The organism is Leucobacter sp. NPDC015123 (genome assembly GCF_043080205.1).
Lineage (GTDB): Bacteria > Actinomycetota > Actinomycetes > Actinomycetales > Microbacteriaceae > Leucobacter > Leucobacter aridicollis_A.
Genome location: NZ_JBIBVH010000001.1, coordinates 292,219 through 516,866, shown reverse-complemented (window position 1 = coordinate 516,866; position 224,648 = coordinate 292,219). Strand labels below are relative to the sequence as shown.

Sequence of the window (224,648 nt, the reverse complement as noted above, 5' to 3'; positions counted from 1 at the left end):
AACGCTGTCGTCGAGGTCGGGTTCGTCGCCTTCTCCCGGGCGATGCAGCGTACGCCCTACTCCACCGAGGCTCACTTTCTGTTCATGCAGTATGTCTTCGACGAACTGGGCTATCGCCGTTACGAGTGGAAGTGCGATGCGCTCAATGAGCCGTCGAAGCGTGCGGCGGAGCGCCTCGGGTTCAGCTTTGAGGGCACCTTCCGGCAAGCGACTGTCTACAAGGGCCGCTCACGCGACACAAGTTGGTTCTCGATCATAGACACTGAATGGCCCGACCTCCGAGCCGAGTTCACTCGTTGGCTGGCCCCCGAAAACTTTGACGAGGCGGGTGTGCAGCGGACGCCGCTGCGGACCCGATCCTGATTGGCGGCTGGCCCTGGCCCATGGGCCCCTGGCCCTGGCCCCCGGCCCCTGGCCCTGGCCCCCGGCCCCTGGCCCTGGCCCCCGGCCCCTGGCCCTGGCCCCTGGGCCCCGGTCGGCCCGTCTTCGCGCTCCTGGCATCGGCACCCCTGCCGGTGAGCGCACACAGCGGAAGTGGGCAGCGCACAACCATGTGATCTGCTGAAGATATGCTCGGCGCCGCGGTGTGCTGCATAGGGAATGCCGATCCCATGGTTAATGGCTGTGGCTGTGGCTGCGTGGCCCTCCAGCCACAACTACGCAGGCTGCCTGGCCCCGAGCGCCCGACGCACCCCAGCGGCTGCAGCCCGGCCGGCGCGATTCGCCCCGATGGTGCTCGCAGACGGCCCATAGCCAACGAGCTGCACGCGTTCATCCGCGACGGCCCCGGTGCCGCGCCCCTCGCGATCAAGCTGGATGCCACCCGCCGGGCTGCGCAGTTGCAGCGGCGCGAGGTGCGCGATTGCGGGCCGAAACCCCGTCGCCCAGATGATCGCGTCAACTGCCTCGAAGGAGCCGTCGTGCCAGCGCGCACCGGTCTGTTCAATGCGTTCAAACATCGGGCGCCGTGACGCGTAGGCCCCGAGCCGCTCCGCCTCCCGTTCCTGCTCGCGGAGGGCGAGGCCTGTGACGCTCACCACGCTCTCGGGCGGAAGCCCCTGGGCGACGCGCTGCTCGACGAGTGCGACGGCGGCGATGCCGGCCTCCGGCGTGAAATCGTCGGTGCGCCACACGGGTTCGCGCCGCGTCACCCACACGGTGTCGGTGATCGGGGCGATCGCGCCGAGGAACTGCACCGCAGATGCGCCTCCGCCGACGACGAGGGTGCGTTTGCCGCGAAAGTGCTCGGGCCCGGGGTAGGCGACGGTGTGAAACTGTTCGCCGCGAAACGTCTCAGCGCCAGGGTAGTGGGGGATGAATGGCTGCGTCCACGTGCCAGTCGCGTTCACAATTGTGCGGGCCCGCCACGAGCGCTCGCCCGCGTGCACGGTGAGGATCCCGTCGTCGCCTGACTCGACCCGCTCCACCTTGACTGGGCGAACCACAGGCAACTCGTGCTCGGCCTCGTAGCCCGCGAAGTACCCAGGGATTGCGCTGTTTGCACGCTCTCGGGTGAGTGGTGGGGGAACGGATCCCGGCAGCTCGGCGACACCGTGCACGTCGCGCATAGTGAGTGCGTCCCACCTGTGCTGCCACGCGCCGCCAGGGTGCGCGTTCGCGTCGAGCACGACGTGCTCGATCCCGAGCCGAGACAGGTGATACGACGCCGAGAGGCCAGCCTGGCCAGCCCCGATCACGATGCTGTCAAGGACTCCGTCTGCCTGTGTCACCGCGCTAGGCCTTGCGTTGGCGCACTGGGTGCTCGCTCAAGATCGAGATGCGGTTGAACAGGTTGATCGTTGCAGCAACCCATTCGGCCGCAACGAACGTCTCGTCTCCGAGCACGGTTCGCGCCCCGAATAGATCGGCCTGCGCCTCCTCTGTGAGCGGCAGTTGAGTCGCCGCTTCTGCAACCGCGAGGACCGCGCGCTCGCGCTCGCTGTAGATGTCGGCCTCGCGCCAGGCTGGCAACAGATCGAGGTGCTGCTGGGAAACACCGGCCTCGCGCGCTTCTTCAGTGTGCAAGTTCAAGCAAAACGCGCACCCGTTGAGCTGCGAGGCTCGCACCTTGATGAGTTCGCCCTCGATGAGCGAGAGGCCGCCGTCGGCGGCCGCCTGCGCAATGGCCTGCGAGTATGCGCCGGCTGCCTTCCACGCCTGGGGCGCGACCTTGTCGAGATACGGGCGCATGTTGCTCCTCTTTCGCCTACGTGTGCAGCGTTGTGAACTCACAGCGCTACCTCCACTCAACCAGAGCGCAAAGCTTGCGTCACGTATTCCCGTGCATTCAGTCGGGCAGGCCCTGCGCGCCCCCGAAAGAAGGCGGTAGCTCCGACGCGCCAAGCAGCGCGACGAGCAGCCGATCCACGGCCAGGCGGTCGAGGCCTGCCCGGCTAAGCGCGCGCAGAAGAACGGCGCCGATGAGCGCGTCTGCGATCTCGTCAACGGGGGCATCCTCACCGAGCAGGGGAGTGGTGCCGCGGCCAGCGCGCAGCCGTGCCGAGAGCGCACCCGAGCCCGAGATTGAGTCGCGCAACCTGCGTCCGACCTCAGCGTTCTCGGTCGCGGCGGCGATGAGCGAGCGAACGAGACCTTCGCCGTGCTCACCCTCGATGAGTTCGCCGATCGCGGTGAGCCAGGTGGCGAGGTCGGCCCGCACGTCGCCAGTGTCGGGAACCGAGAGCCTGCCGGGAAACACGAGGCCTTCGAGGAGGCACTCAGCGAGGATCGCGCTCTTTGACTTCCACCACCTGTAGATCGTCTGCTTGCCGACTCCAGCGCGTGCTGCGATGCCCTCGATCGTGAGGTTGTCGTATCCGCGCTCGACGAGGAGTTCGACTGCGGCGGCGAGAATCGCCTGCCTGGCGACCTCGCTCCTGATGGGGCCGCTGCGCGACGACTGACCCCCGCGGGCGGGCGGATTTTCGGGCCCCGAGTCGGCCGCGGTGGAACGCGGGGGACGGGACGGCTGTGCCGCAACCATGAATCCTCCAGGCTAGACGAGACGGTTCGTGTAATCTTACGGTGTTGGTCGATGCCGACGGCGGCCAGGATACCGCGGTCGCCTCGCACCAGGGTTGAGGAGACCACTATGGCCGAGCTGCTACACCGCCTCGGAACGTTCGCCGCGCGGCGCGCCTGGGTAATGATCGTCGCCTGGGTCGCGATCCTCGGAATTGCAGGCGGAGGCTTCGCGATTGGCTTCAAAGGGCTGAGCTCAAGCTTCGACGTGCCAGGAACCGCGTCGGGGGAGGTGCTTGAGGAACTCCAGGACTCGCTTCCAGACTTCGCAGGCGCCTCGGGGACCGTTGTCTTTCACAGCGACGACGGCTCGGAGCTCACCGACGACCAGCGGGCCGAAATCGTCAGGGTCGCCGAAGAAGCGAAGGGCCTCCCAGATGTCGCCGACGTCATCGACCCGTTCGACGCGGAGCGCCAGCTCGCCGATCAACGCGCCGAGCTTGCGGACGGCAAGGAACAGATTGCCGCAGGCCGCGAGCAGGCCGAACAAGGGCAGCGACAGCTTGACGCCGGGCTCGCGCAGCTCAACGCAGGCCAGGCTCAGCTCGACGCCGGAAAAGCTCAACTCGAGGCGGCTGGCCTCCCCGCAGAAATGCTCGCCGCGCAGCTCGCTCCGCTCGAAGCGCAGCAGGCGCAGCTCGACGCTGGCCGCGCTGAGCTTCAGGCTGAGCAGCAGAAGCTCACCGAGGGGCTCGCGACGCTCGACGAGAACGAAGCACGACTCGAGACAGGTGCAGAACTCGCCTCGTACGCCGAGGGCATCCGTCTCGTCTCGGAGGACGGCGCCACTGCGCTCGTGAACGTCTCATTCACTGAGCCCCGCCTCGACCTCCCGCAGGAGTCGAAAGACGCGATTATCGAGCACTTCGAATCGAACCCGATCGAGGGGGTTGGCGTCTCGTTCTCAACCGATATCTCGCAGGGCGTCCCCGAGATCCTCGGCGTCGGCGAGGCCATCGGCGTCGCAATTGCCGCGATCGTGCTGGTCGTCGTGCTCGGCTCCCTGCTCGCCGCGTCCTTCCCGATCGTGACCGCCCTCGTCGGAGTCGGCATCGGCGCGATGGCGACGCTCGCGTTCTCTGGCGTCACGCAGATGGCGTCAGTCACCCCGATCCTTGGCGTCATGCTCGGGCTTGCCGTCGGTATCGACTACTCCCTCTTCATCCTCTACAGGCACCGGAAGCAGCTGCTCCAGGGTGCCGACGTGGTCGAATCGATCGGCCTCGCAAACGGCACCGCAGGCAACGCGGTTGTCTTTGCCGGTGCGACGGTGATCGTTGCGCTGCTCGCGCTCAACGTGAGCGGCATCCCATTCCTCGGCCTCATGGGCACAGCCGGTGCCGTGAGCGTGGCCGTCGCGGTGCTCATCGCTGTCTCGCTGACACCCGCGCTCCTCGGCCTCGCAGGGCGCAAGCTCCTCGGGCGCCGTGCGCGCGCGACAGCCGAGGCGGCAGCCGCCGCGGCCGCACACCCGGCGCCAGAAGTACTCGACGGCACCGTGACAACGCAACCGTCCCGCGGGCTGAAGCCGATGTCGAACCTGCGGGCCGTGCTGACTGCGGTTGTTGCCGTTGCCGTGCTGCTCGTCCTCGCGATTCCGTCGCTCTCGATGCGCCTTGGGCTGCCCGACGGCGGATCCGAATCAGCAGGCTCAAGCGCCCACACCGCCTACACCCTCACGAATGAGGCCTTTGGCGAAGGCGCGAACGGTACGCTGCTCGTGACAGCCGATCTCCCCGACGGCCTTGACGATGACGCCGTGCTCGGCGCTCAGGCCGCCGTCGCCCGCGAGCTCGCAGCGAATGCAGATGTCGTCGCGGTCGCACCCGTCGCTGTCTCAGATGACAACAGCCTCGCCGCATTCCAGGTGATCCCCGCTGAAGGCCCGAACAGTGAGTCTACCGACGCCCTCGTGCGTGAGCTCCGCGAGCTGCCGCCAGTGAACTTCACGCTCGACTCGGGCGAGAGCGGTGAGGCTGCGCTCGGCGTCGCCGGTCAGGCCGCGATCAACATCGACATCTCCGAGGGCCTGAACGACGTGCTGCCGCTCTATCTCGCGGTCGTGGTCGGTCTCTCATTCATCATCATGGTGATGGTGTTCCGCTCGCTCCTCGTGCCGCTCATCGCGACCGGCGGCTTCGTGCTCTCGCTGTTCGCAACCTACGGTGCGGTCACCGCAGTGTTCCAGTGGGGCTGGTTCGGCGACCTGCTCGGGGTACACAACCCTGGCCCGATTCTGAGCTTCCTGCCGGTCATCCTCGTCGGGATCCTGTTCGGCCTCGCGATGGACTACCAGCTGTTCCTTGCGACGGGAATGCGCGAGGCGTTCGTGCACGGAGCGCCCGCTCGGCTCGCCGTCGCGCAGGGGTTCCGTGCAGGGCGGACGGTCGTGACGGCGGCGGCCATCATCATGGTGGCCGTGTTCGGCGGATTCATCGCCTCAGACTCGGTGATGATCAAGTCCATGGGTCTCGGCCTCGCGCTCGGCGTGCTGTTTGACGCCTTCATCGTGCGGATGCTCCTCGTGCCCGCGCTCATGCACCTCGTTGGTGGCGGGGCGTGGTGGCTGCCGAAGTGGCTCGACAAGATCATCCCGAACGTCGATGTTGAGGGTGCTGCGCTCGAGCGGCGCCACGCTCTGCAGCACTAGCACCGGGGCCTGGCGGCTCGGGCTCGGCCGGCTCGGCCGCCCCGCCCCATCCCCGGTCCCGTCCCCAGCCCCGCCCCACTCCCAGCCCCCACTCACCTCCGAGCTGGCAGTTGTTGCCGCTTCCCGACTCGGCAAGCGACAACAACTGCCAACTCAGGGGCGTGAGGCCGGGGCTGGCCCCGGTCGGGGGAGTCTGCAGGGTAGGGCTGGGGAGGGGCTGGCCTTGGGCCGGGGTTGAGGCTGGGGCCCGGGCCGGGGTTGAGGTCGGGTAAGAGCTGGGTAGGGGCTGGCCTAGGACTAGGGCTGGGCCGTGCCCAGGGGCAAGAGCAGGGGAAGGGGCCAGGAACCGAGCCGACACACCAAGAACCGGTGCCGCGCCGAAGCCCTGGGCAACCGCACCTAAAGGCGACCGCACCTAGCCGCGGCGGCTGACCCTGGCAGCCCAGCGGCCGTCCCTGTGCTCGATGTCGATCGGGTAGTCGAAGCTCTCCGATACGAGCTCTGACGTCAGCGTCTCGTTGACGCCGCCGGCTGCGAGCAGTGTGCCGTCTTTGAGGAGCATCGCATGCGTCGTTGAAGCTGGCAGCTCTTCGAAGTGGTGTGTGACGAGGACGGTGGCGAGCTCTGGGTGCGACGTGTGGAGATCGTCGACGGTTTCGAGAAGCTGTTCGCGGGCCGCAACGTCGAGCCCCGTCGACGGCTCATCGAGCAGTAGCAATGGCGGCTCGGTGAGCAACGCGCGTGCGATCAGTGCCCGACCGCGCTCGCCCTGTGACATTGTCGGCCAGCGCACTTCAGTTCGATTGCCGAGCCCAAGGAGGTCGGCGAGGTAATCCGCTCGCTCGACGAGCTCGGGGGCTGGCTGCCACCCCATCATGAGCTCGGTCGTGCCAGTCGCGCCGGTGAGCACGACCTCGCGCACGGTGAGGGGCGAGCGCAGCTTGTGGCGGGGGTTGACGTGCCCGATGTGCTCGCGCAGCCTGCGGATCTCGACGCGCCCAAGCTGTTTCCCGAGCACGTGGACGGTGCCGCTGGTTGGGTGATGCTCGGCGCCACAGAAGCTCAGGATCGTGCTCTTGCCAGCCCCGTTGGGCCCGATGAGCGCCCAGTGCTCGCCAGCCCGGATGCCGAACGAAACGTCGTGCAGGATCGTGCGCCCCTCGCGCACGAACCTCACGTCGGTCAGGCGCAGCACCTCGCCCGCGCTCACAGGCCCGCCGCCGGGCTCGATGTTGGCTGGGCTGGGGTGGTTCGGGATCCCGAATCCGATCCCGGTGAGGTGAGCGCGTCGCCGAGGGAGCGCAGGTGGGCCCGCGCAACCGATGCCGCGCGGGCCGCGTCACGGGCCGCGATCGCGTCGGCGAGGTCGACGTGGTGGTCGTGATCTTGTGAGCCGCTGAAATCGTTGCTGCCGAATGAGCCGCGCAGGCGCAGCATCTCGATCATTGCGGGGCGGATGCGGGGCGTGAATCCGTCGAACAGTTCGAGCAGGATCGGGTTGCCCGCTGCCTGCACCACGGCCCGGTGAAACGCGGTGTCGGCGTCGACGTGCGCCGCGATGTCGTCGCGCTGTTCCGCGCGCGCGTCGAGGGTGCGCCGGATCGCGCGCAGGTCGGCTGGCGTGCGGCGGTGTGCGGCGAGCTCGGCGCTTTCGGCTTCGATCGCGGTGCGCGCTTCGATGACGGCAAGGATGTCTGAGCGCCTGAGCACGAGGTCCCAGTCATCGCGGACGTCGAGCGCGGTGACGAAGACGCCAGCCCCTTGCCTGGACGTGAGGACTCCGAGGCCAGCGAGCTGGCGGATTGCCTCGCGGGCTGTCGAGCGGCCGACGCCGAGCTGCGGGGCGAGCGTGGTCTCGCCTGGCAGCTTCGCGCCGAGTTCCCACTCGCCCGCGCGGATGCGGTTGAGGAGTACGTCGGCCGCTTGGTCGGCGAGCGAGGATCGTTGTACCTGGGCCATGACTCTCGAATCTGTCTGGTGCGCACTCTACTCAAAGTGCGCTACTTGTCTGAGGAGTTGTGTTACAGTCTACGCATGTTTCCTCGAGCATTTCTTCTCCTTCTTCGCCACGGCGGGGCGTAGCCAGACCGGCTCCCCGCCGTGGGGAGTCGGGTGTGCCGGTCGTATCAGTACCAGCACGACAGGAAATCGAAATGACATCACTCACCGCGCAGTCCGCAACGACGATCGCGCCGCAAACAGCAGCCTGGAATCGCCAGCAGCCCTCGGGCATGCCTTCTCACCGCTACCGCGACGTGTTCTCGCGCGTCGACGTGCCGCTCGAATCACGCGAGTGGCCGACGAAGCGCCTGACTGAGGCCCCACTGTGGGTGCCGGTGGACCTGCGCGACGGGAACCAGGCGCTCGCCGAACCGATGGACCCCGAGCGCAAACGCCTCTTCTTCGAGCGAATGGTCGCCATGGGGTACAAGGAAATCGAGGTCGGTTACCCCTCGGCCTCACAGACCGACTTCGACTTCGTCAGGCTCATCGCTGAGACCGACATCGCGCCAGACGACGTCACCATCGTCGTCTTCACCGCAGCGAGGCGTGATCTCATCGAGCGCACAGTCGAATCGATCGCGGGCATCTCGAACCCCGTCGTGATTCACATGTACACAGCAACCGCGCCCATGTGGCGCGACGCCGTGCTCGGTCACAGTCGCGAGGCCCTGAAGGAGCTGATACTCGCGGGCGGCCGCGACATGTTCGAACTGGCCGGAGATATGCCCGGCGTCCGCTTCCAATTCAGCCCCGAAGTGTTTAATCTCACCGAGCCCGACTACGTACTCGAGGTTTGCGACGCGATCACCGAGCTATGGGATGCCCGGCCCGAGCGGCCCGTGATCCTCAACCTGCCGGCGACAGTCGAAATCGCGACCCCGAATGTCTACGCCGATCAGATCGAGTACATGCACACCCACCTCGCCAGGCGCGACGGCGTGATCCTCTCGGTGCACCCGCACAACGACCGCGGAACGGGCATTGCGTGCGCGGAACTCGCCGTGCTCGCGGGTGCGCAGCGCGTGGAGGGCTGCATCTTCGGGAACGGCGAGCGAACGGGCAACGTCGACATCGCAACGCTCGCCCTGAACCTGCACGCGCAGGGCATCGATCCGAAGATCGACTTCTCAGACATCGACGCGATCCGGCGAACCGTCGAACACTGCAACCGGATTGAAGTGCACCCGCGGCATCCCTACGTCGGTGACCTCGTGCACACTGCGTTCAGCGGTACCCACCAAGACGCGATCAAAAAGGGGTTCGCTGAGCATCGCGCGCGGGCGGCTGCGCTCGGGGAGCCTGAGGCTGAGCTCGAATGGCGAGTACCGTACCTGCCGATCGACCCAGCCGATATCGGGCGAAACTACGACGCCGTGATCCGGGTGAACTCTCAATCGGGCAAGGGCGGGATCGCCTACCTCCTCGAGAGCAGCTACGGGATCACGTTGCCGCGGCGCCTGCAGATCGACCTCGCCAAGCGAGTACAACACCACAGCGACGAGAGCGGGGAAGAAGTGACCGCAGCCGAGATCCTGGCGATCTTCACCGAGGCGTACTGCGCGCCGGCGCAGGCGTCCGTGGGCGCCGGCGACGCGGTGAGGCCCGTGCCGAGGCTTGCGGCGTTTGAGACCACGGGCGACGCGGGGGAGGAGCGCACGGCGGTCGTGCTGCGTTCCGCCGCGGGCGCAGAGGCGGTGACTGAACACTTCGGGGTTGGGCCAGTCGAGGCGCTCACCGCCGCGCTTGCAGATATCGGCATCGACCTCGACGTGCTCGAACTGCATCAAAACAGCATCGGTGCTGGCAACTCGAGCGAGGCGATCACCCTCATCGAATTCAGGCACACCGGTGGGACAGCGTGGGCCGCAGGCCGAGATCGTTCGACGCTCAGGGCGACGCTCGCTGCGGTGATGGCGGCAGCTTCCCGCGCCTGAGGAAAGGCCCTGTCCGCGCAGGCGTGCGTCGTCGGCGCGGACAGGGGAATGCGGGTTGCGGCAGTCGCAACCCGCCCCGCGTAACATGGCGTGTAACACCCGACGACGAAGTGGAGACGCCATGAGCGAGACCAGCAGGATTGTGCTTGGGATGATGCGGATCGAGAACTTGAGCGCAGGCGAGATCCGGGAACTCTACACAGGCGCGCGCGAGGCGGGGGTGACGCTCTTCGATCACGCTGACATCTACGGCGGCGGCGAGCACGGCTGCGAACGCCGCTTCTCTGAGGCGCTGCAGTTGAGCTCTGCAGAGCGGGAGCAGATCGAGCTTCAAACGAAGTGTGGCATCAGGCCGGGTGGGCGCGGCTTCGACTTCTCGGCCGACTACATTGTGCGCAGGGCCGAGGAATCGCTTGCAGCGCTTGGCACCGACTACCTCGACGTGCTCATGCTGCACCGGCCTGACACGCTCGTCGAGCCAGAGGAGGTCGCGTCGGCGTTCTCGCAGCTTGAGGCCGCGGGCAAGGTGCGCTCGTTTGGGGTGTCGAATCACACGTCGCAGCAGATTGAACTGCTGAAAACCGCGGTGACCCAGCCGATCGCTGTGAACCAGGTGCAGTTCGGGCTCGGTCATGCCGCGCTCGTTGCGCAGGGCATCGCAGCCAATATGGAGGGGCTGAAGCAGTCGGCAGTGCGCGATGGTGGCCTGCTTGAATACGCGCGCATTCACGGCATCACCCTTGAAGCGTGGTCGCCGTTCCAGCGTGGGTTCTTCTCGGGGTCGATTTTTGAGCAGGGTGGGCTCCGGGAACTCCAGGCGGTGCTCGCCCGCATCGCCTCAGAACGCCAGACGACGCCAACTGCGATCGCAACGGCGTGGATCACCCGTCACCCGGCCCGCATGCGCGTCGTGCTCGGAACGACGAAAGCAAGCCGCGTCGCGGAGGCTGTCGCAGGCGCGGGCATCGTGCTCAGCCGGGCCGAGTGGTACGAGCTGTTTGTGGCGGCGGGTTACGAGGTGCCCTAACGGAGACGCTCGACGAAGCCGGGTAAACTGCTTGCCTTACGGCAGCGCACGACGCCGCATCCGCACGAACTGAGGGAGCCCCACATGACCGCCGAACGCGAAGTACTCACCTGGGACGGATTCGGGGCTGCGACCCGTGAACTTTCGCGCCAGGTTGTCGCCGACGATTTCGTCCCCGAGGTCGTTGTCGCGATCGCCAGGGGCGGGCTGCTTCCGGCTGGCGCGATCGCGTACGGCCTCGGGGCGAAAAACTGCGGCGCGCTGAACGTCGAGTTCTACACAGGAATTGGCACAGTGCTCGACAACCCTGAGGTGCTGCCACCTGAACTCGATATGGGCTATCTCAAGGGCCGCCGCGTGCTTCTCGTAGACGACGTTGCTGACTCGGGGCGCACGCTGAAGCTCGCGGTCGAGCTGCTCGTTGCCGAGGGCGCCGACGTGCGTTCGGTCACGATCTACACAAAGCCGTCAACGGTCATCGCACCCGACTATGCGTGGAAGGCAACCGACAAGTGGATCGACTTCCCGTGGTCGGCTGATGGCTCGGTCATCGAGGAAGACGCGAACGCCGCCGAGCGGAGCGCATAGCCCGCAGCGCGTTACAGCAGCTCGTCGGCGCGCAGCGCGAACCAGAGCTCCGCGCGGTCTGCGGCGCTTGAAAGCGATCTCCCCGTGAGCCGTTCGATGCGTGTGACCCTGTCGCGAAGCGTGTTGCGGTGAATGCCGAGGGCTGCGGCTGCGGGTCCCCGCTGGCCGTCTGACTCGAAGAGCGCGTCGAGCGTCTCGCAGAGGAGCTCGCGGTCCGCCTCGGGAGATGCGTCGCCACCGGCTCCCGCTGCCGAGAGTGGCCCTAGCACCTCACGGCTGAGTCCCGCCGCGGCGGGTTTCCCTGCGGCCCCCAGGCTGAGTACTGCCTCGAGGAATGGGGCGTCACGGTCGACCCGGATGACCTGCGCGCGCCGGGGTTCTGCGTAGAGCGCTGCGCGGCCGGGCAGGTCGCTGATGCGCGACGCCGCGGAGCGCGCGCTCACGGGGACGCTGCCGCTGTCGACTTCCCTTCCGACGACGAGGTCGAGCCCGTGCTGCACCGTGCGTGTGATCGCTGGATCGGGGTGCGCGCCGTCGACGATCTGCCACGCTTGCGCGAGCCCGCCAGGCAGCTCTTCGGTTGAGGTGATGAGCCTGTCGAGGCCCAGGCGGGGTTCGGTGCGCCAGGCTGAGATGTCTTCTGGGGAGCCCTGCACCGCGACGGCACGCAGCGTCGTGGGCATCACGAGCCCGGGGGAGAGCACTTCGGCGGTTTCGGCGGGGAACTCACCACTCAGGATCTTGCCCGTGAGTAGCTCCCAACGCTCACGTTCGGCGCGGTCTGTCGCTCGATCGCTGCGCACGCTGAACCCGAGTGCCATCGCGCCCGCGGCGATCACTGAGCTGCCCTCGGGCGTGAGGGGCCCGGATCCTGCGATGGCGAGCCTGAGGTTTCCCTCGGTGTCGAGTGCGACGAGTTCGGCGCCGTCTGGATGGAATCCTTGCGTGCTTGCGAGCACCCGGTCGGCACCGGCGATGAGCGCAAGCTGTCGGCCGGTTGCCTGCGAGATGCTTGCGAGCACCTCCGCCGGATCTTGCGCTCCCCGCGCGCTGTCGAGGAGGCGCAGCTGCACCTGCAGCGCCGAGCGGGCGGCACGCAGCTCGTCGGAGCGCATGAGGCCGGCGACAGCCTTGGTCACGGCAATGAACGGCACTGGCAGCGGGATCTCGAACAGGGCGACACGGTAGGTGCTCGCCGCGCGGAGCAGGGGCGTGGGCACTGTCTCGTGGTTAACGCCAACACCGAAGCCGATGGCGGCGATGCGGGCCCGGCTGAGGCCCGCGACGAAGTCGAGCCAGCCTGGGTCGTCAGCACTGAGGGAGAGGCCAGTCGTCATGATGATCTCGCCACCCTCGAGGTAGTCGCTGAGCGTCAGCAACTCGGTGATTGAGGCCCAACTGAGCTCTGGGTCTCCCTGTCCCGCCTGCAGCAGTGTGAGGCCGAGATCGGGCAATTCGAGCAGTTGGGAGAGCGTCGCCATGGTGTCATTCTCGCACAGTATTGAATGCAAAGAGTGTGCAGGTTTTGCCCCATGGGTTCTGGTGATTCACCTACAGTTGAAGTATGACAACCTCAGGTCCGCTCGCCGGCATTCGAGTCGCAGACTTCTCTCGAGTGCTCGCGGGCCCGCACGCAACGATGCTGTTGGCTGATTTTGGTGCAGACGTCATCAAGATCGAGAGCCCCGAGGGCGATGGCACCAGGCAGTGGTCCCCGCCAACAAACGCGATCGGGCAAAGCACCTACTTCGCGGGGGTCAACCGTGGCAAGCGCTCGGTCGTCTGCGACCTTCGCAGTGAGGAAGGCATCGCGCTCGCGACCGAGCTCGCGACGACGGCCGACGTCGTTATCGAGAACTTCAAGCCAGGCACGATGGACAAGTTTGGGCTGAGCTACGAGGCGCTCGCCGCAGCCAATCCTGGCGTCGTGTACTGCTCGATCTCGGGCTTCGGTGACGCTGAGGGTCGCGATCTGCCCGGCTACGACCTGCTCGTGCAGGCCGTCGGTGGGCTCATGAGCATCACCGGTCAGGCCGACGATGCCGGCGGTGAGCCGACCAAGGTTGGCGTCGCGCTCGTCGACATCCTCACTGGTCTTAACGCGGTTATCGGTATTCAGGCCGCGCTTCGCGCCCGCGACTCGGAGGGCGGCACTGGCCGCGGCCAGCACGTCAAGGTGACGCTCCTTGGATCGCTGCTGTCGGCCCTCGCGAATCAGGCCTCATCGACACTTGAGACCGGGACGTCGCCTCAGCGGATGGGCAACGCCCACCCCTCGATCGCGCCCTACGAGACGTTTCACGCCGCCGATCAATCCGTCGCGCTCGCCGTGGGCACTGACGGTCAGTTTGCAAGGCTCTGCGAGGTGCTCGGCGTTCCGGGGCTCGCGACCGACGAGCGGTTTGCAAACAATCCCGCCAGGGTTGCGAACCGTGTCGCGCTGCGCGCAGCCCTTGAGGATCGGCTTCGCTCGCGCAACGCAGATGAGTGGATTACTGCGTTCACCGCGGCGAACATTCCTGCGGGCAGGGTGAATACGATTGCGCAGGCGATCGAGCTCGCAGAGTCTCTCGGCCTGAACACCGTTGCCGAGACAACTGGCGTCGCGCCCGATGGCACGGAGCATACTCTTCGCTCCATCGCTGCACCCATCCACTTCTCAGAGACGCCTGCTCGCTATACCTCGCCACCTCCCGGGGTCGGCGAACACCAGGGCGCGACCTGGCTCTCACGCTAATTTCTGCTGCACCCCCACGAACAAAGGAAACTCATGACAACCACGATTGACCAGCTGTTCAACGTCGCCGACTTCGTTACCGAAGAAGAGCGCGAGTGGCAGCTCAAGGCCCGCGAATTCGCACAGACCAAGATCAATCCGATCATCGACCAGGCGTTCGAGGATCGCAGGCTCCCCGTCGAGCTGCTGCCCGAGGTCGGCGAGTTCGGCGCGTTTGGCATGTACATGAACGGCTACGGCCTCCGCGGGGCGTCGTCCGTTGCATACGGTCTCGTAGCGATGGAGTTTGAGGCCGCTGACTCAGGTTTTCGCACCGCACTTTCGGTGCAGGGATCGCTCGCGATGGGCGCCATCTACAAGTTCGGCTCGGAAGAGCAGAAGCAGCGCTGGCTCCCGGCGATGGGCCGCGGCGAGGCTGTCGGCTTCTTCGGTCTGACCGAGCCGCAGGGCGGCTCCGACCCCAACACGATGCTCACCCAGGCACGCCGCGACGGCGACCAGTGGGTGCTCAACGGCAAAAAGCGTTGGATCGGCCTCGCAACGATCGCACAGGTCGGCGTGATCTGGGCGAAGGACGAGGAGGGCGTCGTGCGCGGCTTCGTCGTGCCGACCGAGACCGAGGGCTTCAAGGCGACCGCGATCGAGAACAAGCTGTCGATGCGCGCGTCGCTGCAGACTGAGATCGAGCTCACCGATGTGCGACTGCCTGCAGACGCGATCCTCCCTGGAGCCAAGGGGCTGTCGGCGCCATTCAAGTGCCTGAACGAGGCTCGCTACGGTATTGCCTGGGGTGTCATGGGCGCTGCCCGCTCGTGTCTCGAGGCGGCAGTTGAGCGTTCGCAGACGCGCGAGGTGTTCGGTGCCCCGATCGGCTCGAAGCAGATCATCCAGGCGCAGCTCGCCGACATGTTCGTTGAGTACGAAAAGGGCATGCTGCTCGCGCTGCACCTCGGTCGCCTGAAGGATGCAGGGACGCTCACCTACGGGCAGATCTCCGTTGGCAAGCTGAACAACGTTCGCGAGGCCATCAAGATTGCGGGCCAGTGCCGCTCGATCCTCGGAGGCGATGGCATCACCTCGGACTTCCCGGTGATGCGCCACATGGCAAACCTCGAGTCGGTGCGCACCTACGAGGGCACCGATGAGGTACACCAGCTTGTCATCGGGCGTGAGCTGACAGGTATCGCTGCGTTCTAGTCTGACGCTGCAGGCGCCCGTCGCCCCTCGGGGGCGACGGGCGCTGTGCGTTTTCGTGTCGAGGTACCCGGCATTGGCGCTGTGGCGGGGGATAGTCGAACGTTGCCAATTGGATCGACGGTTCCAATGCCCGAAGCTTGCCTGGGCTGCATGCGAAGTGCAGATCACATTGCGTGGGGCCGGTGGGGTGGCGGGGGAGTGCGGTTTGGGGCCGGTGGGGTGGTAGGCCCCTACTTCACGAGACCGGAGTCGATGAAGCGATCGTCGCCGGCGCGCGGCTCGACCCGGCCGTCAGTATTGTTGCTCAGCAGCCAGAGCTTGCCGTCGGGAGAGACGGTGACGTCGCGGATGCGGCCGTACTCCTCCACGAAGTGATCGGAGCTCGTCGTCAGGTCTGAGAGCGGCACCGTTCGCACGCGCTGGCCACGGAGATTCGCGATGTAGATTGTGTCGTTCGTGATGGCGATGCCGCTCGGGCTCGCCTCGGCGGGTGTCCACTGTTGCACGGGGTCGACATAGCGGTCGTTACCAGCGATGCCTTCGACCTCGGGCCAACCATAGTTCGAGCCGGCGGTGATGACGTTGAGCTCGTCCCAGGTGTCTTGCCCGAACTCGCTTGAATACATTGTGCCGTCAGCCGCCCACGCGATCCCCTGCGGGTTGCGGTGCCCGTAAGTGTAGACGGGTGAGCCCTCGAATGGATTGTCGTCGGGTACCCCGCCGTCTGGCGTGAGTCGAAGGATCTTGCCAGCGAGGCTGTCGAGGTCCTGCGACAGCCACGGTTGCGAGGCATCGCCGACGGTGACGTAGAGCATTCCGTCTGGGCCAAACGCGATCCTGCCACCGTTGTGCGACGTGGCGCTCGGGAGGCCCTCGACGATGGGCGTCGCCTCGCCGATCGTGAGCGAGCCTGGAGTGCCTGTGAGCGGGAATCGCTGCACTCGGTTGCCAGAGCTCGCCGTCGAGTACGCGTACAGAAACTCAGGCTGGGTGCCCTCAGATGCTGGCGACACCGCGATGCCAAGGAGGCCGCCCTCGCCGCCATGCACGACGCCGGGGATTGTGGCGATTTCGCGGCTGGCCCCGTCCTCGGTGAGCTCGATGAGCTTGCCAGAGTCGCGCTCACTCACGAGCGCAGAGTTCTCGACGTAGGCGATCGACCACGGTGCGGCGAGGCCGGTCGTCGACTGCCTCGGGCCGAGTGGCTCGCTCGGCTCCTCAGTTGGGGGCGCAGTCGTCGGCGCGGGGCTCGGTGACTCCGGAGTCTCCGTTGGCTGCTCGGCGGCGCACCCGGCGAGACTGAGGAGCGCCGCGACGGCACCGGCGGTCAGTGCGACGGCTGCGGAGTTGAGCGAACGGGTCGAACGGTTCATAGAGACCTCCCACAACTCACGGTAGTTGATCTTGGTGAATCGAGCCACACACATTGTTCTAGCTCAAGTAGAGTTATTGACGAAGGGAGCGCGCATGCTGATTCGTATTGACGAGGCGAACGAACGCGCGATCTACGAGCAGATCGCCGATTCTATTCGCGCCGATATCGCAGCCGGGAAGGTTGGAGTCGGCACCGCGCTGCCCGCAGCGAAGCGGCTGGCCGACGCCTTGAATATCAACGTGCACACCGTGCTGCGGGCCTACCAGCAGCTGCGTGACGAACGGCTCGTTGACCTGCGGCGCGGTCGAGGCGCCGTCGTCACGTCACTCGCTAGCACGCTCGTCGAGCTCTCTGGCGAGGTCCGCGAGCTCGTCGAGCGGGCCAGTCAGCTTGGGGTAAGCCAGGTCACCCTTGCCGCGCTCGTCGTGCACGCCGACCCCGATGGTGCGCCGCCGGCTGGCCGCGCACCGATTCCGCTGACGTTTTCACAGGAGCAGACCGCCGCATGACAGACACCGATCCCGTCCAGCCAGCGCCCGAGGCGCAGCCCGACCTGCAGCGCGCACGTGTAGCCGCGCGCATCGTGGGGCTCGTTGTCCCAGTAGGTCTCGTCATCGTCGGCACAATTGTGACGCTCGCGTGGCTCCCGCGGCTGCCTAACCCGATGGCGGTGCACTGGAACGGCGCTGGTGTCGCGGACGGCTTTGGCAGTCCCGCGGTCGGCCTGATCGTTTTCCCGCTCGCGGGCCTCCTCATCGCCGCAACGTATTTCTCGACGCGGCTGCAGTACCTCCAGGGTCGGGCTCGCCCCGGGGGTGAACTCTGGGGGCCGGTCAACCGTCTCATTCCGGCGATCGGGCTCGGAGCCGCGGCTGCCATCTCCTCGCTCAACATCATCACCACGGCGATCCAGCTCGACCTCCCCGACGCCAGGCAGCTCGAGCCAAACCTCGCCGTGCCCCTCATGCCGGCGATCGTTGGCATCGTCGCGGCCGGGCTCGGTTACCTTGTGCAGCCGCGGGTACGGATCGCCGCGGCTACTGAGGCAGAGGCTGGGAATCCGCTCGAACTCGCCCCCGCCGAGCGCGTCGCCTGGATCGGGTCGACCGGGGTGACTCGAACCTACCTCTGGGTCATGGGGTCGGCGCTCATTGTGCTCGTCGCAAGCCTGATCCTCGTAGCGGGGATTCGCCCAGCGGAACCAGTTGCGATCACAATCGTGAGCGTCTCGCTGCTGGTGGTGCTCGCGCTGACGGTGCTGTGCATGCGGTTCAACGTGCAGATCGACGACCGCGGTTTCGAGGCCCGGTCGTTTCTCGGCTGGCCGGCGCTGCGCGTGCCAGCGGCCGATATTGCCGACGTGGAGGTTGGCGAGATTCACCCGTTTGCTGAGTTCGGGGGTTGGGGCTGGCGACTCTCGGTCGACGGGAAAGTCGGCATCGTGATGCGCACTGGCGAGGGAATCAGACTCTCCAGGCGAAAGGGTCGCCCAGTTGTCGTGACGATCGACGACGCCGAGTCCGCGGCAGCCGCGCTCGCCACGGCCGCACGCGAGGCTCGTGCATGGCCGGGCGAACCTGACGAGAAAGACGGGAAAGGCACGAAATGACCCCCCAACTCGAGCTCGACCGCGCGAAGCGCGCCGCCCTGTGGGCCGGGACGTTCGTGCCGGCGCTTGTGCTCGGCACGGCCCTCGCGATCCAGCTGGCCTGGCTCCCGCGGATGCCTGATCCCGTCGCAACGCACTGGGGGCCCTCCGGCCTCCCGGATGGTTTCGGGGCGCCGTGGACGAACGTGGTGATGTTTGCCTGCATCTGCATCGGGGTCATGCTCCTGCCTCCCCTCCAGCGGTTTCAGCTGCGGCTGAGGGACGCCGACGGTGCGACGCGCACCTGGGCCGCGGCGAATCGCTGGATGCCCGCCTTCACCCTCGGCATGGTGGTGTCGTTGCAGATCAACGCCCTCGGTGTCGCGTGGGTGCAACTTGACGCGGCCGACGCGCGCGAGACCGGATCGACACTTGGGTGGTTGATCGGTGGCTGGGTCGCGGGCGCTGCTGCCGCCGCCGCGGCGTACTTCCTCCAACCGAGTCTGCGCGTCGAGCCCGAAGACGGAGAGCCGACCGCAGACGCCCTCTCGCTTGGGGCCGCAGAGCGTGCGGTCTGGGTGGGCGCGATCAGCCCGTCGCGCGGGGTGTCGTGGGGAGTCGGGGTCGTCAACGTGCTGCTCGCGGTGCTGGCGGTCTGGATGTTCACGATCGAGCCACTTGCCGGGTGGATCGGCCTCGGCACGCTGGCTGTCGTCGCTGCATCGACGGTGATGTGTATGTGGTTCAATGTGCGGATCGGGCCGGAGGGGTTCGAGGCGCGTTCAATGGTTGGCTGGCCGGTCTTCAAGATCGCGGCGGGTGACGTCACCGACGTTGTTACGGCGCAGATCGAGCCGCTTGGCGAGTTTGGTGGTTGGGGGCTTCGCTTCGCCGGTGGGCGAACGGGACTGGTGCCGCGCGGCGGGGAAGGGCTCGTGATCGGTCGCAGCAACGGCAAGGTGCTCGTCGCGACACTTGCGGGTGCGGAGGACGCAGCATCAGTGCTTGCCGCCGCAGCGGCGGCCGCGCGGGACACCCCGGCAGGTGGAGCAACCGACGGAACAGGATCTATCGAAGGAGATACGCAATGACTCAGCAGCCGAGCGAAGGCTCACAACCGACACAAGTTCAACCCTCTCCCGCCGAGCCGCTCGCGCGCGTTCCGTGGGTCGCCGTGGCGGTTTTTGTGGTGCTCGCATGGGGGCTCGCGTGGCTTGTCATGCTCCCGATGTGGCGCCTCGACCCCGTCGCAGCCGTGAGCCTGCCGCTCGGCACGCAGATGATGCTGCAGCTGCTCCCGTCGGTGATGATGTTCACCCCTGCGGTCGCGATGTTGGTTGTCGTCTTCGTGCTGAAGACCCCGAGGCGGGGAAAAGCGAGATTCCTCGGTCTGTGGCCGCTGCGCCCTGCGAAGCGTGTGGTCTGGTTCATCGTGCTCGGCAACTTCGGGCCGATCGTGATTGTTGCCTTGGCGCTCGGTGTTGCGACGATGCTTGGCTGGTTTACCCCTGACTTCGCTGAGCTCTCGGGGTTCGCGGCGACGCTCGCGAGCGCGGGCACACCGCCAGAGCTCGCGCGCACCGTGATGCTGACGCAGCTCGCGATGATTCCATTTGCCGGCCTCATCAATCTGCTGCCCGCGTTCGGCGAGGAGATCGGCTGGCGCGGTTGGCTGCTTCCGGCACTGCGGCCCCTGGGGACCTGGCCTGCGCTGCTCGTCAGCGGCGTGATCTGGGGAATCTGGCACGCTCCGGTCACTTTGCTCGGCCACAATTTTGGCCTGCTCGATTGGCGCGGCGTCGCGCTCATGACAATCGGCTGCGTGTTCTGGGGAATCCTGTTCGGCTGGCTTCGCCTGCGCAGCGCTTCGGTCTGGCCAGCGGTGATCGCGCACGGCGCGCTGAACGGGGTCGGCGCCGTGTGTCTGGTGTTTACGGCTGCCGGGGCGCCGCTGCCGATGCCGCTCGTGAACCCGCTTGGTGTTTCTGGGTGGATCGTCGCAGCTGTCGTGATTATTGTGCTCATCGCGACGGGCCAGTTCGGCAAGCAGCCGAGCCTGGCGCCGCCGCGGCGCTAGGGCCTCGCCCCGAGCAGACTACCCTGCCGCTTCGGCCTGGAACCAGGCTGGCAGCAGCAGCGGCAGGTTCTCGAAGAAGCGTTCGCGTGACATGTCCCCCTCGAGGATCCAGACGCGGATCGCGCCGGTGGCGCCGTTGGCGAGGAAGGCGGCTGCGACGTCGAGGTCGACGTCTGGAACGGCGGGCTTCCGCTTGCGCCGCTTGGTGAGGTAGGTCTCTGCGACCTCGGTGAGGAAGCGGGAGAGCATAATCGGGACGGTGCCGTCGACCTGGTCGCTGAACGCGATTGTGTAGAGTTCGCGCCGCTCTTCGAGGTGGTCGAGCGCCGAGTAGATGCAGTGGGTGAAAGCGTCGATCTCGGGGGCAGGCGCGGTGCCGGTGCAGACGTCCTTGAGCTCGGTGTACAGCGCATCCGCGAGCGCCTCCGCTGGCGTCGTGTAGTGCTTGTAGAACGTCACTCGGTTGATGCCCGCGCTTTCGGCGAGCTCGGAGACGGTGATTTCTCCAACAGGCTTCTGGGTGGCGAGCTCAGTGATCGCCTTGTGCAGTGCGGCCCGGGTCCGCAGGATACGCGCGTCAGTCATGGCCCCAGCCTAGCGCTGTTCCATGGAGGAAAGGCAGCATAGGAAACTGTTTCTGTTGTCAGAACTGTAGAGAATGTACCAATTAGACGGGCCACGTCTGTCGATATGTCACGTTTCCAATGTTGCTGCCTCGAATTTCACTCCGAATTCACCGCGTCCCAACACGTCAGCGTGTCGAAAGATCCCGTTCACCTCGGGAGCGTACCTTGTGCAGTACCGGGCACCGTGCCCGGTTGAGGAGGCCGTAGCCCCCCTCGAAAGCTACGGCCGACTCGTTTCGCCGGGGCCGCCCCGGCAGAACGAAGGAGCCGCCGTGGCAACTATCCGAGAAACAATCAAGCAGCCGGCGATCGGCGAGGCAGAGCGCCTCGCGCAGGCGGAGCGAACCTACGTGCTCGACACGTCGGTGCTCCTCAGCGATCCAGCAGCGATCTTCAGGTTCGCCGAGCACAGCATCGTCTTGCCTGTCGTTGTGGTGACAGAGCTTGAGAAGAAACGGCACGATCCTGAACTCGGGTACTTTGCGCGGCGAGCGCTCAGGCTCCTCGACGGGCTTCGTGAGCGGCATGAGCGGCTCGACTTCCCAGTTCCTGTAGGCGACGCCGGCGGGACGCTGCGAGTTGAGCTCAATCACTCGAGCGCAGAGGTGCTCCCGAGCGGCATGCGACTCGGAGACAACGACACGCGCATCCTCGCGGTCGCCCAGAGCCTCGCGAGCGAGGGCCTCGACGTGACTGTCATCTCGAAGGATCTCCCGATGCGTGTGAAAGCATCGGCGCTTGGGCTCGGGGCGGAGGAGTATCGCAACGACCAGACTGGCGACGACAGCTACCTCGGGACGAGCACGATTGAGCTCACGGATGCCGACGTTGACGCTCTCTGGGAGGAAGAACGGCTCGACAGCGTCGACGCGGCCAGGGGCCTCGTGGTTGGGACAGGGCTCATCATCAGCTCGCCGACAGGCTCGGCGCTTGGCAGGGTCGACGGTGACGCGTCGATCAGGCTGGTGCGAGGGGACCGTGAGGTCTTCGGCGTGCACGGCAGGAGCGCGGAGCAGCGCCTCGCAATCGACCTGCTGCTCGACCCCGAGGTCGGGATCGTGTCGCTCGGCGGCAAGGCCGGCACCGGGAAGTCGGCGCTCGCGCTCGCGGCGGGGCTCGAAGCGGTACTCGAGCGGCAGCAGCACCGGAAGGTTATGGTGTTCCGGCCCATGTACGCCGTCGGGGGCCAGGAGCTCGGCTATCTTCCCGGAGACCAGCAAGACAAGATGAATCCGTGGGGGCAGGCGGTGTTCGACACCCTCGGCTCGATCGTCTCGCAGAACGTGCTCGATGAGGTGGTTGCGCGCGATCTCGTCGAGGTGCTCCCGCTCACGCACATCCGCGGCCGGTCGCTGCACGACGCGTTCGTGATCGTTGACGAGGCGCAGTCGCTCGAGCGCAACGTGCTGCTCACGATGCTCAGCCGCATCGGGCAGCGCTCGCGGGTCGTGCTCACGCACGACGTCGGGCAGCGCGACAACCTGCGCGTGGGGCGGCACGACGGGATCGCGGCTGTCATCGAGAAGCTCAAGGGGCACTCGCTCTTCGGCCACGTCACGCTCACGCGCAGCGAACGTAGCGACATCGCAGCCCTCGTCACGGAGCTGCTCGACTCGTAGCGAGTCAGGATCGGGGGCGGGCCGGCGCTAGCGTGAAGCTGCGCCGGCCCGCTCTGCGTGGTCCCAGCGCTCGGTGGCAGCGAGGTTCGCTGCTGCGCTCGAGCCAGCCGCCTCCGGGTCTTGTCGTCTGATAGCCGCCAGTACCTCCTCGTGGCCGCGTGGGTCCTCGCGACTGAAGCCGTCGCGGGTGATCGCGGATTCCACTGATTCCCTGAGTCGGGGGAGCAGCGCCGCGTAGATCTCGAACAGGATCGGGTTGTGTGCTGCCCGTGCGACCTCTTCGTGGAACGCGGCGTCGGCCTGCGCCCAGACGGCGGCGTTCTCGCGTGTCGGCGGCTCGTTCGTGACGAGGGCGCGGTAGTCGAGTGCCTCGGCGATCCTCTCGATGTCTCCCTCGTTCGCGCGTTCCGCGGCAAGCCTGGCGAGCTGCGGCTCGATGGCGGCGCGCGCCTCGAGCACGTCTCCGATCGAGCCGCCCGAGCGGGCGAGTGCTCCGGGGACCTCGCTTCGGGCGGTGACGAACGTGCCGTCGCCGCGGCGGACGTCGAGCATGCCGCTGTACTGCAGCGCCCGGATTGCCTCGCGAAGGGTGCCGCGCGCGACGCCCAGGTCTGCGATGAGTTCGGGCTCGGGCGGGATTCGCTCGCCGACGCGCCAGCGCCCCTCGACGATCTCGGTGCGAAGTCGCTCGACGACCTTGTCGCTCAATGAAGACTGACGTATCGGATCCAGGCTCATGTGTGCAATGATAGTACGTCTCAAAGGTTAGACGTTTGATGTTTGGATGAATATGACTCACACTCCTGCCCCTGCCCGCAGGCGGACCGCGCTCATGCTGATCGCGCTCGTGCTCGTCGCGCTGAATTTGCGCCTGGCGATCACTAGCGCTGCCGCGCTGCTCACGCTGCTCACCGAAAGCGGCGCCTTGAACTCTGCGACGGTTGTGCTCATCCCAGCGATTCCGACGGCAGTGTTCGCGGTCGCCGGCGTGAGCACCGCGAGACTCGCCGCGCGCTGGGGCGTCGAGCGCACAGTCGCTGTCGGGCTTGCGGTACTGACCGCAGGGCTCCTCATCCGCGCTATCCCGAGCCCCTGGATCGTTGTGCTCGGCACCGTCGTTGCGACGGGCGGACTCGCTGTCGTGAACATCCTGTTGCCCGCCGTCGTCCGCGCGCACTTTGGCCGCAGCATCGGCTCGGTGACGACGGTCTACTCGACTGCGATGTCGCTCGGCGCGGCGACCGCGGCGGCAACAGCCGTGCCGGTCGCCGTGGCCGTCGGCAGTCCGACAGTCGGGCTCGCGGCGTGGGCGGTGCCGGCGCTCATCGCCCTCGCTGTGTGGGCCGTCGTGATGCCAATCGCGCGGCCCGCCCGCGCCGAGGCCCCCGCGGCTGCCGAGATCGGCGCACGTCGGGTGCGCGCCGCGTACCCTGCCGGAACCTGGCTCCTCGCGAGCTTCTTCGCGCTCCAGTCGCTCCTGAGCTACGTGGTTATGGGATGGCTTCCGACGATCGCCACAGATGCGGGCCTGTCGCCCGAGCGCGCTGGGCTCCTGCTCGGCATCACGATGGCGGTGGGCGTGCCTGCGACGGTGCTCATCATGCCGCTCGCCCGCGGGGCAGGCCGGATGCGTGTCGGATTCGCGGTCGTCGGATCCGCGACAGCGGCGGGCGTGCTCGGGCTACTGTTCGCGCCGCTCGCACTGCCGGAGGTATGGGCCGGGCTCCTCGGGCTCGGAATGTGCGCGTTTCCGCTCGCGCTCGCGCTCATCGCGACGATCGGCAAGGACGCGGCAGAGTCGGCGCGGGTCTCAACCGCGGTGCAGTCCATCGGGTACACAGTCGCGACGCTCGGCCCCCTCGGGGCGGGGGCCCTGCACCAGGCGACGCAGTCGTGGACGCCAGTGCTCGTGCTGCTTATTGTCGGCGCCGCCGCCCAGATCACCGTCGGCGTCGTGCTCACCGGGGTCGTGTGGCGTCGGCGTCCCGGCGGTGAACGGTAGGTGCGCTCTCACCGGCGTTCGCGTTTGCGCGGCAGCCCTGGAAACGCGTGAGGCGGGGCGGCGGGAGTGAACCCGACGCCCCGCCTCACGCGGCTCCCGCGCTAGCCGAGCGTGTGATCAGCCGTCGCGGCCGCGGCGGTGCGGCGGCGCCACAGCAGCAGTCCGCCGCCTGCGGTGAGCAGCGCGAGCGTTGCGATGCCGAGCGGAACGAACGACGCGCCGCCAGTGGTGGCGATCGATCCCGATCCCTTCCCGCCGCCATGCTCGCCCGCGCCCGGTGTGGTGCCGCCGGGCGTGGTATCGGTCTCGCCCGGGTTTTCGCCGCCCGGGTTTTCCCCGCCGGGGTTTTCGCCACCGGTTTCGGCGGCGGTGACAGTGAGCGGAGTCGACACTGTCTTGCCATTTGGCAGCACGGCGACGAGCTCGTGCTCGGTGTCCGTCGGGGTGTTCGCCGGGATCGTCACCGCTGTCGAGAACGCGCGATCCTCACCGACCTCGACCGAGGCGAGCGCGACCGGCTCCGAGTGCAGCTCGAGCGCGATCTTCGAACCGGGGGCGAAGCCCGATCCTGAGACCTGCAGTTCGTCGCCCTGCGCGACCGACGTCGCACCAAGCTGCAACGCCGGGCCGGCGGGAGTCTCGACGCCAGGCTCGGTGACCCACTTCTCGCCGGTGTCGTACTTCGTGACCGTGAACTCGTCGAAGACCTCGCCAACGGCGGGGACCTCGGCCGCGGCGTACACCGGGCGCTCGGCTGCGGTATCGGTGAGCTTGAAACTCTTTGACCCGTTCACCTTCTCGGCGACGTACGAGCGGTAGGTGAGCTGATTCGCAGTGACGTCGATGACCTGGTAGGTCGTCACGCGCTCGCCGCGGATGACCTGGGTCGCGCCGTTGTTCGTCCAGACGTTCTTCTCTTCAGTCTCGAGGTCGTAGTGCTTCGCACCCGAGTTTGAGACCGCGTACACCGGGCCGACGGTCATGCCGCGGGTGTCTGTGGTGTCGTCGTTCTTGTAACCGCGCCCGTACGTGTGATCGTGCCCCATGAGTACGAGATCGATGTTGTTCTCCTCGAACACCGGAACCCAGTACTCGCGGAGGACGGCCTCGTCGCGGCCCGAGGAGGTGGAGTACACGGGCTGGTGGAACGTGACGACGTTCCACTTCGATGGGCTCTCCTTGAGCACGAAGTCGAGCCATGCGGCCTGGTACTCCGTCCACAGTGCCTGCACCTTCGTGCTCGGGCACTCTGCGCCCGTGCAGCCGGGGAGGTTCGCGGGCTTCAGGAACGTGGTGTCGCGAGTGGCGTTCAGCGTAATGAACCTGACACCCTGGTAGTCGGTGTAGTACACGGTCTCAGCCGCGAAGTCCGCCCAGTGCTCGAAGTATGCGGCGTACTGGCGTGCGACGTCAGAGTCTCCCTGCGCGCGGCCAGCGAGCTCACCGATCGTCTCGGTCGACGGCTGGTTGAGCGGGTACTCGAAGTGAGCCTTCCACGAGGCGAGCGTCTTGTCGCCCGAGTACTCGTGATTGCCCGGCGCGGCCATGACGTTGGTGTTCGTCGCCGAGCGCTCCATTCCCTTGAACCAGTTCAGCCACTCGGTGTCGTTGCTGCCGGTGTTAATGAGGTCGCCGGCGTGCACCGAACCGATCGAGCGCGGGGCCTTGGCCTCGGCCTGCTCGACGACGGCTGGCCAGGTGGTGTCGAGGCCGATCTGTGCGTCGCCGTAGTAGACGAATTGGAAGTCGGTCGCGCCCGGGGTCTCGGTGGTGAACGTGTACCACTCGCTCATGCTTCCCTCGGTGCCCACGCGGTAGCGGTACGCGGTCGCGGGGGTGAGGTCTTCCACTGTCGCCGAGAAGTGTTCTTTCGCGTTGCCGTTGACGGCGCCAACCGCGGCGGCTTTGGCGACGCGGGTGTCGCCCCCGGTGGCGAGCCCGATCTCGACCTGGCCGGTCGTATGCGTTTCGTCGCCAGCGAGCCACGAGAACGACTGCGATGTCGCCGGAGTCTCTGTCGGAGTGAGGATCACTCGCGTCGGAGCGGCGATGACGGGCTCGGTGCCGCCGCCCTCATCGGTTTTTGGCGTGAGCTGGAGCTTGGTCATGTCGAAGTAGGCATCGGAGGAGGTCTCGCGATCCTGGTAGACGGCCACGGCGATGGTGTTAGCGCCGTCGTGGAGCAGCGCGGGATCGATAGTGAAGTTCGAGACGACGGGGTCGCCCTTGCTTTCACCCGCGTACTGCAGGTTCGATGGCAGTGTGTCATCGACGCGGCTGTCGAGGAATCCCGCGACCTTCTGGCCGTTCACGAACACGCGGGCTGCATCGTCGTGAATGATCGACGCCGAGACCGCGTCGACCTCGCTCGCGACGCCTGCGGCGAGCTCCACGGTCGTGCGGAAGAAGTAGGTCGGGACCGTGTTCTTCGAATCGCCGTCGATGTAGTGGGCGAGCTTGGTTGCTGGCATGTACGGCCCGACTGAGGCGAGCTCGTTCTTCTTGACCCCGAAGCCGCTCGCGGCAGTTGCCCAACCCGAGTCGTCGAATTCTGGAGCCGTCCAGGCGTTGCGATCTTGTGCGCCCGCGGCCGGATCAACGTTGGTGTCGAGATACTTCCAGGGAGTTCCCGTTGTGACGAGCGACCCCTCGGGTACGGCGGGCACCGCGGCAGTCGCCAACGCTTCCGGTGTTGCCGAGGCGGGACTCGCGAGCGGGATTGCCAGGCCCGAGCCCACGAGTGCGGCAAGGGCGAGTGCGGTCACCCCTCGTCGTAGGCGGGGTGGGCGAACTGGGTTCGTCATTTCGTTCCTTCGGACTCGGTTGCGGCATGTGGAGGGCGCCGCAGGGGCGCCCTCCACTACACAACCGAACCCGAGTAGCCCCGCGGTCGACCGTTGGTTGCCGAATCGCGACCGTAGCGTGCACGGCAGATGAACGTGCGGGGCGGGACTTGCCGCGGCGGCGCTAGGGGCGGGGCTGGCGGCGCGCCGCGCCCGACTCCTCGCCTTCGTCATCTTCGTCAGGATCATCAGGATCGGGCACGATGTCGGGCAGAACGATCGCGCCTGTCTGCAGCGCCTCATCGATTGCGGCCTCAACCTGGCGTTGGCGGCGCAGCTGAATGCGGCTGAGGGCCCGCTGTTCGGGAAGGCTCCAGCCGAAGCGAATCGCGAGGAGGCGCAGCATCGTCGTAACGAGGACGCACACGACGCCTGCGACGAGCACTGGCGCGCCGAACTGCAGCATGATGAGCAGGACGACGATGCCGCCCATCGATGCGACGGCGTAGAACGAGCCGACGTGCATGAGCGCGATCGGTATGTTCAGGATCATGTCTCGGAGTACGCCGCCACCGACGGCTGAGATCGTGCCGATGAACAGGGCTGGGAGCACCGGGAGCCCGAGCGCGAGCGCCTTTGTCGCGCCGATCGCGCCGAACATGCCGATGCTCACGGCGTCGAGCAGTGTGATCACTGGGTCAACCCTGTGGAACAGGCGCGGCACGAGCATGCCGACGAAGGCTGACAGGATCGCGGTCAGCAGGTACCAGTTGATTGAGAACGCCGCCGTGGTCGTGTTGAGCAGGATGTCGCGAAGAAAGCCCCCGCCGATCCCTGAGGCGATGCCGACGAGCGCGACCCCGAGCAGGTCAAGCCGTTTGAACCCCGCGGCGAAAAGGGCGCCCTGCAGGCTGCCGACGCCGACTGCCGTGAGCTCGGCCCAGAGGGGAAGTGTGAATGTTTCGTCAAGCACCCGACTATTCTCCCGTATCGCCGGTGCGCAATTCTGCCGCGTATCCGGTGAGCGAGCGTTGGTACTTTGGCAGTGTCGGGATGAGCGCCTCGAGGAGCACCGCGACTGCCTCCGATGAGCGGCCGGCAGCGTGCAGTGCGAGCGCGCGGAAGGCGTCGGGGGAGGCGCCGAGATCATCGTGTCGCGTCGTCGTCTCGAGTACCCGTACGGCTTCGTCGGCGCGACCGAGATTGCGCAGTGTCGAGGCGTACTGCACGTCGAGCTCGGCCCGGGCGACGCCGCTGAGGCCGAGCTCGATCGCGCGCTCATAGAGCTCAGCGGCGCGCGTTTCAAGCCCTGCTGAGTCGTGGGCCCCGCCAAGCTCAAACGGACCGCGCGGGTCGGTGTCTGGGAGCTCGGCGACGAGCGCCGAGATTCGTTCGACAACCTCGCGCTCACCCGCGTTGGCGTCTGCCCAGACAGCGTCGACGCGAGCCTGCCACGAGTCGGCGTTCCCCGTCGATTCAGTGTTTTCCGTCGAGTCAGTGCTGGCGGGCGTCTGGGGCGAAGCTTCGGCGGTCATGAGGCAAGCGTAGCGCGGGCGTTGTCACTCCCGGCGCCCTAGGTCGCGCGGACGACGAGGGGGGCCTCAAGTACCTCGGTGAGCTGCCTGTCTGGGCGCCCGCTTGACTGCAGGAGCGTTCGCATCATCTCGGCAGCGTGCAGTCCGAACTGCACGGGGTTCATGTCGACTGACGTGATTGGCGGCGTGTGGTACTCCATGATCGTGCTGTCGACCCCTGAGACGAGCTTCACGCTGTCGCCGATCGTGTGTCCGAGGCTGCGGAGCACGCCGGCGATCCGTGCAGCGACGCTGTCGCCGCAGATGAACAACCCGTCGCATCCGGCGCCAGCGCCGTCGATGATTTCTGCGAGCTGGGCGCGCAGCCTGTCGTTGCCTTGGGTGAGGTCGACGTGCAGCACGAGCGACTGTACGCCGTTCTCGGCGCACCATTTCTCGTACTGGCTCAGCACTGACGCCGTCCACTGCGACTCGGTCTCCACGACGAGGACGCCGGGTCTCGTGCTGCCGCGCTCGCGCATCAGATCGAGCGACTGCGCCGTGCTCGTTGAGGTGTCTGACTCGACGATGCCCCACGGCGCTGGTGTGCCGGGTGGGGGTGGGTCGATGCTCACCGTGGCGGCGCTGCTGCCAAGGATGGCCGCGACGCCAAGGTCGTCAGCGTGAGGCTCGACGAGGATGTAGCCGTCAACGGCAGGCAGTTCGCGGAGGTCGCCAGACTCGCTGATTGAGGGGAGCATGACCGGTGAGTAGCCGGAGTCGGCGAGGCCTGCGACGACGCCGCGTGTGATCTCGCCGTAGTAGAGCGAGTAGTCGTGCAGGCTCGCTGGTGTGTAGATGCCGATCGAGCCTGTGCGCGCCAGCCGCAGCGCTTTGCCGCTGGGGTTTGGGCGATATCCGAGCCGATCCGCCGCCTCCTGCACCGCATTGCGGGTGGCTTCGGAGACCCCTGGCTTGCCGTTGAGCGCCATCGATACTGCCGCAGCAGACAGCCCTGTCTCTTCGGCTATGTCGCGCAGTCGTACCGCCATGGTCCTCCGTCTGGATCGTTCAGTCGTCCCGAGTATAGCGATCTGTCTGCGGCCCGCAGGCGTCGGCCAAACCCGATTCGTCGCGTTCGGTTTGACAACCGGGCGCGAGATCGTTTACTCTCACAAACACTCAACTTAAACGATTAAGTAATCGGTGGGCCAGCGGCTCTCCGATGCGACAAAGGAGTCTGATGCGGAGCCAACCTCTCGATCTTGCCATTCTTGGTGGGGCCGTCTTCGATGGCGAGAAGTATATCCCGGCGCCCTGCCACGTGGGAATCCGCGGCGGGGTCATCGTCGAGCTCGGCGACGCAGTGTCGGCGGCTATCGGCCCGGAGACCAAGATTGTCGAGGCCGAAGGCAGGCTCGTGCATCCCGGCATGAACGACTCGCATGTCCACCCGATCGAGGCAGGCATGGAGATGCTCGGCTGCAACCTCGCCGATGGTTGGAACCGCGACGACTATCTCGCGACCGTTCGCGAGTACGTGAGCGCGAACCCAGAGGTCGAATGGATCGTGGGCGCGGGCTGGCAGCAGGCCGCCTTCCCCGGCGGTGCACCACTCAAAGAAGACCTCGACGCGATCTGCGACGAACGCCCCATCATCCTGTCGAACCGAGACCACCACAGCGCATGGGTGAACAGTGAGGCGCTGCGCCGCTGCAGGATCGACGCTTCGACGCCTGATCCTGCCGACGGCCGAATCGAGCGCGACGCCGACGGCAACCCGACCGGAACGCTGCACGAGGGTGCGCGCATGCTCGCACTCTCGCACGCGCCGCAGCCGACTGTCGAAACGATGTACGAGGGGTTCCTCGTCGGCCAGCGCAAACTTTTGGGCTACGGCATCACGAGCTGGCAGGACGCGCTCATCGGACAGTACGGCAACCACAGCCCCGAGTTCTACACCGTCTACCGCACGGCCGAAGACCGCGGCGAGCTGATCGCCCGGGTCAATGGCGCACTCTGGTGGGAGCGTACCCAGGGCACCGAGCAGATCGCAGCCTTCGTTGAGCGTCGGGAGGCCGTCTCGGGTCGCAGGTTCCGCGCCGACACCGTGAAGATCATGCAGGACGGCGTCGCCGAGAACCAGACCGCAGCGATGCTCGAGCCGTACCTCGTTCCGGGCGGCTGCGCTCACCGCGCACCCGAGAACGCGGGTATTTCCTTCGTCGATCCGGATCGCCTACGCGACTATGTCGTCGAGCTCGACAAGCAGGGCTTCCAGGTGCACTTCCATGCGCTCGGCGACCGCGGGGTTCGAGAGTCGCTCGACGCGATCGAGGCAGCCCGCATCGCGAACGGGGACGCCTCAACACGCATGCACACAATCGCGCACATCCAGATCATCTCGCCTGACGACGTGCCTCGTTTCGCGGCGCTCAATGCCGACGCGAACATGCAGCCGCTTTGGGCGAGTTACGACCCGCAGATGGTCGACCTCACGGTGCCGTTCCTCGGCGACGAGCGCGTGGGGCACCAGTACCCGTTCGCCTCGCTGCACCGCGCGGGCAGCCACCTGAGCGGTGGCTCGGACTGGCCAGTGACCTCGGCTGACCCGTGGCTCGGTATCCACGTCGCAGTGAATCGCCAGGTTCCGGCCGACCACCCCGACTACAACCCGCGGGTTTTCCTCGAGAACGAGCGGCTGCCGCTCGACGTTGCGCTCCGCGCGTACACGCTCGGTGGCATCGAGACCAACGGTCGCGCACACGAGGTCGGCAGCCTGGCGCCTGGAATGGCAGCCGACGTTGTCGTCGCGAACCGCGACCCGTTCCAGGGCAAACCGGCTGACATCCACGAGACCACTGCCCAGCTCGTCTTCGTTGACGGCGTGCTCATACACACAAACGAGCAGTAACCAGACCCACGCTTCATCACACTCACACACCACCTTTGGAAGGAACCGAAATGAAGAAACAGCTTGTCGGAATCGCGGCGGTCGCCGCGATCCTCATCACCGCTGGCTGCTCGGCTCCCGGCGACGACGCCGGGACTGGCGGCAAGGAAGAACCGAAGAACGCGAACACTGCGGTCGACCTGTCGGCCCTCGGCGTTGACGAGGCAGCGCAGGCACTCGTTCCCGAGGAGATCGCCGAGCGCGGCACCGTCGTTGTTGGTGTCGACGCGACCTACCCGCCGAACGAGTTCAAGGACGAAGCAGGCAACGCGATCGGCTGGGAGGTCGACATGGTCGCCGCGGCGATCACGCGACTCGGGCTCGAGCCCGACCTGAAGATCGCGAAGTTCGAGAACATCATTCCGAACATTGAGCTCGGCAAGTTCGACCTCGGCATCGCGGGGTACTACGACACCCTCAAGCGGCAGCAGGACTTCGACGTCGTCGACTTCATCTGGGCGGGTAACCAGTTCGCCTCGCTCGAGAAGAACGCGATCGATGACGAGCTCGACATCTGCGGCGAGAAGATCGCCGTGCCCAATGGCGGCTCGGCACCCCTCTACTACCTCCCCGAGGTGCAGAAGAAGTGCGACGCCGCGGGCAAGGGCAAGATCGACACGCTCGGCTACGACACCACTGACGAAATGGTCGCGGCCGTGAACCTCGGCCGCGCATTCGCGCTCGTCGCCGACTCGCCCGTCGTGAGCTACGCCGTAAAGAACTCCGAGGGCAAGCTCGTCGGATCGCCCATCTACGAGAACATGCCTGCAGGCGCTCCGTTCTCGAAGAAGACCGACGGCAAGCTCGCTGAGGCGTTCGCCGCAGCCCTGCAGTCGATGCACGACGACGGCACCTACGACGAGATCCTGAACTTCTGGGGTGTCGAGGCGGGCCGCTACGACAAGATCACCATCAACGCTGGCGACAAGGACTAACACGTGACCCAGCCGATCACCCAGGTGGTCAATGTGGCACCGCCGAAGCCAATTCGCGCGGTGCCACTGCGGCACCCCTGGCGTAACTTCTTTGCCGTCGCCCTGATCATCGCGATCATCGCGTTCGTGCTCGACGCCGCGCAGCGCGAGGCGTACGACTGGCCAGCGTTCGCGACCTACATCTTCGACCCGCGCGTCATGATGGGTGCTGCGAACACGCTCGCCCTCACGGTGCTCGCGATGATTCTCGCGATCGTCGTCGGCATTGTGATTGCCATCATGCGCGAGACCTCGAACCCGGTGCTGCGCGGAATCTCATTCGGGTTCCTGTGGCTGTTCCGTGGCACCCCGGTGTACGTGCAGCTTGTCTTCTGGGGGCTGTTCACCGCGATCTATCAACAGGTTGACGTTGGCATCCCGTTTACTGAGCCGTGGCTGACGCTCGAGCTCGCAGACCTCATTCCGGTCTTCTGGATCGCGGTGATCGGCCTCGGGCTCAACGAAGCGGCCTACATGGCAGAGATCGTTCGGGCCGGCCTGCTCTCAGTCGACAAGGGGCAGAGCGAAGCCGCCGACGCGCTGGGCATGGGCTGGTGGCTGCGGATGCGCAAGGTGATCATTCCGCAGGCCATGCGCGTGATCATCCCGCCGACGGGCAACGAGCTCATCTCGATGCTCAAGACGACCTCGCTTGTGACCGCGGTCCCATACAACTACGACCTCTACACGAGAGCGCGCGACATCTCGTCGGCGACGCTGAACCCGATCCCGCTGCTGCTTGTGGCGTCAGTCTGGTATCTCCTGTTCACGTCGATCATGATGTTCGGTCAGAGCAGGCTCGAGAAGCACTTCTCGAAGGGGCAGAACGCGCGGATCGCGCAAAAGCGAAAGAAAGCGAAGCGCGCTGACGGCGCGAGTTCGGCGTCAGACGCAAGCGAAGGAGCCCGCTCATGAGCGATGTCAAGATGATGGCACTCGACGTGCACAAATCGTTCGGAGAGAACCACGTGCTCAAGGGCATCGACATGACCGTGAAGCGCGGTGAAGTGAGCTGTCTGCTGGGCCCATCGGGGTCAGGCAAATCGACGTTCCTGCGTTGCATCAACCACCTTGAGACGATTGACTCAGGCCGCATTGAGGTCGATGGCGAGCTGATTGGATACCGCGAGCAGGGCGACAAGCTCTACGAACTGCATCCGCGCGCCGCCGCGAAGCAGCGTGAGAACATCGGCATGGTGTTCCAGCGCTTCAACCTGTTCCCCCACATGACGTCGCTTGAGAACATCATCTGCTCTCCCGTGTTCGTGAAGCGCGAGGGCAAGGCCGCCGCGAAGCAGACGGCGCTTGAGCTGCTCGAGCGGGTCGGCCTCGGCGACAAGGCTGAGGCGTACCCGGCCGAGTTGTCTGGCGGTCAGCAGCAGCGCATCGCGATCGCGCGGGCGCTCGCGATGAAGCCCGACCTCATGCTGTTTGACGAGCCGACGAGTGCGCTCGACCCCGAGCTCGTGGGCGAGGTACTCGAGGTGATGAAATCGCTCGCCGAGTCTGGCATGACAATGATCGTTGTTACTCACGAGATGGGCTTCGCCCGCGAGGTTGCAGACACAGTGACGTTCATGGACGGCGGCGTCGTCGTCGAGCAGGGAAGCCCCGACGAGGTGCTCGGCAACCCGCAGCACGGTCGCACGAAGGCGTTCCTCTCCAAGGTGCTGTAGCGCGGCAACGCACCTTCCAAACGAGAAGCGGGGGGGGGGGGGGGGGGGGTGGGGGGGCGGGGCGGGGGGGGGGGGGCGGGGTGAGTCTCCGCCCCCCCGGCGGGGGGCCCCCCCCCCCCCCCCCACCCCCCCCCCCCCCCCCCCGGCCCCCCCCCCCCCCCCCCCCCCGCTTCTCGTATGCGGAGGCGAGTTACTTCGCGACGCCCGGGTGGGTCATCGAGAGCAGGTCGAGTGCCTTGTCGAGGTCAGCCTCGGTGACCTCGCCGCGCTCGACGTAGCCGAGGTCGATGACCGCCTCGCGCACCGTGATGCCGGCGGCGACCGAGTGCTTGGCGATCTTCGCTGCTGCCTCGTAGCCAATGAGGCGGTTCAGCGGGGTGACCGTTGAGGGGCTCATGCCCGCGAGCGTCTCCATGCGCTCGATGTTCGCCTCGAGGCCCGCGACGGTCTTGTCAGCGAAGACGCGCGAGACGTTTGCGAGCAGGCGGATCGACTCGAGCAGCGCGGTGCCCATGACGGGGATCATCACGTTGAGCTCGAAGTTGCCGCGTGCACCGCCCCAGGCGATCGTCGCGTCGTTGCCGATCACGCGAGCGCAGACCATGAGGGTCGCCTCGGGGATAACGGGGTTGACCTTGCCAGGCATGATCGATGAGCCAGGCTGCAGGTCGGGGATGTGGAGCTCGCCGAAGCCTGTGTTCGGGCCCGAGCCCATCCAGCGCACGTCTTCCGCGATCTTCGTGAGCGACACGGCGATCGTGCGCAGCGCGCCCGACGCCTCGACGAGACCGTCGCGGTTCGCCTGTGCCTCGAAGTGGTTGCGTGCCTCGGTGATCGGCAGGCCGCTCGACGCAGCGATCTCGGCGATGACCTTCTCGGGGAAGCCGAGCGGCGTGTTGATGCCGGTGCCGACGGCGGTGCCGCCCTGCGGGACCTCAGCGACGCGGGGGAGCGCTGCGTCGATGCGCTCGATGCCGTAGCGGATCTGCGCGGCGTAGCCGCCGAACTCCTGGCCGAGGGTGACGGGGGTCGCGTCCATGAGGTGGGTGCGGCCAGGCTTCACGGCCGACTTCCACAGCTCAGCCTTCTCCTCGAGCGCCTCGGCGAGGTGCGCGAGCGAGGGCTTCAGCTGCTCGATGAGCGCCCCGGTGACAGCGACGTGCACCGAGGTCGGGAAGACGTCGTTCGACGACTGCGAGGCGTTCACGTGATCGTTCGGGTGAACGGGAGCGCCGAGGTGCTTGGTCGCAAGGCTCGCGAGGACCTCGTTCATGTTCATGTTCGACGACGTGCCAGAGCCGGTCTGGTAGGTGTCGACGGGGAACTGATCGTGGTGCGCGCCGCCGATAACCTCGTCGGCCGCAGCGACGATCGCCTTCGCGATGTCTGCGTCGAGGATGCCGAGGTCGGCGTTCGCCATGGCAGCCGCGCGCTTGATACGTGCGAGCGCGACGATCTGAGCGGGCTCGAGACCCTTGCCCGAGATCGGGAAGTTCTCGACAGCGCGCTGCGTCTGCGCTGCGTAGATCGCGGACTTCGGTACGCGGACCTCGCCCATGGTGTCATGCTCGATGCGGTACTCGATCTCTTCAGTCACAGTTGTCCTTTGCTAATGGGGTGTTGATGAGGATGTGTTAATTCAGGGGAGCGAGCTCAAGCTCGACAGGGCCGACGGCCGAGTACGGCACTGCGCGGCCCTCGGTGAGCCGGTACTGCAGCCCGACGATCGCGAGGGTGCCGGCGTCGACAGCGTCGCTGATCGCGCGCGAGGTGCGAAGCAGCTCGTGGACTGTCGCGCCGAGGTGCAGCCTGCCGACGGCATTCGCGTCGATATCTGCCGCGTTGACGTACGGGGTGTCGGTGTGACCCTGCAGCCAGAGCTGCTGCACGGACGGCTGGATCGGTGCAAGCGTGTGCTTGACTGAGCGGGTCGTCTCAGACGGCTCTCGCCCGGTCTGATCGATCGCGGCGGCGACGGCGCCGCACGAGTCATGCGCCAGCACAACGATGAGCGAGGCACCGAGCTCGGTGACCGCGTACTCCATTGAAGCCGTGATCGACTCGGCGACGACGTGGCCCATATTGCGGGCGATGAACAGGTCGCCGAGGCCGCAGTCGAAGATGATCTCAGCCGCGAGGCGGGAGTCTGAGCAGCCAAAGAGCGCGACGTCGGGGCTCTGCGAATTGACGAGCTCGCTGCGCCGTTCAACGTTCTGGTTTGGGTGGGCCGACGCACCCGAAACGAATCGCTCGTTGCCAGCAATCAGCGCGTCCCATGCCTCCTGCGGGCTCACCCGTGGGGTGCTGCTCATTCGGTCACCTCTTCCGTTGTGGTTGTAGCCTCGTTCAGCCCGGCGAGCGAGTCGGTCACCTGCGTCGCGAGTACCCTGATTGTCGCCTCATCGTCAGTGCCGAAGACGAGAACTGTGTTCGTGCCGATGGCGCCCTCGAGGCCGAAGCGCATGTTGACCTCGTCGGCCTTTCGGTCCTGGTGGTCGTAGACCTGCCACTCGACGCCGCCGAGCTGCTCGCTGCCCGTGGGCTGCTGCTCTTCAAGCCTGGTCGCGATCCAGGTCGCAGGCACTGGCGCGCCGTCAGCGGTATACGCCTGCACAACTGTCGCGTACGCGTCGTTCTCGGTCGTGTAATGCACCTGCCAGAAGGTGACGTCGCCGTCGATCGCGAGCGCCGCGCGCTTCGCCTTCCAGCTGTCAGGAACGTCGGGCACGGCGAGCGGGTAGCTTGCGCCAGAGCTTTCCGCGGCGGCGACGACGTCGACCGAGCGGTCTGGGAAATCGCCGGTCTCGCGCGGCACCATGAGGTAGATCATGAAGACGACGCCGACAGTCACGAGCAGCGAGAACACAAGGTTGTTCACTGTCTTTCGCTGCTTGTAGAGCCGGCTTCCCTCCGCCTTGCGGGCAGCGGTTTCAGCGGCAGTTTCAGGCCTGCCGAGCTCAGCAACAATGTTGGGGCGCTTGTTCTTCGCCATCGTTAGAGTTCTTCGCCGTTCCCGGGCTGCGTCGCGGCGGCTGTGTCGCCGGAGGAGGCGCCGCCCTGGCGCGCGTCCTCGAGTCGTTTGCGGGCGCCGATCAGCCACTCCTCACAGCGTGTGGCGAGGGCTTCGCCTCGCTCCCACAGCTGAATTGACTCTTCGAGTGTGGCGCCGCCCTGTTCGAGGCGGCTCACCACCTGAATGAGCTCGTCGCGGGCCGCTTCATAGCTCAGCGCAGCGACGTCTGCTTCGATCGGGGCAGTCATAGGTTTCAGTCTAGCCGCTGCGCCTTGGAGACTCGCGATACGTCCGCTGACGTGCCCCGCCGCGCCACTCACGTTAGGCTTTTTCAGTGCTTCGCCTGACATTTTTCATCGGTCTCGGAATCCTCTGTGGTGGCATTGTGTCCGCCCTCGTCGGCCCGCCGGGTGCCGCCTCTTGGGCGTTCCCCGTCGGCTTCATCGCGTCAGTGGTTTCGGGCGTTCTCGTGCTCGTCGGCAAGTCGCTGCGGGGCCTCGCCCTGCCTACGAACGAACAGGTGCAGGCCGCGATTTCAGAGGGCAGGGTCGGGCTTGCTCGCGTCGATGCGCTCACGCAGACCGGAACTCAGATCAACGAGCAGCCGGTGTGCGACATTGATCTGACGGTGCGCCCGGTCTCGGGCGGCGTGTACCGAACGCGTGTGCGGCGGATCGTGCAGCTCACGCAGATTCCCCGCTTCCAGCCCGGGACGAGGCACGTCGTGGCGATCCTCGCCGAGGGCGGGCCAGCCGTGGCGCTGACTGACGAGGACGCGACGGCGGAAATCTGGGCCGACACCGAGTTCCCGCCGGCCGCCGTCGCGGGGGAGCTCCGGATCCCGGCTCCTGGCGCCGCGGGGGTGCCCGGCTCGCGCAGGCCGCTCATCGGCACGGGAAAGAAGTGGCGTCCGATCCGGATCACGGTGTTCGTGCTTGCTGGTCTGCTCGCGGGCGCCGCCGTTGTGTTCCCGTACCGCGCTGGCCTCGCTGAGACCGTCGCTGCGATCCCGGAGGGGAGGTTCCACGCGGACCTCCGCGAGCCGGCAGCCCTCGACCGGGCCCTCTCGGCGCTCGCCGCCGAGATCGGTCACGACCGCGTGACGAGCGTGACTGTCTCTGAAGATCTTGTGAGTGTGAACGCGCCGCTTACTCCAGAAAGTCTCAACGTCGACCGCTGGTACTACCGGAAGGGCTCGGTCACCCACGACGGCCCCGGCGCGCCGCAGCCCGAGACGCTCGGTGAGCAGTTCGCGCTCACCGAGCTCGACGCGGGTGCGATCCTCCGCGAGGTGGAGCGCGCCGCCGGGCAAGTCGGGGTGGACGACCTCGACGGCGTGATGTACAACGCGAGCAGGGGCCTCGCGCAGACCGAGGAGGATCCGTGGAATACGGAGCGCTCCGGCCCAGTCAGCGTCTCGTTCATGATCGACGACGGCTACCGGAGCGCGTCGTACAGGGTGGCAGCTGACGGCAGCGGCCTCGAACGCACCGACTAGCTACCCTCGAACGTCGTCCACACGCGCTCGCACGGACAGGCCCTAGGCCGCCGGGCCTGAAGACGTAGCGCCGAGCTTGCCGCCCACAACGCTCACCCGGAGCGCCGTGCCGTCGGGAGCGTCAGCGGGGTCGCGCAGCACGTCACCCGTCGGCAGCTGCACGATCGCATAGCCGCGCTCGAGCGTCGCCTGCGGTGACAGAGCCGTGAGCCTGGCACGGGTCTCGGCGAGGGTGCTCGCGCGATCCACGATTGCCCGGTCAGCGAGTTCTGAGCCGCGGGCAACCCAGCGCACGAGCTCCTCGGCGCGGTCATCGATAATCCTGTCGGGGCTTGCGAGCACGGGGCGCTGCCTGAGCTGCGCGATCCTGTCGGTCTCGTGCGCGAACAGCTGACTGAGCCTGCCTGACATTCGGCTGCGCGCCTGGTCGATGCCGGCGAGCTCCTCACCGACGTCGGGAACGACACGCTTCGCAGCGTCCGTCGGCGTCGACGCACGGAGATCCGCGACCTCGTCGAGCAGCGGGCGGTCAGCCTCGTGCCCGATGGCGCTCACGACGGGGGTGCTCGCCTCGGCAGCCGCCCGCACGACGGCCTCGTCCGAGAACGGCAACAGGTTCTGAAAGTCGCCGCCGCCACGCGCGACGATGATGACGTCGACCTCGGGATCGGCGTCCAGCGCCCTGATGCCCGCGGTGACCTCTGCCGCGGCCCGGTCGCCCTGCACCGCCGCGTAGTGGATCTTGAACTGCACACCCGGCCAGCGAAGGGTCGCGTTGCGCACGACGTCTTTCTCTGCGTCGGAGTCGCGGCCCGTCACGAGCCCGATCCTGCCCGGTAGGAACGGCAGGCGTTGCTTGCGGCTGTCATCGAACAGCCCCTCCGACTGCAACTGCCTCCGCAGCCGCTCGAGTCGCTCGAGCAGCTCGCCGAGACCGACGTGCGACAGGTCAAACACCTGCATGGTGAGCGAGCCGCCCTTGACCCAAAAGTTCGGCTTCACGAGCGCGATCACACGGTCGCCCTGCTTGAACTCGGCGGTGAGGCGCTGCGCGACAGAACGCCAGACGGTGAAGCTCACCGTGGCATCCTGAGCGAGATCGCGGAGCTTGCCGTAGACGTGCCCGCCGCGGACCTGCCACTGCGTGACCTCGCCCTCGACCCAGACCTGACCGAGCCTGTCGATCCAGCCGGCGACCTTCTCGCTCATGAGGGCGACGGGCCACGGGGCTTCGCGGGTTGCGGGTGCGTCTGCTGCCATGACGTCGAGCCTACTCGGGGGCCGCCACATGCGGGGCTCGTGCCGCCCTCGGACCTGCACCCAGATCATGCGCTCAGCGTTCCAGCGTAGACTTGTGCGCATGACAGAGCAGGGTTCGGTAGTGAATCAGCGCACCATTGGTGCCCCGGTTGTGAGCCTGGCGATGCCGCGCATGCGTCGCCTCGGCGGCCGGCTGAAAAACGAGCCAGTTGATGGTGACAAGCGGGTGCTGCTCGCCGCCCCGCGCGGCTACTGCGCGGGCGTCGACCGCGCCGTCGTCGCAGTCGAGAAGGCGCTCGACCGCTACGGCGCCCCCGTGTACGTTCGCAAGCAGATCGTGCACAACGTGCACGTCGTGCAGACGCTCGAAAAGATGGGCGCGATCTTCGTCGAGGAGGTTGACGAGGTACCCGAGGGCGCGAACGTCGTGTTCTCGGCTCACGGCGTCTCACCAGCAGTCGTGCAGGAGGCCGCAGACAGGCACCTCCATGCCATCGACGCAACATGCCCGCTCGTGACCAAGGTGCACCGCGAGGCGGTGCGGTTCGCGAAGCAGGACATGGAGATCTTGCTCATCGGTCACACCGGCCACGAAGAAGTTGAGGGCACCGCCGGCGAGGCCCCCGATCACATCACGATTGTGAACTCGCCAGACGACGTCGACGATCTCGTCGTGAAAGACCCGGATCGCCTCGTGTGGCTCTCGCAGACGACGCTCTCGGTCGACGAGACGATGGAAACTGTGCGCAGGTTGCGCGAGCGGTTCCCGAACCTGCAAGATCCGCCGTCAGACGACATTTGCTACGCCACGCAGAACCGCCAGGTCGCGATCAAGAAGATCGCGCCCGAGGCCGACCTCGTGCTCGTCGTTGGTTCGACAAACTCGTCGAACTCGGTGCGCCTCGTAGAGGTCGCGCTCGAGTATGGCGCGAAGGCCGCCTACCTTGTCGACTTCGCCGAAGAGGTCAAGCAGGAGTGGCTCGACGGCGTGAAAACGATCGGCATTTCGAGCGGCGCTTCGGTTCCCGAGGTGCTCGTGCAGGAGCTACTCGACGATCTCGGCGAGGCCGGCTACTCCGACGTTAGTGCGGTCGTGACCGCCGAGGAAGATCTCGTGTTCTCGCTCCCCAAGGAGCTCCGCCAGGACGCCTCGGGCAAGCGGGACGAGCGCGCCCTCGGCGGGCGGGTGCGGTAGACGCACCCTATCCACTCACTCGCGACTTCGCGAAGTGCCTCGCTGAGACTGTTCGCGCTCTTCGTACCGATGCTCACATTGTGCTTGAACGCCTCGGCAAAGAAGCCGCGAAAATCCTTCTCGGCGCCGCGCGCATACTTAGCGCGTGAGCTTTCTCTCGCCGCGACTGCCTGCGCGAGTGATTTCGCTGCAGAGCGCAGCTCTTGAGCTGCCGGGTACGAGTATCCCGTCGGTTCGTTGCCGTGGATCTCGGCCATACTGGGGTGCTTTCGTTGTTGCTGGGAGGGCGCAATAGGGCAGTGTGGGGACACTGGTGGCGCCCGGCGGGTCCGCCGGGCGCCACGGTGCGGTGACTACGCGCCGCCACCCGCGGTGAAGATGTCCTGCGAGATCTTGTCGAGCTGGGTGCGGAGCTCTTCGAGCTGCTGCTTCGCCTTGTCGAGAGCGGTCTTCGTCTCAGGCCAGGTTGAGCCCCTGAAGGTTGCCGCGAGCGGGCCGTCCCACGTGTTCGGGTCAGACAGGATGCGGCCCTGCGCATCGAGCTGGGTGATCTGATCGGTGAAGCCGCCGCCGACAATCGACTGAATCTGACGGATCGCCGTCTTGGCTTCTTCGGTTGAGAGTACGCGTGACATGTGCAACGCCCCTTCTGGGTCAAAGATGAGAGAGCCTGGGATTCCGGGCCCCTGGGGACACGCTACGCGAAATTTGCCGCAAATTAAAACAAACGCTCAATCTTGTGAATGGTGAATTTAAGTACAAAGCCTCGGTTGGAAGCGCTCATTGTGCCCGGCTCGTTGTACGCTGAGTCCCGCAGCGCGCCCGCGCTCGGCGTGGCTGCGCCTGTGTTTGGTGAGGGATCCTGTTTGGAGATGAAGAAGAGATGGCAACGTTGAAGCCCGGAGCGGCGCTTGGGGCGTCCTACCGACTTGTCGAGCTTCTCGGCTCTGGAGCAGCCGGCGACGTGTGGCGCGCCGAGAGAGTCAGCGACGGTGAACACGTTGCGGCGAAGATCCTCAAGCCCGAGCATGCGAGCGACCCCGCGCTCGTCGAGCGATTTATCCGCGAGCGGTCAGTGCTCATCGGGCTGCGGCACCCCAACATTGTTGCGGTTCGCGACCTTGTCGTCGAGGGCGAGATCATCGCGATTGTGATGGACCTGATTCCCGGTGGATCGCTCCGAGAGCTGCTCGACGAGCAGCACACTCTCAAGCCAGCTGACGCGCTGACGCTCGTCGGGCAGGTGTTTCGCGCACTGAGTGAGGCGCACAGTCGCGCCGTGACGCATCGCGACATCAAGCCAGACAATGTTCTGCTCGCAGCGCCCTGGAACGGGGCCGCGGAGGACACGGTACGCGTAGCCGACTTCGGAATCGCTGCTGTCGTGAGCGAACGAAACCGCCAGACCACTGGGATTCTCGGCACCCCGCAGTACATGGCGCCTGAACTCATCAGTCACGGGCGTACCACACCAGCGGCTGACGTGTACTCCGCCGGGGTGATGCTCTACGAGCTGTTGGCGGGACGCACTCCGTTTGCGGGTCCCGGGACTGACTTCACAATCGCGTATCGTCACGTGACGTCGCACCCACCGCGGCTCGACCTGCCGGCCCCGATCGCTGATTGGGTAGCTCGCCTGCTCTCCAAGGACCCGGGGGAGCGGCCGGCGGCGGCGGACGCCGCGGCCGAGGCTGTGCGCCTTGCCAAGCGATTCGACTCGACTGGAGCGCTCGAGAGGAAAGCGGCGCCCGCAGAGTTTGAGGAGGTCGACCGACCTGCGACGATGCTGCGCAGCGATCTGCTCCAAACGCATGAGGACGACGGTCCGGATCTATACGCGCAGGCACTGAGCGTGGATGCTCCGGAGCTCGGAGACGCTGGGCAGCAGACGACCGTGCGTCCGATGCCGCAGCTCCAAGCCTCGGTGCGAGGCCTGGAGCAGGATCCAGATGATGCTGGGCGGTCTCGTCCGTCGTGGCTGACCCGCAAGAATGTACTTCTCGGGGCTCTGGGCCTCGTCTCCCTTGGGGTGCTAGTGGGTGGCATGATGTGGGTGTTTGGCGGGGACACAAGCGACGCGGTGACTGCTTCCGACGAGCCGCTCGAGGCATCGCAGCAAGACCAGCAGCTTCCAACGGGGCTCTCTGTCGCGCGCGTGGCGACCTACGACCCAGTCGAGAGCCGGGTGGCGCTCGAGGTGACCTACTCGGCGCAAAAGGCGCCGCTATCCGGATCGTTCCTCGAAGTCGTTCCGTCGATTGCCGATGGTGGGGCGTGCCCTCCTGTCGTGTGGGAGGATGTGGAGGCTGCGAAGCATCAAGCGGTGACCGGACTTGATGCCAAGTGTGGGTGGCGTCTCGACGGCGTTGAGGTGCCTGCTGGCGGGCGGTTGACAGTCCGCGGGTCACTCCCGCTCGAGGTCGCGGACGAGTCGGAGCTTCGCGACTGGCTCGAACTCGTGTCAACCGAGACGCTGGCTTCGCTGCTCGACCCCGAGGCGAGCTCCACGTCCTATCCGGTGCAGCGGTTAGTCGATGTCAACGTTGTCGTGCCTTCCCGAGCGGTGGGGCAGTCGACGCTTCCGGTGACACTCCTTCCGGTCTGGCCTGATGGCCCGGACGAGGTACATCCGCTTTATCAAAGCCCGGCGACGGGAGAACCATCGCGAATGCTCAAGGAAACGGCCGGGGGAGAAGCGGGTGTGCGGTTCTCTGACAGCTGCTCCGGAGCCGTTGCGGTGTCCAGTGACGGCTTGACGGTAACCACGCTCGCGCCGACCTCTGAGTGCAGGATTCCTGCGGTGGTTGGGAATTTCACGAACTTGGAGAGCGCCCCGCTCAGCATCACGACCCGAGAATAACTCGCGCCCTGTGCATAATTCGTATGTTTGTTTGGTTTTGTGCATAGAATATGCCGAGTAACAATTCGCGTAGTCGGACCAGCGGGCGGGGGAGCTCGGTTCGGCGCTGCCTCGTTGTTCATTACACCGAAAGAGGAGCTCGTAGATGAACCCGTCCCCGCCGAAAGCCCGCCGCCATGCCCGGGCGGCATCCGTAGCCATCGTTGCTGCGCTGCTGGTTACCTCTGGGTGCTCGGCGCTCGGCTCAGGGGAGGAACCCACGACGCGGGTGCTGCAGTCGGTCTCAGTGCAGGTTGGCGGAAACGGCTCGGTTACGGCGGTGGACGGGTCAGCGGTGTTCCTTGACGAGTCAACCGGCCGCTCCCGCAGTGAGACCGTTGCCTATGAAACTGGTGAGGTTGTCGCTGATCTCCCTGTCCGTGTCTCGACGAGCTATCAGACCGATGAGCGCTCCGGTCAGGATCTCGCTGACCTAGTTGGCTACGACGGCCGCGTCGAAATCAGGATCGAGCTTGAGAACCTGACGGTTGCACCGAAGACGGTGGAGTACGACGTGGCGGGTGAGGCGCGTTCGACGCCCGCACTCGTTGGCACCCCATTGAGTGTTGCCGCATCGACGACGCTCGCTGACGTTCCGCCCGAGAACCTGGCGTTCGGCACCGGTGAGGGCACGACGAGTGGCGTTGTCGCCGTCACGAACACCGGCGAAACTGTGGTGCAGTGGGCGACGGTCCTTGCACCGCCGCAGACGCGCGCGACGACTGCATTCACGCTGGTTGCGGATGTCACCGACTTCGCCATCCCTGAGATTGACATCGCTGTGCAGGCAGGGCTACACAGCGACCTCTCGTTCGAAGGGGTTGTATCGTCGGCGTTTGATGGGAGCGCGACGTCAGAGCTCGGCATGCAGCAGCGGGCCATCGGCCTAGTCACTGAGGTCAACAGCGTGTTGAGCCGTGCTGGCGGCACCATTACTGAAGTGCGTAGGGACCTCGGCGACACCTCCAAGACTCTCGGAGTGCGGGCGGCCCAGCGACTCGCGGACAGCACAGAGGCCCTCGGCAGCGAGATGCAGACGCTCGGCAAACAGCTCGGCAGCCTGCAGACTGACCTTGCGAGCACTGTGACAAGCACCCATTCAGGGATGAACTCACAGCTCTCGAGCATTGTCGCTTCTATGACGGGCCTACTCGGGGACACCCGAGGGACTCCTCCGCGCCTGGTGACCGGTAGCGGCTGCGTAGCCAAGGTCGAGCCCGGGGAAGGAAGCGGAACGCTCTATTCAACGTTTCTGCAACTCGCAGGTCAGCTGGACGGCTACGCGGAAGCGACTGCCGAGTGCAAGGAAGAGATTCTCACTGAGATCGGCGCCACGCTTGGCCCGGAGGCGCCAGATAGCGATGTCTGCGCTGTGGAAGGTGAGCCGTCAATGACATGCTCCCTCTTCACCGCGAAAGAACACGTGCTCACATCGCTCGTCGATCTCGTCGATCGGGGAGACAAGCTTGTGAAGCAACTCGATAGCGCCGATCTTGACAATGCGTTGGAGCAGCAGCAGCTTTTGGCCTCCGACCTCGTCAAGCTCGGAACCACGCTTGCAGACCTCGAAGATGAAACCAACAGTGTTTCGGAGTGGGGCAAGCTGTCGGCGATGGTCGCGCAGGCACAGGCGTCAGCGCAGTCGCTCGAACAGGTGCACGACATCGCTCAGGCTGCGCTGAAGGACTTTGAAAGTACCGACCCGGACGCGCTTGCAGCCCTCCCCGAGCAACTCGCTGACAAGGTGTGTGAATTGGGCCAGGGAGCAGTGACGATCGACCAGCAGAAGCTGGACGAGTTGCGTGGCGAATTCGTCGACACGAAGTGCGACGGCGTCACGCCACAAGAGTATGAGCCGGCAAACGGCACGCTAGCGGAGAGGCTGGGAGCGCAACGCACGTCCTGGAAAAGCGTAGAGGCGCTCACCGACCCTGCCGCCCAGTCGTCTGCGCTCGCGCAGCTGCAGTCAACGCTTATCGAAATGCAGTCGCGCCTGAACGCTCACCATGGTGAGATCGGCGGCGGGGAGTCTGCGGCACAGCAGCTCGTCGCCCAGCTTCGGGCTCTCGAAGCACTCGCGGTCACGCACAACGATGCGCTGGGCGTGAGCCTGAGCGCCCTCGACGTGCGGGAAGATGGCCTTGCCTCCGAGATCACGAGCGCGTTCGGTAGCGCCGCCGCCGATGCCGCCCTGGCCGTCTCGAGCGACGTTGACGACCAGGTGCGCATGATCACCGACAGGGTCGGACGTGGAAACAATGCGATCCGGGCCTCGTACGAGGCGACAGTCGCGGGGTTGCGCGCCACTTCAGAGACGATGCTGAGTGACGCGAAGACCCAGATCGACGACCAGAAGTCGGCGCTCAACGAGGGGTACGGTGCCTCGGTTGCGTCGCTCGACGAACGCACCGGGCTCGCACTTGAACGGATCGACCGCTCGACGACTGCCTCGACACGAGACGTCGAGGCAGCCTCAAAGATGCTGGCTGACAGCTTGAACAGGGTCATCCTCGATTTGGGCGACCCGGCGGTGCGCGGCTCCGGAATCCTCGGAGCAATGTCTGCGTCAGCTGCCAAGTCGAGCACCGCTGACTTCCAGCTCGCCCTCGCCTCGCAGCAGGCGTCGGGGTTCGCAAACGTTCGCGCCGAAGACATCGCGTCGATCATGCTGCGGCAGGCTCAATTCGAGGCGGCACTCGAATCGGCGTCCTCGCTCCCCGCCTTCCACCTCGAAATTCCTGGCGGCGCCGTTGCGCAGACAATCTATGGATTCCACATTGGCGGAGGAGACAAGTGAGCGGGGTGTCTGAACCGGAAGCCCAGACAGCGATGAAGCACGAAAGCGCCGAGCGCAGGCGATTCTCCTGGCGATCGCGCCGCGGGCTAGTGATCGTCGTGGCCGTGGCCGTGGCTGTCGTGCTCGCTGCCGCAGCGGTGGTTGCCTTCGGTGTCATTCGTGGGAGCCAGCGGCCCGCGAGCGACCCGGTAGCGGTGACGGTTCCGGTACCGATCGGCGGCGTCGAAGTACCCGCCGACACCAAGATTGGTGTCATTGTGACGACAGGAACGGGCAACGCAGAGGGCGCAGACTGGTCGAGCGCGGCTGAGGGCGCGGTCGTTGCTCGCGAGCGCCTCGCGCTCGGCGGAAGCGAGATTCAGCTCGTCGTCGAGAACGACAAGGGCACGACCGCCGGCGCGCACGAAGCGGCGACTGCGCTCGTCGAACAAGGTGTGGCGGGCATCGTCTACGCGAGCAGCGGCGAACAGCTTGACGCCGGAATCGCTGTTGCAACCGAGCACAAAGTCGGCGTTGTGCTGCCGTTTGCGGAGGCACCTGCATCGTCGGTGAACGTCTGGTCGCTCGCTCCGACTGAGTCCGATGTGCAGGTACAGTTCTCACAGGCGCTCGAGGCTTACGAACGACCGCTGCACCTGGACGCCGGCCCTGGTTTGCCCGATGGCGTGCGGGTTCCCGATGTCCTCCAACACCGGACCGGATCGGATATCAAGTCGCTGGCAATGCAGGTCGCGGAGATGACTGGGAGTGACCCACTCGCGCATGGGGGATACGCCGGCGGTAGCGACGATGACGAGCAAGACGAGGCCGACGCCGAGACTGTGCCGGAGCAGCGGGTTGACGCAATCGTGCTGAGCGGCCCGGCTGCGCTGCAAGCCAACATTACCCGCGAACTGCAGGCGCGGAACGTGACTGCGCCTATCTTCCTGACCCCAGGGGCGACGAGCCAGCGGTTCGAAGACACGTTGATCGAGAATGGGGCTGCGGTTTCGTCAGCGCTACGCACCTTCGGCTACGACTGGGACGACGCTGTTGCGCTTGGAAACGATGGACGAGGGCGCACGGGTTCAGCCTTCCTCGCCGCGATACGCGTGTTCAGTGCTGACAGCGAGATCCTCAACCTCACCGAGGACTCACCCTTCGCCGAGGTGAGCGGTGCCGCAGATGGGCGAGCCCACGACGCACTGCTTGCGCTTGCGCGAGCGGTCTCCGACGCAGGCAGCACGGACCCCACCAAGGTCGCGACTGCACTTGCAGGGCTCACCCTAGTCGCGGGCGACGCAATTACCGGCCCTGAGATGGACTTCGCGACTTCACAGGCGGTGGCGGCTCCGACCGTGACGCTGTACGCGACCGGGCAGCAGCTCGGCCTCCGGCCAGAGTCGGGCGCAGACGCTGACGCCCTGGTCTGGTTTGCCGAGCCGGCAGCCAGGTAGAAAACAGGGGTGACGCGGAAAGGTCGTGCCACCCCGCCCGATTTCCCCCGAAGAAAGGGAGCACTCAGCGGTGCGTATTCTGGTTGATCTTGACGAAAGACGCGAGGTAGTCGACCTCGTGGCGTGGCAGTCGCAGGCGACGCTCGCGGAGTTTCTCGAGAGCTCGGGCTTCCGTGCGGGCGAGTCAGACACGGTCATGCTCGATGGGCTGGCGGTCGAACCAGACACACCTATGGAAGAGCTAACGTTCCTCGAAGGCTCGGTGCTGACACGGGACTCAGGTGCGCCAGTTGGCGTGATCTCGGGCTGGAATGTTGCCGTTGGCGCCGGCCTCGAGACACGCCCCGCGGTGCCCGTCCCAGAGCGGCGCAGGCTCGTTGTCGGGCGCTCGCCGGGGGCCGATGTTGTGCTCCCAACGGAGTCCGCTTCCTGGAACCACTGCACCGTCGAGCTCGAAGGCGACGGGGTCAGGCTTCGCGATTCGGGCTCCACAAACGGAACGTTCGTGGACGGAACGAAAGTTGACGAAGCCGGGGTACTCATCACCTCGGTCCGCACTGTCGTCGTCGGCGGCGCCGCGCTCAACATCCGCCCGTCCCTCGCCGAGCCAATCGCCCCGGCCCCGGGATCGCTCACCAACCTCACGCCGGCCTCGACCGCACCGTTCAACAGGCCGCCGCGGCCTGGGCGGCCACCATCACCCGAGCCGATCGAGCCGCCAGCCCCCAAAGAGGTGCCAGCGGCGAGCAAGTTCAACGTCATCACCGTTGTGGCCCCGCTCATCATGGCGGTCGTCCTCGTCATCGTGCTCGGAGACATGAGATTCGCGATGTTCGCGATGCTCAGCCCGGTCATGGCTGTGGGCATGTACTTCGAGCAGAAGCGCCGGCGCAAGAAGAACCTGGAGGAGGAAGAGGATCGGTTCACCGAGGCGCTCACCGACTTCGCGGCGCAGGCCACACAGGCGGCGGCGGAGGAGAGCGCGAGGCGCCAAGACACGATCCCCGACCCTGCGGCAGTCATCCGTCGACCAGCGCTCCCTTCGACGCTCATGTGGCAGCGGCGCCCTGGTGCCCACGACTTCCTGAGCCTGCACATCGGAGTCGGTGATGTGCCATGGAAGCCCGAGCTCGACACCCGTGCCTCGTCGCGACTCGATGAGCGCGTGAAGGTCACGCTCGAAGCCACGCGAATGTCGGCGGCTCCCGTGCTTGCCGACCTGAACGACTCGGGTGTCATCGGCATCGTGGGGGACAGAGAGGGCGCGCTCGCGCTTGCGCGGAGCCTGCTCACTCAGGCGGCGACACACTGCGGGCCGGCCGACCTCACGATTGGTGTGTTCTGCGACGGAGGACGGGAACTCGAATGGGACTGGGCCTCGTGGCTCCCGCACACCAGGCAGGCCGGCGGAGCAGCCGGCGCACGCTGGATGTCGAACCAACGTGACACGAGCACGTCGATGCTGCGCGCGTTGCATGACAACATCGAGGGGCTGCCGACAGCAACAATGCTCACGGTGATCGACTCCGAGGTGCTGACAGAAGGGCGCGAGTCACCTGCACGCGACATGCTTGGCTACGGGCGAAGGACGCCCGGAGGCGTCGAACGGGTGGGGGAGCGCACCCGACAGGTCAGCGGCATTGTGATCGCGGCGACGGCCGATAAACTCCCCGCCGCCTGCACCGTCGTTGTGGACGTCGCAGCAGACGCGGCAGCGACCGTGTACCACCCGGAGGAGCTCACCCAGGTCGACGACGTCATTCTTGCGGGGCTCAGCGAGGCGCAGGCCGCTGAGACAGCACGCAACCTCGCGCGGTTTGAAGACCCCGAGCTCATTGTGCCCGGGGCGTCGTTGCCCCCGCTCGTTCGGCTTCCAGACCTCCTCGACGTCGAGACGATGAACGCCGATGCCGTGCGCGAACTGTGGGCGACCTCGCCAGGTCTCTCGACCCCAATTGGGCTCGGCGAAAACGGGCCGCTGAGTCTCGATATCGTGAAAGACGGCCCGCACGGCCTCGTCGGGGGTACCACGGGATCGGGCAAGTCCGAGTTTCTGCGCTCCTTCGTCGCCGGGCTCGCCGCCCGAAACGATCCGACCGAGCTGAACTTTATCCTCATCGACTTCAAGGGAGGTGCCGCGTTCAAGGCGTGTGAGCGGCTGCCGCACACGATCGGCACGATCAGCAACCTCGACGAGCAACTCGCTGACCGGGCGCTGCGGGCGCTCGAGGCCGAGATGGAGCGTCGCCAACGTCTCTTCGCTGAGGCGGGCGAAGACGTTGACAACCTCCCCGCGTACCTCGCAACGAACCCAGCGGAGCCGCTGCCCCGACTCCTGCTCGTCATCGACGAGTTCGCGATGCTCGCGAAAGACTTCCCCGACGTGCTGGCCTCCCTCGTGAGTGTTGGCGCCGTCGGGCGTACGCTCGGAGTACACATGATCCTCGCGACGCAGCGACCAGCGGGGGTCGTGAACGACGACATTCTTGCGAACACGAACCTGCGCGTTGCGCTACGGGTACAGAGCCGCGAAGACTCTACGAACGTGATCGGTGTGCCATCGGCGGCGAGCATTGGTCGCGCGCAGATGGGCCGCGCCTACGTGAAACTCGGGCAGGACGACATCTCGCCAGTTCAGACAGCCCTCGTCACAGGCCGCGCCCAGGAGGCGATCCCGGAGCGGGTACAACTGCGAGACGTCGGCCTCTTCGGGGCTATCACGCCGCGGACGACGCCACCCCCGTCGAAGCCGAGCGATGCGAACGATCTCGACAACCTCATCGACGCCGTCGTCGCAGCCAACGAGCAGGCTGGGTTCGCGCCACCGCGCCAGGTCTGGCCTGAGGCACTCGGCGAGCGCGTCTCGCTTGCTGGGTACGCGATCGCTGCGTCCGGGGCCCCGACCGACCCGATGGCGCGCCCCGTCCCAGACGTGGGCGGCGTCGCGTCCGACACCGTCGTTGTCGCTCTCGCCGACGAGCCCGACAAGCAACGTCAGAGCGCACAGGGCTGGAACATGGCCGAGGGCAATCTCCTGCTCATGGGGATTCCGGGAAGCGGCACCACCACGACGCTTGCAAGCATCGCGCTCTCGCTCGCGGGCTCCCTTGACCCCGCAGACCTCGATATTGTGACGCTGGACATGGGATCGCGTGGCCTCTCCGCCATTGGCGAGCTCCCGCACTCGGTGGCGTACGTTGGCGCTGGTACGGGGGCGAGGGAGCGCCAAGTGCGTTTCCTCAGGTTCTTGAAAACTGAATTCGACCGACGCCGAGAGTCGCAGGTTGTCGAGCGAAGGGCTGTCGTACTCATCGACGGTCTCGCGGCACTCCGCGACGAGTTTCAAGACTACGAAGGCCAGGAGCTGCTCGAAGATTTCTACAGGGTCTATGCCGACGGTCCGGCAGTTGGCATGCACTTCGCTGTCTCGACGACGCGCTCGAAAAACGTGCCCTCGGCTATTGACGAGGTCACGACACAGCGCTGGATCTATCGCCTCGCCGACGCCTACGACTACTCTGCATTGGGAGTGAAGGGTAAGACTGTCCCAGCCCCTGTCCCCGGCAGGTGTGTTGACGCGGAGACTCTGCTACAAATGCACATCGCGACGCCCGATCACGGGCTCGAGCAGGCCGTCGTTGAGGCGGCGAACCAGTGGCACGGGGCACACCAGAAGACTGACGTCATTGGGGAACTCCCGAGTCATGTCTCGGCGCAGACGATTGCTCGTCAGATGCGGTTTGGCGGGGAACCGATCCTGATTCCCGTCGGAATTCGCGAGGATACCCTCGAGCCCGCCGTGCTCGAACTGTACGGGGGCGAACACGCAGTCATTAGTGGGCCGGCGCGATCTGGGAAGTCGACGCTGCTCCTCGCAATCGCCGAGACGGCACTCGCGCTGCCGGAGGAAGAGCGGCCGGCCGTGTGGGGCATTTTCGACAGGAGGTCGCCGCTTGGGGCTCTCGGTCTCGCGCGCTCGGCAGAGAACCCGGAGGAGATCCCAGCACTGCTTGCCGCACTGAAACTCGAGCGCGGCTCCGTCGTGCTCCTCATCGACGACGCCGAACGGATAGCGGACGAAGACAACGGCCTTGCGACGCTCATCGCCGCGCCGCCTTCGGGACTCACGATCGTGGCTGCGGGGCGAGCCACCGACTTGCGCGGCATGTATGGGCACTGGACGAAGCCGCTCCACAAGTCACGCTGTGGCGTCGCCCTCCAGCCTGATACCGACTACGACGGTGACCTCTTTGGGGTGAAGTTCCCGCGCACGGCGCCAGTGGCCATGATCCCTGGCCGCGGGTACGCCGCTTCCGGCGGCGAGTTCGCCCTTATCCACGCTGCCTCGCCAGGCAACGCGGGCAATCCGAGCTAGGCGTGGGCTAGTCGTCGGTGTCCGAGATAGCGGCGACTGAGTAGCGAAGGGCTGTGACGACGCGATCCTTGTGCTGCGGAGCGAGGTGCTCTCGGAGCGCGCCAGCGAGTACCGCCTCCATCCGCTCGAGCAGCGATTCGTGCGCGCCGATCGTCTCGGCGAAGGTGTAGGTGCCGACGAATCCCGAAACGATTGCCCACGCGATCTCGTCTGCGTTTGCGTCCTCGCTGAGCTCCCCGGCGGTGCGGGCATCAGCGAGGACCTCGGTCACCGACCTCAGCCACTGCTCGGCGAAGCTTGTGTTCGGGGTGGGAAGGGTGCCTGGCTCAAACGTCATCCTGAAGCCGGCGCGAACGATTCGATCCTTGTGCAGGCGCTGCATCTGGCGCAGCGTCATCGAGATGAGGAGCCCGAGCGGCGAGTCCTCGGGGGCGCGCTCTGGGACGGCTGACCAGCGCGCCTGGAACTCCGCGAGCACCTCCTGCGCGATCGCTTCTTTCGAGTCGAAGTAGTGATACATGCCGCCGGGGGTGACCTTTGCGGCGCGCGAGATCGCAGAGATCACGGCGCTCCGGTACCCGACCTCGTTGAAGACCGTCGCGGCGCCTTCGAGCACGGCGGCCTTGGTTGCGCGGGCCTTGTCCTGGTGCCACTGAGTGGATCGCCCGCTTGTGTGGCTCTTCTCCGCCAAAGTGTTTCCCCTCGATGAATACTGACATGCCCTTGTAGATTTCACCGGCTCAGGGATCCCCCCACTGAGCTCTGGTTCAATTCCTACAGTTTTGCAGGCCGGTGCCCGAAGCATGCATAAGCTTTATACGTAAAACTGCTTGTAAGTATCCTAGCTCGTAAGACCGTGTCAGGGCTGAGGCCGACCGCAGGAGCTACGCCTGGCCCCGGTTGCGCGCGTTAGGGCTCGCTGACCCGTGCGAGCAGCTCGATCAGGATCGCTTCTGCCACGGGAGCGGGGAGCTTCTCAGCGAGCGCCATGAGCGGGGCGAGTTTGCCGGGGAGTGATGATCCCTTCCCGCCAGGTTTGGTGCCGGCGCCGGCAATCTTCAGGATCCGCCACGCCATGTCGGGAGACGGGACGCGGTAGTCGCCGCCTTCGCGTTTCGGCGCGTAGCCGAGGGCCTGCATGCCGAGCAGTTCGAGACGCGGGTTCGCTTGGCGTCGCCCGCGTACCGCGTCAGCGGAGGCGCGCAGCGCCGGGACGAGTTCGGGGAGTGTGCGCTCGGTGACCGGTGTAATCGTGAGGTGCGCGGTGTGCGGCAGCCGGACGCCGTTTCGTTGGGTGAAGCCCGGCTGATGCTGAATGCGAAAGCCGCGAGTGGCAAGCTCGTCGGCGAGGTGGTGCGGGTCGACTTGTTCGTCGGCAGGGACAGTGGTGTCAGCGACGAGTGCGATCGAGGGGCCTGACGGCGCACCCCACACGTTCAGCCCACGAATGATCGACGCCTCGCGCACGATGGTCTCGGCCGAGCGCACGCACGATGCGGTGAGCGCCGCGTAGCCGTCTGAGCCAAGCCGCTTCGTGATCGCCCAGGCCGCCGCGAGCGGCGAGGCAGGTTTTGATCCCAGTAGCGTCGGGTTCACGACTGGGTAGCCGGGCCAGCTCGTCGTCGCGAAGAACTGCGCGCGGTGCCTGCTGCGCCCACGGTGCAGGAGCACGGAAACGCCCTTTGGGGCGTACCCAAACTTGTGCAGGTCGGCCGAGATGCTCGTGACGCCAGGCACGCGAAAGTCCCAATCTGGCAGGCCAGGCCACCAGGGCAGGGCGAGCCCACCAAAGCACGCATCGACGTGACATGACAGACCAAACTCTTTCGCGATGCTTGCCACTTCTGCGACAGGATCGAGCGCGCCGTTCGGGTAGGCAGGCGCCGACACGACGACGAGCGCGACGTCGGCACCGAGCTTCTTCTCGAAACCCTCGACCCGAACCGTGCCGTCTGGCTCGCACGGAACCGGATCCCAGTCGAGGTCGAACATGCGCGCGGCCTTTTGGAACGCGGCGTGCACTGTCGACGCCGTGACGAGCCTGGGCATCTTCCCGGCTCGTGCGAGCTTCTCAGCGAGTTCGGGGTGCTCGGCCCGCCAGAGATCGCGTGCAGTTTTCACCGCGAGCAGGCAGCTCTCGGTGCCGCCGCTCGTGACGCTTCCCACGATGCCTCCGGCGCCGAAGCGGGAAGTGCCTCCTCCGAGTGCGCGGCGCATGAACGTAATGAGTTCGCGCTCCATAACAGCGATTGAGGGAAACGTCGTCGGATCGAGTGCGTTCAGCGGGCGGGTGAGCTCGGCGGCGTCGCGCGCGAGCTCGTCGAGTTCGCCGAGCCCTGAATCGTAAACGTATGAGAGCACGCGGCCACCCTGCGTCGGCGCGTCTCCAGCGCGAAGCTCGGTGAGCTCGGCGAGGATATCGGCCGCGGATGGGCCTGCGAATGGGCTCGAGGTCACTGCGTGGTCACCCCAGCGTGCTCGACGTCGCGTTCGCTGAGCTTGTACCCCCGCAGCGTCGCGAGGCTCGCGAGCATGAGGAGCGCGGGGAAGAGGCTGAAGGCGAGCGCGATGCCCGAGATCGCCGTGGCGGGCTGTGTGACTGTCACCGATGCGACAGACTCGACGTAGCCAGTCGCCGCGAGTACGAGGGCCAGCGTCGTCGAACCGAGCGCCATGCCCGCCGTTTCGCCTGCGGTCCAGACACCGCCGAAGACCCCGGCGCGACCCTCGGGATCGCCAGACGTTGCCGCGTCATGACTCATCACGTCGGGGAGCATCGCCATTGGCATTGTTTGCATACCTGCGTACGCGGCGCCTGCGATGCCGACTGGGGCGAGAATCCACATACCTGGCCAGAGCAGCATGCCAATGAGCGCGATCGTCGCGACGAGGAACAGCAGGCTCGCGATCCGGAAGGTTCGTACCTTGCCGATGCGGTCTGCAATCCACCGCCAGACTGGCGCGAAGAGGAGCGCCGGGGCGATGAGGGATGCGAAGAGGATCGTCACCGCCCCCTGATCATGAAGCACCCACGTTGCGACGTACTGGGCGCCGGCAAGCATGAGGCCAGTGGCGAGACCTTGGAGCATGAACGTTGCGAGGAGCGCGCGGAAGGGGGCACTGTCGCGGAGGGCGCGAAGGCCCTCGCGGTAGTGGGTCGCAGAGAATGCCTTGTGGCCGGCTGTCGCGGAGACAATCGGGCTGCCCTGGGGCGCGACTGTCGAAGCAACCCAGAGGCTCAGTCCGAGAAGCACCGCGGCCGCGACGGCCATGAGGAGGTAGCCGAGGAGCTGGTTGTCTGGGAACAGATCGCGAATTTCGGGGCCGCCCGCGCCGAACAACAGGATCGCGATCGTCAGTACGACAACCCGCCAGGTGAGCAGTCGAGTGCGCTCTTTGTAGCCGCCCGTGAGCTCTGCCGGGAGCGCAATGTATGGGATCTGGAACATGCTGAAGAACGTCGCGGCCGCGACGAATGCGATCAGCACCCACGTCGCTGATACTGCTGGGCCGAGCCCTGGTGGCACTGCGAACATGAGCACGAACGTCACTGGTAGGCCGACGGCGCCAATGAGCATGGGGCCGCGGCGGGAGCCAGTGCGTGCGAGCGTGCGGTCGCTGAGCCCGCCGATGATCGGGTCGATGACGACATCCCAGATCTTCGCGAGCGTGACAATGAGGCCGGCTGCGAGCGCGGTGACGCCGAGCGAGTCAGTGAGATAGTAGACGAGCACTAGGCCGGGGAGGGTGGCGAAGCCGCCCGTCGCGAGCGAGCCCGCAGCGTAGCGGGTGACTGTGCGCGCTGGCAGCTTGGCAGCAGCGGGTGTGGTTCCGGTCGCGGGCATCCCGGGCATCGGAACAGACTCAGAACTCGACGGTGAACTCATGTGAATAGCGTAGCCGAACGCCGGGTGCTGGCAGGCCGCGCCGCGGGCAGAAACGCCGCGCGCCGCCCGCCAAAACGGCGAGCGGCGCGCGGCACACACGGAGCGTTAGCTGGCTGGGAAGCCCTGCAAATACTCAAGCAGCTGCGCAGACGCCTGCGGGTCTCGCATAACCTCCATGAGCTCAGGAGTCTGCATCATCGCTGTCCCCACGACTGCGACAACGACAATGAACGCGAGAACTCCAGCTGCGAGTGGCGCCCAGAACGTGAGCTTCCCGGCCCGGAGTCTGCGAATAGAGAACACGAGCACGAGGCCGTACAGCACGAGCAGCCCGAGACCGATGGCCTTCCCTGTGACGTCGAGCCATGCTGGCGGGGTCAAGCTTGTGATGCCAGGGGCGTCCTCCATGAGGGAAAACATCGTCTTCATGCCCATCATCGCGAAGGCAGACTGCAGCGCGCCGAAACCGCCGAAGACGAGCAGCAGGATCGTCACGATCCTGTCGCCCATGTTCGCTGGCTTCTGGTAGCCGGGCGCGCCCTGCGGCGCAGCCTGGAATCGAGGTGCCTGCGGCGTCTGCTGCGGCGCCTGCTGTGGGGCCTGGCCCTGTGCTGAGGCACGGTAGGGGGCGCCGGAGCCTCCCTGAGTCGCGGACTTCCTCGATGGTCGCGCGATGCCTGCGCCAAGGTTATGGGGTACACCCTGCACAGTCGCAGGCGTCGGCGACGCGGCCCCTGGGCCTGCCTGCACCGGAGACGACGGCTTCGAAGCATCGGGGGAGCTGTCGGCGTCCTCCGGCTTCCACTCCCAACCCTCGGGGGCGTACTCGCCGAACTCGGGCTGTGGCCGGGTGTCGCGAGCCTGCTGGGTCACAGGCGCTGCGGGCTCGGAGGGTGCGGCCTGCTCCGCGGCAGGCGTCGTACCTGCTGCCGCTGGCTCCGCCACCGATCCCTCGCCAGCGTCAGTGGCCAGAGGGCGCTGTCCCGCTGGATCCGATGCGCCGGGTTCGCCGGGAGTCCCCGTCACTATGCGCTCACCGACTTCCCTGCGGAACCGAGCTGCTCAGCGGCAAGCGCGATGCGCGCGGCCATCCCGTTCTCGCCGACCTTGCCCCAGGCACGCGGGTCGTACGTCTTCTTGTTGCCGACCTCGCCGTCGATCTTCAGTAGACCGTCGTAGTTCTTGAGCATGTAGTCCACGATCGGGCGGGTGAATGCGTACTGGGTGTCGGTGTCGATATTCATCTTGATGACGCCATTGCGCACTGCCTCGGCGATCTCCTCAGCCGACGAGCCCGATCCGCCATGGAAGACGAGGTCGAGCGGGTTCTTGCCGGTGCCGTACTTCGCCTGCAGTCCGTCCTGGATCTCGGCGAGCAGTTCGGGCCGCAGCGTCACTCCACCAGGCTTGTACACACCGTGCACGTTGCCGAAAGTGAGTGCCGTGAGGTAGCGGCCACGCTCGCCGAGGCCGAGCGCCTCGACAGTTGCAATGCCGTCTTCGAGGGTGCTGTACAGGCTGTCGTTGATCTCATGGCTGATGCCGTCTTCCTCGCCACCAACGATGCCGATCTCGACCTCAAGGATCACATTGATTGCGGCGAGTCGGGGAAGCAGCTCTTTCGCGATGTCGAGGTTCTCAGCGAGCGGCACCGCCGAGCCGTCCCACATGTGCGATTGGAAGTAGGGCAGACCGCCCTCCTTCACACGCTCCTCGCTCGCGGCAACGAGCGGTAGCACGAAACTCTCGAGGTGCTGCTTGGGGCAGTGGTCGGTGTGGAGCGCGACCGTGACGTCGTATGCCTTCGCAACTTCTTCCGCGTACTTCGCGAACGCGATCGCGCCACCGGCGCGGTTCTGCACCGTGTGACCAGCGAGGTAGTCGGCGCCGCCGAAGCTCACCTGCAGGATGCCGTCGGAACCTGCCTCCGCAAAGCCCTGAATAGCGGAATTGATGGTCTGGGAGCTCGACACGTTGACCGCGGGGAAGGCGAATCCGCCTGCCTTCGCGGCGTCAAGCATCGCGGCGTACTGTTCCGGAGTTGCGACGGGCATAGGTGCTCCTTGGGCTTCTGGAGGTTGCGCGCTTTCAGCGCGGCAACACACGATGAGTCTTGGCGGCGCGGAAGCCGTGTCACGAAGAACGCCACCGGGCCGCACTGCATGCTCCAGTCTACGCGGTAGTCTTATGTGTATGACTGATCCTCTTTCGCTTGACGAATGGCAGCCCGACCGGAACCTCGCGATGGAGCTTGTCCGCGCGACAGAAGCCGCAGCGATGCGCTCGACCCCGTGGATCGGTCGCGGTGACAAGAACGCGGCCGACGGCGCGGCGGTCGACGCGATGCGCCGCTTCCTCGCGACAGTCAACATGAACGGCACCGTCGTCATCGGCGAGGGCGAGAAAGACGACGCCCCGTGGCTGTACAACGGCGAGCGCGTCGGTAACGGGCACGGCGCGGAGTGCGACGTCGCGGTCGACCCGATCGACGGCACCCGCCTCACCGCTGAGGGGCGCCCAGGCGCGCTCTCGGTGATCGCAGTCGCCGACCGTGGCAGCATGTACGACCCGTCTGCAGTCTTCTACATGGACAAGCTTGTCGCAGGGCCCGAGGGCGTCGGCGTTGTCGACATTCGCAAGCCCATCGGTGAGAACATCCGAGCACTCGCAAAGGTGAAGGGCGTCGACGTCTCTGATATCCGCGTCGCGGTTCTCGACCGCCCGCGTCACGATCAGCTCATCACCGACATTCGCGAGGCAGGCGCCGGCACCCGACTCATCATGGACGGCGATGTCGCGGGAGGCGTGAACGCCGCCCGCTGGGATTCGAGCATCGATCTCTGCGTCGGCATCGGCGGCACACCTGAGGGCATCATCACGGCGTGTGCAGTGAAGGCGCTCGGCGGTGTGATCCAGGGTCGCCTCTGGCCGAAGGATGACGACGAGCGCCAGAAGGCAATCGACGCTGGCCACGACCTCGACCGTGTCCTCGAGGCGAACGACCTCGTCGCGAGCGACAACTGCTACTTCGTCGCCACTGGCATCACCGACGCCGAGTTCGTCGAGGGCGTGCAGCGTCGTGGTCCGTTCGTGCGCGCGGAGAGCATTGTGATGCGGTCGCACTCGGGCACGATCCGCCACATCATCAGCGACATGGATCCGAACCGCTGGGAGTAGTCCCGGTCAGACGGCCCGGTGCGCGGTTGGTGGCAACGTAGTTCACACAGCGAGGAGTTCGACATGAGTTTCATTACACGGACGGCACGCCTCGTGGCGTGGACGGGTCTCACCGCGGCCGGGGCGATTCACGCAGTGTGGGCGTCTGGCTCGTCGTGGCCAGAGCGCAACCACAAACGCCTCAGTGAGGCTGTTGTTGGCAATGGCAAGCAGCTGCCAGACGCGCAGGCGACGATGGTTGTCTCCGGCCTCGCGTTCGCGGGTGGTGCAGTTGCCGCAGGCGGGCTGGGCGAGGGCAAGTTCATTGTCGGAGTGCGGCGGATCGCCGGACTCGCACTCATTGCGCGCGCCGCGTTCGGCGGGGCCGCTGCGCTGAAGGCGCTCGGGCTCGACGAACCAGGCAAACGATTCGAAGAGCTCGACCGGCGCTACTACCGGCCGGCCTTCGGTATCCTCGGTGCCGCGATGCTGCTTGGCGCGAAGGACTCGAAGAAGCGCGCAGCGAAGCTGGCGCTCAAGCGCGAGGGACGCTAGCTCACGAACGTTCGTCCCTAAACCGCGACGGCGACTAGCGGCCACCGCCCCAGAGCGTTGGCTGCTCAGCCTCTGCGGAGTCGGAGTTGGTGTTGTTTCTCGGCGCGCTGGGCTCCGTGGACGCTGCAGCTTCCGGCTCGAACGTCGAGGCGAGTTCGGGTGCAGTCAGAGGGCGCACCGCGTCTTCAAGTTGCACGGGCTCATCGATCGCCGCACCGTTGAGCGCGCTGATCTTGCGGGCGGTGGGGAGTACCTGTCGTTCGAGGGAGCCGACGTAGGCGTTGTACCCCTGTACTCCGCGCGAGAGGGTGCGGCCGAGCTTGTCGAGGTGGGTCGCGCTCACTCCGAGCCGCTTGTGAAGCTCGCGGCCGAGCTCGAACAGTGTGCGGGCCTCACTTGTAAGCGACTCTTGCCGCCAACTGAATGCGACGGACTTGAGAATCGCCCAGAGGCTGACCGGCGACGCGAGGGCGACGCGGCGCTCAAACGCGAACTCGAGCAGCACCGGGTCAGTGTCGAGCGCGGCAGACAACAGTGACTCGCTCGGAACGAACGCGATCACGAACTCGGGGGAGTCGCCGAGTGCTGACGCGTAGTCACGCCCGCTGAGCTCGATGACATGGTCGCGCAGGGCGCGCGCGTGGCGTGTGAGCAGCGCCTGCTGCCGGGCCGCCCGCTCTGTCGGGTCGCCGCCCGATTCGGCCCCGAGATGCTGAGCTTCGAGGTACGCGTCGAACGGAACCTTCGCGTCGATCGCGATTGACTTGCCGCCGGGGAGCTTCACGACCATGTCGGGGCGCAGCGCCCCGCGTTCAGTCTTGATGTGCTGCTGTACCTCGAAGTCGACGTGCTCCAGCATGCCCGACGCCTCGATAATGCGGCGCAGCTGCGTCTCGCCCCAGAGGCCTCGGGTGTTGTTCGAACGGAGGGCAGACGCAAGGCCCTCCGCGGTGCCGCGGAGCTTTTCCTCGGCGCGGGCCGCTTGCCGGAGCTGTTCGGCGAGTTCACCGTGCTGCACCGCGCGCTGCTGTTCGATACCGACGACTGTGCGCTCGAGCTTGCCGAGCGAATCACGCAGCGGCATGAGCTGTTGCAGCACACGCTGTTCCTCACGGTCGAGTTCGATGCGCCGCTCGGTGTTCGCGTGCGCGTCGCGCAGTCTGTCGTTGAGGCCCTGCACGCGCGTCTCGGCGATAGCGAGTTGCTCGCGCAGGCTCCGAGCACGATACGTCGCGACAAAGTAGCCCGCCGCGCCGCCGACGACGAGCACCGCAAGGATCACCGCAGAGAAGATCAGGGGCGAGAATGTCATGCCTCTATCGTGGCATTCGCCACCGACATCGGGGCTCCACGAGGCCGCTGGACGGGGCGAATCTGGTCTACAGCTTGAGCGGGATCGCCTTCAGCTGGTGCAGCTTCACGCCGGCGATCTTCGCAAGAGAGGGCACGTCTTGGGCTTGGTGGCGCTTCGCCGAATCGATGATGATCGAGGCACACGCCTCGGCGTCGGCGAGGGCCTCGTGATGCGCGAACTCGCCGTAACCCGCGGCGGCCGCTGCGAGCGGGAGGCGATGCGAGGGGATGTCGTAGGTCTTGCGCGAGACCTGCACGCTGCACAGGTATTTCAGGCGCGGGGTGGGCAGTACCGCGTCCGCGCACGCCGCGCGGATCACGCCCATATCGAACGACGCGTTGTGGGCGACCGCCACGTCGGTGCCGATGAACGACAGGAGATCGTCGAACTGCTCGCCCCAGGTCGGCGCGTCGACGACCATATCGGGCGTGATGTTGTGGATCTTCACGTTGAACGACTGAAAGTGCGGGTGGCTGGCCGGCGGCTTGATGAGCCAGTACGCGCGGTCAACGACGACACCGTCGCGCACTCGCGCGAGCCCCACCGAGCAAGCGGACGCTGGGTTCCCATTTGCGGTCTCGAAATCGATCGCGGTGAAGTCAACTGGCACCCAAAGATCCTCCCACACGGGTCTGACAGTCGACGCGAGTGAGGGTTCCGCTCCCGATCCTGATCGTGTGACAATGAACTCCCACCGGAGTCAGACAGGCCCCGAATATTGTGCAAATGGAGTTCGCCATGATTCCTGAGATTAACTATTGGGCAGTGCTCGTCGCGACAGCCTCAACGATGGTCGTCGGGTCAATCTGGTACACGCCGAAAGTGTTTGGCACGCTCTGGATGCGGCTCGCAAACGTGACGCCAAGCGGCAACGCGAAAGACGCTGTTGGGCCGATGATCGCCACGGTGATAGTGAGCTTCATCACCGCCTGGGTATTCGCGGGGGCGATCTGGATCGCGCACTCCTTCTACGGCGGTTCCTTCCTATCGGCGGCGCTCATCACCGGCCTGCTGCTCTGGGCCGGGTTCACTGCGGCGAGGTTCGTGACCCACGACGCGTTCGAAGGGCGACCCGTGAAGCTCACGCTGCTGAACATCGTGCACGAGCTCGTGACAGTTCTCGTGATGGCAGTGATCCTCGGGGCGTGGCCGCCCGCGGTGTGACGGAGAGTACGAGCGCGCGCGGGCGACTTGCCGGGTAGACTTGACCCCCGTGGCTCTAACTATCGGAATCGTCGGTCTCCCGAACGTCGGCAAGTCGACCCTGTTCAACGCTCTCACGCACAATGATGCTCTCGCAGCGAACTACCCGTTCGCGACGATCGAGCCAAACGTTGGCGTCGTCAACCTGCCAGACCCCAGGCTCAACAAGCTCGCTGAGATCTTTGGCAGTGAGCGGATCCTGCCCGCCCCCGTCAGCTTCGTCGACATCGCGGGCATCGTTCGCGGCGCGAGCGAGGGAGAAGGGCTCGGCAACCAGTTCCTCGCAAACATCCGCGAGTCAGACGCGATCGCGCAGGTCGTGCGCGGGTTCTCCGACCCCGACGTGATTCACGTCGACGGCGACGTGAACCCGGCGAGCGACATGGAGACGATCAACACCGAGCTGATCCTCGCCGACATGCAGACCCTCGACAAGGCGCTCCCGCGCTACGAGAAGGAGCTTAAAGGCAAGAAGATCGACGCGTCAGTCGTTGACGCAGCTAAGGCCGCGCTGGCTGCGCTGAACGACGGCACACCGCTTTCGCTCGCGGGCGTGGACCTTGAGCCGATCCGCGAACTCGGGCTGCTCACGGCGAAGCCGTTCCTCTACGTCTTCAACGTCGACGAAGGCGTGCTGCAAGACAAAGCGAAGCTCGCAGAGCTCGCCGACCTCGTCGCCCCGGCGAAGGCGATCTTCCTTGATGCGAAGCTCGAGAGCGAACTCATCGAACTCGACGACGACGATGCGGCCGAGCTGCTCGCGTCGATCGGCCAGGAGGAGAGCGGTCTTGACCAGCTCGCCCGGATCGGCTTCGAGACCCTCGGCCTGCAGACCTACCTCACGGCAGGGCCGAAGGAGGCTCGCGCCTGGACGATCCCGAAGGGCGCGACCGCCCCGCAGGCCGCAGGCGTCATCCACGGCGACTTCGAGAAGGGCTTCATCAAGGGCGAGATCATCTCGTTCGAGGACCTCGTCGAGACAGGCTCCGTTGCCGAAGCCCGCGCGAAGGGCAAGGCCCGCATGGAGGGCAAGGAATACGTTATGCAGGACGGCGACGTCTGCGAGTGGCGGTTTAACGTCTAGTCTTTCCTGGGAGCTGCCCACAGAGCTCGTGAGCGCCGTGCGGTATCGCGAGTTCTCAACAGAATCGTCGGTCCGGGCTGATCCGTCACTCGTGCAGGCTCGGTTGCTCTGCTGCCCACCCGGCACGCTGTCGCTGACCTTCGTATACTTCTGCATGGTTGCCGCCCGCGTTGTGAAGCTGGGAGGCCAATAACGGCGGAAGGGGTGTGAAAGGCATGCAGCAGGATCCTGCAGCGTTGAACGCGACCGGGTTCGGCGCCGAGATGACGGCTTCCCCCGGCCCCAGTGACATCTGGCTTGACGCTCGCGTCGCCTACGCCGGCCGCGCGGCCGAGTACGTTGCAGCGCTTGGGGATATCGAGGGGATGTCGCCTACTGATCGAGCGAAGATCGGAGCGTGGGCGCTGTCCCTGTCAGGTCCTGTGCTCGATGCAGGCTGCGGGCCTGGGCATTGGACCGCGCACCTGCACGACCTTGGGGTAGAGATCGCTGGCATCGACATGGTGACAGAGTTCGTCGCCAGTGCGAGGGCACGATTTCCAGGCGTCACGTTCCAGGAAGGAACCCTAGGCGCACTGCCGTACCCTGCGGGGGCGCTGACTGGGATCCTCGCGTGGTACTCGCTCATTCATGCTCCGCCAGAGCAAATGCCCGCACTGCTCGCCGAGTTCGCGCGGTGCCTCACGCCCGGCGGTTCGCTACTCGTCGGATTCTTTGACGGCCCACGCATCGAGGCATTCGACCATGCGGTCACGACGGCGTACTTTTGGCCGCCAGCCGAACTCTGCCGCGCTCTCGATAGTGCCGGGTTCACCGTCGTTGACGTCGAAACGCGCACCGACCCGGGTCATCGCCCGCACGCGGCGATCGTGGCGACGCTACGCTAGCTGCATCGGAGAGGAGCCTCATGGGGAAACGGAAGACGCCAGAGGAACGCGCCGCAGAGGAGCGCCGCTACGCGCTCGCGCTCGGTGCGCATACTGACGCCGAGTTCGAGCCGTTCTTCACGGATGCGAACCAGGCGATTCGAAATGCAGCCGCCCTCAATCCCGACGCCAGCGCCAAGGTGCTCGCCCAGTTCGCGAAGGATCGGTTTTGGAGCGTGCGCGTCGCCGTCGCCGAGCACCCGAACACAGACCGGGAAACGCTACTCTCCCTGCTCGAAGCGAATCGCGCGAAACGAGGCGTCGTGCATCACGCCGCGCGGGAACGCCTGGAAGGCGAGGGCGTGATCTTCGGCGAGGATGGAATGCCTGAGGGGCCGCTCTAGCGGGGAGTGCCCGGAAAGCCGGCACTGCCGGCTCAGCCTCAGCCGGCAGCAGTGTCGCGCTGCGCAGTCTGGCGACGCGCCTCCGCGCTGTCGGGTCCGTAGAGCTCAGGGTGTTGCGCCTTGTAAGCGATGAGGTCGCGCACGTTCTTCTGTACGACGATGACCGCGAACACTGCCATTGCAAAGGTCATGCCGTACAGGCCGTTCTCGCTGGGGAGGAGCGGGCTGTTCCAGAGCCCCCAGGCAAGCATCGCAAGACTGATGCCCAGTCCAAGCCATGAGACCGCGAGGTAGATCGACGTGACTGGAACGCCCTCGTGGCGATCACGAACCGACTTCTGGAGTCCGACAGCGCTCACGAGCCCGAAGAAGAACGAGCCGAGAAAGAACCCCTTCTCGAACGGGTCCATGTCCGCGCGCCAGAGGCTGATGAAGTAGACGATTACCGCCAGCGCGAGGGCCGCCCATGCTGCCCCGACGAATGCCCCTGTCGGCTTGCCGAACTGCTCTCGGCGAGTCATCGTGAGGTTTTGCTCCATGGAATTGCTCCTTTGCGTTGGATGTGGTCAGCATACCCACGGGTGTGCAGGGCGGCGGGAATATGTTGTGCATGCAGTAATCATTTGGCTGCCCGTCGTCGCAGAGTGCAGTAGCGCGGTGCGGCCTCTCCAAGCACGTGATATGGCTGGCGTATGGTGGAGTTGGCCCCACGGCGAACAGAGAACGGAGCGCGAATGTCTGACCCAGGCGTCATTGCTGAACCCGAGACACCACCATGCCCGGAGTGTGACAGCGAGTTCTCATATGAACTTGGCGCGCTCCTTGCCTGCCCGATGTGCGGTCACGAATGGGCGCCAGGCGAGGCCGCAGCAACCGGTGACGGTGGCGACCCCGCTGAGATCCGCGACGCCGTCGGCAACGTGCTCGCCGACGGCGACACAGTGACCCTTGTGAAGACCGTAAAAGTCTCTGGCGGCGGCGGGGGATCGATCAAAGTCGGTACCAAGGTGGCCGGAATCAGGCTTTCCCCTGGGGGTGCCGGCGGTCACGACATCGATGCAAAAGTGCCTGGCTTTGGCAAGATGCAGCTGAAATCGAGCGTCGTCAAGAAAGCGTAGCGCTCTGAGTGCTTGAGAGCTGCGCGAGCTTGGCACGCATTCGCACGAGGGACCGTTCACGTTCCTTGAGCAGCGCCGCTGGCCACGCAGAATGTCGCAGCGTGAGTGGGTTTGAGAACCAGAGCGCAGCCAAGAACAGCACGGCGTAGCTCGCTGGAACGAAGATCGGCCTGATCTCGGCGAGCACAAACCAAAGATTGTAGGCGAGCAGCAGGGCCACCCCCACCGCGAGGATGATGCCACCGACAAGTTCAAGTTTGCTGCGCATCTCGTGTCCGCCGAGCCTCGACAGCCTGGCTTCGATCAGCTCGCGTTGAATGAGCGCGACAACGAGAAAAACGAGAGCGCCGATCGCGGTAACGTAGCAGGCTTCAAGGACCGCGGTTGATACCGGTTCGTCGTGCAGGAGCCAGAAGGCGAGGAAGACTACGACAGCGACACAGCCCTGCACAAGAAGCGGCCGACGCCACGGTGAGCGCGTCGCGTGCGAGGTGACACGCGTGTCTCCGTAGAACAGGGCAACGTTGGAAAGGTGAGCGTATTCAGTTTCGGCGCGGGCGATTGTCTGCTGCAGGAGCTCAACTCGACGAGCGACGGGCCTGAAATCGAGCCGCCCGAGCACGAGCGCCAAGATGACCGAGACCGGGGTGAGAAACAGCAACCCCCAGAGCTGTTGGCCGCCATCGCTTGTGGCTGTCGGGCCGTGGGTTGAGAGCACAACGACTGCGAGCACGGTCCAGGCAAGCATGAACCCGCCGATGAGCGCGGCCACATAGGGGAGCGGCCGCAGCACTGACTGACTATCGAGGTCAGCGTTCGGGGTGACCAGGAAGCCGAGGCCGACGAGCAACGCGAGCAACGACGGGGCGACCCAACCGACGTAGCTGCCCGATATTGCGACAACTTCCACGACCTCCTGCCAGGCTGCGCCGTAGTGCGGTGCGAGGGAGTCTTCGGCTGCGAGCATCGCCGCTCGCGCGAAGAACGCGAGAAAGAACACGAGCGGCCACAGGAGCGAACCCGCACCGAAGAGCACCGCGGAGGCGCCCCAGCTGTCTGACATGGCCTGGGTGCTGCCTGGCGACGGTGCCGCGGGCGTCTCTGTATGCTCGGTGTTCGTCATAGCGCTCTGCAGCGATAGTACCGAGAGACCCGACGAGACGTGTCGAGCGGCGCGTTACGCGTCGAGGTTGCTTTCTTTGCACAGACAGAACAGGTGCCCGGCTGGATCGGCAAACACGATGAACGAACCGCTCTGGCTCGGTTGGACCTCGTGCCGTCGAGCTCCGAAGGCGACCGCGGCGGACGCGGCCGACTCGAGGTCGGGTACGTAGAAGTCGAGGTGGGCCTGCTGTGGCACCGAGCCCTCTGGCCACTCAGGTGCACGGTAGTTCTCAACCTGCTGGAATGCGAGAAAATGCGAGCCTGGCGTACCCAGGGGTGGCTGCACCTCCACCCAGTGGTCGTCGTCGGGGTCGAACGATACCTCCCAGCCGAGGAGTGCAGCGTAGAACTCGGCGAGGGCGACGGCGTCAGGGCAGTCGAGTGCAAAGGTAGTGCGGGTCACTGTGATCGGAGATGTCATGCGAAAAGTGTAGGTACCCTCTACGCGGCTGTCCACGACGCAATCCCTGCAGCGTGTCAGCAGATAAATGCTGCGGTGCGGCCTGATCCGAGGGATACTGAGTTCTGACCCTGTCACTGTCGAAGGAAGCGCCCATGGCTCATATGCTCGCGACATACATTGCTCTGCCAGGCACGACCGGCGAGGCGATGGAACACTGGCACGACGTTTTCGGGGGCGACCTCGAGATTATTCGCTACGGCGAGGCAAACCTGAAGGACCTGCCGTTCGACCCACCGCCGAACGCTGTGGCTCACGCGTCGCTCACCCTGCCCGCAGGGATTATCACTGGCGGCGACGTGATGGATCAGGGGACCGAGTACCCGGTTCGTGGAACCGCATACTCGCTGCTCTATACGACGGACACTCCCGAGGAAGCGCAGCTGTATATCGACAGGCTCACCGCTGCGGGAGGTTCGCTCGGTATGCCGTTTGAGCAGGCGCCCTGGGGTGACTGGTACGGTCAGGTATTCGATAGGTACGGCGTGATGTGGGCCTTCTCGTGCGCGGTGATCTAGTGCGCGCGATCGCCAGCATGCGCGGGAGATAAGGATCGGCAATGGCGTTCGCAGACTCGTATCTCGGGCGACTGCGACAGCACGTTGGCAATGCCGAACTGCTCGCCCCGGGCGCGCAGGTGCTGCTGCTCGCAGATGATGACCACGCGGTCTTTCAACGCCGCGCTGACTCTGGCGGGTGGGAGATTCCTGCCGGGAGCGCGGAGCCAGGCCAGAGCTTTGTCGACACCGCAGTAGCTGAGGTCGAAGAGGAACTCGGGGTAACGCTCGCACCCGACGTGCTCACAGCGTTCGCGTCGTTCTCCGATCCGCTTGGGCACCGGCTCGTGTACCCCAACGGCGACATCGTGCACGCTTTTGCGCTGTGCTTCTTCACGAGTGAATGGGCGGGGGAGATTCACCCAGATCCTGCCGAAGTAACTGAGTGGGGAGTATTTCCGCTCGCCGACCCGCCCCCGGGGCTACAGCGCGCAACCGGGATCGTGCTCGAGCTCTTTGCGGAGTTTCGACATACCGGGCAGTTCCAAGCCCGGTAGGTGCCAATGTCGCACCCCAGTGCTACTTTCAACATCTCACCACACGTAGGAGGATCTGCCGTGAGCGAACCAGTCAAGGGCCCGAAGTCCTACTTCCCGTCTATCGAGGCGAAATACGGTAAGTCAATCGACGAATGGCTTGAGTTGCTCCGCCCACATTCAGGCGAGAAGCACATGGAGCAGGTCGCCTTTCTCAAAGAACAGGGAATGGGGCACGGGCACGCGAACGCGCTCGTCCACGTGTTTCGTGCAGAACACGGCGGAGCCTGATGGCGGCGAAAGCCCCGGCAATGTCACCGTCTGCGATGCCCGTCGCCGACGTGCTTGACCGGGTGACCGGCCCCCGCCGCGCTGAGGCCGACGAACTGCTTGCCCTGCATCGCGAGGTGAGCGGCGTAGAGCCCGTTGTGTGGGCCGGTCGCATTATCGGGTTCGGCGAGTACGAGTACACGTACGAAAGCGGTCACAGCGGTCGGGCGCCCGAACTCGCCTTTGCAACCGGTGCGCAGCGGCACACGATCTACCTCACGCCAGACTTTGCCGACCGCTGGCCTGATCTCGTCGACGCACTGGGCCCGCATAAGGCGAGTAAGGTGTGCCTGTACCTCACGCGCTTGACGAAAATCGACATGTCAGTGCTCAGGGAGTTTCTTGAGCGCGCGCTGAGCGAAACTCGCTCAGGCGACCCGATGCACAGCTGATTCAGAGAGGTCAGAGTTAGCCTCACATCATGAGCAACACCGCACCTATCCCGCGAGCTCCCATCTCCGCCGTCGGCGATGAGATCACCATCTCCCCAAGCGAGCTCCGCTCCCTCGGAGGGGAGCTCCAACGGTTCATGCTTGAGTACAGGTTCGCGATGCAGGAGGTCGAGACGAAGCTCGCGATCCTCCGCGAGGAGTTCGTGCACATGCACGAGTACAACCCGATCGAGCACGTATCGAGCAGAGTGAAGAGCGCCGAGAGTCTGCTCTCGAAGGTCGAGCGCCGCGGAGTGAGCCCCGAGATCGAGTCGATTCGGCGCGAGATCCAAGACATCGCTGGCGTGCGCGTTACGTGCGCTTTCATCCGCGACGTGTACCGCCTGTTTGGCCTGCTCACACAGCAGGACGACCTCACCGTGCTCGAGGTCGAAGACTATATCGAGAACCCGAAGCCGAACGGCTACAAGAGCCTGCACGCGATCCTGTCGGTGCCCGTATATCTTTCGAGTGGCCGAGTTGATGTGCCAGTCGAGGTGCAGTTTCGTACGATCGCCATGGACTTCTGGGCAAGCCTCGAGCACAAGATCTACTACAAATACCAGCGGCAGGTGCCAGAAGAGATGATGGCCGAGCTGAAGCAAGCCGCTGATTCAGCTGCTGAGCTCGACACGCGGATGCAGAGCCTCCACGTGCAGATGCACGGCGACCCGGCTCCGACGTCTCCAATTAACCTGCGAGAGATCCGCGAGGTCCGTGAGCGCATCCGTCGCGTCTAACCAACGCGGCCGCGCTGCCTGTCTCGCGCGATCGCACGGTCTCACCCCGTAGGCTCGGTCTGTGGAAGAAACTCAACGCGGTGAACACCTGCCTGGCGGCTCTGGCGGGGTCTGGCGTATCCAAGGGCCTGACGGGGTGACACGCGTGCACCGACCTACAGGCGCCTGGACGCCCGCGGTGCACGAGTTGCTTGCGCATCTCGCAGCCAAGGGCCTCGACGGCATCCCCGAGGTGTACGGCACCGATGACGCTGGTCGCGAAGTGCTGAGCTACCTGCCGGGAGACACGCTTGATCCAGAGCGCGAGCAGCCGAGCGCGCGCGCGCTCGCCGCCGCGGTCGGATGGCTTCGTCGGTTCCATGACGCCGTCGCTGACTTCGAGCCAACGAGTGATGTGTGGCGCCCGGGGGAGCTGCGACTAGCCCGGGATCGTGGAGAGATCATTTGCCACAACGACCCGGGCCTGTACAACTGGGTCGTTGTCGACGGCGAGTTCGCCGGAATGATCGACTGGGACAGGGCCGGCCCGGGCTTGCCGCTCGACGACCTCGCATTTCTGGTGTGGTCTGGCGTTCCGCTGCTCCGCGAGATCCCGCCTGCGGAGGCAGCTGACCGCATCAAGATCGCCGCGGAGACGTATGGCGGTGTCGATGGCAGGGAACTCCTTGACGCTGTGACCCGCCGGATGGGGCTCATCGCAACTCGATGGAAGGCGGGGCTCGACAGGGGCGACCCGGGAACGATTGCGTTGCGAGACGCAGGAATCATGGCCCGACACGAGGCTCGGGTCGCAGCGTTCGAGCATCGCCGGGAAGAGCTCGACGCGCTCCTCTGAGGCGCCGATCTGGTGATTCAGGCTTCGTCGTTTAGGCTTGTGCTGTGAGTAGAGACCCTTTGGAAGAACTCTTTGGCCCGCTTGACTCGGACAATACCGACACCGGCGCCCTAGAGACTTCGACGAAGCCCGCGGAGGCCGTCGACACCTCGGCCGCGACACGAGCTTTCGATCCGGCGCCTGCAGTGCGCCCGCGGGCCGCGCAGGAACAGCCGGCCCCGAGGCCGGCTGTTCCTGCCGACGCTCCGACCGCCCCGTTCGCGCCTACGCCCGCGGCTGCACCGCGGACTGCGGCTGCGGCCTCCGGCGCGCCGGCCCCCGGCCCAGTCAGGGCCCGCGCGACGCGCGATGTCCGCCAGGAGCTGCCGACGCGCCCCGTCCCTGCCGAGTCGAAGCGTTCCAACGCCGCATTGCCATGGATCATTGTTGCTGCGGTTGCAGTGCTCGCCCTCGTTGGCGCACTCCTTGTCGTGAACGCGATTCGGGGCACAGACGAGCAGACTCCAGCGCCAACAACAGAGGCGCCGGCACCCACGCCGACCGAGCCGGAACCCACCGAGAGCGAGACTCCGCCGACCACTCCCGAGGAGCCCGAAGTTGAAGAGGCGCCGAAGGTTGACGTTGGGCCCAACCCGATCTCTATGGACATCTCGTTTGCAGGGATCTCGGTTGAGTCCTCGCAGAAACTCACGAATCCGCTCTGGTTCTATCAGGCCGGGCCACCCGAGCGAGTGATGTTCGAATCGGGTCTCATGAACACCTTCCCAGACTCGTGCTCAGAGATGCGGAGCCCAACGGGTCAGAGCCCGTGGGGCATCGAGAAGGGCGAAGGCAACACCTGGACCGTTGTGCGCCCCGAGGGCACTTGCGAAGCTGACCCCAAGCTCTACAACGAGGTATGGGGCCTCATGCAGGCTGTGGCCGACAGCGCGAAGCCGCTGTAGGCCTGCCCTGGCTGAGGCCGGCGTGCGACTACCCGAAGAGCGCCGGCCACAGGGCGAGCGCGAGGGGATAGCCGACGAAGCTGACGATATCGAGCAAGAGGTGAGCGACGATCAGCGGGAGCGACCGGCCCCAGCGCTGATAGACCCAGCCGAAGACGATGCCCATCACCACGTTGCCGATAAACCCGCCGAAGCCTTGGTAGAGGTGGTAGCTGCCGCGTAGCAGCGCGCTGGCGATGATCGTTGCCCAGACCCCAACCCCAAGCCGCTTGAGCCGATCGAAGAAGTAGGCAACGACGATCAGTTCCTCGCTGAGTGCGGCCCGTGCGGCGTTGAGGATGAGCACTGGCACGGTCCACCAAAACGCGTCGAGCGTCGTCGGTACGACTGTAGTGTTGATGCCGGCCCATTTCGCGAAGAGATAGAACGCGAGACCAGGGATACCAATGGCGGCGGCGAGGAGAAATCCGTTGCCAGACTCGCGAAGCCATGGCCAGCCGCCTCGGCCGCTCGCGAGCTGGGTGAAACTCATCCCACCCGGGGCGCCGGTGAGCGTCAACGGTCTTGCACCGAGGCCGAGATCGCCCAGGTGCGGCTTGTTGTCCCGCCACAGGAAGAACACGACGAGTGCAACCGGGGCCAGCCCTCCAACAATGCCGAGTAGTTGGTAGGCAAGGTCGAAGTACTGCTGACCCGACATCGGCCTATTAATGGTCGCGGTCTGGTTTGCTAGCGCAGTGTCTTGCGCGAGCCGCTCCAAGATCGTAATTATCGCCCGCGCGCCCGCGTAGCCGAAAGACAGGGCGAGCACGATCGCGAGCTCCCAGCGGAGCCTCGGGCGGAGTTCTGGGGGAGCAAGTTCGCGGCGATGTTCGGTCACAGGATCAGCGTAGCTGGGCCGACGAGTTCGTGACATGAACTACGGTGAGACTTTTGTCTCAGCGCGCGACACGCGGGAAGCTCTCTATTGGATATGGAGGGCAGAAGCTCACGTATGTCGAAGAAATTGCATGATTCGTACAAGTTTCCAGCACATGTGGGTGAATGATTTGGTGGCGCCTCAAGTCACGGTTACGAGTCAGTCACGAGGGGTCACAAGATTCGCATAGCGAGAGTGCTGTGGCTTAAACTGCGAAGCGGAAATACCTACATACTCTGGACCCATTTTCCGGCGTGCACCGCACGTCACTTCGGTACGGGTCGGGAGTCAATACAAGGAGGAAACCAGTGAAGCGTTCACGCATTGGGGTGGGCATTGTTGCCCTCGCCGCAGCGGGCTCCCTGGCACTTGCCGGTTGCTCGACCGGCGGAGGCGACAAGGGCGGCGAAAACGGTGGCGGCGGGGGAATCATCACCGCCAACGGTTCGGAGCCCCAGAACCCGCTTATCCCGACAAACACGAACGAGGTAGGTGGCGGCAAGATTCTTGACGCGATCTTCGCTGGTCTCGTGAGCTACGGTGCCGACGGCGCGCCGCACAACGAGGTCGCAGAGTCGATCGAGCCGAACGAGGACGCATCTGAGTTCACGATCAAGCTCCGCGAGGACGCAACGTTCACTGACGGCACCCCCGTCAAGGCTGAGAACTTTGTGAAGGCCTGGAACCAGGGCGCAAGCAACGAGCTGCAGCACCTCTCGAACTACTTCTTCGAGGACATCGAGGGCTTCGAGATCAATGACGGCGCCGATGGCAAGCCGGGTACTGACGACGACGTCTACGGTGCTGTCGGAGACATGTCGGGACTCGTTGTCGATGGCGATTACCAGTTCACCGTGAAGCTCAAGCAGCCCGCGTCGGACTTCCCGCTGCGCCTTGGCTACTCGGCCTTCTACCCGCTGCCCGACGTTGCATTCGAGGACCTCGAGGCATTCGGCCAGAACCCGATCGGCAACGGCCTGTACAAGGTCGACGGCGAGGGCGCTTGGGAGCACGACGTGCAGATCAAGCTCACCAAGAACGAGGACTACACCGGCCCTCGCGAGGTTAAGAACGATGGCCTGACCATCGTCTTCTACGCTTCGCAGGACGCGGCGTACGCTGACCTCCAGGGCGGCAACCTCGACGTGCTCGACGCGATCCCCGATGCGGCCCTCGCGAACTTCGCGTCGGATCTCGGCGACCGTGCCGTGAACCAGCCCGCAGCGATCTTCCAGTCCTTCACCATCCCGGAGCGCCTCGAGCACTTCGGCGGTGAAGAGGGCAAGCTCCGCCGCGCAGCTATCTCGATGGCAATCGACCGTGACGAGATCACCAAGGTGATCTTCGACGGCACTCGCACCCCGGCGAGCGACTTCACTTCACCCGTCATCGACGGCTGGAGCGACAAGCTCAAGGGCGCAGAGGTCCTCAAGTACAACCCCGAGGAAGCAAAGAAGCTCTGGGCTGAGGCAGACAAGCTCTCGCCGTGGACCGGCTCCTTCGAGATCGCGTACAACGCCGACGGTGGCCACCAGGCCTGGGTCGACGCTGTCACCAACTCGGTCAAGAACACCCTCGGCATCGACGCGGCTGGCAAGCCGTACCCGACCTTCGCTGAGGCTCGCACCGAGATCACCAACCGCACCATCACGACTGCCTTCCGTACCGGCTGGCAGGCTGACTACCCGGGTCTGTTCAACTTCCTCGGACCGTTGTACGCAACGAACGCTGGCTCGAACGACGGTGACTACTCGAGCGCTGAGTTCGACGGCCTCCTCAAGCAGGGCGCGCAGGAGACCGACCCGGCAGCAGCGAACAAGCTGTTCCAGGAGGCGCAGGAAGTTCTGCTCGCAGACCTGCCCGCAACTCCGCTGTGGTACTCCAACGTAACTGGTGGCTTCGGCGAGTCGGTGGACAACGTCCAGTTCGGCTGGAACTCCGTGCCTGTCTACCAGGACATCACCAAGAAGTAATGCACTTCTTTTAGGGCCCCGGGCGAAAGCCCGGGGCCCTAACCCCGTTTTCGTGGCCTACACGGTATTTGCAAAGCGGGAACACAGAGTCGTGCGAACCGGAGACACCGGAGTCTCGACTTCGCATCGCGCAATCACAGCGAGAGAAACAACTAGTTATGCATACGCAGTCTGAACGGGGGACGACAGCACCATGCTGAGATACATCGTCTTCCGCATCCTTCAGGTCGTCCCAGTGCTTTTGGGCACGACCTTCCTGATCTACTTCATGGTGTTTGCCATGCCCGGCGATCCCATCATCGCCATGTTCGGTGACAAGACCCCGAACCCAATCGTGCTCGAGAAGCTGCGAGCGCAGTACAACCTCGACAAGCCCTTCATCGTGCAGTACCTGCTCTATCTCAAGGGAATTCTTGTCGGTGACTTCGGCGTGAGCTTCTCTGGCCAGCCTGTCAGCACGATCCTCGCCCGCACCTTCCCGGTGACCGCAACGCTCGCGATTATGGCAATCGCCATCGAGTTCGTGCTTGCCGTCGTCATCGGCCTCTTCTCGGGCCTGCGCAAGGGCAAGCTGTTTGACAACGTCAACCTGCTTATTGGCCTGCTCCTCATGAGCGTGCCGATCTTTGTCATCGCCTTTATTGCGCAGTACTTCTTCGCGATCGAGCTCGGCTGGTTCCGCGCCACGGCTGGTCCCGGTGCGCCAATCAAGGATCTCCTGCTTCCCGCGATCGTGCTCGGAATTTCGCTCTACGCGACCTCGATGCGTCTGACGCGATCCTCGGTGATCGACACGCTGAACCAGGACTTCGTGCGTACCGCGTACTCGAAGGGCCTGTCGCGCGGCCGTGTCGTTCCAGTGCACGTGCTCCGCAACTCGCTCATTCCCACTGTCACGAACAGCGCCGCAAACTTTGGCGTGCTGCTCGTCGGTGCGACAGTCACCGAGGGCATCTTCAACGTGCCAGGCGTCGGTAACACCCTGTACCAGGCGATCCTCCGCGGTGAGAACGCTACCGTCGTGTCCTTCGTCACGATCATGGTGCTGTTCTACCTTGCCGTGAACCTCATCGTAGACCTGCTCTACGCCGCGCTCGACCCGAGGATCCGTTATGCCTGAGTCACTACAAAATTCCTCACAGAAGCGTCCCGCCATCGAGCACTTCGTCGCACCGTTTGACGAGAACTCAGTGGCCGCAGTTGACGCCGTTAAGGTCAGTGAGACGAAGTCGAACCTCTGGAGCGATGCCTGGAAAGACATGCGGCGTCGGCCCATGTTCTGGATCTCGGCTGCGATCATCCTGCTCGTGCTCGTTGTGTCGCTGTTCCCAACCTGGTTCACTCAGGTTGACCCCCGCGCGTGCCAGCTGGGGCTGTCGAACGCCGGCCCGGCTGCGGGGCACCCCCTTGGCTTCAACAAGCAGGGCTGCGACATCTACTCCCGCGTGATTCACGGTACGTCGACCTCAGTGTCGGTAGGTCTCGTGGTCATTGTCATGACCTTTGTTATCGGAATTGTGATGGGCGCGCTCGCTGGCTACTTCGGTGGCTGGGTCGACACGATCCTTTCGCGTCTCGGTGACATCTTCTTCTCGATTCCATACATCCTCGCTGCCGTCGTCGTGATGAGCGTGATGAGCGAGCACCGAAACATCCTCGTGATCTCGCTTGCAATCGGCGGCTTCTCGTGGCCGGTGACCGCGCGTATTCTGCGAGCCGAGATCTTCCGAGTAAAGAACAGCGACTACGTGATGGCGTCGCGCGCGCTCGGTCTCTCCGGCCAGGGAACGCTGTGGAAGCACGTGCTGCCGAACTCGATCGCACCCGTGATCGTTGTCACGACCCTCTCGCTGTCAGCCGCGATCGTCGCTGAGGCAGTGCTTTCCTTCCTTGGCGTTGGCCTTCCAGCGAAGGACTTCATGAGCTGGGGTAACGACATTAGTGCCGCACAGAGCGACCTGCGAACGAAGCCCGAGAACCTTATCTACCCGTCAATCGCGCTCAGCGTCACCGTCCTCGCATTCATCATGCTTGGCGAGGTCGTTCGTGACGCGCTCGATCCGAAGGCGAGGGCCCGCCGATGAGCGACATGCAACCGCTGCTCAGCGTGCGCGACCTGAAGGTCGCCTTCAAGACAGACAAGACCGCGAAAGAGGTGCTGCACGGCATCAACCTCGACGTCTACCCAGGTGAGACTGTAGCGATCGTTGGTGAGTCGGGCTCCGGCAAATCGACGACGATGCATGCGGTCATCAACCTGCTTCCGGGTACCGGTGAGATCACCGGTGGTTCGGTGCAGTGGAACGGTCGTGAGCTCGTCGGTATCGGCCGTCGCGAGATGGAGTCGATCCGTGGTCGCGAGATCGGCCTGGTTCCGCAGGATCCGATGTCGAACCTGAACCCGGTGTGGTCGGTCGGCTTCCAGGTTGAGGAAGCGATCCGGGCGAATGGCCTCGCAAAGAGCAAGAAAGACGTGCGTGCCCGCGCGGTCGAAGTGCTCGAGCAGGCCGGACTGCAGGACGCTGAGAAGCGCATGAAGCAGTACCCGCACCAGTTCTCGGGCGGTATGAAGCAGCGCGCTCTCATTGGCATTGGGCTCTCGGCGAAGCCAGAGCTGCTCATCGCTGACGAGCCAACAAGTGCCCTCGACGTGACCGTGCAGCGAGTGGTGCTCGACCACCTCGCCAAGCTCACCAGTGAGCTCGGAACCGCCGTGGTCTTCATCACGCATGATCTCGGTCTCGCTGCTGAGCGCGCGGAGAAGCTCATCGTGATGTATCAGGGAAACATCGTGGAATCTGGACCGAGTCGTCAGATTCTGCAGGATCCGCAGCACCCCTACACCAAGCGACTGGTCGCTGCGGCGCCGAGCCTGGCATCGCGCCGGATCGGGGCGGACGCTGCCATCCCGGCTGCCCCGACGAGCACGTTTGACGTCGCGGCGCTCGCTGAGGCGGAGCCCCGGGGCGGCAAGGTTGGCGAGCCCCTGATTGAGGTGGAGAACCTGCGCAAGGTGTACAAGCTGCGCAAGGGCAACTTCAGCAGCGAGGACTTCGTCGCGGTCGAGGGTGCGAACTTCACGATTAACCGTGGCGAGACCCTCGCCCTCGTAGGCGAGTCCGGTTCGGGCAAGTCGACGATCGCTAAGATGGTGCTCCAGCTTGAGGAGCCCACCGGCGGTTCGGTGAAGATTGCAGGCAAGGACACGGCAAAGCTCAGTGGTCGCGAGCTCTTCGAGCTGCGCCGAACGCTGCAGCCTGTGTTCCAGGATCCGTACGGTTCGCTCGACCCTCTCCACAACATCGGTAACACGATCATGGAGCCGCTGAACATCCACAAGGTCGGCGACATGGCCAGCCGCAAGCAGCGGGTCAACGAGCTGCTCGACCAGGTATCGCTGCCGCGGGAGCTCGCGACACGGTACCCGAACGAGCTCTCGGGCGGTCAGCGTCAGCGCGTTGCTGTTGCCCGTGGACTCGCGCTCAAGCCTGACATTCTCGTCCTTGACGAGGCTGTGTCGGCGCTTGACGTGCTGGTGCAGGCCCAGATCCTTGATCTGCTCGCTGAGCTGCAGCGAGATCTCGGGCTCACCTACCTGTTCATCACGCACGACCTCGCGGTCGTGCGCCTGATTGCTGACCGCGTGTGCGTGATGCAGCAGGGCAAGATTGTAGAACAGGCGACGACCGAGGAAGTGTTCGAGAACCCGCAGCAGGAGTACACGAGGAATCTTCTCGCGGCGATTCCCGGTGCGTCGATCGAACTCGGCATCGGAAGCGCTGGAGACCATGTTCCGCACGCTCCCGTGTCGGGCCCCGGCAGCGCACCCTTCGCGGGTGGCGGTCAGGCGGGTGCGCAGGCGTAGCCAAGATCTAGGGGAGAGGGCCACCGAGCGTCACTCCTAGGTCACAATTCGTGGGCCATTGCTACAAGCGGTTAACGCTTGGGGCAATGGCCCACTAGTGTGTGAAGTGATCTGAAACGCAATTAGTACGGGCAACGCTGCGCGTATGAGTTTCCAATGGAGGAAGAATTGAAGAAGACGCTATTTACTTCTGTCGCACTCGCTGGCGCGGCGGCGCTGCTCTTGAGCTCGTGCGCATCGGGCGGCAACAACGGGGGCGGAGACGGTGGCAGCTCGGGCGGCGGCGCGGTCACCATCGGCACGACCGAAACGGTGACGTCGCTCGACCCCGCAGGCGCATACGACAACGGCTCGTTCGGTGTCATGACGAACGTGTACCCATTCCTGCTGAATAACCCCGTGGGCGAGTCGACCGTTGCGCCTGACATCGCAGAGTCAGCGGAGTTCACCGCCCCGACTGAATACACGGTGAAGTTGAAGCCCGGGCTGACGTTTGCCAACGGGAATGAGCTCACGAGCTCGGACGTGAAGTTCACGTTCGACCGTCAGGTCGCAATCGCGGATCCGAATGGGCCTTCGAGTTTGCTTGCAAACCTCGACAGCATCGAGACACCGGACGACACCACAGTCGTATTCAAGCTCAAGTCCGAGAATGACCAGACCTTCCCGCAGGTGCTTTCGAGCCCAGTCGGGCCGATCGTCGATGAGGATGTCTTCCCAGCAGACGCAATCCTAGACGACCAGGAACTCGTGAAGGCCAACCCCTTCGCTGGTCCGTACGCGGTGACAAACTATGACAAGGGCAACCTCATCGCCTATCAGGCGTTCGATGGCTACGAGGGCCTCTGGGGTGCTCCGAAGACTGACTCGATCAACGTGAAGTACTTCGCGAACGAATCGAATCTCAGCCAGGCGATCGAGACGAAGGCAGTCGACGTCGCATTCCGCAATATCTCGGCGACCGACGTCGAGAAGTTCGAGAGCACCGATGGCCTGAATGTCGTCAAGGGCCCGGGCGGCGAGATCCGGTACATTGTGTTCAACTTCAACACGCAACCGTTCGGCACGGGAGTGGACGGGGCCGACCCGGCGAAGGCGCTCGCAGTGCGCCAGGCCGTCGCAGACTCGCTCGATCGCGAGAAGATCTCGACCGAGGTGTTCAAGGGAACCTACACTCCGCTGTACTCGTACATCCCTGAGGGACTCCTCGGTGCGAATGAGTCGCTGAAGGGCCTCTACGGTGATGGTGAAGGAGGGCCTGATGCCGAGCGCGCAGCCAAGCGCCTCTCCGATGCAGGCGTTGAGACACCTGTGAATCTCAAGCTGCAGTATGCGGGGGAGCGTTACGGCGCCGCCTCAGCAGAGGAGTACGCGCAGATCAAGTCTCAGCTCGAGGCTGGCGGTCTGTTCACCGTCGACCTGCAGTCGACTGAATGGGGCCAGTACACCGAGGACCGCGTGAAGGACCTCTACCCGGCGCACCAGCTCGGCTGGTTCCCCGACTACTCTGATCCCGACAACTACCTGACGCCGTTCTTCTCGCCGGACAACTTCCTCGTGAACCACTACGAGAACGCTGACGTTGTGAAGCTCATCGACGAGCAGCGCGTGACAGGCGACGAGGCCGAGCGCGGCAAGCTGCTCGAGCAGGCGCAGGACAAGCTCGCGGAGGATCTCTCCACGCTGCCGATGCAGCAGGGCGCGCAGGTTGCGGTTGCGGTTGACGGCGTCGACGGGGTGACGCTTGACGCGTCGTTCAAGTTCCGCTTCGGGTCGCTCACGAAGTAACTTGGTTCGGCGGGCGGGGGCGCGACGCGCTTCCGCCCGCCTACCGTGTCTCTGAATTCCTGCAATGGTAATTACAGAAGCCGCTCCCGCGGTGACCGCACGCGCGAAGATGAAGGGTGGTGGCCTCGGAAGATTTATCCTGTGGCGTGCACTCCTCATCATCCCCACCGTCTTCATTCTGGTGACGATGGTGTTCCTCCTCATGCGAACGCTCGGCAACCCGATTTCAGCCTCCGTTGGCGACAGGCTGCCCCCGGCTGAGCTCGCCAAACGCGTTGCCGAGGCGGGCTACGACCGCCCGCTGATCGTGCAGTATCTCGAGTACCTCGGCCAGATATTTACTGGCAACTTCGGTGTCACGTTTAGTGACCGGCGGCCGGTGACCGAGGTGCTCGTCACCTTCGGGGCGGCCACCCTGGAACTCGCCGTCTACACCCTGATCGTCGCGCTCGTCGTTGGCATCCCACTCGGCATCCTCGCCGCCTACTACCGGGACCGTGGCCCCGATGCGGCGCTGCGCGTCTTCGCTATCTTCACGTACGCGACTCCGGTGTTCTTCTCTGGCCTTATCATGAAGCTCATTTTTGGGGTGTGGCTCGGCTGGTTCCCAGTGTCCGGCCGTGCGTCGATTGCCACCGAGTTGCAGCTGCAAACGCTGGCAAACCCGAGTGGCATCTATCTCATCGACGCGATACGGACCGGTTCGTTGGCAAACGTTGGAGATGTGCTCTCCCACGCAGTACTTCCCGCGCTGACGCTTGGCATGATGACGGCCGGGATCTTCCTCAGGCTCGTCCGCACGAACATGATCGGTACGATCGGGCGCGAATACATCGACTCAGGCCGATCACGCGGAGTTGGCGAGTATCGCCTGGCCACGAAGCATGCCTTCCGCCCGGCGCTGATCCCGATCATCACCGTGATCGGTCTCCAGATCGCGATGTTGCTCGGTGGCGCCGTGCTCACTGAAACCACGTTTGAGTGGAAGGGGCTCGGCTTCCAGCTCGCCCACTACCTCAGTGCACGCGACTTTGTCGCTGTGCAGGGCATTGTCGCGCTCCTCGCCGTCATCGTTGCGCTGTCGAACTTCATCGTCGACGTCGTCGCCGCCCTCATCGATCCGAGAGTGAGGTACTGATATGTCGACCGAAATCATTCCCGTCGTGCCTCCGCGCGAGCGCGGCTGGCATAACCTCCCGCTCGTGAAACAGCTCCACCAAAGCGTTGGCCTCCAGCGGGGCATGTTGATCACGGGGCTTGTGCTTGTCGCCATTTTCGCGCTCGTCGCGCTGTGTGCTCCGATCCTTGCGCCGTACTCGTATTCCGCGTTGAGTGGACCAGACGGTGATTTTGGGTCGCTTACCGCGCCGTCTGCCGCCCACCCACTGGGCACGACGATCGCCGGCTATGACGTGCTCTCGCGCGTCATCTGGGGTGCGCGCACGGCGTTCCTCGTGATCGTGATCGCAGTCGTGAGCTCAATCTTTGCCGGCACGATGCTCGGGTTGCTGTCGGGCTACGTCGGCGGCGCGCTCGACAGGGTGCTTGTGATGATCGCTGACGCGATCTACGCCTTCCCGTCGCTGCTCCTTGCCATTGTGCTCTCGATTGTCATTTCCGGTGGACAATCGAGCCTGTGGGGCGGCATTTGGGCCGCGTCGCTGTCGATCACTGTGGTGTTTATTCCGCAGTACTTCAGGGTCGTGCGGTCTGAGGTCGTGCGAGTGAAGTCTGAGGCGTTCGTCGAGTCGGCGAGAGTCGTCGGCGCGAGCCGCGGGCGAATCATGTTCAGGCACGTGCTGCGTAACTCGACCCGCTCCCTGCCGCTCGTCTTCACGTTGAACGCGTCGGAGGCAATTCTCACCCTCGCGGGGCTGGGATTTCTCGGGTTTGGCATCGAGCCAAACTCGGCAGCAGAGTGGGGCTACGACCTCAACAAGGCGATCGCAGATGTGACGAACGGGGTGTGGTGGACGAGTGTATGGCCCGGGCTCGCGATTGTGCTCGTTGTGATGGGGCTCACCCTCACCGGTGAGAGTCTGAACGACCTCGCGGACCCGCGGTTGCGGGTCCGGCGAAAGGCCAGGGCGGGCAGTGGCCGCGTGGCGAATACGGCGATGACTCCGACTGTGCCGGGCGAAGCGCCACAGGGTGGCGGCGATGCCGCTACAGAGACAGGGGGAGTGCGATGAGTAAGGTTCTCGATATTCGCGACCTCGAGGTCACATTTGCGACCGATCACGGCGACGTGAAAGCCGTCGACGGTGTCTCGCTCGCAGTGCAGCCTGGGCGCGTGCTCGCGGTCGTCGGCGAATCAGGATCGGGCAAGACCGTTTCGGCCCGCACCGTGCTCGGGCTGCTGCCAGAGACAGCAGTTTCTCGCGGCTCGGTGCTGCTCGCGGCGCGCGACGGCAGCGGAACGAGTGACGTGCTGCAGCTGTCTGCCGAGGCGCTGCGTGCGGTGCGGGGCAGAGACGTCGCGATGGTGTTCCAGGAGCCCTCGACGGCGTTGAACCCGGTGTACACGATCGGCTGGCAGATCGCGGAGGGGCTGCGAGCGCACGAGAAGCTCTCGAAGAAGCAGCTGCGGGCGCGAGCGATAGAGATGCTCGCACTCGTCGGGCTCCCTGATCCTGAGGAGCGGGTCGACTACTTCCCGCACCAGCTCTCGGGCGGGCAGAAGCAGCGTGTGATGATCGCGATGGCGCTCGCGCTGAAGCCCGGCCTCATCGTCGCCGACGAACCGACGACGGCGCTCGACGTGACCGTGCAGGCCGAGATCCTCGACCTGCTGCGGAAGCTCAGGGACGATCTCGGCACCGCGATCCTGCTCATCACCCACAACATGGGAGTCGTCGCCGACCTCGCCGACGACGTCGCCGTGATGTACCAGGGCAAGGTCGTCGAGCAGGCGCCAGTCGCAGAGGTCTTCGCGAACCCGCGCGAGGACTACACGAAGCAGCTGCTCGGCGCCGTGCTCAAGCTCGGCGACGGCAGGATCCGCGCTGCGGAGCGGCCCACCGATGCCGCAGCGAATGCCGCGTCAGCGGGGGAGGGGGCTCCGGCGCTCGTCTCGGCGCGCGGCCTGGAGATCCAGTACCCGGGAAGGCTCGGGCGGCCAGGTTTCAAGGCCGTGCGCGGCGTCGACTTCGAGATCCGGGCTGGCGAGGTCTACGGCCTCGTCGGCGAATCAGGATCAGGCAAGTCGACGATCGGCCGCGCGATTGCAGGCCTGACCGACGCGACAGGCGGTTCGCTCACCGTGCTCGGCCATGAGATGGTCGGGCTCAAAGAGCGCGCGTTCAGGCCGCTCAGAAAGAGCATCGGGTTCGTGTTCCAGGACCCGGCGTCGAGCTTCAACCCGCTACTGACAATCGCCGAGAACGTCGCCGAACCGCTCATCGTTCACAGGGTCGCGCGATCCGTCGCCGAGGCAAGGCCGCGTGTCGACGCGTTGCTCGAGTCCGTGCAGCTCCCGCGGGCCTACGGCGACAGGTATCCGCACGAGCTCTCAGGCGGGCAGCGTCAACGCGCGTCGCTTGCGCGCGGGCTCGCGCTCGATCCGAAGCTGCTCATCGCCGATGAGCCGACGAGCGCGCTCGACGTCTCGGTACAGGCGCGAGTGCTCGAGCTATTCACCGAGTTGCAGGCTGAGCTTGGGTTCGCCGCGCTGTTCATCACGCACGACCTCGCGGTCGTCGACGCGCTCGCCGATCGCGTGGGCGTGCTGTACCGCGGAGAGCTCGTCGAGAGTGGCCCGACCTCCGACGTGCTTCGCGCCCCGCGGGAGACCTACACGCAGCGTCTGCTCGCCTCGCTTCCGGTGCCCGACCCCGCCAAGCAGGCCGAGCGGCGAGAGCTTGCACGGGCGCTTCGAGTGGCCGAGGGGCTCGAGTAGCCGAGTCCAGCCGCGCAGCCACATCAGTAGGTCGCCGCCCACCGCATTCCCGCGGTGGGCGGCGACCTACTACGCTAGAGGGGCGCCCGCGCCGTGCGGCTCGGGCAGGGTTTCCGGGGCAGACATCGCTCCGAGGTCCGTCTCGGCCTGCTCCGCAACTCGCGCATTTCCCGCGCGGGTCGCGGGATGAGTCGTGAACGGGTATGATAGAACGTTCGCTATTTTATGATCGTGAGGATCCACCCCTATGGCTCTTGCCACACGCGAAGACCTTCGTAACGTCGCCATCGTCGCACACGTCGACCACGGCAAGACCACGCTCGTTGACGCCATGCTGCGTCAGACGAACTCATTCGACGCACACGCAGACGTCGATGACCGCGTTATGGACTCCAACGACCTCGAGCGCGAGAAGGGCATCACCATTCTCGCGAAGAACACCGCCATCAGCTACGAGGGCGAGCACGCGAAGAACGGCCCGATCACCATCAACGTGGTCGACACCCCCGGCCACGCCGACTTCGGTGGCGAGGTCGAGCGTGCACTCTCGATGGTTGACGGCGTCGTGCTGCTCGTCGACTCGTCCGAGGGCCCGCTGCCCCAGACCCGCTTCGTGCTGCGCAAGGCGCTTGAGGCGAAGCACCCCGTGATCCTCGCGGTCAACAAGACCGACCGCCCCGACGCCCGTATTCCCGAGGTTGTCGGCGAGGCGCAGGACCTGCTGCTCGGCCTGGCTTCCGACATCGCTGAAGAGCACCCAGACCTCGACGTTGACGCGATCCTCGACGTTCCCGTCGTCTACCTGTCGGGCCGTGCCGGTGCCTCGAGCCTGAACGAGCCCGCCAACGGCACGCTGCCCGACGGCGACACCCTTGAGGCGCTCTTCGGCGTGATCCTTGAGCAGGTGCCCGCACCGACCTACGATGACGAGCACCCGCTGCAGGCGCACGTCACGAACCTTGACTCCTCGCCGTTCCTCGGCCGTATCGCACTGCTGCGCGTGCACAACGGCTGGATCCACAAGGGGGAGACCGTCGCCTGGGTCAAGAGCGACGGCACCCAGCAGAACGTGCGTATCACCGAGCTCATGCTCACCAAGGCGCTCACCCGCTACCCGGCAGAGAAGGCCGGCCCCGGTGACATCGTTGCGATCGCCGGTATCGAGAACATCACTATCGGCGAGACCATCGCCGACGCTGAAGACACTCGTCCGCTGCCGCTCATCGAGGTCGACGAGCCCGCAATCTCGATGACAATCGGTGCGAACACCTCGCCGCTCGTCGGTAAGGTGAAGGGCCACAAGCTCACCGCCCGCATGATCAAGGATCGCCTTGACCGCGAGCTCATCGGTAACGTGTCGCTGAAGGTGCTCGACACCGACCGCCCCGACGCGTGGGAGGTTCAGGGCCGAGGCGAGCTCGCGCTGTCGATCCTCGTCGAGAACATGCGCCGCGAGGGCTTCGAGCTCACCGTCGGCAAGCCGCAGGTTGTCACGAAGCAGGTCGACGGCAAGACCCACGAGCCCTACGAGCACCTCACGATCGATACGCCCGAAGAGCACCTCGGCGCGATCACTCAGCTGCTCGCAGCGCGTAAGGGCCGCATGGAGAACATGGTGAACAATGGCACCGGCTGGGTTCGCATGGAGTTCATCGTGCCCGCCCGTGGTCTCATCGGGTTCCGCTCGGAGTTCATGACAACCACACGCGGCACCGGCATCGCGAACGCGATCTCGCACGGCTACGACGAGTGGGCAGGCCAGATCGTCACCCGCAACAACGGCTCGATCGTCGCCGACCGCTCGGGCGTCGTGACCCCGTTCTCGATGATCAACCTCCAGGAGCGCATGAGCTTCTTCGTGCAGCCCACGCAGGAGGTCTACGAGGGCATGGTTATCGGTGAGAACTCGCGCTCCGAAGACATGGACGTGAACATCACCAAGGAGAAGAAGCTCACCAACATGCGTGCAGCTTCGTCAGACTCGTTCGAGTCGATGACTCCTCCCCGCGTGTTGACCCTCGAGGAGAGCCTCGAGTTCGCCCGCGAAGACGAGTGCGTCGAGGTGACCCCCGACGTGATCCGCATTCGCAAGGTCGAGCTCGACGCGTCGCTGCGCGCCCGCTCGGCATCGCGCCTGAAGAACCAGAAGTAAGCGCCGCTTTCGCGTTTCGCGCCCACACCCTGAGCTGTTGCCAGGGTGTGGGCGTTTCTGTTTTCGCTCACGCGTCGGCCCCGTATGATCGGGTCATGGCACTCCTCTACATCGACACCACGCTCGTCCCTTCGAAGCTCGAACTCATCGCCGAGTGGCTGCCGAAGCAGCCCTGGTTTACTGGCGACATCTCAAAGCTCACGCGCGTCTCGGGCTACCGCCTCGACGACCCTGAAGGCGAGGTTGGCATCGACGGGATCCTTGTCTCCGCTGGCGAGGACAAGGTCTACCACGTGCCGCTCACCTACCGCAGCGCGCCGCTCGATGGCGGAGAGGCGCACCTTGTTGGTACGACCGAGCACGGCGTGCTCGGCACGCGCTGGGTGACTGCCGCGACGGGCGACCCCGTCTACCGCGCCGTGCTCGCCCAGGTGATCTCGCAGGGTGGCTCGAACAGTGAAGAGCTCGTGCACCAGCCCGACGGCAGCACGGTCGCGCGGGCGATTCAAATGCCGATCCATGGGTCGGGGGAGCCCGGCGCGCAGGTGCCAGAGCTCTGGGCTGCTGAGGTGTCTCTCGCTGACGGCGTGAGCGTCGCCTCGACGGGTTTCTCCACGCTCAGGGTGATCCACGTGCCGCAGACCGACTCACCCGCTGCGCGTGGGGCTGTGGGCACGCTTACGGCGACCTGGCCGGGGCAGGACGCCCCCGTGGTGATCGCGACGCTGGACTAGCGAGCGGCGTCGCCAGGGCCGGGGCCCGGTCCGGAGCGGCTTGTGCGCGGGCTCGAGCTCGGCCGCCGCGCGACTTGCTGACAGCCCCGCCCGCGACATGCTGACCGCCCTGCCCGTTTTCGTTTTTCGAGTGCGACCCGATAGAGTATTCCTTGCGCGAAAGCGTAAATCGGGATGTGGCGCAGTTTGGTAGCGCACGTCGTTCGGGACGACGGGGTCGCAGGTTCAAATCCTGTCATCCCGACAGATGGCCCCGGAACTGCCGTAGAGACTTGCGGAAGTTCCGGGGCTTTTTTGTTTCGCCTACCGCCAGCTCAGTTCGCAGGGCACATTTGGGGCACATGGGAAACTACGCTGCTTTAGACGTCTCGTCCTCGCGGTGCTTCTGGGCGAGCCCATGCGCCTGGTAAACCTCGTGCAGCTGTGTCGAGGTGAACTGGGCGCACCGGTCGGCATGAAACACCACATCGTCGGGATCTGTCCTGGAAGCGTTCGTGTCATTCGTCGCGCTCGTATCAATGTGCGCGGGATTTGTCGCACGCAGGCCAGCAAGGCCGGCTTCGTTTCTAACGCCAGGCGAGGTAGACAGAGTGAGCAACGCCCATGAGTCTCGGCATGTTGAGTTTCGGCTGGGGCCGGGCCATCGAGCCTTGCGCGTTCTTGATTCACCCACCGGCCGAGGAGTTGTTCCCCGGGCCGGAGTTCTTTGGCGAAGTGCACGACCTCGCGGCCGGTATCGACCCCGAGGTGGGCGGCCTCTCGCCGCTACTCCGGGGTGAATTTCCTACGTGTAGTCAGGAGACATCCGTTCCAGCAGAACACGGGGGTCTGCTTCGCGTAGTGTCCACAACCCGAGGGTGACCCCACTGAGCGATCACGGGGCAACAGGGGGATGTGAGCACGCGGACGCAAGGAGAGCTTCGGGTTTGGCTAAGCGAATTCGGCACGCGTCAGCGGCGAGACCAAACAGAGGACTTCGAGACCGCAAGCATGCCAGCGCTCAATGCCAAGACCGCGGGCGGTTGGCAGATGCTGCATGTCCAAACCATCACCTGACCGGCCCCGTATTCTCGCGCTGCGGAGCGCCGGCCTCACTCACTCCCAAATCGGCGAAGAAGCCGGTCTATCTCGTACACGCATCGCACAAATCCTGAACCAAGCGCTCGCGCCAGAACAGCTCGACGAGCTCCGTGCGCGCGTCTACGCGAGAGCAGAGGGGCTCCGAAACAAGTCATAGATGTCAGTGGGCACACAGACGCTGTTCGAGCAAACTTTCGGACAGGGGAAGCCGTGACGCGCACCGACACAACCAACGGCATCGAGTGCATGCCATGCGTGTAAATCGACACCAATCTATGGGCGTCATACGCCAGCCCAAAGACCCTCCCGTCGCAATGAGCGTTGCTCTCGCAAACCGCGACAACGTATCCATGTTCTTTGTGCAGTAATGGCATCCCCAGCCATCCAAGCGACGCGTTATCTCGCAGCACGGCGCCCTCGAGGCCGCGAGCGCATCCGTACTGTGGGGGCTTGAGAAAGCCAACTCCCACGGCGCGCGGGCGCCTGTCCAGCCAACGGCGCTAAATCCGTCCAGAAGCGACGAACATAGCCCCCCAGTGGGCCCGCGCCTCCTCCGTGGCGAGAACAGGGTTACTGGGGGCCATTCGTGATTGCATGCGGAGCCAGAGCGTCAACACCGTACGAGTCGGCCAGATATGTGCAAGAGGATATTCGTGTTGCTGGATCACATAGGGCGGTTCGCGCAGTGTGGTTGGCGCGACTGGTGGTCTTGTCCAGAAGCGCTGCTGGCTGCTCTACAGGTTGTAAGGCGCGGTCGTCTTGTCGCCCTTGTCGGGATGGCGGATCAGCCCTGGGTCTGATTGCTCTTTGCGGGGGTTTGCGTCCCCATCGAATTCCTCGTCAGCGCCGTCCATTACGGGTTCGTCAACAGTGTCCTCGGTGGGCTTCTTCTTCTCGTTCATGTTGCATTCCCTTTCCTGAGTGGGACACCACCATACGCCTCAAACATGGGGGCAGCTACTTTTTGGGCCTGTAGCTGCTTGCGGATATGGCGGCAGGGGGCATTGATGTCGTTGAACACGGCTCGAGTGGTCCGGAATGTGAACTCTGTGGCGTTGGTCTTTTGAGCAATTTTTGAGCATTCTTTATTAGCACTCTCAGGGTCAGAGTGCTAATCTAAATCACACCTGAGCGGAACCGACTCAGGTTTCTATCGAAAGGAGACTGATCTCAATGGCACTGACATTTGACCCTTTCACTGAGCTCGAACGAGTCGCCACCGGCATGCTGCAGGCGCGCACCGCGCCACGCGCCATGCCCGTTGACCTCTACCGAGACCAGGACCGATACTTCCTGACAGCTGATATGCCAGGAATCGACCCAGGCAGCCTCGATATTGACGTCGACGGCCAGCTACTCACGATCCGCGCTTACCGTTCAGGCGCGAACTCCGACGGCGTGAAGTGGCTGACACAGGAGCGCCCCGAGGGCGCCTACTTGCGACAGTTCAGCATCGGCGAAGGCATCGATACCGAGAACATCAGCGCCACCTACAAGGACGGTGTCCTCAGCGTCATCCTTCCGCTGAACGCAAAGGCAAAGCCGCGGAAGATCGAGGTGGCAATGCCGTCGACTGAAGCAGCTGAGGGGAAGTCGATCACCGCCTAACAAGCTGGTCCTGCACGTACAACCTGAGCCTGATATGAACGAGCTGCGGCCCCGTTCCCGAGAGATACCTATCTCTCTGGAACGGGGCTGCGCCTCGTCTCCGCCGACGAGAGGGTCATTCGGGCTCTGCGTGCGCTCTTCAAGGCTGCCGCCCTGTTGACGTCTCTTGAGCGCTTCGGGGCAGGTGATGTGCGCGAGCGGGTCCCGGCACGTATGAGGCATGGTCAACGCGCGAAGGGTGTCCTCGTCGCCATCGGCCGCTCGAAGCGCCAGCACCATGTCACTTGCCAGGCGTCGAGGAAGTGAGCGGTGAAATGCCATTCGAACCCCTCTCGAGCCCTTCTCGAAGTACTCACGGGGCACCCGCCGGTTGCAGCAGCGCTAGTGAGTCCTTTGGGCCCACCCCCACTCGCTCGGTTGAAAAGGTCGACGAGTCGGTCGCAAAGTTATCGTTCCATCCAGTGAACTCTCGGTAGCTTGACCTGCGCCGATGCTGTTGCTGGGAACGCCAAGTGGCACGTTCGCCGGCGCAACGGTGAGGTTCCTCGTTCGCTACGAGACCGCGGATGAACTCCGCGAGAGCAACATGTGTCCGCAGGTGGAGTCGGCTGCTCTTGAAGAATGCATCTCTGGCGGTTGGCTTGGATCGATCGTGTTCGACGCGTCGCCCCAGAAGCTCTGGTCATTACAGTTCTGGGCGCTTCTCATTAGTGGTTCCATAGTCGTCCTGCTCATTTGGGGCTTGATCACCGGATGAGAGAAGTCCTACCCCCGGCAGACAACAGATGAACGCGTGCCTACCGTGCCCTTCTTGTACCGCCAACTAGGCGGTAACCTGCTTTGAGTCTGTCGCTGCATCACAGCGACGATTATCGGCGGTCTTTCGCCACCGGCCTGAGCGAGGGGCCCACGTCAATGAGCTATGAAGCATCCAACAATGAGGCGCAGGCGCACGTCACCCCGCCCGGCACGGTTCCTCCTCCTTTTGGGGCAGGCTTCGGACGACTTCCAAAACACATTAGAACTCACACCATTGACTACCTCGACAAGGAAATCGCGCAAGCGCGACGTGAACGCAAGAACCTATCTGCCGACAGCTTTACCTTCGCGAACCGGCGCGGCAGCTCGACGACGCGATCTCTCGCACTGAGTCACTCTGGGAAGCGCTCCTCGGACGTCACTAGCCGCGTGTAGTTACTCGGCTGGGCTCCTCGTTATCGCGGCGCTGTGCCCTGTCTTCGGCAAGCGCCTCAACTGCCTCGGTAAGTGACTCTAAGACGCGCTGAACGCGGTCATGGAGTGCATGACAGTTCCCCGATGTAAATGCCCTCCCATTCGTGAATTCTGATAGCTCATCCCGAGCTTCATTGATGCAGCGATTCAGGATCCCATTCGTCTTCCCCATGCCGGCCACTCTACCTACCGACTTCTTCGAAGAGCATGGTGGCCGTATTCTCGCCTCGAAGACGTGGGTTTGGGAGAGGGGCCCGGTGCCCAGTTGATGAAGGCGTCCTGGCAATGTTGGAGGTTCCAGGGTCGCGGATGGGGCATGGAGCGGAGTCCAACATGAGAACAAGAGATGCCGCTACTCGGCTGGGAGGGAGGTGCAGCGATCAGAATGGTGCGAACTTTCTGCGCCTAACCCGGTATGAGTCAAGGCGCGACCGTGGGCGTGGCCGGAAAAACTCGGTTCCGGGTCGACGGTGCGCGCCTGGGTGCGCCAGGCCGATATCAACCAAGGCGTGAAAAGTGGAGTCTTTCCCGACGAGCAGGCGCGGATTCGAGAACCTGAACAAGAGAATGGTGAGCTCAGGCCTCGCGAACCGCGCATTCAGCGCAGGTGCGCCGAATCAGTTGTGGGTGAACGATCTGACTTTCGCGCTCCCTTGGCAGCCAATTTCTCTCCACTCGTAGTGGAAAACGCCTCTCCGGTATCGAGGCGACGCCCTCGACCGGAACTGTTGGCGGCAGGCATGACAATGCCCTCGCTGAGGCGGTGAACCACCACAACGGGGCCGATCTTGTGCGCGGGCCGGCGATGAACGGGCCGCGGAAAACGGTCAACGATCTCGAGCTCGCGACGTTTGGAAGGGAGTACTCGCACAACACGAGACGACTCCGTGGCGACCTCGGTGATGTGCCTCCAGCGAGGTTTGAAGAGTCGTTCTATGCTGGGGTTACCAGCGCCCAAGATCTGTTTGGAAACAAATGAGCTGAGTCTCTTCTCAACCCCGGGCGTGAACGAGCGTCAGTGCCAGGCGCGCTCGTTGCGCGCCTCATGCTCGGGTTCTGGCGGGACCTATTCGATTCGGCTGGTTATGAAGGCAAACAACCCAGGAGCGCCTCAGCCGATTGTGGGCAGCACTGCTGCACCGTGCTGCAGCGCGCCTTTCCCTGCGGGCGAATCACTGCGCGACATCGAATCGCGAACCACGAACCCCTGCTCCGCAGGGTCCGATTGCCCGGGCAAGACGGGGAAGGCCTCACGGTCGAGCAGCGCATCCAGCCTGTATCTGATTAGCGAGAGTGGCGATTTCAATCTTGCTGACTGGGGCAGATGCAACTCCACGGAGCCAGTTCTGTTCGCACCTGGCCCACTTAGTAGCGTGTGAGTTTCCAGGGTAATCGATCACGGCGACGGGGTCACAGGTTTACCGCTATCGTTCCGGGCCTGATGGAGCCCGCGCAGAGCGTTGGTATTCTCAGTGCATGACTGAACCCCAGCAGGCGCCCCAGCTGCCGTCGCCGAAAATCCTGCTTCCCGTTGGGATCATGTTCGTTATCGGTGCCGTCTTTGCGTTCGTGCTCTTTGATCTGCATGTGGTCTCGGGTGCGTTCGCCGGGTTGATTGGGCTTGCAGGGCTCGCCATGACTGTTCAGAGCATCATGCGGCTCGCCAAGGGTGAGCGCTAGTTGCCCCAGGCCCCCGCCGGTAGCCACCGCGGGCGAATCGTGGACCAAACTTGAACATTAGGGCGCGCGAATTCCAAATTCGCGCAGTGCTGGCATAACATGGAGACCATGCTTAGCGACAGTTTCAGCCGACTTCCTTCACATGTTCAGCAGGGGGTGCTCGAATACCTCGATGAGGAGATCCGTATTGGATTCCAAAAGAGCGAGGACGCAGCAGCTGACGAGAAGACCACGCCGGAGGGTGCGCGTCAGCTCGCAGACGGGATCGTCAGGTCCCTTGCGCTTCGCAACTCGTTCACTGGTGAGTCGGTTTCAAGCCCCCGCGATCTTGGGATTGGACAGCGTCAGAAGTAATTCACTGCGGCCCCGCTGGCATCATCGCCGGTGGGGCTTTTGCGTGCCCGTGAAGGCGCGAGCACGTCGACACTATCTCCGCCCATTCGCTGGGCCAGCGGTCGCCTGGGACACCCGCACGACTTGATTTGTATCCCAGAGGACCGAGCTGTTCGCGGCCTCGAGTGTGTCGTGCTGTGACACCACCCGCCGTTTTGACGGTTCTGGGTGCCACGTCATGACGAAGAAGAGCGGCACGTTCTCGCGGTTCGCGAGGCCCTGGATCATCGCAACCGGTCGGTCTTTCGGGTAACGCATGACGGCCCAAAGGTTAGTGTCGACTTGCACGTATGACATGCGCTCGCGCTCCGTGTCTTTTTCGTGTTCGTTCCGGTACACGCCCCTACCCCCATTCGAAAGTGTGTTCGATGAGTGTAAGTCAAGGCTCTGACATTTACGTCGAGTATGCTCGGTGGCGATATGAAGATCCGGGCGAACACGACCATCGGCGGCGCATCGCGCTTCGACGCGACGGCTGCCGAGGAGACGCTCCGTGAACTTGAGGAGCAGTACGCGCGCGGCGAGATTGAGCGCCATGCCTATTTCGAGAAGAAGAGCTCGCTCGTGCGTCTCTTTCTGAAGTCCACGACGTCACCTCGCCGCAAGCCGCGCGGCGACTTTGACTAGTCGACAGCCTGCGTGTTCGGCGCGCTGTCGGTCTCGGACAGGGCCTCTGCCTGCATCGTGCGTGGAGCCCAGGCGGGCGATGGTGCGACTTCGGGGTGGTTGGCGTCGAACGCCGGTGACTCGGACCTGATGCGCGGGATTGAGGTGAAGTTGTGCCGCGGCGGCGGGCACGACGTGGCCCACTCGAGCGATCGGCCGAACCCCCAGGGGTCGTATTGGGTGACGCGTTCGCCTCGCCGCGCAGTGAGGTAGACGTTGACGAAGAACGGGATCATCGAGGCGCCGAGAACCATCGATCCGATTGTCGAAACCTGGTTTCCCCAGGTAACCCCGTCCTCGGGCAGGTAGCTGTAGTATCGGCGAGGCATCGCCATGACGCCGAGCCAGTGCTGCACAAGGAACGTCATGTGGAACCCAATGAACAGCACCCAGAAATGGATCTTGCCGAGCCGTTCGTTGAGCATCTTGCCTGTCCATTTGGGCCACCAGAAGTAGAACCCTGCGAACATCGCGAAGACGACAGTGCCGAACACGACGTAGTGGAAGTGCGCCACGACGAAGTAGGTGTCCGAGAGGTGGAAGTCGAGTGCGGGCGACGCGAGGATGACGCCTGTGAGGCCGCCGAACACGAAGGTCACGAGGAAGCCGAGTGACCAGAGCATCGGGGTCTCGAAGGTGATCGAGCCGCGCCACATGGTGCCGATCCAGTTGAAGATCTTGACCCCTGTCGGAACCGCGATCAGCATGCTCATGAGCGAGAAGAACGGTAGCAATACCGAGCCACTCACGTACATGTGGTGCGCCCACACGGTGAGGGACAGCGCGGCGATGGCGATTGTCGCGTAGATCAGCGTCTTGTACCCGAAGATCGGCTTGCGGCTGAAGACCGGGAAGATCTCGGAGACGATGCCGAAGAACGGCAGCGCGATGATGTACACCTCGGGGTGTCCGAAAAACCAGAAAAGATGCTGCCACAGGATTGCGCCACCCTCGCCCGAGAAGATTTGGCCGCCGAAGATCCGGTCCATCGCAAGCGCGAAGAGCGCAGCAGCGAGCACCGGAAACGCGACGAGCACGAGCAACGAGGTTACGAGCACGTTCCAGGAGAACACCGACATGCGCCACATGGTCATGCCGGGTGCGCGCATCGTGATGATCGTCGTGATGAAGTTGACCGACCCGAGGATCGTGCCGAAGCCAGAGATGCCGAGGCCGAGTACCCACAGGTTGCCGCCGACGCCTGGCGAGAACGTCTCGGATGACAGGGGTGCGTACGCAAACCACCCGAATGAGGCGGCGCCCTGTGGGGTGAGGAAGCCGCCGACGGCGATGAGCGAGCCGAACGTGTAGAGCCAGAACGAGAACGCGTTGAGCCTAGGGAACGCGACGTCAGGTGCGCCGATCTGCAGCGGCATCATGACGTTTGCGAACCCGGTGAACAGTGGGGTCGCGAACATCAGCAGCATGATTGTGCCGTGCATGGTGAAGAGCTGGTTGTACTGCTCCTTGGTTGCGACCACTTCGAGGCCCGGCGCGAAGAGTTGCGCGCGAATGATGAGGGCGAGGACGCCGCCGACGAGGAACCACGCGACCGAACTGATGAGATACATGTAGCCGATCACCTTGTGGTCGGTCGACGTCACCCACGAGGCGATCGAGCTGCGTGTGGACATTGTGAAGTGCTCCTCTCGAGTGTGCGATGCTGCAAGTTGTCGTGTCAGTCGCGGGACGCCCGCGTGTCTTGCGCGAGGGCGCGCCGCACTTCACCCGAGGCGAACTCGACAGCCTCGTCGATGTCGTAACGTTCGAGGAGTGCGGTGGTGAGGGCGGCGGCGAAAGTGTCGCCGAGTCCTTTCGCGGTAACCTCTCGTTCCTCCTGGCGGTGCACGCTGCTCCACGTCGGAGTCACGAGTACATCGCAGATATCTGCGGGGCCGCCGAGGCGGGGCTGTTGACTTGGTAGCCTGACGCCGGTGACGACGACCCACTCGGTCTGTGGCCCCATGATCGAGCGGGCGGCTTCTTCGACAGCGCCCCGCGAGCTCAGCTCGGCGAGCGGGGAGGCGCTCAGGTGAGCGAGCTCGAACCTGTTGGGAACAATTCCGGTGGCAAGCGGGAGGAGCTCGGAGCGGATCTCGTCGACAAGGCCGGGGTCGGTGTAGAAGCCGAGCTCGGCATCGCCGAGCGTGGGGTCGACGAGCAGCGCGGGCCGGGTGCTCTCGGCCTGGCTTGCGAACCATTCTGCGACCGCAGTCGGCTGGCCGAGCGTGGCGAAGTATCCTGTCGAGAGCCACTGCAGGTCCGTGAGCGCGTCCGCGGACGCCAGGTCGCGGAGGGTGTCGGCGAGCCACGCTGCGGGCACCTGGACGTCGTGCACCGCGGCGTAGTGCGGCATCACGCTGAGCAGGATCGTCGGAAGTGTGATCGCGTGCGCCCCGCGGCTCCCAAATACTCGCGCGGCGGCGTTCAGGCCGACCGATCCGTGCGCGAGTTGGGACCCGATTGCGAGGATGTGCGCGGGGCGGCGTGTGAGCTCGAGCTGCCGGGCGTCGGCGAGTTGCACCGCCCGGCGTCGCTCGCCGATCCGCTCAAATTCCCGCGGTGAGCGACGATTTTTCACACTCACAACATTTGTCATAGGACAAACGCTATCATGGTGATGACAATGATTCGACATGCGCCCTCGGCGCGGAAGGCACACCCCATGACCCAGTCACCCACGCTCATCCCTGCGGCACTTCCGCTCATCGGCAGTGAGGAGCGACTCGCTGTTGACGCGGTGTTGCGCTCGGGAAACCTCGCGCAGGGCCCGGAAGTCGCCGCCTTCGAAGCGGAGTTTTCGAGCCACTTCGTACTCGGTCGGCCGACGGTTGCGGTGAACTCGGGGACGAGCGGCCAGCACCTCGGCCTGCTCGCGAGCGGGGTAGGGCCAGGCGACGAGGTGATCGTGCCGTCGTTCACGTTCGCGGCGGTCGCCAACTCGGTCGTGCTTGCGGGCGCGACGCCTGTGTTTGCCGACATCGAGCCAGAGCACTTCACGCTCGACCCCGCCCGCGTTCGCGAGGCGATCACCGAGCGCACGAAGGGCATCATGCCTGTGCACCTCTACGGCCACCCCTTTCAGGTCGATGCCATCGAACAGGTCGCACGAGAACATGGCCTCGCCATTTATGAGGATGCTGCGCAGGCGCACGGTGCGAGCTGGCTCGACAGGCCCGTCGGCACGATCGGCGAGTTTGCGATGTTCAGTCTGTACCCCACGAAGAACATGACCGCCGTCGAGGGCGGCATGGTCGTGTGCCGTGCTGACGAAACCGCTCGCCGGGTGAAGCTACTGCGTAATCAGGGCATGGAGACGCAGTACGCGAACGAGGTCGTCGGGTTCAACGCGCGAATGAGCGACGTGCACGCGGCGGTCGGGCGCGCGCAACTACGTAAGGTCGACGCGTGGACGAGGATCCGGCAGCGCAACGCCAAGTTCTTTGATAACGAACTCGCGCTGGTACCCGGTGTGACCCCACCGCGCGTTGCCCCTGAGGCCACCCACGTCTACCACCAGTACACGATTCGGGTTGCGGCTGCCGAACGCGACCGGATCCGCGCCGCGCTGCTGCACGAGCATGGCGTCGCTACCGGGGTGTACTACCCGATTCCGAACCACCGGCTCCCGTCGCTCGCATCCTATGCGCCGGCGGCCGATCTGCCGGAGTCCGACCGCGCCGCAGCCGAGGTGCTGTCGCTGCCAGTCCACCCGTCGCTCAGTGAGCGCGACCTTCACCGCATCGTCGCGGGCGTGGTCGCTGTTGCCACCGCGGGTTCCTAGAACTCCCCCTCGCGGCCCGAGGGGGAGAGGTGGGCCGGGGCGTCTCGTGGGGGGTCGCCCTGGCCCACCGACTTTCGCCGTACGCGGGTTCCCAGGCGGGCGATGATCTCGTAACTGATGGTCCCCAGGCGCTCGGACCACTCCTCAACGGCGGGTTCCCCGCGAGCGGGGTCTCCGAAGAGCACGGCTCGGTCGCCAACGCGCACGCGCGAGGCGAGGGACGTCACGTCGATGATGCACTCGTCCATCGCGATTTGGCCGACGAGTGGCGCGCGAAGGCCCCCAATCGTGACGGTGAGACCCGTGCCCGCGAGCGCGCGCGGCATGCCGTCCGCAAACCCGATGGGGAGGACCGCGTACAGCCGCTCTCCGCTGGCAGCGTTCAGGATCGGCTCCTCGGGATACGACCTGACGCTCCCGCGATGCAGCGAGACGATCTCCGCGCTGAGCGTGAGTGCGGGCCGCAGGCGGATCGGCTGGCCGTGGACGCCGGGTTCCGGATCGAGGCCGAGGGCCGCGATCCCAACCCTGACCGCATCGTACGCGAGGTGGGGGGAGGAGAGCGCCGCCGCCGACGCCGCAAGGTGCCTGAGTCGGGGGTTCGCGCCCGTCGCGCGGAGGAGTCGTGCGCCAGCGTCGAACCGCGACGCCTGGGCGCGATCGGCAGCATCGCCGGCGTTGGCAAGGTGGCTGAAGAGGCCAGCCACTCGCACAGTGTCGGCACGCTCCGCGGCTGCCGCGGCGGCGAACAGCTCGGGCCATGTCTCCGGGGCAGCGCCGTTGCGGCTCAGTCCGGTGTCGAGTTTGAGGTGAACGGAGGCGGTCGCGCCGAGAGCTGCGGCGGCGGCCGCGAGATCGCGCACCTGGCCGGCGCGGCTCACTCCGAGCGTGACGTCGTGGCGCACGGCCGCGCGGTAGTCCAGCCGTTCGGAGTGGAGCCAGCAGAGAATCGGGGCCGAGAACCCGTTTGCTCGCAGGGCGAGCGCCTCGTCGAGGCTCGCAACAGCGACCATGATTGCTCCGCCCTCGATCACGGCTGGCGCGACGATGGTTGCGCCGTGCCCGTACGCATCGGCCTTGACGACGACGATGACCTCGGCCCCCGTGTGGCGCCTGATAGCGCCGATGTTGTGGCGGAGCGCCGGCACCGACACCTCGGCGAGTCGCATGCGCTACGGCCTGGGGTCTGCCTGGGCGCCAGTTGGTTCCTGCGGGAACGCCTCGGGCCAGTAGTGGCTGTCAGGAAGCTGCCTGGCGCCAAATATCGCCTGGCCGACCCGCACGCATGTCGCGCCTTCCTCGATCGCGACTTCGTAGTCGCCACTCATACCCATCGACAGTCCGCCGTCACCGACGAGCGCCGGATCGAGCTCGCGCATGCGGTCTCGAAGGGTGCGCAGGAGCGCGAAGCAGGTTCGAATGCGCGGAATGTCGCTCGTGAAGAGAGCGAGGGTCATGAGGCCGCGCACCCTGAGTGAGTTGTACTGGGGGAGCTCGCGGAGAAACGCCTCAAGGTCTTCTGGCGGGAGCCCGTACTTCTGGGGCTCGGCCGAAGTGTTGACCTGCACGTAGACGTCCAGGCCGCGGCCAGCTGCCTGGAGGCGCCTGTCGAGCGCCGCGGCGGCACGCAGTGAGTCGAGTGCCTGGAATTCAGATGCGAAGGCGGCGACGTCGCGCGCCTTGTTCGTCTGGAGGTGCCCGATCACCGACCACTCGACGCCGAGGTCGGCGAGGCTCTCCGACTTACGCTTCGCTTCTTGGACCTTGTTCTCTCCGAGCTGGGTGCATCCGGCCGCGACTGCGAGGCGCACGCGGTCCTCGGGCACGGTTTTGCTGACGGGGAGCAGCTGAACGTCTGCTGCGGAGCGACCGACGCGAGCTGCAGCACGCGCGATGTTCTCGCGGACGTCGGCGATGTTTCGCGTGAACTCGGCGACGGAGGTGGCTGTCGGAAAGTCGTGAATGGGGAGGTCATCTGCCCCGAGTTGCTTTGTCATAGGACAAAGCGTAACATGGGCTGTGTTGAAACCGAGCTGACGAGTTCGGTACACCGTGAGAAGGGAGCAGGCGTGGCGAACCGCGGCGCAGGGCACACAGGCCCCACGGAGATTTCAGGCAGCACCGTCGACGACATCGTCGCGAGCATTCGCGCGCTCATCGACGCCGGATCCCTCGCCCCGGGCGACTCGTTGCCGCCGATGCGCAGTCTCGCCGATACGCTCCGAGTGAACCGCAACACGGCGTCAGCCGCATATAAGGCGCTCGTGCAGGCTGGGCTCGCAGAGACGCGCGGCCGTGCTGGCACCTTCATCGTCGACCCCTATGAGGCCTACGAGGAGGAGGGATTCGCGCGCGACACCGTGCTCCGCGACGTTGGCGACGGCAACCCTGATCCAGCGTTCCTTCCCCGCCCGGAGCTCGTGCGGCTCCCGGCTGCCGCGCCGCGCCTGTACGGCGAGCCGACGATTGATCCTGATCTCGCAGAGTGGGCGACCACGTGGATCGCCGCAGATCAACCGCGCCCATTCCGGCTGACTGTCACCGCCGGAGCTGTCGACGCGATCGAGCGGCTACTCGCCCAGACGCTCACGCCTGGCGACGCGCTCGCAGTTGAGGATCCCTGCTTCCTGACAAGCATCAGCACGATTCGGCAGAACGGCTACCGCCCGGTGCCAGTCGCGATGGATGCCGACGGGATGCTCCCCGAGAGTTTGGCTGCGGCCCTCGAATCTGGGGTCCGCGCAGTGATTTGCACCCCGCGCGCCCACAACCCGACTGGCGCGAGTCTCACCGCAGACCGCGCGGCCGCGCTGCGCGAGGTGCTCGCAGACTACCCGCAGGTGCTCGTTATCGAGGACGATCATTTCTCGCTACTCGCCCGGGCCCAGTACGCGAGCATCATCGGTGACGGCCAGTCGCGGTGGGCGCTCGTCCGCTCCATGTCGAAGGCGCTCGGCCCAGACATGCGCATCGCGCTCGTCGCGAGTGATGCCGAGACCGCTGAGCGCCTTGCAGCCCGTATCAGCGGTGGCATCACCTGGGTCAGCCATCTCATCCAGCGGCTCACCGTGGCACTGCTCACCGACCCCGAGACGCAGGCCCTCATTCGCCGCGCGAGCGATCACTACGCCACGCGGAACGCGGCGTTTGTTGATCGGCTCCGCGTCGTCGGGTTGACGTCAGAAAGCCGTGACGGCCTCAACGTCTGGGTCGATGTGCGCGGCGATTCGTCCGCCGTGCTCGTTCAGCTTATGCGTCGCGGCTGGATAGCTCGCGACGGCGTGACCTTCGGACTCGAGCGTGACGGCGAGCACTTCCTCAGACTTACCGTGCATGGCCTCAACGGTGAGGAGATGACGAGGCTCGCCGAAGACCTCGCAGCGGCTGCCGCAGCAGTGCCGCAGGCCGCCACACACGCCCCCGCAACCGCCTCATTCTTCACACGACCCGAAGGGAAGTCACAGCCATGACTCACACAGTCGAAGCTCCCGCCACACTTCAGCGCCCGGAGCTCGTCACCGAGATTCCCGGCCCGAAGAGCCTCGAGATCCACGATCGCCGACAGGCGGCAGTGCCACGGGGCGTGGGTTGCGCCCTCCCTGTGTACATCGAGTACGCCGACGGCCCCTGGCTCACCGACGTCGACGGCAATCGCCTGCTCGATCTCGGGTCAGGAATCGGCGTCACGACGCTCGGCCACACGCAGCCGGCCGTCGTCGCAGCCGCCAAGGAACAGCTTGACCGCGTCAGCCACACGCTCTTCACCGTCACACCGTATGAGAACTACGTGCGTCTCGCCGAGCGTCTCGGGACGCACACCCCGGGCAGCCACGCCAAGAAGACGTTCTTCGTGAACTCGGGCGCAGAAGCAGTCGAGAACGCAGTGAAGATCGCGCGGGCCCACACAGGCCGCCGCGTCGTTGCAGCCCTCGACCACGCGTTCCACGGTCGCACGAACCTCACCATGGCAATGAACCATCGCGCGGCTCCGTACGGCACCGGCTTCGGCCCGTTCGCGCCAGACATTCAGCGCGTACCGAACTCGTACCCGTTCAGAGACGGGCTCTCGGGGGCAGCGGCCGCCGCGCGCACGATCGAGTATCTCGAGCAGCGCATCGGGGTCCAGGATCTCGCCGCGGTCATCGCTGAACCCATCCAGGGCGAAGGCGGATTCATCGTGCCCGCCGATGGGTACCTCCCAGCGCTGGCGGAGTGGGCGAGCGCGAACGGCGTCGTGTTCATCGCTGACGAGATCCAGGCAGGCCTCGGACGAACTGGTACCTGGTTCGCGAGCGAGCTCTTTGGGCTCGTTCCCGACCTCGTGCTCACCGCGAAGGGCATCGCTGACGGGCTGCCGCTCGCCGGCGTCACCGGCCGCGCCGAGATCATGGACGCCGCACACGTCGGCGGCCTCGGCGGCACCTTCGGCGGCAACCCGGTCTCGATCGCGGCCGCCCACGCGGTGCTCGACATGCTCGAAACGGGGGAGCCGTTCGCAGAAGCCGCCCGGATCGAGCGCGCGCTCGTCGACAGCCTGCGCGACCTCGCCTCCCGCTTCTCGGAAATTGGCGACATCCGCGGACACGGCGCGATGATCGCGTTCGAACTCGTTGAGCCTGGCACCACGACCCCGTTGGCAGGGCTCGCGGGTGAGATCGCTGCCTATGCCGCGAGCCAGGGCGTACTGCTGCTCACGGCGGGTAGCTACAGCAACGTGATCCGCTTCCTGCCATCGCTCGCCGTGACGACCGAGCAGATTGAGTATGCTGTGGAGGTGATCGGCGACGCCCTCGCCCGCCAGCGCGCGTAGGTGTTGCCCGGGGCGCATCCGAACGGATGCGCCCACCCGGTGGGGTGACCGAATGGCTAGGTTGCGGCTCGCAAGGCCGTGCATGCAGGTTCGACTCCTGCCCCCACCTCTCTGTCCAACCGACAGGCGACCTCCCGGCCGCGAACCCAGATGAGGAGCCCGAACAGCATGCGCCTCAAGACGCTCCACTGCGTGTGGGATGCGGCGCGCCCGTCGGGAATCCTTCCTGTGCCGTGTGGTGCTGAGTAGTGCGCGCGCTCGCCGCAGTCGCGCCGCTATCGGCCGTGATCCTCATGCTGCTTCTCGGCAGATCCTCGCGTGCCGCCGCGCTCGCCGGGATCGCCGTGCTTGTGCCACTCGTCGCCTTCGTGTTCCCGATCTCAGTCTCCACTGCGCTGCGGTCCGCAGCTGAATGGGCGCCCGTCGTGACCGAGGTCGTCCTCGTGCTCGCCGGCGGGATCCTCTTCGCCGAGGCGGGGCGCTTCACGGGCAACCAGCAACGCATCACCGGCTGGGTGACGAGCTCGCTCGGCACCGGCATCGTTCCGGTCCTTGCGATCGTGCACGGCTTCACGCCGCTTACCGAGTCGCTCACGGGGTACGGCGTTGGCGCCGCGCTCGCGGTCCCGCTGCTGCTCGGAATCGGGCTGCCGGGAAAGCAGGCGGCGATCGTCGGGCTGCTCGGACTCTGCGCAGTGCCGTGGGGATCGATGGGGCCTGGCACGCTCATCGCCTCGCACCTGTCAGGGGTCGACTTCGATGCGCTCGGCGTCACGACGGCGCTCTTCAACATCGTCGTGTTCGTTGCCGTCGGGGTGACGGCGGCGCTGCTCGTATCGGAGCGAGGACGTCGGGCGCCAGCAATCACCGCCGCAATCGGCTCCGCTCTCGCGCTCTCGGCAGCCGTGCTCGGGGCAAACGTGCTTGTTGGCACCGCGCCGGCCGGAGCGATCGGCGGGCTGACGGTGCTCGCGCTGCACATTGGCATCCGTGCCGCCCGCGGCAACCGCATCGGCATGTCGCGCGACGTGGCCCGCGCATGTGTGCCCTACGCGATTGTGCTCTGTGGGATGCTCGCTGCAACACTGGTGTTCGCGCTCCTGCCCGCCGGGAGCGGAGCCGCACAAGCGATCCTGACGTCGCCTGCGCTCTGGCTGTTCGTCTCGACCGGCGCCCTGCTGGCGGTGCACCGCAGCGCGGCGCGTGGTGCTGTTCGCTCTGCCGCAGCGACATGGCTGCGGGTGGCTCCCGCGACGGTGCTTTTTGTCGTGCTCGGCGCACTCATGGGAGTGAGCGGCATGACCGAGGAACTCGCAGGCATTCTCGCGCGTCTGGGGGCAGGCTACCCGTTCTTTCTGCCGCTGTTTGCTTCGCTCATCGGGTTCGTTACGGGGTCGAACTCGGGCGCGAACGCGCTCGGCGCGGGCGCGCAAACCGACGTCGCTCGGGCGCTTGGACTGGACGTGCCGCTCGCAATCGGCGCGCACAACGCGGCCGCAGCGACAGCGATGATGGCGTCGCCAGCGCGCGTCGAACTCGCTGTGAGTCTCGCGCGGGTACCCGAGCAGCGCGGGGCCGTGCAGCGGCTGCTCCTGCTGCAGCTCGGAGTGATCTCGCTCGCTATTGGATGCCTCAGCTTCGTCCTGCTGTGAGTGCGGGGTGCACACGCGGTGCGGGCTCGGCGCCTCAGGGTGAGGAAGCGCCGAGCCCGCTCAGTCAATGCCGGTTAGCCTCGCTGGAACGGAACCTCGGGGAAGTCGACAGGAACGTCGAGCGCGATGTTGATGTAGTTCGTGAACAGGTTGAGACCGACCTGGGCGATCGTCTCGACGATCTGACTGTCGCTCCAACCCAGGTCGCGAAGGCCGGTGATCTCCTGCGGCTGAACCTTGCCGCGCTTCTCCACCAGGCTCTGCGCGAACTTCAGCAGCGCCTCAACCTTGGGATCGGCGGCCCGCGCGAGTTGTGCGGTTGCGAGCTCGTCGGCGCTGAGGCCGGCCTGCGCGCCAAGCGCCGTGTGCGCGGCGAGGCAGTATGCGCAGGCATTCGTGTCGGCGACGGCTACAGCGATCTGTTCGGTGAGAGCTGCACCGAGCGCGCCAGTCGAGAAGGCCCCGAACGACCCCCACATTGACTGCAGCGCAGCTGGGGAGTTCGCTACGGCCCCGAACATATTTGGAACCGTGCCGAAGGCCTTCTCGATCTTCGCGAGGTTCGCCTGGGCGGCGGGTGCGGCCTCTGCTGCGGTGAGGACTGGGACATGTGCCATGAGATTCTCCTTGTGTGAGTTGCGGCGGTGCGTGCCGGCTGACACCAGTGTGACGTCAATCTTGGGACGTTTCGCTTCAGATTTGCCCAATAGCTTGCCAGATCGTCCATAATTGGCGTATGGAACCAACCGACCGCCTCGACGCGCTGCTTCGCCGGTTCGGCGTGCAGGCGCAGCAGTTCTTCGACGGCAACCTCTGTGACAGACGACGGTTCGAGCCGCTGCCCGGGCGCGGATTCCTCCACATTCTCCGTGCCGGATCAATGGCCGTCGACGACGGCGCCGGGACCGGACGGTGGCTCTCAGAACCGACGCTGCTGTTCTACCCTCGGGCACACGACCACACGTTCACCCCGGGTGCCGGCCGGGGCGTCGACCTCGCGTGCGCCACGCTCGCGTTCGAGGGCGGTGCTTCGCACCCGCTCGTCGCGGCGCTCCCCGACGTCGTGAGCGTTCCGATCCGAGAGGTCGCGGGGCTCGAGGCGACGCTTGACCTGCTCGCATCTGAGATTGATGCAGGCGCCTGCGGACACCGCCACATCGTAGATCGGCTGTTTGAGATCGTGCTACTTAAGCTCCTGCGGCATGTGCTCGACAGGCCCGGCGAGCACGGCATCAACACAGGAATGATCGGCGGGCTCGCCGACCCACAGATCGCCCGCGCGCTCGGTGCAATCCATGCCGAGCCAGGGGAGGCATGGACGCTCGAGACGCTCGCCCGGGAGGCGGCTATGTCTCGGAGTGCATTTGCCGCACGGTTTCGCGAACTCGTCGGGGCCACCCCGCACGGGTACCTCACCGAATGGCGAATCACGGTTGGCAAACAACTCCTCGCGAGACAACTCCCGGTCTCCGAGGTCGCCGCGACACTCGGCTACACAGGGAGCTCCTTTGCCCGGGTGTTCGCTCAGCGCGAGGGGTGCTCACCGCGTGACTGGGCTACAGCGAGTACGACGCCAACAGGTTAGTTGGGTTGCTGCCCAAACGTCGCCGGGTCCACCGGGCGCTGAGCCCGCGGCAACGTTTCAACGACAAGGAGGTATGACTCGGTCACAAGGTCGCGAACAAGCTCTTCCTCGAGCGCGCCGCCAGCGCGAAGCGTGATCCAGTGCCGCTTGTTCATGTGGTACCCCGGGATGATGTCGTCGAATGCCTCGCGCAGCGTTGACGCGTCGGCGGGCGTCGCCTTGACAGTGACGAACGGCTCGCCGGTGGTGTCGGACAGCAGCAGAAACATCTTGCCGCGCACCTTGTACACCGTCGAGTCGGGCCCGAACGGTTGCTCGGGGGCTGAGCCGGGAAGCTCGTCTGCGCGCGCTGTGGCCCACTCCTGCAGTGTTGTTTGGCTCATGTGGGCTCCGATCATGGGGCGGGCGTGTGCAAGATGAGCTTAGTGGAGGCCCCGGACGCCGGGCCCGGAGCGTCTCGGAGCCTATGCCATGGTGACGCCGTGGGTAGTGGGCCCCAGCCCCAGCCAGTGGTCTTGAGATCTGCGATATCAATGCCGCCCGCCGCTGGAATCCACATTCCTTCTTCAGATCGCATGAGTTACGGCTGACAGCGGCGCGGGCAGCAGCGGTTCGGCATGCCTGGGCGCGGGCAGCAAGGGGCCGGCTGACTTGGGCGAGGGCGGCAGTGGATTGGCCGACAGGCAAGGGTGCGGGCAGCAGCGGTTCGGCAGACTGGGGCACAGGCGACAGTGGTGCTGGCGGCTCGGGGCACGGGTTGCTGGGGGTGGATGACAGGTGGTGGTCCGGCACTGGGCGGAAGACCCGGGGCGGCAGACTACAGTTAAAGCATGGCATCGGTAGTGCGTGGTCGGCCCCCTGCATCCTCACGGGAGACGCTAGCGGACGCTGCGAGTGAGCTGTTCCTTGAACAGGGGTACGACACGACGACGGTTGCCGACATTACGACGCGGGCAGGCGTCAGCCGATCCTCCTTCTTCAACTATTTCGATGGCAAGGCGGCGACGTTTTGGTACGCGCTCGACGAGCACATTGCCAAGTTCGTCGAGGCGTCTGCGGCGCCAGGGCGCGGTGAAAGCCCGGATCAAGCCGCCGAGTCCTTGGCCAGCCAGATTGGGGCGTCCCCGCCGCACACGCTCGCGTTGGCAATCGCGAACGCCGACGCAATGGGGGTGCGCGAGGAACTCGGAACCGGGAGGGCGCTGCGCCAGGCATCGCTCGCAGCCGCGCTCGCCGCAGGCAGCGGAAGCGCACCCGCAAGAGCAATCGCTGCACAGATCGTCGCGGCTGCTCGGGCTACGGCTGTCTTCGCTGGAATCTGGCAGTGGGCCGAGCGAGGCGCAGGCACGACTGACCTCGAAGCCGAGATCCTGACTGCATTGCGATCCGTCGACCTCGGCCGCCTTCCCGCTAAGAACGTGCTGCGTGTGGCTGTTGTGGGAAGTGGTGCGATCGGTGCGCGGGTCATCGAGGAGCTCGCGACGGGCAACGTCCCAGGCGCCGCGCTTGCGGGCGTCGTGACACGGCGGGCTGATGCGCTCACGCAGGCCGTCGGGCAGCTCGCAGCGGGCGTCACTGACTTCGGTGAGGATCTCGACGCGGCGATCCGCGCGAGCGACATCGTTGTCGAGTGCGCCGGGATCGCCGCAGCACAGTCGATCGGCTCGCGGGTGATCGCTTCTGGGCGCGACCTGCTCATCGTCTCGATCGGCGCGCTCGCAGACCCCGCAAGCCGTGAGGCTCTCACCGGCGGGCCCGGGACACTCCGGCTCGCGACGGGGGCGATCGGTGGTCTCGACCTGCTCGCGGCTGCGGCCCGGCCCGGCGGGATCACTGACGGCATCACGAGCGCAAGCCTCACCTCGACGAAGGACGCTGCCTCGCTCGCGCAGCCGTGGATGAGCGCCCAGCAGGTGCGAGAACTTGAGAGCGCCACTGAGCCGTTCGTCCTGTTCGAGGGCACCGTTGCGGAAGCCGTCGCGCGCTATCCGGGGTCCTTGAACGTCGCGTGTGCGCTCGCCCACGCGACCGGGCTCTGGCGTGAGACGCGCGTGCGGCTCATCGCTGATCCTCGTGCCGAGCGCACTACGCACGAGATCGTCGCGGCCGGAGCTGCGGGGGAGTACAGGTTCGTGATGACGAACGCGGTCTCCGAAATGAACCCGACTTCGAGCGCGGTCGTCGCCGAGACAGTGCTGCACGGGATCGCCGCGATCGCTGGTCCCGGCGCAACGTTCGTGTAGCGCGCTGGCCCCGTTACACGTCGAACTCGCCTGCTTCGAGCCGGGCTTTGACCTGCCCAAGGAACCGTGCAGCGTCTGCGCCGTCAACGAGCCGATGATCGTAGCTCAAGGAGAGGTACATCATGTCGCGGGCCTCGATACTTTCGGACCCGTCGGCACGCTGGATCACGGCCGGGCGGCGCGTGGGCGCCCCGGTTCCGAGGATAGCGACCTGCGGCTGGTTGATGATTGGCGTGTCGAAGAGCGTGCCGACCGAGCCGTAGTTCGTGACGGTGAACGTACCGCCGGCGAGATCACCGGCGGTCAGCTTGCCCGCTTGCGCGCGTGAGGCGACGCCCGCGATGGCCGTCGCGAGCGACCGGACCGACAGCGTGGCGGTATCTCGAATGACGGGCACGAGCAGGCCACGGGGCGTATCGACGGCGATGCCAACATGTTCGCCGTCAGGATGGCTGATGACCCCGGCGTCGAGGTCGATCGTTGCGTTCAGCTTGGGATGATCCCTGAGTGCCTCGACCGCAGCATGCACAATGAACGGGAGATAGCTGAGCCCGACACCCTCCTGCTCGCGAAAGCGCTGTTTCACTTCGCGTCGGATGTCTGAGATCGCACTGCAGTCAACCTCGACCGTCGCAGTGAGCTGCGCGGACGTATCGAGCGAGTCGAGCATTCGTTTCGCGATTGTCGCGCGAATCCGCGAGACTCGTTCGGTAGTGCCGTGGTGCGATAGCGACGGTGTGTGGGTGGGTGTCGTCGGCGAATGGGCTGTGTGGGTATTCACTGTGCATCCTCATTGATTACGTCTGGTAGAACCAGGGGTATCCTGACATGACTGAGCGCGAAGGTCAAAGCCTCGCCACTAACTACTTCGAGACGGAGATGTGAAATGCTGAGCGTGTTGTCAACGATCGCGCCGATGTTTGTGCTCCTCGGCCTCGGCATGATTGCTGGCTTCGCGCCACGGTTTCGCAGTGCGCAGGCTGGGCTCAACGCCTTTGTGTTCACCTTCGCGCTGCCTGCGTTCCTGTTCGTGGCTGTGACAAACGCGCCGATCCGAGACGGCGTCCCGCTCGCGTTCGTTGGAATCTCGCTCGGGGCTACCGCGCTCGTCTACGCTCTCGTGCACCTTGGGGCCTTTCTCGTTCGCGGGCGTGGGAGCGCGGGGCGGGCTGGGCTCGCTCCCGGCCCGCTTGCTGTCGCTTCGACGTACGGCAACGTCGGGTACCTTGGCGTGCCCATCGTGCTCAGTGTCGCTGGCCCTGGCGCAGCGCTCGGTGCAGCCCTGGGGCAGCTCCTGCACAACCTGCTGTTCATGGTCGGCTACCCGCTACTGAAGTCCATTCGTGGGGGCACGGCGCGCGGTGGTCGCGAGGGTGAGCGGGGCGTCTGGCGGTTGCTCTGGAGGCTCGCAAAAGGGTCGTTGTTGCTGAACCCGGTGGTGCTGGCGGTGGTTGCGGGCGCGGCGGTCAATCTGCTTGACATTGTGGTGCCCACCGTGTTGGCTGCCAGTCTCGAGATGCTTGGGGGCGCCGCCGTGCCCGCTGCGATGTTCGCTGTCGGGCTCACGATCAAGCCCGCTCTTGCGGGGATGCGCTCGGGTACCGTGTCGATCGCCGGCGTTGCTGTCGCGTCGGTGGTGAAGCTTGTGGCGCTGCCGCTGCTGACGATCCTTGCTGTGGCGCTCTTCGGTGGTGGCCTGGCGCCCCAATGGGTCGCGTCCGCTGTGATTATGGCTGCGATGCCGGTGTCGTCGACCGCGAGTGTCATCGTCTTTGAGTATGACGGTGACGTGCGTCTCGTCGGTGCGGCAACGCTCGTCACGAGTGTTGCCGCGCTCGTCACGATCCCGCTCGTTCTGTCGGTGGCGGGCTAACTCACGGCCTCGCCACGCCCGGGATGCCGCGGCCCGCCGAGCTTGTGGGCGGGCTCCGATTTCGTTGCTGCGACAGGGGAGTGGGCGGGCGGCTTGGACTTCGCCGCTGTGGCTGTGGCGAGACAATGGCGCTCAACGGTTGCCTGGTTCTACCAGAGCGTGCATAATAATCCGAGCGGCCCGTCTGACACTCAGCTGGACCCGCTCCGAGGGCGGTACCTCGCTCTCTCCCTGTCTGACCTGGACGGACACAACAATCCAACCGGTACCGATATCTCAAGGAGGAGATTCACGTGAAGAAGACAAGTTTGATCGCTGCCCTAGCGGTCTCAGCCCTCGCGCTCACTGGCTGTTCGAGTGGTGGCGCACCGTCTGGCGACGCCGGCGGAGAGAGCTATAGCTGGGACATGACAATCACGGTTTCTGAGGCGTCGGCATGGTGGGCCGGGGCAGAGAAGTTCGCCGAGCTCCTCGACGAGAAGTCGGATGGGCGGATGACGCTCAACCTCTTTGCGAATGAGCAACTCTCGGGCGGAGATCCCGCGGCCGGCGTCGAGATGCTTGCGAACGGCGACAAGGCATTCTCATACAACTCGCCGATCATCTACTCGGGTATCGACCCACGATTCTCGGCGATTACCGCGCCCTTCCTGTACGCCGACTACGCTGAGGCCGACGCGGCAATGGCAGACGGCGGCATCGAGATCTACGAGCAGCTCACCGACGAGATGGGCATCAAGATGCTCGGCTTCGGCGAGTCGGGCTTCCGCCAGATTACGAACAGCAAGCACGAGATCACCGAACCGGGCGACCTCAACGGGCTCAAGTTGCGAGTCGCGGGCTCCGAACTCTTTTTGAACATCTACAAGCAACTCGGTGCAGACCCCGTCACGATGAACTTCGCCGAGGTCTTCACGTCGCTTCAGAACGGCACGATCGACGGCCAGGAGAACCCGTTCGACGTGATCTATTCGAACGGCCTCATGGAGGTACAGAAGTACCTCTCGGTCTGGAACTATGTCTACGATCCGCTGATTCTCGGTATGAACAAGGACCTCTTCGAGAGCCTGAGCGACGAAGACAAGAAGATCGTGGAAGAAGCGTCGGCTGAGGCCAACGAGTTCCAGGTCAAGCTCAGCCGCGACCGCGAGGCAGAGCAGCTCGCGGAGATGAAGGACGCCATGACGGTGACCGAACTCACCCCAGAACAGCTCGCGGTGTTCCGCGAGGCCATGCAGCCGGTCTACGACGCCTACGCCGACAAGTGGACGGCTGAGGTCGCCGAGGCAGTGCAGCCGAAGTAGTTCGCTCTGTGGGGAGGCACCTGCGCCGCCCCACAGCGAACCGGATCACTCATGTTTGATCTCATTTTGCGCAGGCTCGAAAACACAATCATCGCGATCACTTTTCTGTTCATCACGTTGCTGGCGTTCGCCAACGTGATCGCGCGCTATGTTTTCCACGCCTCATTTTCGTTCACCAGCGAGCTCCTGATTAATCTCGCTGTGCTGCTGACAATGGTTGGCGCCTCGGCCGCGACGCGGCTCGGTACCCATCCCAGCTTCAGCCTGCTTCGCGACTCGAGTCGCGGAGCACTCCGCAAAGTGGTCGTCGTCGTCATTTGCGCCGGCATGCTCACCTTCTTCCTCATTCTGCTCTGGCTCGGTTTTGAAACAGCAATGAAACAGCTCGAGTCTGGCCGCCTGACCCCTGCGCTGCAGTTCCCGCAGTGGATCTTCTCAATGGGGCTTCCCCTCGGAGCGCTCCTTGGGGCGATCCGCTCGATCCAGGTCTGCGTGATCGAGCTGCGAGGTGGAGAAGCGTTCAAGGGCGAAGAAGCTGAAGCGCTCGAAGTCGCAGCCGCTGTCGAAGCCGAGACTGAGCTGCTTGCGCGCGCACACCAGGAAGGCGGTACGCCCGCCACCCCAACATCCGGACCGAAGGAGGGCGGACGATAATGATTGAACTCGTACTATTCGGTACGTTCCTTGTCTGCCTGTTCATTGGCGTCCCGGTCGCTATGTCGATGGGGCTGTCGGCGTTCGCCACGATCCTGTTTACCGGCGGCGTGAAGGCACTCGCCCCAGCATCAAGCATCTTGTACGCGGGGCTGTCTTCAGAGACGTTGCTCGCGATTCCATTCTTCATCCTTGCCGGTGTGATCATGGAACTCACGGGCATATCGAGGAGGCTCGTAGAATTCGCGGATGCGTGCTTCGGGCATATGAAGAACGGGATCGCGCTCACCGCGATCCTGACTGCCCTACTGTTCTCCTCGATCTCAGGCTCTGGCCCAGCGACTGTCGCCGCAATCGGCGGGATCCTGATCCCAGCGCTCGCGAAGCACGGCTACAGTAAGCGGCACGCAGCCTCGCTCGTCGCAACCTCGGGCGAACTCGGCATCATCCTTCCGCCGAGCATCGCCTACATCGTGTTCGCCGTGGTCGCTGCAGACTACGCAGGTCCCGGTGTCGACCGCGTGACGATCGGCCGCTTGTTCATGGCGGGCGTGGTTCCCGGCCTCATCCTCGTGGTCGTGCTCTACTTCATCGCCCGGTTCCTGCCGCGCGACATGGAGATTGCGAAGTCGAACGCCGCCGCTCACCTGAGCGAGGCAATGGGGAAGAATGCTCGCCGGCGCACTGCAACAGTCACCGCGACGGGCGCCGTCGCGAGCACCGCCGACAACACTGGTCTGCTGACAATTGACGACGTCACGCCTGAGAACGCAAGCTCGGGTGCAGGCATCGGCATGCGAGTTCGGCGGGCCCCAGCCGGGGTCGTCTTCAGAGCGTTCCTGCGAGCTGTGCCCGGCCTGCTGGTTCCAGTCATCATTCTTGGCGGCATCTACGGCGGCATCTTCACCCCAACTGAGTCGGCCGCGGTCGCCTCCGTCTATGCGCTCGTCGTCGGCCTGTTCGTCACTCGCGACCTGAAGATTGCCGAGGTCTTCAAGATCTTCACCTCGGCAGGAATCATGTCGGGGCGCATCATGCTCATCATCGCCTCGGCGACGCTGTTTGCCTACGTGATTACGCGCAACCAGATCGCGAAGCACGTCGCCGACTGGATGCTGAGCCTCACCGACAGCATGGTGCTGCTCGTGTTGATCATTAACCTGGCACTGCTGATCGCGGGAATGTTCCTCGACGCGATTTCGGCCTTCTACCTCTTCATTCCGCTGTTCGTTCCGGTGCTCCTCGAGCTCGGCATGAATCTCACCACGATCGGCGTGATGATGACAATGAACCTCGCCATCGGCCTCATCACGCCGCCGGTCGGAATCGACCTCTTCGTCGCTGCGAGCATCGCGAAGATCCCGTTCGGCGAGGCGGTGAAGGGCGTAGTGCCATTCGTGGTCTCGGGCATCATCGTGCTGCTCTTCGTGACCTTCATCCCAGCCCTGAGTAACTGGCTGCCCGACCTGCTCGGGCTCTAGCCCTTCGAAGGAGTTCGCAAGATGTCAAATGAATTTGCTGGCAAGGTCAGCGTCGTGACCGGTGCGGCCGGAGGAATTGGCGCAGCGATCGCGATCGAGCTCGCGGAGCGCGGGTCCGACGTGCTCGTTGTCGATGTGATCGACGGAGCGGGCACTGTGGCTGCGATCGCCGAACGTACCGGTGGCTCGGTGCGGGCCCGGAGCGAGATCGTCGATATTCGGGATCGGCAGGCAGTGAAGCAGTGCATAGACGGCCTGGTTTCAGATTGGGGCTCGCTCGACGTTCTCGTGAACAACGCGGGCACGGCGGGAAGGCTGAGCCTCGAGGAGATGAGCGACGACGTGTGGGCTCGCGATCTCGAGACGAACCTGACAGGCACGTTCCTGATGTCCCAGAGCGCTGTCTACCCGCACATGCGGGATGCCGGGCAGGGGGCCATCGTGAACGTGAGCTCTATCTCAGGGATCATCGGTGGAGCGAACTCCGGCGGTGATGGGGCTGCTCGCACGGGCCCGGCCTATGCGGCCTCGAAGGGCGGCGTCATCGCCTTCACCCGGTGGGTTGCGAAAGAGGTCGGCCCGCTCGGCGTCACCTGCAACACTGTCGCCCCCGGGCCCGTTGCTACCCCGATGACCGCCGGCGTTCCCTACCCCGTCGATGCGCAGCCGATCAAGCGCATCGGGCAGCCCGCTGACATCGCCCAGGCGGTCGCCTTTCTCGCCTCGCCCGGTGCGAGCTACATCACTGGCGAAACCCTCAAAGTCTGCGGCGGAACCGCCATCGGTTAATACCTCGCCGCACGCCTAGCGCGCTGTCGGTTCGCCCCTATCCGGGTGCGAACCGACAGCACCCCTCACCGCGGGTGCAGCGCTCTTTCTCGACTCTTCCCAACGGTCACAAGCTGGAAGGAGGACCCGATGCTGCCATTAGTGCATCCTGGTCCCAAGACCCAACCCCGAATTCTCACCCGAAACGTGCGCACACTGCGCGCACTCTGCGAGCTCCGTGGGGGCCGCCCCGTCATCGATCAGCTCCACGACACGCTCACCGCCCTTGGCGCCGACAGTGGGTTCGCCGAGATCCACGGCGGAAGCTACGCCCCGCTCAGCTACTGCGTACCCGACGTTGCGACCTCCGAGAAGGCGCTGAGCTTCTCCGCGACGCGGCACCACGACAGCGCCAACCTGCTCTACGGCTCCGTCACGCTTGGGATCCGCGACGACGCCCCGTACATGCACAGCCACTGCTTGTGGCAGGCCCCAGCTGGAGGCCTCGAAGGCGGACACGTTTGGCTCGAGACTGAGGCCGGCGAGGCTGCTCCTGTTGCTGTCGTCACCGCAGTGTTCGATGCGCAATGGCGGAGCACGACCGACCCTGAGACCAAGATGCCGGTGTTCACACCGCACGCGCACACTACCGAACGAGAACGGGGACACGTGATGATTCACGACAGCAACGCAACCCAGCAGCCGGGCCCGACGACTGACGTCGAGCCGGGCGGCGAGGCCGACACGGTCATTGCCCGCGTATTGCCCGGCATCGACATCACCGACGCGCTGATCCGCATCTGCGCGGACGCGGGTTTTGACCGCGCCTCGGTGCGGGCGGGCCTCGGCAGCTTCGTCGGCGCGACCTTTGTTGACCGTGCGACAGGCGGGCACACAGTGATCGACGGCCCGGCAACGGAGGTGATCGCCCTTATCGGGGACGTTCGCCGCGTGGCAGGGGAACTGCAGACGCGCCTGAGCTGCACGCTCGTCGACCGCCACGGAGTCATCCGAGCCGGCGAGCTCGTGCCAGGGGAGAACCTCGTCGCGGCGACGTTCGAGCTCACGGTGCAGCGCCTGGACGCCCCAACAATCACCGTCTCATAGACCATCCACCACCACTCAGAAGGAGAACACCCATGGACGTCAACCTCACCAAGGACCTGCTCGGCGACGAAGAAGAAGCCGACCTTGTCGAATGGCTCGTCGAAGACGGCGCAACAGTTGCCGAGGGACAAAACATTGCCTCGATTGAGACCTCGAAGCTTGTGAATGAGCTTGTTGCACCAGCGGCAGGGGTCATCTCGCACAAGAAAGAGGCCGGCGACATGGTCTCACTCGACGAGACCATCGCAACGATCGAGTAGGGCCACCATGACGACATTTCACGCAGCAGAGCAGGGGCTCGCTGGGCTCGAGCTCATGGCAAAAATCCGTGAGTTCGAACGACGGATGCCGCTGCTCTCGGACGAGGGCCTCATTAGAGGATCAACGCATCCGTCGCTCGGCATGGAAGCGGTCGCGGTCGGTGTCTCGCTGGCGCTTCGCGACGACGACGCCATCGCGAGTAACCACCGTGGGCACGCACACACGCTTGCCAAGGGCGCGGACTTCGGCCGCACGATGGCCGAGATCCTTGGTCGAGCCGACGGCTACTGCCACGGCAAGGGCGGCTCGATGCACATCGGTGTTAAGGAACTCGGCGTGCTCGGCACGAACGGCATCGTTGGCGCGGGGATCGGGATCGCAACCGGTGCCGCCCTCGCTTCAAAAATGAAGGGTGACGACACTGTCGCGGTGTCGTACTTCGGTGACGGCGCATCGAACCAGGGAGTGCTCGCGGAGGCGTTTAACCTCGCAGCGATCTGGAAGCTGCCTGTCATCTTCGTACTCGAGAACAACCACTACGCGCAGTCGGCCGCGATCGAGGACATGGTCGCCCAGATCGACCTGTCGCGCCGTGGAGAGGCGTACGGTGTGCCGTCGTTCTCCGGCGACGGCATGGATCTCGCCGAGGTCTACGAACTGGCCTCCGCGGCTGTCGCGCGGGCACGCGCCGGCGAGGGGCCGACGTTTCTTGTGCTCGACACCTATCGCTACCTCGGGCACATGGCCGGGGACACAGAGATCTATCGCAGCGCCGACGAGGTCGAAGCGGCGAAGAAGAACGACCCGATCGAGAAGCTCCTCGGCCAGCTCATCGAACAGGGCGCCATCACCACCGAGGGCTGGGAGGCCATGACCGCCCGGGTATTTGCAGAGGTCGAAGCGGCGGAGCAGTTCGCGCGGAAGTCGCCCTTCCCGGACCCCGCGGAGGCCTTCACTGATGTGTACGCGAAGGAGACGCAGGGATGAATACACAGACAAAGGACCTCGTCACCTGGCGAGCGCTCAACGCCGCGATGCACGACATCCTCGAGTCGACGCCTGAGGCGTTTGTGCTCGGAGAGGACATCACGACGTGGGGAACTGGGGGCGGAACCTATGGGGTGACGCGCGGACTCAGGAAGAAGTTTGGCAGCGGCCGTGTGATGGACACCCCGATCAGCGAGGAAGTGCTGCTGTCGGCCGTCTCGGCTGCAGCCGCACGGGGCACGCGGCCGATTCTCGAGATCATGTATTCGGACTTCTCGTTTCTCGGCTTCGACGGCATCATCAACCAGGCGGCGAAAGCCCGCTACATGTTTGGCGGACAGTTCGACACACCGCTCGTTATCCGAAGCAACGGCGGATCGGGCATTGGCAAGGCTGCGCAGCACTCGCAGTCGCTCGAGACACTTTTCGCACACATCCCTGGCCTCGAGGTCGTTGTACCAGGGACTCCGGGCGATGCGTACGGGCTGCTCCGCACCGCCGCGGCGAGCGACAATCCGACGATCTTCCTGGAGCACAAGAACCAGTACTACGACCGCGGACCGGTCGACTTCACGCCGATCCCGTTTGGGCAGGCTCGAATCGCGAGGGAGGGAACGCACGCGACGATCGTTGCGACCCAGCAGATCCTCGCCTACTCGATGGCTGCGGCCGAGGAACTCGCAGCCGAAGGCATTGAAGTCGAGATCATCGACCCCCGGACGCTCTACCCGTTCGACATGGACGCGGTTTACGCCTCGGTGGGGAAAACCCGACACCTTGTCGTAGGTCACGAGGCCGTGCGCGACTACGGCTGGGGTGCTGAGTTTGTCGCGCAGACAGTCGAGGCCGCGTGGGACAAGCTTGACGCCGCGCCCGTCAGGGTCGGGGGAGCGCGAGTGCCGATCCCGTATTCGCAGCCCCTCGAAGAAGTCGTCATTCCCTCCAAGGACGACATCGTCGCGGCGGTCAAGCGCACGCTTGCCTGACGCTGTGCTGGGTGGGAGCGGTGTCTCGCCGCTCCCACCCAGCACGCTTCCCAACTCGATCATCACCACTACCACCGCCCCACCGAAGACCCGCTGAAAGGCACCCAATGAACCGTCTATCGAAAAAATCCTGCATCGTCTTTGGCGGGGGCTCTGTCGGAGGCGAAATAAACAACGGCCTGGCCGCCGCGATCACCTACGCCCGAGAGGGTGCGAGCGTGACGATCGTCGACCTGAGCGCTGAAGCGGTCGAGGGCGGCACACGACGGGTCCGCGAAGAGTGCACGAAGCTCGGCCTCTCTCCGTCAGTGCTGGGGATCGTCGGCGACGTTACTGACGAGTCCTCGATTGAAAACGCGGTTGCCGAGACGATCGCCGAGTTTGGTGCAATTGACGTGCTGCACAACAACGTCGGTGTGGCGCGGATGGGGGGTCCGATCGAGCAATCGGTCGAGGACTGGAAGTTCTCCATCGACGTGAACCTCACGAGCATCTTCCTGACATGCAAACACGTGCTCCCGCACATGCTCGCACAGGGCCGCGGCAGCATCATCAACATCGGTTCCGTTGGGGGAATGCGTTACATCGGCTACAACTATCCGAGCTACTCGGCGACGAAGGGGGCCGTCGCACAGTTCACACAGAACCTTGCCCTCGAGTATGCCTCGCGCGGTATTCGAGCGAACACGATTGCCCCCGGGTACATCAACACACCCATGATCTACCGTCAGATTAGCTCGGCGTACGACAGCGTTGAAGCAATGGTGGCCGCACGGGATGCGTTGTCACCCACGGGCAAGATGGGCGACTCGTTCGACGTCGCGAATGCTGCACTCTTCCTCGCATCTGACGAGGCCCGCTACGTCAACGGGGTATGTCTGCCTGTCGATGGCGGGCTGGTGCAGAGCTCGGCGCCCCCTGCGGTGCAGCAGTGAACTAGGGCTTTCTGGCGTCACGCTCGCGCTCGGTGAGCACGTCGAGCCATGCGAAGTGGTCGTCGACAGTTGCCGAGGCGCGGGCGACGTCGCCGGCGCGAACCGCGGCAAATATGTCGTCGTGGACCTTCCGCATGGTCTCGAAGTCTTGCTCGAGCGTGAGGTGCTGCAACGTGCCTTGGAGGACGGGCTGGAGCATCTCAGAAAAGAAGATGAGCCCGGGCGAACCGGAGGCCGCAAACATGGCGCGGTGAAAGGCGCCGTCGGCTTCGAGGAGCTCTTTGCCGTCCTGGGTGCCATGCATGCGCGAGAGGCTGTCTTCGAGCGCCGCGAGCGCTGCGTCGTCAGCGTTGACGCACGCCTCGATGGCGGCCTGACGCTCGAGCGCGTGTCGAACCGAGATGAGGGACTCGACTGTCATCTGCTGGAACATCAGCCCGAGGATGAGCACGTCGCCGGTCTGCTCTGGCTGCACCCCTGTATAGAAGGTACCTTGCCGTTCTTTCCTGCTGAGCACCCCCATGGACTCAAGCTTGCTCATACGATCGCGGAGCGTGTTCCGACTGAGGTTCAGCGTCTGGGTGAGTTCACGCTCGCTTGCGAGTCGCTCGCCGGGAGCCATGCCAAGCAACAGCTCAACGAGTGCGTTGAGTGGGGGATCATTCAACAACGCAAGGGAAAAGTGATGGTTCTTCAGCGACTCCGCCGCCACGAGCGGCGCTCGGCTCTGATCATCCACGGTGGGTCCTTCCCTCGTCATGCTTTCACAGGTATATCACGCTCTCGCAGTGGGAAGTTCACGAAGCCCCCTCCGCGTGGCGAAACGCGACCCGCCGTCACTCGCTTCGCGGCCACTACACTAGCTGAGTGAGTACACCGCGCGCCCTGAAGACGCTTGATCGATTGCCTCGCCGGGTGCTCCAACTCGCTGCCGGGCTCGCACTGTTTGGCATTGGCGTATCGCTCATTCTGAAGTCGAACCTTGGCGCGGCGTCGTGGGACGTGCTGACTCAAGGGCTGAGCCACCACCTGCCGTTGAGCTTTGGCACGATCACGATCATCATGAGTGGCATCGTGCTGCTGTGCTGGATTCCGCTCCGTCAGCGCGTCGGGTTCGGTACGGTCGCCAACGCGATTCTCATCGGCGTCTTCGCTGACGTCGGCCTCGCCCTGTTTCCGACACCAGACGGGTTCTGGGTTCGAATCGCGGTGATGCTGCTCGGCGTACTGCTTGTGGGTATCGCGAGCGGAATTTACATCGGCGCCGGCTTCGGGTCTGGGCCTCGCGATGGGTTAATGATCGGCCTGCACGAGGTGACTGGGCTGCCGATCTGGGTCGTGCGTACCGCGCTTGAGGTGTTCGTCGTCGTGGTCGGCTGGCTGCTTGGCGGGACCGTCGGCATCGGGACGCTCGCGTTTGCCGTGCTCATCGGCCCGCTGTGCCAGGTCTTTCTGCCGTTGTTCGCGATCCGTGACGCGGAAAGGCAGCCGACAGAGGTTGACCCTGCGCTCGAGGCCCCGGTTGTCGTTGCCGAGCCCGAGTTCGCCCCTATCGAGACGGGAAGCATCCCGGTGCAGCCAGCAGCGCGCCAGGGAGAGCCTGCCGTGGAACTGCAGCCCGATCCGGAGCGCGGCGCCGGCGCCTAGACGGGGTGCGCGCCCCGCCGTCGGTATTGCCCGGCCTACACCGCGGCTGCGAGCCTGGTGCCTTGGTCGATTGCCCGTTTCGCATCGAGTTCGCCTGCGACGTCGGCGCCCCCGATGACGTGTGTCGGTACGCCGAGAACGGTGAGTTCGTCGGCGAGAGCCCGCCGGGACTCCTGACCGGCGCAGATCACGATCGAATCGACTTCGAGCACGCGGGCCTCACCCTCGACTGAGATGTGGAGACCGGCGTCGTCGATCCTTTCGTACTCCACTCCGGCAATCATCTGAACGCCGCGGCGAGTGAGCTCGGTCCTGTGGATCCAGCCGGTTGTCTTGCCGAGGTCTTTGCCGAGCTTTGAGTGCTTTCGCTGCAGCATGACGAGTTCGCGTTCGGGAGTGAAGCCGGCGGACTCAGTGAGCCCGCCGGCTCGCTCGTAGGACGGATCAATTCCCCAGTGGTGGAAGAACTCGCCTGCGGTTGCGGGCTCGCCCCGCAGTCCCGGGGAGTCGGCAGGCTCGGTGAGGAATTGGGCAGTGTCGAATCCGATGCCACCGGCTCCGATCACGGCGACCCTGCGCCCGACTGCCGCGCCATCTCGGAGTACTTCAAGGTAGCCGACAACTGACGGATGCTCGATGCCAGGGATTGCGGGTACCCGAGGCGAGACGCCTGTCGCGACGATAACTTCGTCGAACCCCGCTGCTGCGATCGCAGCCGCTGTTGCCTGGCTGCCGAGCCGAACGTCGACGCCGGTTTCGCGGAGCCGTTCGGAGAAGTTCCGCAGGGTCTCCCGAAACTCGCTTTTGCCCGGAACCTTCAGGGCGACGTTGAGCTGGCCGCCGATCCTGTCGGCCGCGTCATAGAGCGTGACAGCGTGACCTCGCTCGGCAGCCGTGATGGCGTATGCGAGCCCAGCAGGCCCAGCGCCGACAACGGCGAGCCGTTTGGGGCGACCTGTCGGAGCGATGATGAGCTCGGTTTCGTGGCCTGCGCGTGGATTCACCAGGCACGACGTGAGTTTGCCCGAGAACGTGTGGTCGAGGCACGCCTGATTGCATGCGATACATGTGTTGATGCGCTCCGGGGTGCCAGCCTTGGACTTCGAGACGAACTCGGGGTCAGCGAGGAACGGCCTGGCGAGCGATACCAGGTCTGCGTCGCCCGACGCGAGGACGTGTTCCGCGCTTTCGGGCGTATTGATGCGGTTCGTTGCGATGAGTGGCACGGCGACCGCGCCACGGAGCTCGCGCGTCACCCATGAGTACGCCGCCCGCGGCACGGATGCGGCGATCGTGGGGATTCGCGCTTCGTGCCAGCCGATCCCGGTGTTAATGATTGTGGCCCCGGCTCGTTCGACGCGTTGCGCGAGCTCGATCACTTCGGCGAGGGTTGAGCCCCCTGGCACGAGGTCGAGCATGGAGAGCCGATAGATGATGATGAAGTCCGGCCCGACAGCTTGTCGCACGCGCCGCACGACTTCGGTGGGGAGCCTGAGCCTGCCCGCGAGGTCGCCACCCCAGCGGTCGTCGCGCATGTTCGTTGCTTTCGCGATGAACTCGTTGATGAGGTAGCCCTCAGACCCCATGATCTCGACGCCGTCGTAGCCGACTGACTGCGCAAGCTTTGCCGCGTGCGCAAAGTCAGCGATCGTGCGCTCGATGTCGTCGTCAGTGAGCTCACGAGGCGTGAGTGGGGAGATCGGTGCTCGAACCGCGCTCGGCGCGACGAGATCCTGCTGCGCACCATACCTGCCGGCATGCAGTAGTTGCAATGCGACCCTGCCACCGACCTCGTGCACTGCACCCGTGATGAGGCGGTGCGGCGCCGCGTCTGCCTCGCTCGCCATCGTCGCGCCCCCAGCAGTGAGCCTGCCCTCAGCGTTTGGAGAGACCCCTCCGGTCACGATGAGCGCTGCACCGCCTGCCGCGCGCTCCCGATAGAACGCCGCGAGGCGTGCGAACCCACCGGGCAGCTCCTCAAGACCGAGGTGCATGGAACCCATGATCGCCCGGTTGGGCAGCGTCACTGGTGTTCCTGGCAGGTCGAGCGGGCTGAACAGCGTCGGGTACGTCGTCGTTGACATGTCGTCCTTCCGGTTCGATGTCCACCGAATCTAGCCGGAGGCTCGTGCGAAGTCGAGCAGGGTGGCGCGACCCGACAACCGTGACTTAGTCGAGCCCCCGCGTCGTCAGCGTGAAGCTCCCACTGTGAATCACCTCGCCCGCAAGCTGCACAACGGCGTCGGCGGAGTCGAGTCTGAGCGCTTCGGCAATGTGCGCTGTAGCAACCGATTCGAGCCCGCGGAACCACCAGGCGAGCGCGCAAAGCGCGGTGAACGCGGCCCGCTCGCTGCGGGAGACGAGCGGCGCGATGAAGGCTAGCGTGTCTGAGGCTGCCACGAGCCTCGAGAGGGCGGCACGATCAGGGTCGCGAGCCGCGGCAGGATCGTGCGCGGTAGACGCGGCGGTGGCGAGGGAATCGAAACAGCACGTCCACCCGGCGTCGGTCGTCAGGTCGCTGACGAGCGACGCGCACTCTTCAAGCGTTCGCTTGCCAGGCGAAAACAAGACTTCGAGCCGATCGCGCAACCGTGCTGCCTGTCTGTCGCCGAGCGCGTGCCAGTCAGCTGCAGCCGTGAGCGTGTGGCCGAAGCTCGGGTGAGCACGTTTAGCCCGCTCGCGTTCGAGGGCCCCTGCGAAGGCGTCTCGCTCGGTGGGCCGCACGCGACGCTGCTGGCCGAGTTCCGCGAGCGTCGGCAGTGGCGAGTCGGGTGCGGCCGCGCTCCTGTCGATGAGGTTCAGCGGGTACCCCGTGAGCGGCGCCCCCAAGTCGAGGTAGCTCGCCCAACCGTCGGGTGCGAGGCAGCACAGCTCTCGCGGGGAGATTCCAGCTCGCTCGAGCTGCGCGTCGAGGCGTCCGGCGAAGCGCCGCCATGGGATCTCGCCGGCCTCCGAAAAACTCAGCGAGCTCGTAATAACGAACGCGGGCCGGCTCGTCCCGTGTTGATGCTCGGCGTGGGCGACCCATCCGATGAGCTCAGCGATGTACGCATCGACTGCTTCCGGGGACTCCCCGTCGGGCAGATCGACGCGCATTGCGCCATGAGCTCGCGACTCCGAGAACAGCACAACGAACAGGCTGTCGGGTGCAGTGAAGCCGACGAGGCGGGGAAGCGCTGCGAGAAAATCGGCGGTTGTCTCGCATCGAATGACTGTCGGGATCTGGGGATCGGACCTCGCCGCACCGCTTGGCGTCGAGCTTGGCGCCTCGGCTTCAGGGCGAACAGGATGTGACGCTGTCGATCCGGGCCCGGCGAGGCTCTCGTGCGTCGCTTCTGTGCCGCTCCGTGCGGCGAACGTGTGGTGAGGAAAGGCCTGTGGTGCGGAAGAATGTGGTGTGTGCATGTGTCGAGCATGCGGGGTGTGAGCGCGCGATCCGGAGCTATCCACAAGGGAAGCGGGAGCGCCGGCAGCGATCCTGATTGTGGACGGTGCTGCATCCGCCGCCCGCGGCAACTCGCACCCAGCGAGACATCGCTGGGTGCGAACCACCAGGTCAATTACTTCTTGGCGTCTACCTGCACAAGGTCAGCCTCGAGCGCGACCCACGCGAGCATCGCGCACTTCACACGCATCACAAACTTCGAGACCCCCTGCAGCGCGACAGCGTCACCGAGGAGATCCTCATCAGGTTCGCCCTCGGTCTTGCCGTGGATCATCTCGCGAAACGCGGCGATCCGCTCACGCGCCTGAGCGCCGTCGAGCGTCTCGTCACGCACGATCTGCGACAGGATCGATGCCGACGCCATCGAGATGGAGCAGCCCTGGCCTTCCCAAGCGAGCGAAGTGATCTCACCGCTGTCGGGATCCACCGCGATCGCCAGATCAATCTCGTCGCCGCAGCTCGGATTGAACTCGTGGTGCGTCGCCGTCAATGACCCCTCATCGGCGGCGAGCTCGCCTTTGCCGATGGGTCGCCGCGAATGATCCAGAATGACCTCTTGATACAGTCCGTCGAGAGCGCTCACGCGGACACCTCCAATCCAAAGTACTGCTGAGCGCCGCGAACGGCGTCAATAAACCGATCCACCTCGTCCTCGGTGGTCGTTGCGTGCACGCTTGCCCGCGTGGACGATGCCATGCCAAGCGCGCGATGCAGCGGCTGCGCGCAGTGGTGGCCGACGCGCACGAGCACACCCTGCTCGTCGAGGAACTGGCCGACATCGTGAGCATGCAAGCCCTCGACCGAGACAGCCGCGAGCGCGATGCGCCGCGACGTCTCAGCCGGGCCGAGCAACCGCACGCCCGGAAGCCCCTGAATGCCGGCAACGAGCCGCTCAACAAGCTCGTGCTCACGCGCAGCGACCCGATCCATGCCAATCTCAGTGAGAAACTCGACTGCCGCGCCGAGTCCCACAACCTGCGAGACTGGCTGCGTACCAGCTTCGAACCGCAGCGGGGGCGGCATGAAGTCGGCGCCCTCCATCGTGACGCGAGTGATCGCAGAACCACCGGTGCGCGAGGCTGGGAGCGCTGCGAGCAACTCTGGCTTTCCATACAGCACGCCGATACCGTTCGGGCCGAGCATCTTATGGCCAGAGAACGCTGCGAAATCGACGCCGAGCTCGGCGAAGTTCACCGGAATATGCGGCACCGACTGGCACGCATCAACAACCGTGACCGCACCCACGGCGTGCGCGAGCTCGACAAGCTCAGCGACTGGCGCGACGAAGCCAGTCACGTTTGAGACGTGCGCAAACGCGAAAAACTTCGTCTTCTCGGTGAGGGCCTCGCGGGCATCGTCGAGGGTCCAAGTGCCGTCTTCGCGCACAGGAATGTAGCGAAGCGTCGCGCCCGTCTTCTTCGCGAGACGCTGCCACGGGATCAGATTCGCGTGGTGTTCAGCCTCGGTGATGAGGATCTCGTCACCCGCCCCGAGCGCGTATCGCTCCGACCCGGCAACGCCGTTGCCCGAATTCGCCTCACCGATGCCGAGCGTCACCAGGTTCAACGCGTCGGTCGCGTTCTCGGCCCACACGATCTGCTCAGGAGTCGCCGCTCCGACAAAGCCCGCGACGAGCGCGCGGGCACCCTCGAATGCGCCAGTCGCCGCCCCGACGGCACCACTCGTGCCGCGGTGAACCGCGGCGTTCGAGTGCTCAAGGAAGCTTCGTTCAGCATCAAGCACAGCGAGCGGGCGTTGCGAGGTCGCTGCCGAATCGAGGTATGCGGGGGCGAGCTGTGCGGCGGCACCCGCCGCGGCCCGCTCGTCGATCGTCTTGAAGTATGGAAATGCGGCGCGCAGGCCTGCAACTTCACCGGGGGACAGAGACGCATGCATAGCTTCTATTCTTCCACTTTCGTGGTCGCCACGGCTGGCTAAGCCGGGCCTTAGCGTACGCTGCGAGCGAAGTGGCCGCAGCTCGCGGCGGCTGGCGGGCCGTGGGGCGTGCATGCCGGTCGTTGGGGCCAAATACACGGGGCGAAGTGTTCGTCGGCGAGGACCGGCGCCTCCGGCGCCTCCAGCGCCTCCGGCCCACCGCGCCCCGCACGGCGTGCGGATGGCGGCGGGCTCCGCGGCGCATCCCCTAGGATCAAAAGCGTGATGGGCGATGTCATCTATGAGGCGCTGCAGCTCGCCGGGATCCTTGCATTCGCGCTGTCTGGCGCTCTCGTCGGCGTGCGGCGAAACCTCGATATTCTCGGGGTCGTCGTTGTTGGCGCGGCGACAGGCACGGGCGGCGGGATCCTGCGCGACATGCTCCTTGGCGTGCACCCTCCCGTATCGTTCCTGCACTGGCCAAACCTCGCGGTTGCTGTCGCCGGGTCGCTTGTGGTGTTCTTCGTCCACCCTGGGCTGACCCGAATCCGCTACTTTGAGGTCGTTTTCGACGCATTCGGTCTCGGTCTGTTCTCTGCGAACGGTGCTGCCCTTGCCTACGCGAGCGGGCAGACGTTCGTCACCGCGGTGCTCGTTGGCACGATCACCGCGATTGGCGGAGGCGTCATTCGCGACGTGCTCGTGAATACGGTCCCGGGCGTGCTGACCCGCGAGCTGTACGCCGTGTCAGCGCTCGCGGGGGGCGTGATCGCGGTGACGATTGGAGCGTTCGGGGGAGGCGTGATCCTCGGTTCCCTTGCGGGCGGCACTGTTGCGATCGCACTGCGCCTCACCTCGGTTGCGCGCGGCTGGCACCTGCCGCGCCCCAAGTTCTCGCCCGAGCCGGCACGTGGCGCCACCGACTCGACCGAGCCGAGTCCGGGGGGCTCCGGCGCGTAGCACGGATCAGGATCGCGGGAGCTTCTCCGTGCGGGCCCAGTATGCCGACGTGTCGCACCGAGACGTACGGAGCATCTGCGGCAGCCGAGGCCAGGCGTTACAGGTCGCGGCCGCTGCCTGACGGCGTGAGTACCCAGTTCAGCGCGCCCGCGACGGTAATGAACACAGCGGCATAGAAGGGGAGCGCGAGCGCGGCAGGCACGCCGACATTCTCTGCGACGGCGCCACCCACTGCGGAGGAGAGCGACTGGCCGAGGATCACCCCTGACCCGAGCATCGTCATGACGGTGGCGCTTCTGCCCTCTGGGCTTCTCGCCGTTCCGAGGCTGTACAAGGTGACGAGGAGCGGGCCGATCCCGATGCCCGTGATTGCAAGACCAACAGCGATCTGCGTCGCAGACGAAGCTGTCGCGAGCAGCGCCTCACCGGCGAGCACGAACAGTGCGAACACGAGCCAGCGGTAGCGCAGCGTGAATTTCGGGGAGAAGAGTGAGACCGAGATCGCGAGGAGCGCAGAACCGATGCCCATGATTCCGTAGAACAGGCCGGCGGCCTCGGGCTGGCCCTGCGCCTGCATGAACGCGGTGAGAGCCGTGAGAGTGCTGCCGAACACCAGGCCGACGCCAGTAATGCCCGCGACGACGACGAGCAGTGACGGCCGAGCGAGCTCCGACGCGGGAGCGAGCGTCTCTGCGCGCTCGGCCGCCGACTTGGCCGGGGCGCTCGTGTGGTGCAGCGCGAACGCGATGATGAAGAGCAGCGTCAGCGCCGCAGCGGCGAGGATCGGGGTGGGCGGACCAAAGAACGTCGCTAGCAGGCCGACGATGACAGGCCCGAAGACGAACACGACCTCGTCTGCAGCCGACTCGTACGCGAGTACCTGCGACATGATCTTCGGTCGGCGTTCTGTCGGCAGGAAGTTCTGGATGATGAGCACGAGCCGAGAGCGAGACATCGGCGATGTTTGGGGGCTCGTCGCGCCGACCGCAAACGCGACGGCGAGCATCGCCCAGTCTGGGGAATCCGAGTACGCGATAAACGCGAGCCCGACGAGCGCGGCGCTGTGAGTCGCAGCGGCGAGGAGGAGCGCGATTCGCTGGCCGTACCTGTCCGCTGCCGCTCCGATGAAGGGACCGACGATCGCCGAGCCGATGCCAACGATGGCAGATGAGAGGCCGCCGAGCTGCAGTGACCCGCGCGCTGACACGACGAGCGTGAGCACGCCGACGACCATCATCGCGAAGGGAAGACGAGCGACGAGCGCGAGGGGGAAGTAGACGACGCCTGTGCGCTCGAGCAGCGTGGGTGATGATTTCGAATCGTGCATAGCCGACCAAGCTTACCCGAGGGCAAGCGCGGGCGCACCTGTCGAAAACTCGGTGGCCGCCGCGCCGCGCTGCGAGCCCGTAGCATTGGGGCATGATCCTTCTCGCGGCGACCCCGATCGGCAATCTTGGAGACGCGTCGGTGCGACTGCGTGAGACGCTCGCACAGGCGACGGTGATCGCGGCCGAAGACACCAGGCATACAGCACAGTTGCTGCGGTTGCTCGAGATTGATGCCCGGCCAGAGCTTGTCGCGCTGCACGACCACAACGAGCACGACAGGGCGGCGACTCTCGTGGAACGAGCGAAGCACGAGGACATCGTGCTCGTCAGTGATGCGGGCATGCCGACAGTGTCTGACCCTGGCTTCCGTGTTGTTCAGCTCGCGGCCGAGGCGGGCGTGCAGGTGAGCGCGATCCCTGGCCCATCTGCGGTGATCACGGCGCTCGCCGTCTCGGGCCTCCCAACAGACAGGTTCGCGTTTGAGGGATTCTTGCCGCGCAAGGCTGGCGAGCGCGGGCGGCTGCTTCGAGACCTCGTGGGTGAACGCCGCACGCTCGTGTTCTTCGAATCGCCCTCCCGCCTGGCGACGTCACTCGCCGACCTTGCAGACGCGTTCGGAGCGGATCGCCCTGCCGCGGTGTGCCGCGAACTCACCAAGATGTACGAGGAAGTGAAGCGTGGCGGGCTCGCTGAACTCACCCAGTGGGCGCAGGCGGGTGTGCGCGGGGAGATCGTTGTCGTTGTCGGCGGAGCGACCGCTGCAGCAACCTCGCCAGAGGATGCGCTCGCCGAGGTGCTTGAGCGCGTCGCAGCGGGGGACCGGCTGAAAGACGTGACGCGGGAAGTCGCCGAGGCCTCGGGGCTTTCGAGCAAGGAGCTCTACGCAGCTGCGCTCGCCGCCAAGCGCGCGTAAGGCTGGGGCCTTACTGAGTCGGCTGCTCTGCTGGGTCTGCCCTTGCGGGGCCGTCCCTCACCCCTTCCCTGGCGCGCGCACCGAACGTGATCTGCAAAAGCAATGCCGTTCTTGGGCTGTATGCCAATAGGGACCGTCGAACGCAGATCTAGTGAGATGGCTCAGCCGGTGAGCGACCCCAATCAATGAGTCTGCCCGCCCAGTGAACGGAGAGAGCTCGCGAGTCGGTTTGCCCTAGCGAGTCGTCTGCTTTTGCTCATCGAACCACACGAGGATTGCCCTCATGCGCCGCTCAACCTCGACGAAGTAGTCGTTCATTTGCCGCAGATGGGTAGCAGCGGGGGACTCCTCGTCGCCGAGCGCCTCGAGGGTCGTGAGTGCAAGTGTGGAGTACTCCTGGACGCCGGCGATGCCGTCCTCCTCCATGTTGCGCCAGGCATCGGGATGAATGACAAGACCTGTCTGGCGGCTGCCGCTCAACCCAACCCGCAGTGCAAAGCGTTTCTCAAGTAGAGCCCGCGTTGCGGTGCTCACAGCGCCTAGGCTCGCGTCGAGCTGGTCGCGGAGCTCTGCCTGAGTGAGAGGGCCGTCGGCGACGAGGAGGCAGCCGAGTACTCTGCCGTTCATACGCGGCATCCAGCGGATGCTTTCGACGAGGAACCCAAGGGCCTCGACGAACTCAGCGCGCGCTTCGTGGCTCCGATTCGCGGGATCTTCCGCTGCGGGCCGTTGTTCGTTCTGCACAGTTCTCCCTTGTGTGGTGACTATCGCTCGACTCTACCGGGGTGATCGCGCCGAAACAATGCAAAAAATAAAGTTTCAGTAATTTCTGAAAATAGTGTTAATGTCGAGCAACCCCAACTCGAAGGTGAGTCAATGACGGAACACACACCCCACTCGTTTGCAGCCGACGCTGCCGCATCCGCCGCACGGTTTGCCTGGCTGAACACGCCGGGCGCTGAGGTTGAAGCCTGGATCGATGCCGAGAACGCGCGCGCTGACGCGCACCTCGACGCAATCCCCGGAATCGATGCGATCCGCGCTGACCTGACTGAGATTCTCGGCACAGAGGACCAGTCCCTCCCGAAGACGGCAGGTGGCCGCACCTTCCAACTTCGACGCGCACAGGGTGAGGAACAGCACTCGCTGTGGGTGAGCGACGCCACGGGATCCCGTGTTCTCGTCTCGGCCGACGTGCTTGAGACGACAACGGACTCGATCGCAACTTTCTCCCCAAGCCCCGATGGTGCCCACGTGGTGTGGACCGTATCGACAGGTGGGGCCGATTGGCAGCTCGCCCGCATCCGTGACGTGGTTACGGGTGAAGACGCCCCTGACGTGCTCACCGGGATGAAGTGGCCTGACCTCGCATGGCTTGACGACCGAACGTTTGTGTACATGTCGTGGGATATGCCTCCTGCGGGCGAGGAGCTCACCGCGCTCAACTCGGGCGCCCGCATCCGAGTGCACCGGGTCGGCACGGAGCAGGCGTCCGACCCTGTCATATACGAGCCGCGCGAGACGACCTGGGTCATCCCCACAGCCTCGGCCGACGGTCACTGGCTCTTCCTGGAACAACTCAAGGGGATTGTGCCCGCGACCATCCTCCGCCGACCGCTGCCGCTGAGCGACGCAGATGTCTGGGAAACGGTGCTTGACGAGGAAGGGCCAGACTCACTCGTCGGTGCTCACGACGGCGCGACCCTCGTGCTGAGCTACCGCGGCCACTCCGCCGGGCGACTACTCTCGGTCGACACGGCCGGAACCGAATCAGTGCTCTACGAGTCGCCGGAAAATGAGCCGCTCTCGGAGGCTCACCAGCTCGGTGCGAACTGCGTACTTATCGCTCACACGCTCGAAGGGACAAGGTTCACGGTCGTTTCAGCGGTTGACGGCTCGGTCGCTCAGCGCGACACGCTCCCCGCCAGTAGCGTTCTGCAGCGGTCGGCCACCTTTGGCGCTGATGCGCTCGCCCTGGACATTGAGGTCATCGGGGGAGCACGAACGGTCGCCCGCGTAGAGCTGGCTGAGTTGGCGACGCTGGCCGCAGAAGACTCGTCGCCGCTCACCGTCGAGACGCACTGGGCGACGAGCGCCGACGGCACTCGGATCCCGATGCGCGTGGTGCGGGCCGCGGGCGTCGCGCCTGCTGGCAACGCGCGGGTCTTCCTCTCGGTGTATGGCGGATATTCGGTGCCGTTCGCGACCAACGGCTTCAGCGCCTGGCACCTCGCCTGGCTGCGCGGCGGCGGCGTCCTTGCCTATGCAGGCGTGCGCGGCGGCGGCGAGCTTGGCGAGAGCTGGCATCAGGCCGCGCGACGCGAGCGCAAACAGCTGGGGATCGAGGATCTCATTGCGTGCGCAGAGTGGTTCGAAGCCACGGGCTGGGCTGGGCCGCGTAGCGTCGCAATCAACGGTATGTCCAACGGCGGGCTCATGACTTCGGCCGCGCTCGTGCAGCGGCCAGAGCTATTCGGGGCCGTCATTACGGAGGTGCCCGTCGCAGACATGCTGAACTTCCATCGCTACACGGCTGCGCACGGCTGGATCGCTGAGTTTGGCGACCCTGACGCGCCCGCTGATCGCGAGTTTCTTGCGGCGTACTCGCCGCTGCACAACGTGTTCCCGGAGCGCAGCTACGCGCCGACGCTTGTGCTCACGGCTGACCAGGATGACCGGGTGCCTCCGGGCCCACACGCCTACCCGCTTGCTGCCGCGTTACGAGAGACAGTCGGGGGCGAGTCGACGACATTCCTCCGCGTCACGCGCAACGCGGGCCACGCGACGGGCCGCTCGCTCGCTGACACGGTCGCTGAGCGCTCCGCAGCCTTGGGGTTTGCTGCATGGGGCATCGCACATTCTTCACCCACTAACACCGAAGGAAATGGAGTCGCATAGTGAAGTATGCGACAAAGCGCAGGAGCAGAGTCGCTCTTGCCGCCGGGGGAGCCGCCCTCGCTCTCTCGCTGCTCGTCGGCTGCTCAGTCCCAGGAGCCGGTAGCGGCGACGGGTCGTCAAGTTTCAAGATCTCGATGTATGACCCGGTGAACCTGACACCCGCAAACACCTGGGACTACAACCTCTCAAAGATGCTGTTCACGACGCCGATGGATCTCGATGCTGAGACCGGCGAACCGGTTCCCGCGGCCGCCAAGTCCGTGGAGTCGGACGACCAACTCACCTGGACGATCACGCTCCAGGAGGGCTGGAAGTTCCATAACGGCGAGCCCGTCACCTCCGCGAGCTTCATCCGGGCGTGGAACGCCGCTGCGCTCGGCAAGAACGCTTGGTTGCAAAACGGAAGCTTCAACAAGATCGCGGGATACGCTGACCTCAACCCCGCGGAGGGTGAGGCGAAGACCACGGAGCTGTCTGGCCTCACTGAGGTGAGCGAAACCGAGTTCACGGTAACGCTCACTGAGCCCTTCGGCCTCTTCCCCTACCTGCTCACCTCGAATGCGTTCGCGCCGATGCCTAAAGCTGCGTTTGAGGACATCGATGGCTTCGGCAAGAAGCCGATCGGAAACGGTCCTTACTCAATCGACAACGCCTACGAGCCCAACCAGCCTGTCGACGTGACCCGGTTCGACGAGTACCAGGGCAAGGCCGGCAACGCGGAGAAGATCACGTTCGTCCCGTATCAGAGCCAGGACACCGCGTTCAATGACCTCTTGGCTGGGAACCTTGACATCGTCTACCCCGTTCCGCCGGACCGCCTCACAGAGGTCGACGGCCTTGTCGACGGACGCACTGCGGTCTCGAAGATCCCGAACCTGAACTACCTCGGGTTGCCACTCTGGGATGAGCGCTTCGCCGATGTAAAGGTTCGCCAGACGCTCTCGCTCGCGATTGACCGTGATGCCTTCACCGAGAAGATCCTGAACGGTGCGGGCGCGCCCGCGAGTTCGATCGCACCCGACACCGTCGTCGGAGCGCAAGAGGGCGTTTGCGGCGCCTGCACGTACGACCCCGAGCGGGCCAAGCAGCTCCTCGAAGAAGCCGGCGGCTGGTCTGGCGAGATGGTGCTCTACGGCGACCAGTACGCCGGCCGTGACCAGGAGCTGCAGGCGATGGCGAACCAGTTCAAGAAGGTTCTCGGAATCGACGACGTCACTTTTGAATTGAGCAGCTACGCCAAGCACGCCGAGATCGTTGACGCCAAGCAGGCGCAGGGACCCTTCCAGCTGTACATGGGCGCCTACTACCCGCACGTCTCCGACTTCCTTGGCCCGCTCGTCACAACGGGCGGCTACGGCAACAAGACGGGCTACTCAAACCCAAAGGTTGACGAACTCGTCGCGCAGGCGAACGCTCTCCCCGTCGAAGAAGGCTTGCCCCTCTTCGAGGAAGCCGAACGCCTCCTTTGGGAAGATCAGCCGATCATCCCGCTCTACTACGGCTACTACACGGCAGCCTGGTCCGAGAACGTGAAGTCCGTACCCGTCGGCTTCAGCGGCCTCGGCGACCTGCGCGACGTGCAGGTGAACTAGCTCACCACGCGGATACCGGGGTGGCGCGCCGCGTCGCGCCACCCCGCCCGCGCGAGAGGAACCGATGGCCGGTTACATCTTCAAACGCCTGCTTCAGGTGATTCCCGTATTCCTGGGGACAACCTTCCTGATCTTCGTCGTCGTGTATGCCCTTCCAGGCGACCCGATTGCCGCGCTCGGCGGTGGCAAACAGCACCTGTCGCCCTCCGTGTACAACGAGCTTCGCCAGCGCTACAACCTTGACGACCCCCTGCTCGTTCAGTACGGCAAGTACATGCTGAACCTGTTCCAAGGCAACTTCGGTACGGACTTCCAGGGGCACGAGGTCTCCGCGATCATCGCGCGAAACTGGCCGACGAGCATCATGCTCGGCGCGACAGCTTGGGCGATGCAGGTGATCGTCGGAATCCCGCTCGGGGTTTGGGCCGCGCTCAACCGCGGTCGGTTCCCTGACCACCTGGTTGGCATCGTGACCACGCTTGCGTTCGCGGTTCCCGTGTTTGTTGTCGCGTACGTCTCTCAGATCGCCTTCGGTGTACAGCTCAAGTGGTTCCCCGTCGCTGGCGTCTCCGCTGGGTGGCCGGTCGCATTCATCGTGCCTGCTGCAGCGCTCGCGATTATGGGGCTCGCAGCAACAGCGCGCCTCACACGGTCAAGCCTGATCGAGAATCTGCAGTCGGACTACGTTCGCACCGCGATTGCAAAAGGGATGCCACGCCGCAGGGTTGTCACGAACCACGCGCTGCGCAATTCCCTGATCCCGGTCGTGACGTTTCTCGGCATCGAATTCGGTGCTCTGATGGGCGGCGCAATCATTATCGAGGGCATCTTCAACCTGCCGGGGCTCGGCAACCAGATCTTCCTCGCCATCGGCCAGCAGAACGGTCCGACGGTCGTCGGCATCTCGACGCTGCTCGTCATCGTGTTCCTCGTCGTGAACCTGCTCGTCGACGTGCTCTACGCCTACCTAGATCCGAGGATTCGCCATGCCTAACCCAGCTACTGCGCCCCGCACGGAGGCGATCGTCACCGCGACCAGGCGCAAGCCCCCCGCGTTCCTCGCTCTGCTGCGGCGCCCGGGGTTCGTGATTCCCGCGGCAATAGTGATCCTATTTCTCTTTATTTCGATCGTGCCGCAGCCGTTCGCGGCGCTGTTCGGCAACGGCGACCCGCGAGACTGTGACCTCGCGTTCTCGGGAATGCCACCTACGTCGGGGCACCCGTTCGGGTTCGATGTGCAGGGGTGCGACCTGTACGCGAACGTGATCTATGGGGCACGGCCGTCGATTACGATCGCGATTGCTGTCACACTCACGACGATGGCTATCTCAGTTGTGTTGGGCCTGCTCTCCGGCTTCTACGGCGGCTGGTTCGATGCCGTGCTCGGGCGCATCACTGACGTGTTCTACGGCTTCCCGTTCATGGTTGCCGCGATCGTGATCCTCACGGCAATCGGGGTTCGCAACATCCTCACGGTATGCATTACGCTCGCGATCTTCTCCTGGCCCACGCAGACGCGCGTCATGCGCTCGACGGTGATGAGTGTGAAGAACATGGAGTATGTGCGAGCGGCGCGGGCGCTCGGCGCCTCGAATGGGCGGATCATGCGCAGGCATATCCTCCCGAACGCGATCCAGCCCGTCATTGTGCTGTCGAGCTTGAGCGTCGGCGGGATCATCGCCGGTGAAGCCGGCCTCACGTACCTCGGCGTTGGCCTCCAAGCCCCCGCGATCTCTTGGGGCCTGCAATTGAACACGGCGCAGAGCTACTTCAACTCGCACCCGCACCTCCTGTTATTCCCGTCACTGTTTCTCTGCGTCACGGTGCTCGCCTTTGTTGTTCTCGGCGATACGGTGCGCGACTTGCTCGACCCAAAGGTGCGCTCATGACAACGCAACTTCTCTCGGTAGATGGGCTGAACGTCAGCTTCGGCCGCGACCAGCAGACCCCCATCCCAGCGGTGCGCGATGTCACGTTTAGCGTCGCGAAGGGTGAGTGCGTCGTCGTGCTCGGCGAATCCGGATCTGGCAAGTCCGTGACGGCGCAGTCGATTCTCGGCCTCCACGATCCCCGCACGACCGCGGTGACCGCTAACCGGCTCCACCTGGGAGACGAAGACCTGCTGTCGGGCGACCTCAACCGCGTTCGTGGTAGTCGCATTTCAATGGTGTTTCAAGACGCGCTGTCGGCGCTCAACCCAGTGCACCGCGTGGGTGCCCAGATCGCGGAGGCCCTCCGCGTACACCGCGGGATGGGCCGCAAAGAAGCGGGCAACACCGCCGTTGAGCTCATGCGTGCCATGCAGATTCCCGACCCAGAGCAGAGGGCGAAGAACTACCCGCACCAGCTCTCCGGAGGCATGCGGCAGCGCATCATGATCGCGATGGCCCTCGCGCTCGAGCCTGAACTCCTCATCGCGGACGAGCCAACGACCGCGCTCGACGTGACCGTGCAACTGCAGATTCTGCAGCTGCTCCGACGCATGTGTGCCGAGCGCGACATGGCTCTACTCATGATCACGCACGACGTGGGAGTCGCCGCGGAGATGGCCGACAGGATCGTCGTGATGTACGCGGGGAAGATCGTCGAGGTCGGGTCGGTGCACGAGGTGCTTGGCAACCCCAAGCATCCCTACACCCGTGGTCTCCTTGGCTCGGTCCCGCGCATCGATCTCACCGCGCTTCCAACGCCGATTCCGGGCGGCCTACCCGACCCCGGACGGCTGCCTAGCGGGTGCGTGTTCGCGCCGCGCTGTCCGATCGCGACATCGCTGTGTGAGGCGGAGCAGCCGCCCATGCAGCACGGCGCTACTGGGCGCGAGCTTGCGTGCCACCTCGAACACGTTGACGAAACTGACGGAGCTAGCTCATGACGAACGCACTGTTTACGGGTTCGGGCCTTGCGAAGCATTTTGCGGTGAAGCGGTCGGGTGGCCGTGGAAAGGCGACGGTGTACGCGGTTAATGGCGTTGATCTGGCGATCGCGCCGGGCGAATGCCTCGCGTTGGTGGGTGAGTCCGGCTGCGGTAAGAGTACGCTCGCCTCACTCGTGAGTCTGCTTGAAGAACCGAGCGCGGGCGACGTGCGTTTCGAAGGCGCCCCCATCGGTACTGATCGCCGTTCCAGGCTGAGGTTTCGGCGTGACGTGCAAATCGTGCTGCAAGACCCGTTTGCTTCGCTGAACCCTCGGATGACGATCGAGGACATTCTCTGCGAGCCCTTTGAAATCCACGGGGATCTCGCGCCGCGTGCAGAGTGGCGAGGGAGAGTGACCTCGCTGCTCGAACTTGTCGGCCTCGGTGCCGAGCACCTCGAGAGGTACCCGCACGAGTTCTCTGGCGGGCAACGACAGCGCATTAGTATCGCGCGGGCTCTCGCTGTCGAGCCTCGGATGCTTGTGCTCGACGAGCCGCTCTCGGCGCTCGACGTATCGGTGCAGGCGCAGATCGTGACGCTGCTCAAGGATCTGCAAGCCAGGCTCGGGCTCAGCTACCTGTTCATCAGCCACGATCTCGCTGTCGTGCGCAGTATGGCCGACCGGGTAGCAGTGATGTATCTCGGAAGGATCGTAGAGGAGGGGCCAACGGAGCGCGTGTACGCAGCCCCGAGCCACCCGTACACGCGCGCCCTCCTGTCGTCGTCCCCGATCCCTGACCCTGCCGCGCGGGAAACGCGGCAGCGCATCCAGTTGACTGGGGAGGTGCCGAGCCCCATTGACCCGCCGTCGGGCTGTCCGTTCCGCACACGCTGCTGGCGGGCCGTTGAAGCCTGTTCGACTGGGCGGCCCGAGCTCGAGTCGCGGCCAGCGCCGCATGGTGACCACCGTGTCGCCTGCTTCCGCCCGGGGACGGAGGAGTCGGGGGCGTAGCGGACTCTCCGGCTCGCGCAGGGGATGTGATCTGCAAAGGCAATGCCGCTTCGGGGCTGTTTGGCAATAGGCAACGTCGAACGCAGATCTATTGAGCTGCCCAGCCAAGGGCGGGCCGAAGCTGCCCCGCGGAAGCGCCCCGAGACCCGGCCGCGGGGCCCGGATGCGGCCCGCTCCCAGCCTCAGGCTCACACGATGCCCCAGACTTGAAGTACATTTGACCCGTCTGATCCCATCGACGAGAACAGGATCCCCGTGAAACTCTCCCGCCTTTTTATTCCGACAGCCATCGTTGGTGCGCTGCTGCTTTCGGGCTGTACGACAGGTAGCGACACTGTCATCGCCAAGGACGCGAGCGGCGAGTCCTGCGCGCCAGCCGGTGCAGCGAGCAAGTCTGTCAAGGTGACTGGCGACGTCGGTGGTGAAATCAAACTCACCTCGAAGACCCCGATCGAGGCCGGCGACAAGATCGAGCGCACCGTGCTCAAGAACGGTGAGTCGAAGCCGTTTGCGGAGGGCCAGGTTGCGACGGGCAACTACACGATCTTCAACGGCAAGACCGGTGAAGTCATCAACGTCGCTCCCGACATGAAGTTCCCGAACGATGCCGACCAGTTCGCTGACGCGCAGTGGGCATACGAAGCCGTGCGTTGCGGTTCCGTCGGACAGCGCACAGTCATCGTGTCCTCGGTTGCTGACGCGCTCGGCGATGTGGATCCCGCAGAGCGGGGCTTCACCGGTCTGGAGAAGACCGACGCTTTCGTGTTCGTGTTCGACTTCACCGAGGCCGCAGAGGTCTGTGACGACCCGAAGCCGCGCGATGAGAAGTATCCCGAGGTCGACCTGGGCGACGGCAAGTCAGAGCCGACAATCACGATCCCGACGTGTATGGAAGCGCCCGCTGAACTTGAGCTGAAGGTGCTTGAGGAGGGCGACGGACCTGTCGTCGCTGACAACGAGAAGATCATGACGAACTACGTCGGCGTTGACTGGAACGGCGCTGAGCGTTTCGACGGGAACTGGAGTGAGACGGGCATTGAGTTCTCGACTGCGGAGGGCGCGCTCGTTGAGGGCTTCCGCCAGGCGATGATCGGCCAGAAGGTCGGATCCACTATCCTCGTCACGATGCCCTCCGAGATGGGGTACAACGACGGCATGACCCGCACCTTCGTGCTGCAGCTCGTTTCGAAGGTCGAGTAACACCTCGGATCGGCCCCGCTCGCGGGACGTCGGTCACACCGCACAGCGCGCCTCAGGCAGAATAGTCTGCATGAGGCGCGTTGTGATTTTGGGGTCCACTGGTTCGATTGGCGAGCAAGCACTCGACGTGATCAGGCGCCACCCAGACAGGTTTGAGGTTGTCGCTCTTGGTACTGGGCGCAACGCCGAGCGGCTCGCCGCGCAGGCGGCAGAGTTCGGTGTCGAGCACACGGGGCTTGGCGTCGACGCTGCAGTACAGCTTGCGCGTGACGTCGACGCCGATGTCGTGCTGAACGGCATCACCGGCTCGGTGGGTCTCGCCCCGACACTTGCGGCGATTGAGGCTGGGCGCACGCTCGCCCTCGCTAACAAGGAGTCCCTCATTGTCGGCGGCGATCTCGTGAAGCGGCTCGCCAAGCCTGGCCAGATCGTGCCCGTGGACTCCGAGCATTCTGCGATTGCGCAGGCCCTCCGCTCAGGCACCCATGACGAGGTGCGTAGGCTCGTGCTCACCGCCTCAGGCGGGCCGTTCCGCGGGCGCACCCGTGACGAGCTGCACGACGTCACGCCGCAGCAGGCGCTCGCACACCCGACGTGGGATATGGGCAGGGTCATTACGACGAACTCGGCGACGCTCGTGAACAAGGGTCTCGAGGTCATCGAGGCCCACCTGCTGTTCGACGTACCCTACGAGCACATCGACATCGTCGTGCACCCGCAGTCGATCGTGCACTCGATGGTTGAGTTCATTGACGGGTCGACGATTGCGCAGGCGTCGCCGCCCGACATGCGCCTGCCGATCGCTCTCGGTCTCGCGTGGCCAGAGCGGCTGTCAAACATCGGGGTTCCCCTCGACTGGACGACGGCGGCGACCTGGGAGTTCGAGCCCGTCGACAACGAGGCGTTCCCGGCGCTGAACCTCGCGAAGCAGGTCGGCGCGGCGAAGGGCACCTTCCCCGCCGTGTTCAACGCGGCCAACGAGGAGGCGGTCGACGCGTTCCACGACGGCAAGATCACGTTCACTGGAATCGTTGACGCCGTGCGCGAGGTCGTCGATCGGCACGATGCGCCGGGCGAATTGACGCTCGAGACTCTTGCTGAGGCCGAGCGCTGGGCGCGGGCGGAGGCCCACCGGGTGTTCGCGGCGTAGCCTGAGCTCTGGCAGCAGGGTAGACTCTGCCGTAACAACTGAATACGCCGTTGAAGCATTGCGGGAGAGACCGGGTGAGCCCCGGCGCCGTAGGAGCAAACCCTCCCTGGGAAACTCTCAGGCCCCTGTACCGCAACGCCTAGGCAACTCTGAAAAGCAGCGGGTTTCCCGCTCACCGAAGGTGCAAGGGTGCAGTGGTGGTTTCACTCGCTCGAATCTCTCAGGTCACAGTACAGAGCGGGGAGGATCTTTACGTTGGTCGCGCGCGACCCCGATATTGGAGATCCTCTGTGACATCACCAGCACTGTCCGTACCCTTTGCGAACCGCCACATCGGCGTCGCGTCAGACGCCGATCAGCGGGTCATGCTCGACGCGCTCGGGTTTACGAGCCGCGCGGCCCTCGTCGACGCGGCCGTTCCCGCCGCGATCCGCAGCGCGCGCCCGCTCGAACTGCCCGACGCGCTGAGCGAGGAAGAGATCCTCGCCGAGCTTCGCGGCCTCGCATCGCAGAACGTCGTGAAGACGCAGCTCATCGGGCAGGGGTTCTACGGGACTCACACGCCGCCGGTGATTCGCCGCAACGTGCTCGAGAGCCCCTCGTGGTACACGGCATACACGCCCTACCAGCCCGAAATTTCGCAGGGCCGGCTTGAGGCGCTCCTGAACTTTCAGACAATGGTGTCTGACCTGACAGGCCTGCCGGTCGCGAACGCGTCGATGCTCGACGAGGCGTCGTCGGCGGCCGAGGCTGTGCTGCTTATGCGCCGCGCGAACAAGGCGAAGGCAGACGCGAAGACCGTCGTTGACCAGAACCTTTTCCCCCAGACGATCGCCGTCATCCAGGGCCGCGCGGAGGCGCTCGGCTTCGAGGTCGAGGTCGCGGATCTCTCGCAGGGTCTGCCCGACGGCGAGATCTCGGGCATCGTGCTGCAGCAGCCGGGTAACGACGGCGCGGTTGTGGACCACGCGGCGGTGATCAAAGAGGCAAAGGATCGCGGCGCGATGGTCACCGTCGCAGCCGACCTCCTCGCGCTCACGCTCATCACCTCACCCGGCGAGCAGGGCGCCGACATCGCGGTCGGCAACACGCAGCGCTTCGGCGTGCCGCTGTTCTTCGGTGGCCCGCACGCCGCGTTCCTCGCGGTGCGCGAGGGCCTCGAGCGCTCGCTCCCGGGTCGCCTCGTCGGCGTCTCGAAGGATCAGGAGGGTCGCACAGCCTACCGCCTGGCGCTGCAGACCCGTGAGCAGCACATCCGTCGTGAGAAGGCCACGAGCAACATCTGCACCGCGCAGGCGCTCCTCGCGATCACCGCGTCGATGTACGCCGTGTACCACGGCCCCGATGGGCTCAAGCGGATCGCCGAGCGCACGCACGCGCACGCCCGCACGCTCGCCGCGGCCCTCACCGGCGTCGGCGTCGAGCTCACGCGCGACTCCTTCTTCGACACGCTGTGGGCGCGGGTTCCCGGCGTCGCGTCGAAGATCGTCGCCGTCGCTGCAGACGCGGGGCTGAACCTCCGTCTCGTCGACGAGGACACCGTCGGCGTCTCGCTCGACGAGACCACGACGGCCCACACCGTCGCGGCGGTCGCCGAGGTCTTCGGCGCGACGGCCCCTGAGGCTGTCGCCGCTGGGGAGTACGCCTTCGCTGCGGAGCTCACCCGCACGAGCGAGTACCTGACACACCCGATCTTCCACGAGGTTCGGTCGGAAACGCAGATGCTGCGCTACCTCCGCCGCCTCGCTGACCGCGATCTCGCGCTCGACCGCACAATGATTCCGCTCGGCTCGTGCACGATGAAGCTCAACTCGACCGCCGAGATGGAATCGATTTCGTGGCCCGAGTTCGCCGGGATCCACCCGTATGTTCCAGCCGATCAGAGCGTCGGCTGGCGCGAGCTCATCGGCCGCCTCGAAAGCTGGCTTCTTGAGATCACCGGCTACGCGGGAATCTCGCTGCAGCCGAACGCCGGCTCGCAGGGCGAGTACGCTGGTCTCCTCGCGATTCGTAGCTACCACCTCGCGAACGGCGACGACGGCCGCGACATCTGCCTCATCCCCGAGTCCGCCCATGGCACCAACGCCGCGTCGGCTGTGCTCGCAGGCATGCGTGTCGTGATCGTGAAGAACACGCCGACCGGCGCGATCGACCTCGACGACCTCGACGCGAAAATCGAGCAGCACGCCGCGGCGCTCTCGGCAATCATGATCACCTACCCCTCGACGTACGGCGTGTACGATGCCGACGTGCGCGACGTCTGCGATCGCGTGCACGCGGCGGGCGGCCAGGTGTACATCGACGGCGCGAACATGAACGCGCTCGTCGGGCTCGGCAAGCCGGGCGAGTTCGGCGGCGACGTCTCGCACCTGAACCTGCACAAGACGTTCGCGATCCCGCACGGTGGCGGTGGGCCGGGAGTCGGCCCGGTCGCCGTCGCTGAGCACCTGAAGCCGTTCCTGCCGGGCAACCCGGCGAGGGGCGCTGGCTCAGCAGGGATCCAGACGACCGACGGCATCCCCGTAGCGGCGACGCTCTTCGGCTCCGCCGGCGTCCTGCCAATCTCGTTCGCGTACGTCGCGATGATGGGCAGTGAGGGGCTCACGCGCGCGACCGAGACTGCGCTGCTCTCGGCAAACTACATCGCCGCGCGCCTCCGCGAGCACTTCCCTGTGCTCTTCACCGGCGAGACCGGCCTTGTCGCGCACGAGTGCATTCTTGACCTGCGCGAGCTCACCGCGAAGTCTGGCGTCACCGCCGAGGACGTGGCGAAGCGTCTCATCGACTTCGGCTTCCACGCGCCGACGCTCGCGTTCCCGGTTCCGGGGACCCTCATGGTCGAGCCGACAGAGTCGGAGGATCTCGGAGAGATCGAGCGGTTCATTGAGGCGATGATCCAGATCCGCGCCGAGATCGACGAGGTCGTCGCTGGCACCTACGCGATCGAGGCATCGCCGCTGCGCGGAGCGCCGCACCCCGCCGCGGTCGTCGTCTCTGACAGCTGGGACCGGGCGTACAGCCGTGAGCAGGCAGCGTTCCCGAGCGAACGTCTGCGCGTCGACAAGTACTTCCCGCCGGTCTCGCGCATTGACGGCGCGTTCGGTGACCGCAACCTAGTCTGCTCCTGCCCGCCCATCGACGCCTACGAGGACTAATCATGACTGAGCACACGACTGAGCAGCCGAAGCGCACGTCGCTGCACGCCGAGCACGAGAAACTCGGCGCATCGTTCACCGACTTCGGCGGCTGGGACATGCCGCTGAAGTACGGCAGCGAGCTCGCGGAGCACCGCGCCGTTCGCGAGACCGCAGGCCTGTTCGACCTATCGCACATGGGGGAGGTGTGGGTGTCGGGTGATGACGCCGCCGCCTTCCTGAACACCGCACTCGTGGGAAACTTCGCGGTGACCCCCGTTGGCAAGGCGAAGTACTCGCTCATCGTGAACGCCGATGGTGGCATCGTCGACGACCTCATCGTCTACCGCATCGCTGAGACGCGCTACCTCGTCGTGCCGAACGCTGGCAACGCCCCCACTGTCGCGCGCCTCTTGACCGAGCGCGCCGAGGGCTTCGCGGTGGAGGTCACTGACGCGTCAGCCGACACCGCGCTCATCGCCGTGCAGGGGCCGCACTCCGAGGAGATCGTGCGCGCCGTTGTCGCGAACGACGAGCAGCGGGCTGCTGCCACCGAGCTCGCGTACTACGCCTGGACCGCCGTCACGATCGCTGGCATGGACGTGCTGCTCGCGCGCACAGGCTACACGGGCGAGGATGGGTTCGAACTCTACATCCCGGCCGAGCGTGCCCCCGAGCTGTGGCAGCTGCTGCTCACCGCAGGCGAGGGCCACGGGCTGACGCCGTGCGGCCTCGCCTCGCGCGACTCGCTCCGCCTCGAGGCGGGCATGCCGCTCTACGGCAACGAGCTCAACGTCGACACGACGCCGTTCGAGGCGAACCTCGGTGGCGTCGTCTCGTTCAAGAAGACCGAGAGCTTCGTGGGTCGCGCCGCGCTTGAAGCAGCGAAGGAAGCTGGGTCGCGCCGCGTGCTCGTCGGGCTCAAGGGACTCGGACGTCGCGCAGGTCGCGGCGGCTACGCGGTGTACTCCCCGCCATCCGAGGTTACTGACGAGGCGCCCCGCGAGATCGGCGTGATCACAAGCGGCCAGCCCAGTCCGACCCTTGGTTACCCGATCGCGCTCGCAAAGCTCGATGCGGGCTTCGCCGAGCCAGGCACGACAGTCGAGGTCGACCTGCGCGGCAAGCGCGAGCCGTTCGAAGTCATCGCCCTCCCGTTCTACAAGCGCGGCGCGTAGCCCCGGGGCTACACCGCCCACTGCACACCCCCACAGCACCCCACAGAAAGAAATCGAGAAACCCATGAGCCAGGTACACGCAGGATTCCGCTACTCCGAAGAGCACGAGTGGATCGACGATCAGAGCCCCGCAACCGTTGGTGTCAGCCAGGTCGCGGCAGACGCCCTCGGCGACGTTGTCTACATCGAGCTGCCTGAGGTTGGCGCGCAGCTCACCGCAGGCGAGGTCTGCGGCGAAATCGAGTCGACGAAGTCGGTTTCTGACCTCTACAGCCCCGTCACTGGCGAGGTCGTCGAGGTCAACGACGCCGTCGTCGCCGACCCTGCACTCGTGAACAGCGACCCATACGGTGCGGCGTGGCTGTTCCGCGTCGCAGTCACCTCTGAGGGCCCGCTGCTCTCGGCTGAGGAGTACGCCGCCGCGAACGACGCAACCGTCGCGTAACGCGCCCTCACCAACCCACACCCCGAAAGGCAGGCCGCAGCGTGGCGATCAGCGTATTCGATCTCTTTACCGTCGGGATCGGGCCATCGAGCTCTCATACCGTCGGGCCGATGCGCGCCGGTCACGCGTTTGTTGCTGGTATCGCAGCGCGCGGCAAGCTTACCGGGGTGGCCGGGCTGCGGGTGGACCTCTTCGGTTCGCTCGCAGCTACCGGCCACGGGCACGGCACCTTCACCGCAGTGCTGCTCGGGCTTGAGGGATTCGACCCCGAGACTGTGCTGCCGAGCGAGGTCGAGGCCGCGCTCGCCCGCATTGAGGAGACGGGAGAGCTGCGGGTCGGCGTCGAGCTCGGAGCCGCGGCGAACGGCGCCGAGCCGGCGATCGTGCAGTTCGGCGTCGCCGACATTGTGCTTCGCCCGCTGACGGTGCTTGAGACCCACACGAACGGCATGCGGTTCGCGGCGCTCGACGCCGCGGGCGAAGTGCTCGACGAGCAGACCTACTACTCGGTCGGCGGCGGCTTCATCGTGCGCGACGGGGCCGAGGAGAAGATCCTCGACCGCCTCGCAGAGCAGCTCGCCGAGCAGCCTTACCCCTTCACCACGGCGGCTGAGCTGCTCGTGCACAGCGAATCAAACGGGCTGAGCATCGCTGAAGTGATGTTCGCGAACGAACTCGTCAGCCGAGACGAGGAGAGCATTTGCAGCGGCCTCGCCCACATCTGGGACGTGATGGAGGGGTGCAAGAACTCAGCCCTCACCCGCACCGGCGTGCTGCCCGGCGGGCTGAACGTACGCAGGCGAGCGCCTGAGTGGCACCGGAAGCTGAGCGAGCAGGATCCTGACCGCGACCCCGTGTTCTGGCAGGAATGGATCAACCTCGTCGCCCTCGCTGTGAACGAGGAGAACGCGTCTGGTGGTCGCGTCGTCACCGCGCCAACGAACGGTGCGGCGGGGATCATTCCTGCGGTGCTGTTTTACGCGACCCATTACGCGCCAGGCGCCGCGACATGGAGCCCGGACGAGAAGCAGCGCGTCGTCGTCGATTTCCTGCTCGCCGCGGCAGCAATTGGTGTGCTGTTCAAAGAGCAGGCCTCAATCTCTGGTGCAGAGGTGGGGTGCCAGGGCGAGGTCGGTTCTGCCTCCTCCATGGCGGCAGCTGGCCTCGCGCAGATCCTTGGGGGCACGCCGCAGCAGGTCGAGAACGCCGCAGAGATTGCGATGGAGCACAACCTCGGGCTGACGTGCGACCCGATCGGCGGGCTCGTGCAGATCCCGTGCATCGAGCGCAACGCGATCGCGGCATCGAAGGCGATCAACGCGGCGAAGATGGCGCTCATGGGTGACGGAGAACACCACGTCACGCTCGACGAGGTCATCATCACGATGCGCGAGACAGGCAAAGACATGAGCGACAAGTACAAGGAGACTGCGCGCGGCGGGCTTGCTGTGAATGTCATCGAGTGCTGAGAACTCGCCCCGCTGAGGGGCTAAACACAGCCGCCGCGGGTACGCTAAACCGGTGACTACCGTTCTGCTCTATGCCCTCGGGATCCTGATCGTCGTGCTGCTGCTCGGCATCTCGATCGCGCTGCACGAAATCGGGCACCTGCTCCCCGCCAAGCTCTTTGGCGTGAAGGTGACGCAGTACATGATCGGCTTCGGGCGCACAATCTGGTCGCGCAAGAAAGGCGAGACTGAGTACGGCGTGAAGGTGCTCCCGTTCGGGGGTTACGTCGCGATGATTGGCATGTATCCGCCATCGAAGCCGGGGGAAGCGCCGCGCGAGGCGACGACGGGGTTTCTGAACTCGGTCGTCGAAGACGCGCCAGTGAAGGTCGGCAAGAAGCACGGCGAGGCGATCGTCGATGAGATCACGCGGGTCGGCTCCGCCGAGACTGCCGCTGGCGGCCCCGACGAGGTCGAGTATCGTCGCGGGATCGCGGGCTGGGTTGACGAAGCACGCGACGCGAGCGCGGAGACGATCGGCGAAGGTGAGGATCACCGGTCGTTCTACAGGCTCCCAGTCTGGAAGAAGATCATCGTGATGGCGGGCGGGCCGTTCATGAACTTGCTGCTCGCGTTCCTGTTCTTCGGCATCGTGATCTCGGGCTTCGGCGTCGCCCAATCGAGCACGACGCTCGCGCACGTGAGCGAGTGCCTCGTACCGGCGGGCAGCACGCAGACGAGTTGCGGCACTGACGATCAGGCGGCCCCAGCTGCGGCGGCCGGGCTGAAGCCCGGAGACAAGCTTGTTGCAGTCAACGGGCAGCAGATTGAAGACTGGGAGCAGTTCCGGTCAATCGTGGCTTCGTCGCCAGGGCAGACGCTGCAGGTCGAGATCGAGCGCAACGGCACGACCGAGACAGTCGGGCTCACGCCAGAGGCGAATGAGCGGATTCTCGCCGACGCGAACGGCAAAGCGGTGTTGAACGCCGACGGAACACCGAAGACCGAGAGCGTCGGCATGATCGGGGCGTCGCCGGGCACCGAAGTGGTGCAGCAGCCGATCACCGAGATCCCAGCTTTTGTCGGCGAAAACGTCAAGAACGTCGCCGGCGTCATCATCAACCTGCCGGCGCGGCTCGTCGACGTCTGGCAGGCCGCGTTCGGCGCGGAGGAGCGCGATCCCAACGGGCCGATGGGTGTCGTCGGGATTGGCAGGCTCGCCGGTGAAGTGGTGAGCATGGACGAGGTGCCGTTCTCCGCTCGTGCCCAGTTCATCTTCAGCCTCGCAGGCTCGCTCAACGTCGCACTGTTCGTCTTCAACCTCGTACCGCTCATGCCGCTCGACGGCGGTCACATCGCCGGCGCGATCTATGAGGCGATCAAGCGCGGGTGGGCGAGGCTGCGGGGGAAGCCCGATCCTGGCCCGGTCGACACTGCAAAGATGGTTCCCGTCACATTCGTTGTCGTGATTGCGCTCGGAGCAATGAGCCTGCTGCTCATGTACGCGGATATTGTGAAGCCTGTCGCACTATTCGGCTAACGTTCGGCTGACCGCGGTAGACTCGAGTCCGTGGCAGCAGTGAATTTGGGAATGCCGAAGGTACCGGAAGTTCTGGCACCGCGGCGCAAGACCCGTCAAATCAAGGTCGGCTCAGTCGGCGTGGGCAGCGACTCGCAGATCTCTGTGCAGTCGATGACCACGACTGCGACGACCGACATCAACGGTACGCTCCAGCAGATCGCGGAGCTTACGGCGGCGGGGTGCGACATTGTTCGTGTCGCCGTCCCGAGCCAGGACGACGCGGATGTATTGCACATCATTGCGAAGAAGAGCCAAATTCCGGTGATCGCCGACATCCACTTCCAGCCGCGCTACATCTACGCGGCGATCGACGCCGGGTGCGCCGCGGTTCGTGTGAACCCAGGCAATATCCGCCAGTTCGACGGAAACGTCGGCGCGATTGCCAAGGCCGCGAAGGACGCGGGAGTCTCCTTGAGGATCGGCGTGAACGCCGGCTCGCTCGACCGTCGCCTGCTGCAGAAGTACGGCAAGCCGACAGCAGAAGCGCTCGTGGAGAGCGCAGTCTGGGAGGCATCGCTCTTCGAGGAGCACGACTTTCACGACTTCAAGATCTCGGTGAAGCACAATGACCCCATCGTGATGACGAAGGCCTACAGGCAGCTCGCCGCGCAGGGCGACTGGCCGCTGCACCTTGGTGTGACCGAGGCGGGCCCGGCGTTCCAGGGAACGATCAAGAGCGCCACAGCCTTTGGCATTCTGCTGTCCGAGGGCATTGGTGACACGATTCGCGTGTCACTCTCGGCCCCGCCCGTCGAGGAGGTCAAGGTTGGCCTGCAGATCCTGCAGTCGCTGAACCTCCGCGAGCGCAAGCTTGAGATCGTGTCGTGCCCCTCGTGTGGCCGCGCGCAGGTCGACGTCTACACGCTCGCCGAGGAGGTCACCAAGGGCCTTGAAGGCATGACCGTGCCGCTGCGCGTCGCAGTCATGGGCTGCGTTGTGAACGGGCCAGGGGAGGCCCGCGAGGCAGACCTTGGTGTTGCTTCGGGCAACGGCAAGGGGCAGATCTTCGTGAAGGGCGAGGTCATCAAGACCGTTCCCGAGTCTGAGATCGTCGCCACGCTCATCGAAGAAGCGAACCGCATCGCTGACGAGATGGGGCACGAGCGCGAGTCTGGCAAGCCTGAGGTTATCGCCTCGAAGTAGCGCCAGCCAGTCTGCGGCTCCACCCTCGGCCACTGTCGGGCTCTGCCCAGCTCTGCCGGGCTCTGCCCAGCTCTGTCGGGCTCTGCCCAGCTCTGTCGGGCTCTGCCCAGCTCTGTCGGGCTCTGCCCAGCTCCATGCGGCTCCAGCCTCGGCCACTGTCGGGCTCTGCGCAGCTCCATCCGGCTCTGCCCAGCTCCATCCGGCTCTCGGCGCATTGAACGACCCCAATCCCTGCGATCTGTCGATCGTATGCAGGATTGGGGTCGTTTCTGCATTTGCATCGTTGAACACATGGCGTGCGCGCGACAGGAATCGTTCGGGGCCGGTTCGCGGCTTCCAGTCGACCACCGCCCGCCCAGGCAGTCGAAAGTCACGACTTGCGCATCTATAAACTCCGTGTATACGCTCGGTGTATGGCAACGATGGACTCCTCACACGCCCTTCTCGGGCTGCTCGGAACCGGCTCCGGTTACGGCTACGACCTGAAGCACGACTACGACAGGCACTTCGGGGCCGAGAAACCCCTCGCATTCGGTCAGGTGTACGCGACGCTCGCACGACTCATGAAGCACGGTTTCATTGCGCTGCTCGGCGACGAGGCGGGCGGCGGCCCCGACCGCAAACGCTACGAGATCACAGCCACAGGTCGCGCCGAGCTCGAGGATTGGCTGTTTTCGGCCGACACCCCATCGCCGGCGCTGCAGAGCAACTTGTTCGCGAAGACGATCATCGCGCTGCTGCTCGAAGATGATGCCGCCCGACTGCTCGACATCCAACGAGCAGAACACCTTGAGCGGATGCGCGAGCTGACGAGGCGCAAGCTTGGGGCCGACCTCGCGACGGTGCTCGTCTGCGACCACGCCCTGTTTCACATCGAGGCCGACCTCCGTTGGATCGAGCTCACCTCAGCGCGTCTTGGCGAACTGCGGGCGGAGGTGGCGCGATGAACCCCGTGCTCAGCGTTCGCGGCATTGAGCGGTCCTTCGGCATGGACGTCGCGCTCCGAGGTGTCGACCTCGATGTCGCGCAGGGCGAGATCCTGGCGATCATGGGGCCCTCTGGATCAGGGAAGTCAACGCTGTTGCATATCCTCGCTGGCGTGCTCACACCCGACGACGGGACAGCAATCTATCGCGACCCCGCAACGAGCGAGACCTCGGAGCTGAGCGGGCTCGGCGAGGCAGCGCGGGCGAAGCTCAGGCTCTCGGAGTTCGGCTTCATCTTTCAGTTTGGGCAGCTGCTGCCAGATCTCAGCGCTGTCGACAACGTGTCGCTCCCGCTGCTCCTCTCTGGGCAGCCGCGCAAGATCGCGTTGCGTCAGGCACGCCGGTGGCTCGAACGGCTCGGCCTCGACGAGCACGTACAGAAGCTGCCGTCAGAACTCTCGGGTGGGCAGGCACAGCGCGTCGCGATTGCCAGAGCACTCGTGACGGCCCCAAAGGTGATCTTTGCCGACGAGCCGACGGGTGCACTCGATTCGCTGTCTGCCGAGCAGGTGATGCTCACCCTCACGGAGCTCTCGCGCGCATCGGGAACAACGGTAGTGCTCGTGACTCACGATGCCCGCACCGCCGCATATGCAGACCGCGAGGTCGTCGTGCGCGACGGCAAGCTATCGGGGCTCGCGCGATGAGGGCGGTCATCGTCGGTTGGGTGCTCGCTTCGCGCGAGCGCGGTGGCGTGAAGCGCCTCGTCGGAATCGCGGCCGGTGTTGCTGTTGGCGTCGCGCTCCTGCTCCTCGTGATCGCCGCTTACCAGGCGCTCGGGGACCGGAGTGCTCGCTCGACCTGGCCGCTTGATAGCGCCTTCAAAACAGGTCAGATCGCCGACCTTGAGTTCGGCGACGACACAGTGTGGGTCGCGCCGAGCGGCATGCTCGGCGCCCCCGGAGACTTCTACGATGGTGAAGCGATCACGCGGGTGTCTATCGCGGCGACGGCAAACTCGACCGTCGCGGTCCCCGGGGTTGAACGCGCCCCGCAGCCGGGGGAGTACTACGCCTCGCCAGCGCTCGCCGAGCTCATCGACGCCGCGCCTGCCGACGAGCTCGGAGACCGCTTCGGCACTCGGATTGGAATCATCGGCCCAGATGCGCTGCTCGGCCCCGACAGTATGCTCGCAATCGTCGGCACCGAGGCGGCCGTTGTGGAACCGATGCTCGGCGCGAGCCTGCATGCCGACCTCTCGGGCGTGAGGTTTCCGACTCCCGCCTACGCAATGATCGCGATCATAGGTGGGGTCGCCGTGCTCTTCCCGGTCGTGGTGCTTATCTCGATCGTCACGAAGCTTGGACAAGCCGCGCGTACGGAACGCTTCTCAACGATCCGACTTATCGGCGCTTCGCCGCGCCTTGTCGCCGTGCTCGCAGCGCTCGAAGCAGTCGCACCGGCAATCGTCGGCGCACTTGTCGGCGTCGGGCTCTTTTTTGCCGTTCGCCCGCTCGCGGCGCTCGTCGAGATCGAAGGCTCTCGATTCTTCGTCAGCGACCTCGCAGTTCCGTCTTGGGTGATGATCGTCGCAGCGCTTGGCACAGCGGCGCTTGCAGGCATCGTCGCATTTGTCACAGCCCTTCGGACAGGGCTCGGCCCGCTCGGCGGGAGCCGCGAGCAACATGAGCGCCCGGCCAGATGGTTGTCGCTTGTTCCACTCATGCTCGGCGCGATTGTGATCGCGACGCCGGCAGTCGTGACGTCCTCGGGGCTTGATGTGCGGGTCCCCGACATCACAATCCTCGTCGGGTTCGTCCTCGTGACTACTGGGCTTGTGCTCGCAGGCCCGTGGCTCGCGGCGACAGTCAGCGGCTTCGGAGCTCGCCGAGCGAACGGTGCCGCTGGAGTGATCGCCATGCGCAGGATTGCCCGCCACCCGCGCGCGACGTTCAGGTCAGTGAGCGGCCTCGTGCTTGCGGTGTTTGTTGTCACAGTGTTTGCCGTCGGCACGACGACCGAGATCGTAGACGAAGTCGCCGACGTGCCGGCGACCGAACTCGTGCGAGCCGAGACGCTCGTCGCAAACGTCGCCGTCGACGCCGATCCGGCTGCGCAAGAGGCTGGCCTCGCGCGGGTGGCTGAGATCCCTGGCGTTGAACGCATTGTGCGAGTCGGTTGGTATGAAGGGGAGAACACCTCCCTTGGCGGTGAGAGCGAACCTGCAGGAGCCTCCCACCCAGAAGAGACGCCCGCGGGCGTTGACGGCGAACTGCTCGATGGCGGCTTTGTCCTCTCCGGCGAGGATGCCCGTGCGCTTGGACTCGATCCGGGAACCGCTGAGTGGCTGTGGCTGGAGCAGCCGTACTTCAGCCCATTCGCGATCGGTCGCGATGTCTATACCGCAGCGATGACCGAGGCCGCCGCCGCGACAGCAACACCGACGCTCGTGGCGGTGCTCACCGACGATCGGCCCGGATCGCTCGAACGAGCGCGGACCGCGATCACCACGAGCGGCCTCACGCTTGCGGGGCTTCCCGCGACGCGGGTAGAGAGCACCGATGCCGGGGCGACCCGGTTCGCGCGCCAGTACGTCAGCCTCGCCTGGATCGGGATCCTGATCGCCACGCTCATCTCGGCGATCTCCCTGTCGGTCTCGACAGTCGCTGGCATGATCGACCGGCGCCGCCAGCTCGGCCTGCTGCGACTGAGCGGAATGCCGGCGGCAACGCTCAGGCGGATGATCGTCGTCGAGACCGCGCTCCCGCTTGCGGCAGTCTTTCTACTCACGATCGGGCTCGGCTTTCTCACGGCGTGGGCTGTCGTTGTCGCCCTGAGCGGCGGCGACAGAGGTGTGACGCTGCCCGATGCGAGCTATCTCGGGCTGATCGGGATCTGCCTCGGGCTCGCGGCCGCCGCGATCCTCGTCGTGTTCCGCTCTGTGCGGAGCGAGCTGCCGCTCGCCGCGACAAGGTTCGAATAACCGAGATCGCACCTCACGCGACGGCGAGTTCGATCGTCCCCGTCGCAATCTCCGCACTCACGACCCTGACGCGGGCGTGGCGCCCAGCACTGAGCGCTCCGCCCGTGTTCGGCACTCTGGCGGTGACCGCGGGGTCGACGATCTGCACGCGTGCGCCGCCGCCCCGGGCCTCGAGCACGACGGCGTCGAATTCCTCGCCTGCCCGGTCGCGGAGCAGCGCTGCCTCGATCCTGTCGAGCGCCTCGGAACCGAGCCTGCCGGCGAGCGAGGAGGACGACCGCATGAGTCCAGGTACCTCGCCAAGACTCGAACTGGCCCATTCGGGCACCTCGCGCCCAGCACAGAGCGCCTCACAGATCACCAGGCCCCACCTGTCGACGAGTCGCCTCAGCGGCGCAGTCACGTGCGCGTAGGGCGCGGCGATTGCTGCTTGCTCTGGACGTTCGGGCGGCGCGAGCCGCTCCCCATCGTGGGTGACCCCAAACGCCGCATAGTCGGCGCCCCGGAAGAGACTCGCCGCGGCGTGCAGCACGGCGGCCCCAGCAGGCGTTCCGGCAGGGACTGTGCGCAGGTACTCGCCATACGCGATACCGGCAGGCCAGGGAAGGCCGAGAGCCGCGACCCTGTCGTGAAACTCAGCGAGCGCCGTCGCATCTGGCGACGGCATCGTTCGGAGGATCCCGATTCCGCCGTCGAGCATGATCCTGCCCGCCGCCATCCCGGTGAGGAGCGACAACTGTGCGTTCCACTCCTCCACCCGGAGCGGGAACCGGCGTTCGATCCGGTAGCCACTGTTGTCGCGGAGGACCTCCTCCTCGGGCATGTTCAGGCTCGCGCCGCCGCGCGCCCGTTCGCAGCCGATGCGCAGCTCGCCGACCTCCCGGAGTAGCGTGAGAGCCTCCGCAGCAGGGCCGGAGCCCGCGGCGCCCGAATCGAGTGTGAGCTGGGCCGAAGCGTAGTCGAGTTTCGCGCAGGATCGGATGAGCGCACGCTCCACCCGCGCGGGGGAGACCGCTGCTCCGTCGAGTGCAGCGCGGCCATCGGTATCGAGCTCGATCGTCCACACGAACGCTGTGCGCTCCTCATTCGGCAGGAGCGAGGCGCGACCCTCGCTGAGCTCTCGCGGATGCAACGGCACCGAGCCGTCTGGGAGGTACAGCGTCTGACCGCGGCGTCGCGCTTCAGCGTCGAGCGCGCCACCCGCCGCGACGAAGCCCGGAACGTCGGCGATTGCGTAGCGAATGACGAACCCGCCGCCTGTGAGCCGCTTGATGTCGAACGCCTGGTCGAGGTCTCGCGACTCTGCCGGGTCGAGCGTCACGAACCCGATATCGCGGAGGTCGAGCTCTGGGGTGGGCGGCGTGACTGAGACGGCCTCGGCGACTGCCTCGGGCGGGAACGCGTCGACGATCCCGCCCGCCTCCCTGAGCGCGGTGAGGGCCGCGGCGAGCTGGCCGCCTGGTGCGTAAGGTGCGATATGCGTCCGCCTGCTGGGCATGGTCGTAGCCTAGCGCCCCGCCCCCAACAAACTCCTAGACTGGGGCTATGACAGCCGCAGAGAACCTCGAGACAACAGAGGCCGTCGACGCCCTCCTGAAGACCGCTGGCGTGACGCAGCAGCGCGGACTCGTGCGGCGCATCATTGAGGCGGGCCTCGGGCTTTCCTCTGACGACGCCTCACGGCTTGACGTGAAGATCTCTGCAGTGGCACTGGAAGAGATGCGGGAAGCATTCGCACTCTTCGCCCCCTACAAGGGAGTGCGCAAGGCGACGATCTTCGGGTCCGCTCGAACTCAACCGGGCGACCTGCTGTACACGGCAGCAGAGACGAGCGCACGCGCGCTCTCAGACGACAACTGGATGGTCGTCACCGGCGCCGGCCCCGGAATCATGGAGGCCGCCGCGGTCGGTGCGGGCGCTGAACACTCGCTCGGTGTGTCGATCAGGCTGCCCTTCGAGGAGGAGCCGAACGCGTTCGTCGCGAACGACGAACGGCACGTTGCAATGAAGTACTTCTTCACGCGAAAGCTCATGCTCGTCAAGGAATCGAGCGCGTTCATTTGCCTGCCCGGCGGGTTTGGCACGATGGACGAGACCTTTGAGCTTCTCACCCTGCAGCAGACAGGAAAGATGGTGCCCGTGCCGATCGTGCTGCTCGACAGGCCTGGCGGTACGTACTGGAGTGGGTTCAAGAGCTTCGTGCTCAACGAACTCGAGCGTGGCGGCTTCGTCACCCCGGGCGACCTCGATCGCGTGCTCATCACGGACTCTGCGGACGCCGCCGTCGAGCACGTGCACGGCTTCTGGAGCAACTACACAGACCTGCGGTGGTTCCCGACCAACGTGCCCGGAGAACGGGACACGCTGCTGCTGTACGTTCGTACTGCTCCGACCGCGGCACAGCTTGTCGAGCTCAACGAACGCTTCGGTTTCATGCTCGCGGCGGGCGTGATCGAGATCGCCGAGCCATACCCCGAGGAAGGCTCGGAGCGCGCCAACCTCGTACGAGTGCGCCTCGTACCTCGGCCGCATGCGATCGGGGAGCTCTACAGGATCATCTGGGCACTGAACGAAATGGCGCCCGGCGACCCCTCCACGGAGGAGTAGCCGTGGGGATAGCCGCTAGCACAGACGACGATGCGCCCCGCGCCGCGCTCGTTACGACGCGTGCGCAGGTTGCAGCTCGCCTGGCTGATCTCGAGCGCTCGCTCGCCGACCTTGTGCGAAGCCGCGAATCCGCGAACGACGACGACGAGCACGACCCGGAGGGTGTGACGCTCTCGTCTGAGTGGTCTCGCCTGAGTGGCCTCGCTGAGGCGGCGCGCGCCGAACTCGCCGAGGTTGACGGGGCGCTCGAACGATGGGCTGCAGGAGACTACGGAGTGTGCGAGAGCTGCGGCAGGCAGATTCCTGTCGAGCGGCTCGAGGTTCGCCCGTTCGCGACACGCTGTGTGCGGTGCGCGAGCCTGGCGCGCTGACAGGAGCTATCGACGTGTGGCGCTGCGCGGCAGTTGTCCACAGATCGCACGATGCGGTCGCTACGCGCGGGGGTCGCCGCAATCCTTGAGACATGAACAGGCCCGCACGCCAGCTGCCAGTAGACCTCGGCGATGCGTTTCTGTGGTCGGATGCGATCGCCGCTGGCGTCTCTCCTCGACGCCTGCGAAATGCTGATCTTGAGGCGCCGTTCCGAGGCGTGCGGAAGAAGCGCGTTGATCCGCTCCGCGTGTCGCAGCCGGGGCCGATCGGGCACGTTTCCGCCGGTCACGCGAGCGCTGCCCATCCGCTTGCCAGGCGGAGGGTCGAGCACCTCGAGCGGGCCAAGCTCTATAGCCTGATCGCGTCCGATGGCGCTTTCTTTTGCGGCAGAACGGCTGCGGTGATCCTAGGGCTCCCCGTTGAGCTCAAGCCCGCTCAAGATCTCGAGGTGGGGCGGCTGTATCCCGCCCGCGCCCCGAGAGTGCGGGGCATCCGGGGCGTCCAAGTTCGGCCAGGGCTCGTCGCGCTGCAGTCGTCCTCGGGGCTGCGCACGACCAGTCCATCGACGACGTGGGCGATGCTCGGCCGCTGGCTCAGCATGGAAGAACTTGTTGTACTCGGCGACGCGATCGTGAACGATTCGCGCTTCGGGCGGGACGCACTGATCGCGCTTGACGCGGCCGCAAGCGTTCCAGGCAGGCCCAGGGCGCGGCTGCTCAGGGAGGCGCTCTCGCTCGTGCGCGTTGGCAGTGCCTCTCCGCCCGAGACTCAGCTGCGACTGGCGCTTCACGCTGCTGGCCTGCCTGAGCCTGAGCTCGATGTCAATGTGCGGGACGCGAGCGGTGGCTTCCTTGGGCGGAGCGAGCTCGCGTATCCGGACAGCCGACTTGCAATCGAGTACGAGAGCGACCACCACCGCGTCGACCAGCGACAGTGGAACCGCGACATCGACAAGTATCAGGCCTACGCCGAGTCAGGATGGCGCATCATCAGGGTGACCGCGGCGATGTTGTACACCAACAGCGGTGAGATGGTGCGGCAGATTGCGGATGCCCTCGCCGCGGCAGAGCGCTGAGCTCGGTAGCTCTCGTGGTACTGGGATGCCAGCCATGGCGGTGCCAGCCATGGCGGTGCCAGCCAGGGAGTTGGCAGTTGTGGCCGTGCCAGCCAGGGAGTTGGCAGTTGTGGCCGCTTGCGGGCACCCAGAACGACCACTGGCGCCAACCCGGGCGAGTGAGAGTTGGACCGGGGGAGGTATCTTGCCCCCGGCCCTGCCCTCATGCCCACCTTCTGCCCCTGAGTTGGCAGTTGTGGTCGTTTGCCGGCGCTCGCAGCGACCACTAGTGCCAACTGCCTGGGGTTGGGTAGGGCCGGAGAGCAGGGCCCGGGAGCAGGGCCGGGGTCGGAGCCAAGTTGGGGTTGGGGCAGGCCCTGCCCTAGCCGACGTACTCTGCGAGGTGCTCGCCCGTGAGGGTCGACTTCGCTCCAACCAGGTCCGCGGGTGTGCCTTCGAAGACGACAGTGCCGCCGTCCTGGCCTGCTCCAGGCCCGATGTCGATGATCCAGTCGGCGTGCGCCATCACAGCCTGGTGATGTTCGATAACCACGACGCTCTTGCCTGAGTCCACGAGTCTGTCGAGCACGCCGAGCAGCTGCTCGACGTCAGCGAGGTGTAGGCCCGTTGTGGGCTCGTCGAGCACATAGACGCCAGCGTCCTCTGCCATCGCGATCGCGAGCTTCACGCGCTGGCGCTCGCCGCCGGAGAGTGTGGTGAGCGGCTGGCCGAGGGTGAGGTAGCCCACACCGACGTCGACGAGGCGAGCGAGGATCTTCGCGGCCTTGGGTACCTTCACGCTCGCACCGGCGGGGGAGGTCCCAGCGAGGAAGTCGTGGGCGTCGGTGATTGACATCTCGAGGAGCTCGGCGATGTTCTTGCCGCCCTCGCCCTCGCTCCCTCCCAGGCGGTACTGCAGCACCTCGGCCTGGTAGCGCCGGCCCTCGCACTCGTCGCACGGCGTCGCGACGCCGGCCATCACAACGAGGTCTGTGTAGATGACGCCGGCGCCCTTGCAGACCGGGCAGGCGCCCTCGGAGTTCGCCGAGAACAGTGCCGGTTTCACGCCGTTCGCCTTCGCGAATGCGGTTCGGATCGGGTCGAGCACTCCGGTGTAGGTGGCGGGGTTTGACCTGCGGGAACCCTTGATGGGGGACTGGTCAACAGCGATGACACCCTCACGGCCCGAGACGTAGCCGTGGATGAGCGAGGACTTGCCGGAGCCCGCGACGCCAGTGATCGCGCACAGCACGCCGAGAGGCACGTCGACGTCGACGTCGCGAAGGTTGTTGCGGTTCGCACCCCGTACTTCAATCGCGCCGGTCGCCTTGCGGACGGATTCTTTCAGCGAGGCGCGGTCGCCGAAGTGCCTGCCAGTGACGGTGTCAGAAATGGCGAGCTCCTCGACGGTGCCCTCGAAGCAGATCTCGCCGCCCGCGGCGCCCGCTGCGGGGCCGAGGTCGACGACGTGGTCGGCGATCCTGATCATCTCTGGCTTGTGCTCGACTACGAGCACCGTGTTGCCCTTGTCGCGTAGCCTGAGCAGGAGCCCGTTCATGCGCTGGATGTCGTGTGGGTGGAGGCCGATCGATGGCTCGTCGAAGATGTAGGTGACGTCGGTGAGGCTCGAACCGAGGTGGCGGATCATCTTGGTGCGCTGCGACTCGCCGCCGGACAGCGTGCCTGCGGGCCTGTCGAGCGAGAGGTAGCCGAGCCCGATCTCGACGAACGAGTCGAGGGTGTCGGCGAGGTTTGCGAGGAGCGGCGCCACGGACGTGTCCTCGAGCCCGCGCACCCACTCCGCGAGGTCCGAGATTTGCATCATGCAGGCGTCCGCGATCGAGATGCCGTTGATCTTCGAGGAGCGCGCGAGCTCGGTGAGCCGCGTACCGTCGCACTCTGGGCAGGTATCGAATGTGATCGCTCGGTCCACGAATGCGCGGATGTGCGGCTGCATCGCCTCGCGGTCCTTCGAAAGCATCGACTTCTGGATCTTCGGGATGAGCCCCTCGTAGGTGACGTTGATGCCGTCGACCTTGATCTTCGTCGGCTCCTTGTAGAGGAGCGCGTCGAGCTGCTTCTCAGTGAAGTCCTTGATCGGGGTGTCGGCGTCGAAGAAGTCGTTTCCGCCGAAGATTCGCCCATACCAGCCATCCATCGAGTAGCCCGGGATCGTGAGCGCGCCCTCGTTGAGGGTCTTCGAGGCGTCATAGAGCGCGGTGAGGTCGAAGTCGCTCACCTTGCCGCGGCCCTCGCAGCGTGGGCACATGCCGCCGATGATGTTGAACGAGCGGCGCTCCTTGGTGGCTCGGCCGCCCTTTTCGAGTGTGACCGCGCCTGCGCCTGAGATGGACGCGACGTTGAACGAGAACGCCTTGGCAGGGCCGATGTGCGGGGTGCCAAGGCGGCTGAAGAGGATGCGGAGCATTGCGTTCGCGTCGGTCGCGGTGCCGACGGTGGAGCGCGGATCGGCACCCATGCGCTGCTGATCGACGAGGATCGCGGTTGTCACTCCGTCGAGTAGGTCGACGTCGGGGCGGGCAAGGGTGGGCATGAACCCCTGCACAAACGTTGAGTAGGTCTCGTTGATGAGGCGCTGAGACTCGGCAGCAATTGTCGCGAAGACGAGGGAGCTTTTGCCTGAGCCGGAGACCCCGGTGAACGCGGTCAGGCGCCGTTTGGGGAGCTCGACGCTGACGTTCTTGAGGTTGTTTTCGCGGGCGCCATAGACGCGAATGCGGTCGTGGGAATCAGCTGGATGGGTGGCTGCCTCGGTGCTCATACGCAAATCGTAGTGCTCGGGCCTAAAGCTCACAGGAAAAGTTTTGTTCATGCATTGCAATCCTTGTTACCCAAGGTATAGTCGCAGCATGGACTCCCCGTCTGACCGCATCGCCACGAACCTTCGTAAGGGGGTGCTCGAATACTGCGTGCTCGCGCTGTTATCCGAGCGTGACATGTACGGCCTCGAGCTCGCAAACGCCCTTATGGAACGGGGGCTGAGCGCGAGCGAAGGGAGCCTGTACCCCCTCCTCGCGCGAATGCGAGAGGGCGGGGCAGTCGACACGCGGTGGGAGCAACCAGCTGAATCCGGTGGCACACGGCCACGGCGCTACTACGCGATCACTGATCGGGGCCGAGAGCTCCTTGTCGTGTTCGCGGGGATCTGGCGGGGCCTTGCCGCCGAAGTCGACACGCTGATCTCTGACGTTGTTGATCGCCCAGATGCGGAGGAAAATGCATGAACGCTCACCCACTGCCGGCGCGGGCCGAAACCTACCTCGAACAGCTTCTTGGCGCGCTCGCCGACGCGCCTGCGGATGTACGAGCTGCAGCCCTCGACGACGTTCGCGCGCACGTGGCGGAGGCGCTCGACAGCGGCAGAACCGTCAATGAGGCGCTTGCAGGGCTCGGGCCTGCGCAGACGTTCGCGGCACAGTTCCGTGAGGAACTCGGCCTGCCTGAGGAACACGAGGCAGACGAGACCAGCGGCGCGCGCCTCTTGCATGTCACGGCTGTGGTGGTCGCGGTACTCGGTGGCGTCATGAATGTGTGGCTCGAGACGGCGGCCCGGGATCTATCCCTTGGCGTTGCAGTGCTGCTGTTTATCCCCGCCGTACTCTCTGCGCTGCCGCTGGTGCTACCGGCCCACTTGCGGGTGCCTGTCGGTCTCGCAAACGCCGTCGTTGTCACGGCGTTCGTCGTGCTGACGATCGGTGGTGTTGGCGCGTTCTTTGCTCCCCTCGCGCTGCAGCTCTGGGTGGCGGTGATTGTCCCGTGGCGGGTATCGAAGGGGCTCGATCTCTCGCATGGGCTCATGTTGCGGATCCTTGGCGCGGTCACGGTTGCGCTGCCCGCGCTGCTGCTCATCGCTGGCATGACCTCGGGATCGCTGGGGTGGAGCCTGGCGACCGCAGCAATCGTGGCTGTGCTCATCGCACTCGCGCTGGGGTTTGCCCTCGGGCTTCGCTTCACAGCCTGGGTTGTCGCCGCGCTCGGCGTGGCGCTGCTTATCGCAGCGTTCTTTGACCCGGGCATGCTCATGCTCGGAGTCTGGTGGGTCGGCGGCTACTACCTGAGCTTCGGGGTCGGGTCGGCAGTCGCTTGGACGCACGCTGCGAGACCGGCACCGCGGGGCCCAGCGGCTACGCTGGAGGCGTGATCGAACACCCCGTACCGACCCTGCGAGCGCTGCCACTTGCCGGCGCACTGCTTGTCGTGCTCGCGGCGCCGGCGTTCTTCGTCGCCGAGCTCCCGTGGCTCGGGCTGGGCCTCCTGCTCGCGGGGCTCATCGTCGCCTGGGTAGCTGACGCTCGGTCAGGGGTGTTGGTGTGGCCCGGTCGCCCCTCGCAGGGCTGGCGCCCGACGCCTTCGCTCACGCGCGACCTCTCACTGGTCGCGCTCGGACTTCTTATCGTGCGCACGATTCCCCTCGCGGCAGAACTTGATACCCTCTCGATGCTGCGGTTCACGCTCGCGCTTGGTGGGGCCGTGACAGTGCCCTACCTCGTGTCCCGCTACGTCTATGGCGACAGAGCTACAGGCTTCCCGTGGCGCGGCGAAACTCCCGGTCGGCGTTGGGGTGCGCTCCATTGGGGGTGGCTCGGTGGCGTACTCGTGCTCGGGTGGTTGATCTTGCCGTACTACTTCATCTCGTCAGGCGTCTATGCGAACTGGCCGGAGATCACCACGCAAGATCTCACGGCCCGCCTGTTCATCGGGGTTGGGGCAGTCGGAATCTGGGACGAGCTGTTCTTCATCTGCACAGTGTTTGCGGTGCTGCTGAGGCACTTCCCGGTGTGGGCCGCGAATGTGCTTCAGGCTGTAGTCTTCGTGTCGTTTCTGTGGGAGCTCGGCTACAGGGCCTGGGGGCCGATCTTGACGATCCCATTCGCGCTCGTGCAAGGTTTCATCTTCGTGCGGACTCGCTCGCTCGCGTACGTCGTCACAGTGCACCTCTTGTTCGACGCGGTCGTGTTCGCGGTGCTCGTGCACGCCCACAATCCAGCACTGTTCGACGTGTTTCCTACCGCCCCGTAGGGCGGCGGCTACCGAGCAAGTAGGCTCGCGATCCTGCGTACCGCAAACTCGTAGCCTTGGATACCCGCGCCGGTAATGACGAACTCTGCGAGCGGCGAGATGAACGAGTGATGGCGGAACTCTTCGCGGGCGAACACGTTTGAGATGTGAATCTCGGCGAATGGCAGCGGTACGCCTGCAAGCGCGTCACGCAGCACCACTGACGTGTGGGTGAGCCCTGCCGGGTTGATGATGATGGCCGAGCAGTCGTGCCTGGCCTCGTGGATCGCGTCGAGAATGACGCCCTCGTGGTTCGACTGGACCGCGCGGACATCGATTCCGTACTCCTTGGCAACACGAATGACGAGCCGTTCAACGTCCTTGAGAGTGTCACTGCCGTAGATTTCGGGCTCGCGGGTGCCGAGCAGGTTGAGGTTCGGTCCGTTTACCAGCAGGATCCGCTTCATCTCGGCACACTCCTTGTGACTCGTTCTGTGTCTCACCATCGTAGCCCCGGAGGGTGACTGTGTCGGGATACGCGTGCGCCGCAATTGCACTCTCAGGGGCGCCCGGCTACCGTTGACGGGTGACTGAGCAGCCGCGCAAAGCCTTTGACCCCTCGACATTCCGCGACAAACCCGTATCGTTTGTCCGCCGAAGCGGCAGGATGACGCCATCCCAGGAGCGGGCATGGGAGGAATCGCGAAGCGACTTCCTGCTCGAGATTGCTCACGGTCCGGCCGCGACGAGCGTCGCGCCGGGGGAGACTGGGGACCCGGCTCAGATCTTTGGGCGCGACGCTGAGCTCATCGTAGAGGTGGGTTCTGGTCAGGGCCATCAGATCCTCTCTGCCGCAGCTGCACGGCCTGAGACAAACTTCCTCGCTATTGAGGTGTTTCGCGCGGGTCTCGCACGAACCGTCATTCGGGCGGCTGACGCCGGACTCACGAACTTGCGCCTCGCCGAGGTGAATGCCCCTGAGTTGCTCGAACACTACTTGCCGGCGGGCTCGGTCGCAGAGATCTGGGTGTTCTTCCCAGACCCCTGGAAGAAGGCCAAGCACCACAAGCGCAGACTCATCAGCGCAGATTTCGCGAGGATCGCCCACCGGGCATTGCAGCCTGGTGGAGTGCTGCGTCTCGGCACTGACTGGCAGAACTACGCAGACCATATGCGCGTTGTCATGGACGAAGCGCCCGGTTTCGAGCGCGCATTCGAGGGGGAGTGGGCTGAGCGCTACGAAGGTCGAGTGCTCACGGCATTTGAAAACAAGGGCATTGAGAAGGGCCGCGACATCCGCGACCTCACGTACCGCAAGGTCTAGACGCGAGCAGGGTCTCGCCGGCCCCGGGAGGGCGCTCAGCGTGAATGGAGCCGTGCGTCTGCGATCTGCATTCGCTCTGACCCGCGGGGAGGATCCTGGCATTGTTACTATCGATCGCATACCGAACGCGTGAGTCGTAAAGACCCTGTACGAGCCGAGCGGAGCATGCCCGCGATCCGAGTCGACGACACGCCGCGACACGCGACACGCCCGGGTTGCACCGCGCGAATCCCTGTGTCAGAATAGACAGGTTCAGTACTCCGTGCATGCGGATCACTGCCAGGTAGTGCATTGCTTCTCGACTTGATCGAGACGTGAGGCCGCGGGCAGCGAACACAGCCTGCACGCCGAGAGGCGACCAGACGTCAGTCCGGTCGTTTTTGTGCGTGCAGAAATTGATAGGTGAACAGAGACCCAGCACTAAGGCACTTCAGGGTGCCCGTCTGCCAAGGGCGCTGGTACGCAAGACGTCCAATGCTGTCGGCCACAAGCCGAGAGTACGACGCAAGTAGAAAGTAGAGATGTCATGGCGGGACAGAAGATCCGCATTCGACTCAAGTCGTATGACCACGAGGTCATTGATAGCTCAGCGCGCAAGATCGTAGATACGGTCACCCGCGCGGGCGCAACCGTGATCGGCCCAGTGCCGCTCCCCACGGAAAAGAACGTGATCGCTGTGATCCGTTCGCCGCACAAGTACAAGGACAGCCGCGAGCACTTTGAGAAGCGCACGCACAAGCGCCTGATCGACATCGTCGATCCCACCCCGAAGGCCGTCGATTCGCTCATGCGTCTCGATCTCCCGGCCGATGTCAACATCGAGATCAAGCTCTAAGGGGGGATCCAGACATGACTGCAGTACGTAATGTGAAGGGTCTCCTGGGCACCAAGCTCGGCATGACTCAGGTATGGGACGAGGACGGCAAGGTCGTTCCCGTTACCGTCATCGAGGTGGCGCCTAACGTTGTCACCCAGATCCGCACCCCCGAGGTCGACGGCTACAGCGCCGTTCAGATCGCCGCGGGTCAGATCGATCCCCGCAAGGTGAACCAGCCCTCGGCTGGTCACTTCGAGAAGGCCGGCGTGACGCCGCGCCGCCACATCACCGAGATCCGCACCGCCGACGCTGCTGAGTACAGCCTCGGCCAGGAGCTCACCATCGAGGGCGCTTTCGAAGCCGGTCAGAAGATCGACGTCGTTGGCACTTCGAAGGGTAAGGGCTTCGCGGGCGCTATGAAGCGTCACAACTTCAAGGGCGTTGGCGCTTCGCACGGTGCACACCGCAACCACCGTAAGCCTGGTTCGGTTGGTGGCGCAGCAACTCCTGGTCGCGTTTTCCGCGGCAAGAAGATGCCTGGCCGTATGGGTACCGATCGCGTGACCGTGCAGAACCTCACCGTTCAGGCGATCGACGCCGAGAAGGGCCTCATCCTGATTAAGGGTGCAGTTCCCGGTGCGCGTGGTCGTCTCGTTTTCGTCCGCAACGCAGTGAAGGGGGCGTAGTTCATGGCTACCGCTACCAAGCTCGAGGTTTTCGACGCGAAGGGCAAGAAGGCTGGGTCGGTTGACCTTCCCGATGCTATCTTCGGCGCCGAGACCAACGTTCCGCTGATCCACCAGGTGGTCACGGCACAGCTGGCTGCTGCCCGTCAGGGTACGCACAAGACCAAGACCCGTGGCGAGCGCTCGGGTTCAGGCGTCAAGCCGTTCAAGCAGAAGGGCACTGGCCGTGCACGCCAGGGCTCGGTCCGCATGCCGCAGCACCGCGGCGGTGGCATCGTCCACGGGCCCGTGCCCCGCGATTACTCGCAGCGCACCCCCAAGAAGATGATTGCTGCTGCACTCGTTGGCCTGCTTTCGGACCGCGCACGCGCGAACCGCCTGCACGTCGTCGAAGGCTTCGGCATCGCCGACAAGCCGAGCACCAAGACCGCACGCGAGTTCCTCGCACAGGTCGCACCGGGCAACCGCGTGCTCGTGGTCGTTGACCGCGAAGACGTGCTCACCGTGCTCAGCGTTCAGAACCTTCCGAACGTGCACGTGCTGTTCCACGATCAGCTCAACGCCTACGACGTTGTCGTCAGTGACGATCTCGTCTTCACCAAGGCAGCTTTCGACGCATTCGTCGAGGGTCGCGCCGTTAAGGAGGACTCGAAGTGAGCATGAACAAGGCTGCGCACGACGTCATCATCCGCCCGATCGTCTCGGAGAAGAGCTACGGCCTCATCGACGCAAACGGACAGTACACCTTCGAGGTTGCTCCCACCGCGTCGAAGACTGAGATCAAGCTCGCCATCGAGTCGGTATTCGGTGTGAAGGTCGCAAAGATCAACACCCTGAACCGCAAGGGCAAGACCCGCCGCACGAAGTTTGGCCTCGGCAAGCGCAAGGACACCAAGCGCGCCATCGTCACGCTGAAGTCGGGCTCCATCGACATCTTCACGGCTGCGCTGTAGAAGGGGCGAAAAGGAACACAACATGGCAATTCGCAAGTACAAGCCGACGACCCCAGGTCGTCGCGGGTCGAGCGTTGCTGATTTCGCTGAGATCACGCGCTCCACGCCCGAGAAGTCGCTGCTGCGTCCGCTCCCGAAGACGGGTGGCCGCAACAACCAGGGCCGCATCACGACTCGTCACATTGGTGGTGGCCACAAGCGCCAGTACCGCGTCATCGACTTCCGTCGCAATGACAAGGACGGCGTCAACGCCCGCGTAGCGCACATCGAGTACGACCCCAACCGCACCGCGCGCATTGCGCTTTTGCACTTTGAGGACGGCACGAAGCGTTACATCATCGCTCCGAACAAGCTCAAGCAGGGCGACATCGTTGAGTCGGGCGCTGGCTCGGACATCAAGCCCGGCAACAACATGCCGCTGAAGAACATCCCCACGGGTACTGTGATTCACGCGATTGAGCTGAAGCCCGGTGGGGGAGCGAAGCTCGCTCGTTCCGCTGGCTCGTCGGTTCGCCTCGTGGCGAAGGATGGCCCCTACGCACAGCTGCGTCTCCCCTCGGGCGAGATCCGCAACGTTGACGCGCGCTGCCGCGCGACCGTCGGCGAGGTCGGCAACGCTGAGCAGTCGAACATCAACTGGGGTAAGGCCGGCCGTATGCGCTGGAAGGGCGTTCGCCCGACCGTGCGTGGTGTCGTCATGAACCCGGTGGATCACCCCCACGGTGGTGGCGAAGGCCGCACCTCGGGTGGCCGTCACCCGGTGAGCCCCTGGGGCCAGAAGGAAGGCCGTACGCGCCGTCCGAACAAGGAAAGCGACAAGCTCATTGTGCGCCGCCGTAACGCTGGCAAGAAGCGCTAGTCGGCAGGTAGGAGAATAGAAGATGCCTCGTAGTCTCAAGAAGGGCCCCTTCGTCGACAACCACCTGCTCAACAAGGTGGTCGTACAGAACGAAGCTGGCACCAAGAACGTGATCAAGACCTGGTCGCGCCGCTCGATGATTATCCCCGCAATGCTGGGCCACACCATCGCAGTGCACGACGGTCGGAAGCACATCCCCGTATTCGTCACCGAAACCATGGTTGGACACAAGCTGGGCGAGTTCGCCCCGACTCGTACCTTCCGTGGCCACGTGAAGGACGACAAGAAGGGCCGTCGCCGCTAACGCGGTGGCGAGAGGAGGAAGAGAAATGGTGGAATCGATCGCACGCGTGCGTCATATCCGCATCACCCCCCAGAAGGCCCGTCGTGTCGTTGACCTGGTTCGTGGCAAGAACGCGCAGGAGGCCCTCGCCATCCTGAAGTTCGCGCCCCAGGCTGCCGCTGAGCCCGTGTTCAAGCTCGTCGCTTCGGCGATCGCGAACGCACGTGTAAAGGCTGACGCTGAGAACCTGCGCCTCAACGAGGACGAGCTCGTCATTGCACGCGCATTCGTGGATGAGGGTGCAACGCTCAAGCGTTTCCGCCCCCGTGCACAGGGCCGCGCGTTCCGTATCAACAAGCGCACCAGCCACATCACGGTCGTTCTTCAGACCGCTGATGAGCTGGCAGCTCAGAAGGGAGCCTAAGGAATGGGCCAGAAGATTCATCCCTACGGCTTCCGCCTCGGGATTACAACCGACCACGTGTCGCGTTGGTTCTCGGACTCGACGAAGAAGGGCCAGCGTTACGCTGACTACCTCGCCGAGGACATCAAGATCCGCCAGCACCTGCAGGTCCAGTTGGACCGCGCCGGTGTCTCGCGTGTTGAGATCGAGCGCACCCGCGACCGCGTCCGCGTAGACATCCACACTGCTCGCCCCGGCATCGTTATCGGTCGCCGTGGAGCAGAGGCTGAGCGCATCCGCGCTGACCTCGAGAAGCTCACAGGCAAGCAGATCCAGCTGAACATCCTCGAGGTGAAGAACCCCGAGGCTGACGCCCAGCTCGTCGCACAGGGCATCGCCGAGCAGCTCGCTGCTCGTGTGGCATTCCGTCGCGCAATGCGCAAGGGCCTCCAGGGTGCTCAGCGCGCTGGCGCCAAGGGTGTCCGTATCCAGGTATCCGGCCGCCTTGGCGGCGCTGAGATGAGCCGCTCGGAGTTCTACCGTGAGGGTCGCGTGCCGCTGCACACGCTCCGCGCGAACATCGACTACGGCTTCTACGAGGCGAAGACCACCTTCGGTCGCATCGGCGTGAAGGTCTGGATCTACAAGGGCGACCTGACGAACAAGGAGCTCGCTCGTGAGCAGGCTAACCAGAAGCCGTCTCGTGAGCGTGGCGATCGCCGCCGTGCGCCCCGTGGCGCTCAGGCTGAGGCTGCACCCGCTGCAGCAGGAGCGGAGAAGTAACACATGCTGATTCCCCGTCGAGTCAAGTACCGCAAGCAGCACCACCCGAGCCGCAGCGGTCAGTCCAAGGGTGGCAACACTGTCACCTTCGGTGAGTTCGGTATTCAGGCGCTCAGCCCCGCTTACGTGACGAACCGTCAGATCGAGTCCGCTCGTATCGCCATGACGCGTCACATCAAGCGTGGCGGCAAGGTGTGGATCAACATCTACCCTGACCGTCCGCTGACCAAGAAGCCCGCTGAAACCCGCATGGGTTCCGGTAAGGGCTCACCCGAGTGGTGGGTTGCGAATGTCAAGCCGGGCCGCGTCCTCTTCGAGGTCGCAGGTGTTGACGAGGAGCTTGCGCGCGAGGCACTGACCCGCGCGATCCACAAGCTCCCCCTCAAGGCCCGCATTATTAAGCGCGAGGAGGGCGACGCGTAATGGCGATCGGAACCAAGGAACTGGCTGTCACCGAGCTTGACAGCTTCGAAAACGAGCGTCTCGCGGAAGAGCTGAAGAAGGCCAAGGCCGAGCTCTTCAACCTGCGTTTCCAGTCGGCCACCGGCCAGCTTGAGAACCACGGGCGCGTACGTCAGGTGAAGCGCGACATCGCTCGCATCTACACCGTGCTCCGCGAGCGCGAGCTCGGCATTCGGGTCACCCCGGCAGCTGAGCCCGCGAAGAAGGCTTCTGCAAAGAAGTCGTCCACCAAGAAGACCGAGCAGGCGCCCGCCGCCGCTGAGACGAAGGAGGCCTAAGAATGGCTGAGGTCGAGAAGGAACAGCGACCGTATCGCAAGGCGCGCCGTGGCTACGTCGTCAGCGACAAGATGGACAAGACCATCGTTGTTGAGGTCGAGGACCGCGTGAAGCACCCGCTCTACGGCAAGGTCATGCGTCGCTCATCGAAGGTGAAGGCCCACGACGAGCAGAACACCGCCGGCATCGGCGATCTCGTACTCATCCACGAGACCCGCCCGCTCAGCGCCTCAAAGCGCTGGCGTCTGGTCGAGATCCTCGAGAAGGCGAAGTAAGCGCCTCGCGCTTACTGACTGAAGGAGTAGCAAGTGATTCAGCAGGAATCCCGACTCAAGGTTGCCGATAACACCGGCGCCAAGGAGTTGCTTACCATCCGTGTCCTCGGGGGCTCAGGACGTCGTTACGCAGGTCTCGGCGACACCATCGTCGCGACTGTTAAGGACGCGATCCCCGGCGGCAACGTGAAGAAGGGTGAGGTCGTCAAGGCCGTCATCGTTCGTACCCGCAAGTCGACCCGTCGCGTTGACGGTTCGTACATCAGCTTCGACGAGAACGCCGCCGTTATCCTGAAGGCAGACGGGGAGCCCCGCGGCACCCGTATCTTCGGGCCGGTTGGCCGTGAGCTTCGCGACAAGAAGTTCATGAAGATCGTCTCGCTCGCACCGGAGGTGATCTAGTCCTATGGCTGCAAAGATCAAGAAGGGTGACCTCGTCGAGGTCATCTCGGGACCGACCCAGGAGCGCGGTGGCTACCGTGGCAAGCAGGGTGTTGTTCTCGAGGTTCTCACTGAGACCGATCGTCTGATCGTCGAAGGTGTGAACTACGTCACCAAGCACGTTCGCGTCGGCCAGTCCGACCGCGGTACGAAGGAGGGTGGCATCGAGACCGTAGAGGCTCCCATTCACGTATCGAACGTTGCTGTCGTTGACCCCTCGACGAAGAAGCCGACTCGTGTTGGCTTCCGCGTCGAGGAGACCACGAAGGACGGCAAGAAGAAGACGGTTCGCGTGCGTTACGCGAAGTCGTCCGGGAAGGACCTCTAATGTCTGAAGCTGCTGTGGCGGCTGGCAAAATCCAGCCTCGCTTGAAGCAGAAGTACCGCGGCGAAATCGTCCCGGCACTCCGCGAAGAGTTCTCCTACGCAAACGTCATGCAGGTTCCCGGTCTCGTAAAGATCGTTGTGAACACCGGCGTTGGCGAGGCGGCTCGTGACAGCAAGGTGATCGAGGGCGCAGTTGCTGACCTCGTGAAGATCACCGGCCAGAAGCCCAAGGTCACCCTGGCCCGCAAGTCCATCGCGCAGTTCAAGCTGCGTGAGGGTCAGGCCATCGGTGCGCACGTCACGCTTCGTGGCGATCGTGCCTGGGAGTTCCTTGATCGCCTCGTGAACCTCGCACTGCCCCGTATCCGCGATTTCCGCGGACTTTCGGACAAGCAGTTTGACGGTGCTGGCAACTACACGTTCGGTTTGACCGAGCAGAGTGTGTTCCACGAGATCGATCAGGATAAGATTGACCGCGTGCGTGGTTTTGACATCACCATTGTCACCACCGCAAAGACTGACGACGAGGGTCGTGCGCTGCTCAAGGCGCTCGGCTTCCCGTTCAAGGCCGACAACTAAATAGTCCAAGCGGATAGGGTGCCCGGGGCCTTCCCGGGCACCCCGTTCGCGTGTCACCCAGGTCGCGACCCGTGTAACGGGTCGTGAAACCAGGCGAGAAAGAAAGAGTCAATCATGACGATGACTGATCCGGTAGCAGACATGCTTACCCGGTTGCGCAACGCAAATAGCGCACATCATGACGACGTTTCGCTTCCCGGCTCAAAGCTGAAGGAGCGGATCGCCGAGATCCTCAAGCGTGAGGGTTACATCAGCGACTGGAAGGTCGAGGCGGCACGCGTCGGCACGACCCTCACCATGACGCTGAAGTACGGACCGAACCGCGAGGCTTCGATCGAGGGCCTCAAGCGCGTCTCGAAGCCGGGCCTCCGCGTGTACGCGGGCGCTGCTGAGATTCCGAGCGTGCTCGGTGGCCTCGGTATTGCGATCCTGTCCACCTCTTCGGGGCTCCTCACGGACCGCGAGGCCGAGCAGAAGGGCGTGGGCGGCGAAGTGCTGGCCTACGTGTGGTAAGCCGTCATGTCACGTATTGGAAAGCTTCCCATCGCCATCCCCGGCGGTGTAGATGTCAAGATCGATGGCCAGCAGGTCACGGTCAAGGGTTCGAAGGGTGAGCTGTCGCTCACCGTTGCAGAGCCCATTCGCGTCGCAGTTGAGGACGGCCAGATCCTGGTCACTCGTCCCAACGACGAGCGCGAGTCCCGAGCGCTGCACGGCCTGAGCCGTACGCTCATCAACAACAACATCATTGGTGTGACTGAGGGCTACGCAAAGCAGCTCGAGGTTGTTGGCACCGGCTACCGCGTGCAGCAGAAGGGTGCGGACCTCGAGCTCGCACTCGGCTTCTCGCACCCTGTGTCGTTCACCGCTCCTGAGGGCATCACGCTCGTCGTTGAGGGCGCCAACAAGATCACCGTCAGCGGCATCTCCAAGCAGGCAGTCGGTGAGGCCGCAGCGAACATTCGCAAGCTGAAGAAGCCGGAGCCCTACAAGGGCAAGGGCATTCGTTACGCTGACGAGGTTGTTCGTCGCAAGGCTGGAAAGGCTGGTAAGTAACCATGGCCGCTAACATCACCCGTGCAAAGGGTCGTTCGGCTGCGCGCGTTCGCCGCCACGCCCGCCTGCGCAAGAAGATTGTCGGCACCGAACTGCGTCCCCGTCTCTCGGTGACCCGCTCGTCGCGCCACGTATTCGTGCAGATCATTGACGACTCCAAGGGCCACACCGTGGCTTCGGCGTCGACGATGGAAGCAGATCTCCGTGCATTCGACGGCGACAAGACCGCTAAGGCCCGCAAGGTCGGCGAGCTCGTCGCAGAGCGTGCAAAGGCTGCTGGCGTCGAGGCTGTTGTCTTCGACCGTGGCGGTAGCAAGTACGCAGGCCGTGTCGCTGCGATCGCCGAGGGCGCTCGCGAGGGAGGTCTGACACTGTGAGCAACGAAACGAAGGAGCAGGAAGTGACTGCTGAGGCTCAGACAGAGGCTCCGGCCGCTGAGGCGCAGAACAGCGATCACCGCAACGAGCCCCGTGAGCAGCGTCGCGGAAGCCGCGACCGCGGCACCCGTGGCGAGCGTGGTGGCCGTGGCGAGCGCGCCGAGAGCCAGTTCCTCGAGCGCGTCGTAACCATCAACCGCGTGTCGAAGGTCGTCAAGGGCGGCCGTCGCTTCAGCTTCACCGCGCTTGTCGTGGTAGGCGATGGCAACGGCACCGTCGGCGTCGGCTACGGGAAGGCGAAGGAAGTTCCCCTCGCAATCTCGAAGGGCGTTGAAGAGGCGAAGAAGAACTTCTTCCGCGTGCCGCGCGTCGGCAGCACGATCCCGCACCCGGTGCAGGGCGAGGCCGCTGCTGGCGTCGTTCTCCTCCGTCCGGCAGCAGCTGGTACCGGTGTTATCGCCGGTGGCCCGGTTCGCGCCGTACTCGAGTGCGCTGGAATCCACGACGTGCTGAGCAAGTCGCTCGGTTCGTCGAACACCCTGAACATCGTGCATGCGACCGTTGAGGCGCTGCGTCAGCTCGAGGAGCCCCGCTCCGTTGCAGCTCGTCGTGGTCTCGACTTCGACCGCGTCGCTCCGGCCCGCCTCGTGCGTGCTGAGGCGAAGGCTGCGGCCGACGCTGCCGCTAAGGCAAAGGCAGGTGCGTAATGGCTAAGAGCCTGAAGATTACGCAGACGAAGTCCGTGATCAGTGAGAAGCAGAACCAGCGCGACACGCTCCGCAGCCTCGGTCTCCGCAAGATCGGCCAGACGGTCGTTCGCGAGGACACCCAGGCGAACCGCGGTTACGTGCGTGCGGTTGCTCACCTGGTCCAGGTTGAGGAGATCGACGAATGAGCGAGAACAACGAAGAGCGCGGCGCCGTGCTGAAGGCACACCACCTTCGCCCGGCTGCTGGTTCGAAGACTGCTAAGACCCGCGTTGGTCGTGGCGAGGCGTCCAAGGGTAAGACCGCTGGTCGCGGTACCAAGGGCACCAAGGCGCGCTACCAGGTCAAGGCAGGCTTCGAGGGTGGCCAGATGCCACTGCACATGCGTACCCCGAAGCTGCGCGGGTTCAAGAACCCGTTCCGCACCGAGTACCAGGTTGTGAACGTCGCCAAGCTCGAGGAGCTGTACCCGAACGGTGGCGAGGTCACGATCGAGGATCTCGTTGCAAAGGGTGCCGTGCGCAAGAACCAGCCCGTCAAGGTGCTGGGCAACGGTGACCTGAAGGTCAAGCTCTCCGTTCAGGTCGACAAGGTCTCCGGCTCTGCAGCCGAGAAGATTGTCGCCGCTGGCGGTGAAGTGAAGTAACATTCGAGTTTTACTCGAGTGAATAAGGGGGTGTTGGGGAGCCCGTTTGGCTCCCCAACACCCCCTTTTCGTTCACCAGCACGCACCGCACGTGTAGGCTGGTCTAGTTGCTCCTCGCAGGCAAAGGCCCGCGAACTATCCAGGAGGCTAAGTTTTGTTCAGCGCCATTGGACGGATCTTCCGTACACCCGACCTCCGTCGGAAGATCGTTTTTACGCTCGGAATCGTCGCACTGTTCCGGCTCGGTTCGTTTATCCCTACGCCGTTTGTTGACTTCAACAACGTCCAGGCCTGCCTTGCCTCGAACAAGGGTGACGGCACCGCCGGTCTCTACGACATGGTCAACCTCTTTAGCGGCGGCGCACTCCTGCAGCTTTCGATCTTCGCGCTCGGCATCATGCCGTACATTACTGCGTCGATCATCACCCAGCTTCTGCGCGTGGTTATCCCGCACTTCGAGACCCTCCACAAGGAGGGCCAGGCTGGCCAGGCGAAGCTCACGCAGTACACCCGTTACCTGACGATCGCGCTCGCAGTGCTGCAGTCGACGACGCTCATCACCGTCGCGCGTTCAGGCCAGCTCTTCGGCTCGGCTGTGAACCAGGCCTGCCAGAACCTTGTCGCGCAGGAGTGGTGGGCGATCCTCATCATGATCATCACGATGACCGCCGGTACCGGCCTCATTATGTGGTTCGGTGAGCTCATCACCGAGCGTGGCGTCGGCAATGGCATGTCGCTTCTCATCTTCACCTCGATCGCTGCGAGCTTCCCGGGCGCCCTCTGGGTCATCAAGGAGCAGCGTGGCTGGGAGGTCTTCTTCTTTGTCATTCTCGTCGGCATGCTGGTCATTGGCGCTGTCGTGTTCGTCGAGCAGTCCCAGCGCCGTATCCCGGTGCAGTACGCGAAGCGCGTTGTTGGACGTCGCACCTACGGCGGTTCCAGCACGTACATTCCGATCAAGGTGAATATGGCTGGCGTGATCCCAGTCATCTTCGCCTCGGCGATCCTGTATCTCCCGATGCTGATTGCTCAGTTCAATCAGCCGAAGGCGGGCGAGGAGCCCGCCGCGTGGATCGTGTGGGTCCAGAACAACCTCGTGTACGGCGATCAGCCGCTGTACATGCTCGTGTTCTTCCTGCTCGTCATTGGGTTTACGTTCTTCTACGTCCAGATCACCTTCAATCCTGAAGAGGTCGCGGACAACATGAAGAAGTACTCGGGCTTTATCCCCGGCATTCGTGCGGGCCGCCCGACGGCTGAGTACCTGAACTACGTGCTTACGCGCATCACCAGCGCTGGCTCGCTCTACCTCGGCATCATTGCGCTGCTTCCGCTCGTGGCGCTTTCGTTCTTCGGCGCAAACCAGAACTTCCCGTTCGGTGGCGCGTCGATCCTCATTATCGTTGGCGTGGGTCTCGAGACCGTCAAGCAGATTGACGCTCAGCTCCAGCAGCGCCACTACGAAGGACTTCTCAAGTGACAGTAACTCGACTTCTCATCATTGGCCCTCCTGGCGCGGGCAAAGGCACCCAGGCTTCGAAGATCGCCGAATCGTATGGCGTTCCCGCGATCTCCACTGGAGACATTTTTCGCGCGAACATCAAGGGCGGCACGGAGCTCGGTCAGCGTGTGCAGGCGATCATTGAGTCGGGCGAGCTCGTTCCAGACTCGCTGACGAACGAGATCGTTCAGGATCGCCTCCAGCAGGAGGACGCTGTAGGCGGATTCCTGCTCGATGGCTACCCGAGAAATGTTGAGCAGGTTGAGGCTCTTGACGGGATGCTTGAGGGCGACGCGCTTGACGCGGTTGTGCTCCTTGAAGCCGATACTGACGAGGTCGTCGCGCGTCTCTTGAAGCGCGCCGAGATCGAGGGTCGTGCAGACGACACTGAAGAGGTCATCCGCCACCGCCAGGATGTGTACGCGCAGCAGACTGCTCCGCTTATCGAGCTCTTCACTGAGCGCGGCATTCTTGTGAGCGTTGACGGGCTTGGGGGCATCGACGAGGTCGCCGAGCGCATTGCCGTCGCCCTCAGCGAGAGGTTGGGCCGCTAGGAATGTCGCGTCGCGGGTTCCTCCGCCGTTCGATCTATAAGTCGCCGGCGCAGCTCCGGCTCATGATTGAGCCGGGTTTGGCTGCTGTTGACGCGCTCGCTGCGATGCGAGCTGCGGTGAAGCCGGGGATCACCACGCTCGAGCTTGACGCGATCGCGGAGGACGCGATTCGCGCGAGGGGTGGCGAGCCGAACTTCATGCTCGAGCCTGGCTACAGGCACACGATCTGTGCGAACGTGAATGCCGACGTTGTCCATGCAATTCCGACTGACAGGCCGCTTGCTCCGGGCGACATTGTGTCGCTCGACGTGGGCGCCGTTATCGGGGGCTGGCACAGCGACGCCGCATTCACTGCCGTGATTCCGGACCCGTCGAGGCCTGAGCTCACCGAAGCGAACGAAAAGCTCTCGCATGTGACCGAGCAGGCCATGTGGCAGGGGATCGCGCGTCTCGCGCGTGCGACGCACCTGAACGAGGTCGGCGATGCGGTTGAGCGCTACGTTCGTAAGCACAGTGACTTCGGCGTGCTTGAAGATTACATTGGTCACGGAATTGGCCGGAGCATGCACGAGGACCCGCCGGTGTTCAACGTTGCGGTGCCGAAGCGGGGCCCCGAGGTAAAGCCTGGTCTTGTTGTCGCCATCGAGCCGATTATTTCGGCTGGCACGATCGACACTGTTGTTCAGGACGATGACTGGACAGTGTCGATTGCTGACGGTGCTATGAGTGCCCAGTGGGAGCACTCTGTTGCCGTGCATGAGGGCGGAATCTGGGTCCTGACGGCTGATGACGGTGGCGCCGCTGGTCTCGCCCAGTTCGGGATCACGCCCGCGCCGATCGCCTAGTTCACGCAGGTCTCTACAGCAGAGCGCCGCTACCAACGGGTAGCGGCGCTCTGCTGTATTGGGGGACTTAGCTAGCTGAACATCGGGAGCGTGGGCCACGCCTGCTCGAGCGTTTCCCACTCCGCCATGAACGCACCGCGAAGGCGCTTCGGCTCCCAATCGGCTTGGCGAAGCTCACCGGGCAGGAGCGGATCCACTGCGAGTGCCTGATCAAGCCCCTCTGCGAGCTGCAGCGCTCGCGCGCTTGCGGCGATCTCATCGAGGCTGCCGTTCGCTGGCGACGCGAGTACGGCGGCCAGTGGTGCATAAGCGGCTATCGTCGTCTCGGCGGGCCACAGGCCCTCCGCGATGTCTTGGTGGGTGCTAAATCCAGGAAGGGTGAGGTCGGTCGAGGTTGCCCGAACGAGCCATCTTTCGATTGTGGTTGGCGAGAGCGTTGCCGCGAGCTCATCTCCGAGCTCGTGTGGGCTGGCATACATTCCAGCACCGATCGGTGCGGCGCCGAGCCAGACCAGTGCGTTTCGGAGTGCATCGCGTTCCGCGCGTGAACGTTCGGGGATGGAGAAGGCGTACAGGCGCCATTTTTCGTCCCAGACGACGCTTCCCGCGTCCTGCGCGAATGCGAAGTCGACGAGCGCCCGTTCCCGACGCGTCCGTGCACGCGCGTCGGGGGTGCGTTCGATGCGGCCGGCGCGGCCGCGGCCTATCTGCGTGAGCTCGCCGGCGGCCTGCATGCGGCGCAGCGCGAGCCGCACGGTCTGCTCGGCGATGCCGAGCGCGAGGCCGACATCGTAGACCGCTGCAAGCTGCGCTTCACCCGCTGCGCTAAAGGAGCCGTCGATGAGCGTGCGCGCGGATACTGTGACGGTGGGAGACGCGACAGTGGGAGACGCGACAGTGGGCGAGGGGCTCGGCGCAGTGGCGCTTACGCTTGAAATCACTGCGCAGCCACCCGCGAGCCGCGGTCGATTGACTCCCAGGGGTAGCCGTGGCGGGTGAACGCCGCGGCGATTGCCGCCTTGCCGCCCTCGACATCGTCGTGAAACAGGATCCGGCCTTCGCGGGACTCGATCCGCACCTTGCCGCCTTTCGCGTAGACGCCCCCAACGTTCCTGCGCTCGATGACTCTTGTGTCGTCACCCTCAGTCACCTGAATTGACTGGTTGGTGATGACAAGTTGGGCTGCCTCGTGGGTGATGTAGAACGCAAAGGCGAGGCCAATGACGCCGAGGACGGCGGGCCTGCCGGCCACCATGAACGGGGAATCGATTGAGCCGAGCGCCTGAAGCGCGTTGATGTAAGGGATTGGCCACGAGGCAGCGTGCTGAAGGATCCAGGGGAGTGCGAGGCCAAGGGCGACGCCTGCCGCGCCGCGCACCGCCCAGATGAGTGCCTTCGTGCCTGTCGTCATCTTGAGCGTTGTCGCCTCGGCGCTTTCACCGGTCGCATTCATTCGAGCTCCCAACTATCTGTCCTGCAACGATCGTAGCAGTTCCGATAGAAATCGCCCTGTAGGGTCGATGGAGCCATGCAGAGTGGCTTGGGCGCAGTCCGCCTGCAGAGGGAGTCGTCAGTGTGTCCGCGCTCACTCCGTGGCGGTGGTGTCGCCGGCGTCGGCGACCGCTCCCGATTTGCGATGGAGAGCAACTCTGGTTCGGGTGGCGCACGTCGTGCTGCAGAATCGCTGCGCCGCGCGTCGTCCCTCGTCGATGAACGCCCGATCGCATCCAGTGGCCTCGCACAGGCCCCAGGCGCATCGGCCACGCTCCGAGAGCCAGGTCGCGAGCACAAAGGCCCCGACGCGAGTGAGGGCTGTGGCAGCCGTGGATGTGTCGGTGAGGCTTGGCCGAAGCGCCCATCGGCCGTCAGGAAGTTCGGCCAGTTCTGGTTGCGTCGAGCACTCAGCGAGGAGTTGGTTGAGTTTGGCTGCGGCCTGGCCTGGATCCTGGATCGCAAAGATGCTTCGCAGCGCGTGCACCGCCGCGTGAACGTGCTCTTGCTGGGTTGCGAGTTCGCTGAGTAGCGGGTCGCCGTGGGCCTCGGTCAGCGCGCTCCAGGAGGATGAAGGCTTGGGGGCGTTGATGGCGTCAACGACGAAGCGGAGGCCCAGGGGACGTGCGGGGTCTTGGCGTTGGGTCTGGCGAGGCTGCATGCACCTAGTGTAACGTCTAATCTGAAGTTAGGCGTTACGGAGGTAGCTTTGCAAGAGAACACGACGCGGCGAGAAGTCATCATCGTTGGTGCGGGTCCGGTTGGCCTGACGCTCGCGGCGCTGCTCGGTCAGCGGGGCGTCGACGTGCTTGTGGTCGAGGCGCACCCGGGGTTGTCTCGGCACCCGAAGGCTCGAGGCGTCTCCGCGAGCTCAATGGAGACCTACCGTGGGTTGGGCATCGAGGGTGCCGTGCGGGCGGCATCGCTCCCAGCCGAGCACGTGCGCTTTTTTCGGGGGAAGAGCCTCATTGACCCAGTAGCAGAGCTGACTGCAGGGGCCTCGGGTCCCACCGGGTCCTCGGTGAATACGCCCTCACCAGGTGCGCTGTGCTCGCAAGACCGCCTCGAACCGGTGCTCGCCGAGGCGGTGCGGGAGGCCGGTGCCGATCTGATGCTCGGGGCTCGGGTTGTTGATCTCGCCGAAGACGAGCGCGGTGTCACTGTCACTATCGATGGTGTCGCTGGGCGCAGTGAACTCCGCGCCGACTGGGTCGTCGGGTGCGATGGGGCGCGCAGTATCGTCCGAGAGCGGGCGGGTATCGCGCTTCAAGGTGAGCAGGATCTCGGCCGCTATCTTTCCGTCCGCTTCCGCGCGCCGCTCGGGAAGGTTGTGCAAGGACGCGAGGCGACCTCCTACTTCATCTCGGGAGGAAAAGGGGGGTTTCTCGCGGTTGACAACGATACCGAGTGGATATATCAGTATCCGATTTCGGTCGGCGAAGAGTCCGACGCCCTCAGGCACGACCTGCCGCGGCTTGTGGAGCTCGTGCGCGACGCAGCAGGCATATCGGACCTCCCAGTTGAGGTCACCGACACAATGGTCTGGCGCATGGACGCCTGCGTTGCTGACTCATTCCGCGCGGGACGGCTCCTGCTCGCTGGCGACTCTGCGCATCAGACCCCACCAACGGGCGGACACGGCATGAATGTCGGAATCGCTGACGCTCAGGCACTTGCGTGGCAGCTAATAGCCGTGATCCGGGGCGAGGCAGAGGCCTCCCTCCTCGACAGCTATACGGCGCAGCGCCGGCCCGTCGCGGTCGCGGTTGTTGATCGTTCACTCGGCAACGCGGGCCGGGCGTATGGCATCGAGGACGAGTTGCTCTTAGGGAGTGGCTACGCGCCGGCGCAGGCGCTGCCCGAAGGCCCATATGCGCCCGCTGCGCTGCCGGGACGACGGCTGCCACACGCGGAACTCGATGGTGGCGGCTCGGTGCTCGACGCCGAATGGGGGCGCACGCGACTTCTCGTGGCGGGCAGCGCTGAGCGTTGGGCCGAATGGAAAAGTTCGGTCCCTGCCGGACCGAACGTCGACCTGGCGGTTGTCTCGCTAACGGAGGGGGAGTGGGCCTCGGCGGCGCTCCTGAACCGCGCCCAGCTCGCGCCCGGCGAGGCCCTCTTCGTGAGGCCCGACGGGGTGATCGCCGCGCGCGCGGCGTCTGGCGAGCCGACCAGTTGGCTGGACGAGGCTGTCGCCGCGATGCTCGGCGGCTAGCCCGTCGCGGTGGAACCGCCTTCCGCTACTTCCTCGAGCCGCACGGGGCCCGAGCCCTGCTCCGCGAGTACGTCGCCGGGGTTGAGCGCGTTGCAGTTGCTGAGTGAGAGACAGCCGCACCCGATGCATGCCGCAAGCTCCTGCTGCAATGCCTCAAGCCGCCGCCTGCGCTCGTCGAGCAGGGCGGACCAGCGCGCAGAGATCCGTGTCCAGTCGCGCTTGCTTGGCATTCTGTCTGCTGGCAGTGACTCAAACACGACGGTGACCTCTGTGAGCGGAATCCCTAGACGCTTCGCGTAGCCGATGATCGAGAGCCGGCGCAGCGTGTGGCGGGGGTAGCGTCGCTGGTTTCCGGCAGTGCGCACGGATGAGATGAGCCCCTCCTGCTCGTAGAAACGGATCGCGGAGGTCGCGATTCCGGCTCGGGCGGCGACCTCGCCGATCGTCAGGTTGTCTGTCGGAGTCTTGCGTTCCATGATGCCCCTTGACTTCAAGTTAACTTGAACTTCTAGGCTAACCCGCGTGACTGAAAATGCAACGAACAAGACCGAAGGCGCGGGCAACGCATTCGAAGGTGGGGGAGATAGCCGCCTCTTCTCAGCAGCCTACGTTGTGCAAGCATCGATCCTCGCGGGCGGGACCGTGCTGTACGCCATGAACCTCTACTTCACCGCGGCGCTCCTACCCTCAATCGTCAGTGACATAGGCGGGGAGGCGCTATTCGCCTGGGTCGCGACGGGGTTCCTCATCGCCGCGGTGATCGCCTCGACGCTTGTCGCGGGCACCATCGCCGCGCTAGGCGCGAAAGGAGCATACCTCGTCGGATTCTCAGGCTTCGCGCTCGGGTCAGCCGCCGCAGCTGTGAGCGGCACAATGGAACTGTTCGTTGCGAGCCGCATCCTTCAAGGCGTCGGCGGTGGGCTGCTTGCCGGGCTCGGCTACGCAGTCATCAGGTCGGCGCTGCCACGCGCTCTCTGGCTGAAGGCCGCGGCCCTCGTCTCGGCAATGTGGGGTGTTGGGGCGCTTGTCGGGCCGAGCCTGGGTGGCGTTTTTGGGGAGCTCGGCGCGTGGCGGGCAGCCTACGCAGTGCTTGCCGGCGTCGCGATCCTGCTCGGCGTGCTCAGCATCCGGGCGCTCCCGGCTCGTGCTATCACTGATCGTGTGCCGGAGCCGCTTCCCTATGCGTCGCTCCTCGTGCTCGCCGGCGCAGCGGCGAGCCTCAGCGTCGCGCCTATGCTCCGCCCCGCGGGGCTCGATAGCCTGGCCATTGCTATCGGCGCGCTTCTGCTCGTGCTCTTTCTCGCAGTTGAGTCGCGTGCGCGTCACACTGTGCTCCCAAAGCTTGCGTTCGCTCGCGGAAACCAGCTGAAATGGGTCTACGTGCTTGTCGCGACGCTCTGCGCCGGGGTCATGATTGAGACATACGTGCCGCTGTTTGGGCAGCAGCTCGGCGGCCTGTCGCCGGTGTGGGCCGGGTTCCTCGGAGCCGCGCTCTCGCTCGGTTGGACAGGAATGCAGCTCGTGAGCGTGAAGTTTGGCCCGCGGCTCGCTCGCGCGGCAATGATCGGCGCACCGAGCTTGCTGGCGGTGTCAATGGCGGCGTTCGGTCTGCTGCAGGCGCCTGAATCTAGCCCTGGCAGGATCCTCGCCTGGGCGCTCGCGCTCGTGCTCGGTGGTGTCGCGATTGGCGCTGTGTTTCCACACCTCAGTGTGGGCGCGATGGGCGTAAGCGCCGACGCCGCGGAGGGAGAAAAGGCCGCCGCTGCGCTCAGCACAACCCAGCTGATCTCATACGCTCTCGTCTCAGCTCTCCTGGGAATCTTCGCCGCTGGGGCGCACGGAGACCTCGTTGTGGCTGCCGAGCGGATCTCGTTTGGTCTCGCCGCCATCGCTGGAATCGGTGTCATTCCCGGTCTCATGCTGATCCGCAGCGCCCGCAATGCGCGATGACAGGGACAGCGTAAGTCTCTGGATAGGGTGCACACACGATCGAGAGGTAGACATGCGGGGGAATCGGGGATATGATTACTCGTTGGTGCTTTGTGCCTGTTTTCGTGATCGCGAAAACCGGGGGGAAGCATTCGCAAGACCGGTGAATCAACACGAGCGACAGTGAGGCTATGGCGAAGAAAGACGGCGTCATCGAGATCGAGGGCCAGGTAGCTGAGGCGCTCCCGAACGCACAGTTCCGGGTAGAGCTTACAAACGGCCACAGGGTGCTCGCGCACATCTCGGGCAAAATGCGTCAGCACTACATCCGCATTCTCCCAGGAGACCGCGTGATTGTTGAGTTGACCCCGTACGATCTGACCCGCGGTCGCATCGTCTACCGTTACAAGTAGACCTGCGCACGTCCATCGGAAAGTAACGACTCGCGGCATCCCGCGAGTACGAGGACAGCGAACCCGCTAAAGGAAAAACAATGAAGGTCAACCCCAGCGTTAAGCCCATCTGCGATCACTGCAAGGTGATCCGCCGCCACGGCCGCGTCATGGTGATCTGCAAGAGCAACCCGCGTCACAAGCAGCGCCAGGGCTAACCAGCCCGCTGCAGCTCGCAGATCAAGTAAATCAAAATAGAAACAGCGCATCGAAGAACCCCACGGCTCACGCCAAGGGGGGACACCTTGGGTCGGAGGCCTAATCCCACGATGCGCACCACACCTCCACTAATCCGCAAGGAGAGCCAGACATGGCACGTATTGCAGGCGTAGACATCCCGCGCGAAAAGCGCGTAGAGATCGCGCTCACCTACATCTATGGCGTCGGCCGCACGAGCGCACTCAAGACGCTCGAGGCGACTGGCATCGACGGGAACACCCGTGTTCGCGACCTGAGCGACGACCAGCTCGTTCTGCTCCGCGACCACATCGAGGGCAACTTCAAGGTAGAGGGTGACCTCCGCCGTGAGGTTCAGGCCGACATCCGCCGCAAGGTTGAGATCGGCAGCTACCAGGGTATTCGCCACCGCCGGGGCATGCCTGTGCATGGTCAGCGCACCAAGACGAACGCTCGTACCCGCAAGGGCCCGAAGCGCACCGTCGCCGGTAAGAAGAAGTAACACCGGTTCACACCGACCATCACACATAGCTTTCAGGAGAATTCTCAATGGCTGCACCTAAGTCGGCTGCGCGCAAGCCGCGCCGCAAGGACAAGAAGAACATCGCCGTGGGCCACGCCCACATCAAGTCGACGTTCAACAACACGATCATCTCGATCACGGACACCACTGGTGCCGTGCTGACCTGGGCTTCCTCGGGTGGAGTTGGCTTCAAGGGTTCGCGTAAGTCGACCCCGTTCGCCGCTCAGCTCGCCGCAGAGTCCGTCGCCCGTAAGGCGCAGGAGCACGGCATGAAGAAGGTCGACGTCTTCGTGAAGGGCCCCGGATCGGGCCGCGAGACCGCGATCCGCTCGCTGCAGGCCGCAGGCCTCGAGGTTGGCTCAATTAACGACGTCACCCCGCAGACCCACAACGGCTGCCGCCCGCCGAAGCGTCGCCGCGTCTGAGCCTCACTGTCGCGCCGGCCTCGGTCGGCGCGACACCGGCTCTCCTCACACGAGATCCGGTACGTTCCCAACACCCTCTTTACCGCAGAGTCATATAGCGGACTCCAGCGAAAGGAACTAACACAGTGCTCATTGCACAGCGCCCCACTCTGACCGAAGATTCAATCTCCGAGTACCGCTCGCGCTTCACCATCGAGCCCCTCGAGCCTGGCTTCGGTTACACGCTTGGAAACTCGCTCCGTCGTACCCTGCTTTCCTCGATCCCCGGAGCCGCTGTGACAAGCGTTCGCTTCGAGGGCGTCGCTCACGAGTTCACGACGATCCCCGGTGTCACTGAAGACGTCACCGAGATCATCCTGAACATCAAGGGCCTCGTTGTTTCGAGCGAGCACGACGAGCCGATCACCGCGTACCTTCGCAAGACCGGGGCAGGCGAGGTTACCGCCGCTGACATCTCGGCGCCTGCTGGCGTTGAGGTGCACAACCCCGAGCTCGTCATTGCGACACTTGGCGACGACGCACAGTTCGAGCTTGAGCTCACCATCGAGCGCGGCCGTGGCTACGTTTCTGCAGCGCAGAACCGTAACGACGACGCAGAGGTAGGCCGTATTCCGGTCGACTCGATCTACTCGCCCGTGCTCAAGGTGACCTACCGTGTCGAGGCAACTCGTGCCGGCGAGCGCACTGACTTCGACCGCCTGGTGGTCGACGTCGAGTCGAAGCCAGCTATCAGCCCCCGCGACGCAATCGCGTCAGCAGGTTCGACGCTTGTCGAGCTGTTCGGGCTTGCACGCGAGCTGAACACTGCCGCTGAGGGCGTCGAGATCGGCCCCGCGCCGGTTGAGGTTGTCGCCGAGGGCGAGCTCTCGATTCCGATCGAGGATCTCGACCTTTCGGTTCGCAGCTACAACTGCCTCAAGCGTGAGGGCATCAACTCCGTGAGCGAACTCGTTGCGCTCTCGGAAGCCCAGCTCATGAACATTCGTAACTTCGGTCAGAAGTCCGTCTTTGAGGTGCGCGACAAGCTCGCCGAGATGGGTCTCTCGCTCAAGGACGCGGTTCCCGGTTTTGACGGAGCCAACTTCTACAGCTACGAGGACGACGTTAACTAACGATCCGGCTTCAACGCTGATCGAACACTTACAGGAGTACAACCATGCCTAAGCCCACCAAGGGCCCCCGCCTCGGAGGCGGACCCACTCACGAGCGCCTCATGCTCAACCAGATGGCTGCGCAGCTCTTCGAGCACAAGCGCATCCAGACCACCGAGACCAAGGCGAAGCGTCTGCAGCCCATCGCAGAGCGCCTCGTGACCTTCGCTAAGCGTGGAGATCTCCACGCTCGCCGTCGCGTCATGCGCCAGATCCTCGACAAGTCGGTTGTGCACGAGCTCTTCACCGAGATCGCACCGCTCGTCGAGAACCGCGAGGGTGGCTACACTCGCATCGTCAAGACCGGTTTCCGCAAGGGCGACAACGCTCCCCTCGCAGTGATCGAGCTCGTTCTCGAGCCCGTCCAGCCGAAGCCGAAGACGAAGAAGGCTGCTGCTCCGGCTGCAGAGGTCGTCGAGGAAGCACCCGAGGCTGTCGAAGAGGCAACTGAGGTTGTCGAGGAGGCCGCTGAGACCGAGGCTCCCGCCGAGGAGAAGGCCGAGTAAGGGATCACTCCCACTCGTCTGACGCAGAAACGCCCCGTGGCTTCGGCCCGGGGCGTTTCTGCGTGTCCGCAGGGCTCCAGCGAATGCGGAGCCGCGTGAGGGTTGGAGCCGTGGGAGGATCTCGGAGACGCGTTAGCGCCTGGCCACCGACCAACCGCGAGCTTCGGCAGGGGAGAGTAATTCGTCGAGCGCCTGCCTGATCTGGGCTGCGTAGATCTCGCCGCCCTCGGGCCCCGGATGGATGCCGTCCTCAGCGAGGAACTCCGGGGTGCCAGCTACGCCCGTGTCCCACTTGGCGACGACAACCCCTCTGTGGGCTGCGGCAAACGAGTTGAGGTTCTCGTTGACTTCAGGGATCCAGTCGCGATCCGCGTGGGCGTCGACGAGCACGAGGGGTCGCGCGCCAATCACGTCCTTGAGCGCAGTGAGCGACTCCGGCTCGACGGGCCCGTTCGTCCCGAGCCCAACGACGACGACGTCCCGCAGTTCACCCCGGGCCGCAATCTCGCCAAGGATGTCAACGCCGGCCCACAGCCCACGAGAGACCGCGGCGTCAACCTCGATTCCGGGGAATGCTTCAGTGAGCTCGGGATAGCTTGCGAGCATAACCGAGTCGCCGATGGCCGTGATCTCGGGGCCAGTGAACTGGATCGCTGGCGATGCCTGTGCCTGATCCTGATCGCGAATTGCAGGCTCATCGGACGGAGGGGACGCGACGCCTTGCTCATCAGTGCCGTCCTGTTCGACGCCAGTGCCCTGCCCATCGGCGGCACCCTTGTCGGCCTCGAGTTGTTCTTGGCCGCGCAGGATCGAGTCGGCCGACGACGTACGCTCAGGTGCGATCGCGACCGCGACGCCCGTGAGCGGAAACGTCACCGCGAGCACTGAGGCAAGCGCGATGGAGACGCGCCGCTGCCTGGTTGTGTACCGACGCGGACTGAACCAGCGAAGAAGTGCGCCTCGCAGGCCAACGCGGCGCACGGGCTGCTCGACGAAGCGGTAGGAGAGTGCGGCGAGCACGAGAGTGAGGGCGAGTGAGACGAACTGCGCAACCGGTGTCGTTCCGAGCCCGGCAGCCGTTGCGACACTCGTCGCGATCACCAGTAGCGGCCAATGCCAGAGGTAGATGCCGTAGGAGCGCTCGCCGACCCAGCGGAGCGGGGCGACGTCAAGGAGCCTGCCGATAAGCGCGCCCTCGCGGGTGACAGCCCACACAATGCCGAGCGCTGCGAAAGTCGCAGCCTGGAACCCCCAAGCGAAGCTCTCCGGGCTCGCCTCCTGCAGCGCCACCGCGAGGTAGCCAAGCACGGCGAAGCCTGCAGCCGCGACGCTCACCGAGGCGATCTGCCCTGCCCGCCCGATGCGCTGCTGCTCGCGCGAAGACAGCACCACCGCCATGGCCGCGCCAAGAAAAAGCCCGAAACTATGAGAGTCGGAACCGAAGTAGACACGGGTGGGCTCAGCGCCCCCATTCGCGAGCGCGGCCATGAGAAACGCCGACCCGACCCCGAGGAGAGCAAGAGGGATCGCCCGGGTAAGCCGAGAGCGAAGCTTGAACACAAGCACCGCGATGAGCGGCAAGACGATGTAGAACTGCTCCTCAAGCGCGAGTGACCAGAAATTGCGGAAGAGTTCTGGAGCATCCCTGGCAAAGTAATCGGAGCCGTTCGCGATGAACACCCAGTTGCTCACGAACAGCAGCGCGCCGGCAATCTGCTGGGCCACGCCGACAAGCAGGTCACGGCTCGCTGCGAGCGCGAGCGACGTACTGACGAGCACGACAAGGGCGACAGCGGGGAGTAATCTCCGTGCCCTGCGACGCCAGAACGCGAGCAAATCGATGCGGCCGGTGCCCTGCAACTCGCGTAGCAACAGCGAGGTGATCAGAAACCCGCTCATGACGAAGAAGACGTCAACGCCAAGGAAACCGCCAGGCAGCGCGGTGGGGAAGAGATGGTACACAAGCACCATGCCAACTGCGATCGCGCGCAGGCCGTCAAGCCCGCCGAACCTGCGTCCGCGTGCAGTCGCGGGAGCTCCAGTCGGGCGCAACGGACTAACAGACACTCGAAGATGGTACCTCGGAAGGATGAGAGAGCCCAGTTCGGTGCCGCGTGACTACAGTCGTCACGCCCCCGCAACGCCCTGCCAGACATCTGGCAAGCTTGAGGGGTGGAAACGATCCGGCTGCGCCTCGACATCGCCTACGACGGGACAGACTTCTCGGGCTGGGCGACCCAGCCAGGCCTGCGCACTGTGCAAGGCGAGATCGAGGCCGCACTTGCACGGCTTTTGCGCGCCGAAGCGGGACAACTGCGACTCACCGTTGGCGGGCGAACCGACGCCGGAGTACACGCTCGCGGTCAGGTCGCGCACCTTGATGTCACGCCAGAGCAGCTAGAGAAATGGGGTGCGACCCAGCGGCGGGGGGCCACGGTCGCGGCCGCGGCCCCCGCGTCCGCCTGCACCGCATCCAGTGAGGCCGCCCGGCTTATGACACGACGCCTGAACGGCGTCTTGCAGCGCAGCGCGGGCGACATTGCGATTCACAGCGTCGCCCAAGCAGCGGAAGGATTCGACGCCCGCTTCTCGGCCCTCCGGCGCAGATACGAGTACCGCCTTCGGCCGAAGAACGCCCGCCGCGACCCACTTACCGCCCGCTTTACCGCCGACGTTCCGCGTGTACTCGACCTCGCCACCATGCAGCGCGTATCTGAAGACCTCCTCGGGCTTCAGGACTTCACCACCTTTTGCAAAGCGCGCGAGGGCGCGACTGCCGTGCGGGAACTCCTCGCGTTTGACTGGCGCGAAACCGATGACGGCGCATACGCCGCCCGAATCGAGGCAGATGCCTTCTGTCACTCGATGGTGCGAGCGCTCGTCGGCTCGGTCGTCGCTGTCGGGCATGGCCGCCTCACCCCGGGGGAGCTCGTCGGGCTGCGCGACGCGAGAGCGCGCACGAGCAGCTTTACTGTGATGCCGGCCCACGGGCTCTCGCTCGAGGAGATCGGCTACCCCGAAGACTCCGAGCTTGCCGCGCGGGCAGAGCAGACCAGAGCACGCCGCGACCCGCTCGATGACTGAGCGATCTGTGCTAAAGTTGATCCTTGGTGCGCAAGCACCCGAATTGTTGAGCCCTCCACCGCACAGGAACTCACGAGGCACTGCCCCGCGAGACCTCGCACGGAGTGGGATTCAAGAACTCCTCCATTTCGACAGAAAGCAGCACGACAGTGACTCGCACATACTCGCCGAAGGCAGCTGACCAGAAGCACGACTGGATCGTCATCGACGCAACAGACGTGGTTCTCGGCCGCCTCGCATCCCACGCCGCAGCTCTGCTTCGCGGCAAGCACAAGACCACCTTCGCACCGCACATGGACATGGGTGACTACGTCATCATCGTCAACGCGGACAAGGTTGTGCTGACCGGCAACAAGGCAGCGCAGAAGAAGGCATACCGCCACTCGGGCTACCCGGGCGGCCTCCGTTCGGTGAGCTACACCGAGCTCCTCACGAAGAACCCCGAGCGCGCAGTCGAGAAGGCCATCCGTGGCATGCTCCCGAAGAACTCGCTCGGTGCAGACCTGTTCCGCAAGCTGAAGGTTTACGCGGGTCCGGAGCACCCCCACGCTGCGCAGCAGCCGACCCCCTACACCTTTGGCCAGGTTGCGCAGTAAGCGCGCTAGAGACGCAAGAAGAGAGACTGTAACGTGACTGAAGAGCAGACCGTGGCCCCTGAGAGCTACACCACTGAGACCCCCGCGTCGCAGGCAACCGCTGCAACCCCGCGTCCCGCACTCACCGTTCCCGGTGCAGCTGTTGGCCGCCGCAAGCAGGCTGTCGCACGCGTTCGCCTCATCCCGGGCGAGGGCAAGATGACCGTTAACGGTCGCGAGCTCGCTGAGTACTTCCCGAACAAGCTGCACCAGCAGCTCATCACCGATCCGTTCACCGTGCTCGAGCTCGGCGGCGCATACGACCTCATCGCCAACATCGATGGCGGCGGCCCCTCGGGCCAGGCAGGCGCACTCCGCCTCGCAGTCGCACGCGCCCTCAACGAGATTGACGCTGAGCACAACCGTGCAACGCTGAAGAAGGCTGGCTTCCTGAGCCGCGACGCTCGCATCAAGGAGCGCAAGAAGGCTGGACTCAAGAAGGCCCGTAAGGCGCCTCAGTACTCGAAGCGCTAAACCGGAGCGTATTCCCACATGGGACGCCTGTTTGGCACTGATGGGGTGCGGGGCTTGGCCGGGGTGGATATCACCGCCGACCTTGCCCTGCGCCTCGCGCACGCAGCGGCTCTCGTACTCGGACGTAACGCCCGAGGCGAGAGCCGTCGCGCTACCGCGATCGTTGCGCGCGATCCGCGGGTTTCTGGCGAGTTCATCTCGGCCGCAGTGTCGGCCGGCCTCGCCGCAGCCGGCGTCGACGTACTCGATGCTGGTGTCATCCCGACGCCTGCCGCCGCGTATCTCGTTGCTGACACCGGAGCCGACTTCGGCGTCATGGTGTCGGCATCGCACAACCCCGCGCCCGACAACGGCATTAAGTTCTTCGCCGAGGGCGGGCGAAAGCTCCCTGACGACGTCGAGGACAAGATTGAGGCCGCAATGCGCGAGCCTGCGATCGCCGTCACCGGACACGAGGTCGGCAGGATCCAGCGGTTCGCTGACGCTGAGGATCGCTACCTCGTGCACCTCCTCGGGACACTCGAGGGCCTCTCGCTCGAAGGGCTGTCTGTCGTGCTCGATTGCGCCCACGGTGCAGCGTCAGGCATTTCCCCCGACGCGTTCAGTGATGCGGGCGCGAAGGTCGTCGTGATCGGTAACGACCCCGACGGCATGAACATCAATGACGGCGTGGGATCCACCCACCTCGAACCGCTCATCGCCGCAGTTCTTGAGCACGGCGCCGATCTCGGCATTGCGCACGACGGTGATGCTGATCGCTGCCTCGCAGTCGACAGCGCAGGCAACGTAATTGACGGCGACCGCATCATGGCGATTCTCGCGCTCTCGATGTCCGCACGCGGCAAGCTTGACCAGAACACGCTTGTCGCCACCGTGATGTCGAACCTCGGACTGAAGCTCGCGATGGCAGACAACGGGATCGACGTCGTCGAGACCGGCGTTGGCGACCGCTATGTGCTTGAAGCAATCAACGAGTACGGGTATTCGCTTGGCGGAGAGCAGTCCGGCCATGTCATCATGAGCGAGTTCGCAACGACCGGTGACGGTATCCTCACGGGGCTGCACATTGCCGCTGAGATCGTCCGCTCGGGCAAGTCGCTTGCCGAGCTCGGCGAGTGCATGAAGGTGTACCCGCAGGTGCTCGTGAACGTGCGCGGTGTCGACCGCTCGCGCGCGAGCAGCGACGAGGTGCTCCAGCAAGCTGTTCACCAGGTTGAGGAAGCGCTGAAGGGTGAGGGGCGCGTGCTGCTTCGACCCTCTGGCACCGAGCCTGTCGTCCGCGTGATGGTTGAGGCTGCCGAGGTCGCTCAGGCCCAGCAGCTCGCCGATGACCTTGCGGCGATCGTGAAGGAACGTCTGGCGGTCTAGTCCTGGCTCTCTCTGGCCGGGGTGTGGCGACGACAAGTCGCTGCGCCCCGGCCGTTGGCGTTCTTGGGGAGTGTGCTGTGCAATCGGCGCTGCGCCGGGTATCTGCGGTTCCGCCCTGTAGAGGCCTCGGGACCCGTCGGGCTCTGTGGAACTCGTCGGGCCAGTGGAATTTCTTGGGCTCTGTGGAACCTGCCGGGGTCTGTGGGGCCCTTTGGCACCCGTCGGGGTCTGGGGGCCATACAGAACCCTTTGGAACCGGTCGGTCTCGGTGGCGCCATGCGGAATCCTTTGGGAACCTTTGGCCTTCCGCCTCCCAATCCGTCGACACTGCCACGCATCTGCGTTGCGTATGGGATCTTCACCTGGAATGCAGCAGCGACTTGCAGTTGGCTTTTCTTATGCAGATCACATGTGATGTTGCTGAGGTGCACCTCGACGCGCACGACCGAGCTGCCCTCGATGGCAAGCCCCGTCGTAGCCAACACAGAGTTCTCTCGCTCACTACGCGAGCCGCGCTGGCTGATGGAGTCCAACCGCAACCGCTCTCATAATGAGTGCCTGCGTCTCGGGCCAGGAATGCATCACCTGCGCATAGCTCACCCGAATGACGGTGAACCCGCGAAGTCGGAGTTGCGCGTCATGTTCGATGTCGACATCGCGCTGCGGCCCAGTGTGGTGGGCGCCGTCAATCTGCACGACAAGGCGCGACCCAATGAGAAAGTCGACTCTCCGACCCACAAGCCAGGCTTGAGCCACGAGCGGTAGCCTCATCCAGTTCAGGCGTAGCCTGAAGTAGCTTTCAAGCCCCGAGTCTGCGAATGGGTCCGTCGCATGAAGCACACGCTTTGACGCGGCCGGCAGCGGCAAAAGGTCAAGCCCAGCCCGATCCACAAGATTTTTGTTGAGCGCAGAGTCCCAGGTCGCGACCGCATCTTCGAACGGCTCGCACTGTGCGACGAGCATGAGGACGTTCTCGATCGTGTCGACGAGGGCGAACCTCTCCCGTGGCACGATCGGCGCATGGTAGTGGATTACCGACCCGTCTGGGCGCCTTTCCGAGCCTGGCCGAGGAACGCCGAAGTGCTCACTCTTGGGCACTCGCCGAACCCAGAGTCCCAGGCGGGCCGCCTGGGTGACGCAACTTAAAGTGAGACCCGCAGTCGCGGCAGCAACAATCTGAGGGTCAGCAGTGGGAGTTGCGAGCCATCCCTTCTTGAACCGGATGAGCCCGCCGGCTATGACCTCTTGCTGTATGCGGTACCGGGTCATTCCGCGTGCAACAAGTTCGGAGCTTCGGATGACTCCGCCGCGCTTCGAGAGAATTCCTGTAATCATGTGAGTCAGTCTGCGCCCACGGACTCGTCTGAGAGGGGCCTCTCGCCCGGTCTGAGCAGAACTGAGGGGGATTGCTGAGACAAGCAGGATGTGGACGAAGCAACTTGGGGGATGGGCGCCGTACGATGTGGCGACCGTTTGGTCGGCTATTGCCGGGCCTGTTGTGGCCCAAAGCAATGCGATCCCTAATGGATATGCCAAAAACCGCGCCGTTAGGCATTGATACTGCAGATCCCAGGTGTACTGAACGCGAGAGTCGCTGTCGGCTCCGGCACGATGGCTGCGGCTGTGGCTGGGCTGAGGGCGGATGGGGCAGGACACAAACAGTCAGCAGAAGGTATGGGATCTGCGATGTCAATGTCGAGCATCGGGCTGCTGGGCATTGATGCTGCAGATCCCAGGGATACGGGCGGCGGGCGGCGGGCTGCGGGGCTGCAATGCCGCAGATCCCATGGGTACTGGCCGAGGGGCTGCATGAGCGGTTGCCCGGCGCAGCAGCCCCAACCCAGCGCCTACAGCTTCCGGAGAAGCACCTTTTCGACGCGGTGGTCGGCGCCCTTGCGCAGCACGAGCGTTGCTCTCGCCCGCGTCGGCCGGATGTTCTCAATGAGGTTCGGCTCGTTGATCGACTTCCAGATGCCGTGCGCGTAGGCGCGGCTCTCAGAATCGCTGAGCGTCGCGAACTTGCGGAAGAACGAGTTGGGGTCTGAGAACGCCCCATCGCGCAGCCTGAAGAAGCGCTGTGTGAACCACTCCTCGATGTGGTCGGTGCGCGCGTCAACGTACACGGAGAAGTCGAACAGATCTGAAACCGCGAGGGGGTGCTCGCGGGTCGGCGGCTGCAGCACGTTAAGGCCCTCGAGGATGAGGATGTCTGGCTGGCGAACCGTCGTGTACTCGTCGGGCACGATGTCGTAGATCAGGTGACTGTAGTGCGGCGCCCGAACCTCGGGCATGCCTGACTTCACCTGGGACACGAAGCGGAGCAGCGCTCGTCTGTCGTACGACTCGGGGAAGCCCTTGCGGTGGGCGATGCCGCGCCGCTCGAGCTCGGCGTTGGGGTAGAGGAAGCCGTCGGTCGTGACGAGGGTGACGTTTGGCGTCTCGGGCCAGCGAGCGAGGAGGTCGCGCAGGATACGCGCGACAGTGGACTTGCCGACCGCCACGGACCCTGCGACGCCAATCACAAAGGTGCTCTGTTTTTCGCCTTCGCGTTTCAGAAAGCTGCGAGTTCGCTGATGCATCTCGCGGGCGGCGATTGCGTACTGGTTGATGAGTCGGCTGAGCGGCCGGTAGACCTCCGAAACCTCTTCAACGTCGAGCGAGACGCCAAGGCCCCGGAAGGCCTCGACCTCCGCCTCGGTAAGCGGCATAGGGGTTTCCCCAGCGAGCCGCGCCCATTCCGACCTGCCGATCTCCCCGAACGGCGAGGTGAACTCGGGCCGAACAAGTGTCTGAGTTTCAGGGCCGAGCACCAGGTTTCGTGAACTTTCTTCGGCAGCCTCGTCGTCGCGAGCAAGGTCGGTGACTGCGCCTTCGCTGTGTTTTTCGCTCATCGCACTCCATCGTGCCACTAAAATTGGGCGTATGTGTGGAATCGTAGGATATGCAGGCCCAAATGAGACCATTGAGGCCCTCCTGAACGGCCTTCGCCGGCTCGAGTACCGCGGATACGACTCCGCAGGTGTCGCTGTTATTGATGACACCGGCGGTATCTCGGTACGCAAGAAGTCGGGCAAGCTCCTAAACCTTGAGGATCTTCTTGAGGCGAGCCCGGTACAGGCCGCCGGAACCGGCATTGGTCACACGCGCTGGGCGACGCACGGCGGGCCGACCGATGTAAATGCGCACCCGCACCTGGGTGACGACGGGCGCCTCGCAGTGATCCACAACGGCATCGTCGAGAACTTCGCCGAGCTCCGCGATGAGGTTGTCTCTCGCGGCGCCGAACTCGCGAGCGAGACAGACACCGAGGTTGTCGCTGCGCTGCTCGGCCTCGAGACAGGTTCGGGCAAGGACCTCGAGACGGCGTTCCGCGACGTCGTGGGGCGCCTGCACGGGACGTTCACGCTGCTCGCGATGCATCAGAGCGAGCCTGGCAAGATTGTTGCGGCGCGTCATCATTCGCCCCTCGTCGTTGGTCTTGGCGACGGCGAGAACTTCCTCGGATCCGACGTCGCGGCGTTCGTTTCGTCGACGCGCCGGGCGGTTGTGGTTGAGGAAGACAACATCGCTGTCATTACGCCCGACAGCGTCCGGATCACCGATTTTGCAGGTGCCCAGGTCGCGTTTGAGGAGTACGAGGTCGAATGGGACGCCGGCGCCGCCGACAAGGGCGGTTGGTCGTCGTTCATGGCGAAGGAGATCAACGAGCAGCCGGAGGCGATCGAGAACACGATCCGCGGTCGCATCGTCGACGGCCACGTCGAGATCCCTGAGCTCACCGCTCTCGGTGAGGATCGCCTGCGGAGCATCGATCGCATCATCATCGTCGCCTGCGGCACCGCCTCGTACGCTGGCCTCGTCGGGTCGTACGCGATCGAGCAGTGGGCGCGCATCCCCGTCGAGGTCCAACTCAGCCACGAGTTCCGCTACCGCGACCCTGTGCTCACTGAGAACACAATGGTCGTCTCGGTGAGCCAGTCGGGCGAGACGATGGACACGCTGATGGCTGTGAAGTATGCGATCGAGCGCGGCGTGACGACTGTGTCGGTCTGCAACACTCAGAGCGCAACGATTCCGCGGGAGTCAGACGCCGCCGTCTACACGCATGCTGGCCCCGAGGTTGCAGTTGCTTCGACGAAGGCGTTCGTCGCACAGATCACCGCGCTGTACCTCCTTGGGTTGCACCTCGGGCGCGTGCGCGAGACGCTCTCCGCGGCAGACGAGTCGGCTGCGATCGAGCAGTTCGAGTCGCTTCCCGAGAAGATGGCTGAGGCAGTCGCGACGCACGACCAGATCGCTGAGCTCGCGCACTGGATGGCCGACACCCGTTCGGTGCTCTTCCTCGGTCGTCACGCTGGCTACCCGGCGGCGCTCGAGGGCGCGTTGAAGCTCAAGGAGATCGCCTACATTCATGCTGAGGGGTTCGCCGCGGGCGAGTTGAAGCACGGCCCGATCGCGCTCATCGATCATGGCCAGCCCGTGTTCGTGCTTGTGCCGAGCCCGCGCACGTCGCCGCTCATGCACTCGAAGGTTGTGTCGAACATCCAAGAGATCCGTGCGCGTGGGGCGCGTGTCATCGCGATCGTCGAGAAGGGCGACACTTCGGTGTTGCCGTTCGCAGACGAGGTCGTGCGGATCCCGCTCACTGACGCGCTGTTTGACCCGATCCTGCAGGTTGTTCCGCTGCAGTGGTTCGCCCTCGAGCTCTCGACGGCGAAGGGCCTCGACGTTGACCAGCCGCGAAACCTCGCGAAATCGGTGACAGTCGAGTGATCATCGGCATCGGCGTCGACACTGTCGATATCCAGCGTTTCGAGCAGCAGCTTGAGCGCACTCCGAAACTGCGGGAACGTTTGTTCAGCGCAGCGGAGGGACAGCTGTCGATTCCGTCGCTTGCAGCGCGATTCGCCGCCAAGGAGGCGCTGATTAAGGCGCTCGGCGATTCGGGCGACCTCACGTGGCCTGACATGGAGGTGCGTCGGAACGAACTTCGAGCTCCGGAGTTTGTTCCGACGACCGGCCTCCTCGCCGCGCTTGCCGCACGCGGGGCTGACAGGATTCACCTGACGATGACCCACGACACCGGGGTTGCGACCGCGTTCGTTATTGTTGAGCACGGAGGTGGGGCTAAATGAGAACCGGGTCTATGCGGGTTGCCGAGATCTCTGTGCCGGCGATTCGCGCGAACGTTGGCCGTGTGCGCGAGCTCACAGCTGGCGCAAACGTCATCGTCGTGGTGAAGGCGTGCGGTTACGGCCACGATGCGGCGATAGCGGCGCGCGCTGCAATGGAGGGTGGCGCGACGATGATCGCAACAGCCGACCTCGAGGAGTCGCTGAAGCTTCGCGAGAGCGGCATCGACGCGCCGCTCTTGTGCTGGCTGCACGGCCCACGGGTCGACTTCGCGGCTGCGATCGAGCACTCGATTGACGTTGGGGTGTCTCACCTCAGCCAGCTTGAGGCGCTTGCGGAGGCCGCGCGCGTCACTGGCAAGCGTGCAACGCTGCAGTTCAAGGTCGATACCGGCCTGAGCCGAAACGGGGCTGCCCGCGAGGAGTGGGAGGCGCTGTTCGCTCGCGGCGCCGAGCTTGAGCGTGAGGGTCTCGTCTCTGTGCGGGGCATCTTCAGCCACCTTGCGAACGCGGGGGAGGAGGCCGACCTGGCACAGGGAGAGCGCTTCGACGAAGCTGTTGCAGCGCTCAGGGCTGCCGGCTCCGCGCCCGAGATGATTCACCTCGCCGCGAGCGCAGCGATATTCACCCGCCCCGAGCTCTCCTACAACACTGTACGCGTCGGCATGGCGGCATACGGCCTGAGCCCGCTCGCCGGGAAGAACTCGGCTCAGCTGGGCCTCGTCCCGGCGATGACGCTCCGCTCGGAAGTCGTCGCGCTGCGCGGCGTCCCAGCAGGCACCGGCGTCTCCTACGGGTTTAACCACGTGTGCGAGGTCGCCACGACGCTCGCCCTCGTGCCTGTCGGGTACGCGGACGGCATGCCGCGCGCGCTGAATGGCGCGGGCGCGTGGGTCACTATCGCTGGGGAGCGCTGCCCGATCGTTGGCAGGATCGGCATGGACCAGTTCATCGTCGACGTCGGGCCGATCGCCGGCCGCATCGACATCGGGGCGCCGGTGATCCTCTTCGGAGACCCCGAGCGCGGCTTCCCGTCGATCGACATCTGGGCTGGCCTGATGCGCACGATCAACTACGAGATTTTGGTCGGGATCGGACCCCGCGTGGTGCGGGTCGCGGTCGACGAGGATGAGCTGTGAGCGTCGTCGAGCGCTACTCCGCAGCCGATCCTGATGCGATGCACGAACTCGGAATTGAGTTTGGCAGGCGTCTCGGCGCCGGCGACCTCGTGATCTTGACAGGTGAACTTGGCGCAGGGAAGACGACGTTCACCCGCGGGCTCGGCGAGGGCCTTGGCGTGCGCGGCCCGGTGCAGAGCCCGACGTTCGTGATTGCGCGGACGCACCCGTCGCTCGTGGGTGGTGCACCACTCATCCACGTGGACGCGTACAGGCTCGCAGACTCAAGCGAGCTCGAGGACCTCGATCTCGATTTTGACGGCTCAGTCGTCGTGGCCGAGTGGGGCGCTGGCCTCGTTGACGCGCGCGATTCGTGGCTTGAGATTGTCATCGATCGCCCTGTCGGCGCTGGTGACGGCGAGGCAGATGCGGCCGAGGCTGACGACAACGTCGCGGAGGCGCCGATCGAGCCCCGCGCACTGACGGTCACGGGGCACGGCCCACGGTGGCAGGACGGAGTGCTGGCGTGACCGGTGTTGAGGTGCGTACAGTCGCGGCGCCCGAGCTTGGGGAGCGCGTGATCCTCGCGATCGATACGTCGCTTGGTACGAGCGTCGCGGTCGGCGCGGGCGGGCAGATCGCCGAGGTGTCGAGCGACGATCCGCGCGGGCACGCGGAGGTGATTGGCGACCTTATTGCGCGCGCGTTTGCAGAGATCAGGATCCCCACGGCTTCGACAACCCACGTTGTCGCAGGGATGGGACCTGGGCCGTTTACTGGCCTCCGCGTCGGCATTGCTGCCGCGCACGCGTTCGCGCTCGGCAGGGACTTGAGCATCCTGCCGCTTGTCAGCCATGATGCTGTCGCGCTTGAGCATCTCGAGACTGGCGCCATTTCTGGTGTTCGTGTCGTGCAGGACGCGAAGCGGCGCGAGCTGTTCGTGACCGACTACACCGGGCTTGACTGGACTGGCACCCCGGAGCGCGACGCCGAACCGCGCCTGCTGCCGCGGGAGGGCTACGAGAGCATCGTTAACGAGGTGTGGCCAGAACGCGTCCCAGCCGCCGCTCTCGTGCGCCTTGCCGCGCGGCGCCTCGCATCGGGCGCCACCTTCGAGGCCGACCAAGCACTGTACCTCCGGCTGCCTGATGTGATGCAGCCGAAGGCTCCGAAGCCGGTGACACCGTGATCCTGCGTGACGCGACGACCGCGGACCTCGACCAGATCGCGGCGCTCGAAGCCGACCTCTTCGGGAGCGACGCGTGGAGCCGCGACATCGTGCGCGAGGAACTCGCTGGCGAACACCGCAGGTACCTCGTGCTCGTCGACGGCGACGTGGACGGAGCCGGCGGGGGCGCAATTCGGGGCTATGCCGGGCTCCTCGTCGTCGGCACTGATGGTGACATCCAGACGATCGCCGTCGCCCCTGAGCTGCGCGGCGCCGGGCACGGCCGTGCCCTCATGACTGAACTGCTCGCTGAGGCCGCACGCCGCGGCGCGAGTCAGGTGTTTCTTGAGGTGCGCGCGGACAACCCGCCAGCTCGTGGCCTCTACGCATCGCTCGGATTTGTTGAGATCGGCGTGCGCCCAAAGTATTACCAGCCCGAGGGCATCGACGCGATCGTGATGCAGTTGCAGCTGAAGGAGCAACAGTGAGTGAGACAGTACGCGCGGCAGCGGTCGGCGCGGCACCTGAGGCGGTCAGCTTTGCAGCTGAGCCGCTCGTGCTCGGGATCGAAACAAGCTGCGACGAGACCGGGATCGGGATCGTCCGCGGACGCACTCTGCTCGCGAACTCGATCGCCTCGTCCATGGACGAGCATGCCCGGTTCGGCGGAGTCATCCCAGAGATCGCAGCACGTGCCCACCTCGAATCCATGACGCCCACGATCGAGCGGGCGCTTGCCGAAGCTGGCGTGACGCTCGACGAGCTCGACGCGATCGCCGTGACCGGTGGGCCGGGGCTTGCCGGCGCGCTGATGGTCGGCGTTTCGGCAGCGAAGGCGCTCGCGGTGTCGCTCGACAAACCGCTCTACGCGGTGAACCACCTTGTCGGTCACGTCGGGGCCGACATGCTCCACGGCGATGGCCTGCGGCCGGCTGTCGGAACCGTCGGCGAGCTCGAACTGCCGACAGTTGCGCTGCTCGTCTCTGGCGGCCACACGTCGCTGCTGCTCGTGCGCGACCTTGTCAGCGACGTCGAGTTGCTCGGCGAGACAATTGACGACGCTGCGGGGGAGGCGTTCGACAAGGTCGCCAGGCTGCTCGGGCTGCCGTACCCAGGGGGGCCACACATCGATCGGGTCGCCGCCGACGGTGATCCCCAGGCGATTCGCTTTCCGCGCGGCTTGACGCTTCCGAAAGACATGGCGAAGCACCGCTACGACTTCTCCTTCTCTGGACTCAAGACCTCGGTCGCGCGGTGGGTTGAGAAGCGCGTGGCGGCGGGTGAGGACGTGCCTGTGGCCGATGTCGCCGCGAGCTTCCGAGAAGCAGTCGTCGACGTTCTCCTGACGAAGGCGCTCGCCGCCTGCGCTGACCTTGGCGTTCCGCGGTTGCTGCTCGGCGGCGGGGTTGTCGCGAACGCTCGGCTTCGTGAGGTCGCTGCTGAGCGTTCGGCTGCAGTCGGAGTGGAGCTGCGCGTGCCGCCGCTATCGCTGTGCACCGACAACGGTGCGATGATCGCGTCGCTTGGGGCGCAGCTCGTCGCCGCGGGGCACGCACCCTCTTCGTTGAGCTTCGGCGCCGACTCGACTCTCCCGGTGACAGACATTCAGTTGTAGCCAACTCGCGCCCGGGCTGTATCGTTGTAGCTAGGGCTATGCCCTCCGTGACCTTTACCGTTAGGAACGCTATGTCCGACAACACGCCGAACACCGACCCGGGAACCACCCCCGAGCAGCCCCAGGCCGTGCCTGCCGCGCCCGAGGCGCCCGCAGCATTCCCGCCCGTCGATCCGTCGCCGGCCGCGGCCCCCGCCGCCCCGCCTGTGCCGCCGACGGCTCCGCCTGTTCCGCCGGCGGCTCCGCCAGTCGCCCCGCCACTTCCGCAGGCTGCCCCGTTTGGCGAGCAGGCCCAGCAGCAGCCAGAGAGTCCGACGGTGCCAGGAGCGCCGTACGTGGCTCCGGGAACCTCGGCGCCCGGGTACCCGGCGCCCCAGGGGCAGAACTACCCGCAGGGCTACGGTGCGATGCCGCAGGCGCCCCAGGGATACGCGCCGGTGCCCACGACAGTCCCGGGCAAGACGCTCGGCATCGTCGGCCTCATCGTCTCGTTCATCCTGCCGATCTCGCTCGTTGGTCTCGTGCTCAGCATCATCGGACTCGTGCAGTCGAAGAAGGCGCAGGCGAAGAACATTCCAGCCGTCGTCGGCATCATCGTCGGCGCGCTCGGCGTCATTACAGGCATCATCCTCGCAGTCGTGTTCATCGGTCTCGCGGTCGCTGGGGCTGACGCCGCGCAGGCGTGCCTCGACGGCGCGGAGTCGGTCCAGGTGTTCGGCGAGACGATCCCGTGCTCGGCGGTCCTCTCGGGCGCGTACGAGTTCAGCTACTAGCGGCTACTGCACCTCAGCAGCGTTCGGCGAGCAGCGCAATGTGCCTGTTCGCCGAGCGGCTGAGGATCAGCGTCGCAGCGCCTGAGCCTGTGAGGCGCAGGCGCGTGCGAAGCGCGGCGGGATCCACATCCACGCCGCGCTTTTTGATTTCCAGCCTGCCGATCCCTCGTGCGGCCAGGGCGCGCTTGAGATCCTTCTCGCGTGCGGGGAGCTCCTCGAGGATCCTGAAGACCTGCCCGAACGGCGTCGCGGTCGCGTTGTCGGCGGTGAGGTAGGCGATCCCGTCGTGGATCATGCCGGCGTCGAGCTCCGCAGCGAGCTTTCCGATGAGGCGCGCGCGGATCACCGCACCGTCAGGCTCGATGAGGTACTCGCCGAGCTCGCGGGTATCGGCGTCCGGAAAGTCGGCGGCCGCGCTGAGCTCATGCCAGACCGGTGTGCTGCCGGTGACAGCTGCGCCGCCCGCGGCTGCCGCCCGCCCAGGGTCCCCACGCAGCACAGCTGCCGAGCGGCGGATACCCTGTCTGGCGGCGTCGCCGAACCACAGCCCCATCTCGACGACCTGGCCGTCGACCGAGACCCACTGAGCCTCGGCGTCGTCGGGAATGAGTTCGCGGTCGAGGCCGGGCCCGAGCTTGACGCCCCCGAACCGCACGGACCGTGCGGCGTCGAACGCGAAGGTGAGCGAGGGGGAGTAATCGTCGCTCGAGGCGAGCCTTCGAGTGTCTCGGTGGCCGGCAGTTCGTCGTGCAGGGTCGAGAAACACGGCGTCGGCGGCGCCTGCCCCGAGCTCAGTCGCGTCGCCAATGATCACCTCGTGCGGCGGGGCGCTACCGTGACAAGCCTCGATCCAGGCGGCTTCGACAGAGACATTGTGTGCAGCGAAGTCTGCAGTGAGCGGGTCGAGCTCGACCGCGCGTACTCCGAGCCCCGCGCGCAGAAACGCAAGCGACTCGGCGCCGAGGCCGCAGCCGAGGTCGGCGACCGCTGTTGCGCCGTGAAAACGGCGCGCGTGAAGCTCCGCAACGGAGCAACGAGACGCCTGTTCGAGCCCTGCCTGGGTGAAGAGCATTTCTCCGGCCCGCGGCCCGAACTTCGCTGCTGCTTTCTCGCGCAGCCCGGTCACCGTGAGCGCCGCGGCGAGCTCGTCAGGGGCTACGCCGTCGCGCCGCAGGTGCCGCCCGACGCTGTCAAGGCTGTCACCTGCCTCTCGCAGGGCCGCAGCTGAGGCGAGCAGCTCCGCGCCACGCCGACTCGTGAGCACATCCCATCCAGGAGGGGACGAAGCGGGCCCCGGGCTGGTCGCCCGGGGCCCGTCGCTGCGTGAGCCGCTCACTAGTAGTAGTAGCTCCCGCTCGCTGCCGCGCCGATGATCATGACGATGAAGCCGATGTACATTACGACAAACAACACGCCGAGCGCGATGGTGCAGTACCCGTAGATGACCGCGGTGAGCGCGAGGCCGCGCCCTGCGTCTCCGGTGCGCTTGATCTGGTTCAACCCAAGGTGCCCGAAGATGATTCCGGCGATGGGCGCGATGAACGCAAGGATGATCGCCACAAGCGCGTACGTGTTTGTGTCCTTGACGGTTGTGCGCTGCGGGGTGGCTGCTGCAGCCTGGTACGCGTAGGCGGGCGTCTCGTATCCGTACTGCGGCGCGGCGGTGCTTGCAGCGTCAGTAAGCGGCGCCCCGTGCGGCAGTTGCTCTGTCGGCTGTTCGGAAGCCGGTTGAGGCTGGTGCTGGGCTGGCACTGTGGGGTCGGTGGTGCTCATCATGCTCCAAGTCGTAGTGGGTGTACCACAGAGTGTACTCACTGGGTCTGAGGGGCCTGTGCGGCCGGTGTTCGCTGTCCGCGATTCGGCGCATCAACAGTTGGCACTCACCTTGCATGAGTGCCAACAGGGGTCATAGAATCTCGTACAGAGGCACTCGCAAGAGTGCGAAACTAACAGCTTTGGAAAGAGGTCAACCGTGTCGGTCGCCATTAAGCCGCTCGAGGATCGCATTGTCATTCAGCAGGTCGAGGCTGAGCAGACTACTGCTTCGGGTCTCGTTATCCCTGACAGCGCAAAGGAAAAGCCCCAGGAGGGCAAGGTTGTTGCAGTGGGCCCCGGCCGTGTCTCAGACAACGGCACCCGCATCCCCGTCGACGTGAACGTCGGCGACATCGTGATCTACTCGAAGTTCGGCGGCACCGAGATCAAGGCCGCTGGCGAGGAGTACCTCGTGCTCTCGAGCCGCGACATCCTCGCAGTCATCGAGCGCTAAGCATCGCTGAACGAGCCGGGGCCCGCCAACGCGGGGCCCCGGCTTTTTCGTACCCGCCAGTCGCCGTAGACTGTGAAGGTGAAGGACACTCGTGCTGGCTTAGGGTATGGAATCGGCGCGTATCTGATTTGGGGCGCATTCCCGCTCTTTTTCACGCTTATCGCGGTCGTGAACCCGTTCGAGGTCGTCTCGTGGCGAGTCGTCACGACGCTGCTTGTCTGCGCGGTGATTGTGACGGTGACGCGCAGGTGGCGCCGCGTTGGCAACGTGCTGAAGCAGCCGAAAACGTTTGGGCTGTTCGCCCTCTCGTCGATCCTGCTGTACGCGAACTGGCAGATCTTCGTGATCGGGGTGATCTCCGGCCACGTGCTCGAGACGTCGCTCGGCTACTTCATCAACCCGCTCTTCACGATCCTGTTCGGAGTGATCTTCTGGCGCGAGAAGCTCTCGCGCCTCCAGTGGATCGCGGTCGTCGTCGCTGGCACAGGTGTGCTGTTCTCAGCGATCTCCTACGGCAAGGTGCCGTGGATCGCGCTGGGTCTTGCCCTCTCGTTCGGCCTATACGGCGTCGTGCACCAACGCATCGAAGACGTCGATGGGGTCACGGGGCTCACTGTCGAGACACTCGTCTCCGTGCCGATCGGCCTGACCCAACTGGCAATCGTCGGTTCCGTCGCGGGTCTGAGCGCGTTCTCTCACGGGGGCGTGATTACGGCACTCGTGCTCGTCAGTGGGCTCCTCACAGCGGTTCCGCTCATCCTCTTCGGTGAGGCAGCTCGCAGGCTCCCGCTCACCTATGTTGGGTTCCTGCAGTTCCTCACCCCGGTGCTCGGTTTCCTCTTCGGGTACTTCATCATGCATGAAGAACTTCCCATCGCGCGGTGGATCGGCTTCATTGCTGTGTGGATCGCGCTCATGTTCCTCATCGCCGACATGATCGTGCGATTGCGGCGTTCGCCTAGCGCGGACCTCGCCCATCAGCCTCATACAGGTCCCATTCCCTTAGACTAGATAGTCTTCGACGACGCCACGAGCATTAAAGAGGTTGTATGGAACAGCGTGACCCTTTCGCGTTCACAGGACTCACTTACGACGACGTGCTGCTGCTTCCCGCGCACACCGACGTCATTCCGAGCGAGGCGGATACCTCGACGCAGCTCACGAGGCGCGTGCGGCTTGCAATGCCGCTCATTTCGGCGGCAATGGACACTGTCACCGAGACGCGCATGGCTGTCGCTATGGCGCGTAACGGCGGCCTTGGGATCCTGCACCGCAACCTGTCTATTCAGGATCAGGCGGAGATGGTTGACCGCGTGAAGCGGTCTGAAGCCGGGATGATCACGAACCCGCTCACCACGACTGTCGATGCGACAGTCGCTGAGGTCGACGCGATCTGCGGCGAGTACCGAGTCTCGGGACTGCCCGTCGTTGACTCGGCAGGGATCCTGCTTGGAATCATCACGAACCGCGACATGCGTTTCATCGATCCGAAGGACCGCGCGAATGTTCGCGTGTCCGAGGCGATGACACGAATGCCGCTCATTACCGCACCCGCAGGGATCTCCAAGGACGACGCGGCTGAGCTGTTCAAGCAGCACAAGATCGAGAAGCTCCCGCTTGTCGACGGCGAGGGGCGCCTGACTGGCCTCATCACCGTGAAGGACTTTGATAAGGAGGAGCAGTACCCACTCGCGACGAAGGACGACGCCGGTCGGCTTCGCGTTGGCGCGGCTGTCGGTTTCTTCGGCGACGCGTGGAAGCGCGCTGGCTCGCTGCTTGAGGCCGGCGTCGACGTGCTCGTCGTCGACACCGCAAACGGTGATTCGAAGGGCGTGCTCGACATTATTGCGAAGATCAAGGGTGACCCGGCGTTCGCCGGTGTTGACGTGATCGGTGGCAACGTGGCGACGTACAACGGCGCGAAGGCGATCGTTGACGCGGGCGCAGATGCGGTGAAGGTCGGCGTTGGGCCGGGCTCGATCTGCACGACTCGTGTGATTGCAGGTGTCGGTGTTCCTCAGGTCACCGCCGTCTACGAGGCCGCGAAGGCTGCGACGCCGGCGGGTGTACCGGTGATTGCTGACGGCGGCCTGCAGTACTCGGGAGATATCGCGAAGGCTCTTGTTGCTGGCGCATCGTCAGTGATGATGGGCTCGCTGCTCGCTGGCACTGACGAGAGCCCTGGCGACCTCGTCTTCGTCGGCGGCAAGCAGTACAAGACGTACCGTGGTATGGGGTCACTCGGCGCGCTGCAAACGCGCGGTGAGCGCACCTCGTACTCGAAGGATCGCTACTTCCAGGCGGATGTGCCGAGCGACGAGAAGCTCATTCCCGAGGGCATCGAGGGCCAGGTTCCCTACCGCGGCCCCGTTGGCGCTGTCGCGCACCAGATGGTCGGCGGTCTGCGCCAGTCCATGTTCTACGTTGGTGCACGCTCAGTTGCCGAGCTCAAGGAGCGGGGCCAGTTCGTGCGCATCACTTCAGCTGGTCTGAAGGAGAGCCACCCGCACGACATTCAGATGGTCGTTGAGGCGCCGAACTACCGTAAGTAGGGGAGCGCCCACTGCCTGAGCCGAGGGCCGCAGCGAATCAGTGTGATTCAGCTGCGGCCCTCGTGCCGTGTACGGGGCACAGCGCGACGTTGTCGCCCGTGAGGCCCAGCAGTCGCTCGGCGGCCGTGAGAAGCTCGGTGATGGCCTCGCTGTGAAGCAGTGAGTACACCGACGCCCTGCCCTGCGGGCGCGACTCGACGAGGCCAGCGTCTTTCAGGCGGGCGAGGTGCTTCGAGACTGTGCTCTGCGAGAGCCCCAGATGATCCGTGAGCTCGACTACGCGGTGCTCTCCGAGTTGCAGGTGGCGCAGAATCACGAGGCGCGACGGATCGCTCAGGCTGTGGAACAGGCAGGTCGCTGGAAGCAGCATCTCAAGTTCTTTGGCCCTATCGCCGTCTGATGTTTCTACAGTGATCGCCATCTCTCGATGATACCGCTCGTCGTGCGTGATCCCTGGTTACGAGGTCGTACCCGTGCCTGCGAGCTCGCGGTGCAACTGCCCTTCATGTTCGAGGTGGGTCGACTCCTCGAGCTGGAAGGTGCAGTGCTCGATGCCAAAGTGCTGCCGCATTGTGGCGGTGAGCTCGTCGAGGAGTCGTGAGTTGTCGGTGCCGGCACTCGGTACGACATGGGCAGACATGACAGACACCCCGCTCGTGAGGCCCCACACGTGCAGGCTGTGAAGAGCCTCGACTCCCTCGGTGGCAACGATTTCGCCCCGCACCTCGTCGATATCGATGTTGTGAGGTACGCCCTGCATGATCAGGTTGACCGCCTGCTTCAGGAGCAAGAAGGCTCGCGGCAGGATGATCACTCCGATTGCCGCTGCCGCGATTGCATCACCGCGGTTCCATCCGAGCGTGACGTTGAGCACGCCTGAGATGATGATCGCCGCAGCGCCGATCCCGTCGCTCATGACCTCGAGAAATGCGGCCTTGACGTTCAGGCTCTCTTTCGCGCCGCGGTTGAGAATCACCAGGGACGCCGCAGCGCCGATGAGCCCAACGATCGCGAAGGCGATCACGCCGCCACCGGCGACGTCGGTGGGGTTGAACCACCGCTCGACGGCTTCGAACAGGATGTAGCCGCCAAGCCCGAAGAGCAGCAAGCAGTTAATGAGCACCGCGACGATTTCTGCGCGCATGAGGCCGTAGCTTCGCCGCTTGGATGCGGCACGCGTCGCGAGGATCGACGCGATCAGGGCGATGAGGATCCCGCTCGCGTCGACAGCCATGTGCATCGCCTCGGCCGCGAGAGCCAAGCTGTTCGTGACCGTGGCCCCAACAATCTGGGCGGCAATGATCGCCCCGTAGATCGACAGGACAAGCACGAGTCGTCGTCTGTGGGTGCCTGTCGCAGTCTGAAGCGCTCCGGCACCGTGGTCGTGGCCCATTCCCATAGGAGTTCCTCTCAATAGGTAAATCATCGCTTTATGGCGATGATAGCGAACTTTAACGATATTGTCGCCCCGTGTGCGGAATGTGTGGACTGTGCGGACTGTGCGGAACTCAGGATGCGCGGCTCGCGCACCCGATAGACTGTCTGGGTGAGCAACGAGATCGAGATTGGTCGCGGAAAGCGCGCCCGCCGTGTGTATACATTCGACGAGATTGGTATTGTGCCGACGCGGCGTACCCGAGACCCCGAGCTCGTCTCGACCTCCTGGACAATTGACGCGTTCCAGTTCGACATTCCCGTCATCGGCGCGCCGATGGACTCCGTCATGTCGCCCGCGACTGCGATTCAGCTTGGAAAGCTCGGCGGACTCGGCGTACTCAACCTTGAAGGCCTGTGGACTCGGCACGAGAACCCCGAGCCACTGCTTGCAGAGATCGCGCGAGTTGATGACGAGATCGCCGCGGTTAAGCGGATGCGCGAGTTGTATTCAGCGCCGATCAAGCCGGAGCTGATCCGCGATCGCCTCGCGGAAATCCGCGACGCGGGCGTTACCGTAGCCGGCGCGCTCTCGCCGCACCGCACGGCTGAGTTCACTGACACCGTCGTGAAGGCAGGAGTCGACCTCTTCGTCATCCGCGGCAACACGGTCTCTGCCGAGCACGTGTCGGTCGATGGTCGTGAGCCATTGAACCTCAAGCAGTTCATCTACGAACTCGATGTCCCAGTCATCGTGGGCGGCGCAGCAACCTACCAGTCGGCGCTCCACCTCATGCGCACGGGCGCGGCAGGTGTGCTCGTCGGCTTCGGTGGGGGAGCGTCCTCGACGACTCGGGTTACCCTCGGAATTCGCGCACCAATGGCAAGCGCAATCGCAGACGTTGCTGGGGCCCGCACCGACTACCTCGACGAGTCGGGCGGGCGCTACGTGCACGTCATCGCTGATGGCGGCCTGGGCACCTCGGGTGACCTCGTGAAGGCGATTGCCTGCGGAGCTGACGCTGTCATGCTCGGTGCGGCGCTCGCTCGCGCAACCGATGCGCCCGGCCGCGGCTGGCACTGGGGCCAGGAAGCGCACCACGAAGACCTTCCCCGCGGGCGACGCGTCGCCGTCGAACAGATCGCGCCGCTCGCCGAGATCATGAATGGCCCAGCCCACATCGCTGACGGCAGCGCGAACCTGCTCGGGGCACTGCGCCGGGCTATGGCGACGAGTGGCTACTCCGACGTGAAGGAGTTTCAGCGGGTCGACATCGTTCACGCTGAGCGGTAGTCGTGGCCTCGCGCACTCCCGAATACCTCGGGGAGCCGACTCTCGGACAGGTCATGCGGCGGCCCCAGTGGATCGCCGCGCTTCTGCTCGCGATGGTTGTCGCGGCTGTGTTCGCCTGGCTCGGGCAGTGGCAAATGGGCAACGCGATCCGCGACAACGTTGACGACCTCACCGCAACTGAGACCGTCCGCCCGATCGATACGCTCACCGAGCCGATCGCCGGCATCCCAGAGATCGCCGCGGGCGCTGTCGTCTCGGTCGAAGGGACGTTCGTGCCGGGTGACTTCTCAGTCATCGGCGAGCGGATGAACCAGGGAGCCGACGAGAGCGCAGAGCGTCGGCAGGGAGCCTGGGTCGTTGGGCACCTCGTACGCACGGAGTTCGACGACGCAAGCCTAGCCGTCGCAGTTGGTTGGGCGCCGAGCGAGGCTGAGGCGCAGCGCGCGGTTGAGCGGTTGAGCCAGCTCCCGGAAGCAGAACGGGCGCTCGAAGGTCGCTACCTACCGGCCGAAGCGCCCGAGATTCCGAGGCCAGACGCCGACTCGCGCTACATGCGAACGATGGTTCCCGCGTTTCTCGCAAATGAGTGGGAACAGGTTCCCACAGGCCCGATCTACGGCGGATACCTCGTGCTGCACGACGCCGCACAGGCACCCGACCTTGCGAGCGTTGGCCTCGAGCCTATTGACTCTGTCGCGCCGAGCGCGCCCGAGAAGGTGAGCTGGCTGAACGTCTTCTACGCCATCGAGTGGGTGGTGTTCGCGGGCGTCGCACTGTTCCTGTGGTACCGCCTTGCGCGTGACGCGTGGGAGAAGGAACACGAGATCCTGATCCTCACGGCCGAGGCCGAGGCCGAGGCAGCCGCAGCAGAATCCGCCGGTGACTCCGGCGCAACGCCAAAACCATAGAATGGAAGCCATGCAACTCCAGCCCAAGCCCGAGGACTACCCACGTATTCGCCGCTCGCTGCGCGTCTACAAGGTGACCTCGGTCATCACCGGAATTATGCTCCTGCTGCTCTGCGCGGTCATGGTCATGAAGTACGCGTTCAAGGTTGAGTTGTTCCTGTTCACCCCGAATGGTGTCGCCGAGTTTCTGCCGACGATCCCGAAGGGGCAGGAAGCCGAGTTCGTTCGCGAGGGATTCGACCTCTTCAAAGCGATCCTCATCGCTCACGGCTGGTTCTACGTGGTGTACCTCATTGCGAACTTCATGCTCTGGAGCCCGATGCGCTGGAACTTTGCGAAATTCTTGCTGCTCGCGCTCGGCGGCGTGATCCCGTTTCTCTCATTCATCCTCGAAGGGCGCATTGCCCGCGAGGTGACACAGTTTTTGGATGCGAAGGAGTCGGCGATCGCCGACTCTGCAGCATCCGCTGACCCAGATCGCCAGGAAGGCAAAGCATGACAGAAGTAGCGCACGATGGGCATCGGCCCGTCCTCGTCGTTGATTTTGGTGCGCAGTACGCGCAGCTGATCGCCAGGCGTGTGCGCGAGGCCGGGGTGTACTCCGAACTCGTTCCGCACACAATCAGCGCAGACGAGGTCCGCGCGAAGAACCCCGCGGGTCTTGTGCTCTCGGGCGGCCCGTCGTCAGTGTACGAGGAGGGGGCGCCGGCATTTGACGACGCGATCTTCGATCTCGGCATCCCGACGCTCGGCATTTGCTACGGCTTCCAGGTCATGGCGCGCGCCCTCGGCGGTACTGTCGGCAACACTGGCGACCGCGAGTATGGCTCCACCGAGGCGAAGGTTCTCGGCGATGGCGGGGCGATCCTCGGTGGACAGCCTGTTGATCAGCTCGTCTGGATGAGCCATGGAGACGCCGTTCAGCAGGCGCCACAGGGATTTGATGTGCTCGCAAGCACTGACGTCACCCCTGTCGCAGCCTTCGGATCGCCGGAACGCAAGATGTACGGCGTGCAGTGGCACCCAGAAGTGAAGCACTCCGAGCATGGCCAGCGCATCCTCGAGAACTTCCTGCACACAGTCGCCGGCATCCCTGCCGACTGGAACGCTGGCAACGTCATCGCGGAGCAGATCGAGGCAATTCGAGCGCAGGTCGGCAACGCCCGCGTGATCTCGGCGCTCTCGGGCGGCGTAGACTCGGCTGTCTCCACCGCACTCGTGCACGAGGCGATTGGCGATCAGCTCACCGCAGTGTTCGTTGACCACGGACTGCTGCGCAAGGGCGAGCGCGAGCAGGTCGAGCGCGACTACGTTGCATCGACTGGCGTGCGGCTCATCACGGTTGACGCCGCCGACATCTTCCTTGGGCACCTCGCTGGGGTCACCGACCCCGAAGAGAAGCGCAAGATCATCGGCCGCGAGTTCATTCGCGCGTTCGAGAAGGTGCAGCTCGACCTCGTTGCCGAAGCAAAGGCCGAGGGCGAGCCCATCAAGTTCCTCGTGCAGGGCACACTCTACCCAGACGTTGTAGAGTCGGGCGGCGGCGCAGGCACCGCGAACATCAAGAGCCATCACAACGTTGGCGGGCTGCCGGAGGATCTCGACTTCGAGCTCATCGAGCCGCTGCGCGCGCTGTTCAAGGACGAAGTTCGGGCAATCGGCCGCGAGCTCGGCCTGCCCGAGGCAATCGTTGGCCGTCAGCCCTTCCCCGGCCCTGGCCTCGGAATTCGTATCGTCGGCGAGGTCACTCGCGAGCGTCTCGACATCCTTCGTGAAGCAGATGCTATCGCGCGCGCCGAGCTCACCGCAGCCGGCCTTGACGACTCGATCTGGCAGTGCCCTGTCGTGCTGCTCGCCGATGTCCGCTCCGTCGGCGTCCAGGGCGATGGTCGTACCTACGGTCACCCAATCGTGCTGCGCCCCGTCTCGAGCGAGGACGCGATGACCGCTGACTGGACTCGGGTGCCATACGACGTGCTCGCGCGCATCTCGAACAAGATCACGAACCAGGTGCCCGACGTGAACCGCGTCGTGCTCGACGTCACGTCGAAGCCGCCTGGGACGATTGAGTGGGAGTAGTCCCGGGCGTGACGCAGTAGCCCGAAGATCTGCGATGTGAATGCCGGGTGCGCTTTGCACCCGGCATTCGTTTTGCCTATTGCACTGCGTGTGTCTGATGCCGGCCGCTGAGGTTCTGCCGCATGTTCGCTGCCAACACGTGGCATAACCTGCGACACTTGAGGTGTGCTAGATATGCAAAACGGTCGCGTAGCGGTCTACCTCGATTTCGACAACATCGTGCTCTCGTGGTACGACCGAGTGCACGGCCGGAACTCGTTCTCACGTGATAGGCAACACATTGCTGAGGGCGATCGCAGCCCAGAGATCGCTGCTCGGCTCGAGGCCGCGGTCGTCGACGTCGGTGCGATCATCGACTACGCATCATCGTTTGGCACGCTCGTGCTGACGCGAGCATACGCTGACTGGTCCGCGCCCATGAACGCGGAGTACAGGTCGCAGCTCGTTGCACGCGCTGTCGATCTTGTGCAGCTGTTTCCGGCTGCTGCATACGCGAAGAACGGCGCCGACATTCGACTCGCGGTCGACACCGTCGAAGACATGTTTCGCCTCGAAGATCTCAGTCACGTGATCATCGTCGCAGGCGACTCAGACTACGTGCCGCTCGCGCAGCGTTGCAAACGCCTCGGCCGGTACGTCGTCGGGGTGGGCGTCGCTGGCTCGACGGCGAAGTCCCTCGCCGCCGCGTGCGACGAGTTCACGAGCTACGACTCGCTGCCTGGCGTCCAGCCACCACGGCAGCGCGGCGACGACGAGAAGGCGAGGCGCGGTCGGGGGAGCTCCAAGCGCGGGGGTGCAACGGGCGCGACCGACAAGCATGCCGCAGACCTCGCCGTGGGAACTGCGGCTGACACCGCCAGCAACGAACCGGCGTCAGGGGCCGTGATCGACTCAGCTTCGGATCAGGTCTCCGCGCCTGCCGAGGCGAGCCGCTTGGGCAGCAAACGTAGCTCGGCGGTGAAGCAGAGCCAACAGACTCGAAAGGCCGCCTCAGAACCCCACGCCACAGACGCCGATGGCCTCGACGACGACACGCTCGACTCGGAGTTTGAGAGTGAAGAAGAGCGGGATATTGCGGTCACCGGCCTCCTGATCCGCGCGTTGTGGCTCAGCCAAGACACCGACGACTCGGGCTGGCTGTACAGTTCGGCAGTGAAGCAGCAGATGCGCCGGATGGACCCGTCGTTCAACGAGAAGGCGCTCGGGTTCCGTTCGTTCTCCGACTTCCTGCGCTCGCGCTCCGACGTCGTCGAGCTCGAGGAGAGCGGGCACGAGCGGCTCGTGCGCCTCGCAGACCAGTCGGAGTAGCGCACGCGAAGCCTCGGGCAGCTAGTTGAACGCGCGCTCGTCGACGAGTCCGGCCGAGACGAGATCCTGCCAGAGGGCGTCTGGAACCGTCTTCTCGTAGCGCGCGACAGTATCGGGAATATGGCCCTGGCGCGACGCTCCGACGACGACGGAAGCCACGCTGGGCTGCCGCAGCGCGAACGCGAGGGCCGCATCGGGGAGCGAGACGCCGTGCAGTTCGCAGACGTCGGCGAGCGCGTTCGTGCGCGCGACGAGCTCGGCGGGGGCGGCAGCATAGTTGTACTGCGCGTCGGGAGCGGGGCGAGGGGTCGCGAGTAGGCCGGAGTTGTAGACGCCTGCGACCACGACCGAAGCATGTGCAGCCCGAGCGGCAGGGAACAGGTCGGCGAGCGAGGCCTGCTCGAGCAGCGTGAATCTTCCCGCCACCATCACCAGGTCAGCATCACCCTCGGTGATGAACCGGGCGAGCATGGCGGACTGGTTCATGCCTGCGCCGAAGCTTGTGATGGTGCCCTCGTCGCGGAGCCGGCGTAGCGCTGGAACTGCTCCCGAGATTGCCTCATCCCAGTGCTCGTCAGGATCGTGAATGAACGCGATGTCGATCCTGTCGAGCCCGAGGCGCTCCAGGCTCTCCTCAACCGAGGTCAGCACGCCCGCCTCGCTGTAGTCGAGCAGCCGTCGCTTCGTGGCTGGGACCGCGAATCCCTCGGTGTCCTCGCCGGTACCACCGGGATTTGGGCGAATCAGGCGGCCGACTTTCGTGGCGACGACGTATTCCTCGCGTGGGTACCGGCGAAGGGCGGCGCCGAGCCGCTCCTCGGAGAGGCCGAGGCCGTAGTGCGGGGCAGTGTCGAAGAACCGAATGCCGGCGTCCCACGCTGCGTCAACGATCTCATCGACAGTCGAATCGGGCATCGCTCGGTACAGATTGCCGAACTGTGCGCCGCCGAGGCCGAGCTCGGTCAGTTCCAGGCCAGTGCGCGTGATCCGGCGGGAAATGTTGGGGCTCATGAGATCCTTTGCGACCTGTCGCGGCCGGCGGCCGAGTGGGTGGGGGTGCTGTCTGTGCGGATGGATTCGTCAATCGCCGCTGCGAGACCGCTGTACCAGGATCGGGCGGTCCCTGCCCATACCGCAGCTTGCTCAGCGGGGCTCAGTTGGGCGAGGAAGCTCTCGGTGATGGCGACGGCGTCTGCATAGCCTCCTCCAAGGACACTGACCGGCCAGTCACTGCCAAACATCATGCGATCGGGCCCGAACGCCGTGAGCGCAACGCTTCCGTATGGGGCCAGCCGCTCCGCCGTCATCTTGCGTCCGTCGAATGTGAGAAAGCCCGAGAACTTGCAGGCAACAAGATCGTGGGCGGCGATCGCGGTGATCGCCCGCTCCCACTCGGTGAAGTCCGCGTCGCGCATCGTTGGCTTCGCCAGGTGATTGACGATCATGCGGGTCTCCGGATTCGCTGCCGCGAGCCGCTCCGCCGCCCGCAGGTTGGCGGGGGCGAGCAGCAGGTCGAGCGTGAGGTTGCGCTCGCCGAGCGCCCGGGCGAGATTGTGGACTGGCGGGGAGTCGAGGTAGTCAGGGTCGGGATTGTGCTCACCAGCGACGCGCACGCCGGTGAGGTGCTCGCCGCCGGTCCCTTCACGGAGGGCGTCGAGCTTCGCGCCCGCTGCGCCCGTGTCGGTATCGATGTCGATCCATCCGACGACTGCGGCCAGACGCGCATCCTCCGCAGCGAGTGCAAGTACTTCTGGTGTCTCCGCGGGGTCTGGCACTGTCTGGACAAACACTCCGTGAGTGACCCCGGCAGGGGCAGCGGTTGTCGCCCAGTCATCCGCGGTATATGGGCCCCCGATGACGACCTGGGTTGCCTCGTCCATCCAGCTCTGCCGCCGCACTGTCTGATCCCACAGGTGGTGGTGTGCGTCGATTCTCATCGTTGATCCTCCGTGCATGTGTGGTCGCCGTTGGGGCACGATACCCACAATATCGTGTATTGAATCAGCATATCGTGCAGGATTCTTGTGGGGCTGGCGAAACGGGCGGGCGAGGTGAATCTGAGCGCGGCAGGCTTGCGGGCGGAAAGACAACGGTGGCCCGGAGGAAAACTCCGGGCCACCGTTGAATCGCAGGGCCGCGAGACCCGTGGCGCGAACTAGTCGCGGAAGATCGCGATGATTCGCAGGATCTCGAGGTAGAGCCATACAAGCGTGACTGTCAGGCCGAATGCGGCAGACCAACCCCACTTCTCAGGGACGCGGTTCTGCACGCCGTTCTGCACGAGCTCGAAATCCATTACGAGCGAGTAGGCGGCGAGCAAGACTGCGAGGCCACCGATGATGAGGCCGAGAGTACCGCCGCGAAGGCCCCACGGGTCGCTGTTGATGCCGGTGATCATCACGACGAAGTTGATGAGCGAGAACACGAGGTAGCCCGCCATCGCGATGAGCACGATCTTGGTGAGGCGCGGGCTTGTGCGCACCTTGCCGCTGCGGAACAACAGGAGGGTGACGCCGAACACTGCAAGCGTTCCGATCACTGCCTGCGAGACGATGCCCGGGAGGCGAGCCTCGAACGTGCCAGAGATCGCGCCGAGGAACAGCCCCTGCGCAGCGGCGTAGGCGATGATAAGCGGGACGCTCGGCTCCTTCTTGAAGGAGTTCACGAGACCGAGCACGAGACCAGCGATCGCGCCGGGAATCATGAGCGCTGGCATCATCCAGCCGACGGCGCCCAAGGCAAGCACGATGACGAACAGGAACACGGTCTTCGAGATCGTGTTCTCGTAGGTCATCGGGCGATCTGACGGAGTGATGACCGGCGGCTGGCCGGCATTCGAAGCCGACTCCGCAGGCACGTCGACGCCAGGGCGGTTCGTCGCCGCCGCGGGCTGATCGTAGATACGGTGCAGCTCCTCGGCGGTGAGGGTCTTCCCGTTCAGTGCCGGGTTGTTGCTGAGTGCAGGATTGCTCATTCGCTGGGACCTTTCGAAGCGTAATCGGGCAATAACTCAAGTGTATAGATTCAGCGGCTTTCGATGCTGAGACTGTGCATGATGTTCGCTCACGGCGGTGGCGCGGGAGGCCCTAGGCTTGGAGGCATGTCAGAGCCCCAGGCACTCCCACTCATCATTGGGCACCGCGGTGCACCCGGGTATCGCCCTGAGCACTCTGAAGCGTCGTACAGGCTCGCGTTCGATCTTGGTGCCGACGCCGTCGAGCCTGACGTCGTCGTCACGAGCGACGGAGTGCTCGTCGTGCGCCACGAGAATGAGATCTCTGGGACCACCGACGTGGCCTCGCGAAGGGAGTTCAAGAGTCGCCGCACCACGAAGGTCGTTGACGGAGTCCGTATGACGGGGTGGTTCACCGAGGACTTCACCTGGGCCGAGCTCGCAACACTCAGGTGCGTCGAACGGCTCAAGCGCGTGCGGGCCGACAACCGTGCGTACGACGGCAAGGAGCCGATGCTGCGCCTCAGCGATGTGCTGCGCATCGTCGACGAGGAGAGCGATCGGGGCGGGCGGCCGCTCGGCGTCGTGCTTGAGGTGAAGCACGCAGACTACTTCACATCGATCGGGTTCGACATCGCTGCGCTGATTCAAGACGAGCTCGCGCGCACGGGGTGGGCCGATCGGCCCGAGCGGCTCACGATCGAGTGCTTCGAGCTCGGCGTACTCCTGCGGCTCAGGCAGGCCGGGGTGCGTGCCAGCTACGTGTTTCTCGCCGAACGCAACGGTGCGCCCGCGGACGAGGTGGCGCACTCAGGAGAGACCGGTGTGCGCGCGAACACGTATGAGTGGTACCGGAGTGACGCAGGGCTCGACTACCTTGCATCGCGCGTCGATGGGATTAGCGTTGACAAGGGAAGTCTCATTCGCACGAACGCAATTGGGCTTGCGGCGGGCCCCGAGGACCTCGTGGCCCGCGCTCATGCCCGAGGCCTGCTCGTCTACACCTGGACGCTCCGGCCTGAGAACAGGTACCTGAACTTGCGGTTCCACTCGTCGCTGAGCGGTGCCGAGTGGGGGGACTGGCAGTCCGAGTTCTCGCTCGTGCTGTCGTCGGGGGTCGACGGGATTTTCGTTGACCACCCAGACCTCGGCGTCGCCGCGCGCGAGGCGGAGTCAGTCGCCGGCTGACCCGGCGCGGGCCGAAGCCGGACGGCGCGACGGCTCGACGCACTCGCCGATGAGATTCATGGGCATGAGATGCGCAATCTCCTCGGTGGTGAAGCCGCGATCCAGCAGGTAGCCAAGCTTCGCGATTGACGCCTCGACTGTGAGGTCTGCGCCCGCAATGACGCCCGCTGCTGCAAGCTGTCGGCCCACCGCGTAGCGGTCAGTATCGACGCTGCCAAGCGCGCACTGGGTGATCGCGACGACAGGCATGCGGTCGCTAATGCTCCGCAGCGCATCCTTCATCCCCGGCTTCGACATCGGCGCGTTGCCTGCACCGTAGCACTCGAGCACCATGGCAGCGGTGCCTGTCGAAGCGAGCGCGAGGAGATCTGCTGCCGCTAGACCCGGAGTGAAACGGATCGCGGTAACTCGGGCGTGGTCGGCGCGCACGAGCGGCGCGTCCTCGGGGCTGCCGGGAAGCCCGCGCGGTGCACCGCCGAGCTCGCGCTCAGCGCGGAACGCAGTGAGGGCCTCAGCGTCTGCCTTTGTGACGCGCACCGCGGGCAGGATCTTGCCCCCGAACGCGACCGCCACCGGGGCGGACGGGTTCGCCTGGGTGACCGCGCGGATCGCGAGCTGCAGATTATCGAAGGCGTCGGTGGGCCTGGCGCCGTGCGCGAACTGACTGCCTGTCACGACAACAGGCACCCCGAGTCCCGATAGTTCAAACGCGAGCCGCGACGCAGTGTAGGCGAGGGTGTCAGTGCCATGCGTGACGACGACGCCGCTCGCCCGCATCGCGCCCACCCGGGCGCGGAGTGCGCGAGCGATCTTCGGGGCCGTCTCTTCGTCGGCGTTCGCACTGTCGATCGCAGGTTGGAGCTGGTTCACACGTGCGCGATACCCGAACCGTGAAGCGACCCTGTCGGCACGTTCCTCGAGGACCTCGAGGAACGTGGGGTCTGGTTCGAGCCCGCTCCCAACGTCATGCATCCCGATCGTGCCGCCTGTGGCGAAAATGAGGATCGTGGGAAGCTCGGGCGGTGTCTTGCGCATCCAACCATTGTCTCGCATTGGCAGGTTCTCCGTGAGCGCGCCGGGAATTGCGAGCCAGGGGGCCTCGGCTCTGCGCGAGGTGCCGCAACGTCAGAGGCCCCGCCTACACTAGAGAGACGATGAGTGAGTTCGAGCTTCTTGACCCAGGCGCAGCGTTCGGCGGCGCGCAGCCAGCAGACGGCACTGACCCGCTGCTTGACGGATTGAACCCGGAACAGCGGCGCGCAGTCGTCGCCCGCGGACCTGCGCTGCTGATCGTCGCGGGTGCGGGGTCAGGCAAGACCCGCGTGCTCACGCACCGCATCGCGCACCTCATTCGCGAGAAAGAGGCGTGGCCGAGCCAGATTCTCGCCATTACGTTCACCAACAAGGCTGCGGCTGAAATGCGGGAGCGCCTGGGCGGGCTGCTCGGCTCGGGCGTGGAGGGCATGTGGGTGTCGACTTTTCACTCGGCGTGCGTGCGCATTCTGCGGCGAGAAGCCGAGCGCTTCGGGTACGTTTCGGGCTTCACTATCTACGACTCGGCAGACTCGCGTGCGCTACTCAAGCGCATCATCAAAGACCTCGACGCCGATACCTATGGCTTCACACCGGCGAATACGAGCGCGAAGATCTCGAAGCTGAAGAACGAGCTCTCTGACGCGTCCGACTACGCCTCAACGATGAACCCGAGCGACCCGCGCGAGCGACTTTTCACCGAGATCTTCACTGCGTACGAGCAAGAACTGAAGCGGGCGAACGCCTTCGACTTCGACGACCTCATCGGGCAGACCGTGCAGCTGTTCCGCGCGCACCCCGACGTTGCTGCGATCTACAAGCGCAGGTTCCGCCACATCCTCGTCGATGAGTACCAAGATACGAACCACGCGCAGTACTCGCTCATCCGCGAGCTGACGAAGAGCGTTGAGCCCGCCGAGCTCGCGACACTCGTGCCGCCCGTGCGCGAGCGCGAGCTCGATGGCCTCGGCCGGATTCCGGGCGCGAGCCTTACCGTCGTCGGCGACTCCGACCAATCGATCTACGCGTTCCGTGGCGCAGACATCCGCAACATCGTCGAGTTTGAGCGCGACTTCTCGAACGCCGAGGTTGTGAAGCTCGAGCAGAACTACCGGTCGACGCAGAACATCCTGAGCGCCGCGAATGCCGTCATCGGCAACAACTTCGATCGCCAGGACAAGAAACTGTGGACGGCGGAGGGCGACGGCGACAAGATTGTCGGCTTCACCGGCTACTCGCAGCACGACGAGGCGCGTTTCGTCGCCGAAGAGATTGAGGATCTTCACCGGGACGGCATGGCCTACGGCGATATCGCCGTCTTCTACCGCACCAACTCGCAGACGCGAGCGCTTGAGGAGCTGCTCATTCGGTCAGCTATTCCGTATCGGGTGCTTGGCGGTACGAAGTTCTACGACCGCGCCGAGATCAAGGACGCGATGGCGTACCTCACGACAATTGCGAATCCGTTTGATCCCATTGCTTGGTCGCGCATGCTTGGAGCGCCGAAGCGCGGCGTCGGGCCGATGGCGGAGGCTCACCTCGCGAACTTCCAGGAAGCCGAGGGCGTCTCGTTCCATCAGGCGATGGAGCGCGCCGCCGAGATCCCGGCGCTCGGACCGAAGATTCGCACCACAGTCGTTGAGCTTGCCGACATGCTGACGCGAGCGACCGCAATGGCGCTTGGCGGCGGGGCCACCGACGTGCTGCCGCCCGTCGCCGAGGAAGCTGACGAGGAGACCGCTGACGCGTCGCAGAAGAAGCCGGCGCCAGTCGCAGACGTGCTGAAGCTCGTGCTCGACACGACAGAGATGATCGAGAAGCTTCGCGCGAAGCGAGACCCGCAGGACGATGCGCGAGCGGAGAACCTCGAGGAGCTTCTCGCTGTGGCGCGAGAGTTCGACGCGCAGCAGCCCGGGGCAGGCCTCCTCGCGTTCCTCACCGAGGTGTCGCTCGTTGCTGCGGCTGACGACCTCGACGATCAGAGCGGCACTGTCTCACTGATGACGCTGCACACCGCGAAGGGCCTCGAATACCCCGCTGTCTTTATCACGGGCGTCGAGGAGGGGCTTATCCCGCACCAGATGTCGGTCGATGAGCTTGGCGGAATCAACGAAGAACGGCGGCTGATGTACGTCGGCATCACGCGTGCCAGGCAGAAGCTCTTCATCACGCTCGCATCGACGCGTGCAACGTTCGGAGACGTCGCGGTCGCGATGCCGTCGAGGTTCCTCCAGGAGATCCCTGAGGGCCTCATCGAATGGCGGCAGTCGCCGGGTGAAGTCACCGGGCGGGGTGGTACCGCCTCCCGGGCGCTCAACGCTGGCCGTGCGCCGGGTGCTGGAGGGTCGAGCGGTGCCTCGTGGTCGCGAAACCGTGACTCGCAGGTCTCGTTTGGGGCGAGCGGTGGTGGCGGCAGCTCCGCGGCGGTGTCCGAGCCCGCGAGCGGCAACATGCAGTCAGCGCTCGACAAGTGGCGCGAGCGCAAGCGCCTCGCCAAGGAAGCTCAGGCCGCGGGCGGGGGATTTCCGAACACCATCGTCGGCAACATTCGAGATAACGGCGATCTCGAACTCGCCCTCGGGGACCGCATTAGGCACGACGAATATGGTGAGGGCCGTGTCAACGCGGTCACCGGCGCCGGCTCAAAGCGTGTCGCACACGTCACATTCGACAGCGTCGGCGAGCGCAAGCTGCTCGTAAAGCTCGCGCCGATCGAGAAGGTCTCGGAGTAGCCCGAGCGCTCACGATGACGATGCCCGGTGGGGCGGCGGCCTCTGATGAGGCCCCGCCCACCGGGCATCGTGCATATCTCGGGTTGCGTTAGCCTGCCAGCTTCACGACGTAGCTCCCCGCGAGGAATAGCAGGAACGCGAGGCCGAAGAGCGCGAGGACAAGCTGTGGCGTCTTGATGCGCAGTTCGCCGCGGTCGCGGTGCCTGCCGAGGAACACCATCACGGCGCCAATGAGCGGTACGACAACGATTGTCACGGCTTGCGCCGTGATGATGAGCTGGATCGGAATCCCGCCGAACACCGTCGCGATCACCCCGCCGAGCACGATGACGAGCGAGATGCACGCCTTGACTGGCGCAGACGCGAGGCCACCGCCGTCAATCTTGAACACACCCGCGAGCATCGACCCGCCGATCGTCGAATTGCCGAGTAGCGACGAGAACGCCGCAGCCCACAGGCCGATCGCGAAGAGCCAGACCGCCCACGAGCCGATCGGCTCGAGGATCTGGGCGAGCGCGGCCGGGGAGTTCGCTTCGATGCCTGCAGGGTTGAGCGTCGCGGCGGCGGCAATCATGATGACGGTCGACAGCGCCCCGAGGATGAGCGTGCCGAGTACGGCATCGCGGCGCGCGAGCTTGAAATCTCCGCTCGTCCATCCCTTCTCGCGTACGAGCTGGATTTGATAGAGGGCGCCGACAATCGAGAACGTCGTTGCCGCGAGCCCGACGATGAGTGGGATAGAGCCGTCGGGGATCGAGGGAACCAGACCGCCGACGACAGCGCCGAGATCGGGCTTGCTCACCACGGCTGTCGTGATCATCGCGACGAGGAGCACGATGATCACGACGACCATCAGCTTCTCGAGGGCCGGGTAGAACTTGGGGATCCACACGAAGATGAGCCCGATGACAGTGAAGAGCACGGCGAAGAACCGGGGGTCGCCACCGAACAAGAGCTGGCCCGCAGCGCCTGTGCCGGCCGAGTTGCCGGCCTGGAACGATGTCACGACGAGGAAAGATCCGAGGCCGACGATGATCGCCACGATGCCAGTCAACCGGTGCGCGACGGTCCCGAGGATACTCTTGTCTGTCGTCAGGCCGATGCGCACTCCGATGTTCACGAAGCAGAGCATGAGAATCGTCGCGATCACAGGGACCCAGATGAGCTCATAACCGAACGACGCGCCCATCGCGCTCGCGGTCGCGATCGATCCTGGCCCGAAGACAAGCGCAGCGGTGATGAAAGCCGGACCGATCGAGCTGAAGACGCCGCGTTTTGGTGGCGCCCCTTGCGCGGTGGCTGTGACGGGAGTGGAGGTCATCAGTGACTCTTTTCTGTGTGGTGAGTTCCGCGCAGCGCCTCTGCTGCGCGGAGTGTGTTTGTGGCGACAGTGCGTGCCGATTCCCACGGCGCCGTCGCGCTTCCGCCTTGGAAGTTTTCGATAAGTGCAGCTGCGAGCTCTGCGAATCCGAGCGAGTCGTGTGGGTGGGGAAACTCGAGGCTGACTGACAGCGTGCCAGTCGCAGTGAAGACGTCGATGGCGTAGCGCTCGGGGCCTGGCGTGCCTGTCACTGTCATCCCGAACGGCACTTCGCGGTGATCCGGCACGGCGACGGTGCCGGCGAGCTGCGCGATCTCCTCGGACGCGCTGCGCGAGCCCGGGGAGCGATGCGTCCAGCCGGAGACGTCGCCGACGAGCTCAGCGCCGGGGAGCACCGACTCCAGCATCTCCCAGGCGTGGAGTCCCGCCGTCACGAGCGTGCCGCCGCCGCGCTCAGGATCGTCTTGCCACGCCCGGTTGGGCGCGAGGAACATTTCGATGTCGTGCTGGGCGAGCACTCGCACTCCCCACACCTCTCGGCTCGCGACCTGCGTCGCGAGCTCGCGGAGGGCCGGTGCGAACCTGAGTACTGACGACGTGCCGACCCGATCCTCGTTGCCAGCGACCGCCGATTCCCACTCCGCGAGCTGCGCGGTGGTTCCCGCAACAACCTTGTTCGCGAAAACGAAGGCGTCCGTCGTGTGCAGCAGTTCGCTCACGAACGGGACAGTCTCGTGCGGGCGTGCGGTGAGAATGACGATGTTGGGCCGGGTGCCGGCGAGCTCCGCGATCGTTCGAACGGCCTCGCAATCGAAGCTCGTCGCGAACGAGCTCGCGAGCGTCGCGTCGGAATCATAGACGCCGACGAATTCGACGGGGGCGCCATGCTCGCGCAGCCGCGCCAGGTTTCCCGCGTCGGTCACCGGGTGAGAGTGCGCGAGGCCAGCGAAGGCGATCCGGATCGGGGTCATGGTCCGCTACCGCAGCCAGGATTCCAAGTGCTCGGAGATGAAGGCGTCGTCGCTGAGCTCTGGATACGCGAGGCGCACGCGGCGGATTTCGTCGGCTTGACCCGGAGACAGGCCCTCGCTCGGGTCGAGACACCATACACCCTCAAGGAGCCCCTGCTGGCGGAGCACCTCGTGCACGCCAGCGATCACCCCGGCGAAGTCGTGAGCCGGATCGAAGACGGCCTGGTTGAAGTCGACCATGTCCGCGCTCGCGCGATTGAGGTCCGCGAGCGATTCGAGATCCCCGGCTGCCGCCCGGTGCGCCGTGTTGAGCAGCGTGACAGCCGCGCGGGTGCCGACCGCCCATTGGCCGAGCAGCCCTCCCACGAAGCGCAGCGTGGTGGGGCCCGCTGGCGACGCGACGTGGAACTCAGACTGCAAGTCGGACACGATCGCGTCGTCGTTGCCCGTGTACAGGGCGATTTCCTGTGCGCGACCCGACTCGGCGACGCCGCGGATGAGCTCGAGCGTCTTGTACCTGTCAAACGGTGCCGCCTTCACCGCGACAACGGCCGGGATCTCGGCGAACTCCCGCCAGAAATCGCGGGAAAGCGTGGGGCCGCCAATCGCGGTCTGCAGGTAGAAGCCGACGAGGGGGAGTACCTCGCCGATGGCGCGTGCGCGCTCGAGTAGCGACGCTTCGGTCGCCCCCGGGACTCGAGGGCTCACGAGCACGGCGTCGTAGCCGAGGTCGCGGGCGAGCTCGGCCTCGGCAACAGCCTGTGCCGTGTCGTCGGTGACGCCCGCGATCCGCACAATGCTGTCGTCGCCGTGTGCCGAGATCTCCTCCGCGGCGATCCGCAGCACGGGCTCAAAGAGATTGTGCTCAGGGTCGCGGATCTCGAACTGGGTCGTGTGCACCCCAACTGCGAGTCCGCCGGCGCCTGCGGCGAGGTAGTAGCGCGTGAGCGCGCGCTGGCGGCGCTCGTCGAGCGTGCGCTCGGCGGTGAGAGCGAGCGGTTGAGCTGGGATGACAACCCCTCGAAGGAGTGCTTCCCGTGCGGCACGTCGAAGCTGTGGCGTTGTAGACATCTAGAACTTCCCGTCGCGGACTGCCCACTTGGTGGGCTTTGCGGTCATCGGCAGGCCAGCCTCGATCCATTGCGCCTGCCACTCGATGAGGGTCTGCGCCGAGACCGCCGGGTACCCAAAGAGTGCCATGCACCGGCTCGAGTCGTTGAGAAGCGCCGTTGGCTGGGGCTCGCCAACGATTGTCACGTCGCGCCCGAGCAGGCTTCCAAAGCGGTGAGCCACGGCGTCGACCGACAGCGTCTCGGGGCCTGTGAGGTTGATCGTGAACACGTCTGTTGAGGCATGGGTGAGGCTTCGCAGCACGACCTCGTTCGCGTAGCCCTGCCAGACGACGTTGACGTTCGCTGTGGCTACCGAGACGGGCTCACCCGAGTGCACGGCCGAGCCGATATCCGCGAGCACGCCGTAACGCAGATCGACAGCGTAGTTCAGGCGGACAATCGAGACGCGGGTGCCGCGCTCCTCAGCCGCGAACTCAAAGACCCGCTCGCGGCCGAGGCAGGACTGCGCGTACTCGCCGATCGGCGACGGAGCAACGTCCTCTGATGCGCCGCCAGAAGACGCAGGCACGAACGGATACACGTTGCCAGTCGACAGCGCGGCGATTGCGCTCGTGCGGTAGCGGCGGGCGATGCGGTCTGGCAGGGCTGCGTTGACCTCCCACGCCCAGGACGGGCTTGTCGCAGCGCCGAACTTTGCGCCAACCATAAAGATGACGTTGGGCGCATCGGGGAGCGCATCGAGGCTGTCGTTCTTGACGAGGTCGAATTGCACGACCTCGACCCCGGCCTGCGTGAGGCGCTCTCGGACGCTCTCCTCACCAAAGCGCGACACTGCGTACACAGTGTCGCTTTCTCGCCCGGCAGCGTTCAGGGCGTTGCGTGCGAGCACGGCGAGCGTCGGCCCCATCTTCCCGCCGGCGCCGAGGATGACGATGTCGCCCGCGCCTTTCGCGAAGTCTTCGACGAGGCCGGCGCTCGGTGCGACGAGTCGCGCCTCAAGCTCGGCTTCGGATGTAAAACCCTGTGGCATTCTCGATCCTCCATTGGTTCGTTAGCGAGCGATTCGCTTGAGTGAAATTAAACACCAAGGTGTGATAATTCGCAATATTCGATCTGTGTCCCCGTAAACACGCGAAGATCTGGTTCAGTTTTTCTGGCACGGGCAGGGCATATTGGCCATATTCTCGACCTTGGGCATGGGGTGTTGGCTAGGATGATGGCCACTGTGCGGTGCCAACGCTGGCCCGCGAACTCAGCGCTTGGAGGTGCACCGTGGCAAAAGCGAACTCGTCGTCAATTTCGGCGAGAGTGGCGCTCAAGCTTCGCGACGGCGGCCCAGACTCCGTTAACGGCATTGCCGAGGCACTCGAGCTGTCACGAACCTCTGTCGAGAACGTGCTCGGAGTCTTGACGGCCTCGGCCGACATCACCCGCACCACGGTTGCAGGCAGCGGGGTTGGTCGGCCGTCGCGCCGATACGAGCTTGACGCGCCCGCCGGCTACGTTGCGGGCGTTGACGTGGGCAAGGCGAGCATACGTGTCGTCATCGCAGACCTTGCAGGAACAGTGATTGCAGACCACGCGGGTGGCGGCGTCGGAACGGTCGCCGACGGGGCGTCGAAACTTGACACCGTG

General features: G+C 65.0%; 218 protein-coding genes, 2 tRNA genes and 1 riboswitch (2 of these 221 only partly in view). Of the genes, 152 read left to right on the top strand and 68 right to left on the bottom strand.

What is annotated here, in order from left to right:
- A protein-coding gene (locus tag ACF07D_RS02340; RefSeq protein WP_391503729.1) for a GNAT family N-acetyltransferase crosses the window boundary here: on the top strand, window positions 1-363 show its end. Its footprint begins 816 nt before the window's first position; the window shows 363 of its 1,179 coding nt (coding positions 817-1,179); the start codon falls outside the window, past its left edge; the stop codon is at window positions 361-363.
- A gap of 293 nt (window positions 364-656) precedes the next feature.
- On the opposite strand, the gene ACF07D_RS02335 is transcribed toward ACF07D_RS02340, so the two are convergent.
- The 3 genes from ACF07D_RS02335 to ACF07D_RS02325 all read right to left on the bottom strand — a co-directional run bounded on the left by ACF07D_RS02335 (window position 657) and on the right by ACF07D_RS02325 (window position 2,983).
- Entirely contained in the window at window positions 657-1,730 is a 1,074-nt protein-coding gene (locus tag ACF07D_RS02335; protein WP_391503728.1) for an NAD(P)-binding domain-containing protein, read from the bottom strand.
- Window positions 1,731-1,734: 4 nt separating this feature from the next.
- Complete coding sequence (locus tag ACF07D_RS02330) at window positions 1,735-2,190, bottom strand: carboxymuconolactone decarboxylase family protein (RefSeq protein ID WP_119283174.1); 456 nt, start codon at window positions 2,188-2,190, stop codon at window positions 1,735-1,737.
- 97 nt (window positions 2,191-2,287) lie between these two features.
- Window positions 2,288-2,983, bottom strand: a complete 696-nt coding sequence (locus tag ACF07D_RS02325) for a TetR/AcrR family transcriptional regulator (protein WP_391503727.1) — start codon at window positions 2,981-2,983, stop codon at window positions 2,288-2,290.
- A 108-nt stretch (window positions 2,984-3,091) separates the two neighbouring features.
- Between ACF07D_RS02325 and ACF07D_RS02320 the strand changes: the two genes are divergently transcribed.
- Complete coding sequence (locus ACF07D_RS02320) at window positions 3,092-5,671, top strand: MMPL family transporter (RefSeq protein ID WP_391503726.1); 2,580 nt, start codon at window positions 3,092-3,094, stop codon at window positions 5,669-5,671.
- Between the two features lie 415 nt (window positions 5,672-6,086).
- On the opposite strand, the gene ACF07D_RS02315 is transcribed toward ACF07D_RS02320, so the two are convergent.
- Both ACF07D_RS02315 and ACF07D_RS02310 read right to left on the bottom strand, forming a co-directional pair.
- Window positions 6,087-6,881 carry an ATP-binding cassette domain-containing protein gene (locus ACF07D_RS02315; RefSeq protein WP_119283171.1) on the bottom strand — a complete coding sequence of 265 codons (795 nt, stop codon included), beginning with the start codon at window positions 6,879-6,881 and terminating at the stop codon, window positions 6,087-6,089.
- Window positions 6,878-7,630: a FadR/GntR family transcriptional regulator gene (locus tag ACF07D_RS02310; protein ID WP_119283170.1), complete on the bottom strand. Its 753-nt coding sequence runs from the start codon at window positions 7,628-7,630 to the stop codon at window positions 6,878-6,880. The genes ACF07D_RS02315 and ACF07D_RS02310 overlap by 4 nt, the downstream gene beginning before the upstream one ends.
- A 194-nt stretch (window positions 7,631-7,824) precedes the next feature.
- Here ACF07D_RS02310 and ACF07D_RS02305 point away from each other — a divergent pair, with 194 nt between their 5' ends.
- The 3 genes from ACF07D_RS02305 to ACF07D_RS02295 all read left to right on the top strand — a co-directional run bounded on the left by ACF07D_RS02305 (window position 7,825) and on the right by ACF07D_RS02295 (window position 11,224).
- Window positions 7,825-9,609 (top strand): 2-isopropylmalate synthase, encoded by a 1,785-nt coding sequence (locus ACF07D_RS02305; protein ID WP_391503725.1) that lies wholly within the window; start codon window positions 7,825-7,827, stop codon window positions 9,607-9,609.
- Between the two features lie 121 nt (window positions 9,610-9,730).
- On the top strand, window positions 9,731-10,636 hold the full coding sequence (locus tag ACF07D_RS02300; protein ID WP_391503724.1) for an aldo/keto reductase family oxidoreductase: 906 nt from the start codon (window positions 9,731-9,733) through the stop codon (window positions 10,634-10,636).
- Window positions 10,637-10,720: 84 nt separating this feature from the next.
- Window positions 10,721-11,224 carry a phosphoribosyltransferase gene (locus ACF07D_RS02295; RefSeq protein ID WP_391503723.1) on the top strand — a complete coding sequence of 168 codons (504 nt, stop codon included), beginning with the start codon at window positions 10,721-10,723 and terminating at the stop codon, window positions 11,222-11,224.
- Window positions 11,225-11,235: 11 nt separating this feature from the next.
- Here the strand turns inward: ACF07D_RS02295 and ACF07D_RS02290 are convergent, their stop codons facing one another.
- Window positions 11,236-12,705, bottom strand: coding sequence for a PucR family transcriptional regulator (locus ACF07D_RS02290; protein WP_391503722.1), 1,470 nt, complete (start codon window positions 12,703-12,705; stop codon window positions 11,236-11,238).
- A gap of 83 nt (window positions 12,706-12,788) precedes the next feature.
- Here ACF07D_RS02290 and ACF07D_RS02285 point away from each other — a divergent pair, with 83 nt between their 5' ends.
- The gene (locus tag ACF07D_RS02285) at window positions 12,789-13,961 is read left to right on the top strand and encodes a CaiB/BaiF CoA transferase family protein (protein WP_391503721.1); all 1,173 of its coding nucleotides are present in this window, start codon (window positions 12,789-12,791) and stop codon (window positions 13,959-13,961) included.
- A gap of 33 nt (window positions 13,962-13,994) precedes the next feature.
- Window positions 13,995-15,158: an acyl-CoA dehydrogenase family protein gene (locus ACF07D_RS02280; protein WP_119283164.1), complete on the top strand. Its 1,164-nt coding sequence runs from the start codon at window positions 13,995-13,997 to the stop codon at window positions 15,156-15,158.
- 230 nt (window positions 15,159-15,388) lie between these two features.
- Here the strand turns inward: ACF07D_RS02280 and ACF07D_RS02275 are convergent, their stop codons facing one another.
- Window positions 15,389-16,579, bottom strand: coding sequence for a PQQ-dependent sugar dehydrogenase (locus tag ACF07D_RS02275; protein WP_391503720.1), 1,191 nt, complete (start codon window positions 16,577-16,579; stop codon window positions 15,389-15,391).
- A gap of 46 nt (window positions 16,580-16,625) precedes the next feature.
- Between ACF07D_RS02275 and ACF07D_RS02270 the strand changes: the two genes are divergently transcribed.
- From ACF07D_RS02270 to ACF07D_RS02255, 4 genes are read left to right on the top strand one after another with little or no spacing between them, the layout of a single operon-like run.
- Entirely contained in the window at window positions 16,626-17,042 is a 417-nt protein-coding gene (locus ACF07D_RS02270) for a GntR family transcriptional regulator (protein ID WP_391503719.1), read from the top strand.
- Complete coding sequence (locus ACF07D_RS02265) at window positions 17,039-18,142, top strand: DUF1648 domain-containing protein (RefSeq protein ID WP_391503718.1); 1,104 nt, start codon at window positions 17,039-17,041, stop codon at window positions 18,140-18,142. Before ACF07D_RS02270 ends, ACF07D_RS02265 begins: the two co-directional genes overlap by 4 nt.
- A complete protein-coding gene (locus tag ACF07D_RS02260) occupies window positions 18,139-19,212 on the top strand; it encodes a DUF1648 domain-containing protein (protein WP_391503717.1) in 1,074 nt (357 codons plus the stop codon). The genes ACF07D_RS02265 and ACF07D_RS02260 overlap by 4 nt, the downstream gene beginning before the upstream one ends.
- Window positions 19,209-20,198 carry a CPBP family intramembrane glutamic endopeptidase gene (locus ACF07D_RS02255; protein ID WP_391503716.1) on the top strand — a complete coding sequence of 330 codons (990 nt, stop codon included), beginning with the start codon at window positions 19,209-19,211 and terminating at the stop codon, window positions 20,196-20,198. Before ACF07D_RS02260 ends, ACF07D_RS02255 begins: the two co-directional genes overlap by 4 nt.
- A gap of 18 nt (window positions 20,199-20,216) precedes the next feature.
- On the opposite strand, the gene ACF07D_RS02250 is transcribed toward ACF07D_RS02255, so the two are convergent.
- Window positions 20,217-20,783 (bottom strand): TetR/AcrR family transcriptional regulator, encoded by a 567-nt coding sequence (locus tag ACF07D_RS02250; RefSeq protein ID WP_119283159.1) that lies wholly within the window; start codon window positions 20,781-20,783, stop codon window positions 20,217-20,219.
- Between the two features lie 322 nt (window positions 20,784-21,105).
- Between ACF07D_RS02250 and ACF07D_RS02245 the strand changes: the two genes are divergently transcribed.
- The gene (locus tag ACF07D_RS02245) at window positions 21,106-22,443 is read left to right on the top strand and encodes a PhoH family protein (protein ID WP_255809731.1); all 1,338 of its coding nucleotides are present in this window, start codon (window positions 21,106-21,108) and stop codon (window positions 22,441-22,443) included.
- Window positions 22,444-22,470: 27 nt separating this feature from the next.
- Here ACF07D_RS02245 and ACF07D_RS02240 read toward each other — a convergent pair whose 3' ends face one another.
- Window positions 22,471-23,181, bottom strand: a complete 711-nt coding sequence (locus tag ACF07D_RS02240; protein WP_391503715.1) for a FadR/GntR family transcriptional regulator — start codon at window positions 23,179-23,181, stop codon at window positions 22,471-22,473.
- 52 nt (window positions 23,182-23,233) lie between these two features.
- Here ACF07D_RS02240 and ACF07D_RS02235 point away from each other — a divergent pair, with 52 nt between their 5' ends.
- The gene (locus ACF07D_RS02235) at window positions 23,234-24,445 is read left to right on the top strand and encodes an MFS transporter (RefSeq protein ID WP_391503714.1); all 1,212 of its coding nucleotides are present in this window, start codon (window positions 23,234-23,236) and stop codon (window positions 24,443-24,445) included.
- A gap of 101 nt (window positions 24,446-24,546) precedes the next feature.
- Here the strand turns inward: ACF07D_RS02235 and ACF07D_RS02230 are convergent, their stop codons facing one another.
- From ACF07D_RS02230 to ACF07D_RS02215, 4 genes are all read right to left on the bottom strand, one after another.
- Window positions 24,547-27,249, bottom strand: a complete 2,703-nt coding sequence (locus tag ACF07D_RS02230) for a fibronectin type III domain-containing protein (protein WP_391503713.1) — start codon at window positions 27,247-27,249, stop codon at window positions 24,547-24,549.
- A gap of 163 nt (window positions 27,250-27,412) precedes the next feature.
- Window positions 27,413-28,201: a trimeric intracellular cation channel family protein gene (locus tag ACF07D_RS02225; RefSeq protein WP_391503712.1), complete on the bottom strand. Its 789-nt coding sequence runs from the start codon at window positions 28,199-28,201 to the stop codon at window positions 27,413-27,415.
- 4 nt (window positions 28,202-28,205) lie between these two features.
- Window positions 28,206-28,763 carry a tetratricopeptide repeat protein gene (locus ACF07D_RS02220; protein WP_391503711.1) on the bottom strand — a complete coding sequence of 186 codons (558 nt, stop codon included), beginning with the start codon at window positions 28,761-28,763 and terminating at the stop codon, window positions 28,206-28,208.
- 38 nt (window positions 28,764-28,801) lie between these two features.
- Window positions 28,802-29,794 carry a LacI family DNA-binding transcriptional regulator gene (locus ACF07D_RS02215; protein ID WP_391503710.1) on the bottom strand — a complete coding sequence of 331 codons (993 nt, stop codon included), beginning with the start codon at window positions 29,792-29,794 and terminating at the stop codon, window positions 28,802-28,804.
- A 191-nt stretch (window positions 29,795-29,985) separates the two neighbouring features.
- Between ACF07D_RS02215 and ACF07D_RS02210 the strand changes: the two genes are divergently transcribed.
- From ACF07D_RS02210 to ACF07D_RS02195, 4 genes are read left to right on the top strand one after another with little or no spacing between them, the layout of a single operon-like run.
- Window positions 29,986-31,656 carry an amidohydrolase gene (locus ACF07D_RS02210; RefSeq protein ID WP_391503709.1) on the top strand — a complete coding sequence of 557 codons (1,671 nt, stop codon included), beginning with the start codon at window positions 29,986-29,988 and terminating at the stop codon, window positions 31,654-31,656.
- Between the two features lie 50 nt (window positions 31,657-31,706).
- Window positions 31,707-32,630, top strand: a complete 924-nt coding sequence (locus tag ACF07D_RS02205; RefSeq protein WP_391503708.1) for a transporter substrate-binding domain-containing protein — start codon at window positions 31,707-31,709, stop codon at window positions 32,628-32,630.
- Between the two features lie 3 nt (window positions 32,631-32,633).
- Window positions 32,634-33,584, top strand: a complete 951-nt coding sequence (locus ACF07D_RS02200) for an amino acid ABC transporter permease (RefSeq protein ID WP_119283149.1) — start codon at window positions 32,634-32,636, stop codon at window positions 33,582-33,584.
- The gene (locus ACF07D_RS02195; RefSeq protein ID WP_119283148.1) at window positions 33,581-34,345 is read left to right on the top strand and encodes an amino acid ABC transporter ATP-binding protein; all 765 of its coding nucleotides are present in this window, start codon (window positions 33,581-33,583) and stop codon (window positions 34,343-34,345) included. Before ACF07D_RS02200 ends, ACF07D_RS02195 begins: the two co-directional genes overlap by 4 nt.
- A gap of 190 nt (window positions 34,346-34,535) precedes the next feature.
- Here ACF07D_RS02195 and ACF07D_RS02190 read toward each other — a convergent pair whose 3' ends face one another.
- From ACF07D_RS02190 to ACF07D_RS02175, 4 genes are read right to left on the bottom strand one after another with little or no spacing between them, the layout of a single operon-like run.
- Complete coding sequence (locus ACF07D_RS02190) at window positions 34,536-35,942, bottom strand: class II fumarate hydratase (RefSeq protein ID WP_119283147.1); 1,407 nt, start codon at window positions 35,940-35,942, stop codon at window positions 34,536-34,538.
- A 37-nt stretch (window positions 35,943-35,979) separates the two neighbouring features.
- Window positions 35,980-36,657 (bottom strand): carbonic anhydrase, encoded by a 678-nt coding sequence (locus ACF07D_RS02185; protein WP_391503707.1) that lies wholly within the window; start codon window positions 36,655-36,657, stop codon window positions 35,980-35,982.
- On the bottom strand, window positions 36,654-37,337 hold the full coding sequence (locus ACF07D_RS02180; RefSeq protein ID WP_391503706.1) for a DUF4245 domain-containing protein: 684 nt from the start codon (window positions 37,335-37,337) through the stop codon (window positions 36,654-36,656). Before ACF07D_RS02180 ends, ACF07D_RS02185 begins: the two co-directional genes overlap by 4 nt.
- Before the next feature lie 2 nt (window positions 37,338-37,339).
- Window positions 37,340-37,606 carry an exodeoxyribonuclease VII small subunit gene (locus tag ACF07D_RS02175; RefSeq protein WP_391503705.1) on the bottom strand — a complete coding sequence of 89 codons (267 nt, stop codon included), beginning with the start codon at window positions 37,604-37,606 and terminating at the stop codon, window positions 37,340-37,342.
- Window positions 37,607-37,692: 86 nt separating this feature from the next.
- On the opposite strand from ACF07D_RS02175, the gene ACF07D_RS02170 reads away from it, so the two are divergent.
- Entirely contained in the window at window positions 37,693-38,856 is a 1,164-nt protein-coding gene (locus ACF07D_RS02170) for a hypothetical protein (RefSeq protein ID WP_255809284.1), read from the top strand.
- A gap of 42 nt (window positions 38,857-38,898) precedes the next feature.
- Here ACF07D_RS02170 and xseA read toward each other — a convergent pair whose 3' ends face one another.
- Window positions 38,899-40,116 carry an exodeoxyribonuclease VII large subunit gene (gene xseA, locus ACF07D_RS02165; protein WP_391503704.1) on the bottom strand — a complete coding sequence of 406 codons (1,218 nt, stop codon included), beginning with the start codon at window positions 40,114-40,116 and terminating at the stop codon, window positions 38,899-38,901.
- 163 nt (window positions 40,117-40,279) lie between these two features.
- Here xseA and ACF07D_RS02160 point away from each other — a divergent pair, with 163 nt between their 5' ends.
- Window positions 40,280-41,311 (top strand): 4-hydroxy-3-methylbut-2-enyl diphosphate reductase, encoded by a 1,032-nt coding sequence (locus ACF07D_RS02160; protein ID WP_119283415.1) that lies wholly within the window; start codon window positions 40,280-40,282, stop codon window positions 41,309-41,311.
- Between the two features lie 353 nt (window positions 41,312-41,664).
- Here ACF07D_RS02160 and ACF07D_RS02155 read toward each other — a convergent pair whose 3' ends face one another.
- Complete coding sequence (locus ACF07D_RS02155; RefSeq protein WP_119283141.1) at window positions 41,665-41,946, bottom strand: pyrophosphorylase; 282 nt, start codon at window positions 41,944-41,946, stop codon at window positions 41,665-41,667.
- 248 nt (window positions 41,947-42,194) lie between these two features.
- On the opposite strand from ACF07D_RS02155, the gene ACF07D_RS02150 reads away from it, so the two are divergent.
- From ACF07D_RS02150 to ACF07D_RS02135, 4 genes are all read left to right on the top strand, one after another.
- Complete coding sequence (locus ACF07D_RS02150) at window positions 42,195-44,171, top strand: serine/threonine-protein kinase (protein WP_391503703.1); 1,977 nt, start codon at window positions 42,195-42,197, stop codon at window positions 44,169-44,171.
- A gap of 145 nt (window positions 44,172-44,316) precedes the next feature.
- A complete protein-coding gene (locus ACF07D_RS02145; RefSeq protein WP_391503702.1) occupies window positions 44,317-47,007 on the top strand; it encodes a hypothetical protein in 2,691 nt (896 codons plus the stop codon).
- Window positions 47,004-48,443: a hypothetical protein gene (locus ACF07D_RS02140; protein WP_391503701.1), complete on the top strand. Its 1,440-nt coding sequence runs from the start codon at window positions 47,004-47,006 to the stop codon at window positions 48,441-48,443. The genes ACF07D_RS02145 and ACF07D_RS02140 overlap by 4 nt, the downstream gene beginning before the upstream one ends.
- Window positions 48,444-48,513: 70 nt before the next feature.
- A complete protein-coding gene (locus ACF07D_RS02135) occupies window positions 48,514-52,818 on the top strand; it encodes an FtsK/SpoIIIE domain-containing protein (RefSeq protein ID WP_391503700.1) in 4,305 nt (1,434 codons plus the stop codon).
- 7 nt (window positions 52,819-52,825) lie between these two features.
- Here ACF07D_RS02135 and ACF07D_RS02130 read toward each other — a convergent pair whose 3' ends face one another.
- The 5 genes from ACF07D_RS02130 to fbaA all read right to left on the bottom strand — a co-directional run bounded on the left by ACF07D_RS02130 (window position 52,826) and on the right by fbaA (window position 58,759).
- Window positions 52,826-53,509 (bottom strand): TetR/AcrR family transcriptional regulator, encoded by a 684-nt coding sequence (locus ACF07D_RS02130; RefSeq protein ID WP_255809290.1) that lies wholly within the window; start codon window positions 53,507-53,509, stop codon window positions 52,826-52,828.
- A gap of 218 nt (window positions 53,510-53,727) precedes the next feature.
- Window positions 53,728-55,275 carry a pyridoxal phosphate-dependent decarboxylase family protein gene (locus ACF07D_RS02125; protein WP_391503699.1) on the bottom strand — a complete coding sequence of 516 codons (1,548 nt, stop codon included), beginning with the start codon at window positions 55,273-55,275 and terminating at the stop codon, window positions 53,728-53,730.
- Entirely contained in the window at window positions 55,272-56,705 is a 1,434-nt protein-coding gene (locus ACF07D_RS02120; RefSeq protein ID WP_391503698.1) for an MFS transporter, read from the bottom strand. The genes ACF07D_RS02125 and ACF07D_RS02120 overlap by 4 nt, the downstream gene beginning before the upstream one ends.
- A gap of 105 nt (window positions 56,706-56,810) precedes the next feature.
- Window positions 56,811-57,731 carry a DUF6264 family protein gene (locus ACF07D_RS02115; RefSeq protein ID WP_391503697.1) on the bottom strand — a complete coding sequence of 307 codons (921 nt, stop codon included), beginning with the start codon at window positions 57,729-57,731 and terminating at the stop codon, window positions 56,811-56,813.
- Window positions 57,731-58,759 carry a class II fructose-bisphosphate aldolase gene (gene fbaA / locus ACF07D_RS02110; protein WP_119283133.1) on the bottom strand — a complete coding sequence of 343 codons (1,029 nt, stop codon included), beginning with the start codon at window positions 58,757-58,759 and terminating at the stop codon, window positions 57,731-57,733. The genes ACF07D_RS02115 and fbaA overlap by 1 nt, the downstream gene beginning before the upstream one ends.
- 139 nt (window positions 58,760-58,898) lie before the next feature.
- On the opposite strand from fbaA, the gene glpX reads away from it, so the two are divergent.
- On the top strand, window positions 58,899-59,882 hold the full coding sequence (gene glpX, locus ACF07D_RS02105) for a class II fructose-bisphosphatase (protein ID WP_119283132.1): 984 nt from the start codon (window positions 58,899-58,901) through the stop codon (window positions 59,880-59,882).
- 63 nt (window positions 59,883-59,945) lie between these two features.
- The gene (locus tag ACF07D_RS02100; protein WP_391503696.1) at window positions 59,946-60,416 is read left to right on the top strand and encodes a DUF3995 domain-containing protein; all 471 of its coding nucleotides are present in this window, start codon (window positions 59,946-59,948) and stop codon (window positions 60,414-60,416) included.
- Between the two features lie 34 nt (window positions 60,417-60,450).
- Here the strand turns inward: ACF07D_RS02100 and rmuC are convergent, their stop codons facing one another.
- Window positions 60,451-61,728: a DNA recombination protein RmuC gene (gene rmuC, locus ACF07D_RS02095; protein WP_391503695.1), complete on the bottom strand. Its 1,278-nt coding sequence runs from the start codon at window positions 61,726-61,728 to the stop codon at window positions 60,451-60,453.
- A gap of 67 nt (window positions 61,729-61,795) precedes the next feature.
- Window positions 61,796-62,380, bottom strand: coding sequence for a 3'-5' exonuclease (locus ACF07D_RS02090; protein WP_255809298.1), 585 nt, complete (start codon window positions 62,378-62,380; stop codon window positions 61,796-61,798).
- 128 nt (window positions 62,381-62,508) lie between these two features.
- Between ACF07D_RS02090 and ACF07D_RS02085 the strand changes: the two genes are divergently transcribed.
- The 4 genes from ACF07D_RS02085 (at window position 62,509) to ACF07D_RS02070 (ending at window position 65,327) form a co-directional block, all read left to right on the top strand.
- Window positions 62,509-62,934 (top strand): DUF1761 domain-containing protein, encoded by a 426-nt coding sequence (locus ACF07D_RS02085; RefSeq protein ID WP_119283413.1) that lies wholly within the window; start codon window positions 62,509-62,511, stop codon window positions 62,932-62,934.
- Between the two features lie 49 nt (window positions 62,935-62,983).
- The gene (ychF, locus tag ACF07D_RS02080; protein WP_119283412.1) at window positions 62,984-64,057 is read left to right on the top strand and encodes a redox-regulated ATPase YchF; all 1,074 of its coding nucleotides are present in this window, start codon (window positions 62,984-62,986) and stop codon (window positions 64,055-64,057) included.
- 215 nt (window positions 64,058-64,272) lie between these two features.
- Window positions 64,273-64,944: a class I SAM-dependent methyltransferase gene (locus ACF07D_RS02075; protein ID WP_255809299.1), complete on the top strand. Its 672-nt coding sequence runs from the start codon at window positions 64,273-64,275 to the stop codon at window positions 64,942-64,944.
- A 20-nt stretch (window positions 64,945-64,964) separates the two neighbouring features.
- Window positions 64,965-65,327 carry a hypothetical protein gene (locus ACF07D_RS02070; protein WP_119283122.1) on the top strand — a complete coding sequence of 121 codons (363 nt, stop codon included), beginning with the start codon at window positions 64,965-64,967 and terminating at the stop codon, window positions 65,325-65,327.
- Between the two features lie 38 nt (window positions 65,328-65,365).
- Here the strand turns inward: ACF07D_RS02070 and yiaA are convergent, their stop codons facing one another.
- A complete protein-coding gene (gene yiaA / locus ACF07D_RS02065) occupies window positions 65,366-65,866 on the bottom strand; it encodes an inner membrane protein YiaA (RefSeq protein ID WP_255809300.1) in 501 nt (166 codons plus the stop codon).
- A gap of 195 nt (window positions 65,867-66,061) precedes the next feature.
- Between yiaA and ACF07D_RS02060 the strand changes: the two genes are divergently transcribed.
- Window positions 66,062-66,445 (top strand): zinc ribbon domain-containing protein YjdM, encoded by a 384-nt coding sequence (locus ACF07D_RS02060; RefSeq protein WP_255809301.1) that lies wholly within the window; start codon window positions 66,062-66,064, stop codon window positions 66,443-66,445.
- On the opposite strand, the gene ACF07D_RS02055 is transcribed toward ACF07D_RS02060, so the two are convergent.
- The gene (locus tag ACF07D_RS02055; protein ID WP_391503694.1) at window positions 66,432-67,568 is read right to left on the bottom strand and encodes a hypothetical protein; all 1,137 of its coding nucleotides are present in this window, start codon (window positions 67,566-67,568) and stop codon (window positions 66,432-66,434) included. The genes ACF07D_RS02060 and ACF07D_RS02055 overlap by 14 nt on opposite strands.
- 54 nt (window positions 67,569-67,622) lie before the next feature.
- Window positions 67,623-68,030, bottom strand: coding sequence for a VOC family protein (locus tag ACF07D_RS02050; RefSeq protein ID WP_391503693.1), 408 nt, complete (start codon window positions 68,028-68,030; stop codon window positions 67,623-67,625).
- 134 nt (window positions 68,031-68,164) lie between these two features.
- Between ACF07D_RS02050 and ACF07D_RS02045 the strand changes: the two genes are divergently transcribed.
- From ACF07D_RS02045 to ACF07D_RS02015, 7 genes are all read left to right on the top strand, one after another.
- On the top strand, window positions 68,165-68,587 hold the full coding sequence (locus ACF07D_RS02045) for a VOC family protein (RefSeq protein ID WP_119283118.1): 423 nt from the start codon (window positions 68,165-68,167) through the stop codon (window positions 68,585-68,587).
- Window positions 68,588-68,628: 41 nt separating this feature from the next.
- Window positions 68,629-69,123 carry an NUDIX domain-containing protein gene (locus ACF07D_RS02040; RefSeq protein WP_391503692.1) on the top strand — a complete coding sequence of 165 codons (495 nt, stop codon included), beginning with the start codon at window positions 68,629-68,631 and terminating at the stop codon, window positions 69,121-69,123.
- A gap of 60 nt (window positions 69,124-69,183) precedes the next feature.
- The gene (locus ACF07D_RS02035; RefSeq protein ID WP_119283116.1) at window positions 69,184-69,393 is read left to right on the top strand and encodes a DUF4287 domain-containing protein; all 210 of its coding nucleotides are present in this window, start codon (window positions 69,184-69,186) and stop codon (window positions 69,391-69,393) included.
- Window positions 69,393-69,824, top strand: coding sequence for a DUF1801 domain-containing protein (locus tag ACF07D_RS02030; RefSeq protein WP_119283115.1), 432 nt, complete (start codon window positions 69,393-69,395; stop codon window positions 69,822-69,824). Before ACF07D_RS02035 ends, ACF07D_RS02030 begins: the two co-directional genes overlap by 1 nt.
- Before the next feature lie 29 nt (window positions 69,825-69,853).
- Window positions 69,854-70,603 (top strand): GTP pyrophosphokinase family protein, encoded by a 750-nt coding sequence (locus ACF07D_RS02025; RefSeq protein WP_255809304.1) that lies wholly within the window; start codon window positions 69,854-69,856, stop codon window positions 70,601-70,603.
- A 61-nt stretch (window positions 70,604-70,664) separates the two neighbouring features.
- On the top strand, window positions 70,665-71,438 hold the full coding sequence (locus ACF07D_RS02020) for a phosphotransferase (RefSeq protein ID WP_391503691.1): 774 nt from the start codon (window positions 70,665-70,667) through the stop codon (window positions 71,436-71,438).
- 44 nt (window positions 71,439-71,482) lie between these two features.
- Window positions 71,483-72,382, top strand: coding sequence for a hypothetical protein (locus tag ACF07D_RS02015; protein WP_162921173.1), 900 nt, complete (start codon window positions 71,483-71,485; stop codon window positions 72,380-72,382).
- Between the two features lie 28 nt (window positions 72,383-72,410).
- Here ACF07D_RS02015 and ACF07D_RS02010 read toward each other — a convergent pair whose 3' ends face one another.
- On the bottom strand, window positions 72,411-73,262 hold the full coding sequence (locus ACF07D_RS02010) for a CPBP family intramembrane glutamic endopeptidase (protein WP_391503690.1): 852 nt from the start codon (window positions 73,260-73,262) through the stop codon (window positions 72,411-72,413).
- Window positions 73,263-73,609: 347 nt separating this feature from the next.
- Here ACF07D_RS02010 and ACF07D_RS02005 point away from each other — a divergent pair, with 347 nt between their 5' ends.
- The 12 genes from ACF07D_RS02005 (at window position 73,610) to ACF07D_RS01950 (ending at window position 88,948) form a co-directional block, all read left to right on the top strand.
- Window positions 73,610-75,274, top strand: a complete 1,665-nt coding sequence (locus tag ACF07D_RS02005) for an ABC transporter substrate-binding protein (RefSeq protein ID WP_391503689.1) — start codon at window positions 73,610-73,612, stop codon at window positions 75,272-75,274.
- Between the two features lie 193 nt (window positions 75,275-75,467).
- Window positions 75,468-76,394 carry an ABC transporter permease gene (locus ACF07D_RS02000; protein WP_119283110.1) on the top strand — a complete coding sequence of 309 codons (927 nt, stop codon included), beginning with the start codon at window positions 75,468-75,470 and terminating at the stop codon, window positions 76,392-76,394.
- Window positions 76,387-77,358, top strand: a complete 972-nt coding sequence (locus tag ACF07D_RS01995; RefSeq protein ID WP_255809308.1) for an ABC transporter permease — start codon at window positions 76,387-76,389, stop codon at window positions 77,356-77,358. Before ACF07D_RS02000 ends, ACF07D_RS01995 begins: the two co-directional genes overlap by 8 nt.
- Window positions 77,355-79,139, top strand: coding sequence for a dipeptide ABC transporter ATP-binding protein (locus tag ACF07D_RS01990; RefSeq protein WP_391503688.1), 1,785 nt, complete (start codon window positions 77,355-77,357; stop codon window positions 79,137-79,139). The genes ACF07D_RS01995 and ACF07D_RS01990 overlap by 4 nt, the downstream gene beginning before the upstream one ends.
- A 156-nt stretch (window positions 79,140-79,295) precedes the next feature.
- A complete protein-coding gene (locus tag ACF07D_RS01985; protein WP_119283107.1) occupies window positions 79,296-80,927 on the top strand; it encodes an ABC transporter substrate-binding protein in 1,632 nt (543 codons plus the stop codon).
- A gap of 64 nt (window positions 80,928-80,991) precedes the next feature.
- Window positions 80,992-82,065: an ABC transporter permease gene (locus tag ACF07D_RS01980; RefSeq protein ID WP_119283106.1), complete on the top strand. Its 1,074-nt coding sequence runs from the start codon at window positions 80,992-80,994 to the stop codon at window positions 82,063-82,065.
- A gap of 1 nt (window position 82,066) precedes the next feature.
- The gene (locus ACF07D_RS01975) at window positions 82,067-83,119 is read left to right on the top strand and encodes an ABC transporter permease (protein WP_391503687.1); all 1,053 of its coding nucleotides are present in this window, start codon (window positions 82,067-82,069) and stop codon (window positions 83,117-83,119) included.
- Window positions 83,116-84,825 carry an ABC transporter ATP-binding protein gene (locus ACF07D_RS01970; protein WP_391503686.1) on the top strand — a complete coding sequence of 570 codons (1,710 nt, stop codon included), beginning with the start codon at window positions 83,116-83,118 and terminating at the stop codon, window positions 84,823-84,825. Before ACF07D_RS01975 ends, ACF07D_RS01970 begins: the two co-directional genes overlap by 4 nt.
- A 247-nt stretch (window positions 84,826-85,072) precedes the next feature.
- Window positions 85,073-86,977 carry a translational GTPase TypA gene (gene typA / locus ACF07D_RS01965; RefSeq protein ID WP_255809313.1) on the top strand — a complete coding sequence of 635 codons (1,905 nt, stop codon included), beginning with the start codon at window positions 85,073-85,075 and terminating at the stop codon, window positions 86,975-86,977.
- Between the two features lie 95 nt (window positions 86,978-87,072).
- Window positions 87,073-87,711 carry a hypothetical protein gene (locus tag ACF07D_RS01960; protein ID WP_119283102.1) on the top strand — a complete coding sequence of 213 codons (639 nt, stop codon included), beginning with the start codon at window positions 87,073-87,075 and terminating at the stop codon, window positions 87,709-87,711.
- 170 nt (window positions 87,712-87,881) lie between these two features.
- Window positions 87,882-87,955 (top strand) — tRNA-Pro (locus ACF07D_RS01955).
- A gap of 792 nt (window positions 87,956-88,747) precedes the next feature.
- Window positions 88,748-88,948 carry a sigma factor-like helix-turn-helix DNA-binding protein gene (locus tag ACF07D_RS01950; protein ID WP_391503685.1) on the top strand — a complete coding sequence of 67 codons (201 nt, stop codon included), beginning with the start codon at window positions 88,748-88,750 and terminating at the stop codon, window positions 88,946-88,948.
- A gap of 577 nt (window positions 88,949-89,525) precedes the next feature.
- On the opposite strand, the gene ACF07D_RS01945 is transcribed toward ACF07D_RS01950, so the two are convergent.
- Complete coding sequence (locus tag ACF07D_RS01945) at window positions 89,526-89,693, bottom strand: hypothetical protein (RefSeq protein WP_391503684.1); 168 nt, start codon at window positions 89,691-89,693, stop codon at window positions 89,526-89,528.
- Between the two features lie 271 nt (window positions 89,694-89,964).
- Between ACF07D_RS01945 and ACF07D_RS01940 the strand changes: the two genes are divergently transcribed.
- The 4 genes from ACF07D_RS01940 (at window position 89,965) to ACF07D_RS01925 (ending at window position 93,666) form a co-directional block, all read left to right on the top strand.
- Window positions 89,965-90,399, top strand: a complete 435-nt coding sequence (locus ACF07D_RS01940; RefSeq protein ID WP_119283099.1) for an Hsp20/alpha crystallin family protein — start codon at window positions 89,965-89,967, stop codon at window positions 90,397-90,399.
- A gap of 490 nt (window positions 90,400-90,889) precedes the next feature.
- Entirely contained in the window at window positions 90,890-91,156 is a 267-nt protein-coding gene (locus ACF07D_RS01935; RefSeq protein ID WP_391503683.1) for a hypothetical protein, read from the top strand.
- A gap of 1,952 nt (window positions 91,157-93,108) precedes the next feature.
- The gene (locus ACF07D_RS01930; RefSeq protein WP_119283097.1) at window positions 93,109-93,312 is read left to right on the top strand and encodes a hypothetical protein; all 204 of its coding nucleotides are present in this window, start codon (window positions 93,109-93,111) and stop codon (window positions 93,310-93,312) included.
- Window positions 93,313-93,420: 108 nt separating this feature from the next.
- Complete coding sequence (locus tag ACF07D_RS01925; RefSeq protein ID WP_119283096.1) at window positions 93,421-93,666, top strand: hypothetical protein; 246 nt, start codon at window positions 93,421-93,423, stop codon at window positions 93,664-93,666.
- A 72-nt stretch (window positions 93,667-93,738) separates the two neighbouring features.
- Here ACF07D_RS01925 and ACF07D_RS01920 read toward each other — a convergent pair whose 3' ends face one another.
- Entirely contained in the window at window positions 93,739-94,002 is a 264-nt protein-coding gene (locus ACF07D_RS01920; protein WP_391503682.1) for a hypothetical protein, read from the bottom strand.
- 108 nt (window positions 94,003-94,110) lie between these two features.
- On the opposite strand from ACF07D_RS01920, the gene ACF07D_RS01915 reads away from it, so the two are divergent.
- Window positions 94,111-94,332 (top strand): hypothetical protein, encoded by a 222-nt coding sequence (locus ACF07D_RS01915; protein ID WP_391503681.1) that lies wholly within the window; start codon window positions 94,111-94,113, stop codon window positions 94,330-94,332.
- Here the strand turns inward: ACF07D_RS01915 and ctaD are convergent.
- Both ctaD and ACF07D_RS01905 read right to left on the bottom strand, forming a co-directional pair.
- Window positions 94,329-96,005 carry a cytochrome c oxidase subunit I gene (gene ctaD / locus ACF07D_RS01910; protein ID WP_391503680.1) on the bottom strand — a complete coding sequence of 559 codons (1,677 nt, stop codon included), beginning with the start codon at window positions 96,003-96,005 and terminating at the stop codon, window positions 94,329-94,331. The genes ACF07D_RS01915 and ctaD overlap by 4 nt on opposite strands.
- Window positions 96,006-96,049: 44 nt before the next feature.
- Window positions 96,050-96,970, bottom strand: coding sequence for a bifunctional hydroxymethylpyrimidine kinase/phosphomethylpyrimidine kinase (locus ACF07D_RS01905; RefSeq protein ID WP_391503679.1), 921 nt, complete (start codon window positions 96,968-96,970; stop codon window positions 96,050-96,052).
- Between the two features lie 66 nt (window positions 96,971-97,036).
- Between ACF07D_RS01905 and ACF07D_RS01900 the strand changes: the two genes are divergently transcribed.
- Entirely contained in the window at window positions 97,037-98,155 is a 1,119-nt protein-coding gene (locus ACF07D_RS01900; protein ID WP_391503678.1) for a DegT/DnrJ/EryC1/StrS family aminotransferase, read from the top strand.
- Here ACF07D_RS01900 and alr (ACF07D_RS01895) read toward each other — a convergent pair.
- Both alr (ACF07D_RS01895) and ACF07D_RS01890 read right to left on the bottom strand, forming a co-directional pair.
- A complete protein-coding gene (alr, locus tag ACF07D_RS01895) occupies window positions 98,152-99,324 on the bottom strand; it encodes an alanine racemase (protein WP_391503677.1) in 1,173 nt (390 codons plus the stop codon). The two genes, ACF07D_RS01900 and alr (ACF07D_RS01895), sit on opposite strands and share 4 nt — an antisense overlap.
- A gap of 3 nt (window positions 99,325-99,327) precedes the next feature.
- Window positions 99,328-100,152, bottom strand: a complete 825-nt coding sequence (locus ACF07D_RS01890; RefSeq protein WP_391503676.1) for a YggS family pyridoxal phosphate-dependent enzyme — start codon at window positions 100,150-100,152, stop codon at window positions 99,328-99,330.
- Window positions 100,153-100,167: 15 nt separating this feature from the next.
- Here ACF07D_RS01890 and ACF07D_RS01885 point away from each other — a divergent pair, with 15 nt between their 5' ends.
- The 4 genes from ACF07D_RS01885 (at window position 100,168) to ACF07D_RS01870 (ending at window position 104,617) form a co-directional block, all read left to right on the top strand.
- On the top strand, window positions 100,168-101,625 hold the full coding sequence (locus ACF07D_RS01885; RefSeq protein WP_391503675.1) for an aminotransferase class I/II-fold pyridoxal phosphate-dependent enzyme: 1,458 nt from the start codon (window positions 100,168-100,170) through the stop codon (window positions 101,623-101,625).
- Complete coding sequence (gabT, locus tag ACF07D_RS01880; protein WP_391503674.1) at window positions 101,622-102,965, top strand: 4-aminobutyrate--2-oxoglutarate transaminase; 1,344 nt, start codon at window positions 101,622-101,624, stop codon at window positions 102,963-102,965. The genes ACF07D_RS01885 and gabT overlap by 4 nt, the downstream gene beginning before the upstream one ends.
- 38 nt (window positions 102,966-103,003) lie before the next feature.
- Window positions 103,004-103,074, top strand: a tRNA-Cys gene (locus ACF07D_RS01875).
- A gap of 139 nt (window positions 103,075-103,213) precedes the next feature.
- Window positions 103,214-104,617, top strand: a complete 1,404-nt coding sequence (locus ACF07D_RS01870; protein ID WP_391503673.1) for an L-lactate permease — start codon at window positions 103,214-103,216, stop codon at window positions 104,615-104,617.
- A gap of 74 nt (window positions 104,618-104,691) precedes the next feature.
- On the opposite strand, the gene ACF07D_RS01865 is transcribed toward ACF07D_RS01870, so the two are convergent.
- Window positions 104,692-105,234: a carboxymuconolactone decarboxylase family protein gene (locus ACF07D_RS01865; protein ID WP_255809323.1), complete on the bottom strand. Its 543-nt coding sequence runs from the start codon at window positions 105,232-105,234 to the stop codon at window positions 104,692-104,694.
- Between the two features lie 119 nt (window positions 105,235-105,353).
- On the opposite strand from ACF07D_RS01865, the gene ACF07D_RS01860 reads away from it, so the two are divergent.
- On the top strand, window positions 105,354-106,202 hold the full coding sequence (locus ACF07D_RS01860; RefSeq protein ID WP_391503672.1) for an AraC family transcriptional regulator: 849 nt from the start codon (window positions 105,354-105,356) through the stop codon (window positions 106,200-106,202).
- On the opposite strand, the gene ACF07D_RS01855 is transcribed toward ACF07D_RS01860, so the two are convergent.
- Window positions 106,199-106,585 carry an MmcQ/YjbR family DNA-binding protein gene (locus ACF07D_RS01855; RefSeq protein WP_391503671.1) on the bottom strand — a complete coding sequence of 129 codons (387 nt, stop codon included), beginning with the start codon at window positions 106,583-106,585 and terminating at the stop codon, window positions 106,199-106,201. The two genes, ACF07D_RS01860 and ACF07D_RS01855, sit on opposite strands and share 4 nt — an antisense overlap.
- Before the next feature lie 447 nt (window positions 106,586-107,032).
- On the opposite strand from ACF07D_RS01855, the gene ACF07D_RS01850 reads away from it, so the two are divergent.
- Window positions 107,033-108,445, top strand: a complete 1,413-nt coding sequence (locus tag ACF07D_RS01850) for an aspartate dehydrogenase domain-containing protein (RefSeq protein WP_391503670.1) — start codon at window positions 107,033-107,035, stop codon at window positions 108,443-108,445.
- A gap of 13 nt (window positions 108,446-108,458) precedes the next feature.
- On the opposite strand, the gene ACF07D_RS01845 is transcribed toward ACF07D_RS01850, so the two are convergent.
- Window positions 108,459-109,226 carry a 2-oxo acid dehydrogenase subunit E2 gene (locus ACF07D_RS01845; RefSeq protein WP_391503669.1) on the bottom strand — a complete coding sequence of 256 codons (768 nt, stop codon included), beginning with the start codon at window positions 109,224-109,226 and terminating at the stop codon, window positions 108,459-108,461.
- 105 nt (window positions 109,227-109,331) lie between these two features.
- Here ACF07D_RS01845 and ACF07D_RS01840 point away from each other — a divergent pair, with 105 nt between their 5' ends.
- From ACF07D_RS01840 to ACF07D_RS01795, 10 genes are all read left to right on the top strand, one after another.
- Window positions 109,332-110,318 carry an AEC family transporter gene (locus ACF07D_RS01840; protein ID WP_391503668.1) on the top strand — a complete coding sequence of 329 codons (987 nt, stop codon included), beginning with the start codon at window positions 109,332-109,334 and terminating at the stop codon, window positions 110,316-110,318.
- A gap of 293 nt (window positions 110,319-110,611) precedes the next feature.
- Window positions 110,612-111,622: a DctP family TRAP transporter solute-binding subunit gene (locus ACF07D_RS01835; RefSeq protein ID WP_391503667.1), complete on the top strand. Its 1,011-nt coding sequence runs from the start codon at window positions 110,612-110,614 to the stop codon at window positions 111,620-111,622.
- A 51-nt stretch (window positions 111,623-111,673) separates the two neighbouring features.
- Window positions 111,674-112,276, top strand: coding sequence for a TRAP transporter small permease (locus ACF07D_RS01830; protein WP_119281563.1), 603 nt, complete (start codon window positions 111,674-111,676; stop codon window positions 112,274-112,276).
- Complete coding sequence (locus tag ACF07D_RS01825) at window positions 112,276-113,757, top strand: TRAP transporter large permease (RefSeq protein WP_391503666.1); 1,482 nt, start codon at window positions 112,276-112,278, stop codon at window positions 113,755-113,757. Before ACF07D_RS01830 ends, ACF07D_RS01825 begins: the two co-directional genes overlap by 1 nt.
- A gap of 21 nt (window positions 113,758-113,778) precedes the next feature.
- A complete protein-coding gene (locus ACF07D_RS01820) occupies window positions 113,779-114,546 on the top strand; it encodes an SDR family NAD(P)-dependent oxidoreductase (RefSeq protein ID WP_391503665.1) in 768 nt (255 codons plus the stop codon).
- 129 nt (window positions 114,547-114,675) lie between these two features.
- A complete protein-coding gene (locus ACF07D_RS01815; protein WP_391503664.1) occupies window positions 114,676-115,632 on the top strand; it encodes a PCC domain-containing protein in 957 nt (318 codons plus the stop codon).
- Between the two features lie 32 nt (window positions 115,633-115,664).
- Window positions 115,665-115,892, top strand: coding sequence for a lipoyl domain-containing protein (locus tag ACF07D_RS01810; RefSeq protein ID WP_255809330.1), 228 nt, complete (start codon window positions 115,665-115,667; stop codon window positions 115,890-115,892).
- Between the two features lie 7 nt (window positions 115,893-115,899).
- Window positions 115,900-116,880 carry a thiamine pyrophosphate-dependent dehydrogenase E1 component subunit alpha gene (locus ACF07D_RS01805; protein ID WP_119281558.1) on the top strand — a complete coding sequence of 327 codons (981 nt, stop codon included), beginning with the start codon at window positions 115,900-115,902 and terminating at the stop codon, window positions 116,878-116,880.
- On the top strand, window positions 116,877-117,866 hold the full coding sequence (locus ACF07D_RS01800) for a transketolase C-terminal domain-containing protein (protein WP_119281557.1): 990 nt from the start codon (window positions 116,877-116,879) through the stop codon (window positions 117,864-117,866). Before ACF07D_RS01805 ends, ACF07D_RS01800 begins: the two co-directional genes overlap by 4 nt.
- A 107-nt stretch (window positions 117,867-117,973) precedes the next feature.
- Window positions 117,974-118,801, top strand: coding sequence for an SDR family NAD(P)-dependent oxidoreductase (locus ACF07D_RS01795; RefSeq protein WP_391503663.1), 828 nt, complete (start codon window positions 117,974-117,976; stop codon window positions 118,799-118,801).
- 1 nt (window position 118,802) lies between these two features.
- Here the strand turns inward: ACF07D_RS01795 and ACF07D_RS01790 are convergent, their stop codons facing one another.
- Window positions 118,803-119,540, bottom strand: a complete 738-nt coding sequence (locus ACF07D_RS01790) for an FCD domain-containing protein (RefSeq protein ID WP_162920996.1) — start codon at window positions 119,538-119,540, stop codon at window positions 118,803-118,805.
- Between the two features lie 128 nt (window positions 119,541-119,668).
- Here ACF07D_RS01790 and ACF07D_RS01785 point away from each other — a divergent pair, with 128 nt between their 5' ends.
- Entirely contained in the window at window positions 119,669-120,448 is a 780-nt protein-coding gene (locus ACF07D_RS01785) for a YitT family protein (RefSeq protein ID WP_391503662.1), read from the top strand.
- Window positions 120,449-120,483: 35 nt separating this feature from the next.
- On the opposite strand, the gene ACF07D_RS01780 is transcribed toward ACF07D_RS01785, so the two are convergent.
- The 4 genes from ACF07D_RS01780 to ACF07D_RS01765 form a co-directional block, all read right to left on the bottom strand.
- The gene (locus ACF07D_RS01780; RefSeq protein WP_391503661.1) at window positions 120,484-122,532 is read right to left on the bottom strand and encodes an FAD-dependent oxidoreductase; all 2,049 of its coding nucleotides are present in this window, start codon (window positions 122,530-122,532) and stop codon (window positions 120,484-120,486) included.
- 85 nt (window positions 122,533-122,617) lie between these two features.
- Window positions 122,618-123,853 carry a DUF4192 family protein gene (locus ACF07D_RS01775; protein WP_391503660.1) on the bottom strand — a complete coding sequence of 412 codons (1,236 nt, stop codon included), beginning with the start codon at window positions 123,851-123,853 and terminating at the stop codon, window positions 122,618-122,620.
- A 155-nt stretch (window positions 123,854-124,008) separates the two neighbouring features.
- Entirely contained in the window at window positions 124,009-124,476 is a 468-nt protein-coding gene (gene sufU / locus ACF07D_RS01770; RefSeq protein ID WP_391503659.1) for a Fe-S cluster assembly sulfur transfer protein SufU, read from the bottom strand.
- Window positions 124,473-125,789 carry an aminotransferase class V-fold PLP-dependent enzyme gene (locus ACF07D_RS01765; RefSeq protein ID WP_391503658.1) on the bottom strand — a complete coding sequence of 439 codons (1,317 nt, stop codon included), beginning with the start codon at window positions 125,787-125,789 and terminating at the stop codon, window positions 124,473-124,475. Before ACF07D_RS01765 ends, sufU begins: the two co-directional genes overlap by 4 nt.
- A 264-nt stretch (window positions 125,790-126,053) precedes the next feature.
- On the opposite strand from ACF07D_RS01765, the gene ACF07D_RS01760 reads away from it, so the two are divergent.
- On the top strand, window positions 126,054-126,728 hold the full coding sequence (locus ACF07D_RS01760; protein ID WP_391503943.1) for a trimeric intracellular cation channel family protein: 675 nt from the start codon (window positions 126,054-126,056) through the stop codon (window positions 126,726-126,728).
- Window positions 126,729-126,825: 97 nt separating this feature from the next.
- Here the strand turns inward: ACF07D_RS01760 and ACF07D_RS01755 are convergent, their stop codons facing one another.
- Window positions 126,826-128,055 carry an MFS transporter gene (locus tag ACF07D_RS01755; RefSeq protein WP_391503657.1) on the bottom strand — a complete coding sequence of 410 codons (1,230 nt, stop codon included), beginning with the start codon at window positions 128,053-128,055 and terminating at the stop codon, window positions 126,826-126,828.
- A 92-nt stretch (window positions 128,056-128,147) separates the two neighbouring features.
- Between ACF07D_RS01755 and rsmI the strand changes: the two genes are divergently transcribed.
- Window positions 128,148-128,969: a 16S rRNA (cytidine(1402)-2'-O)-methyltransferase gene (gene rsmI, locus ACF07D_RS01750; protein WP_391503656.1), complete on the top strand. Its 822-nt coding sequence runs from the start codon at window positions 128,148-128,150 to the stop codon at window positions 128,967-128,969.
- A 234-nt stretch (window positions 128,970-129,203) separates the two neighbouring features.
- Here the strand turns inward: rsmI and ACF07D_RS01745 are convergent, their stop codons facing one another.
- Window positions 129,204-129,713 carry a GbsR/MarR family transcriptional regulator gene (locus tag ACF07D_RS01745; RefSeq protein ID WP_391503655.1) on the bottom strand — a complete coding sequence of 170 codons (510 nt, stop codon included), beginning with the start codon at window positions 129,711-129,713 and terminating at the stop codon, window positions 129,204-129,206.
- Window positions 129,714-129,845: 132 nt separating this feature from the next.
- On the opposite strand from ACF07D_RS01745, the gene ACF07D_RS01740 reads away from it, so the two are divergent.
- From ACF07D_RS01740 to ACF07D_RS01660, 17 genes are all read left to right on the top strand, one after another.
- A complete protein-coding gene (locus ACF07D_RS01740) occupies window positions 129,846-131,867 on the top strand; it encodes a prolyl oligopeptidase family serine peptidase (protein WP_391503654.1) in 2,022 nt (673 codons plus the stop codon).
- A complete protein-coding gene (locus ACF07D_RS01735) occupies window positions 131,867-133,459 on the top strand; it encodes an ABC transporter substrate-binding protein (protein WP_391503653.1) in 1,593 nt (530 codons plus the stop codon). The genes ACF07D_RS01740 and ACF07D_RS01735 overlap by 1 nt, the downstream gene beginning before the upstream one ends.
- A gap of 64 nt (window positions 133,460-133,523) precedes the next feature.
- Window positions 133,524-134,453, top strand: a complete 930-nt coding sequence (locus ACF07D_RS01730; protein ID WP_391503652.1) for an ABC transporter permease — start codon at window positions 133,524-133,526, stop codon at window positions 134,451-134,453.
- The gene (locus ACF07D_RS01725; RefSeq protein ID WP_391503651.1) at window positions 134,446-135,348 is read left to right on the top strand and encodes an ABC transporter permease; all 903 of its coding nucleotides are present in this window, start codon (window positions 134,446-134,448) and stop codon (window positions 135,346-135,348) included. Before ACF07D_RS01730 ends, ACF07D_RS01725 begins: the two co-directional genes overlap by 8 nt.
- A complete protein-coding gene (locus ACF07D_RS01720; RefSeq protein ID WP_391503650.1) occupies window positions 135,345-136,331 on the top strand; it encodes an ABC transporter ATP-binding protein in 987 nt (328 codons plus the stop codon). Before ACF07D_RS01725 ends, ACF07D_RS01720 begins: the two co-directional genes overlap by 4 nt.
- Entirely contained in the window at window positions 136,328-137,326 is a 999-nt protein-coding gene (locus ACF07D_RS01715) for an ABC transporter ATP-binding protein (protein WP_391503649.1), read from the top strand. Before ACF07D_RS01720 ends, ACF07D_RS01715 begins: the two co-directional genes overlap by 4 nt.
- Window positions 137,327-137,581: 255 nt before the next feature.
- Window positions 137,582-138,526: an FKBP-type peptidyl-prolyl cis-trans isomerase gene (locus ACF07D_RS01710; protein ID WP_119281546.1), complete on the top strand. Its 945-nt coding sequence runs from the start codon at window positions 137,582-137,584 to the stop codon at window positions 138,524-138,526.
- Between the two features lie 70 nt (window positions 138,527-138,596).
- Window positions 138,597-139,676, top strand: coding sequence for a 1-deoxy-D-xylulose-5-phosphate reductoisomerase (gene dxr / locus ACF07D_RS01705; RefSeq protein WP_391503648.1), 1,080 nt, complete (start codon window positions 138,597-138,599; stop codon window positions 139,674-139,676).
- A 51-nt stretch (window positions 139,677-139,727) separates the two neighbouring features.
- Window positions 139,728-139,819: riboswitch (glycine riboswitch) on the top strand.
- 147 nt (window positions 139,820-139,966) lie between these two features.
- A complete protein-coding gene (gcvP, locus tag ACF07D_RS01700; protein ID WP_391503647.1) occupies window positions 139,967-142,831 on the top strand; it encodes an aminomethyl-transferring glycine dehydrogenase in 2,865 nt (954 codons plus the stop codon).
- 2 nt (window positions 142,832-142,833) lie between these two features.
- Window positions 142,834-143,988 (top strand): glycine cleavage system aminomethyltransferase GcvT, encoded by a 1,155-nt coding sequence (gene gcvT, locus ACF07D_RS01695; protein WP_391503646.1) that lies wholly within the window; start codon window positions 142,834-142,836, stop codon window positions 143,986-143,988.
- A 64-nt stretch (window positions 143,989-144,052) separates the two neighbouring features.
- A complete protein-coding gene (gcvH, locus tag ACF07D_RS01690) occupies window positions 144,053-144,433 on the top strand; it encodes a glycine cleavage system protein GcvH (protein WP_391503645.1) in 381 nt (126 codons plus the stop codon).
- A gap of 41 nt (window positions 144,434-144,474) precedes the next feature.
- On the top strand, window positions 144,475-145,902 hold the full coding sequence (locus tag ACF07D_RS01685) for an L-serine ammonia-lyase (RefSeq protein ID WP_391503644.1): 1,428 nt from the start codon (window positions 144,475-144,477) through the stop codon (window positions 145,900-145,902).
- A 52-nt stretch (window positions 145,903-145,954) separates the two neighbouring features.
- Complete coding sequence (locus tag ACF07D_RS01680) at window positions 145,955-147,421, top strand: M50 family metallopeptidase (protein WP_391503643.1); 1,467 nt, start codon at window positions 145,955-145,957, stop codon at window positions 147,419-147,421.
- A 51-nt stretch (window positions 147,422-147,472) separates the two neighbouring features.
- Complete coding sequence (ispG, locus tag ACF07D_RS01675; protein WP_391503942.1) at window positions 147,473-148,606, top strand: flavodoxin-dependent (E)-4-hydroxy-3-methylbut-2-enyl-diphosphate synthase; 1,134 nt, start codon at window positions 147,473-147,475, stop codon at window positions 148,604-148,606.
- Between the two features lie 413 nt (window positions 148,607-149,019).
- Window positions 149,020-149,553, top strand: coding sequence for a PadR family transcriptional regulator (locus ACF07D_RS01670; protein WP_391503642.1), 534 nt, complete (start codon window positions 149,020-149,022; stop codon window positions 149,551-149,553).
- Window positions 149,550-150,239 carry an ABC transporter ATP-binding protein gene (locus tag ACF07D_RS01665; RefSeq protein ID WP_119281537.1) on the top strand — a complete coding sequence of 230 codons (690 nt, stop codon included), beginning with the start codon at window positions 149,550-149,552 and terminating at the stop codon, window positions 150,237-150,239. The genes ACF07D_RS01670 and ACF07D_RS01665 overlap by 4 nt, the downstream gene beginning before the upstream one ends.
- Window positions 150,236-152,515, top strand: coding sequence for an FtsX-like permease family protein (locus ACF07D_RS01660; protein WP_391503641.1), 2,280 nt, complete (start codon window positions 150,236-150,238; stop codon window positions 152,513-152,515). Before ACF07D_RS01665 ends, ACF07D_RS01660 begins: the two co-directional genes overlap by 4 nt.
- Before the next feature lie 13 nt (window positions 152,516-152,528).
- On the opposite strand, the gene ACF07D_RS01655 is transcribed toward ACF07D_RS01660, so the two are convergent.
- Window positions 152,529-154,013, bottom strand: a complete 1,485-nt coding sequence (locus ACF07D_RS01655) for an RNB domain-containing ribonuclease (protein WP_391503640.1) — start codon at window positions 154,011-154,013, stop codon at window positions 152,529-152,531.
- A gap of 47 nt (window positions 154,014-154,060) precedes the next feature.
- On the opposite strand from ACF07D_RS01655, the gene ACF07D_RS01650 reads away from it, so the two are divergent.
- The 3 genes from ACF07D_RS01650 (at window position 154,061) to ACF07D_RS01640 (ending at window position 156,569) form a co-directional block, all read left to right on the top strand.
- A complete protein-coding gene (locus ACF07D_RS01650; protein WP_391503639.1) occupies window positions 154,061-155,122 on the top strand; it encodes a TIGR00730 family Rossman fold protein in 1,062 nt (353 codons plus the stop codon).
- A 2-nt stretch (window positions 155,123-155,124) separates the two neighbouring features.
- Window positions 155,125-155,493, top strand: coding sequence for a TraR/DksA family transcriptional regulator (locus ACF07D_RS01645; RefSeq protein ID WP_391503638.1), 369 nt, complete (start codon window positions 155,125-155,127; stop codon window positions 155,491-155,493).
- Window positions 155,494-155,585: 92 nt separating this feature from the next.
- Window positions 155,586-156,569, top strand: a complete 984-nt coding sequence (locus ACF07D_RS01640) for a hypothetical protein (protein WP_391503637.1) — start codon at window positions 155,586-155,588, stop codon at window positions 156,567-156,569.
- 361 nt (window positions 156,570-156,930) lie between these two features.
- Here ACF07D_RS01640 and ACF07D_RS01635 read toward each other — a convergent pair whose 3' ends face one another.
- Window positions 156,931-159,330: an ATP-binding cassette domain-containing protein gene (locus tag ACF07D_RS01635; RefSeq protein WP_391503941.1), complete on the bottom strand. Its 2,400-nt coding sequence runs from the start codon at window positions 159,328-159,330 to the stop codon at window positions 156,931-156,933.
- 88 nt (window positions 159,331-159,418) lie between these two features.
- Between ACF07D_RS01635 and ACF07D_RS01630 the strand changes: the two genes are divergently transcribed.
- From ACF07D_RS01630 to ACF07D_RS01620, 3 genes are read left to right on the top strand one after another with little or no spacing between them, the layout of a single operon-like run.
- Entirely contained in the window at window positions 159,419-159,793 is a 375-nt protein-coding gene (locus ACF07D_RS01630) for a PadR family transcriptional regulator (protein WP_391503636.1), read from the top strand.
- Window positions 159,790-160,710: an HAAS signaling domain-containing protein gene (locus ACF07D_RS01625; RefSeq protein WP_391503635.1), complete on the top strand. Its 921-nt coding sequence runs from the start codon at window positions 159,790-159,792 to the stop codon at window positions 160,708-160,710. The genes ACF07D_RS01630 and ACF07D_RS01625 overlap by 4 nt, the downstream gene beginning before the upstream one ends.
- On the top strand, window positions 160,707-161,588 hold the full coding sequence (locus ACF07D_RS01620; RefSeq protein ID WP_391503634.1) for a type II CAAX prenyl endopeptidase Rce1 family protein: 882 nt from the start codon (window positions 160,707-160,709) through the stop codon (window positions 161,586-161,588). The genes ACF07D_RS01625 and ACF07D_RS01620 overlap by 4 nt, the downstream gene beginning before the upstream one ends.
- A gap of 8 nt (window positions 161,589-161,596) precedes the next feature.
- Here the strand turns inward: ACF07D_RS01620 and aroQ are convergent, their stop codons facing one another.
- Window positions 161,597-162,034 (bottom strand): type II 3-dehydroquinate dehydratase, encoded by a 438-nt coding sequence (gene aroQ / locus ACF07D_RS01615; RefSeq protein ID WP_119281529.1) that lies wholly within the window; start codon window positions 162,032-162,034, stop codon window positions 161,597-161,599.
- Window positions 162,035-162,153: 119 nt separating this feature from the next.
- Between aroQ and trmB the strand changes: the two genes are divergently transcribed.
- The 24 genes from trmB to map all read left to right on the top strand — a co-directional run bounded on the left by trmB (window position 162,154) and on the right by map (window position 175,723).
- On the top strand, window positions 162,154-162,891 hold the full coding sequence (gene trmB, locus ACF07D_RS01610) for a tRNA (guanosine(46)-N7)-methyltransferase TrmB (protein WP_119281528.1): 738 nt from the start codon (window positions 162,154-162,156) through the stop codon (window positions 162,889-162,891).
- 526 nt (window positions 162,892-163,417) lie between these two features.
- A complete protein-coding gene (gene rpsJ / locus ACF07D_RS01605) occupies window positions 163,418-163,726 on the top strand; it encodes a 30S ribosomal protein S10 (RefSeq protein WP_010156393.1) in 309 nt (102 codons plus the stop codon).
- 14 nt (window positions 163,727-163,740) lie between these two features.
- Window positions 163,741-164,394, top strand: coding sequence for a 50S ribosomal protein L3 (gene rplC, locus ACF07D_RS01600; protein WP_119281527.1), 654 nt, complete (start codon window positions 163,741-163,743; stop codon window positions 164,392-164,394).
- Between the two features lie 3 nt (window positions 164,395-164,397).
- Entirely contained in the window at window positions 164,398-165,051 is a 654-nt protein-coding gene (gene rplD, locus ACF07D_RS01595; protein WP_391503633.1) for a 50S ribosomal protein L4, read from the top strand.
- Window positions 165,052-165,053: 2 nt separating this feature from the next.
- Window positions 165,054-165,347, top strand: a complete 294-nt coding sequence (gene rplW / locus ACF07D_RS01590) for a 50S ribosomal protein L23 (protein ID WP_183075415.1) — start codon at window positions 165,054-165,056, stop codon at window positions 165,345-165,347.
- Window positions 165,348-165,369: 22 nt separating this feature from the next.
- The gene (gene rplB, locus ACF07D_RS01585; RefSeq protein ID WP_119281524.1) at window positions 165,370-166,206 is read left to right on the top strand and encodes a 50S ribosomal protein L2; all 837 of its coding nucleotides are present in this window, start codon (window positions 165,370-165,372) and stop codon (window positions 166,204-166,206) included.
- Window positions 166,207-166,228: 22 nt separating this feature from the next.
- On the top strand, window positions 166,229-166,510 hold the full coding sequence (rpsS, locus tag ACF07D_RS01580; RefSeq protein WP_025133706.1) for a 30S ribosomal protein S19: 282 nt from the start codon (window positions 166,229-166,231) through the stop codon (window positions 166,508-166,510).
- Window positions 166,511-166,535: 25 nt separating this feature from the next.
- On the top strand, window positions 166,536-166,913 hold the full coding sequence (gene rplV, locus ACF07D_RS01575) for a 50S ribosomal protein L22 (RefSeq protein WP_119281523.1): 378 nt from the start codon (window positions 166,536-166,538) through the stop codon (window positions 166,911-166,913).
- Between the two features lie 3 nt (window positions 166,914-166,916).
- A complete protein-coding gene (gene rpsC, locus ACF07D_RS01570) occupies window positions 166,917-167,675 on the top strand; it encodes a 30S ribosomal protein S3 (protein WP_042544411.1) in 759 nt (252 codons plus the stop codon).
- A gap of 3 nt (window positions 167,676-167,678) precedes the next feature.
- A complete protein-coding gene (rplP, locus tag ACF07D_RS01565; RefSeq protein ID WP_119281522.1) occupies window positions 167,679-168,098 on the top strand; it encodes a 50S ribosomal protein L16 in 420 nt (139 codons plus the stop codon).
- The gene (rpmC, locus tag ACF07D_RS01560; RefSeq protein ID WP_119281521.1) at window positions 168,098-168,415 is read left to right on the top strand and encodes a 50S ribosomal protein L29; all 318 of its coding nucleotides are present in this window, start codon (window positions 168,098-168,100) and stop codon (window positions 168,413-168,415) included. Before rplP ends, rpmC begins: the two co-directional genes overlap by 1 nt.
- A 2-nt stretch (window positions 168,416-168,417) precedes the next feature.
- Entirely contained in the window at window positions 168,418-168,690 is a 273-nt protein-coding gene (gene rpsQ / locus ACF07D_RS01555) for a 30S ribosomal protein S17 (protein ID WP_119281520.1), read from the top strand.
- 33 nt (window positions 168,691-168,723) lie between these two features.
- A complete protein-coding gene (gene rplN / locus ACF07D_RS01550; RefSeq protein WP_059063306.1) occupies window positions 168,724-169,092 on the top strand; it encodes a 50S ribosomal protein L14 in 369 nt (122 codons plus the stop codon).
- A gap of 4 nt (window positions 169,093-169,096) precedes the next feature.
- Window positions 169,097-169,459: a 50S ribosomal protein L24 gene (rplX, locus tag ACF07D_RS01545; protein ID WP_119281519.1), complete on the top strand. Its 363-nt coding sequence runs from the start codon at window positions 169,097-169,099 to the stop codon at window positions 169,457-169,459.
- Window positions 169,459-170,037, top strand: a complete 579-nt coding sequence (gene rplE / locus ACF07D_RS01540; protein ID WP_119281518.1) for a 50S ribosomal protein L5 — start codon at window positions 169,459-169,461, stop codon at window positions 170,035-170,037. The genes rplX and rplE overlap by 1 nt, the downstream gene beginning before the upstream one ends.
- A gap of 114 nt (window positions 170,038-170,151) precedes the next feature.
- Entirely contained in the window at window positions 170,152-170,550 is a 399-nt protein-coding gene (gene rpsH, locus ACF07D_RS01535) for a 30S ribosomal protein S8 (protein WP_119281517.1), read from the top strand.
- Between the two features lie 6 nt (window positions 170,551-170,556).
- Window positions 170,557-171,093 carry a 50S ribosomal protein L6 gene (gene rplF / locus ACF07D_RS01530; protein ID WP_119281516.1) on the top strand — a complete coding sequence of 179 codons (537 nt, stop codon included), beginning with the start codon at window positions 170,557-170,559 and terminating at the stop codon, window positions 171,091-171,093.
- Between the two features lie 2 nt (window positions 171,094-171,095).
- Window positions 171,096-171,470, top strand: coding sequence for a 50S ribosomal protein L18 (rplR, locus tag ACF07D_RS01525; protein WP_119281515.1), 375 nt, complete (start codon window positions 171,096-171,098; stop codon window positions 171,468-171,470).
- A complete protein-coding gene (gene rpsE / locus ACF07D_RS01520; RefSeq protein WP_119281514.1) occupies window positions 171,467-172,177 on the top strand; it encodes a 30S ribosomal protein S5 in 711 nt (236 codons plus the stop codon). The genes rplR and rpsE overlap by 4 nt, the downstream gene beginning before the upstream one ends.
- Complete coding sequence (gene rpmD / locus ACF07D_RS01515; protein WP_119281513.1) at window positions 172,177-172,365, top strand: 50S ribosomal protein L30; 189 nt, start codon at window positions 172,177-172,179, stop codon at window positions 172,363-172,365. The genes rpsE and rpmD overlap by 1 nt, the downstream gene beginning before the upstream one ends.
- A complete protein-coding gene (gene rplO / locus ACF07D_RS01510) occupies window positions 172,362-172,823 on the top strand; it encodes a 50S ribosomal protein L15 (RefSeq protein WP_119281512.1) in 462 nt (153 codons plus the stop codon). Before rpmD ends, rplO begins: the two co-directional genes overlap by 4 nt.
- Window positions 172,824-172,977: 154 nt before the next feature.
- Window positions 172,978-174,303, top strand: coding sequence for a preprotein translocase subunit SecY (gene secY, locus ACF07D_RS01505; RefSeq protein WP_119281511.1), 1,326 nt, complete (start codon window positions 172,978-172,980; stop codon window positions 174,301-174,303).
- Window positions 174,300-174,878, top strand: a complete 579-nt coding sequence (locus tag ACF07D_RS01500) for an adenylate kinase (protein ID WP_119281510.1) — start codon at window positions 174,300-174,302, stop codon at window positions 174,876-174,878. Before secY ends, ACF07D_RS01500 begins: the two co-directional genes overlap by 4 nt.
- A gap of 2 nt (window positions 174,879-174,880) precedes the next feature.
- On the top strand, window positions 174,881-175,723 hold the full coding sequence (gene map / locus ACF07D_RS01495; protein ID WP_119281509.1) for a type I methionyl aminopeptidase: 843 nt from the start codon (window positions 174,881-174,883) through the stop codon (window positions 175,721-175,723).
- 71 nt (window positions 175,724-175,794) lie between these two features.
- On the opposite strand, the gene ACF07D_RS01490 is transcribed toward map, so the two are convergent.
- The 3 genes from ACF07D_RS01490 to ACF07D_RS01480 form a co-directional block, all read right to left on the bottom strand.
- Entirely contained in the window at window positions 175,795-176,664 is an 870-nt protein-coding gene (locus ACF07D_RS01490) for a PaaX family transcriptional regulator (protein ID WP_391503632.1), read from the bottom strand.
- Window positions 176,661-177,176: a hypothetical protein gene (locus ACF07D_RS01485; RefSeq protein WP_391503631.1), complete on the bottom strand. Its 516-nt coding sequence runs from the start codon at window positions 177,174-177,176 to the stop codon at window positions 176,661-176,663. The genes ACF07D_RS01490 and ACF07D_RS01485 overlap by 4 nt, the downstream gene beginning before the upstream one ends.
- A 132-nt stretch (window positions 177,177-177,308) precedes the next feature.
- Entirely contained in the window at window positions 177,309-177,875 is a 567-nt protein-coding gene (locus ACF07D_RS01480) for a CGNR zinc finger domain-containing protein (protein ID WP_391503630.1), read from the bottom strand.
- A 48-nt stretch (window positions 177,876-177,923) separates the two neighbouring features.
- Here ACF07D_RS01480 and ACF07D_RS01475 point away from each other — a divergent pair, with 48 nt between their 5' ends.
- Window positions 177,924-179,429 carry an FAD-dependent monooxygenase gene (locus ACF07D_RS01475; RefSeq protein WP_391503629.1) on the top strand — a complete coding sequence of 502 codons (1,506 nt, stop codon included), beginning with the start codon at window positions 177,924-177,926 and terminating at the stop codon, window positions 179,427-179,429.
- On the opposite strand, the gene soxR is transcribed toward ACF07D_RS01475, so the two are convergent.
- Window positions 179,426-179,905, bottom strand: coding sequence for a redox-sensitive transcriptional activator SoxR (gene soxR, locus ACF07D_RS01470; RefSeq protein ID WP_391503628.1), 480 nt, complete (start codon window positions 179,903-179,905; stop codon window positions 179,426-179,428). The two genes, ACF07D_RS01475 and soxR, sit on opposite strands and share 4 nt — an antisense overlap.
- Window positions 179,906-179,951: 46 nt before the next feature.
- Here soxR and ACF07D_RS01465 point away from each other — a divergent pair, with 46 nt between their 5' ends.
- From ACF07D_RS01465 to rplQ, 7 genes are all read left to right on the top strand, one after another.
- Window positions 179,952-181,379 (top strand): MFS transporter, encoded by a 1,428-nt coding sequence (locus tag ACF07D_RS01465; protein ID WP_391503627.1) that lies wholly within the window; start codon window positions 179,952-179,954, stop codon window positions 181,377-181,379.
- Window positions 181,380-181,549: 170 nt separating this feature from the next.
- On the top strand, window positions 181,550-181,771 hold the full coding sequence (gene infA / locus ACF07D_RS01460; RefSeq protein WP_119281503.1) for a translation initiation factor IF-1: 222 nt from the start codon (window positions 181,550-181,552) through the stop codon (window positions 181,769-181,771).
- 80 nt (window positions 181,772-181,851) lie between these two features.
- Window positions 181,852-181,968, top strand: coding sequence for a 50S ribosomal protein L36 (gene rpmJ, locus ACF07D_RS01455; RefSeq protein WP_005050492.1), 117 nt, complete (start codon window positions 181,852-181,854; stop codon window positions 181,966-181,968).
- A 152-nt stretch (window positions 181,969-182,120) separates the two neighbouring features.
- Window positions 182,121-182,489: a 30S ribosomal protein S13 gene (rpsM, locus tag ACF07D_RS01450; RefSeq protein WP_119281502.1), complete on the top strand. Its 369-nt coding sequence runs from the start codon at window positions 182,121-182,123 to the stop codon at window positions 182,487-182,489.
- Window positions 182,490-182,536: 47 nt separating this feature from the next.
- Complete coding sequence (gene rpsK / locus ACF07D_RS01445; protein ID WP_042544393.1) at window positions 182,537-182,935, top strand: 30S ribosomal protein S11; 399 nt, start codon at window positions 182,537-182,539, stop codon at window positions 182,933-182,935.
- Between the two features lie 125 nt (window positions 182,936-183,060).
- Window positions 183,061-184,047, top strand: coding sequence for a DNA-directed RNA polymerase subunit alpha (locus tag ACF07D_RS01440; RefSeq protein WP_042544392.1), 987 nt, complete (start codon window positions 183,061-183,063; stop codon window positions 184,045-184,047).
- Window positions 184,048-184,091: 44 nt separating this feature from the next.
- The gene (rplQ, locus tag ACF07D_RS01435; RefSeq protein ID WP_255809361.1) at window positions 184,092-184,592 is read left to right on the top strand and encodes a 50S ribosomal protein L17; all 501 of its coding nucleotides are present in this window, start codon (window positions 184,092-184,094) and stop codon (window positions 184,590-184,592) included.
- Between the two features lie 132 nt (window positions 184,593-184,724).
- Here the strand turns inward: rplQ and ACF07D_RS01430 are convergent, their stop codons facing one another.
- Entirely contained in the window at window positions 184,725-186,659 is a 1,935-nt protein-coding gene (locus ACF07D_RS01430) for an acyltransferase family protein (protein ID WP_391503626.1), read from the bottom strand.
- Between the two features lie 105 nt (window positions 186,660-186,764).
- Between ACF07D_RS01430 and ACF07D_RS01425 the strand changes: the two genes are divergently transcribed.
- From ACF07D_RS01425 to glmM, 4 genes are all read left to right on the top strand, one after another.
- A complete protein-coding gene (locus ACF07D_RS01425) occupies window positions 186,765-187,676 on the top strand; it encodes a tRNA pseudouridine synthase A (protein WP_391503625.1) in 912 nt (303 codons plus the stop codon).
- Window positions 187,677-187,825: 149 nt separating this feature from the next.
- Complete coding sequence (rplM, locus tag ACF07D_RS01420) at window positions 187,826-188,272, top strand: 50S ribosomal protein L13 (protein ID WP_119281588.1); 447 nt, start codon at window positions 187,826-187,828, stop codon at window positions 188,270-188,272.
- 33 nt (window positions 188,273-188,305) lie between these two features.
- On the top strand, window positions 188,306-188,785 hold the full coding sequence (gene rpsI / locus ACF07D_RS01415; RefSeq protein WP_119281499.1) for a 30S ribosomal protein S9: 480 nt from the start codon (window positions 188,306-188,308) through the stop codon (window positions 188,783-188,785).
- 18 nt (window positions 188,786-188,803) lie between these two features.
- Window positions 188,804-190,153 carry a phosphoglucosamine mutase gene (gene glmM / locus ACF07D_RS01410; protein ID WP_391503624.1) on the top strand — a complete coding sequence of 450 codons (1,350 nt, stop codon included), beginning with the start codon at window positions 188,804-188,806 and terminating at the stop codon, window positions 190,151-190,153.
- A 501-nt stretch (window positions 190,154-190,654) separates the two neighbouring features.
- On the opposite strand, the gene ACF07D_RS01405 is transcribed toward glmM, so the two are convergent.
- Together ACF07D_RS01405 and coaA are read right to left on the bottom strand one after the other, a co-directional pair.
- Window positions 190,655-191,488 (bottom strand): endonuclease domain-containing protein, encoded by an 834-nt coding sequence (locus ACF07D_RS01405; RefSeq protein ID WP_391503623.1) that lies wholly within the window; start codon window positions 191,486-191,488, stop codon window positions 190,655-190,657.
- Between the two features lie 512 nt (window positions 191,489-192,000).
- Window positions 192,001-193,044, bottom strand: coding sequence for a type I pantothenate kinase (gene coaA / locus ACF07D_RS01400; protein ID WP_119281497.1), 1,044 nt, complete (start codon window positions 193,042-193,044; stop codon window positions 192,001-192,003).
- Between the two features lie 31 nt (window positions 193,045-193,075).
- Here coaA and glmS point away from each other — a divergent pair, with 31 nt between their 5' ends.
- From glmS to ACF07D_RS01360, 8 genes are all read left to right on the top strand, one after another.
- Complete coding sequence (glmS, locus tag ACF07D_RS01395; protein WP_391503622.1) at window positions 193,076-194,926, top strand: glutamine--fructose-6-phosphate transaminase (isomerizing); 1,851 nt, start codon at window positions 193,076-193,078, stop codon at window positions 194,924-194,926.
- A complete protein-coding gene (locus ACF07D_RS01390) occupies window positions 194,923-195,288 on the top strand; it encodes a holo-ACP synthase (RefSeq protein ID WP_119281495.1) in 366 nt (121 codons plus the stop codon). Before glmS ends, ACF07D_RS01390 begins: the two co-directional genes overlap by 4 nt.
- Window positions 195,285-196,424: an alanine racemase gene (alr, locus tag ACF07D_RS01385; RefSeq protein WP_391503621.1), complete on the top strand. Its 1,140-nt coding sequence runs from the start codon at window positions 195,285-195,287 to the stop codon at window positions 196,422-196,424. The genes ACF07D_RS01390 and alr (ACF07D_RS01385) overlap by 4 nt, the downstream gene beginning before the upstream one ends.
- Window positions 196,425-196,462: 38 nt before the next feature.
- Window positions 196,463-196,933: a tRNA (adenosine(37)-N6)-threonylcarbamoyltransferase complex ATPase subunit type 1 TsaE gene (gene tsaE, locus ACF07D_RS01380; protein ID WP_391503940.1), complete on the top strand. Its 471-nt coding sequence runs from the start codon at window positions 196,463-196,465 to the stop codon at window positions 196,931-196,933.
- Window positions 196,930-197,592 carry a tRNA (adenosine(37)-N6)-threonylcarbamoyltransferase complex dimerization subunit type 1 TsaB gene (gene tsaB, locus ACF07D_RS01375; protein WP_391503620.1) on the top strand — a complete coding sequence of 221 codons (663 nt, stop codon included), beginning with the start codon at window positions 196,930-196,932 and terminating at the stop codon, window positions 197,590-197,592. The genes tsaE and tsaB overlap by 4 nt, the downstream gene beginning before the upstream one ends.
- On the top strand, window positions 197,589-198,059 hold the full coding sequence (rimI, locus tag ACF07D_RS01370; protein ID WP_391503619.1) for a ribosomal protein S18-alanine N-acetyltransferase: 471 nt from the start codon (window positions 197,589-197,591) through the stop codon (window positions 198,057-198,059). Before tsaB ends, rimI begins: the two co-directional genes overlap by 4 nt.
- A 68-nt stretch (window positions 198,060-198,127) precedes the next feature.
- Entirely contained in the window at window positions 198,128-199,186 is a 1,059-nt protein-coding gene (gene tsaD, locus ACF07D_RS01365) for a tRNA (adenosine(37)-N6)-threonylcarbamoyltransferase complex transferase subunit TsaD (RefSeq protein WP_391503939.1), read from the top strand.
- Window positions 199,187-199,257: 71 nt separating this feature from the next.
- Window positions 199,258-199,959: a DUF4190 domain-containing protein gene (locus ACF07D_RS01360; RefSeq protein WP_391503618.1), complete on the top strand. Its 702-nt coding sequence runs from the start codon at window positions 199,258-199,260 to the stop codon at window positions 199,957-199,959.
- A gap of 13 nt (window positions 199,960-199,972) precedes the next feature.
- Here the strand turns inward: ACF07D_RS01360 and ACF07D_RS01355 are convergent, their stop codons facing one another.
- Both ACF07D_RS01355 and ACF07D_RS01350 read right to left on the bottom strand, forming a co-directional pair.
- On the bottom strand, window positions 199,973-201,223 hold the full coding sequence (locus tag ACF07D_RS01355; RefSeq protein ID WP_391503617.1) for an SAM-dependent methyltransferase: 1,251 nt from the start codon (window positions 201,221-201,223) through the stop codon (window positions 199,973-199,975).
- Window positions 201,224-201,294: 71 nt separating this feature from the next.
- Window positions 201,295-201,735 carry a DUF4190 domain-containing protein gene (locus ACF07D_RS01350; protein WP_391503616.1) on the bottom strand — a complete coding sequence of 147 codons (441 nt, stop codon included), beginning with the start codon at window positions 201,733-201,735 and terminating at the stop codon, window positions 201,295-201,297.
- Window positions 201,736-201,931: 196 nt separating this feature from the next.
- Here ACF07D_RS01350 and groES point away from each other — a divergent pair, with 196 nt between their 5' ends.
- From groES to guaB, 3 genes are all read left to right on the top strand, one after another.
- Window positions 201,932-202,228 carry a co-chaperone GroES gene (groES, locus tag ACF07D_RS01345; RefSeq protein ID WP_042544383.1) on the top strand — a complete coding sequence of 99 codons (297 nt, stop codon included), beginning with the start codon at window positions 201,932-201,934 and terminating at the stop codon, window positions 202,226-202,228.
- A gap of 78 nt (window positions 202,229-202,306) precedes the next feature.
- On the top strand, window positions 202,307-203,239 hold the full coding sequence (rarD, locus tag ACF07D_RS01340; RefSeq protein WP_391503615.1) for an EamA family transporter RarD: 933 nt from the start codon (window positions 202,307-202,309) through the stop codon (window positions 203,237-203,239).
- Window positions 203,240-203,277: 38 nt separating this feature from the next.
- A complete protein-coding gene (gene guaB, locus ACF07D_RS01335; protein WP_119281487.1) occupies window positions 203,278-204,780 on the top strand; it encodes an IMP dehydrogenase in 1,503 nt (500 codons plus the stop codon).
- A 37-nt stretch (window positions 204,781-204,817) separates the two neighbouring features.
- On the opposite strand, the gene ACF07D_RS01330 is transcribed toward guaB, so the two are convergent.
- The gene (locus ACF07D_RS01330) at window positions 204,818-205,201 is read right to left on the bottom strand and encodes a helix-turn-helix transcriptional regulator (RefSeq protein WP_119281486.1); all 384 of its coding nucleotides are present in this window, start codon (window positions 205,199-205,201) and stop codon (window positions 204,818-204,820) included.
- Between the two features lie 36 nt (window positions 205,202-205,237).
- A complete protein-coding gene (locus ACF07D_RS01325) occupies window positions 205,238-206,179 on the bottom strand; it encodes a cation diffusion facilitator family transporter (RefSeq protein WP_391503614.1) in 942 nt (313 codons plus the stop codon).
- Window positions 206,180-206,326: 147 nt separating this feature from the next.
- On the opposite strand from ACF07D_RS01325, the gene ACF07D_RS01320 reads away from it, so the two are divergent.
- The 5 genes from ACF07D_RS01320 (at window position 206,327) to ACF07D_RS01300 (ending at window position 211,743) form a co-directional block, all read left to right on the top strand.
- Window positions 206,327-207,448 (top strand): GuaB3 family IMP dehydrogenase-related protein, encoded by a 1,122-nt coding sequence (locus ACF07D_RS01320; protein WP_119281484.1) that lies wholly within the window; start codon window positions 206,327-206,329, stop codon window positions 207,446-207,448.
- A gap of 2 nt (window positions 207,449-207,450) precedes the next feature.
- Window positions 207,451-208,356, top strand: a complete 906-nt coding sequence (locus tag ACF07D_RS01315) for an SURF1 family cytochrome oxidase biogenesis protein (RefSeq protein WP_391503613.1) — start codon at window positions 207,451-207,453, stop codon at window positions 208,354-208,356.
- A gap of 10 nt (window positions 208,357-208,366) precedes the next feature.
- Entirely contained in the window at window positions 208,367-208,855 is a 489-nt protein-coding gene (locus tag ACF07D_RS01310; protein WP_255809375.1) for a DUF3817 domain-containing protein, read from the top strand.
- A complete protein-coding gene (gene guaA, locus ACF07D_RS01305) occupies window positions 208,852-210,435 on the top strand; it encodes a glutamine-hydrolyzing GMP synthase (protein WP_255809376.1) in 1,584 nt (527 codons plus the stop codon). The genes ACF07D_RS01310 and guaA overlap by 4 nt, the downstream gene beginning before the upstream one ends.
- 174 nt (window positions 210,436-210,609) lie before the next feature.
- Entirely contained in the window at window positions 210,610-211,743 is a 1,134-nt protein-coding gene (locus tag ACF07D_RS01300) for an NYN domain-containing protein (RefSeq protein WP_391503938.1), read from the top strand.
- A 21-nt stretch (window positions 211,744-211,764) separates the two neighbouring features.
- On the opposite strand, the gene ACF07D_RS01295 is transcribed toward ACF07D_RS01300, so the two are convergent.
- The 3 genes from ACF07D_RS01295 to ACF07D_RS01285 all read right to left on the bottom strand — a co-directional run bounded on the left by ACF07D_RS01295 (window position 211,765) and on the right by ACF07D_RS01285 (window position 214,717).
- Window positions 211,765-212,754, bottom strand: coding sequence for an aldo/keto reductase (locus ACF07D_RS01295; protein ID WP_391503612.1), 990 nt, complete (start codon window positions 212,752-212,754; stop codon window positions 211,765-211,767).
- Window positions 212,751-213,680, bottom strand: coding sequence for an amidohydrolase family protein (locus tag ACF07D_RS01290; protein WP_391503611.1), 930 nt, complete (start codon window positions 213,678-213,680; stop codon window positions 212,751-212,753). The genes ACF07D_RS01295 and ACF07D_RS01290 overlap by 4 nt, the downstream gene beginning before the upstream one ends.
- Window positions 213,681-213,898: 218 nt before the next feature.
- Window positions 213,899-214,717, bottom strand: coding sequence for a Bax inhibitor-1/YccA family protein (locus ACF07D_RS01285; RefSeq protein ID WP_119281478.1), 819 nt, complete (start codon window positions 214,715-214,717; stop codon window positions 213,899-213,901).
- A 126-nt stretch (window positions 214,718-214,843) separates the two neighbouring features.
- On the opposite strand from ACF07D_RS01285, the gene ACF07D_RS01280 reads away from it, so the two are divergent.
- Window positions 214,844-215,884 (top strand): glycerophosphodiester phosphodiesterase family protein, encoded by a 1,041-nt coding sequence (locus ACF07D_RS01280; RefSeq protein WP_391503610.1) that lies wholly within the window; start codon window positions 214,844-214,846, stop codon window positions 215,882-215,884.
- Here ACF07D_RS01280 and ACF07D_RS01275 read toward each other — a convergent pair.
- Complete coding sequence (locus ACF07D_RS01275) at window positions 215,870-216,919, bottom strand: asparaginase domain-containing protein (RefSeq protein WP_391503609.1); 1,050 nt, start codon at window positions 216,917-216,919, stop codon at window positions 215,870-215,872. The genes ACF07D_RS01280 and ACF07D_RS01275 overlap by 15 nt on opposite strands.
- A gap of 119 nt (window positions 216,920-217,038) precedes the next feature.
- Between ACF07D_RS01275 and ACF07D_RS01270 the strand changes: the two genes are divergently transcribed.
- Window positions 217,039-219,648 carry an ATP-dependent helicase gene (locus tag ACF07D_RS01270; protein ID WP_391503608.1) on the top strand — a complete coding sequence of 870 codons (2,610 nt, stop codon included), beginning with the start codon at window positions 217,039-217,041 and terminating at the stop codon, window positions 219,646-219,648.
- A gap of 88 nt (window positions 219,649-219,736) precedes the next feature.
- On the opposite strand, the gene ACF07D_RS01265 is transcribed toward ACF07D_RS01270, so the two are convergent.
- The 4 genes from ACF07D_RS01265 to ACF07D_RS01250 are packed head-to-tail and all read right to left on the bottom strand — an operon-like array spanning window position 219,737 to window position 224,043.
- A complete protein-coding gene (locus ACF07D_RS01265) occupies window positions 219,737-220,969 on the bottom strand; it encodes an Nramp family divalent metal transporter (RefSeq protein WP_391503607.1) in 1,233 nt (410 codons plus the stop codon).
- The gene (locus ACF07D_RS01260) at window positions 220,969-221,940 is read right to left on the bottom strand and encodes a hypothetical protein (RefSeq protein WP_391503606.1); all 972 of its coding nucleotides are present in this window, start codon (window positions 221,938-221,940) and stop codon (window positions 220,969-220,971) included. The genes ACF07D_RS01265 and ACF07D_RS01260 overlap by 1 nt, the downstream gene beginning before the upstream one ends.
- 6 nt (window positions 221,941-221,946) lie before the next feature.
- On the bottom strand, window positions 221,947-223,011 hold the full coding sequence (locus tag ACF07D_RS01255; protein ID WP_391503605.1) for a dihydrodipicolinate synthase family protein: 1,065 nt from the start codon (window positions 223,009-223,011) through the stop codon (window positions 221,947-221,949).
- On the bottom strand, window positions 223,012-224,043 hold the full coding sequence (locus tag ACF07D_RS01250) for an NAD-dependent epimerase/dehydratase family protein (protein ID WP_391503604.1): 1,032 nt from the start codon (window positions 224,041-224,043) through the stop codon (window positions 223,012-223,014). It abuts the gene before it with no gap.
- Between the two features lie 242 nt (window positions 224,044-224,285).
- Here ACF07D_RS01250 and ACF07D_RS01245 point away from each other — a divergent pair, with 242 nt between their 5' ends.
- Window positions 224,286-224,648 carry the 5' end (the start) of an ROK family protein gene (locus tag ACF07D_RS01245; RefSeq protein WP_391503603.1) on the top strand. Its footprint extends 765 nt past the window's final position, so the window shows 363 of its 1,128 coding nt (coding positions 1-363); its start codon is at window positions 224,286-224,288; its stop codon lies beyond the right edge, outside the window.

Bases quoted from the DNA above. Each gene is read 5' to 3' on its own strand.
- ACF07D_RS02330 (WP_119283174.1), bottom strand. From the start codon at position 2,190: ATGCGCCCGTATCTCGACAAGGTCGCGCCCCAGGCGTGGAAGGCAGCC.
- ACF07D_RS02325 (WP_391503727.1), bottom strand. From the start codon at position 2,983: ATGGTTGCGGCACAGCCGTCCCGTCCCCCGCGTTCCACCGCGGCCGAC.
- ACF07D_RS02320 (WP_391503726.1), top strand. From the start codon at position 3,092: ATGGCCGAGCTGCTACACCGCCTCGGAACGTTCGCCGCGCGGCGCGCC.
- ACF07D_RS02310 (WP_119283170.1), bottom strand. From the start codon at position 7,630: ATGGCCCAGGTACAACGATCCTCGCTCGCCGACCAAGCGGCCGACGTA.
- ACF07D_RS02305 (WP_391503725.1), top strand. From the start codon at position 7,825: ATGACATCACTCACCGCGCAGTCCGCAACGACGATCGCGCCGCAAACA.
- ACF07D_RS02300 (WP_391503724.1), top strand. From the start codon at position 9,731: ATGAGCGAGACCAGCAGGATTGTGCTTGGGATGATGCGGATCGAGAAC.
- ACF07D_RS02295 (WP_391503723.1), top strand. From the start codon at position 10,721: ATGACCGCCGAACGCGAAGTACTCACCTGGGACGGATTCGGGGCTGCG.
- ACF07D_RS02290 (WP_391503722.1), bottom strand. From the start codon at position 12,705: ATGGCGACGCTCTCCCAACTGCTCGAATTGCCCGATCTCGGCCTCACA.
- ACF07D_RS02285 (WP_391503721.1), top strand. From the start codon at position 12,789: ATGACAACCTCAGGTCCGCTCGCCGGCATTCGAGTCGCAGACTTCTCT.
- ACF07D_RS02280 (WP_119283164.1), top strand. From the start codon at position 13,995: ATGACAACCACGATTGACCAGCTGTTCAACGTCGCCGACTTCGTTACC.
- ACF07D_RS02270 (WP_391503719.1), top strand. From the start codon at position 16,626: ATGCTGATTCGTATTGACGAGGCGAACGAACGCGCGATCTACGAGCAG.
- ACF07D_RS02265 (WP_391503718.1), top strand. From the start codon at position 17,039: ATGACAGACACCGATCCCGTCCAGCCAGCGCCCGAGGCGCAGCCCGAC.
- ACF07D_RS02260 (WP_391503717.1), top strand. From the start codon at position 18,139: ATGACCCCCCAACTCGAGCTCGACCGCGCGAAGCGCGCCGCCCTGTGG.
- ACF07D_RS02255 (WP_391503716.1), top strand. From the start codon at position 19,209: ATGACTCAGCAGCCGAGCGAAGGCTCACAACCGACACAAGTTCAACCC.
- ACF07D_RS02250 (WP_119283159.1), bottom strand. From the start codon at position 20,783: ATGACTGACGCGCGTATCCTGCGGACCCGGGCCGCACTGCACAAGGCG.
- ACF07D_RS02240 (WP_391503715.1), bottom strand. From the start codon at position 23,181: ATGAGCCTGGATCCGATACGTCAGTCTTCATTGAGCGACAAGGTCGTC.
- ACF07D_RS02235 (WP_391503714.1), top strand. From the start codon at position 23,234: ATGACTCACACTCCTGCCCCTGCCCGCAGGCGGACCGCGCTCATGCTG.
- ACF07D_RS02230 (WP_391503713.1), bottom strand. From the start codon at position 27,249: ATGACGAACCCAGTTCGCCCACCCCGCCTACGACGAGGGGTGACCGCA.
- ACF07D_RS02220 (WP_391503711.1), bottom strand. From the start codon at position 28,763: ATGACCGCCGAAGCTTCGCCCCAGACGCCCGCCAGCACTGACTCGACG.
- ACF07D_RS02215 (WP_391503710.1), bottom strand. From the start codon at position 29,794: ATGGCGGTACGACTGCGCGACATAGCCGAAGAGACAGGGCTGTCTGCT.
- ACF07D_RS02210 (WP_391503709.1), top strand. From the start codon at position 29,986: ATGCGGAGCCAACCTCTCGATCTTGCCATTCTTGGTGGGGCCGTCTTC.
- ACF07D_RS02205 (WP_391503708.1), top strand. From the start codon at position 31,707: ATGAAGAAACAGCTTGTCGGAATCGCGGCGGTCGCCGCGATCCTCATC.
- ACF07D_RS02195 (WP_119283148.1), top strand. From the start codon at position 33,581: ATGAGCGATGTCAAGATGATGGCACTCGACGTGCACAAATCGTTCGGA.
- ACF07D_RS02185 (WP_391503707.1), bottom strand. From the start codon at position 36,657: ATGAGCAGCACCCCACGGGTGAGCCCGCAGGAGGCATGGGACGCGCTG.
- ACF07D_RS02180 (WP_391503706.1), bottom strand. From the start codon at position 37,337: ATGGCGAAGAACAAGCGCCCCAACATTGTTGCTGAGCTCGGCAGGCCT.
- ACF07D_RS02175 (WP_391503705.1), bottom strand. From the start codon at position 37,606: ATGACTGCCCCGATCGAAGCAGACGTCGCTGCGCTGAGCTATGAAGCG.
- xseA (WP_391503704.1), bottom strand. From the start codon at position 40,116: ATGGCAGCAGACGCACCCGCAACCCGCGAAGCCCCGTGGCCCGTCGCC.
- ACF07D_RS02160 (WP_119283415.1), top strand. From the start codon at position 40,280: ATGCCGCGCATGCGTCGCCTCGGCGGCCGGCTGAAAAACGAGCCAGTT.
- ACF07D_RS02155 (WP_119283141.1), bottom strand. From the start codon at position 41,946: ATGTCACGCGTACTCTCAACCGAAGAAGCCAAGACGGCGATCCGTCAG.
- ACF07D_RS02150 (WP_391503703.1), top strand. From the start codon at position 42,195: ATGGCAACGTTGAAGCCCGGAGCGGCGCTTGGGGCGTCCTACCGACTT.
- ACF07D_RS02145 (WP_391503702.1), top strand. From the start codon at position 44,317: ATGAACCCGTCCCCGCCGAAAGCCCGCCGCCATGCCCGGGCGGCATCC.
- ACF07D_RS02120 (WP_391503698.1), bottom strand. From the start codon at position 56,705: ATGAGTTCACCGTCGAGTTCTGAGTCTGTTCCGATGCCCGGGATGCCC.
- fbaA (WP_119283133.1), bottom strand. From the start codon at position 58,759: ATGCCCGTCGCAACTCCGGAACAGTACGCCGCGATGCTTGACGCCGCG.
- glpX (WP_119283132.1), top strand. From the start codon at position 58,899: ATGACTGATCCTCTTTCGCTTGACGAATGGCAGCCCGACCGGAACCTC.
- ACF07D_RS02100 (WP_391503696.1), top strand. From the start codon at position 59,946: ATGAGTTTCATTACACGGACGGCACGCCTCGTGGCGTGGACGGGTCTC.
- rmuC (WP_391503695.1), bottom strand. From the start codon at position 61,728: ATGACATTCTCGCCCCTGATCTTCTCTGCGGTGATCCTTGCGGTGCTC.
- ACF07D_RS02085 (WP_119283413.1), top strand. From the start codon at position 62,509: ATGATTCCTGAGATTAACTATTGGGCAGTGCTCGTCGCGACAGCCTCA.
- ACF07D_RS02075 (WP_255809299.1), top strand. From the start codon at position 64,273: ATGCAGCAGGATCCTGCAGCGTTGAACGCGACCGGGTTCGGCGCCGAG.
- ACF07D_RS02070 (WP_119283122.1), top strand. From the start codon at position 64,965: ATGGGGAAACGGAAGACGCCAGAGGAACGCGCCGCAGAGGAGCGCCGC.
- yiaA (WP_255809300.1), bottom strand. From the start codon at position 65,866: ATGGAGCAAAACCTCACGATGACTCGCCGAGAGCAGTTCGGCAAGCCG.
- ACF07D_RS02060 (WP_255809301.1), top strand. From the start codon at position 66,062: ATGTCTGACCCAGGCGTCATTGCTGAACCCGAGACACCACCATGCCCG.
- ACF07D_RS02055 (WP_391503694.1), bottom strand. From the start codon at position 67,568: ATGACGAACACCGAGCATACAGAGACGCCCGCGGCACCGTCGCCAGGC.
- ACF07D_RS02050 (WP_391503693.1), bottom strand. From the start codon at position 68,030: ATGACATCTCCGATCACAGTGACCCGCACTACCTTTGCACTCGACTGC.
- ACF07D_RS02045 (WP_119283118.1), top strand. From the start codon at position 68,165: ATGGCTCATATGCTCGCGACATACATTGCTCTGCCAGGCACGACCGGC.
- ACF07D_RS02040 (WP_391503692.1), top strand. From the start codon at position 68,629: ATGGCGTTCGCAGACTCGTATCTCGGGCGACTGCGACAGCACGTTGGC.
- ACF07D_RS02030 (WP_119283115.1), top strand. From the start codon at position 69,393: ATGGCGGCGAAAGCCCCGGCAATGTCACCGTCTGCGATGCCCGTCGCC.
- ACF07D_RS02025 (WP_255809304.1), top strand. From the start codon at position 69,854: ATGAGCAACACCGCACCTATCCCGCGAGCTCCCATCTCCGCCGTCGGC.
- ACF07D_RS02000 (WP_119283110.1), top strand. From the start codon at position 75,468: ATGCTGAGATACATCGTCTTCCGCATCCTTCAGGTCGTCCCAGTGCTT.
- ACF07D_RS01995 (WP_255809308.1), top strand. From the start codon at position 76,387: ATGCCTGAGTCACTACAAAATTCCTCACAGAAGCGTCCCGCCATCGAG.
- ACF07D_RS01990 (WP_391503688.1), top strand. From the start codon at position 77,355: ATGAGCGACATGCAACCGCTGCTCAGCGTGCGCGACCTGAAGGTCGCC.
- ACF07D_RS01985 (WP_119283107.1), top strand. From the start codon at position 79,296: ATGGAGGAAGAATTGAAGAAGACGCTATTTACTTCTGTCGCACTCGCT.
- ACF07D_RS01980 (WP_119283106.1), top strand. From the start codon at position 80,992: ATGGTAATTACAGAAGCCGCTCCCGCGGTGACCGCACGCGCGAAGATG.
- ACF07D_RS01975 (WP_391503687.1), top strand. From the start codon at position 82,067: ATGTCGACCGAAATCATTCCCGTCGTGCCTCCGCGCGAGCGCGGCTGG.
- ACF07D_RS01970 (WP_391503686.1), top strand. From the start codon at position 83,116: ATGAGTAAGGTTCTCGATATTCGCGACCTCGAGGTCACATTTGCGACC.
- typA (WP_255809313.1), top strand. From the start codon at position 85,073: ATGGCTCTTGCCACACGCGAAGACCTTCGTAACGTCGCCATCGTCGCA.
- ACF07D_RS01960 (WP_119283102.1), top strand. From the start codon at position 87,073: ATGGCACTCCTCTACATCGACACCACGCTCGTCCCTTCGAAGCTCGAA.
- ACF07D_RS01950 (WP_391503685.1), top strand. From the start codon at position 88,748: ATGTCCAAACCATCACCTGACCGGCCCCGTATTCTCGCGCTGCGGAGC.
- ACF07D_RS01945 (WP_391503684.1), bottom strand. From the start codon at position 89,693: ATGAACGAGAAGAAGAAGCCCACCGAGGACACTGTTGACGAACCCGTA.
- ACF07D_RS01940 (WP_119283099.1), top strand. From the start codon at position 89,965: ATGGCACTGACATTTGACCCTTTCACTGAGCTCGAACGAGTCGCCACC.
- ACF07D_RS01935 (WP_391503683.1), top strand. From the start codon at position 90,890: ATGCTGTTGCTGGGAACGCCAAGTGGCACGTTCGCCGGCGCAACGGTG.
- ACF07D_RS01930 (WP_119283097.1), top strand. From the start codon at position 93,109: ATGACTGAACCCCAGCAGGCGCCCCAGCTGCCGTCGCCGAAAATCCTG.
- ACF07D_RS01925 (WP_119283096.1), top strand. From the start codon at position 93,421: ATGCTTAGCGACAGTTTCAGCCGACTTCCTTCACATGTTCAGCAGGGG.
- ACF07D_RS01920 (WP_391503682.1), bottom strand. From the start codon at position 94,002: ATGTCATACGTGCAAGTCGACACTAACCTTTGGGCCGTCATGCGTTAC.
- ACF07D_RS01915 (WP_391503681.1), top strand. From the start codon at position 94,111: ATGCTCGGTGGCGATATGAAGATCCGGGCGAACACGACCATCGGCGGC.
- ctaD (WP_391503680.1), bottom strand. From the start codon at position 96,005: ATGTCCACACGCAGCTCGATCGCCTCGTGGGTGACGTCGACCGACCAC.
- ACF07D_RS01905 (WP_391503679.1), bottom strand. From the start codon at position 96,970: ATGACAAATGTTGTGAGTGTGAAAAATCGTCGCTCACCGCGGGAATTT.
- ACF07D_RS01900 (WP_391503678.1), top strand. From the start codon at position 97,037: ATGACCCAGTCACCCACGCTCATCCCTGCGGCACTTCCGCTCATCGGC.
- alr (WP_391503677.1), bottom strand. From the start codon at position 99,324: ATGCGACTCGCCGAGGTGTCGGTGCCGGCGCTCCGCCACAACATCGGC.
- ACF07D_RS01890 (WP_391503676.1), bottom strand. From the start codon at position 100,152: ATGACAAAGCAACTCGGGGCAGATGACCTCCCCATTCACGACTTTCCG.
- ACF07D_RS01885 (WP_391503675.1), top strand. From the start codon at position 100,168: ATGGGCTGTGTTGAAACCGAGCTGACGAGTTCGGTACACCGTGAGAAG.
- gabT (WP_391503674.1), top strand. From the start codon at position 101,622: ATGACTCACACAGTCGAAGCTCCCGCCACACTTCAGCGCCCGGAGCTC.
- ACF07D_RS01865 (WP_255809323.1), bottom strand. From the start codon at position 105,234: ATGGCACATGTCCCAGTCCTCACCGCAGCAGAGGCCGCACCCGCCGCC.
- ACF07D_RS01860 (WP_391503672.1), top strand. From the start codon at position 105,354: ATGGAACCAACCGACCGCCTCGACGCGCTGCTTCGCCGGTTCGGCGTG.
- ACF07D_RS01855 (WP_391503671.1), bottom strand. From the start codon at position 106,585: ATGAGCCAAACAACACTGCAGGAGTGGGCCACAGCGCGCGCAGACGAG.
- ACF07D_RS01850 (WP_391503670.1), top strand. From the start codon at position 107,033: ATGGCATCGGTAGTGCGTGGTCGGCCCCCTGCATCCTCACGGGAGACG.
- ACF07D_RS01840 (WP_391503668.1), top strand. From the start codon at position 109,332: ATGCTGAGCGTGTTGTCAACGATCGCGCCGATGTTTGTGCTCCTCGGC.
- ACF07D_RS01830 (WP_119281563.1), top strand. From the start codon at position 111,674: ATGTTTGATCTCATTTTGCGCAGGCTCGAAAACACAATCATCGCGATC.
- ACF07D_RS01825 (WP_391503666.1), top strand. From the start codon at position 112,276: ATGATTGAACTCGTACTATTCGGTACGTTCCTTGTCTGCCTGTTCATT.
- ACF07D_RS01820 (WP_391503665.1), top strand. From the start codon at position 113,779: ATGTCAAATGAATTTGCTGGCAAGGTCAGCGTCGTGACCGGTGCGGCC.
- ACF07D_RS01815 (WP_391503664.1), top strand. From the start codon at position 114,676: ATGCTGCCATTAGTGCATCCTGGTCCCAAGACCCAACCCCGAATTCTC.
- ACF07D_RS01810 (WP_255809330.1), top strand. From the start codon at position 115,665: ATGGACGTCAACCTCACCAAGGACCTGCTCGGCGACGAAGAAGAAGCC.
- ACF07D_RS01805 (WP_119281558.1), top strand. From the start codon at position 115,900: ATGACGACATTTCACGCAGCAGAGCAGGGGCTCGCTGGGCTCGAGCTC.
- ACF07D_RS01800 (WP_119281557.1), top strand. From the start codon at position 116,877: ATGAATACACAGACAAAGGACCTCGTCACCTGGCGAGCGCTCAACGCC.
- ACF07D_RS01795 (WP_391503663.1), top strand. From the start codon at position 117,974: ATGAACCGTCTATCGAAAAAATCCTGCATCGTCTTTGGCGGGGGCTCT.
- ACF07D_RS01780 (WP_391503661.1), bottom strand. From the start codon at position 122,532: ATGTCAACGACGACGTACCCGACGCTGTTCAGCCCGCTCGACCTGCCA.
- ACF07D_RS01775 (WP_391503660.1), bottom strand. From the start codon at position 123,853: ATGCACACACCACATTCTTCCGCACCACAGGCCTTTCCTCACCACACG.
- ACF07D_RS01765 (WP_391503658.1), bottom strand. From the start codon at position 125,789: ATGCATGCGTCTCTGTCCCCCGGTGAAGTTGCAGGCCTGCGCGCCGCA.
- ACF07D_RS01760 (WP_391503943.1), top strand. From the start codon at position 126,054: ATGGGCGATGTCATCTATGAGGCGCTGCAGCTCGCCGGGATCCTTGCA.
- ACF07D_RS01755 (WP_391503657.1), bottom strand. From the start codon at position 128,055: ATGCACGATTCGAAATCATCACCCACGCTGCTCGAGCGCACAGGCGTC.
- rsmI (WP_391503656.1), top strand. From the start codon at position 128,148: ATGATCCTTCTCGCGGCGACCCCGATCGGCAATCTTGGAGACGCGTCG.
- ACF07D_RS01740 (WP_391503654.1), top strand. From the start codon at position 129,846: ATGACGGAACACACACCCCACTCGTTTGCAGCCGACGCTGCCGCATCC.
- ACF07D_RS01730 (WP_391503652.1), top strand. From the start codon at position 133,524: ATGGCCGGTTACATCTTCAAACGCCTGCTTCAGGTGATTCCCGTATTC.
- ACF07D_RS01725 (WP_391503651.1), top strand. From the start codon at position 134,446: ATGCCTAACCCAGCTACTGCGCCCCGCACGGAGGCGATCGTCACCGCG.
- ACF07D_RS01720 (WP_391503650.1), top strand. From the start codon at position 135,345: ATGACAACGCAACTTCTCTCGGTAGATGGGCTGAACGTCAGCTTCGGC.
- ACF07D_RS01715 (WP_391503649.1), top strand. From the start codon at position 136,328: ATGACGAACGCACTGTTTACGGGTTCGGGCCTTGCGAAGCATTTTGCG.
- dxr (WP_391503648.1), top strand. From the start codon at position 138,597: ATGAGGCGCGTTGTGATTTTGGGGTCCACTGGTTCGATTGGCGAGCAA.
- gcvT (WP_391503646.1), top strand. From the start codon at position 142,834: ATGACTGAGCACACGACTGAGCAGCCGAAGCGCACGTCGCTGCACGCC.
- gcvH (WP_391503645.1), top strand. From the start codon at position 144,053: ATGAGCCAGGTACACGCAGGATTCCGCTACTCCGAAGAGCACGAGTGG.
- ispG (WP_391503942.1), top strand. From the start codon at position 147,473: ATGCCGAAGGTACCGGAAGTTCTGGCACCGCGGCGCAAGACCCGTCAA.
- ACF07D_RS01670 (WP_391503642.1), top strand. From the start codon at position 149,020: ATGGCAACGATGGACTCCTCACACGCCCTTCTCGGGCTGCTCGGAACC.
- ACF07D_RS01665 (WP_119281537.1), top strand. From the start codon at position 149,550: ATGAACCCCGTGCTCAGCGTTCGCGGCATTGAGCGGTCCTTCGGCATG.
- ACF07D_RS01660 (WP_391503641.1), top strand. From the start codon at position 150,236: ATGAGGGCGGTCATCGTCGGTTGGGTGCTCGCTTCGCGCGAGCGCGGT.
- ACF07D_RS01655 (WP_391503640.1), bottom strand. From the start codon at position 154,013: ATGCCCAGCAGGCGGACGCATATCGCACCTTACGCACCAGGCGGCCAG.
- ACF07D_RS01650 (WP_391503639.1), top strand. From the start codon at position 154,061: ATGACAGCCGCAGAGAACCTCGAGACAACAGAGGCCGTCGACGCCCTC.
- ACF07D_RS01640 (WP_391503637.1), top strand. From the start codon at position 155,586: ATGAACAGGCCCGCACGCCAGCTGCCAGTAGACCTCGGCGATGCGTTT.
- ACF07D_RS01635 (WP_391503941.1), bottom strand. From the start codon at position 159,330: ATGAGCACCGAGGCAGCCACCCATCCAGCTGATTCCCACGACCGCATT.
- ACF07D_RS01630 (WP_391503636.1), top strand. From the start codon at position 159,419: ATGGACTCCCCGTCTGACCGCATCGCCACGAACCTTCGTAAGGGGGTG.
- ACF07D_RS01625 (WP_391503635.1), top strand. From the start codon at position 159,790: ATGAACGCTCACCCACTGCCGGCGCGGGCCGAAACCTACCTCGAACAG.
- aroQ (WP_119281529.1), bottom strand. From the start codon at position 162,034: ATGAAGCGGATCCTGCTGGTAAACGGACCGAACCTCAACCTGCTCGGC.
- rpsJ (WP_010156393.1), top strand. From the start codon at position 163,418: ATGGCGGGACAGAAGATCCGCATTCGACTCAAGTCGTATGACCACGAG.
- rplC (WP_119281527.1), top strand. From the start codon at position 163,741: ATGACTGCAGTACGTAATGTGAAGGGTCTCCTGGGCACCAAGCTCGGC.
- rplD (WP_391503633.1), top strand. From the start codon at position 164,398: ATGGCTACCGCTACCAAGCTCGAGGTTTTCGACGCGAAGGGCAAGAAG.
- rplW (WP_183075415.1), top strand. From the start codon at position 165,054: ATGAACAAGGCTGCGCACGACGTCATCATCCGCCCGATCGTCTCGGAG.
- rplB (WP_119281524.1), top strand. From the start codon at position 165,370: ATGGCAATTCGCAAGTACAAGCCGACGACCCCAGGTCGTCGCGGGTCG.
- rpsS (WP_025133706.1), top strand. From the start codon at position 166,229: ATGCCTCGTAGTCTCAAGAAGGGCCCCTTCGTCGACAACCACCTGCTC.
- rplV (WP_119281523.1), top strand. From the start codon at position 166,536: ATGGTGGAATCGATCGCACGCGTGCGTCATATCCGCATCACCCCCCAG.
- rpsC (WP_042544411.1), top strand. From the start codon at position 166,917: ATGGGCCAGAAGATTCATCCCTACGGCTTCCGCCTCGGGATTACAACC.
- rplP (WP_119281522.1), top strand. From the start codon at position 167,679: ATGCTGATTCCCCGTCGAGTCAAGTACCGCAAGCAGCACCACCCGAGC.
- rpmC (WP_119281521.1), top strand. From the start codon at position 168,098: ATGGCGATCGGAACCAAGGAACTGGCTGTCACCGAGCTTGACAGCTTC.
- rpsQ (WP_119281520.1), top strand. From the start codon at position 168,418: ATGGCTGAGGTCGAGAAGGAACAGCGACCGTATCGCAAGGCGCGCCGT.
- rplX (WP_119281519.1), top strand. From the start codon at position 169,097: ATGGCTGCAAAGATCAAGAAGGGTGACCTCGTCGAGGTCATCTCGGGA.
- rplE (WP_119281518.1), top strand. From the start codon at position 169,459: ATGTCTGAAGCTGCTGTGGCGGCTGGCAAAATCCAGCCTCGCTTGAAG.
- rpsH (WP_119281517.1), top strand. From the start codon at position 170,152: ATGACGATGACTGATCCGGTAGCAGACATGCTTACCCGGTTGCGCAAC.
- rplF (WP_119281516.1), top strand. From the start codon at position 170,557: ATGTCACGTATTGGAAAGCTTCCCATCGCCATCCCCGGCGGTGTAGAT.
- rplR (WP_119281515.1), top strand. From the start codon at position 171,096: ATGGCCGCTAACATCACCCGTGCAAAGGGTCGTTCGGCTGCGCGCGTT.
- rpmD (WP_119281513.1), top strand. From the start codon at position 172,177: ATGGCTAAGAGCCTGAAGATTACGCAGACGAAGTCCGTGATCAGTGAG.
- rplO (WP_119281512.1), top strand. From the start codon at position 172,362: ATGAGCGAGAACAACGAAGAGCGCGGCGCCGTGCTGAAGGCACACCAC.
- map (WP_119281509.1), top strand. From the start codon at position 174,881: ATGTCGCGTCGCGGGTTCCTCCGCCGTTCGATCTATAAGTCGCCGGCG.
- ACF07D_RS01485 (WP_391503631.1), bottom strand. From the start codon at position 177,176: ATGAATGCGACCGGTGAAAGCGCCGAGGCGACAACGCTCAAGATGACG.
- ACF07D_RS01480 (WP_391503630.1), bottom strand. From the start codon at position 177,875: ATGCAGCCTCGCCAGACCCAACGCCAAGACCCCGCACGTCCCCTGGGC.
- soxR (WP_391503628.1), bottom strand. From the start codon at position 179,905: ATGGAACGCAAGACTCCGACAGACAACCTGACGATCGGCGAGGTCGCC.
- infA (WP_119281503.1), top strand. From the start codon at position 181,550: ATGGCGAAGAAAGACGGCGTCATCGAGATCGAGGGCCAGGTAGCTGAG.
- rpmJ (WP_005050492.1), top strand. From the start codon at position 181,852: ATGAAGGTCAACCCCAGCGTTAAGCCCATCTGCGATCACTGCAAGGTG.
- rpsM (WP_119281502.1), top strand. From the start codon at position 182,121: ATGGCACGTATTGCAGGCGTAGACATCCCGCGCGAAAAGCGCGTAGAG.
- rpsK (WP_042544393.1), top strand. From the start codon at position 182,537: ATGGCTGCACCTAAGTCGGCTGCGCGCAAGCCGCGCCGCAAGGACAAG.
- rplQ (WP_255809361.1), top strand. From the start codon at position 184,092: ATGCCTAAGCCCACCAAGGGCCCCCGCCTCGGAGGCGGACCCACTCAC.
- glmM (WP_391503624.1), top strand. From the start codon at position 188,804: ATGGGACGCCTGTTTGGCACTGATGGGGTGCGGGGCTTGGCCGGGGTG.
- ACF07D_RS01405 (WP_391503623.1), bottom strand. From the start codon at position 191,488: ATGATTACAGGAATTCTCTCGAAGCGCGGCGGAGTCATCCGAAGCTCC.
- coaA (WP_119281497.1), bottom strand. From the start codon at position 193,044: ATGAGCGAAAAACACAGCGAAGGCGCAGTCACCGACCTTGCTCGCGAC.
- glmS (WP_391503622.1), top strand. From the start codon at position 193,076: ATGTGTGGAATCGTAGGATATGCAGGCCCAAATGAGACCATTGAGGCC.
- alr (WP_391503621.1), top strand. From the start codon at position 195,285: ATGAGAACCGGGTCTATGCGGGTTGCCGAGATCTCTGTGCCGGCGATT.
- tsaE (WP_391503940.1), top strand. From the start codon at position 196,463: ATGCACGAACTCGGAATTGAGTTTGGCAGGCGTCTCGGCGCCGGCGAC.
- ACF07D_RS01360 (WP_391503618.1), top strand. From the start codon at position 199,258: ATGTCCGACAACACGCCGAACACCGACCCGGGAACCACCCCCGAGCAG.
- ACF07D_RS01350 (WP_391503616.1), bottom strand. From the start codon at position 201,735: ATGATGAGCACCACCGACCCCACAGTGCCAGCCCAGCACCAGCCTCAA.
- guaB (WP_119281487.1), top strand. From the start codon at position 203,278: ATGGAACAGCGTGACCCTTTCGCGTTCACAGGACTCACTTACGACGAC.
- ACF07D_RS01330 (WP_119281486.1), bottom strand. From the start codon at position 205,201: ATGGCGATCACTGTAGAAACATCAGACGGCGATAGGGCCAAAGAACTT.
- ACF07D_RS01325 (WP_391503614.1), bottom strand. From the start codon at position 206,179: ATGGGAATGGGCCACGACCACGGTGCCGGAGCGCTTCAGACTGCGACA.
- ACF07D_RS01310 (WP_255809375.1), top strand. From the start codon at position 208,367: ATGCAACTCCAGCCCAAGCCCGAGGACTACCCACGTATTCGCCGCTCG.
- guaA (WP_255809376.1), top strand. From the start codon at position 208,852: ATGACAGAAGTAGCGCACGATGGGCATCGGCCCGTCCTCGTCGTTGAT.
- ACF07D_RS01300 (WP_391503938.1), top strand. From the start codon at position 210,610: ATGCAAAACGGTCGCGTAGCGGTCTACCTCGATTTCGACAACATCGTG.
- ACF07D_RS01295 (WP_391503612.1), bottom strand. From the start codon at position 212,754: ATGAGCCCCAACATTTCCCGCCGGATCACGCGCACTGGCCTGGAACTG.
- ACF07D_RS01290 (WP_391503611.1), bottom strand. From the start codon at position 213,680: ATGAGAATCGACGCACACCACCACCTGTGGGATCAGACAGTGCGGCGG.
- ACF07D_RS01285 (WP_119281478.1), bottom strand. From the start codon at position 214,717: ATGAGCAATCCTGCACTCAGCAACAACCCGGCACTGAACGGGAAGACC.
- ACF07D_RS01280 (WP_391503610.1), top strand. From the start codon at position 214,844: ATGTCAGAGCCCCAGGCACTCCCACTCATCATTGGGCACCGCGGTGCA.
- ACF07D_RS01275 (WP_391503609.1), bottom strand. From the start codon at position 216,919: ATGCGCAAGACACCGCCCGAGCTTCCCACGATCCTCATTTTCGCCACA.
- ACF07D_RS01270 (WP_391503608.1), top strand. From the start codon at position 217,039: ATGAGTGAGTTCGAGCTTCTTGACCCAGGCGCAGCGTTCGGCGGCGCG.
- ACF07D_RS01265 (WP_391503607.1), bottom strand. From the start codon at position 220,969: ATGACCTCCACTCCCGTCACAGCCACCGCGCAAGGGGCGCCACCAAAA.
- ACF07D_RS01260 (WP_391503606.1), bottom strand. From the start codon at position 221,940: ATGACCCCGATCCGGATCGCCTTCGCTGGCCTCGCGCACTCTCACCCG.
- ACF07D_RS01255 (WP_391503605.1), bottom strand. From the start codon at position 223,011: ATGTCTACAACGCCACAGCTTCGACGTGCCGCACGGGAAGCACTCCTT.
- ACF07D_RS01250 (WP_391503604.1), bottom strand. From the start codon at position 224,043: ATGCCACAGGGTTTTACATCCGAAGCCGAGCTTGAGGCGCGACTCGTC.